Raw genomic sequence first — 230,686 nt, 5'->3', positions numbered from 1 at the left:
AGTAATTCCTATCGGTTTAATGGTAATTAAACCGTTTGGGAAACACGGGAAAAAAGACGGGTTGTGGATACAATTGCGCCAAACAACCACTAAAGGATGAATATGCAACTTCAAACCGATGCCATCCACGCCGGATACGACAAAGATACGCAGAGCACGATGGCCGTCCCCATTTACCAGACGACGGCGTACGAATTTCGTGACGTCGAGCACGCAGCCAATCTTTTTGCCCTCAAAGAACTGGGGAACATTTATACTCGGTTGAACAATCCGACGACCGACGTTTTTGAAAAACGTTTTGCCGCCCTCGAGGGAGGAGCGGCAGGTCTGGCCGCATCGAGCGGAATGGCCGCCATTTTTTACGCGATCGCCAACGCCGCCGAGGCAGGGGATAACATCGTCTGCGCCAAGCAGCTCTACGGCGGAACTCTGACCCAGGCGGCCCATACCCTTAAACGTTTCGGCATCCAGGCACGATTTTTCAATGTCCATAACCCCGAAGAGATCGAGGCGCTCGTCGATGGCAAAACCAAGGCGATCTTCTTTGAGACCCTCACCAACCCCAGTATCGACGTCGCCGATATCGGCGCGATCACGGCCATTGCGAAAAAACACGGGATCCTCACGATCGTCGACAATACCGTTGCTACCCCGGTACTGTGCCGTCCGCTGGAACACGGGGTCGACGTCGTCGTCCACAGTGCCAGCAAATATACGACGGGGCAGGGGCTTGCCATCGGCGGTATTATGGTTGAACGCCACGGTCTGCTGGATCTGATCAAAGGGAACGCTCGCTATCCGCAGTTTAACGAGCCGGATGAGAGTTACCACGGCCTCGTCTACGTCGACGTTCCGCTGCCCCTTTTTACATTGCGTGCGCGTCTCTCCCTGCTGCGCGATCTCGGCGCGGTAGTCTCTCCGTTCAACTCGTGGCTTTTTATCCAGGGGATCGAAACGCTCAGCCTTCGGATGCGCGAACATTCGCGCAACGCGCTGGCCGTTGCGGAATTCCTCGAAGCTCATCCGAAAGTGAAAAAGGTGAACTATCCGGGGCTCAAAAGCAACGCCAACTATGCCAACGCGCAGCGTTATTTCGATGGCGGAATGGCAAGCGGGCTGCTGAGCTTCGAGGTGGAGAGTTTCGAGGAAGCCAAAAAAATCGTGGATGCGACGGCGCTGTTCTCGCTTGTCGTCAATATCGGCGATTCCAAGTCGATCATCACCCATCCGGCATCGACGACCCATCAGCAGCTCTCGAACGAAGAATTGATCGCCTGCGGCGTCCCCTCGGGGTTGATTCGCCTGAGCATCGGCCTTGAAGACAGCCGGGATTTGATCAACGACCTCAAACAGGCATTGGACGCGTAAAGGAAGTTATGTTAAACCTGCAGATTCACAGCGAGCATTTTACCAACCCTCTTTATCTGGAGAGCGGAAGGATTCTCGAACCTTACGACATCGTTTACGAAACGTACGGAGAACTGAACGACGCGAAAGACAATGTCGTTGTGATAACGCATGCCCTTACCGGATCGCACCATGCGGCCGGTACTTACGAAGGGGATAACAAACCCGGGTGGTGGGACGGACTCATAGGCCCCGGCAAAGCGGTCGATACCGACCGTTTTTTCGTGATCTGTACCAACGTCATCGGCAGCTGCTTCGGCTCGACGGGCCCAATGTCACTGCGCTACCCTTATAATGAACCTTACCGTTACAAATTTCCCGTCATTACAATCTTGGATATGGTCAAAGCGCAGCGGATACTCTTCGACCGTCTGGGTATCCATCGGGTCCATGCGATCATCGGCGGATCGATGGGGGGGATGCAGGCGCTTGCGTTCGGTGTCTTTTTCCCCAACTTCGCTAAAAAGATCATCGCGATGGCGACCACCGCGGCGACCCAGCCCTGGGCGATCGCGTTTAACAAGGTGGCTCAGGAAGCGATTCTCAAGGATCCCGATTTCAAGAACGGTTATTACGATCCCGAAACGGTACGCGAAAACGGTCTTTCCGGAATGGCGATCGGTCGTATGGCGGGGCATATCAGTTTTCTGTCGCATCAGTCGATGACCAAAAAATTCGGGCGCGAATACCGCCGTAACGACGGATTGTTCGAGCTTTTCGGGAAATTTCAGATCGAGTCGTACCTCGAGTACAACGGCTACAATTTTACGAAATGGTTCGATCCGCTTTCGTATCTCTACATCACCAAAGCGATCAACATTTACGACCTTTCGCGCGGGTTTGATTCGATGGAACAGGCGTTGTCGAAGATCAATGCGGAACTTTATCTGGTGAGCTTCGCCAAAGACCTGTTGTTCCTCCCTGATGAAATGGAAGCGATCTATACGGCAATGAAGAAACAGGGTAAAACGAACGTCGATTATTATGCGGTCGATAGCGATTACGGCCATGACGCGTTTTTGGTCGAGATCGATAAAATCGACACTTACGTCAGGGAGGCACTATGAACGAAGAAGCCGGTTTCGAAACCAAGATCACCAAGGCCAAAGAGATCCTTGAGAAGCTGATGGACCCCGCATTGCCTATGAACGAGAGCATCAAGGCATACGAAGAGGGGATGAAAGAGCTCCAGTCGGCCCAGAAGATGCTCGAAGAAGCCGAATTGCAGATCCAAATCATCAAGAACCAGGAGCAATGATGCGCTGTGCCCTTTTGCAACTCCCCTCGATCGGAATGGGGAGCAACAAACTCGAAAACTACGCGCGGGTAGCGCATCAAAAAGGGGTCAAACTCGTTTTGATGGGGGAATACCTGCTCAACCCGTTTTTCAAAGAACTGATTCAGACACCTGTCTCGATGATCGCAGAACAAAGTGCCCATCAGATCGAGACCCTCAAATCGCTGGCCGAAAAATACGATCTCGTTTTTGTCGCCCCGATCGTCACCGTGAAGAAGAAAGAGTGCACGAAAACGATCGTTAAAGTAGGTCCCCGAAGCGTCACCTATTACCCGCAGCAGTTTTTGATCAACTATCCTCACTGGAACGAGGAAAAATTCTATAACAATCCTCTCGAAGCGGTCAAACCGCCGATGATTTTTGCGGTGGCCGGATTCAAATTTGCCGTGATGGGAGGATTCGAGACCCATTTCGACCCGATGTGGGAAGCCGTCGAGACCAAAAATATCGATGTCGTCCTCGTACCCAGCGCGTCGACGTTCGAATCGCACAACCGCTGGCGCGAACTGCTCAAAATGCGGGCGTTCACCCATAACTGCTACATTCTCCGCGCCAATCGCGTCGGGGAGTATTTCGACGAAAAACACGCCTGGAAATTTTACGGGGATTCGATGGTCGTCTCTCCCGAAGGGGAGATCGAAGCGGATCTGGGGAATACCGAAGAGCTCCTCATCGTCGATCTGGACCGCAAAGCGCTGAGCGAAGCGCGTAAAGGGTGGGGTTTCAAAGAAGCGCTCCGAAAACGAAACGCCCGCATCTGATTCCCGAGCCGACCGATACGAATTGGGAGGCTTTTAACGTAAACGATGGTACAGTAATCCAACCAGCGTAGCAGAGGAGTTTCATATGATGCACTATTTCCACCGCCAGGTACAGCTCTGGGGCGAAGAGACGCAGCGCAGCCTTCAGAGCAAACGGATTGCCGTGATCGGAAGCGGAGGGCTCGGGTCATCGCTGGCGTTTGCACTGGGGGCCTCGGGGATCGGGGAAATCCACATGATCGATTTCGATACGGTCAGCCTTCACAACATCCATCGTCAGATCGCTTTTAAAACGGGTGATGAAGGGAAGAACAAGGCCGAGGTGGCGTGTGCCCTCATCGAATCGCGTTGCCCCTACGTCAAAGCGGTTCCCCATTCCTGCCGTTTCGAAGAGTTTGCGGAAAAAGGGATCGAGGTGGATCTCATCGTCGATGCGACCGACAATCTGCCGACACGGGGAATGATCAATACCTACGCGAAGGCCAAAGGGCTGCCGTGGGTTTACGGTTCGGTAGAAGCGTTTAACGGGCAGGTCTGTTTTTTCGACCAGGCCTCTTTCAATGAACTGTTTAAAATCACCCAGAAGACCCCTGCGGGGATCGCCGCCCCGATTGTGATGCACATCGCATCGCTGCAGGCGAATCTGGCGCTGCGTTATCTTGCCGGGCTGAGTGTCAAAAAAGATTTTCTTTATTACCTCTTTTTTAATGAGGAAGGAGAACTGGTAACGCAGAAATTTGCGTTGCCGAAGAGTCTATAAGAATTTGCGCTTTTGTTCGTATATCCCGAGGTTATACCCTCGGAATAGGTCGTCATCAAAGGCTTGAGATGTGTTTGCCGAGCGCATCGATCTGTGCGTCGTCAAGCCCTTTGACCTGTCCTTGCATCAATGCTTTCATCTCTTTACCGTACGTCCCCGCCTGATACCCTTTGAGTGCCTCTTTGACCTGCTGTGCACTCCATCCCGCGATTACCTGCGATTTTCCCAGTGCCGGTTTTTCGGCTTTTGTGCCGTGGCACGTAGCGCATTTCTGGCCGAACAGCGCACCGCCGTCCACGGCTACGGAAGTTGGAGCTTTTGCTGGCGCGGGCGCGGCCGTTTTTGCAGGAGCAGGCGCTTTGGCAACGGGTTCCGCGGCTTTCGGCTCAGGTTGCGGTTTGCTTGCCGGTGCCGGAACGGCAACCGGGCTCGCAACCTCGGCAGCCGTTTGGCCGACAGAGCTCTGATTGGTTTCGGAGACGTTTGCTTCCGTCGTTACGTTGGTTTCGCCGGGTACGGCAGAAGCATTTTCGGTCTGGGCTGAATCACCGCATCCGATCAACAACAGGGAACAGGCAATGGCGGCAAGGTATTTCATAACGGATCTCCTAACGGTAAAGTATTAGGATATTGTACGGTGTTTAGTTTGAATGAAGTTTAAACAAAGAAAGAAGAGGAGAGAATTTCGCACCGAAGTGCGAAATAAGCGAGTAAGTAAAAACTTACTGAGCAGCAGTAGCGTTAGCTTCTGTAGCGTTAGCTTCAGTAGCGTTAGCTTCTTCCATTACTGGTGCTTCTTCAGTAACGTTAGCTTCAACAGTAGCGTTTGCCTCTTCAACAGGGGCAGATTCGCTACATCCGATGAACATAGCAGCAAGCAACAAAGCAGAAAAGAATTTCAACATGGTAAGGCTCCTTAAAAATTTATGGCGGAAGTATATCACTACCTCCCCCATGCTTGTCAAGAGGTTTTGACAATTTTTTGAAATTTCTTTTTTGAACTCCCTGAAATAGGGCTTTTCAAGGCATCACATTTTTTTCAAAAAAAGGGTTGACCGGTTCAAAACGTGAACTTCCAGAGAGGGAAAAAAACCGTTTTTTTGCCCTTTTTCGGCTTTTGTTTACTTTTTATTATCTTTTCGATGGCATTTCGGGAAGAGAAAAATAGCGCAGATCCGCACCCCGAAGGGTGCAAAAGGGATGAAATATTATCGTCCCGAAGGGTAGTAGTCGAGGGTGAGCGGAGAGATTTTTTCATCCCATCCGCCTCCCAGGGTTTTATAGAGATTGGCGGCGGCGGTCAGGCCGTTTTGTTTGGCGACCAGATAACTTTGGCGTGCGCTCAGCCACTGCTGCTGGACGATCAACATTTCCGAGTAGGAAATGCTTCCTACCTGATAACGGAGTTTGGCCTGTTTGAGCGCGCGTGCGATCGCCTCGGAGCGTTTGTGCTGGTAGGCGATCTGTTCGGCCGCCTTGGCGTTTTGCCCCAGGGCGCTGTCGGTGTCGTTGAACGCGCTGATCACCGTCTTGCGATACGTTGAGAGCGTGGCATTGTATTCGGCTTCGGCGGTTTTGATCTCTCCGGCGATACGGCCGGCGCTAAAGAGCGGTACCGATACCGACGGGGCGATTTCCCACAGTTTGGTGGGATTGGCGACGAAATCGCTCAGTTCCAGGCTCTGTACTCCCAGCATTCCCGTCAGTTTGAAACTGGGGAAATAGGCTGCTTTGGCAATGCCGATCTGGGCATTGGCGGCGACGAGGTCCTGTTCGGCCGAGGCGACGTCGGGGCGCCGTGCAAGGAGAGTGCTCGGGATCGCGGCGGGAACGGAGGGGAGGGCGATCGATTCCAATGCCGCGGTTTGGACCCCCTGGGGATTGCGCCCCAGCAAAACGTTGAATACCGCTTCTTCGGCGATTTTAGAGGCTTCAAGCTGCGAAAGAGTCGCCTTGGCGCTTTCGTATTCCGATTCGGCCTGCAGATAGCTGCTTTCATCGATCACGCCGTGGCGGTATTTGAGCCCCGTCATGTCGTAAAGCTCGCGGCTGATCGAGAGGTTTTCCTTCGCCAGCTCGATCTGGCTGCGCAGCGACGCAAGTTTGAAATACGACGCCGCGACGGCGGTGGCGACCGAGAGGCTCAGCGTTTCCTTGGCGTAAACGCTGGAGAGCAAAAGGGCCCGTGCCGCTTCGTTGGCGCGCCGGACTTTGCCGAAAAGGTCGATTTCGTAGCTCGCCAGCGAGAGCGACGCGGCATAGGTAGAGCTTACCCCTTCGCGCAGGTTTGGCCCCGTAGCGTCGTAGACCCCTTTGCGGGTTAGCGAACCGTTGCCGTTGATTTGCGGGTAGAGGTACGACTTGGCCTGATCGAATTTTCCCAGCAGCGCATCGACGCGTGCCTGGGATGCGTGCAGGTCGTAGTTGGCCCGCAGGGAGGTTTCGACCGCTTCGCTGAGTTTGGGGTCGTTGAAACCCTTCCACCATTGCGTCTGCACGGATGCGGTGCCGTTGGTATCGCGGAATGCTTCGGGAGCGGACATGGGAGGTTTGACGTAATCGGGACCGATGGTGCACCCTCCCAGCAGCAAGGAGAGGGCCAGCGAGCCGTAGGCGATCTGTTTATTCATGGGATACCCCTTTGCGCGCATTGAATTTTTCGTGTGCCGTCGCCACCCAGTAATAGAGGAACGGGATGAAGTAACGTTCAATGAACGTCGCGGCCATCATACCGCCGAACATCGCCACCCCGATCGAGAACCGTCCCGCGGCACCCGCACCGGAGCTGAAGATGAGCGGAAGCATCCCGGCGAGGAACGCAAAGGAGGTCATCATCATCGGACGGTAACGCAGGCGTGCCGCTTCCATCGTGGCGTCGTAAATGCTTTTGCCCATCTGGCGCTGCTCTTCGGCGAATTCGACGACGAGGATCGCGTTTTTCGCCGAGAGGGCAATCAGGGTGAGCAGTCCGATCTGGAAATAGACGTTGTTGTTCAGCCACGGAATGACCCAGACGACCGCGTACGCCCCCATGATTCCGTAGGGAACGGCGAGCATGATCGAGATCGGCAGAACCCAGCGCTCGTAGAGTGCCGCGAGGATCAGGTAGACCATCACCAGTGCGAACGCGACAATGATGAAGGCCTTGGAACCGACCAGTTTTTCCTGTAGATACAGCCCTTCCCAGTCGTAGCTGGCGGTTACGGGCAACACGGTGTCGGCTTTGTGCTCGATCGTTTTGATGATGTCCCCGGAACTGTAGCCCGGTGAGGGTGAGCCCATGATGGTGGTACTGAGTACACCGTTAAAGTGTTCGATCGACGAAGGCGCGCTCGACATTTTGACCGTCACGACGCTCGAGAGCGGGACGAGCATCCCGCTGCTCGAGCGGACCCATGCGCGACCGATGTCTTCGGGGGTGGCCCGATAGGAACTGTCTGATTGCATCTGTACCCAGTAGGTTTTGCCGTTACGGTCGAACTGGTTGACGTACATCGTTCCGATCGTCGCCTGAAGCGTTCCGAAGACGTCATTGATCGAGAGCCCCAGCGATTTGGCTTTTTCGCGGTCCACTTCGACCGAGAGGGTGGGGGTGTTGACGTTCATCGTCGTAAAGGGCATCTTGATCCCCGGTTCGGCCCTCAGGGTATTGACGAATTCGTTGGTTGCGGCGGCATGGCGGCTGACGTTGTTGTCGCCCGGCTGCAGCAGCCGGAGGCTGAACATATCCGACGCTCCCATCCCCCGAATCGGCGGAGGGGGCATCGCGAACACTTTGGCCTCCTGAATGGCACCCAGCTTGGGTCCCAGCGCGTTGAGAATGCCGAAAACCGAGAGCTCTTTACCCGGACGCTCATCCCACGATTTGAGCCGGGTAAAGACGACGGCCGAATTGGGCTCCTGCGAAAAGGTGAGGATGTTGAGCCCCGTGATGGCCGTGTATTTGTAGACCCCCTCTTGCTGCGCCAAAATCCCTTCGACCTGTTTGACCACTTCGAGGGTACGGTTGGCCGTCGCCCCTTCGGGAAGATTGACGCTGGTAATGAAGTACCCCTGGTCTTCCATCGGCAAAAAGGCGGTCGGAAGGGTTTTATGGAAATAGGCGATGAACCCGTACGTGGTGAGGTAAATCACCCCGAAAATCGCCGCTTTGCGGATCATGAACGCCGAACGGCGGACGTACCCTTCGGTCATGCGTCCGAACGCGCGGTTAAACCAGCGGAAGAAAGCGGCCGGTTCCTTGTCATGGTATTTCAGGATCTGCGCCCCGATCGCCGGAGCAAAGGTCAGCGCCATGAAGCCCGAGAAAACGACCGAGATCGCGATGGTCGCGGCAAACTGTTTGTAGAGCTGTCCGGTCATCCCTCCCAGGAAGGTCGCAGGGATAAACACCGCACACATAACCAGAACGATCGCGATGACGGGTCCGGAAATCTGCATCATCGCCTTGATCGCCGCTTCGCGCGGGGATATTTTTTCGGTCTGGAGTATCCGTTCCATATTCTCGACAACGACGATGGCATCGTCGACGACGATCCCGATCGCCAGTACCAGCCCGAACAGGGTGAGGGTATTGATCGAATAGCCCAGCAGGTACATCCCGATGAAAGCTCCCGTCAGCGAGATCGGGATCGAAAGGATCGGGATCATCGCCGCACGGGTGCTTTGCAAGAACAGGTAGATGACGAGGCTGACGAGGATGATCCCCTCGATCAGCGTTTTGACTACCTCGTCGATCGAAATCTGAACGAAATCGGTCGTATTGTAGGGGATGTCGTAGGTGATGCCGGCGGGGAATTTTTTGGCCAGTTTTTCCATTTTCGCTTCGACCGCCGCGGAGGTGTCGAGGGCATTGGCGTTGACGTCGGCGAAAATCCCGATCATGGCGGCCGGTTTGCCGTTCACCCGTCCGAAAAATTCGTAATTCTGCGCTCCGAGTTCGACCCGTGCGACGTCACGCAGCCGGATCATCGACCCGTCGTTTTTGGCCCGTATGATGATATTGGCAAACTCTTCGGGGGTAGAGAACCGCCCTTTTGAGGTGAGCTGCATCGTCCACATCTGCTCGTCCGCCGTGGGCGACTGCCCCAGCCGCCCCGGAGAGACCTGGAGGTTCTGGTCACGGATCGCGGCGGCGATTTCGGCGGCGCTGACCCCCAAAGAAGCCATTTTGTCGGGATTGAGCCAGATGCGCATGGCGTAATCGCGCTGTCCGAAGATCTGGCTGCGTCCCGCACCGGGGATCTTTTTGATCTCGTCGAGGAGATTGGAGGAGATGTAGTTGCTGATCTGGGTCGAATCGTAGCTGCCATCGGGCGAAGTGATCGCCACGATCAGCAGAATATCGGACGTCCGTTTTTCGACGGTTACACCCAGGTCGCGGGTGGTTTGCGGCAGCTGGGCGAGGACGGAGTTAATCCGGTTTTGGACGTCGACGGCCGCCATGTCCTGGTTGACGCCGATGTTGAACGTACACGTAATGGTCCCCGTTCCGGGCAATGCCGCGGCTTTGGAGGACATGTACATAAGCCCGTCAGCCCCGGCGATCTGTGATTCGAGGGGGGTGAGGATGTTGTTTGCGATCGTTTCGGCGTCGGCCCCGGGGTATTTGGCCGTAACGACGACGGTCGGAGGGGTTAGATTGGGCAGCTGCGAGATCGGCAGGCTCTTGATCGCCGCAAATCCCAGCAGCATGATGATGATACCGATGACGACGGAGAGGACCGGCCGGTTGATAAAGTATTTGGAAAACATATTTATTTACCGTTCGGAATCACTTCCGCCCCCGGTTTGAGTTTGGGGAGGGCGTCGGCGGCAATTTTCTCATTGCCCCGGAGGCCTCCCTGGATGACGATGTTTTCGCCGATCCACGCACCGACGGTGACGGGGCGCGGAGAAACCGTGTTGTTGGCTTCGACGACGTAGACGAATTTCCCTTTTTCCCCGGTCAGGACCGTTTTTTGGGGGAGGTAATGGGCATCTTTCCACTCCATCCCTTTGACTTTGACCTTGACGAACTGTCCGGGGAGCAATTTATGATCGCCGTTGTCGACGACGGCCCGGTAGAGAATGCTTCCCGTCGTCGAATCGACAAACGGCGCGACGAAATCGATGGTCCCCGTTCGCGAGAGGGTCGAGCCGTCGGCGAGAACGAGTTCGATTTGGTATTTGCCGTCTTGGGGAGGGATCAGTTTCCCCGAAGCGATGGCATTTTGGTGGGCGATTTTCTGGTTTTCGCTGAAGGTGAAATTGACGTAGATGGGATCGTTTTGGTACATCGTCGTCAGCAGCCCGTTCGCCCCCGCCGCGACGTAGGTACCGACGTCAACTTTGCGTTTGTCGACAAAACCGCTGATAGGGGCTTTGACGGTAGTGTAGCTCAGGTTCAGGCGGGCCTGTTCCAAAGAGGCTTTCGCAGCCGCTACGGCCGCGGCGGTGTTGCGCTCGTTCGCGGTCGCGGTGTCGAGTTCCTGGCGGCTGGCGGCATTGGCTTCGGCAAGAGGCTTGATCCGGTTCAGCACCGCTTTGGCGTTCGTATGGTTCGCGACAGCGAGATCGTAGGAGGCTTTCGCGCTGTCCAGAGCGTTTTTGAGGTCGCTGGGGTCGATCGTGAAGAGGGTCGTCCCTTTGGCGACGTAAGCGCCTTCGTCATAGTGGCGTTTGGCGAGGTAGCCGTTGACGCGGGCGTAGATCTGGACGGTGTTGTACGCTTCGGTTTTTCCGGTCGCTTCGAGAACGGCGGGGAAATTGCCCGTTTTGACCTGGGTGGTGGTCACGGGAACGGGTCCTTGCGGAGGGGGCTGCATCCCAGCGGCTTTGGGGCGTTCGCACCCGCTGATGGCCAAAACGGCGGCCAGGGATAGAGTCATGAGTGTCAGGCGTTTCATTCGGATTCCTTTGACGGATAATGGAGTAGGTGGCACATTTTTTTGAGGACTCGCAGTGTCGCGGCGAGTTCTTCGGGGTCGAATTCGCGGTGGATCGCTTCGTTGGCGGCGTTGAGAATCTCCATCGTCGGTTTTTCGAGGGCGATTCCCTGCGGCGTCAGGGTCACGAGGTTGCACCGTTTATCATTTTCGTCGGTCGCACGGGTGATGAGGGAGCGTTTTTCGAGTCCCGCGATCAGGCGCGTGATGCTGGTTTTGTCTTTTCCGACGAAATCGGCGATCGCCTGCTGGGTCGAAACTTTCTCTTTCCACAATACGACCATCACCTTGAACTGTTCGATAGTTATATCGATCCCGTGTTCTTCGAGCCGTCGTGTCAGGTAGTTGCGGGCCGCATGCGCCGCGTGGTTGGTGAGGCAGCCGAGCGATTCGTCGATAGGGCATTCGCAGCGGTTCAAAGCGTCCTCCTTCGGAAATCTATTTAGTTGCATATTCAACTAATCGGACGAATTCTAGGACAAACAGGCAACAATGTCAAGAAAAATTGTGTTAACCGTATGAATGAATGCGCTATAATCCCCCCATTTTTATCGATAAAGGTTGAAACAACAATGCTCCGGTTCGTACTGCCGATTCTTTTAAGCCTCGCTTCATTGTGGGGAGCGGCGCTTCCCGTTAAAATCCCCGTACTGTGCTATCACCGTTTCGGTCCCGAAGTGGCCGATTCGATGACGATCAAAACGTCCGCTTTCGGCGAACAGCTCGCGTGGCTCAAACAAAACGGTTATACCGTGATCCCCCTCGATACGGCGATGCGCCATGTCAAGGGAGAACGCGTCGCCCTGCCGGCCAAACCGGTCGTTATCACCGTCGACGACGGGCACAAAAGCGTTTATTCGGAGATGGCTCCGCTGGTAAAGCGCTACAAGGTCCCCGTAACCCTCTTTATCTACCCCAGCGCGATCTCCAACGCGAAGTACGCGATGAACTGGGAACAGCTCCGTGAGCTTGAACAAAGCAAGCTCTTCCGGGTCGAATCGCACACCTACTGGCACCCCAACTTTAAACACGAAAAGAAAAAACTCCCGGCCGCCGAATACGACAAATTCGTCGACAAACAGCTCGCGGGGGCGAAGAAAAAACTCGAAGAAAAGATGGGACACGAGGTGAAATATCTTGCGTGGGTGTTCGGGATCTACGACGACGAACTCGAGAAAAAAGCGGCTCAATCAGGTTACGTGGCTGCCCTCACCATCGACCGCGCCCATGCCTCCGCAGGCAAAAAAATGACTTCCCAGCCGCGCTACATGATCGTGAGCAAACACGATCTCAAAGCGTTCGCGCGGATGGTTGACGGAACCGAAGACCGTATGCCCCCCTCGAAAAAAGAGGTCGTAGCGTACTAAATTACAGCCGGGGGAAGGTATAATAACCCCCACTATTTCATTATAAAGACCGTCCTTTGCATTTTGAACCCTATCCGTTTGAAAAACTCAATGCCCTCCTAAGCGGAATTACGCCGAACCCGGCCTATTCCCCGATCGTCCTTACCATCGGCGAACCGCAGTTCGAGACGCCGGCATTCATCCAAAAGTCGCTCTCCAAACACTCCGAAAAACTCCGCTATTACCCTAAAACCGCCGGAGAGACGGAACTCAACGGTGCCATGCGCGGCTTCGTCGAGCGCCGTTTCGGGGTCAAACTCCAGCCCGATCAGCTCGTCAGCGCGTTCGGAACCCGCGAAGTGCTGTTCAACTTTCCGCAGTTTTTCCTGTTCGACAAACCGCATCCCGTTATGGCCTACACCAACCCGTTTTACCAGATTTACGAAGGTGCCGCGATCGCGTCGCGCGCACGGGTCATCCATCTCAACCTTACCGAAGCCAACGGCTTTAAACCCCGTATCGACGAAACGGAGCTGGCCGGATGCGACCTCGTCATCCTCAATTTCCCCAACAACCCCACCGCATCGGTGCTCAGCCTGGACGAGCTGGGTGAGTGGGTGAAACTCGCCCTCAAACACGATTTTTGCCTCATCAACGACGAATGCTACAGCGAGATCTACACGAAAGAAAAAGTTCCGTCGCTTCTCGAAGCTTCCGTGCACGTCGGGAACACGGCGTTTAAAAACGTCCTTGTCATCAATTCGATTTCCAAGCGCTCATCGGCACCGGGGCTGCGCAGCGGGTTCATCGCCGGGGACGCGCAGATTCTCAAAGCCTATGCCCAGTACCGCACCTACGTCGGGTGCGCCTCTCCGCTCCCCCTTCAGATGGCCGCCGCGATGGCGTGGAACGATGAAAAACACGTCGAAGAGGCCCGTGCGGTGTATGCCGACAATTTCAAGGCGGCACGGGAGATACTGGGGGTCGAAACGTCTGATGCGACGTTTTACCTCTGGCTGAAGGTGAACGACGCCCTCGAGCTCACGCAGCGCCTTTACCGCGATTACAACGTCAAGGTCCTCCCCGGGGAATTCCTCGCCCGTACCGACGCCGCGGGGGAAAACCCCGGTACCGGCTATATCCGCATCGCCCTCGTCGAAGAGCGGGGCCGCACCATCGAAGCACTACACCGCCTGAAGGAGGCACTCGCATGAGCGACAAACTGAAAGAGAAAATTTTCAATGCCCAAAGCGAAGGGGATATCGCTTCGCTGTACGTTTTGGAGAGCGAAGCGCACGAGAAGTTCGACGAAGACACCCTGATGGCCTATTATGCCAATATCCTCGACCTGGCGCTCGAGCGGCTCACCAACGCCCTCGAAAATCTCGAGCAGCTCGACATGACGCAGGTTCAGGACTTCGCCACGCTGCGCGCCCTCTACGAGTACGCCATCGAACATTACAGCGCGGGGAGCGTCCACGATGCGAGCGCCCTTTTCGAAGTGCTCGGCGGGATCAGCAACGACGAGGCGTTCTCCGAGGCGATGAAAGTGCACCGTGCGGCGTGCGACGCGCAAATCCCGTTTGACGATTTCATCGAGAGCTACGTCGACATGAACGCGACCCAGAACGGCGGGAAATTTTATATCAGTTATTTTACAAAGGGAATCGGAGAATGAAAATCCATTTTATCGGAATCGGCGGAATCGGTATTTCAGGACTGGCCAAATACATGCGTTTCAGCGGTCATGAAGTGAGCGGATCGGACATGAAAGCGACCCACATCACGCAGCGTCTGATCGACCGCGGCATCACGGTCCACATCGGCCACAATGCCGCCAACATCCCCGAGGGGTGCGATCTGGTGATCCACTCGGCCATCATCAAACCGACAAACTCCGAGATCGTCGAGGCGCGTGCCCGGGGTATCGAGGTGCTTCACCGCCGTGACGCGCTGCTGCGCATCCTCAAAGAGAAAAAAGTTTACGCCGTCTGCGGCGCCCACGGGAAAAGCACGACGACGGCGATCCTCGCCTCGATCATGAGCGGCAGCGCGATCATCGGGGCCGAATCCAAAGGGTTCGGTTCCAACGTCCGATATGATGGCAGTACCGACGTGATGCTCTTTGAAGCCGACGAATCCGACGGCAGCTTTTTGAACTCCAACCCCTACTGTTCGATCGTGACCAACGCCGAACCCGAACACATGGAGTACTACAACTACAACATCGACGAGTTCCACAATGCCTACCGCCGTTTCGTCGAGATGGCCCCCCTGCGGGTCATCAACGCCGAAGATCCGTTTATGGCGACGCTCGAGTGCGACGCGATCCGCCTCTACCCCAGCACGGATATCACCAACATCACTTACATTCTCCTCGACGACGAGCCCTACACCCGTTTCACCCTCAAAAACATGGGAGAATTCGAGGTGTGGGGATTCGGCGAACACATCGCGATGGATGCGTCGCTGGCCATCCTCGCGGCGGCCCAGACGATGAGTATCGCCGCCATCCGCGCCAACCTGCTCCATTTCAAGGGGATCAAAAAACGGTTCGACGTTATTTTCAAAGGGACTGAGCGCGTCATTATCGACGACTACGCCCACCATCCCACCGAGATCAAAGCGACGATGGAATCGCTCAAGACGTACGCTGCGCTCAAAGGATTCGACCGCATCGTCGCGATCTGGCAGCCCCATAAATATTCCCGCACCATCGACAATCTCGACGCATTCGTCGAGTGTTTCGAAGGGTGCGACGACCTCGTTATCCTCCCCGTTTGGGCGGCGAGCGAAGAACCCCGCGAAATCGATTTCGAAGGGCGTTTCAAACGTTACAACCCGATGATGTGCGACAAACTCATCCGATCCGGGGACACGATCGACGCGATCGTGGGCGACGCCGTGGCGGCGACGTTTGATAAAGGGTTGATCGTCGGATTCGGCGCGGGGGATCTCACCTATCAGCTGCGGGGAGTCAAATAACCCATGGGCTACCTGCTGTGGTTCGGGATCGTCGTTCTGGCATTCGCGTGGATGCACTATTTCACGGAACTGAGTGCCCGACAAAAAGGGACCATCTCGGCCGTCGTGACCCTGCTCATCGCCGGAGCGATCGCCTACAACGTCCGCAGTGACCGAGAACGTGAGCACATCACCGCGATCGAGCTCAAATACCGCAGCGGCCAGACGCTCGTCTGCGGCGGGGTAGAGGTGAACGCGACGACGTTCGATTACAGCGTCGGGACGCAGAGCTTCATCGGCCTCAAAGGGACGCCCCACTATCAGCGGATTTTTAACGCCCGCGAGTGCGAATGAGCCGTCTCTCCCACTCCCTCTCCGAACTCTTCGGAAAACTCGATCTCCTTCCCCACGTCGGGGCACTGGAGCACTTCTTCTCGCGCGAGCAGAACATCGCGATGCAGGGGGACCAGGAACGGCATTACCGCTACATCGAGGCCCTTGACGCGCTGGAGTTCAAGGCTCCGCCCAAAAGCGTTCCGTTCGAGGCGATCCTCAACCACCTCAAAAAACAGGGGGTCTTGCGGTTCGAGGAGATATTCGAAGTGCTCAAAGTCGTCCGATATTTCCGCTTTCTGCGCAATCAGGGCTACGGCGGCCTGATCGGCGAATGGATGGGGACGATCGTGATCCCGGAGGGGTTCGAGGAGATCGACGAGTATTTCGACGTCGAGGGGAAATTCATCGAAAGCCGCGACGAGGAGCTTTATCGGATCTCCCAGCGGATCAAGGCGATCAAAACCGAGATCAACGACGCGATCAAACGGCTCCTGCACACCCAGAAACTCTCCTCCTACCTCGTCGACACGCAGATCCACTACGTGGGCGACGAGGAGTGTCTGCTCGTGCGCGGCGGGTTCAACCACGTCCTCAAAGGTTCCGTCGTCGGACGGACGGGGGCGGGCTATTTCTACGTCGCCCCCGACGCGGTCCTCAAAAGCAAGGAACAGCTGCGCTACGTCCTGCAGGAGCGCGACGCCGCACTCTACGAGTACGCTAAGCGCTTTTCGGCGAAGCTTTCGGGGTTCGTTCCCTTTATCGGCTTCATCGACCGGGAATTCGACCGCTACGACCACTACCAGGCCCGCGTTCTCTTCGCCCGCGCCCACGATTACGCGATCGTGAAACCCTCCGGCGACGACGCGATCGTCCTCGAGGAGTTCGCCCATCCCGCCCTCCACAACCCCAAGCCCGTCTCCCTCGCGTTCAAAGGGAACCTCCTCCTCATCACCGGGGTTAACGCCGGGGGGAAAACGATGCTGCTTAAATCGATCCTCAGCGCGTGCGCGATGGCCAAATACCTGATCCCGATGCGGCTCAACGCCCACAAATCGCGCATCGGCAGTTTCAAGCGCATCGAGGCCGTCATCGACGACCCCCAGAACGTCGGCAACGACATTTCGACCTTTGCGGGGCGGATGGTGCAGTTCGCCCACCTCTTCGAGCACAAAAGCGCCCTGATCGGGGTGGACGAGATCGAGCTTGGGACCGACAGCGACGAGGCGGCGGCACTCTTTGCCATTGTCCTGGACGAGCTTATCAAACGGGGGCAGAAGATCGTCGTCACCACCCACCACAAGCGCCTCGCCGCCCTGATGGCCGACCGCGACGACGTCGAGCTCCTCGCCGCCCTCTACGACGAGGAGCGGCGCGTTCCCACCTACGAGTTCCTCCACGGTGTCATCGGCAAAAGCTACGCCTTCGAGACCGCCGCCCGATACGGGATCAACCCCGCCATCCTCACCCGCGCCCGCGCGCTGTATGGTGAAAACCACGAGAAACTGAGTGTCCTCATCGAACGCGGCAGCGAGCTCGAACGCGACCTCAAACGCAAGAACAAAGAAGCAGACGAACGGCTCGAAGCGATCCGCGCCGAGCAGAACGCCCTCAAAGAGGCGCGGGAAAATCTCCGATCCGATCTGGAGCGGGAGAGAAACCGTCTCCGCGCCGAATACGACGCCGCGATCCGCGAGGCGAAAGCCGCCGCCAAAGAGCACGATCAGGCCGCTATCCACCGCCAGCTGAACCGTGCGCAGGCGAAACTCCCCAAAGTCGAAGTCCCCAAGATCGCCGAACCCGAAAAAATCGTCTACGAAGTAGGGCAGACGGTCAAATACCGCAGTCAGCGCGGCACGGTGGTGAGCGTCGGGGCCAAAGATGCGATGATCGAGGTCGAGGGGATGCGCCTGCGGGTAAAACTCGCCGATCTCAAACCCAGCGGCAACCTCCCCAAAAAGCCCAAGGTCACCGTCACCTCGCAGGTTGAACAAAAGAGCGGCCTTAAACTCGACCTCCACGGACTGCGGGGCGAAGAGGCGTGCGAGAAAATGGACAAATTCCTCTCCGATGCGCTCTTGCAGGGGTTCGATGAAGTATTGATCTATCACGGTATTGGGACGGGGAAACTGGCCTATGCCGTCAAGGAGTTTCTGAAAGCTCATCCAAGTGTCAAAAGTTTCGCGGATGCTCCGGCGCATATGGGGGGATTTGGGGCGAAAGTGGTGAGGCTGTAAGTATATTGCGGCTTTTTGACTGCTAATTTCAAACGTTAGACATAAAAGGGATTTTAAATGATTAAAAAGTTCTGGACTGAACATATTGTATTTGTTTTAGGTTCAATGTTATCAATAATACTTTTAGTTATTTTTTTTATATTTCAATACAATGAATCAGTACTATTAAACCTTGAAACACGTTGGTTACTTGTTGCTGGAATTCCATTACTTGCTACTCTTTTTATTGGTGGCTATATTAAAAGTTTTAAAGGATTCGGAGTAGAACTTGAGGCAAAATTGAAAAATTCTGTTTCCACTGTTATTCTTACTGCAACAGCAATTGCAAAAGAATTAAAAAGTGGTGATAAAGGAAGTGCACAATACCTTCAATCATTATTAGAACAAAGCAGACCTAATCTTGACAAGTTGGTTTTTACTGAAGGAAAACAAAATTACTATGATGTTCATATGGTATCAGAATACATCGAAAAGCTATCTTCCCTCAAATACATTGAAATACAAGATTCTTCTGGAAAGTTTTTAGCATTGATACCAATTAGTACGTTTAAAAATAGACAGCAGAATAATTCAAACAATATTGCTCGTCTCATTAGAGCATTAGAAGAAATGAATATTTTCTCAACTTTTGACAATGTAATTATAAAAACTGCAATTGAACAAGATACTCTGATAATTGATGCATTAAGATTAATGAAAAAACAACATGTTAGAAAAGCTGTTGTAGTGGATGAAAACAAAAAATTTGTTGGATTACTCGAAGCAAGAGTACTAGAGCAAAGAATAGCAGAAGAAGTGTTGTCTACGATTGACACACGTGTCTAGCAATCCATAGGAAAGCAATCAAAAGTATTATATGCTTCTCTCGTTCCAAACGTCCACGTTGGGAATGCAGACCGATGTCGAGACATTTTTAGCTAACCTTCTCACAAGCAGTATTCCCCCGTTTTTTTCTTTCTGTCGATTTTATTGCATAGTAAAATACCAATTACATTTATTTACATTGTTTTAATGAAAATGGTATAAGAATATTAAATATGTGCTGTTTTGTTTGATTCTGATAGATGGGTTGATATTTAGACATTAAGGTGTCTGATGGTCTGTTTGGAAGTGGGCAAAATGGACATTGTGGGAATGAATAAATAGTTAGGCCGCCAGTTCAGAGTAATCCCGTCAAATCAATCTAAGGAGAAAGTGTCATGAGCAACCAACCAATAGCAATGATCGAACACGAATCAGGACTGTCCCCAACAATGGATGGGGCTGTTTCCGCAGAGGCATCACCGGCTTCCTGTCTGGATGGTCATTTGCGAAGTAATAACTACAACGGCTATTGCTATTGCCAAGTTTGCTGTGGTGGAACGTGGCAATATGTTTGGTACATTGTGGATGGAAAAAAGTATTGGCTGATGTGCAATGGAGGCTCGGTTCGAGTTAACTGCAATGGTCGTCAATTGATTGTTTCCTGTGCGTAACTTCTAGCCTAACAAGTCGTGTTCCTTCGTTCCCACTTTCCAAGTGGGAATGCATACCCTCGTCTCCAAGATGATGTAGCACTTGCACAAAGTTAAAAATCACTTTGTATGATAGAATTTTGAGCCTAAAACCTAAAAATGAAAATGAATGCTATCTGAAAATATCCGTGATCTAATTGATATTATTGAAGTGATTTTGATTGTGTATCTTGTATTTGCAGTAAATAAAAAACGAACTTAACAACTGCAAAAGCTGCGAAAATAACTTTTGCAGGAGTTTTGAGGCATCAAGAGTTTTTGCAATAGGCTTGATGATACGATATTTTTCTCTTTCCAAGAGGGAATACTGATTGATGTCATACGCTTCCACTCAGGAGAGTTGGAGCAAGAAAAATTATTCCTGAAGTGACTGGGAAACTAACTGTTGTATTTTTTAGATTTGTATTTTTTCTCTTTTTACAGTAAGATTTTTCAAAAATAATTTTATTTTGTTAATTATTGAGCGCGAACTTCCAATATTTGGATATTTGCTTGTCATCTGTTGAATGTTTGCAATAAGGATATTACAAGAATGAATCATACAGTTAGCCATCATAACAATCGAGTACGGTCATGAAAGCACCCAAATTCTTTACTTTTGCCTTTGTCGCAATTGTTGCACTTGGAACACCTGCAGTATCTGCCCAACAATCGTTTCAACTGTCGTCTAAATTTCTAGAGGCAAGATTTTCCGGTAAACAGCAGGTTTGGGATGGGCAACATCACTTCGGAAATGTTCTCTGCTTGAAGTTCCCTCGTGCAAATGATGCTGAGGCACTTGCTGAAGCAATGTATAACAACAACACACTTTACTTCAGCCGCACTGCTTACAACGATATGACAGCGCTCTATGTGGTTGCTTCAACCATCCCGGCAGGGCGTTCTGCTGAAGTAGAGATTGGAAATTTGGCTGCTCAGAATCAAAAGAACGTAGACGCCTATCCCGAGTATTTCAAGCTAACTCAAGTCCCAAGTTTACTTGGTTCTTCTCTCGTCTTGACGGTGCGAAACTCGCTAGAAGGGCCGAAAGAATTACCTTTCCCATTTGCCCGTTCTGTTGCCAATCGTCCAGATGGGCAGCTTGCCTCTCTTTCTGTCCATCGTCTCTTCGTTCATGGTCAGAACCGAATTGAGGTTGCAGGACTTCGTTATTTCAAGGTACCTGTGAACTCAGAGCAAGAAGCAGAAGCAGTGTCAGCTTTATCTGCATTGGTCGAGGAAGCAGCTGAATCCTTGCAGTCGTGCACGGCAAAGTTGCCACTCGAAATAACGAAATAAAAAAATAGGGTTAGGTAATAACAATAACTATCTTTCGTTCCCACTTTCCAAGCGGGAATACCCGCTTCCGTCCGATTAAAGCTCTTATCACTTTTTTTGTGCTGGCAAAAAAAGTAACCAAAAAAACCTCGTCTTTCGAGCAAATCGCTCGCATGTTCCCGGCACTGCTGCCTCCACATGTAGCTTTCAAGGATGCTCGAAAGACAGATTGCCCATTATTTTCGCGGAACGCGAAAATATTTACATAAAAAATCCCCGCGATCCAATACCTAGAGCCGTTCCGGAGGCAGCAGTGCCGGGAGGAACGAGCGTTCTTGGATCGCGGTATGCTCTTTTGCTTACTTTTCTGGCTAAACAGAAAAGTATGAACGGCTCTAAGTTCTTTAACTAAAAAGAAAAGGACACTTGGCTTTAAATTTTCGTGTATAATATTCCGTAAGATTATACGGGAGAATACGATGGTCGCCTACAAACCCAACGAACTGATGAGTTCGACCGACGTCGCCAAAAACTTCGGAGCGGTCCTCTCCAAACTTGCCAACCACGAAGTGGATAAAATCGGCGTTCTCAAAAACAATAAGCTTGATTTTGTACTTATGCGTAACGATGAACTCGAAGCATTGATCGATGAAGAGATCCGACGCCGAAAATTTGAAGCAGACAGACAGACAGTAGAACGTCAAATGAAAGCGCTCAACAGCGGTAAAGTGAAACCCTATACGATCGAAGAGGCGGAAAAAATTCTCGATGATGTGTTAGCACGCTATGAAGATTAAATTTGATCCGGAATTTTTGTATCTACTGACAGAACAGATCGAAGTTATTGCGTTGGACAAACCCAAGGCGGCAAAAGCGTTTAAACAAGAGTTTTTCGAAAAATGCCGTTCACTGGGTGAAATGCCGTATCGATGCCGTAAGTCTATTTATTACGACGATAATAATGTCCGTGACATGATCTATAAAGGTTATACCGTTGTTTATGTAATACGTGAAGATGAAATCGTCATTCTTTCGCTGATCAACCACCAAAACTTTAACTCCGGAAGTATCGAACTATGACCCACACCGAATACCAAAACGCCGTTGAGCTGCTGAAAAAATATTCCTACCACTACTATGTCCTCGACGACCCGATCACGACGGACGAGGAGTACGACATCCTCTACCACAAGGTCGTGGCGTACGAGCACGAAAACCCTTCTCATATCCTTGCCGATTCGCCGACGCAGCGGGTAGGGGACCAGCCGCAGGAGAAGTTCGACAAGGCGCGCCATCTGTCGCGGATGTGGAGCCTCGAAGACCTCTTCAACCGCGATGAACTCGACACGTGGGTCAACCGGATCACGAAGGTATACGGCAACGTGACGTTCGGGTGCGAGCCCAAATTCGACGGGGCGAGCCTGAACCTGATCTACGAGGGGGGCAGACTTTCGCAGGCGATTACGCGAGGGGACGGCGTGGAAGGGGAGGACGTCACCCAAAACGCCAAGACGATCCAGTCGATCCCGCTTTCTATCGACTACGCCGGACGGATCGAGATCCGGGGCGAGGTGGTGATTTTCAAGGACGATTTCGAGCAGATTAACGAAGAACGGCTCAAAAACGGCGAGTCGCTCTTCGCCAACCCGCGTAACGCGGCGGCGGGAAGCCTGCGCCAGCTCGATACCCGCATCACGGCGTCGCGGCGTCTGGTGTTCATGCCTTACGGGATCGGGGAAAACAGTCTGGATATCCCCAACCTCTCCGAGCGGATGGAGTGGGTTTATGCGCTGGGGTTCCGCCGTCCCGCGATGCGCCACGTCTGCCGCAGTGCTGAGGAGATCGAGGGGTTCTATCAGGAGATGCTGGGGGTACGCGACACGTTCGAGATGCTGCTGGACGGGATGGTGATCAAAGTCGATTCCATCAGCGTGCAGGACGAACTGGGGTATACGGTCAAAAACCCCCGCTGGGCGGCGGCGTACAAGTTCCCCGCCATCGAGAAACTGACCGTCTTGCGCGACGTGATCTTGCAGGTGGGGCGCAGCGGCGTCGTTACCCCCGTCGCCATCGTCGAGCCGGTCGATATCGAGGGGGTCACCGTCGAGCGCTCGACCCTGCACAACTTTGATGAGATACAGCGCAAGGATATCCGGATCGGGGACAAGGTGATCATATTGCGCAGCGGCGACGTGATCCCTAAAATCGTTAAGGTGATAGCGAGCGAGCGTACCGGAAGCGAGGCCGTCGTGCCGCGTCCGACGCACTGTCCCGTCTGTGGAAGCGAACTGCTCGATGAGGGGGCGCTGATCAAATGCCAGAACCTCTCATGTGAAGCACGTGTCGTGAACTCGATCATCTATTTCGCCTCCAAGCAGTGCCTCAATATCGACGGGCTGGGGGACAAGATCGTCGAAGCGCTCCACAAGGCGGGACTGGTGCACGACGTGAGTGATCTCTTTAGTCTCACGATGGAACAGCTCCTCTCGCTGGAGGGGTTCAAGGAGAAAAAAAGCCGCAACCTGATCGACGCGATCGCGGCGGCCAGAGGGTGCGAGTGCTGGCGGTTCATCAACGCGCTGGGGATCGAACACATCGGGGAGGTGGCCTCCAAAACATTGTGCGGCGCTTTCGGGACGGCGTTCGATACGGCAAGCCGCGAAGAGATTCTGGCGCTGGAAGGGTTCGGCGGCGAGATGGTCGAGTCGATCCTTGAATTCGTCCGCGTCAACGGCGAGAAAATCGAAACGCTGCGAAGTATCCTGAGCCCCGTGGCCCCGGTTAAGATCGAGGCGGCCGAGAACCCGTTTAAGGGAAAAAGCGTCGTCATCACCGGGACGATGAGCGTGCCGCGCGACGTCATCAAAAACCTCCTCGAATCGCTGGGGGCGAAAGTCGCCTCGTCGGTATCGAAAAAGACCGATTACGTCGTGTACGGCGAAGATGCGGGGAGCAAATACGACAAGGCGGTGGAACTGGGAGTCGCTTTGCTCACCGAGAGCGCATTCAGGGAAATGTGCGAAGCGGACGCTTCAGCGCCGCTTGCCGATGAGGCTACGGCGCCGCAGGGGAGCGGTGTAAAGCCAAAATATAGCCTTTTTGATTAGGTAGGCGAGGTACCCTTTGACGCGGATGCCGCCGGGGAGGAGCCCCGCGCCGTATTCGCCCCCCAGAGCGATCATCACGCCGCCGTTTTGGTAGGAAAACGGTGCCGTGGGTTTGCCGCGCAGACGCGCTAGGATGTTGCGGACCGCGTGTTCGGCGCTCCGCTCGGCGAGCTGGGCGGTAGGGGGATAGAGTTTCCCCTCCGCGTCGGCGAGGTGGGCGACGTCCCCGATGGCGAAGATTTCGGGATGTTCGGCGAGGCTGAGGTCGGGCTTGACGATGAGGTGCCCCTTGGCATTGACCTCAAACGCCAGCCGCTCGGTCAGGGTCGAGGCGCACACCCCCCCCGTGAAGATCATAAACTCGAAATCGAGGATTTTTCCGTTATCGAGGACGATCTGTTTTTCGCGCACTTCACTGATCCGGTTGTTGTGCCAGACGTGCACCCCCAGCTTTTCGAGCCGCTCGTGCGCGCTGCGGATCAAAAACGGATCCATCCCGAACAGGATGCTTTCATACGCGTCGATGAGATAGACGTCCACCCCCCGGCAGCCGAAATTGCCGTTTTGGTAAAAGTGGTTGGCGTAGGCCGCCATCTCCGCGGCGATCTCGACGCCTGAGAGCCCTGCGCCGCCGATGACGATATTGAACGCCTTGACGTCGCATCCCTGCCGCTGCGCTTCGATACGATCAAGGAGCGCACGTTCGAACTGCTGTTTGAAATCCAGAGCGCTGGGGATGCTTTTGACCCCGTGGGTGTGTTCGCGCAGGCCGGGAATGAAGGCCGGAAAATAGGTGCGGCTTCCGGTCGCGATGATGAGGTAGTCATAATCGATCGTACGGGTCGCGGTGCGTATCGAGCGCTGCGGCGCGTCGACGCTTTGGACCTCTTCGCAGACGAAGTCGACGTTGGCGAAGCTCTTCATCAGGGAGGGGAGGTCGATCATGACGTGGGACATGTCGACTTTGTTGGCGATGAAATCGTAGACCTCGGCCTGCATATAGTGGTAGGCGTTCTGGTCGATCAGGGTGATGGTGATTTCGGGATGTTTGCAGAGGCGTTCGACGGCGCGGATACCGCCGTATCCTCCGCCGATCACCGCGACATGAACTTTTTGCACTCAGCCCCCCTGAAATATTTGTGGAATGGTAGCGGATTTCGGAGCCATTCTCAACCGTTGCGGTATAATTTGCTTACAAATAAGGACGCAATGAATGAGATTAGACAGTTGTTTGGTAGAACGCGGACTCGTAGAGAGCCGTAACAAGGCGCAGCAGCTCATCAAGGAACACGCCGTCAGCGTGGAGGGTAAAATCGTCGACAAGGTATCGTTCGAAGTGGAAGAGGGGATGGAGGTAACGCTAAGCGATACGCACCTCTACGTCAGCCGCGCGGCGATCAAACTCAAAGGGTTTCTCCCGTATACGGGATGGGATTTGCGGGGACTCAACGCGCTCGACATCGGCTCCTCCACGGGCGGGTTCACACAGGTGCTTCTCGAAGAGGGGGTATCGGCGGTGACGTGCGTCGACGTCGGGAACGGCCAGCTTCATCCCTCCCTGCGAGGCGATCCGCGCGTGCGGGTGCATGAGGATACCGACATCCGCGCATTCGAATCGGAAACGCCCTTTGACATCGTGACGTGCGACGTCGCGTTTATCTCGCTCGAGCACATTATCGACGCGATAGACCGCCTAGGGGGACGCTACATCGTCGTACTCTTCAAGCCGCAGTTCGAAGTGGGACGGGAAGTCAAACGGGACAAAAACGGCGTGGTGAAAGACGACAGGGCGATCGCCAAAGCGCAGATCCGCTTCGAGGATATGTGTACCCTCAAAGGGTGGAAACGGATCGCCAAAGAAGCGGCCCACATCAGCGGCAAAGATGGCAATCAGGAGACGTGTTATGGCTTTGTCAAAAGTTGACGCGATCGCCGTCGGCGGATTCGACGGAATGCACGTCGGACATCAGCACCTTTTCGAAGAGCTGGGGGAAAACGGCGCGATCGTCGTCATCGAAACGGGATACGCCAACCTAACCCCAGGCTGCGAGCGCGAACGCTACTCCCATTACCCGATCGTCTATTATTCGCTGGAGGAGATCCGCCATCTCGAAGGGGCGGAATTCGTCGACATGCTTGGAAAGAAGTTTCCCCGTTTGCGCAAAATCGTCGTCGGGTACGATTTTCATTTCGGCAAGAACCGACGTTATTCGCACGCCGATCTGGGGCAACTCTTCGGCGGCGAAGTGGTGGTGGTCGAGCAGGTGTGCATCGGGGGGGACTCGGTCCACTCCCATAAAATCCGCGCCAAGATCCAGATCGGGGACATCGAAGGGGCGAACCGTTTTCTGGGGCACAACTACCGGATTAACGGGACGGTCGTGCGGGGGCAGGGGATCGGCAAAACCGACCTTGTCCCTACGATCAATCTCGAATGTCCCGGATACCTGCTCCCCTACGAGGGAGTCTATGCCGCGCTGACGCGGATCGATGACGAGGAACATTTTCACCCAAGCGTCGTCTTCGTGGGCCATCGGGTGAGTACGGACGGCAGTTACGCGCTGGAGAGTCATATCCTCGGGGAAAATATCCCCGAATGCCGCCGCGCGTCGGTCAGTTTTGTCAAATTTTTACGCAAAAACCGAAAATTCGAGAGTCTGGATGCGCTCAAAAAGGCGATTCATGATGATATTTTGGCCGCACGGAGCGAGCTGCTTCACCTCAGTTTATAGGAATTTAATTTCAAAAGCGGTAAAATCCCGCTAATTTTCTACGCAAAGGAACACTACGTATGGGTGAGTTGTTTACCTTCTTCGGCCTTATCAGCCACGATCATAGCTTCATTTTCCTCACGCACATGCTGCTCACCGCGGCGATTGTCCTCGTGATCGCGAAAATGGCTACTTCGAATCTCCGTCTGGTACCCAGCGGCGCTCAAAACGTTATGGAAGCTTATCTGAGCGGCGTTCTGGCCATGGGTGCGGACGTTATGGGTAAAGCGGAAGCCCGCCGTTACCTTCCTCTGGTTGCGACCATCGGTCTTTTCGTCGGTATCGCGAACATCATCGGGGTTATCCCCGGTTTCGAAGCGCCGAGTGCGTTTTTGGATTTCACCCTTGCCCTGGCATTGGTCGTTTTCGTTTATTATAACTTCGAAGGGATCCGCCGCAACGGGCTGATCAGCTATTTCAAACATTTCATGGGGCCCGTATGGTGGCTGGCATGGTTGATGTTCCCGATCGAAATCGTATCGCACATCTCCCGTATCATTTCACTCAGCTTCCGGTTGTTCGGTAACGTCAAAGGGGACGACATGTTCCTTATGGTTATCCTGATGCTCGCTCCGTGGTTGCTGCCGATGATCCCGTTTGCGTTGTTGACGTTCATGGCGTTCCTGCAAGCGTTCATTTTCATGATGCTCACCTACGTTTACCTCGGCGGTGCGGTTCTCCTTCACGACGAACACTAAGACGCGTCCATGAAGCGGAGTACGTTCGACGCACTGTTGAGCTTCCTGGGAGGCGTCTCCTGGGCATTCGTTATCGTGGGTGTCTGGGTCACTTTCCAGTCTTTCGTTTTTCTCGGGGTGGTTCCCGCCTTGATGTTCTCTTTCATTTTCCTCTTTCTGGCTCTGTTTTTGATCCTGATCCTCGAAGTGATGGGGATGCAGCGTGACCGCCACGACGCGGTGCTCAAACAGACGGCATTGCTCGAAGAGATCCGTGAGCGCCTCCGATCGAAGGAACCCGAATCCTCAGAGGACGAGTGAAACAGTACCTGATCACCGATCCTTCGGCGTACGGGAGTCTCCCCGAGGCTCTTGAACGCTCTCTTGAAACCGCTTTTTCCAAGTCCTTTCCCGATTTCGCCCTTTTTCGAGACAAACAAACCTCCGATTATCGCTCGCTCGCCCTCACGTTCATTGCCGTATGCCGTGATCACGCCGTCCCGACGGTTTTGCTGCACGGCGATTATGCTATGGCTCATGAGCTGAAAGCCGACGGGGTCCATCTGACCTCTGCACAGTTTGACGCCATCACAGAAGCCAAAAAACTCGGCCTCTACGTCATCATCAGCACCCACACCCATGACGAAGCATTGATGGCTCAAAAACTGGGCGCGGACGCGATCACTTACAGCCCGATTTTCCCATCTCCGGGGAAAGGGGACCCCAAGGGTTTAGAGGATTTAAAAGAAATAGTGGCTAAAATAGATATACCTGTTTTCGCCCTCGGCGGAATCGTCACCGAAGCGCAGATTGACGCCGTCGAAAAAAGCGGTGCGTACGGATTCGCATCGATACGATATTTTGTCCCATAAGGATTTTTTGTATGTTTGAAACCATTATCGGTTTGGAAGTCCACGTCCAGCTCAATACCCAGTCCAAACTTTTTTGCTCCTGCCCCACCAGCTTCAACCACGAACAAAACACGAATACCTGCCCGACGTGTCTCGCACTTCCCGGTGCGCTGCCGGTACTCAACCGCGAAGCGCTCCGCAAAGCCGGGATGTTCGGCACGGCGGTCGATGCGACGATCAACCGCACGAGCTTCTTCGACCGCAAGAGCTATTTCTACCCCGACAGCCCCAGCGCCTACCAGATCACCCAGCTCTACACTCCGATCGTCGAGCACGGTAAACTCGTCATCGATTTCGAAGACGGCAGCCATAAAACGATCCGGATCAACCGCGCCCACATCGAAGCCGACGCGGGGAAAAACATCCATGAAGGCCCTATCAGCAAAGTCGACCTCAACCGCGCGGGCACCCCGCTGATCGAGATCGTCTCCGAGCCTGATATGCGCAATGCCGAGGAAGCGGTGCTTTACCTGAAAAAACTTCACTCGATCGTCCGCTACCTCGACATCAGCGATGCGAACATGCAGGAGGGATCCTTCCGCGTCGACGTCAACGTCTCGATCCGCCCCAAAGGGGACGAGAAACTCTATACCCGCGTCGAGATCAAAAACATCAACAGCTTCCGCTTCATCCAGCGCGCGATCGAGCTTGAGGTAGCCCGCCAGATCGAAGCGTGGGAAGACGGCACCTACGAAGAGGAGATTGTCCAGGAGACCCGTCTGTTCGATCAGGTCAAACAGGAGACAAGATCGATGCGCGGCAAGGAAGAGGCGGCTGACTACCGCTATTTCCCCGAGCCGGACCTCCTCAAAGTCGTGGTCGATGATGAAATGTACGCCACGATGAAAGCGATTCCCGAACTCCCCGACGCGAAAAAAGAGCGTTTCGTCCAGGCGTTCGGGATCAGCGAGTATCATGCCTCGGTCATTACGGCCGATCTGGAGACGGCGCACTATTTCGAAGCGATGCTGGAGCAGGGGATCACTCCAAAAAATGCGGTCACATGGCTCACGGTCGAGCTGCAGGGGCGTCTCAGCGGCGGTGTGACCCCTGCGACTTCGTCGATTAGCGCCGTGATGCTCGGAACCCTCGTCAAACGGATCGAAGAGGGCGTCATCAGCGGTAAGGCGGCCAAAGAGGTTCTCGATTACCTCCTTGAAAACGGCGGCGATATCGATGACGTGATCGAAAAGCTGGGACTCAAACAGGTGAGCGATACGGGGGCTCTGGAAGCGCTGATCGATGAGATTTTGAACGCCAATGCCGATAAGGTGGCGGAGTACAAATCGGGGAAAGACAAGCTGTTCGGCTTTTTCGTCGGGCAGGCGATGAAAGCTTCCAAAGGCTCCGCCAACCCGCAAACCCTCAACGAAATTCTCCAAGCCAAACTGGCGCAGTAGCGGGCTGCAGCCGATGATAGGCCGGGCGCTGGTCGGGATCGCGTTTTACCTCCACGGTTCGATCCGTTACCGCCGCGCCAAAAAGTTTTTTTACAATCTCCTCGAAAATCCCGCTTACCCCTACAAAAAGTTTTTCGATTACCTGATGATCGGGCTGATCGCGATCAGCGTCTATATCCTGATCCGGCACGTCAAACACGACGTCAGCCCGCAGATGCTCTTTTTCAACAACTACGTCATCTCGATCATTTTCCTGTGCGAATACCTTCTTCGGATGTGGGTTTACAGCGACGGATCGAAAGTAATCATCGACCGCTACGAACACGACCTTTTTTTGCAACGCCCGTTTCGCTGGATCGAGGCGGTACGGGCGATTGCGGCGAAAAAAGGCGAATACGTCGTTTCTCCCTCCGCGCTGATCGATCTGTTCGCGATCATGCCGTTTTTCCACGAGTTGCGGATGCTGAGGATTTTTATCCTGTTTCGGGTATTCAAACTGTTTCGCTATACGAAAAGCCTGACGCAGTTCGTATCGATCCTCTCGTCCAAAAAATTCGAAATTTTCACCCTCAGCCTGTTTGCAACGGTCATCATCGTCGTGTCGTCGGTGCTGATATACGTGATGGAGGCGAACAATCCCGAATCGCCGATCAATACCCTTTTTGACGCGGTCTATTGGTCGGTTGTGACGATTTTCACCGTCGGTTATGGGGATATGGTCCCCGTCACCGACGAGGGACGCACCGTGGCGATGGCGATCATCGTCGCGGGTATCGCGGTGATTTCATTCGCGACGTCGATCGTCGTTTCGGCGTTCACCGAAAAGCTCGACGTCATCAAAGAGGAAAAACTGATCGAGGACGTCTCGAAAATCGGCCGTTTTTACCTGATCTGCGGCTATACGCCGCTGGCGGTTCAGATTGCCCGCAATTTTCTTAAAAAAGGCTCAAAGGTCCTCATCCTCGACAACGATCCGGAGAAAACCGCGGCGGCGCTCAGAGAAGGATTTCTCGCACTTGCCTGCGACCCGGCGAGTCTGCACTCCTACCGGATGCTGCGGGTCGATTTCGACCGTCAGGTGATCGCGGCCATTTTGCTGCAGCCCAGCGACGTCCTCAACGTCTATACGGCGCTGACGATACGCGAACTCTCCGCCTCCGTACCGCTTCTGTCGATTCTCGTACACCGCGAAAACCGGCGTAAGCTTGCTCTTGCTGGGATCAACGAGATCGTCTATACCCAGGAGCTGATCGGGCTGGTGAGCAAGGAGATGAGCGGCAGTCCCGTCGCGTTTGAGGTGATTCATGCGTTGCGGAGCGAAAACAACGGCGTCGTGATCGAAGAGATCGCGCTCGATCCGGTCGGGGCGGCGCGTTTTTTCGAAACGTCGCGGCAGAAACTTTTTCATACGCGGCTGATTGTCCTGGGGATCTACGCGACTGCGGAAAAAGCGTTCGTGTTCAACCCTTCGCTCAACACCCCGATCGCTCAGGGGGACGTTGCCATCGTCATCGGCAGCCGGATGCTGATCGATGAATTCAAAACGGCACTCTATCACAAGGGGAACCGATGAGAAAAAAAGGCGCGATCGTTTTCGGATTCAACGAATACGCCAAAGAGATCGCGATGCAGATCGCACCCGAATACTCCTCTTTCGTCGTGTACGTCATGAACGACACCGAAAAAGCCTCCGCCGAAACGAGGGGATTCGAAACCGAAATTTTCGATTTGAGCGAAGAGTGGCGGAGTATCGAAGAGCGTTTTGACCCCGACAGCCTGATCGTGTTCTGCGCATTGGATAACGACGCGGAAAACGTCTTTTTGACCATTTCGCTCCGCTCGGTCTTCGAGGATCTGACCATCATCGCACTGGCCCAGGACAACGAAAGCGCCGCCAAACTTAAAAGCGCGGGGGCGAACAAAGTACTCGCAACCCAGCAGATCACCGCCGGGATCATCGACGAGATGCTCGAAAAACCGACGGTGCGCGAAGTGCTGCACGATATCCTTTACGAAAACAGCGCCCTCAAAATCGTTCAGCTGGCGGTTCCCGAGGGATCGTTCCTGGTCGGGAAGCATCTCTATGACATCGATTGGGCGGGCGAATACGACGTTCTGGTACTGGCGATCGTCGATCAGGAACTTTCCGCCACGTTTAGTTTCACCTCCAAAGGGCATAATCACCACATTGATCCCCACGACCTCTTGATTGTCGCGGGATATGAAGATAAAATTGCGGCATTGAGCGACGCGATGGGAGAGAAGAGATGACAAAAGTGGGGGTAATCGGAGCGGGGAAATGGGGGGAAGCCCTCAGCTTCGCGATGGGCGAAAAAAACGACGTCATCATCACGTCGCGCACTCCCCGCCAGATGAGCAATTTCCGCCCCCTTTGTGAAGTGCTCGAACGCCCTTACCTGATCGTCACCGTTCCGGCTCAGCAGGTGGCGCAGTGGTTAAAGGAACATTTCGTCTATTCGGGACAAAAGGTACTGGTCGCGGCCAAAGGGATCGAAGCCTCCAGCGGCCGTTTCCTGAACGAAATCTATTCCGAATACGTCCCCGAGGAGAATCTGGCGTTTCTCTCAGGCCCTTCGTTCGCTTCGGAAGTATTGCGCAAGCTCCCCACCGCGCTCGTCGTTAATTCGCGCTCGCCGCAGACGGCGGATGCGTTCGCTTCCCTTTTCCCGGGGTTCATTCGTACCTATACGAGTGATGACGTGATCGGGGCCGAAGTCGCCGGGGCGTACAAGAACGTGATCGCCATCGCGGCGGGAATCTGCGAAGGGTTGGGACTGGGGCACAACGCCGCCGCGAGCCTGATCGCGCGCGGACTCGTCGAGATGGAACGGTTCGGCCGTGCTTACGGCGCCCGCGAAGAGAGTTTTCTCGGGCTCAGCGGGGCGGGGGATCTGTTTCTTACCGCCAGTTCGCCGATGTCGCGTAATTACCGGGTCGGTCTGGGATTGGCCGAAGGGAAAAGCAAAGAGGCCGTCTGTGCCGCCATCGGAGAGGTGAGCGAGGGGATCGGAACCGCTTACGCACTGCACGAAATCGCCCTTTCCCGCGGCATTTATCTCCCGATTGCCGGAGAAGTGTATGCGATTTTGGAAGGCAAATCCCCCCGCCAGAGTTTAAAAGATTTGATAGAGAGGTAGTAAAATTATGTTGGTACACATCGTCATGTTCCAGTTCAAAGAGGAAAACAAAGAGGCCAATATGGCCCGGGTGAAAACGATGCTCGAAGCACTGCCCGCGAAAATCGCGACGCTCAAGAGCATGGAAGTCGGGATCGACGTCAGCCGCAGCGAGCGTTCGTTTGACATGGTGCTGGTTTCCACGTTCGACGATCAGGCGGGATTGGATGCGTACGCTCCCCATCCGGCCCATCAGGAAGTGGTCGGCGTGATCAAAGAGGTGACCCTTCTCTCCAAAGTGGTCGATTACGAAAAATAGGGGTTTAGGGGATGGGATGGACCTGCCAGCATGACGCCAAAGGTTTTTGCAAACTGCTAAACGTCCCCTGCTTACCCGGCATCAAAGGGTGCACGCTCAATAAAGGGGCCGAAGTCGTTTTTACGACGGGAAGTTACGAACAGGACAAACAAAAGGCCGAAAATCGTTCCGAAGAGATCGATTTTTCCCAACTCGCCAAAAGCCATTAACCGTCTAAGGATATTTGTGAACGAACCATTGCCCGCCGAAGAAACCGCCGTTGAAAGCCAACCTACAGCTCTGATCCCGGAGGAGCCATTTTACAAAAAATACAAAATCCATCTTTCGGTGGCCGCTGCGATCCTTGTCGCCGGAATAGGGGCTTTGTCCCATTACAAAAACGAACGGGTCAAAGCTGAACTTGAAAAAGCGATCGGCGAATACCAGCAAAACCTTTTGCTCGTCGGCGGGGAGATGCGCTACGATTCCCTCGAATGCAGCGGGGTCATCTGGACCGATTGCGAAATCGAAGGGATCCGCCTCTCAATGCTCGGACAGGAGCAGCTCTCGATCAAGAAACTCCGTCTGGGGGATGTCGAGGAGTTCGAAGCGCTGAAAGCGTTTTCGGAAGGGGGAAGCGTCGATGCGTCGGTCGATATCGAAATCGAAGAGATCGCTCTTCCCAAACCGATGCTCGCGCAGATGGTTGCCGAAAACGTCAGCAACGCTTTCCAGCAAAGCACTCTTGAGAAACTCAGTACGATGAACATCTCCATCGAAGGGGAAATCGAAGGGAACTCCGCACTGATCAAAGAGATCGAAATCGAACGTTTTGCGATCGACAACGCGATCATGCCGATCGAATTTTCGATGGAAGCGCGCGACATCGTCTCGGGGAAACCCGATTCCATGATCCTGGAGAACTTCTCGCTGAGCGTAGAAAATCGGGCGGTATCGGATGTCACCTACGAATCGGTCAAAAGCTTTATGACTCTTCTCAGTCCTGCCGAACAGGCCGCATTTTTGAAAGAATTCGGCCTCAAAGCGTCGGATATGGGGGATAAAACCAAAGCGTCCGAAGCGATCAACCACACCATCGCCAAACGTTTTGAAGCCGATCTGGCGGTTGCTTCGGGAATGGTTGAAAAAGAGCTGATCCGGGCAATGGTCGCGATGCTTCGCGGAGAAGCCGACGAGATCGTTTTGCGCGGAGAAAACAAAAACGCCCATACGATGGGGCAGGTTCAGAATTTTCTGCTCCAGTCGGCGACGATGGGCGAAAAAGAGGCCAAAGCGTTCATGGAGGACAAATTTGTCATCGACGTCGAAGCAGATTAATTTTCTTAACCATAATTTAACAAAACTCTATTACAATGAGGTGATATACTCAAAAGGAGTTTAGCATGAAAACATTGGTATCGATCGTCACGGCGTCTCTTTTGCTGTGCAGCGCGGGGTGGGCCGAAGAGCCGGTGAAGGCACAGATCCAGAACGAGAACCAGAACCGTTTCAAAAACATGAGTACCGACGAACTGCTTGGACAGCGGGGCCATTTGCACAACCAGCAAGAACGCGAGCAGCTTCATAACGAACTGATGAACCGTCAGCAGACGATGACTGCCGAGCAGAAAGAAAAATTCGCAAATGTTCCGGGGAAAACTTCCCAGCAAATGGGTAGCCAGGGTAAAGGTATGGGTTACGGCCAGGGGCAGGGAATGATGCAGGGACAAGGTCAGAATATGCAGGGAATGCAAAAAGGCAAAGGGATGATGCAAGGCTCCGGCGGAGGCATGGGAGGCGGCATGATGAAAGGAAAAGGGGGGCGTTGACCCCTTTTCGGACCGTCGAAGCGCTAGAGGTTTTTCAGCGCTTCGATCTCCTCGATTTTTTCTTCGATACTCAGCAGTTCATCTACTTTTTCTTCGTATTCCGCTTTGATTTTTTCAAGCTCGGCCGCCAAAACCGTGATCCCGATTTTTTCGTATTGTTTCGGGTCGGCCAGTGCGGCGTTTAGCTCGTCAATCTTCGCCTCCAGCGCCTCGATCAGGGCGGGGAGCCGTTCAAGCGCTTTTTGTTCGTTGTAGCTTAGTTTGAGCGCTTTGGGTTTATCGGAAGCGGGTTTGGACGCCGCCGCGCCGGGTTTGGAAAATTCCGCTTCCATCGCATCGATTTCTTGTAGCTCTTTTTCGTCTTCGAGGTATTCGCTGTAGGGCTTGTAGCTCTCCTCGATGGTCCCGTCCCCTTTGAAGATGAAGAGTTTCTTCGCGATTTTGTCGACGAAATAGCGGTCGTGGCTGACCAGGATGACCGCTCCGGGGAAGTTCTGGAGCTTCTCTTCGAGGATATTGATCGTCGGGATATCGAGGTCGTTGGTCGGTTCGTCCAAAATCAGACAGTCCACTTTTTTGGTAAAGAGCAGTGCCAGGGCGACGCGGTTCTTCTCCCCGCCGCTGAGGATGCCGATTTTTTTATCGAGAAACTCGCGGGGAAAGAGAAAGTTTTTGAGATAGCCGTAGACGTGGAAATCCTGTCCCTGGGCCTGTACACGGTCTCCGCCGTTGGGGCAGAAGGTTTCGATCAGGTTTTTGGAATCATCAAGCATCTCGCGGTGCTGGTCGAAATAGCCGATCGAAAACTCCCCCTGCTTGATGGCACCGGATGTGGGTTTGAGCCGTCCCAACAACGCTTTGAGAAGCGTCGATTTTCCGCTGCCGTTGGGGCCGACGACGGCGATAACGTCTTTTTGAAGGATCCGGGTCGAAAAATCGCGGATCAGCGTTTTATCGCCCAGTTTCAGCCCCAGGTGATCGATCTCGAAAAGCATCTTCTGGCGGTTTACCCCGTCGGCGCGGTTGAAGTGTTTGGCCTCGCGTTCGAGTTCGAGTTTCATTTTACGGATTTTGGAAGGGTTGTGCTTGGCCTGTTCGCGCAGTTCCAGCACCCGCTGCTTTCTCCCTTCGTTCCGTTTCAATCGCGCCTTGACCCCTCGGCGGAGCCATTCGTTTTCGGCTTTGAGCAGTTTGAGTAGGTTTTCATGCTGCTGCGCCATCGTCCGCAGGAGCTCTTGTTTTTGCTCGAGATAATGGCTGTATCCTCCGTTGAATTCGCGCAGGACGCACTCTTCGACCTCGATCGTCTTTGTCGCGACCTGATCGATGAAATAACGGTCGTGCGAGATGAAGAGGAGGGTGAAACGCTCTTTGAGGATCAGCTCTTCGAGAAACTCGACCATGTAGACGTCGAGATGGTTGGTCGGCTCGTCAAGAAGGAGAATATCGGGTTTTTGGAGCAGCAGTGAGGCCAGTGCGACCCGTCGCTGTTCTCCCCCGCTGAGGAGGTTCACCTTTTTCGTTTCGTACTCTTTGAGCATGAAATGCTGCATCACCCGTTCGATTTTGTCGTCGAGGTTCCATGCGTTGTGGTGATCGAGAAAATTGGTCAGGCGCGACTGCTCTTCGAGCAGTGCGGTATCGTCGAAGCGTTCGGCCAGTAATAGGGAGATCTCGTCAAAACGGATTTTGGCCGTTCTGAGTTCCCCAAGCCCCGCTTCGATCGCTTCGCGTACCGTATGCTCCGGATCGAAAACGGGTATCTGCGAGAGCATTTTGATCTGGATCCCCTGACGGGTGATCCGCTCCCCCTCATCGGCGTCGAGAACTCCCGCGACGATTTTCATCAGGGTCGATTTGCCGCTGCCGTTTTTGCCGACGATGACGACCCGTTCCCCTTCGTCGATGTGGAAGTTGACGTTCTCTAAGATTTTCTGGGCTTCGTAGTGTTTGGAGACACCGAGCAGATCGACTAATGCCATGAAGATTATTCCTTAGGGAGACTAAAACAGGTATGGCGCGAGAGATACCACGACGCGATGGCGTAGTCGGTGTAGGACATTTCACGCTGTGCGATCGGGATGGAATCGGCACGCAGTTTACTGCGAACGATCCCGAACACGATGAACCCCAGCAGCAGGGAACCGATGGCGATAAACCAGTCGCTTTGCGTCCACACGAGTCCGGCAACGAGATAGTTCCCGTAACTGAGGCCGTATCCCAATGCACGGGCCAAAAGACGGCATCGGCGGGTCGGAAGGGCAGGTGTGGGATCGATCGTGAAAAGTGCTTGCTCGCTGTTCATGGGGCGAATTATAGCGGAAGGGAGTTTAACGGGGGTTATGATTCTTTTGCTATACTGTTCGAAAAATCACAAGGATGACGAATGAACGTATTATTGCAGATCGATTTTCCCTATTCGGGACCCTACGGCGAAGAGATGGCACAGGCGTTTGCGGGGCTGGCCGAGTCGATTGCGCAAGAAAAGGGGCTGATCTGGAAAATGTGGACCGAAAACCGCGAGACCGGCCAAGCGGGGGGGATTTACCTGTTTGAAGACACCGCATCGGCCCAAGCGTATCTGGCGATGCACACTGCGCGTCTTGAGAGCTTCGGGGTTCAGGGGATCCGCTCCAGGGTGTTCGCCGTAAACGAACCGCTTTCGCGGATCACCAAGGCTCCTTTGAACTAACCTTCCATAGAGGGGGCGGGTTTTGCGAAATAATACCCCTGCATCGCATTGATCGGCAGCGTCTGAAGGTAGTGGCAGATTGCTTCTGAACTGACGAATTCAGCCACGGTTTCGACGCCGAGTTTGGAGGCGAAATCGAGGATCGTATCGAGGATTATCTGCGAGGTTCGGTTCGTATCGACGTCACGGATGATGGAACCGTCGATTTTGACGTAGTCGATGTCGAGCCGGCTGATGTAGGCGAAATTCGAATATCCCGCCCCGAAATCGTCCAGGGCGATTTTAACCCCGTATTTTTTGACTTCCGTAATGAAAGCATTGACGACGTCGTAGTTCTCGATCCCCTCGGATTCGAGAATCTCGAAGATGAGCTGCGGGGAATAGGCGCAGTTGCGGACTTTATCGATGATGTAGGCGTACATCGACTGGTTGTGGATGTCTTCGATCGAGAGGTTGATCGAACAGATTTTTCCCGGATTCTGCCGAAGCGCTTCGAACACCTTGTCGATCATGATCCGTGTGACATGATAATAGAGTTTCACTTTTTTCGAAATTTCGAGAAAATGAAACGGCGTGACGACCGAACCGTCATCTTCGATGATCCGCACCAGCGCTTCGTATTTTTCGATTTCGAGCGTTCGGGCGTTTACGATGGGGTGATAGTAGGGGACGATGCGGTCTTCTTCGATCGCTTCGCGCAGCCGTTTGATCCAGCGTATATTTTTTTCGTAGTCTTTTTTGATGTGCAGGGACGGGTCGTAGACGATGTAGTTGCGCCGTCTTTTTTTGGCCAGTTTGAGGGCCATTCCGGCACGCAAAAGTACGCTTTGGCGCGTGTCGGTCAGATCGTTCGAACACGCGATCCCTGCCGTTGCGTTGAGGTTCATGTCGTGATCTTGGATGCGGAAGTTGCTTTGGGCGATCTGTTCGACCACATAAGCGGTGAACGCTTCGAGCTCTTCGCGCGAGGGGGGCGCGGTGATCAGCAGCGCGTATTCGTCCACCGGGAGTTTATAGAGGGTGCTGCCGCTCATCTGCTTGGAAAGCTCGTCCAGCAGTTCGGCAACGCTTTCGAGAAGCTCGTCACCGATCTCATGGCCGTAAAAGCTGTTGATTTCCCCGAAACGGTCAATGTTTAAAACGACGATCGCATAAGGCTGTTCAAGATTCTCGGTGTCGTGGATGAGTTTGGTGCGGTTGGGAAGACGGGTGAGGGAATCGTAAAAAAGGCGGTAGGTGAGTTCGCGGGTCCGGTTGTCCACGATCCCTTTCAGATCATCAGTGTAGCGCTGTAATTCTGCTTTTGAAAGGGAGAGCTCTTTGTTGAGTTCATGCAGGTGCGTCAGATCCCGTATGCTGACGACGATGGTACGGATGGTCCCCTGATCATCATACAACGCCTGGACGTTTTTGGAAATATGGACGTTTGTTCCGTCTTTGCGTTTAAAGACCGTTTCCTGGTCGTTGCAATGACCGTGAGCATTGATACTGTCGATACAGCTGCTGAGAATGTCGAGATTTTCCAGATGTTCGGTTACGGATGAACCGATTAGTTCCCCTGCCTCAAATCCGAGCAGTTTGCAAAATGCGGGATTGGCATACCGGATGATGAGGTTCGTATCGAGGGTAAACATCCCATCGGGCATATGCTTGAGTATGTCGTGAACATGAACCCGATCGGCAGGAAAAGGGTTTTGCATTAATTATCCTTATGGATTGCTAAGCGGTCATTATAATTCAGAATAGCTTGAAAGTTTTATTAACCAAATGGCATGAGTGTTATTTTAATAATAAAAAATAACTTTTGCATCGTGGGGATATTGTCTCTTTTTAGTGTAAAATTTTTGTAAAATTATGGAATACAAGGATTACAGAATGAAAAAAAGCCGTACAAAAGCCATTCTCGGAGTATCGGCTCTGCTGCTGAGCATGCAGGCTCATGCCGCTCAGATTGACGGTTCGGCCGTGTTGGGCAGCGCGATCGGAGCAGCGGCGGGATCGGCTGTGGGATCGGCGGTCGGAGGCAAAGAGGGTGCGGTGATCGGCGGAGGGCTCGGCGGTGCCGTCGGCGCTGCGGCCGGAAGCAGCAAATCCTCAGTTCAGCCTTCTGCCCAGGTGCGGGTAGGAACATCGGCCGTTGCGGTGGATGATGATCGGGGACATCGCGATAACGGCCTGCATAAGGGACACCACAAACACAAGCATAAACACAAACATTGATCCCTAGGGCGTGTAAGCAGGAAAAAAACGGTGAAAGCAGGTAGGAAAGTGCGTAGATATCCCCGCTGGTTATGGTGTATCCCGATGGTGGCAGCCTCGCTGTATGGGGAGTCTTACGAACTCGGACGCGGATTTAGCCTTGGCGATTCGCTCAATGTGGGCGGTTATTTTTCGACCGAATTCGAATCGAGCCGGACGCGCGACCGGTTTACCGCGGACGATGTCGCGGTGATGGCGTACGGGGATCTTACTCCGGCGCTGTCGTATCTTGCCGAACTCGAAGCCGTTGGGTTTTATCAAAAAGATTTCACCGACGGCAATGAGAACAGCGATCGTAAGTTCCATATCGAACGCCTTTACGGCGATTTGTGGGTTAACGATGCTTTTAACGTCCGATTCGGGAAACAGATCACTCCCATCGGATACTGGAACCGTGAACCGATCAATGTGTTGCGCGACACGACTTCAAACCCTCTCTACAGCAAACTGTTGTTTCCGAAGTTTTTGACCGGGATCGACGTCAACGGATACGTTCCGGGTGCAGACAACCTCAATTACCATTTTTTCGCTCAAAGCACCCATGACATGGACGAAGAGTACATCAATATCCCCAATACCCATTTTTACGGCTTGGCTCTGGAGAAAGAGTTTTCCTGGGAATGGAACGGAGGGGGAAGCGTCGGGGAATATATCGCGTCGGCCGGCGGCGAACGTACGCGGTTCGTTCAGGCGAATCTGAAATACGAAAATGAAGCGTGCGTCGTTACGGCCGAAGCGATTGCCGCGCGAACAGCGTATCGCGTAGGCGGAGACGACGACACCTATGCGGGCTATCTACAGGGGCTTTATCGGTTTACGCCGCAACACGCCGCAGTTGCCCGATACGAGTATTATGACCGTCGTCACGACGATTATCGTGATCATATCGGGATCATCGGGTACAGTTACCGTCCGATCTATCCGGTTTCGCTCAAGGGGGAGTACCAGTGGCACTCCCAAAACGACGAAAACCGGTTTTTATTTTCGTTTGCGGTGTTGTTCTGATGAAAGCGATCGTGCTGGCGGCTTGTCTGGTCTGTATGTCGAACGGGGCGGAATACGTGGTGGTCGTTTCAAAAAAATCATCCTTCGGCGCGTTGAGCGTTTCACAGATCCGCGATGTTTTTTTGCAGAAACGTCGAAGCCTCGGCGAACAAAAAACGATCCCCGTCAACGTACTGGGGCACGATGAGGTGCGCGCCGCTTTCGAATCCAGAGTGCTCGGGATGGATCGTAACCGCTTGAACGCTTACTGGGTCAAGCAGCATTTCCAGGGGGTTACTCCTCCCCTGACACAGCCGTCTTTCGAATCGGTGAAAGCGTTTGTCGAAAATGTGGAGGGGGCGATCGGCTATCTGCCCGGATCGATGGTGGACGCCAAAGTAAAGGCCGTGTATGAGTTTTAAAATCAAAACGATCCTCTTTTTTCTCGGCGTCAGCCTTGTCCCCTACATCGCTACGATGTTTTTGCTGGGGAATTCTTTTCGTGAGGAGCAGTACAACGCGGTAACGGAAGAGATGAACACCCAGCTGCGTCTGACGGTCGAGCGGATCGACCAGCATCTGGCAACCATGCAAAAAGATATGGCGTTCATCGCCAAATCCGATTTGATGAACGACATGTATACGCTGGATCTCGACCGCCGGATCGGGAATACTCTTTTAGCGAAGAAGAACGACATCAAGCTAAAGGGAGATTTTTACGCGGTCGATCTGAACAACCGCGTGATCGCTTCGAGCGATTTTGGGATGATCGGGAAAAGCATTGAATCATCCCCGTTTTATTCCGTACCCATCACGTCGGCGTTTACGGGAGAACGAATCGGGTGGCTGAAGGTGGATTACCGGATGGAAAATTTCAGCCGCTTTTTTTCGAATACGCCGCAGCGCCATTATTATCTCCGCCATCAAGACGGCACAATCGATCTGCGTCCCTCCGAATTCGGCGAGTCGCTGCAGGTGGCCCGAAAGCTGAGCGGAAAACCTGAACTTACGGTAGTTCTCGAAGAGGAAAAAGCGTTTGCCTATCGTCTGTTGTACAAGTACGAACGGTGGTTCCTTGTACTGTTGGTTCTTGGAGCCCTTTTTATCGCGACTGCGGCGTATTTTATCGCCAAGGGGCTTATCCGCCCCGTTATCGCCCTCTCCGCAACCGCAAAGCAGATCACCCGTACCCGTGATTATACGCAGCAGGTCAGGGTTGATCGCGAAGATGAGATCGGACAGCTCTCCGATGCCTTCAATACGATGATCCGGGGGATGGACAGCGCACTGGGCGAGATTACCGCGCTGAACAAAGAGATCGAAGATACCCAGCGCGAAGTCGTTTTTACAATGGGATCGATCGGGGAAAGCCGCTCCAAGGAGACGGGAAACCACGTCCGGCGTGTCGCGGAGTACTCCAAACTGCTGGCCCTATATTACGGACTGGCGGAAGAGGAAGCCGAGATGCTCAAGCAGGCGTCGCCGATGCACGATATCGGAAAAGTGGCGATCCCCGACGCGATCTTGAACAAGCCGGGGCGTTTCGACGACGAAGAGCGGCGTATTATGGATACGCATGCGGAATTGGGGTACGATATGCTCAAGCACTCGCAGCGTCCTCTTTTGCAGACTGCCGCGATCGTCGCTTATGAACATCACGAAAAATGGGACGGCAGCGGCTATCCCAGAGGTTTGAAAGAAGAACAGATCCATATCTACGGTCGTATCACCGCACTGGCGGATGTGTTTGATGCCCTTGGAAGCGACCGGGTATACAAAAAAGCGTGGACGGACGAAAAGATTTTCGCCCTGTTCAAAGAAGAGAGGGGTAAACATTTCGACCCCGGACTGATCGATATCTTTTTCGCCCATCTGGATGAATTTCTGGCGATCCGCGAACGCCTCAGGGACGTTAGCGCGGATTGATCCCATATTTCAAGGAGTTGCCGATGCTTCAGGAGTTCAAAAAGTTTCTCATTACGGGGAATGTCGTCGACATGGCGGTCGGATTTATCTTCGGTGCGGCGTTTGGGACGGTGGTCAAATCGCTGGTTGCCAACGTGATTATGCCGCCGATCGGGCTGCTGATGGGCGGGGTCGATTTTTCGTCCCTTTTTATCGCGCTTGACGGGAAGGAATATACTTCCCTCACAGCGCTGGATGCGGCAGGGGCACCCGCCATCAAAGTGGGGGTGTTTCTCAACGACGTGATTTCGTTTACGATTCTGGGGTTTGTGATGTTTATGATGGTCAAAGCATACAACCGGCTCAAAGCGGCCGAACCAGCCCCTGAACCGGCTGCACCGACGGGCAAAACGTGCGGGGAGTGCGGGATGGAAATTCCTGTCGCCGCGAAAAGCTGTCCGTATTGCCGGACTCCGCAGTAAGGGGGGTCAGATGCTCGTATCGAGGAGGTTGCCGCCGAGTGCGGCGATCCTTTCGTCGATAAGGGCAAGGGTCCGCTCCTGCGTTTGATAGGAGATGTCGGGCAGTTTTCCTCCCCACATCGCCTCGGCTTCCTCGAAGCCGCGGACAACGCCTTCTCGTCCGGCTTTGAGGCGCTCCAGATCTTCTCCCGCTCCCGAAATGACGAAACCGGCTACCCGCTCGGAAGTCTGCTTGATCCCGAAAAACCCGTCTTCGGAAACCAGTGCGGCCGCTTCTTCGGGGGTCATGTCGGCAATCGGCTTGCCATCGTATCCGATCGCTTCGAAATCGATCGTCTCGAGCAGATCACGCACTTTTTTCAAATCGAACACGCCGCCTTGCGCGGCAAAATTGTCCGCACTGTTTTGTTGCGCTTTTTGGGTGTATTCGACAAGATACGCTTCGGTCAGTTTTTTACCGCTGATCTCACCGCTTTTGACCTTTTCTTTGAACTCTTCGCGTTTGGTTTCATCCGCTGAAATCCCTTTTTGGACGTAGGGATTCGCCGAGGGGTGTTCGGAACCGATTTTCATGATGCGCTCCTTTGTCTGAATATTATAATATCGTCCGATTTATTCGTGACGTAAAGCGTCGATCGGATTGAGCCGTGCCGCTTTGCGCGCGGGGAAATATCCGAACACGATCCCCACGAGGGCCGAAAACAAAAAAGCGACGAGGATGATGAAAGTGTTGAAAATGAGCGGCAGGTCGAAAAACAGGCTGATCGCGATCCCCGCCCCGACGCCCAGCACGACCCCGATGATACCGCCCAGCGATGAGAGGACGATCGCTTCGACGAGAAACTGAAGCAGCACTTCGCGCTCCAATGCCCCGATCGCGAGGCGTATGCCGATTTCGCGGGTCCGCTCGGTGACGGAGACGAGCATGATGTTCATGATCCCGATCCCCCCCACAAGGAGGCTGATGGCCGCTACGGCTCCCAACAAGATGGTGAGCATCTGCGTCGTCGAGGAGAGGGTCTGAACCATTTCACGCATGTCGCGTACGTTGAAGTCGTCTTCTTCCCCCTGCTGGATGCGGCGTCGCTCCTGCATTAAAAGGGTAACGGAACTTTTGACCGCTTCGATCGCCGATGCCGATTCGGCGGAGATCATGATGCGGGAAATATCCTGGTTCCCGCTGATACGGCGCTGAAACATACGGATCGGCACCACGACGATATCGTCTTGGTCCATCCCGAACATCGCTGCCCCTTTAGGTTCGAGGACGCCGATCACCTCGCAGGAAAAATTCTCCAGCCGGATCGATTCACCCAGGGGAGGCTGGTTGCCGAAGAGTTCGCGCCGAACCGTTTCGCCGATGACGCAGACCGCTTTTCCCCCCTGAAGCTCCGCGTCCGAAAAGGGCCGTCCGGAAGCAAACACCCAGTCTTTGATCGTAAAGTAGTCGTTGTCGCTCCCCTCGACGGTCGTGGAATAATTCTGGTTGCCGTACACCGCATGCATCGAAATCGACCCCACCGGGGCGGCGCCGCGGATGCGGTCGATTTCGTGCTTGAGGGCTTCGACGTCGTTGTGGGTGAAACGTTTGGCGGTCAGGTCGCTGCTGGGGGGGCCGCGACGTTCCTGCCCCGGGATGACGACGAGCATGTTCGTCCCCAGTTTGGAAATACTGTTCGTGACGTAGGCGGTCGTGGCGTCGCCGAGCATTACCATCGCGATGACGGACGCAACCCCGATCACGATCCCAAGGGTGGTGAGGATCGAGCGCATGGCGCTGCGGCGTATTTCACGCAAAGCCAGCAAAAAAGCGTTCCAGATCATGCGCCGGCTCCGTCGATCAACCCGTCGCGGAAGCGGACGGTGCGCGAGGCGTATGCGGCCATATCGCTTTCGTGGGTTACCATGATGATCGTGATCCCCCGCTCACGGTTAAAAGAGGCCAGAAGCTCCATAACCTCGATGCTTTTGGCCGAGTCGAGGTTCCCGGTGGGTTCGTCGGCCAGCAGGATGAGCGGGTCGGTGACGATGGCCCGGGCTATGGCGACCCGTTGCTGTTGGCCTCCGGAGAGTTCGGCAGGGGTATGGTGGGCAACGTGTTCAAGCCCGACGCTGCGGAGTGCTTCGAGCGCTTTTTCCCGCCGCGCTTCCGCCGCGAATCCGCGGTAGAGGAGGGGAAGCTCGACGTTTTCGACCGCAGAAGTTTTTCCCAGCAGGTTGAACCCCTGAAAAATGAACCCGATGTAGTTGCGCCGCAGCAGAGCCCTCTGATCGCGTGTCAGTGCCCCGACGTCGACCCCTTCGAAGAGGTAGTGTCCGTCGCTAGGTGTGTCGAGGCATCCGATGATGTTCATGGCGGTCGATTTTCCCGAACCGCTGGGCCCCATGATGGCGACGAATTCTCCCGCCCCGATCCGGAGGTCGACCCCGCGCAGGGCATAGGCCGCGGCCTCCCCCTCGCCGTAGGACTTGACCGCGCTTCGCAGTTCGATGAGCGTTTGGGAGGAGGGTGCCATCAGTGTTTTTCCCGGGTGCCGACGATAACGGCGTCCCCTTTTTTGAGTGACGTCGAGGTGACCGCAGTCGACGAACCGTCGGTACGGATAATCTTTACGGCTGTTTTGAGCGGATTCCCATCGCGCAGCGTCCAGACGTATCGGAGATTCCCCGAGGAGAGGGGTTTTGCTTTTTTGACCCCGTCCCCTTTTTCCGAATCGGGGGTAAACCGCAGCGCCGCGTTGGGGATGGTAAGCTGAGCGGGATAGGTTCCGGTGACGATGCGGGCCGAAACGGTCATTCCCGGCCGCAAAAGCAGTTTTTTGTTATCGATTTTTACCACGGCGTCGTAGGTAACGACGCCGTTGACGATCTGGGAGTTCAGGCGTAGCTGCGTGATGATCCCTTCAAAGATCCGGTTGGGATACGCATCGACGGTGAATTCTACTTTTTGATTCTCTTTGACCTCCCCGATATCGGCTTCGTCGACGCTGACGATCGCTTTCATGACGCTGAGGTCTTCGGCCATCGTAAAGAGGACCGGGGTCTGCATTGATGCGACGACCGTTTGCCCCGGCTCGACTTTGCGTTCGAGGACGATCCCTTCTACGGGAGAGACGACGGTCGCTTTGCGGATGTTCTCTTCATCGGTCTGGAGCTGGGCGCGGGCCTGCTCCGCCTGCGCTTTTGCGGCTGCGACCTGGGCATGGGCTTTTTCGACGGCAGTGCGGGCATCATCGATTTCCTGCGCAGAGGGGTAGTTCCCGCGGGTTGCCGCCGCCATCTTCATCACCCTATCCAATTCGGTGCGGGCATTTCGGTACGCGGCTTCGGCTTCGGCGATGTTGGCCCGGAAACGTTCGAGGGAGGCTTTGGAACCGACGGCCTGGGCGAGGAGTTTCGTCGTATCCAGCCGTGCCATCACTTCCCCTTTTTTGACGCGGTCGTTATAGTCGACGTTCACCGCTTCGATCGTCCCGGAAACTTCGATGCCCACTTCGACGGTGTTGGTGGGTTCGAGGTTCCCCGTTGCCGAGACGCTGGTGGTGAGGGTCTTGATGGTAACCGGTTCGGTCATATATTCTAGGGGTGTCACTTTGGTATTTTGATACCATATGCCCGATCCGACGGTCAATACGGCCGCCGCGGCAATCCAGGCAATCCGTTTTTTACGTGTGCGCTCCGGGGGGGTGTCAAGTCCCAAAGTTTGTCGGATCGGATCGGAATTCATGGCAGTTCCTTGGAGGGATTGAGTGCAAAATGGAGTTTGGCCAATTCGATTTGGATATCGATTTCGTAGATACGAATATCAAATTCCTCGATTGAGCGGGAATTTTGAAGCGTCTGAAGATCGTAGCCGGTTTTCGTTCCGGCCTCTACCCCAGAGCGTATCGCGCCGATCAGGTCATCGTAAAGGGATAGATTGCGCCGGATGAGGGCGATCGTCTCCTCGAAACTTTTGATTTTTTCGACCGCCTGTGCGTATGATCCCTCCAGAGACCGCCGTTTGTCGGCGACAGAGGCCGCTTCCTTGAGATAGAGGGCTCTGGCTTCCTGCACCGTCGACGAAGCGTTATAGCTCAACGGCAGCGTGAGCGAGATGCCGGTATTGTAATAGTGTCCGTCGTAGTCGCCCGTACGCTCTTTGGGATCGTAACGGCGGTATCCCAGCGCGGCGTTGAGGGCAATTGAGGGAAGGTAGTCGGATGCGGTCACTTCATAAGCGTAACGTTGCGTCTGGGTGTTGGCGCGGGTGTAGCGGAGGTCGAGTTCCTCGTCGAGGTAGGCTTTGCGATCGATGAGCTCGAACCGCGGAAGCTCAAAGGAATCGGCGGCTACATCGCTGATTTTGGCAATTTCGTAGCGCTGTTCGGCGATCGAATACTCTATAGCGGCGAGCGATTTGAGTTCGGCACTTTTTTCCATCAAAGCGTTGTTGAGCTCGGTGATGTCGGCTTTGCCAGCGTCGAAAAGATGGCGTTTGATCGCAACTTCGATCTCTTTATTTTTGAGTTTGAGAGCGGTTTGCTCTTTTTCGAAGAGGGCTTTGCGGTATTCGAGGATCGAAATAAAGAGCTGTCGGTTGAGTAGCGCAATCTCTTTCTGTCGCGAAAGGGATTCACGCTCTTTTTTTGCGTCGGCATAGGCGATCTGATAGGTAATTCCCCCGGAGCGGAAAACATCCTGTGCGATCGATCCCGAAACGGTTTCGGTCGTGCTGAAAAACTCTCCTTGTGCGCTACGGTCGTAATCGTACGTGCCGCTCAGGTTGAGCGGGGCGATCCAGTTGGTTCGCAGCTTTTCATGTTCGGCTTCGTACGCTTCGCGTTCCAGGCGCAGCATTTCCTGTTTCTCGGGGGAAAGGAGTGTGTAGGGCTCGTCGGCACGGCAAACGTCCGACAACAAAAAAAGGATTAACAATACCGGGTATTTCATACCGCCATCATACACCGTTTTTTGCTAACAAAGAAGCAAAACGTATAAACGGAAAGTTAATAAAGGAAAAAAAATTATCCTTTAAGTGAAAACCCTCTACCATAGGCGAAATTGTTTTAAAGGAAACGCATGAAAATTGTAACGGCTTTAGCGGCAGCGGTTGTCTCGTTGATGGCAATCGAGCCCGTCGTCACCCCGCAATGGCTCAATGAACACAAAAACGATGCCCATCTCCGGATCGTCGAAGTTTCCGAAGGGGATTCGTACGCGCTCGGGCACATACCCGGTGCGGCCCATACATCAATCGCCAAATGGCGTTTTGATAACGGTACGTTCCTCTCGGTACGTCCGGTTGCCCAGATCGAAGCGGAAATCTCCCGGCTGGGGATCGACGCTAAAAGCGATGTCGTACTCTATGCCCCCATCAACGATCCGAAAGACCTGCTTAAAACGAGCTATATTTACTGGGCTCTCAACTACCACGGGATCAAAAACGTAGCACTGCTCGACGGCGGGATGAAAGGGTGGACGAACGCCTCTTTGCCTCTCACCCAGGAGGAACCGGTCCTTAAACCGACTGCCTATAAGGCCAAAATCGATCCGGCCAAAATCGCCGATATCGGCTATGTCAAAAACCATCTCGGAAAATTGCCGATGATCGATGCCAGACCCGGGGACATGTATCTGGGGGTAACCCCCACCCCGACAGTGAAGCGTAACGGTCATATCCGGGGAGCCATGAGCTATTCGTGGAATTATTCGGTAGATAAAGATTATATCCTCAAGCCCAAAGCGATGCTTGAAAACGTATTCAAAGAGGGGTACAAACTTGACAAGAACAAAGAAGTCCTGGTGTATTGTACGGGAGGGCTTGAAACGTCATTCAACTATTTTATCCTCAGCGGCGTATTGGGATACAAGAACGTCCGTCTGTACGATGCCTCGATGAAAGAGTGGGGGAACCGTGAGGATACTCCGATAGCGCAATACCGCTACGAAACGTTTTCCGAGTAACCGTTATGATTAGCGATAAAACTTATCCGCAAGATAAGTTTTATCCTGTATAATTCCGCTTGTGTCCACTCCTTCTTTTTTTTCACACCTAAAAGTTCGTGTGGGCGCATCTTTCCCTACTGCATTTTCTCCGGTTCACACAGGTATTTTTTCTCTATTGCAACGCGCGCGCATTTGATACAGATATATTTCGGATTTTTGACGATTTTAACGATTTTTTTGAAATCCGATTTCAGATCGGATTTTCCCAGTTTGCAGAGTTCTTTCACGGGGTACTCCTTGTCCCCCCGGAGGAGGGGGTTTAGTGCAGGTGCTCACGTTTGAAATATTCACGCCCTACTTTGCACAGCGGACAGGCGACAGGAGGCTTTTTCCCTCTGTGAACGTGTCCGCACACTTCACAAACCCAGATTTCTTCATCAGGGCTTGAGAAAAAGCCGTCAGCGATCAGGGCTTCTTTGAGAGCCGCGTATTCACGTTCGTGTTCCACTTCGACCTTTCCGATCGCCGTGAAAAGACGCGCAAGTTCTTTGTGGCCTTCTGCCGTCGCGATTTCGGCGAAGGAAGGATACATCACCGTGTGCTCGTAATTTTCCCCCTGCATCGCCGTATCGAGATTTTCTGGTGTTGCATCGATCTCGTGGCCGTAAATCAGTTTGTGGTACGCTTTATATTGTGCGCGAGCGTGATACATTTCGTTGAACGCCGCTTCGCGGAAATGGCGTTCGACCGCATGCCACCCTTCATCGCGTGCGATGTCGGCGAACAGCTCATATTTGTTCCGGGCCATGCTCTCGCCCCCGAACGCTTTCATCAGGTTCACCGCCGTGAGGTTTTCGGTGGTCATTTCCATCTCTTCACCGCAGCACACCAACGTTCCCCCGCCTACTTTCTGGATTTCGACTTCGTTGCCGCAGACATTACACCGATAGGTTTCGTATTGACGCATCATAACTCCTATTACGAAGGCTATGTCTGTATCATAACGCAAATAGCCGAAAAAGAATAATATGATATCTATTATCAATATTATTTTATTTTAAGGGATAAACCCGTATTATTTGATATCTATTATCAAATAAAGGAGTGCAACATGTCCGTTCTCATCATCGGCGGAGATAAAGTCACGCGCCTTCAGTCGCTGTTGCAATCGCTGGGTGCGACCGAAACGCGTCACTGGGACAGCCGCCGGAATTCGACGTCCCATAAAACCATTCCGCATAATACCGACATGATCATCATGCTGACCGATTTTTTAAAACACAACTCGATGAACCATTTCAAGCGGGAAGCGAAAAAAAGCGATATCCCTTTTTTGTGCGTCAAGGGACTGAGCGGATGCAGCGAATGCCAAATCCGCCAAATGGTCGACGGGATCCGTTATGCGGATCAAACCGACCGTTTTTGCCGCGGCACCTGCAGCCGTTAATGCGATGAAAGGAATTACACATTATGAACCTTCCGTGTGAACCCAAACCCGATACCACGCTCCCTCCGTTACACCGACTGCTGCGGCGCGGATGCGCTTGCTAGGAGAACGTATGGAAACCGAAAGCTCATCATTGAAAGAGTATAATGGCATCGTTATTGAATCCAAGGAACTGTTCAAAAACGACAGTTCGATCAGGATTGTCCACGGTAACGATGTTTACATCCTCCGTATTACCAAAGGCAATAAACTGATTCTCACCAAATAAGCGGCGCCTAAAGCGCCGTAAGCCGAAGGAATTTTTTTGCTGCGTCCGTTGTTTCTAGCCGCTTTTTCACTCTCTGTCGTTTGCGCGCAGGAGATTATCCAACTTGATAAAATCGAAGTCGAAGAAGAATATACCGTCCTCGAGGAACGTAAAGACCAGTCGATCGCCAAACGGATCATCAAAGGCGAAGAATTGAGCCAGTACGGCGATCTGAACGCGCTTGAAGTGCTCAAACGTACCCCCGGTGTCACGGTTCCCGAAGGAAAAGGGAAAAAAGGCGCTCCCGGCAAGGGATACACGAAAGTGCTGATCGACGGCGAAGAAGTTTCGTCTACGAAACGGGGAAACCCGCTCGAGCAGATTTCGCCCGAAATGATCGAACGGATCGAAGTGATGACCAACGGATCGGCCGAATATAGCGCCGAAGCGATGGGGGGAATCGTCAACATCGTCCTGAAAAAACCGTCATCGGAAGGAAAAACGATCGCCAAACTGACAGGAGGCGTATACAACGCCCAGGCGATGGGATCGGTTTTTGCGCAGCGAGAGGGGAAAGCGGGAGAGTATTCGTACCTCTTCAACGCGACATATGCCGATAATACGCACAAAGACGACGCGTCAAACCGGATTGACGACACGGTGAACATGACCGAAAAACTGCGCGATTCGCAGGGACGTTACCGTGCATTGAGCCTCAACGGAAAACTGATCTATGCGCCCGATACAAAAAACAAATACGCTTTCGACGCCTCGATGGGGCTTAACGCAAACAGCGCTACCGCGGACGAGCGGACCTATACGAACGGTGCGTTAAGTACAACCCTTTACAACCGTGACGAAAGCGACGCGATGATGCTCTGGACAAAACTCTCGGGAGAACATCATCTCTCGGGGACGGAACTCGTTGACTGGAAACTGAAATTCCATCAAAACGATTCGGAAGGAGAAAACCGTTCGGGGACGAAGCTGCAGTATGACGATTCGCTGTTCCGTGTGTTCGGAGCGGATGGAAGCTACTCGCGTGTAGTCGGAGAACACTTTGTGAAAACGGGGGCCGAGGTCAAGCGTCTCATGCAGGATGAAAGCATCCGGGTACTCAGCGGCGGCGTCGAGACTTCAAATGTACATCAGAGCCTGCGTCAGGATAAAGGCTCGCTCTACCTCCAGGACGAAGTGGGGATCGGAGAAGATTTCCTTGTGACTCCCGGGATACGGTACGAAACCGTTTCACGCGATTTCGCCGGATCGTCGAATATCGATTATTTCGCCCCTTCGCTGCATCTACTCTATCGCCTCAGCCCCGACGATAATCTCCGCGCAAGTGTCTCGAAAACAGTCCGGTTGCCCCGTCTCGACGAGCTGACTGACACCGTTGACAGCTCGCTCGAGCTCAACGACCTCACCCGTCCCGACGTGAGAGGTAATCCGGCCCTGAAAGAAGAAAAAGCGCTGAGTTACGAATTGCGCCTGGAACATTATTTCGCCGACAAAGGGATCATTAGTGTGGGCGGATTCTACCGCGAAATCGACGACAAGATTGAAAAACTGACCACCTATGAGGGGGGACGTTACGTCGAACGACCCTATAATGCAGGTGAGGGGAGATTGTGGAGCGTTGAGTTTGAGCTGAAAAAATCACTTGATGCGTATGTGGGCGGTTTGGGAATCTTCGCGAACGCGACGGTTCAGAACTCCTCGCTGAGCGTCAACGGTTTTAAACGCCCCATCAAAGCGACCAACGATTATCTTTACAATATCGGTCTTGACCATACGCTCAGCGCCTACCGCCTGACGTACGGCGCGGCCTATCGCTACGTCGGAGCTTACGACGACCCGACCGACGAAAACGGGATCGCCGAATCGCAAAAAGGGTACGGAACGCTCGACCTGTACGCCAAAAAGCGGATTGATTCGACGTTTAAAGCCGGGATCAACCTCAAAAATCTCACCGGCGAAACGATTACGACCACGACCCGCCGCTATGCTTCTGGAAATCTCGTCGAAACGCAGGCTTATCGGGAAAATACCCGCCCCTATATCCTCATGACGCTCGAAGGGCGTTGGTAATCTTCACGCTGATTAAGCCGGGGTAAATCCCGGCAGTTTATTTAATAATGCTTATCACTATTGACATAATAATCCGAATGCGCTATAGTTCCATAAATTGAAATCAATTATCAATTGCTTTTATAGAAACTAGCCAGCAAACGCTCTTCGAGCCGGTAGCCAGCCACTTCATCTTTTAAGGAGTGCTTATGGCCTACCACAACCGTTTTCTCAACTCTCAGATGCTTCCAATTGGTGCGATGCTTTTGAGCATCGGGGCAAGTTCGGTATTGGCGGATTCCGCCGATTCGAACGCAACGATCAAGGCGATCGACATTCAAGACACCGTCGAGATCGAACTTCCGCGTTATCAGCCTGGTATTTCAAAAACCGCCAAAACCGGGCAGCTTGCGCATGATGTTCCGCAGGCGATTACCGTCGTTACCAAAGAACTGCTGCACGATAAATCGGAATTTACCCTCAAAGAGGCGCTCAGCAACGTATCGGGGCTCACTTTTAACGCTGCCGAGGGGGGGCGTATCGGGGACAACATGAATTTGCGCGGTTTTTATACCTTCGGGGATCTATACCTCGACGGCATCCGTGACGTTGCGCAATACAACCGCGATACGTTCAACCTGGAACAAGTCGACGTTCTGCGCGGCGGCGCGGCCATGTTGTTCGGCCGCGGGCAGGCGGGTGGTGTCATCAACCAGGTGAGCAAAGACGCCGAAGCGGAAAATTTCGGGAAACTGTCGATGACACTCGGCACAGATGAGTATAAACGCGCTTCGACCGATATCAACGTGATGCTCAACGATACGACGGCGTTTCGTCTGAATGCTATGGGGATGGACGCGGGGAGCACCCGAAACGACGTTTACAACGAATCGTACGGCATTGCCCCTACAATTACTTTCGGATTGGGGACGGACAATGAGTTCAGCCTGTCGCACTTGTATCTCAACACCCATATTACCCCGGATTACGGTGTTCCTTTCGACAGTGCCACCAAACGTCCCATCGATGTCGATAAAAGTACGTTTTACGGATTTACGGACGATTTTGAGGATAACCGCGTCAACATCACGACCGCCAGTTATACCCATAAGTTTTCCAAAGAGACACAGCTGCGTTCGGTGATCCGTCATGCCGATTACCTGCGCGACAACTGGGCGATCGCCCCGGGGGGATACGATCCGGTGACGGGGTCGGTGAACCGGAGTTCCAAAGGAAACGGGGCGAAAGAGAAAACCGATACATGGCAAAACGATTTTACGACGAAATTCGAAGCACTCGGAATGAAACACGAAGCGCTCGTGGGGACCGAGTTTCTGCGGGAAGAACAGGTCCGTTGGGGGCATGACGGCCTTTCGTCATATTTTCCGAACATCAGCGATGCGAACGGTCCGGCCAACGGATTACCCGATACCGCAACGGGACGCCATGTGGCCAGTAACGGCATTATTTACTCCCGTACCAGCGCCACCGGGTCCTGGGTAGCGCAACTGCCCAATTCCCTGGAATCAGGGTCGTCGATCCCAGAAGCCTATAAAGCGGTTTACGGTAACAAGGAACGCAACATCAACGGCGGATACAAAGGGCATACGTGGGCCCTCTACGCCCAGGACGTCGTGGAATTCGTCCCCAACTGGAAAGTGATGGCTGGATTTCGCAAAGACTGGTTGAAAATGGATTACTACACCGGTGCGTCGCTGACGCAAAACGGAGACCTCCGTTATAACGAGATGAGCTACCGTGCGGGATTGTCCTATCAGCCCAGCAGTCGTCAGCACTACTATCTGGCATGGAACAATTCGTTCAACACGACCGGAGATCTGTATTCGTTTTCAAACCGATACGATCCCGAGCGGAGCGTAACGTACGAGCTGGGGGCGAAATGGGAACTTTTTGAAGGGGATTTGTCGCTGCGTACCGCGGTTTATCGTACCATCAAAGAGTGGGAACGCAATACCGACGTAATGAGCGCCTCGTCCAACCCGATTCTTTCCAAAGAGCGCCATACCGACGGTATTGAGCTCGAAGCGGCCGGCCGGATCACCGACAACTGGGACGTCTTCGCCGGCCTCGCGCTGATGGACCCCGAAGTCGATGCGGTCGCACCGGGAAAATCGGACATCGTGGTGGGGCAAAAACCGCCCAACTCAACCGATTACACGTTTAACGTATGGACAACCTACAAACTCGGCGGCGGATGGAAAGTCGGCGGCGGTATCGAGGGGAAAGGGGACCGTGCGGTCTATAGCTATCCCAATTCCGGAGCAACGTCATTCAACCCGAACGTAGCGCCCCATTACGTCCGTTACGACGCGATGATCGGCTATACGCAGAAAAACTATGCGGTACAGCTGAACGTCAAAAACCTTTTTGACACCACCTATTACGAATCGGCTTACATCAACGGCGGATTCGCCGTACCCGGAACGGGACGGACGGCCCAGGTGACGCTCGATTACAAATTCTTTTAATCCGTGACTCCCTCCGGGGAGTTTTGATACGGCTCCATGCGGTGCGTGGGACCGTATCAAAACTCAGGCAAAGGAAAACACCGTGTTACTCCATATACCCAACGTACTTACTCCCGAACAGGTGGCGGAATGTCGCCGGATATTGACGTCATCGACGTGGGTGGACGGCAACGTCACCAGCGGTACCCAGGCGGCAAAAGCTAAAAACAATCTTCAGCTTCCCGAAGATTCCGAAGCGGCGGTCGCATTGCAGAAAATCGTACTGGATGCGCTTAGCAACAACGCGCTGTTTTTTACCGCGGCACTCCCCAAAAAGATTTTTCCGCCGTTATTCAACTGTTATACGGGTGAATTCAACACTTTCGGAAATCATGTGGACAACGCGATCCGTACGATGCGCGGTGGGGGAAAAAGGGTACGCAGCGATCTGTCGTTCACCCTCTTTTTTTCCGATCCGGAAGAATACGACGGGGGGGAACTGGTGATTGAAGACACGTTCGGATCGCAAATCGTGAAACTTCCCGCCGGAGATATGGTTCTGTATCCTTCATCAAGCGTCCATCGCGTCGAACCGGTAACGCGCGGCGCGCGTATCTCGTGTTTTACCTGGCTGGAGAGCATGATCCGCGAGACGGACAGACGCCGATTGCTCTTCGACCTGGACATGAGCATCATGGCGTTTCGAGAGCGGCTGGGCGACGATGAGGATACGGTCAAGCTGACGAGCATTTACCACAATCTGCTCCGTACCTGGGCGGACACTTAATACATCATAACAAACAGGAGACAAAAATGGAAGAATTGAAACTGGCGGTCGATTATGCGACCTTGGGAATTTTGGGAATTATGAGCGTGATCGCTTTCGCCTATGGAATAGAGCGTTATTTCTATTATCGTTCGGTGGATGTCAGCAGTTACGAAACGAAAAACAAGGCGGAGGCGGAGCTGTCGAAAAACCTCACGGCCATCTCGGTAATCGGGTCGAATGCCCCCTATGTAGGCCTGCTCGGTACGGTTGCGGGGATCATGGTGGTGTTTTACGAGATCGGCCAGAGCGGTGGGATGGAACCCTCGGCGGTGGTTATCGGTCTGTCGTTGGCACTCAAAGCAACCGCGCTGGGACTGCTCGTCGCGATCCCGTCGATGATGATCTACAGTGCGTGCCTTCGGAAGATGGATCTGCTGATGGGGGCATGGGAAGATGCGCGCGCTTAAACGGGTAGAGGGGATCAACGTCGTTCCCCTTATCGACGTCGTCCTTGTTTTGCTGGCAATCGTATTGACCATTTCGACGTTCGTCGCGTCGGGAGCGATCAAGCTTGATCTTCCCAAAGCCGCCAGTGCGAAAGAGACTTCTGCACAAAAAATCGAAATCGCGGTCAATGAAAGCGGCGAGATGTTCTGGAACGGCAAAGCGATGCAGCGTGTTGAACTGATTCAGGCGATTTCGACATTGAAAAGCGACGCAAGCGTGAGTGTATTGGGGGATAAAAAAGCGTTTTTCAACGATTTCATCTTTATTCTCGACCGCTTGAAACTTCAAGGAATAGAAAAAATCTCGATCGTGACGAAGAGAGACGCATGAAAACGCGCGGCTCGTTCATATTTTCGGTATTACTGCATGCGCTGATCATTGCCGTTGCGGTTGCTTCCCTTCCCGTGGAGGAGACCGAAGAAGAGATTGTTCTGGAACTGGCGCTGACTCCTGCCGTGTCCCCCGGGCCAACTGCGCCGGTCGTGCAAACGGCCGTGCCGAAATCCCCTGAAGCCAAACCGCTGACCGAAAAGAGGCCCGATCCGCTACCCGAAACCCCGACGATCGATAAAGAGGATCCCGAACCGGTCGTAGCGAAAACGGTTGCCGTCCCTTCCGAACCTGTCCGCGCGGTGCAGACGGCACAACCCGAATCCATAGCCGCTCCGAAACCCGTTCCGGCCGTCCCTGTAATCGATGTGGAAAAGGAATATTTGGACGACCATCTTTCGACGATTCGGGAATTGTTGGTGAAATACCGTAAATATCCCTCGCAGGCCGTACGCCTGAGACAGGAAGGGAGCGTCAGAATTTCGTTTCGTTTAAAACATGACGGCGAGGTCGATGACATCAGGATTGTGGACGGGTCGGGATTTCCGATACTCGATGAGGACGCGATCGCGCTGATACGCAAAACAGCCGAATATTTTCCAAAACCTCCCAAACCCGTGCGGATTACGGTTCCGCTCAACTATACGCTGAAAATGCGTTCATCGTGACGATAAAAAGAACCAATAAACAAACTTAAACCGTCAGAGTAGGGGAGATTCGTTAACTCGATGTAGGGTAAGATGGCTAATATTATCGCATCATCTGCATAAAAAGGAACCACCCATGAAAGACAATGAACCTACTCTCAGCTCGATTGAGGACTACGATACGCTCAAAGGGGAGAAAAAACGGATCGTCTGGACCGTTATCGTGATCGGATTACTCATCGGAGCGGTGTTTGTCGGTGCTAAATACTATTACGGCGATGCAAACGATTCGATTCCCGTCGAAGATACGATCGGTAAAGTTCCGGTCAAATAATGGTAAAATCCCTTTCAAAAAAACGGGACAGTGAATGATAGCCACGATCATAGGCGTGTACACATTTTATATTTTCATCCGGACATACGTCAGCGTGATGCAGATCGGTTACATCAACCGCCTCAAATGCAAGGGTGCGGTGTTGATGGGCGAAGCCGATTATCGCGATGCCGCAGCGTATGCGATCGCCAAAGAGAGGCTTTCGATCATCGAAGGGATGGTGGAATATTTTCTATTCCTCGCATGGATGGGAGGAATGATCGCATGGCTTGATGGCGCATTGATGGAAGAGGGCGGAATGACCCAAACGATCGGCGCCGTAATGGGCCTGGTGCTTATTAACGCTTTTGTGACGCTTCCGCTGGGATGGTATGCCAAGTTTAAAATCGATGCGCGTTTCGGCTTCAACCGTTCGAGCACGGCTCAATACGTCAAAGATACGTTGATCACAACCTTCTTGAGTGTTCTGTTCGGAAGCCTCGTCGTGTGGGGCGTCGCTTCGATCATCGCTTCGAGCGAGCAATGGTGGTTATGGAGCTTCGCGTTCATCATGACCGTCGTCGTGGCGATCAATATGTTTTTCCCCACCGTCCGTGCCCTGTTTTTCGATAAAGTGACGCCGCTCGAAGACCCCGAACTCAAATCGAAGATCGAAGAGCTGATGCAAAAAACCGGTTTTGTCTCAAGCGGCGTATTCGTCAGCGACGCGAGCAAGCGCGATGCGCGGCTCAACGCTTATTTCGGAGGGCTCGGGAAAGCCAAGCGGGTGATTTTGTTCGATACCCTCATCCAGAAGCTTACTCCTGCCGAACTGATCGCGGTGCTGGGGCATGAACTGGGACATTTCGCCCACGGCGATCTGTACAAAAATATCGCGATGGTGGGTGCGATGCTGTTTGGGATGTTCGCCTTTTTCGGCAATCTCCCCCAAACGCTGTATCTTGAACTCGGCGTAGCCCAAAGCCCGCACGTTGTCATGATGCTGTTTCTTCTGATGCTCCCGATGGTGAGCTTTTTCATCATGCCGCTCTTTGGTCTCATGAGTCGTCATAACGAGTATGAAGCCGACCGAAGCGGTGCCGAGCTCGGAGGGGCAGGGCATCTGGCGGACGCGCTCAAAAAACTGGTGAGCGAAAACAAAAGCTTCCCGCTCTCCCATCCGCTCTACCGCTTTTTCCACACGACCCACCCGCCGGTCGTCGAACGGCTGCGGGCGCTGGGTTACGAGATCCGTATCGATGCGGAGGAAGGGTACGGTGATCCGTGTCCCAACGACTAAGCAGTCTCCACGAAGCACTGACACAAAAACTGTCGGGAGTCGTCGAATCTCCCCGCCGTGAAGCCGAATTGCTTCTGATGGCGTATCTGGGAAAAGATCAGCTTTATTTCATAACCCATCAAGACGACCTGATAGACGACAGTGACCCGAAACTGTGTGAATGGATCGAAAAACGTTCCCGTAACGTTCCCCTTGAATACCTTACCCGGCGTGTCAGCTTTTACAGTCGGGAGTTCTACGTCGACGAAGGGGCGTTGATTCCCCGCCCCGAAACGGAGCACCTGATCGATGAGGTCCTCAAACGTGTAGACCCGCGCGAATCGATCAGTGTTGCGGAAGTGGGAGTGGGTAGCGGGATCATTTCGATCATGCTGGCCCTGCACCTGCCCAACGCCCGTTTCATTGCCGTGGATATCTCTCCGGCGGCACTGGCGGTAGCGCGACGTAACATCGAAGCGTTCGGCCTCAGCGAGCGGATCGAGCTGCGGGAGGGGGATCTTCTCTCCTGCGTGGACGAGACGATTGATCTGCTGGTATCCAATCCCCCCTATATCGCACTGGATGCCCGGCTGGAGAGCAACCTCTCGTTTGAACCCCAAAACGCCCTTTTCGGAGGGGAGATCGGGGATGAGATCATCCGGCGCCTCATCGGTGAAGTATATGCGCGTCGAATCGGTTGTTTTGTTTGTGAAATGGGATACGACCAACGTACGAAAGTGCAGGAATATCTTACGCCATTTGCGGTACAATCATTGGAATTTTATACCGATCTCGCGGGATTCAACCGGGGGTTCGTTTTAAAGGCGGTACATGAATAAAAAAGCAGCGGTCGACGCACTCTATCTGCTACTGGTCGGGATGACGGCCGGCGCCGTTCTGGTTCTGGGCGTTTTCGTCGCGGCGGTTGTTTTCCACTCCGAACTTTTCTTGAGCGTACCGCTTCTGTCCCGTTTCGAAGAGGGGAAAATCATGGGAGAGGTGTTTCGCCGCTTCAGCTACTGGGGATACGTGATGGCAGCCGTTATCGTTCTGTATGAAGTTTCCCGTTACAAGGTGATGCAAATCGACAAAATCGCGATTCTGAGCGCATTGGGTTCGGTCGCTACGCTGCTTCTTTTCAGCGCGGTGTACACTCCGAAAATCCTGGCCTACCAGGCGCTCGGGGAAAGCGGGATCGACGAAGGGTTCGAAGCGCTTCACAAAGCAAGCGAGATTGATTTCAAAATTCTCTTGATCACCCTGAGCGTACTGTTTGTCCGCCGTGCGTATCTGATGGCGGTAAAACGATGATCCGGTTTGAAAACGTGACCAAAAGTTTCGGCTCACGCCAGATTCTGCGCGGTGTCGATCTCGAGATCGAAAAAGGGAAAACGACGGTCATTTTCGGCGTATCCGGAGGCGGAAAATCGACGATCATCAAACACATCGTCGGATTGCTTAAGCCTGATGGCGGTTCGATTACCGTGGGGGGAATACGGGTCGACAACGCGGACGAAACAACGTTGCGCGACATTCGGACAAAGGTGGGATTCCTGTTTCAAAACGGCGCGTTGTTCGACAGTATGAACATCCGCGATAACGTTGCGTTCCCGATGATCGAGCATCAAAAACTGACCCCCAAAGAGCTGGAATACAAAATCGATGAAAAATTATCGATGGTCGGGCTCAAACCCGACATCGTCAAACCGCTTTATCCCGAAGAACTCAGCGGCGGGATGCGCAAACGGGTCGGACTTGCGCGTACACTGGCACTTGAACCGGAGGTCATTTTGTACGATGAACCTACTTCCGGACTTGACCCGGTTACCAGCGATTTCATTACCCAGATGATCTGTCGTCTGCGCGATGAGATCGGCATGACGTCGATCCTGATCAGCCATGATGTTAACGAGAGTTTCAAAGCGGGCGATCGTTACGCGATGCTGTTTGAGGGGGTTATAGTGGAAGCGGGCGACAAAACGTCGTTTCAAAATTCCTCCAACCCCGTCGTTCAGCAATTCATCCATGCCCGTTCCGAAGGGCCGATCGCTTTTCACTAAACGACCGCATGCCGCTTCAGAGCGGTATGCCGTACCACACTCTCGAGCCCGTGCGCGAGCCCAAAACCGTCGAAATCCTCTCCAGTATCAGATTAACCCTCACCGCGTATTCGGCGAATACCGCCTGATGGTTTTCCCTCTCCCCCACACCGGCTTCCAACATCTTTAACGTTTCCATGACCGAGCGGATGAAATTGCGGTGATCAATGCAATTGTAGTCGATCGCCGCGTTTGCGCATAACCCCGCATCCATCAGGGCATATGCCTCTTCGGTGGCGGTGCTCAACTGTTTGATATAGTCATGCGCGAAGATTTCCGGATAGCTCAGGATGGCATGAACGGTTTGAAAACGTTTTTTAGCTTCATTAAAAAGATCCATAATGGTTTTCTCCCGTTGAGATTTATGCCATTATAATGAAACAACAATAAACAAAAATAAAATAAATATATTATGAAGCGGCAAAGGTGGGGAAGGCTTCCGGATCAGCGTCCGCCGAATTTTTTGGTCCACCATTCCTGGGGGGTGAGGGTCTGTTCTTTTAAAAAGGCTTCGTCGAAGTTGTACTCATAGGCCGAACAGTATTCGAGGAGGGTAGCGTAGGCCTCGTTGATCTGTGCGCTCATGGCGTGCGCACCCTCCGGATCTTCGGGGTGTTTGTCGGGATGCCACTGGTGCATCATGTTTTTGTAGCGGGTTTTGATTTCGGAAAGGGTGGCTTTGTCGTGAAGGCCAAGGAGCGTTTTGGCCTTCATGAGTTTGTCAAAAGAGAGCATGGAAAAAGGGCGGATTAGTCTCTTTGCTGACGCATAAACGTCGGAACGTCAAGGAAATCTTCACTGTAATCGCCGTTGGCTACCATCGCGGGGCGGGCAACGACGCGCGGTTTGGCAACGGCTGCGGTAGCGGCTGCGGCGACCGCTTCTTTGTTCTCGAATTCGCAGTTGTTGATCCCCATCGTCGCTTTTTTCTCGAAGCCTGTGGCAACAAGAGTGATGCGGATGTAATCTTGCGGTAGATTGGCATCGGTGGTTGTTCCGAAAATAACGTCGGCACCGTCGTCAACGCTGTTGTGGACGACATCCATCGCCGCCGAGAGTTCCATGAACGGGAACTCGGGATGCATGCTGAAGTGGACGAGCACTCCAAGCGCACCGGTGATCGACATGTTATCCAGAAGAGGAGATTCGATCGCGTTTTTGATCGCTTCGTACGCCGCGTTCTCCCCTTTGTATTCGCCCACACCCATCAGCGCGAGGCCGCGATGGCTCATGACCGTCTGAAGGTCGGCGAAGTCGAGGTTGATGTCGTTGTCGCCGCTGGCGAGGATGACGCCCGAAGTTCCGCTTACCGCGCGGGCCAGGACACTGTCAACGATTTTAAAACTCTCTTTGATCCCCAGTTTGGGATCGATGATCGAGAGGAGTTTGTCGTTAGGGATGACGACGATCGAATCGGACTCTTTTTTGAGTTCTTCCAGCCCTTCTTCGGCAAGTTTAAGACGTTTTTTCCCTTCGAACGAGAACGGCTTGGTAACGACCGAAATCGTCAGGGCACCTACCTCTTTGGCAATTTTGGCGATGATCGGAGCCGCACCGGTTCCGGTGCCTCCCCCCAGGCCTGCCGCAACAAAAACGATATCGGCCCCTTCGAGTGCACGGGCGATATCTTCGTAGCTTTCGAGTGCCGACTCTTTGCCCACTTCGGGTTTCATCCCCGCGCCGAGTCCTTTGGTCAGTTTGGCCCCGAGCTGGATTTTGCTCGCCGCGCTTCCCTGCTCAAGTACCTGTGCATCGGTGTTGGCCATAATCAGCTCGATGCCGGGGATCTGCTCTTTGAGCATATAGCCGATCATGTTGCCGCCGCCGCCGCCGACGCCGACCGCTACGATACGGGCCCCCGTTAGAGAGGTTGATTCTTCAATTGAAAATGGTTCCATGCTTGCTCCTTGACGTAATTAAAAAAGTTGAGTTGCCCAATTCCAGAATTTGGTGATCGGGTTAGGCTGGTCGTCCTGTACCGGCTTATTCGACCCGATGTTGACCATCTTCGACACATCCGCCTTCTTCTCTTCCTTGACCGGTTCGGGCTGGGGAGGAGTTGGGGCGGCGTTTGGAATGTCGAATTCCGGTACCTCTTCGTGGAATTGAACCTGCGGCTGGGTTGCCGGTTCTTCGCTCGCGTGACGCATGTGTTTGTTTACGTCGATTTCATAGGGGGTATAGCCGCCGGCCATGTATTTGACCAATCCGACCGCCCCTGAATAGGAAGGATCTCTGAGCGTATCGAAAAGACCTCCCATGTCGCTTGGTTTTGCGAGGCGCACGGGCATGTTGTCGAAAATTGCGACCGCCAGTTCGCGCAGCCCTTCGATTTTGGTAAATCCGCCGGTCAGGACGACTCCCGCTCCCATGTGTTCTCTAAGGCCGCTTTTTTCAAGAGACTGGGCGATAATCATCAGCGTCTCTTCCACCCGGGCGTAGATGACGTTATGCACTACTTCGAGTGAGACTTCGTGGGTTGCGTTTTCGTCTCCGATGACGGGGAGCTCGATCAGGTCGTTGCTCGGTGCGTAGAGGGAACCGTAGTTGATTTTGACGTTGTCGGCGGTCTGAAGCGGCGTATGCAGCGCCATGGAGAGATCGTTCGTTATATGGTTAGAACCGACTCCGAGAAAATCGTTGTAGCGGATGGCGTGCCCGGAGTGGATCACGATGTTGCTGGTGTTTCCACCCATATCGACGACGGCCGCTCCCAGTTCTTTTTCGTCTTGGTTGAGGACGGCGATTGCCGAGGCGTATCCGCTCAATACGACGCTTTCAACTTCGACACCGGCGGCTTTGACCGCTTTGCGGAGGTTGTTGAGATTGCTTTTCTGGGTAGTGATGATGTGGGTCTCGACCTCGAGGCGCGCGGCGTTCATCCCCAGCGGGTCTTCGATGAAATCCTGATCGTCCACTTTGAAATTGTAGGGGAGGGCGTGGAGCACTTCGAATTCATTAGGGATATTCGCGTTGTAAAGCGAGGTATGCATGACGCGGTTGATCTCTTTGAGGGTGATCTCTTTATTCGGGATATTGACGATACCGCTGGAATTGAGGCTTTTGGTATACGCTCCCGAAATCGATACCACGGCGCTGCGCAGTTCCGTACCCGCAACGCGTTTCGCGTCGTTCAGGGCGCTTTTGATCGATTTGCTGGCGAGCTCGATGTTGGTAATGCTCCCTTTGCGAAGCCCCTGCGCTTTTGAGATTCCGGCTCCGATGATCTGCGCACTGTTGTCATCGTCGATTTCGGCGATGATGGCGCAAACTTTTGTCGAGCCGATATCGATGGCTAAAACGGTTCGTTTCAAATCAGATCCCTTCCACATAGATTTCAACAGGGTATTTGTTTTCAAGGACTTTGATCAGTCCCTGATCCAATACATTGCCCTTCAGCTTCGCAACGGCTGCTTCGTTCGCAATTGCTTTTGTTTGAAGCAACTTTTGTTCCAAAACGTTATAGATTATAACATTTCCGCTTTCCAAAGCGATAAAACCCTGTTTTTGTTTGGAGGTGAAGAGTTTGGAAAGGAATTCGGACGTTTCCGTAGGAGTTAAACCGGCCAGTTCGGGAGTTTCGGTGCGGCTGATGAAGTCGGTGGTCGTACCCGTGAACGAGCGATAGCTGTTTTTAGCCAGCTCTTCGAGTTTTTGCGTTTTGAGCTGAGCGGTATACAGAACGTTAGCTTCGTTTTTCGCCTCTTCGTACGTTTTGGTCCGTGAGGGGATCGATTTATCGAGTTTGATGACAACGAAATCGCTTCCCGCTTTGCGGGGTTTGAGATAGGGCTTGTTCGGATTCAGCGCGGCGATCTCTTTGGTCAGCGCGGGATCGAACGGTGACGCGGAAGCGCTGAAAGCGGCTTTTTCGACCGGGATGTTTTGGAGCTGCCCTTTTTTGTAATCGACGTAGAGGCGAAGCGCTTCTTTTTCAGTTGCTTTTTCCTGCAAAGCGGCAACGACGGCCTCACGGGCGTCGGCCGGAGGGAGGATTTTTCCCGACGCGTCTTTGAGCGTCAGGCGGTTGGCTTCGTAATATTCGGCAATTTCGCGTTCTGAAGGAAGTTCGGCAACCGGTGCCTGGCGAACGAAGGAGATTTCATAGCCGGGTTCGGTTTTAAATTCTTTTTTGTGTTTTTCCCAGAACGCCTTGAGTCCCGCTTCGTCGGCGGAGACGTCGATCATCGCGGGTGTCAGGAGCTTGTAGGTGATTTTGTCGGAAACACCCAGCGCGCTGCCCAGTGCACGGGTTTCGAAAGGACGGGCGTTGGAAGCGAGCATGTAGAGGGTTTTTTGGATCAGCAGCTCTTTGCGCAACGACTCTTCGTACTCTTTTTTCGTGAGGCGGTTATCGGCAAGCGCTTTTTCGTAAACGGTTTTGTCGAAAGCTCCCCCCTTGAAAAACATCGGCTGAGACTGGATCACCTCGGCGAGTTCCTTGTCGCTGACGACCATTCCGTAACTTTGGGCGAGGTTCAGTACGAGAGCCTGATTGACCAGCTGGCGGAGGGCCTGGCGCTGCAAGCCCAGTTGCTGGGCCATTTTTTCATCCATTTTTCCCTGAAACATCTGATTGTACTGGTTGAAAAGAGAAGTGTAGCTTTTCTGGAGCTCTTCGGCGGTGATCGAAATATCGCCCACTTTGGCGACGGCACCCGCTTTGTCCCCGTAGCTGTATTGTCCCCATCCGACGAATCCCGCACCGATAAAAGCGATCGTGGAGATCCAGATCGTTACGACCAGGTATTTGCGATGGCGCTGCATCCATGTGATCATTAAAGCGTCCTGTTGTAGAATTCAGATATTTTATTGCGTTTAGCATTAAACTTGGATGAAAAGAACCCTTGGCTAACGCGTGTTATCACATTATAACCCAAAAAAGGGAGGTTTTCATGAACAATTCGGAGATGGCGCGGCGCGATTTGAACGTTGTGTGGCATCCGTGCACACAGATGAAGGATCACGAGACTCTTCCGATGACGCCGATTTCACGCGGTGAAGGGGTCTGGCTCGAAGATTTTGAAGGGCATCGCTTCATCGATGCGATCAGCAGCTGGTGGGTCAATCTTTTCGGTCATTCGAACCCCTACATCAACGGCAAAATCAAAGAACAGCTCGAAACCCTCGAACACGTCATTCTTGCAGGATTTACCCACGAGGGGGTCGTGCGCCTCTCCGAACGGCTCGTCGCCCTTTCACCCGAGGGGCTAACGCGCTGTTTTTATGCCGACAACGGTTCGAGCGCCATCGAAGTGGCGCTCAAGATGAGCTACCATTTTCATCGTAACCGTGGGGAGGAACGCCCTCTCTTCGTCTCTTTGTCGGAGAGTTATCACGGCGAAACGCTCGGAGCCCTCGCGGTTGGGGACGTTTCGCTTTACAAAGAGACCTATGAACCGCTTTTGATCCGTTCACTGGTTACCCCTTCGCCCCGGGATCAGAGCCTTGAAGCGGCGCTCGAAGCCTCGGAAGCATTCGGAAGACTTTTGAGGGAACGGGGCAAAGAGATATCGGCGCTGATCGTGGAACCGCTGGTGCAGTGCGCGGGAGGAATGAGAATGTACCATCCCCGTTTTCTCAGCGAAGCCAAGCGGTTGTGCGAAGAATACGGCATCCATTTTATCGCCGATGAAATCGCCGTCGGATTCGGTCGTACGGGGACGTTGTTTGCCTGCGAACAAGCCGGGATTTCACCTGATTTTATGGCTTTATCCAAGGGGCTTACCGGGGGGTATCTTCCTCTTTCTGCGGTTCTAACGACCGAAGAAGTGTACGGTGCGTTTTACTGTGATTACAACCCTGCAAAATCGTTTCTCCACTCACACAGTTATACCGGAAACGCTCTTGCCTGCGCCGCTGCCAACGCGACTTTGGACCTGTTCGAATCGGAACGTGTTATTGAATCGAACCGCCGCCTCATCGGGGTGATCGAACGGGAACTTAAACGGTTTGAACGTTATGAAAAGGTCAAGGAGACACGCCAGTGCGGGATGATCGCCGCCATCGAGCTTGACGGGTTCGATCCCAAAGCGCGGATCGGACTCGAAATCCACCGGCGGTGCATGGAAAAAGGGGTGCTTATCCGTCCGCTGGGGAGCGTCGTGTACGTGATGACGCCCTACGTGATAACCCCTGATGAACTGGTGCGGGTATTCGATGCGATCGAGAGTGCGGTCGCGGCGATTTCAGTCGATGTCTAAACGTGCCTGGGAGTGATCGAGCATCAGGATCCGGCAGCTGCGTTCGAGGATCGAGAGCTGGCGCACCATCGAGTGGATGTCGCGGCTGAAAGCGTAGACGCCGTATCCGCGGATGACCATGATCGAGGTGTTGTTCTGCTGGAAATACTGAGGGATTTCACTCACCGCCCGTTCGTACCAGTCGTCGAATTTTTTCGGGTCGTAGATGGCGATTTTGCCAAATTCCTTGAAGCCGAAATAGTCGTTGGGGATGATGATGCTGTGGTTCAACGAAAAGGCGGTCGTAAAGGGGGGCATCGTAAAGGTGATGAATTTGGCGTCCGATATCTGACGGTAAATCCCGTGGTGGATCGAGGCGTCGATGCTTGCCTCCTTCCAACGGTAATCTTTATTGTAAAAAAGATCGATGAGGCTGTTTTCGCCGATCGAATCGAAAATGGCGTTTTTCGTATTGATCGTGAAAAGATTGGTATCGAGTTTGGCCGAGAGCGAACCGTGATAGATTCCGAAAAAATCTTTCCGGAACATCGACAGGGCGAATGCGGCGAGCTGACGTTTTACGTTTTGTTTGTCCATGAAAAGGATTTTAGCATATAATAGTGCACAAATGAGGGGTGAAAAGATGTTTACGCTGCGTCAACTTGAAATTTTTACGGCCCTGGCCGCCTCGTCCCGCGTTATCGACGTCGCCGAAACCCTCTCCATGAGTCCTTCGGCCGTTTCGATGGCGGTACGGGAGCTGGAGAAAGATTGCGGCGAAGAGCTGTTCGAGAGGATCGGCAAACGGCTGGTTCTTAATGAACGGGGACGTTATTTTTACGAACATGCGGCCCGAATCGTCGACAAATCGCACCGATTGTTCGAAACCTTTCAGGCCGATTCGATGGGCGGACATCTCTACCTCGCCGCCAGCGTAACGATCAGCAACTATCTTTTGCCCGAATGGATCGGGGATTACCGTTCCGGGAATGAGACGGTCAAGGTATCGCTCAAAACCGCCAACAGTACCGAGGTGATCGAAATGGTCCGCAACGGGGGATGCGATCTGGGATTCGTCGAAGGCAAATTCGATGAAAACGACATGGAATCCCTGCGGCTCATGAGCGACGAACTCGTCGTCATCGGAAGCGATCCGTCGTTGGCAGAGCGGGAGTATTTCATCGACGAACTGGTTGCCAGACGCTGGATCCTGCGCGAGCGGGGTTCGGGGACGCGCGAAATCTTCCTTTCGCAGATTGCCCCGGTCGACAAGGAACTGCAAATCGATATGGAATTCCAGCACAACGAAGCGATCAAGCGCTACCTGATGCACGACAAAGAAGCCCTCTCGTGCCTTCCCAGACTCAGCGTTGCCGAAGAGCTGGATTCGAAAAAGATGTTCGAGGCCCGGATCATCGGCCATCGGTTCGAGAGGGAATTTCGTCTGATATGGAGAAAAGAGAAGACGCTGACACGGGTGATGCGCGATTTTAAACGTTATGTTAGTGAGCTTAGGATAGTATAGGGCGATAAAAACATGCAAGGAACCCCAGTGCAGGAAGCCCCCCATATTCCCGTTTTGTACCGCGAAGTGATCGAAGCGTTTTCGCCGTGTACCGACGGGATCGTCATCGACTGCACGATGGGGTATGCCGGGCATTCGTCGATGCTGCTCGAACACTATCCTGACGTTTCGCTGATCGGGATCGACCAGGACCCGGAGGCGATTGCGTTTTCTTCGCGCAGACTTGAACCGTTCGGCAAACGGGCCGAAATCCGACAGGGGCGTTTTTCCGACGTTGCACGTGAGGCCATCGCCGAAAAAGGGGATGCGATCTGCGGCATACTGGCCGACATCGGGGTGTCGTCTCTTCAGCTTGACCGGCGCGAGCGGGGCTTCTCGTACGAAAGCGACACGCTCGACATGCGGATGAATCCCGATGCGGCGCTGAGTGCGGCGGACGTGGTCAATACCTATGGGCAAAGCGAATTGGAGACGATCCTGCGCGAATACGGCGAAGTGACCAATGCCCGCCGCGTTGCCGAAACGATCGTACAGCGTCGACCTTTCTATTCGGCCAAAGAACTTTCCGGTGCCATTTTCCATCTGATGCCCAAGGGGAAAAAAATACACCCCTCCACGCTGGTGATGCAGGCGATCCGGATCGAGGTAAACGACGAACTCGGGGAACTCGAGAGGCTGCTGGATGCGGTTGAACAATCGGACGTCAAGCAAATGAGGGTGGCGATCATAACGTTTCATTCCCTCGAAGACAGAATCGTCAAAAACCGCTTCGCGAAATGGTCGAAAAACTGTATCTGCCCAGCCGAAGCGATGCGCTGTACCTGCGGCAACAACCATGCGATCGGCAAGACCCTCACCAAAAAGCCGCTGAGTGCGCAGGAGGACGAATTGCGTTCCAACCCGCGCAGCCGGAGTGCGAAACTTCGCGTATTCGAGATTCGACGATGAACGACAAACACGATATCCTAGAAGAAACGAGAGAGATTATCGCCCCTGATGAGTCGATGGGGCCGGTCTTTTTACGCAACGTTTTTGTCGGGGTTTTTCTGGTTTTGATCGTCGTTTTTCCGAAAATTTTCATCAATACGCAGATCTATTTCAAAAGCCGTGAAATTTCGACCCTGACGCATGAACACGATGCCCTGATGGAAGAGAACCGCCTGATCAAGGCCAAAGTGGAAGCCCTCAAATACAAAAACGAAATCCTCGATACCCAGTTTTGATTTTTGAGCGAACGATTCTCTATCGCATCAACTAAGAATTGTGGTGGTATAATCGCGATCCTAATGTTTGGATCAAGTTGGGTCCGAAACGGTCAGGATGTCGGATGAAAAAGCTTTTTTTCGTTTTAGCGATGACGGCGGCGATGCTTCAGGCGGCTCCGTGGAGGGAATCGAAAAGCTTTGTTTTGCCGAAGGACCGTACCGTGAAGGTGCTGGTAAAAAGCGAAGGGCTCGAACGTCTTCTCTCTTTTCGATGGACGCTGTATGCCGATAAAGGGCTCGTCGTGCACGAAAATTTTGATCGGTTTGTGGGACAGCATGTTTTGTACGCGTCACATACTAACCAAAGTTTTCGAAAGCGGCTGCTTCCGGCGAAAAAGAGCGAAAAAGACGTTCCCTACATTGTCGTCGTATTCAAAAAATTCGACGAAGGGGCGAAAACCGCGCAGCTTGACCTGCTGTTGTTCGACAAAGAGCAGCGGATCATGCTCGAGTATTTAACGGAGAAGTGATAAAGAGGATGCAAGAAAAGGTAGAAACACTCATTGCCAAACTCGTCGAAGAGGTCGATTATCCCAAAGCGGCGGAGCTTTTTGCAAAGCTTTCGGGGGGAAAACGGCTCCGCGCGCGGCTGATCCTCACGATCGCTCCCGAAGCCCCTGAAGCGCCTCTTCTAGGGGCCATCGTCGAACTGATCCATGCGGCCAGCCTCCTGCACGACGACGTAATCGACGAAGCGATGCTCCGGCGCGGCGTCCCTTCGGTGAATGCGACCCACGGCAGCAAAGTCGCCATTATGCTCGGCGATATCCTCTACTCCAAAGCGTTCAGCTCTCTTACGGCTTTTGACCCCGCCATTTCCCGTGCCGTTGCCGAATCGGTCACCCGTCTCTCGATCGGGGAGATGATGGATGTCGAGATGGCCGAAACGTTCAATACCGATCGGGAACAGTATCTTAAAATGCTCTATCTCAAAACGGCGACGTTGATCGAAGCCGCCGCCTTTTCGGCCGCTCTTCTGGCAGGCAAGGATGCACAGTCGTACGCAACGTACGGAAAAAATCTCGGTCTGGCGTTTCAGATCGTCGATGACATCCTCGATATCACTGCCGACGAAGCGACGCTCGGTAAGCCCTCATTGAACGATTTTGTAGAGGGGAAAACGACGCTTCCCTACATCGATCTGTACGATGCGCTAGACGTTCCGGGTCGTGAAAGGCTCCGGAATTCCCATGCCCGTCCGATCGACGAGGCGGAGAAAAAGTGGATCCGTTCGCGAATGGATGAACACGGGGTGATCGAGCGTTCATACGCCTTCGCGCGCTCCCTTTGCGACGAAGCGACTGCGGCGGTAGGGAATGATCTTCCTCTCCACGCCATCATCGAATCCGTTTTGAAAAGAAGTAACTGATGCACTATCTCATCGTCAGCTTTTCACACCGCAACTCGACGCTTGCCATCCGCGAAAAGTTGGCATTTGTAAACGAATCCGAACAGCTCGAAGCCCTGGCGGCGCTGAGACGCTGTAGCGCCATCGGCGAGTCGATGCTCCTCTCCACCTGCAACCGGGTCGAAATTTTTTGCAGCTGCAACGATACCGAAGCGGCGACCGAAGCGATTTTCGCTCTTCTTTCGAAGCGTTCGGGGATCGGACACGAAGAGTTGCACGAGCGGGGCGATATTTTCGATGACGAAGGGTGCATCCACCACCTTTTCAGCGTTGCCAGTTCGCTCGATTCGATGGTTGTGGGTGAGACTCAGATCGCGGGGCAGCTCAAAGACGCGTTCCGCCTTTCGCAGGAAAACGGCTATTCGGCTCAGAAAATTTCGCGGGCAATGGGATTTGCGTTCAAATGCGCCGCAGAGGTCCGAAACGCAACCAATATCTCCTCCAAACCGGTTTCGGTGGCGAGCGTGGCGGTATCCAAAGCTAAAGAAAGTGTCGGTAGCCTTGAGGGGAAAAAAGCCCTTGTCATCGGCTCAGGGGAGATGTCGGTCATCACATGCAAGCACCTGAGCGCTCAGGGTGCGGAGGTGACGATGATGAACCGCACCTTCGAGAAAGCCGAAGAGATCGCGCGCGAATGCGACGCCCGGGTCCGGTCGTTCGAAGAGATTGCTTACGCCATCAACGATTACGAGCTGCTCTTTACGTCGACAGGGTCGATCCATCCCATCATCACCGAGGAGATGATTTCCCAGACGCCGTTTAAGCGGTACTGGTTCGACATGGCCGTCCCGCGCGATATCGATTGCGATGGGGCGAAATGGGGAATATCGCTTTATTACGTCGATGATTTGCAGGAGATCGTGAGTGAAAACATTGCCCTGCGCGAAGACGAGGCGAAAGTCTCCTATGTGATCGTCCGCCGGCATGTCGTGCAGTTTTTCGAATGGCTTAAAACCCTCTCGATCGAACCGCTGATCAAGACCCTTTATCTTCGTGCCGAAGAAGCGGCCGATGAGGAGGCGTTCCGCGTTATCCGTAACGGCTATATCCCCGAAGAATACGAATATGCCGTCCGCAAAGCGGCCATCCAGACGCTGAAGCGGTTTTTGCACCCCTTCGCCGAACGGATGCGCGACGGATCGGATCCTCTCAAAGTGGATGCGCTGATTGAAGCGATGAATTTTTTACTCGACAGCGAGGACGGATCCGACCTCTCCCAAAAAGCCTGTACCTATCATACGAAAGGAAAATGATGCGTTTTAGCAAAGCCTATATCCCCACTACCAAAGAGTCTCCCAAAGACGCCCAGCTCCCGAGCCACATCTATCTCTCCCGCGCCGGTTTTATAGCGCAGGTCGCGAGCGGTCTGTACAACTTTCTGCCGCTGGGCAAGCGGGTGTTGCGTAAGATCGAAAACATCATCAACGAAGAGATGGCCGCATGCGGCGCGTTGGAAGTCGACCTGAGTTTCGTGACCCCCGCCGAGCTGTGGGAAGAGAGCGGCCGTATCGAAAAATTCGGCAAAGAGCTTCTCCGTTTCCGCGACCGGAAAGAGAACCTTTTCGTCCTGGGGCCGACGCACGAGGAGATGATGGTCAATATCGTCCGTAACCGCGTCACGAGTTACAAACAGCTTCCACTGAACGTCTACCAGATCAAAACGAAATTCCGCGACGAAGCGCGTCCCCGTTTCGGCCTGATGCGCGCGCGCGAATTCGTGATGAAAGACGGTTACAGCTTTCATGCGACGACCGAGGACCTCGACCGTGAATTCGATGCGATGGAAGCGGCGTACAAACGGGTGCTGGAGCGGCTTGGGTTGACGTTTCGCATCGTCGAGGCCGACAGCGGGGCGATCGGCGGGACCGGCTCGAAAGAACTGATGGTTCTCGCCCAAAGCGGCGAAGACACCCTCGCCGTGTGCGATACCTGCGAATACGGTGCGAACGTCGAAGCGGCCCGCCGTGCACCGCGTTCGGTCATCCCTGAAGCGCCTCAAGCCGATTTCATGCGGTTTAAAACACCGGGTGTCAAATCGATCGGGGATCTTTCAAACTTTTTCAAAGTCGATCCTTACTATACGCTCAAAGCGGTCGTGCAGCGTGCTGTTTACACCGAAGGGAGCGAGCTGGTCTGTTTCTTCCTTCGCGGATGTGACGAACTTCAGGAAGTCAAAGCACGCAACAGCGTGGGGGCCATCGATCTTGTCGATGCCGGCGAAGACGAACTCCGCTCCATCGGTCTTGTTCCCGGATTCATCGGACCGCTGGATCAGGATAAAATCCGTATCGTGATGGACAACGACACCCGTAATGCAACAGCCATGATCTGCGGAGCGAACGAAGCGGACTATCATTTCGTGGGCGTCGATCTGAGCGTGATGGGCGAAGCCCATTTTGCTGATCTGGCCAGCGTTCAGGAGGGAGACGGATGCCCTCACTGCGGAGGGAAGATTCTCCATACCAAAGGGATCGAAGTGGGGCATATCTTCAAGCTCGGAACCGTGTATTCCGCGCCGTTGAAGGCTGAGTTCCTGGACGAAAACGGTCGGTCGCAGCCCTTTATCATGGGAACCTACGGGATGGGCGTCAGCCGTCTCGTCGCAGCCGTCATCGAACAACACCACGACGAGCGCGGATGTATCTGGACTCCGGCAACCGCTCCTTACCTCGTCAACGTCATGGTTTCAAACGTCAAAGAGGAGGCGCATCTCTCCTACGCCGAAAAACTCTACGGCGAGCTCCAGGCCAAAGGGATAGAAACGATTCTCGACGACCGGAAAGAGCGCTTCGGGTTCAAGATGTCCGATGCCGAACTGATCGGTTTTCCGTTCACCGTCATCGTGGGGAAAGAACTCGATAACGGTTCGGTGCAGATCATGGTTCGCGCCACCCGCGAAATGCTCACCGTCGACGCCGACAAAGTGCTTCAAACGCTTGAGGAACTGCGGGGATGATCTATTTTCTGATCTACCTCTTCGCCGAGGTGATCGTCACCGTCGAGATCGCGTCGCGGATCGGCGGAATCGCCACGTTTCTCGAAATCGTCGGGAGCGCTTTTCTGGGGATTTTCATTCTCCTCAACTTCCGTCATACCCTGGCGGAAAACCTGCATGCGCTCCAAACCCGCCGGATCGACGTTCAGGGATTCGCGAACCGCAACCTCATGGGTCTTGCGGGGGCATTTCTGCTGATCGTCCCGGGTTTTCTGAGCGATTTGGCAGGGATTGCGCTGCAGCTTTCCGTGATCGGTTCGTTTCTTGTTAACCGTTTTGGGCGAAAATACGAATCGCCAACCCCAACACAAAAGGATGAATATGTCATTGATGCCGAAATTATCGACGATACTCCTTCTCTCCGCTAGCCTGTTTGCGGCAAGTGATGCCGAAGTGGTTTCGTTTTTGAAAAAAGGGATCGGAAACAATCCCGCCATCAGCAATCTGAACATCGAGATCAACGGCAAAAAGCCGGTTCCGTCCATGAGCGGATGGCAGGCGTATTTCGTCAGTATCGGTGCGGACGTCAAGCAGGGGAACGAAAAACGCCGGATCAACCAAAACGGTATCTACTTCGTCAGCGGAGACGTGATCGCCCCCGAACTGGTCAATTTGAAAACAGGGGTTCGCTACAATGATACGATCACCCCCGATTTCAACGCTTCGTATTACACGAAAGCCAACCGTATCAGCGGGGATGCCAACGCGACGCATAAAGTGGCGATTTTTTCCGATCCGCTGTGTCCGTTCTGCCGCCGTTACGTTCCCGAAGCCATCTCGTACATGGCCAAGTATCCCAAAACGTTCGCCGTTTATTACTACCATCTCCCGCTTGCGGGGCTTCACCCCGCGGCGGTGACCCTCACCAAAGCCGCGATCGCGGCCGAAGAAGAGGGGATGGGTAATGCGGTGATGAAACTCTACACCGTCGATATCGATGCCAACGAGAAAAACGAACAGAAGATACTCGATGCGTTCAACAAAGCGACCGGGGCAAAAGTGACGCCGGCCGATATCCGTCGCCCTTCCGTCCTCAAACAGTTCGAATTCGACCGCAAAGTAGCCGATGAGATGATCGTCTCGGGAACCCCGACGGTCTTTTTTAACGGCGAAAAAGATCCCAAAAAAATGAAATACAAAGACGTAAAGGTTAAATAATCGATGAAAAAACTGACCATCGCAACCCGCGGAAGCAAACTGGCCCTGTGGCAGTCCAACCACATCAAATCGCTCATCGAGACCAATTTTCCCGAAGTTTCGGTCGAACTGAAAATCATCATCACTTCCGGTGATAAGATTCTTGATGTTCCGCTCGCCAAAATCGGCGGGAAAGGGCTGTTCCTCAAAGAGATCGAAGAGTCGATGCTTCGCGGAGAGGCGCAGATGGCCGTTCATTCGCTCAAAGACGTTCCGACGGTGATGCCCGAGGGGTTGCTCCTTTCGGCGATCACGACGCGTGAAGACGTTCGTGACGCGATGCTCAGCGAAAAATATCCCGATATTTCGTCGTTGCCCCAAGGCGCCGTTGTCGGGACCTCTTCACTCCGGCGTCGGATGCAGCTAGCGCTTCAGCGGCCCGATCTCGTGATCAAAGACCTTCGCGGAAACGTCGATACCCGCATCCGCAAACTCAAAGAGGGAGAGTTCGACGCGATTATCCTCGCGGCCGCCGGGATCAACCGTCTCGGGCTCCGTGACGCGGTGACGTATTTCTACCCGATCCCGCTGGATGAAATGCTTCCGGCAATGGGGCAGGGGGCATTGGGCATCGAAACGGTCAACGAGCCGTGGGTACTCGAAATCGCCCGTTTTCTCGATGATGAAAACAGCCGTATCGAAACCTCCATCGAACGCGGATTCGTCGATACCCTTCAGGGGGGATGCCAGGTTCCCATCGGGGTGAGCGCGCGCGTAGGCGAAGACGGAAAGGTAGTGGTCCGTTCGACGTTGGGAATGCCCGATGCGAGCGAAACGATGGGGGATGAGATCGTCGTCTCCCGCGATCAGACGGACGGCGTGGGCGAAGCGATGGCGAAGCGTCTTATTTCGCAGGGTGCGATGGAGCTGCTGCAACGTGCCGAAGCGATGGCAAACGGGGCCGCGCAATGACCCTTCAAAAGACGATCGATCTGTTCCAGTCGCAGGGTGAACTGCGCATCATCAGTGAGCCTTTGGACATCTATCTCGAAATTCCACACCTGGCGTATGCCGAAGTAAAAAAAGAAGACGGGGGCAAAGCGCTGCTGTTCACCCACCCGATCGACCGCAAAAGCGGAAAACGGTTCGATGTCCCTGTAGTGATGAACCTGTTCGGGTCGTTCCGTCGAACCGAACTGCTGTTCGGGCGGGAGATCGAAGGGGTAGCCGAAGAGATCGAGAAACTGCTTCACATGAAGCCGCCGCAGAGTTTCAAGGAAAAAATCGGAATGCTCGGCGACCTGTTCTCGATGAAAGACATTTTCCCGAAAAAACTTCCCAAACGGGGAAGCTGCCAGGAGATCGTCAAAGAGGGGGAAGATGCTTCTTTACACGATATCCCGGTTCTGACCACGTGGTCAGAAGACGGCGGCCCGTTCATTACGATGGGGCAGGTCTATACCCAAAGTCTCGACGGCGACGTCGTGAACCTGGGGATGTATCGTCTTCAGGTCTATGACAAGCACCGGCTGGGGATGCATTGGCAGATTCACAAAGACTCGTCCCATTTTTTCGACCAGTATCAGCGTGCGGGCAAAAAGATGCCCGTCTCGGTAGCGATCGGCGGGGATCCGCTCTATACCTGGTGTGCGACCGCGCCGCTGCCGTATGGGGTCAATGAACTGCTCCTTTACGGTCTGATCAAAAAAGAGGCGCCCAAACTGGTCAAATCGATCACCACCCCTCTCTATATCCCCGAGGATGTCGATTTTGTCATCGAAGGATGGGTGGACCCCGAAAAAATGGAACTCGAAGGACCTTTCGGTGACCATACCGGCTATTATACGCTGCAGGAGTATTATCCCGTTTTGGAAGTGAGTGCGATCACGCACCGTAAAGATCCCTATTATCTTGCGACCGTCGTCGGAAAACCGCCGCTCGAGGATAAATACATGGGATGGGCGACCGAGCGGATCTTCCTGCCGCTGCTTAAAACGAATGCGGCCGATCTGATCGATTACCACATGCCCGAAAACGGGGTCTTCCATAACCTGATCCTCGCCAAAATGAAAACCCTCTACAAAGGGCACGCGAAACAGTTCATGCACATTTTCTGGGGATCGGGCCAGATGAGTTTCGTCAAGCATGCCCTCTTTTTCGGAGAAGACGCACCCAAACTCTCCAATTACGAAGCGCTGGCAACGTATGCGCTCAACCGCTTCCAGCCCAAATGCCTTTTCCTCTCCGAAGGGATCACCGATGCGCTGGATCATTCCAGTCCCGAAGCCCTGATCGGCGGAAAACTGGGAATCGACCTTACCGCGTCGCTTGCGCCGCAGCAGCCCGAATCGATCGAAACGGCCGCATTGCTTGAAAAAATCGCCGCGTTGATTCCCGAAACACTCAACGTCGCGCAGTATATGCGCCATACGGCAAATCCCGTAACGGTGGTCAGCGTCCGAAAAGGGGAGCGTTCCATCCGTGAGCGTTTCGCGTCGCTTGAGACGCTGGAGCGCTATCTGCGGATCGTCGTTTTCGTCGATGAAGCCAAAAACGACCTTTACAATCCGTACATGCTGATCTGGCGGGTAAGCAACAACCTTGACGCGATGCGCGATCTCTATCGCGGCAATGTCGTCGTGGCACTGGACGGAACGGCCAAAACCGCCGCGGACGGCTTTGAACGCGAATGGCCAGGCGACGTCGAGTGTACCCCGGAGGTCGTCGAACGGCTTAAGGGGATGGGTGTCTGGGATCTGGAAGAAGCTCTCGAGAAGAAGTACCAGCTCTGAGGTAAAAAGGGCGACTTTAAGCGCCTTTTCGGCCTGAAAAATGATTAAGCATTCTATTAGATTTAGTAATGTAAGATTAATTTAAATTTTTTTTAACAGGAAGAGCGATTCCGATGCGCACATTATACGCTACCGTAGCCCTTACGCTTTTAGCCGGTTCTACCCTCCTCAGCGCAGCGACCTACAAGGGTCAGAAGATTTATATCGAATCGTGCAAAGAATGCCACGGCGGCGGCCAGGAACTCGCGGCTTCCAAAAAACAGCGCGCGTGGGAAAAGCTGATGAACGCGAAAGGGCAAAAACTCGCCGACATCCATCTGGGCTCCAAAAAAGCCCAGGCTTCGTGGGAGTATTTCGGAAGCCGCGCCTTCACGAAAAACGCGAAGCATCTTGAGGATTTCCTCGTCGAATACGCCGCCGACAGCGGAAACGTCCCCGCCTGTAACTGATACCCTTTCGGGGCGGAGCCGTTTTCAAACTTTCTTCTAAACCAAACTGCGCTAAAATATCCCCATTTATTACGATTCGGAGATACTATGAAAAAAATGTGGTCCGGACGCTTCGCACAGGATGCGTCAAAGCTTCTCGAACAGTTCAACGCCTCGATCATGTTCGACCGCAAGCTGTACCGCGAAGACATCGAAGGTTCCGTCGCGCACGCGCAGATGCTGGCCCATCAGGGTATTTTGAGCCAGGCGGAGCTTACGTCCATCGAAAAAGGGATGGCTCAGGTGCTCGAAGAGATCGAATCGGGCGTTTTCGAATGGAAAATCGCCGACGAAGATCTTCATATGGCGATAGAGAAGCGGTTGACCGAGATTATCGGAGAAGCGGGTAAAAAGCTTCACACCGCCCGCAGCCGTAACGACCAGGTTGCGCTTGATTTCCGCCGTTACGTCCTGAGAAAAAACGGCGAGATCGTCGAACAGATCAAAGAGGTGATGGGAGTCCTCGTCGACATCGCACGGAATCACACATCGACCCTTCTGCCGGGGATGACCCATCTTCAGCACGCCCAGCCGATCAATTTCGCGTTCCATCTTCTGGCTTACGTTTCGATGTTCAAACGCGACTGTGAACGTTTCGAAAGTTCGGTGGAACGCAATAATATCTCTCCGATCGGATGTGCCGCACTTGCCGGAACGCCGCACAACATCAACCGCGAAATGACCGCGCAGAGCCTAGGATTTCATTCGGTCAGCATCAACTGCCTCGACACCGTCAGTGACCGCGATTTCGCCCTTGAAATCCTTTTCAACATTTCGACGCTGATGATGCACGTTTCACGTCTGGCCGAAGAGATCATTCTCTGGTCGAGTTACGAATTCCGTTTCGTTGAACTTTCCGATGAGTATTCGACCGGAAGCTCGATCATGCCGCAGAAGAAAAATCCCGACGTCCCCGAGTTGCTGCGTGGCAAAACGGGCCGGGTCTACGGTAACCTGATGGGGCTTCTGACGGTGATGAAAGGGCTTCCGCTGGCCTACAACAAAGATACCCAGGAAGACAAAGAGGGGGTTTTCGACAGCGTCGAAACAATCGAAATTTCGCTCGAAATCCTTCGCGAGGCGCTTCGAACGATGACGGTTAAGCCTGACAATATGGCCCGCGCATGCAAACTCGGGCACCTTTCGGCGACAGATCTGGCCGACTACCTCGTCGAACACTGCGGTGTGCCGTTTCGCGAAGCGCATCATATCACCGGGCGGGCCGTTGCACGCGCGGAACAGCTTGGGTGCGATTTGAGCGATATCCCCTACGCGGAACTTTATGCGATCGATGCGCGGATCAAAGAAGATGTCTGCGGCTATCTCTCAATCGAGCATTCGATGAATGCCCGCACCTCTGCGGGAGGGACTGCCGAAGTGCGTACCCTCGAGCAGATCATGTTTTTCGATGAGTATCTCAGGGCGAAGGGATACAATTCCCTTCCCGACGTATAAAAGGAGATTTTTTTATGAAAGTTACCGTTTCCCATCAAGACGCGATGCGTTTTGAAGCGCAGACTGAAAAAGGGAGTTTTATCATCGACTGCCCGCAGATTTCCCCGATCGAATATTTTCTGAGTGGAATCATTGCCTGCAGTGCCACCGATATCGTGATGCTCCCCCAAAAGCAGGGTCATGAGGTGAAAAACCTGGCCGTTTCGGGTGAAGTTGTCCGCAACGAGAGCGCACCCAGAAAGTTCAATACGCTGCACCTCGAATACCGTTTCGATTCGGATGCGGACGATACCACGGCGGCTCGCTGGGTGATGGCGAGTCTTGAGACCTATTGTTCGACGATCAACACGATCCGCGACAGCGTGGCGATTACCTATACGATCGTCCATAACGGCAAAACCGTCCGTGAACACGAGAAAATGATCAGCGGCGGCGGAAGCAGCGTCGATTTCGGTACCCTTCAAGGGTGCAACGCCTGATAAGGCCCGGTCGTGGAACGGACGAAAACCGCGCTGGTCACCGGTGCCGCTCAGGGGATCGGGCGCGTCATCGCACGTTTGTTTGTCCAGCGCGGATGGGAAGTATTCGGTCTTGACTGCGATGCCGAAAATCTCGCATCTGCCGCCTCGGCGGAGGGGTTTGAACCGATCGTCTGCGATCTGGCCGATCCCGAAGCGGTCGAAAAAGCTGCCGAAGGAATCGTATCGCTTGATTTACTCGTAAACAACGCCGCCTACAGTGCGCAGGGCGATCCAAGGATACTTCCGTTGGCCGAATGGAACCGTGTCCTCGCGGTCAATCTGAGCGCCCCGTTTTTGCTCTCCCGTCTATTGGCCGATAAACTGACCCTGAAAAAAGGATCGATCGTCAACATCGCTTCCACGCGGGCATTGATGAGCGAACCGTTTACCGAAGCCTACAGCGCGAGCAAGGGGGGATTGCTCAGTCTCACCCATGCGCTCGCCATGAGTCTCTCCCCGGTTCGGGTGAATGCGATCAGCCCGGGCTGGATCGAACATGCCCACCCGGGTTCTCTTCGCCAGATCGATCACGATTTTCATCCCTCCGGGCGGGTCGGACGTGCGGAAGACATTGCCGAAATGGCCTGGTTTTTGGGAAATCAGCAATCGGGGTTTATTACGGGACAGAATTTCGTCGTTGATGGAGGGGTGACCAAAAAAATGGTCTACCCCGAGTGAGGGTCAGATAAAATCTTTGGGATCGGCGTCGGCGAAATGGCCCCATTTGAGCTTGGCGCCGCCGAGGAGATGGAAATGGAGGTGTTTGACTTCCTGTCCGCCGTCCTCGCCGATGTTGCTGATGATGCGGTAACCGCTTTCGTCGATGCCGAGTGTTTTGGCGGTTTCTTGCATAAACGTGCTCATCCGTCCCATTACATCGCCGGGGATCTCTTTGAAACTGTCAAAGTGGGCCTTGGGGATCACCAGTACATGGACCGGCGCTTTGGGATTGATATCGTGAAACGCATAGAACTCTTCGTTTTCGGCGACGGCATTCGAAGGGATCTCTTTTGCCACGATTTTGCAAAAAATGCACATAGGTTAACCTCTTTTTTTCTCCCCATTGTAGCACAAGTTGACGAGATGGATCGAGCCTTGAAGCTGTTTATAAAAGAGTTTAGAATAGAATATCCCAAAATATTGCCCGTTTTTTCGAAAACGGATACGATCAACAATTTTTAGAATTTCATGTAGGATGGAGACACTGCTTTGCAAGAGTGGTACGACGCGATAAAATCGGCCGATACGATTGACAAAATCGAAGAGATTCGGATTGCCGTTTTCGGTAAAAAAGGGGTAATGAACGCCGAGTTCGCCCGGATGAAAGACCTGAGCGATGCGGAAAAAGGCGCTTTCGCCAAAGAACTGAACGTTCATAAAGAAGCGCTGAACGCGCTGTTGCTGGATCGCAAACTCTTTTTGGCGATGGAACACCTCGAAGCGACGATGAAAGCCGAAGCCATCGACGTAAGCCTCTACTCGCCTTCGAGCGAGCGCGGTTCGCTTCACCCCGTTATGGAGACGATGGACCGGATTGTCGAGTATTTTTTGTCGATGAACTTTGCGGTTCAGACCGGGCCGATGGTGGAAGACGACTTCCACAATTTCGAAGCCCTGAATCTTCCCAAATACCACCCCGCGCGCGACATGCAGGATACGTTTTACTTCAAGGATTCGATGCTGCTGCGTACCCATACCTCTCCGGTACAGATTCGGACGATGCTCTCGCAAAAACCGCCCATCCGGATGATTGCCCCGGGCGCCGTTTTCCGCCGTGACTACGATTTGACCCACACACCGATGTTCCACCAGGTCGAAGGGCTGGTCGTCGAGGAGGCGGGAAAAGTGTCGTTTGCGAACCTCAAATTCATCCTCGAAGACTTTCTCAAAACGATGTTCGGAGACGTCGAGGTTCGTTTCCGTCCGAGCTTTTTTCCGTTCACCGAGCCTTCCGCCGAAGTGGATATCAGCTGTATTTTCTGCGGCGGGGAAGGGTGCCGCGTCTGTTCGAAAACAGGATGGCTTGAAGTCCTCGGATGCGGTATCGTTGATCCGAACGTCTTTAAGGCGGTCGGTTACGAAAACGTCAGCGGATACGCCTTCGGCCTCGGGGTCGAGCGGTTCGCGATGCTGATCCACCGGATCGGCGATTTGCGGTCCCTTTTTGAAGGAGATACGAGACTATTGGAGCAGTTTAGATGATCGTTACGAAGAATTGGTTAAACGAATGGATTGATCTTGGGGGTATCAGTACCGAACACCTCCTCAAAACGTTCAATGCCATCGGGCTGGAAGTCGACCGCCACGAAACGATCCGCGTCCCTGACGGCGTCGTCATCGGATACGTCGAACAGTGCGAACGCCATCCCGATGCCGACAAACTGAGTGTTTGCCAGGTCAACATCGGCTCGGGCGTCCGGCAGATCGTCTGCGGCGCTTCGAACGTCCGCGCGGGAATCCATATCGCGCTCGCAACCGTCGGGTCCGAACTTCCCGGCGGGCTGAAAATCAAAGCGGCCAAACTTCGCGGCGTCCCTTCGGACGGAATGATCTGTTCGAGTAAAGAGATCGGTCTCCCTTCGACCGGCGAGGGGATTATGATCCTTGATGGCAGTATCGGGGAACTGGTTCTGGGGAAAAATCTCAACGAGTACCCGCTTTTCAACGACGATCTGATCGAAATCGAGCTGACCGCCAATCGCGGTGACTGTCTGAGTATCCGGGGTATCGCGCGCGACCTGCGCGCCGCGTTGAACCGTCCGTTGCGCGAATGCGCCAAAAACGAGAGTCAGGAACGCCTTGGGATCGGCCGCATTTTGCAGCTCCATCACAACGAAACGTTTGATGCCGACTTGCTCTTTGGGGCCGTCGAGGTCAAAGAGTTCGACGTCCCTTTTATGATCGTGTTGCGTCTGGCACTGATCGAGGGAGAATATTCGACTCCGGTTGAAGCGGTGCTGCTCTATTCGACCCACAGCACGGGGGTAATCCTCAGAGCGTACCCATTTGAAAAATTCGGCGACCACGATACCAAGGGAATCATCACCCTTGATACGGACGAAAACGGCTACACGGCACTTTATGGCAAGGATAAAGTCTCGGTGATCGGTGTTTCGCAGGAGAAAGAGGCCCGCTTCAGTGCCAAAGAGGGACTGGCGATCATCGAAGCCAGTTATATCGCTCCCGATATCATCTCCAAAAAGATGGGGGAGAAGAAAGTACCAAGCTGCGCACACTATTACCGTACGTCCCGGGGCAGCGAACCCAAAATCGATATGGGGATCGCGTATGCGATGCGTCTGTTCGAAAAATTTTCGTCGTCCCAGGTGTACGGCGGGAATATCGAGCTGCTCTCTTCGTACGAGCCGCGCATCGTCAGCATGAGCGAAGAAGAGATCGCCTCGTTTATCGGGATGCGCGTCGATAAAACGACGATTACCCAGATTTTCAAAAACCTGGGGATGGAGATCGGCAAGCCCAAAGGATCGACGTTTGCGATTTCGATTCCGCAGTTTCGTCACGACATCGTGAACAAGCAAGACATCGTCGAAGAGATCGTCCGCATCGTCGGCATCGACAACATCCCCTCCAAGCCGCTTTATTTCGCCGAAGCGAACCGTGCGGGCGATGACCTGAACGAATACCGCAAAACGCGGATGTATCGCCATCGCGCCGCGCAGAGCGGGTTTTACGAATCGGTCCATTTCGTTTTTAACGAACGCACACAGCTTGAAAAATACGGGTTCGTCTGCACCGACGAATCCAAAGAACTGCTCAACCCGATTACCGCCAATTTCGATACGCTTCGGCCGACCCTTCTTATGGGGCTTTTGAACTCCGCATCGGCGAACGTCAAAGTGAATCAGAAAAAAATTGCCCTGTTCGAAGCGGGGATGGTGTTCGATGCGGATCGTAAAGAATCCAAGCGTCTAGGGTTTATCGTTTCGGGTGCGGTGCAGGGTGAAAAAGTTGCCAATGCCGGCAAGCCCGCCTCCATCGATTTCGCGTCGTTCGTCCAGATGATATCGGACGTGGCGGGTTCGTTTGAACTCGTTTCGCACGTTCCCTCCCATTCCCTCGCACACCCTTACGTTTGTGCGAAAGTGATGATCGCCGGGGTCGAGGCGGGGGAACTTTTCCGCGTTCACCCCAGTGTGGAGGAAGCGTTCGACCTTCCGCAGACGTTTATGTGCGAGCTCAAAACCGATCTTCTCCCATACGGCTTGATCCAGGCGCAGCCGTACTCGAAGTACCAGGCGTCGTATCGCGATTTGAGCATCGTCGTTTCGAAAGAGACGGCGTACGAAACGATCAAAAACGTCATTGAAAAACACGTCTCCCCTCAGGTCCGTCGGTTCTATCCCGTCGACCGCTACGTCTCCGAAGCGCTGGGTGACCAGATGAGCCTGACGCTGCGGTTTGTTCTGCAGTCGGAGGAAAAGACGCTGGAAGAGGAAGATATCACCGCCGCGATGGAATGGGTGCTGGACGGTTTGAAAAACGAACTCGGGGTAAGCTTGCGATGACGAAAGCGAAAGTCCATCCGGTCCACTCCTTCGCGTTCAAGAGCAACGCGATCGCGCCCGACAAATCGATTTCGCACCGATGCGCCATGTTCGCCGTTCTGGCCGAAGGGGAGAGTAAGGTCCGCAATTTTCTCCGTGCCGAGGACACCCTCAATACCCTCAAAATCGTCGGTCATCTGGGGGCGGATATCCTGGATGAGGGAGAGACCATCACGATCCGCTCCAACGGGATAAAAGAGACGAGCGAAATCCTCGACTGCGGGAACTCCGGGACGGGGATGCGGCTGTTTTGCGGCCTCCTCTCTTCGGCGGAGGGGCATTTTGTCCTCACCGGTGACGAGTATCTCAAACGCCGCCCGATGAAACGGGTGACCCAGCCGCTGCGCTCCATCGGCGCGAAGCTCGACGGACGCAACAACGGTGACCTGGCTCCCCTTTCGATCCGGGGCGCGTCGCTCAAATCGTTCGATTATACATCTCCGGTCGCATCGGCGCAGGTCAAAAGCGCCATGATGCTCGCAGCGCTCCGTTCAGACGGCGTCTGCACATTCCGTGAGCCGGAACTGAGCCGTGACCACACCGAACGGATGTTGCGGGGGATGGGGGCACGCATCGAGGTAAACGGCCTTGAGACCAAAATATGGCCTTTGGAAAAACCGCTTTCGCCGCTGGATATCCGTGTGCCTGCCGATCCTTCCAGCGCTTTTTTCTTCGCCGTAGCGGCGGCGATCGTCCCCGGGGCATCGGCCCTGATCGAAGGGGTCACCCTCAACCCGACCCGTATCGAAGCGTTTAAAGTATTGGAAAAAATGGGGGCCAAGATCACCTATACCCTCACCGACGAGCGGTACGAGCCGATCGGCAACATTCGCGTCGAGTACGCCCCTCTTAAAGCCGTTACCGTCGAGGAAAACATTGCGTGGCTCATCGACGAGCTCCCGGCTCTTTCTGTGGCCATGGCGTGCGCGGAAGGGAAAAGCGTCGTCAAAAATGCCGAAGAACTTCGGGTCAAAGAGTCCGACCGGATTAAAACGGTGGTTGATAACCTGAACCTCTGCGGCATCGAAACCGAAGAGTATCCCGACGGCTATGCGGTGATCGGCGGAGAGCTCAAATCCGCCACCGTGAACAGTTACGGCGACCATCGGATCGCCATGAGTTTCCTGATTGCGGGGCTGAGATGCGGGATGGAGGTCGAAGACGTCGAATGCATCAATACTTCCTTCCCTAACTTCTTTGAGCTCCTCGGCACTTTTGCGAAGGTAGAACGATGAAAATCGAGCTGGCCGAAAGTTACGGATTCTGTTTCGGTGTGAAACGGGCGATCAAAATTGCCGAAGAAAACCGCAACTCTTCCACCTATGGCCCGCTTATTCATAATGCCAACGAGATCGCGCGACTCAAAAACGATTTTAACGTCGCGTTGAGCGAAAATCTCGATACCTTCAAAGCCGGAGATACTGCCGTCATTCGAACCCACGGTATTCCCAAAGAAGAACTTGCCCTCCTGAACCGCCGCAACGTGAACGTCGTCGATGCGACGTGTCCTTACGTTACCAAGCCCCAGCAAATCGTCGAGGAGATGAGTACTCAGGGGTACGATATCGTCATTTTCGGAGACGAAGCCCACCCCGAGATCAAAGGGGTCAAAAGCTATGGTGTGGGCAACGTATTCGTCATCAACGCTCCCGAGGAGATCGATGCGCTTAAACTGCGCGAAAAAGTGGCCACCGTCGCACAGACGACCCGCAAGATCGAAGATTACCGTCAAATCGTCGGAAAGCTGATGGAAACGCACAAGGAGGTGCGGGTATTCAACACGATCTGCAACGCGACGTTCGACAACCAGGATGCCGTACGCGCATTGGCCCAAAAAGCCGACGTGATGGTGATCATCGGCGGCAAAAACTCTTCGAACACCAAACAGCTCTACGCCATTTCCAAAGAATTCTGCCCTGACAGTTATCATATCGAGAGCAAAGACGATCTCGAGCCCGGCTGGTTCAGCGGAAAAGAGTTCTGCGGGATCAGTGCAGGGGCATCTACACCTGACTGGATCATCGACGAAGTGGTCGAAGCGATCGAGCATCTTCGCCGATAGATTTCTGTTCCCCTCTTTTTCCTTCACGAGAAACGTATCCGTACTTTGTTGTCTGAGTGTCGATACACGTACCGATGCAACATCCGTACAACAAATCTGCAACACAATTGCAACTCTATCGTCGGATAATTCCACCACAGGGTAATACACCCGAATAATCATACAAGAGGATTCAATGATGAAGGGCAATTCGGATTACAGTTCGCGTTTTCGTATTCTCAAAGGTGGAAAAATATCGCTTGTCGTGTCGGCATTGCTTGCAGGATCGAGCATCGCGTACGCCGCACCAAGCGGAGGTACCGTAACGACAGGCAGCGCAACCATCAGCCAAAACGGCAGCGTTACCACCATCAGCCAGTCTACCAACAAGGCCTCGATCAACTGGCAGGATTTCAGCATCGGCAAGAGTGAAACGGTCAACTTCGTACAGCCTTCCGCCGCCTCGGTTACGCTCAACCGTGTCATCGGGACCAACCGTTCTCTTATCGAAGGGGCAATGAACGCGAACGGACAGGTATTCCTCATCAACCCTAACGGGATTTTATTCGCCAACGGCGCACAAATCAATGTGGGGGGGATCGTAGCCTCTACGCTCAATATTACCGATGCGAACTTCCAATCAGGCAACTATGTCTTCGAAGGTAACAGCCAGAATTCCGTCCTCAACATGGGAACGATTACAGCTGGCAACGGCGGTTACGTGGCAATGATGGGTAAAACCGTAGCCAATGAAGGGACCATCGTTGCGACGATGGGGAACGTACAGATGGCGTCAGGCGAAAAGATCAGTCTCAATCTCAACGGCAACTCTCTCGTAAAGCTGACCATCGATCAGGGAACGATGGATGCTCTGGTAGAGAACAAAGGGCTTATCAAAGCCGACGGAGGTCAAGTCTACCTGACCACCCAGGCGCTCAACACCATCCTGGACGGTATGGTGAACAATACCGGGATCATCGAAGCGCAGACACTCGAAGACGTGACGGGCAAGGTCGTTCTTTTCGCTCACGGAGGGAAAACAACCGTATCCGGAACCATCGATGCCGCAGGAGGGTTTGTTGAGACGTCGGGACAAGAACTCGGCATTGGAAGCGATACAACAATCAAAGCGAAAACGTGGTTGCTCGATCCGACCAATATAACAATCGCTTCGGGCGGAAGTGAACCGCTTTCCGGAACTCCCGCTACGACAGGTACAAGCGGAGATGTGACCGTGGCTGCTTCGTCAATTGTAACTGCACTTGATTTAGGCACGAGTGTTCTTTTGGAAGCGGACAATAACATCAATGTGAATGAAGACATCATCACCGGAAGTATGGCTGGGGATGCGACGTTGACATTGTCTGCCGACAACTCCATCATTCTGCAAAACGGAGTGGATATCGATGCCACGCAAAATAGCAATGCCCATACTCTGGGAGTAGTGTTTGACGGTAATGTGGTTCTAAACGGTTCGTCTAATTCGGTTAAAACGAACGGAGGCAATATTACCTTCAACGAAACCATTGACGGTGCCGGTGCCTTAACGCTTGACGCACTTGCGGGGACGGTTAGATTCAGCGGAAATGTGGGAGCGACTACCGCTCTGGACTCATTGAATGTCAAAGGAAATGCCATCAATATCTACGGTACGTCCGTTACAACTGCCAACGATCAAATCTATGACGGTGCAGTTTCTTTGCTGACGGCGTTGTCAGGTTTTAACAATCCAAGCTTTGAAACGGATGGGCAAGGATCGACAACGATTACAGGATGGACGGTTACGAATGCCGGGGTTCAACTCAACGGTGGCAGCGCCATTGCCGGATATGCAACGCCTAATGACACGGCGGCTCCTCCTATCGTTCCTTCCGGAGGCAGCGCCCCGTATGATAATTACCCGTATCCGGGTAGCTATACCACTCAAGTCAGTTCAAACGTTGATACGGGCAGTGGAAACAATTCGTTACAGATGACATCGAACGGCGGAAGTATCTCGGCGGGTTATGGAGTCATTCGTGGTCCTTATGTGGTCAGTGATTCCGAAGTCAGCCTCAAAGCAGGTGAGGGAATTTCATTTAAATGGTCCGCTACGGGCGGAAGCGACGCCTATGACGTGTTTGGGTACATGGTCAATACGGCGACGGGTGCTACCCAGGTCATTCTTGATAAAACCGGGAAAAACTCGGCTACGGCACAGCCTTGGACGACTTCTTCGGCTACGGCGTTGGCCGATGGAAACTATAAGTTCGTATTTATTTCAGGTTCATGGGATGCAAGCGGAGGGCGAGCACTCGGTGCGAATCTGTATCTGGATGATATCAACGTATTCGATTCCAAAGCATTTACGGGATCAAAAGTCGATTTTAAAAATACCCTCAGTGCAGGTAGTTCGAACGTAACGGTTACCGCCAACAAAATCGATCTGGGCGGTGCGGTGTCTGGAAACAACCGTCTCGCATTGCAGGCACGGGACGCGACCAAGGCGATTGAAATCGGTGGCGGCAGCGCTAACGCGGCAGCGGGAATCGTGGATATTACAGCGGCCGAAATTTCGAATATTCAAAGCGGATTTGAAAAAATTACCGTCGGCTCGGCTTCTCAAACCGGTAATGTTCAATTCGTTGGAGACATATCGTTGGCCAACCCGTATGAATTCAGAACGCAAGGAACCATGACCATTGACAGCGGTGTTACCGTGGCAAGCTCGACAGGCTTGGGAAATGGCATGATTTTCACGGCTGAAAACAATTTCGTGAACAATGGCACGATTTCCGCTCCTACGGCGACCAACCGCATCGTCGTTTATACGGGATACAAAGATTCTGCGGTTTTAGGATTTACCCCGGGAACGGAAGTGATCTCCAAAACGCGTTCAAATTATGATCCGAGCCTTTATTTCACTGATAACTCGACGAAATGGAATGTCGTTTATTCAAATCTAACACCCGCACCCGCGCCGGCGGCCACCACGCCTGTAACGAGCACTGCGCAGCAGGAAAAAGAGGTTTCTGACGTCGTCACGACCATTGTCAACTCGACAATCGTAACGCCGCCTGCACCGCTAACGGTTCCACCGCATGCGCCAAAACCGCAGCAGATACAGACCCAAGCCAAAAACAACACTCTGTTGCAAAGCATTCTTCCCCAGGGGACGACCGGCGGCGGAACGTTGAACCTTGTAGGGGTTGCCGATGGCAATGTTCCCGTACAAACCGTATCGATGGAACAGCTTCAGACGGCCGCTACGGTACAGGGAGCCGGCGATATCCGCGTACCGCTGGCCAACGACAGCCTGGTCGAATTGGTAAACGGGGGACTGAACCTTCCCAAAGGGGTCAGCCAGGAGTTTTACGTCGTTGCGGACAACGCTGTGAGCGGAAGCGGGAACAACGGAATGAACGTTGAACCGAACAATGAAAATGAGAAAAGATAAGGATCTGCGATGATGAAACGAACCATTACCCTTTCCCTGCTGGCATCGGTCTCTTTGATGGCCGCCGCACCCACGACCGGAGACATCCTCCGCCAGGTGGAACAGCCGAAGCTTCCTGAGACACCCAAAGCGCTGCCAAGTGTCGGAGCGGGGGAATACAAAGCGCCGCTTGAAGCCAAAGACACGGTAAAAGTCTTTGTAAAATCGTTCAAATTCAGCGGAAACACCGTTTTCGGATCGGACGTTCTGGCTGAACTGGTCAAACCCTACGAGGGAAAAGAACTGGGAATCAACGCTCTCAAAGAGGTCGCATCGGTAATCACCAAATACTACCGTGATAACGGCTACTTCGTAGCCCGTGCGTATATCCCCGCGCAAAGCATGGAGAACGGCATCGTCGAGATTGCGATCATCGAAGGGACGTACGGATCGTTCGACATGAAAAACAGCTCTCTGGTCGATACCGCCGAAGTACAGGGATTCATGGACCATCTCAAGCAAGGTCAGATCGTCTCCACGATGAGCCTTGAGCGCCAGATGCTCCTCATCAACGATCTCTCGGGTGCGCAGGTGACCAACGCCGAAGTTTACCCGGGAGAGGCAGTCGGAACCAGCGACTTTCGCATCACCGTCTCCCCGACGCCCAAATACAACGGCTATGCCATAGTCGATAATTACGGAAGCCGCTACACCGGAGAGAACCGTCTGAGTGCGGGTGGTTACATCAACAGCCTCACCGGAATCGGCGATACCCTGAGTATAACCGGGCTCGTCTCCAACACCGCCGATCTCAAAAACATCCGCCTGGGGTATGATCGCCCGCTGGGATATTCGGGACTCAAAGGCGGGGTGAGCTTCAGTATGACCGACTATACCCTTGATGAGATCGAGAACTACGACGCGTACGGACGGACCGACAGTTACAGCGCCTATGTCAGTTACCCGACAATCAAGACCCGCGTCCATACGCAGACCCTCGAGGCATCGTATGACCACAAGGAGATGAAGGACAGCAGCGGAACCCCCGGCAGCGTCGATGAAGCGAAAAAACAGCTCGACGCCCTGACGCTCAAGGCAAGCGATAAACGTAATACCTCGCTCGCCGGCCTTCCCGGAAGCCTGTATGCTTCGGCGGGATACACGATCGGCCATCTGGGACTTAAAAACGGTACGGCCATCACCAACGATGCGGGGCTCAATTCGGGAGGCAACTACACCAAACTGGCCCTGAACGCATTGCACAGCCAGTACCTCAGGGACGGAATGACCCTCCAGAGCACTTGCAAAGCCCAAAAAAGCTTCGGTAACAACCTCGATTCTTCCGAAGATCTCTCGGTAGGCGGAACCAACGGCGTTCGGGCTTACGAAGACAGCGAACTCAGCGGCGACCAGGGGTATGCGATCAGCCTCGATTTGATCTACGCTCTCCCGTCGCTGCGGCAGATCAGCCATAGCACCAGCATCTTTTTGGACCATGCCAAAGTATGGAAAAACGATATGACGTTTAACAGTGACGACAATATCCGCACGCTCAATGCCGTCGGGGTAGGGTATGCCATGAATTACGGCAATTTTGACCTTAAAGCAACCCTTGCGCACGGGTTCGGCGATGAACGCCGCCCCCAGAGCGAAGCGGAATTCCACACCAACTCCAACAAATTCCTCCTGCAGGGAATGATGCGGTTCTAATCCGGAGGGAAGAAGAAATTTTCTTCCCGTCCGCCTCTCCTTGCCTCCTCCTTTTCACCCCCTTTGATTTTTCCGTTTACGCGATATTTCATGCAAATAAAACCGAATCCAAGCATTTTTGCGCTATAATCAGCCAATTTTTAGTTACAAGGGATTAGGTATGGCTTTCGATAACGAAGCGTTCGAAGAAGAAAATTTTGCCGAGATGTTAGAGGCGTCTTTCAAAGAGCAAGAATCTACTCGCATCACCGAAGGTGAAATCGTAGAAATCCAGGAGGGTGACAACCGCGCGTTGGTAGGCGTCGGCGAGAAACTCGAAGGGATCATTTCACTCGACGAGATCCGCGATACGAGCGGCAAACTTCTTTTCAACGTCGGCGACAAAATTACGGTAATGATTACGGGACACTACAACGAGCGTCCGAAAATCTCGTATAAAAAAGTGCTGGAGCAGGAGAAAACGCTTGCGTTTATCAATGCCCACAAAGACGATTTCGAATCGGTCATCGTCGATGCGGTCGTGACCAAGAAAAACAAAGGGGGATACCTCCTCGAAGCGGACGACGTCCACTTCTTCCTCCCCCGCTCGCTCGCGGCGTTCAAAGAGAGCGACAACGTCATCGGCAAAACGGTCAAGGCCCAGGTCGTCAAAATCGACCCGGCGGAAGCTTCGATCGTCGTATCGCGCCGCAAGCTTTTCAATGATGAGCGCAAACGGAAAAAAGAGGTGATCGACGCCCTGATGGAAGAGGGTAAAATCATCCAGGGAACCGTCAAAAAGATCACCAGCTACGGTATGTTCGTAGACGTGGGCGGAATCGACGGTCTCGTTCACTACAACGAAATCAGCTACAAAGGGCCGGTCAACCCTTCCAAACTTTACAAAGAGGGTGACGAAGTAACGGTCAAAGCGATCGCGTACGACAAAGACAAACGCCACCTCTCCCTCTCGATCAAAGCGGTTCAGCCCGATCCGTGGAAAGAGGTCGAAGAGGCTCTGGACGAGGGTGATACCATCACCGTTACCGTCAGCAACATCGAGCCTTACGGCGTATTCGTCGATCTTGGGAACGATATCGAAGGGTTCTTGCACATCTCCGAAATCACGTGGGACAAAAACATCAAGCACCCAAAAGACTACCTCACCGTCGGTCAGGAAATCGACGTCGAAGTGATCGAAATCAATTCGAAAACGCACAAACTGCGCGTTTCGTACAAACGCCTTCAGCCTAAACCGTTCGAAGAATTCATGAAAAAATGCAAAGAAGGCGACGTGGTCAAAGGGACCGTCACCTCTCTGACCGATTTCGGCGCATTCGTCAAAGTAGGCGGCGTCGAAGGGCTCCTGCACAACCAGGACCTGTCATGGGATAAAAACGTCAAATGCAAAGATACGCTCAAAGTAGGCGACGAGATCGAAGTGAAAATCGCTAAGATCAACGCCGAAGACGAAAAAATCTCGTTGAACCGCAAATCGCTCGAAGAGTCTCCGATCGATCAGTTCGCGACAAGCCACAAAATGAACGACGTCGTCAAAGCAACCGTCCGTGACGTCAAAGATTTCGGCGTGTTCGTTTCGCTCGAAGGGGGAGTCGACGCCCTGATCCGTAACGAAGACCTTTACCCCCTCGTTGCCGAGGAGCTTCAGATCGGACAGACGATCGAAGCGGCGATTCTCGTGATCGATGCCAAACGCGACCGTATCCGCCTCTCGGTGAAAAAACTCGAGCGGATCAAAGATCAGGAAATGCTCAACGAAATCAACGACGACGAGTCGAACAGCCTGGGCGACCTTATTAAAGACCAATTGAAATAAGACCGATGGGACGGGTTGCCTACTGGCTGTTTCCTCTTATAGCAGCTGCTGTAGCCGCGTTCATCGTCATTTTCATGATTCAGATCAATCCGTCGGTTCCCCTCTCGGAACGTTTTACGGCGGAGGGAGATGAAAAATCCTCTTTCAGCGCTTCTTCCGAGGAAGAGGGTTGGCTGGAACGTTTCTCCCGAAGCGAAGAAAAAGACTACCATTATCCCGTCAACGAGGTCCATATGGTACTCGACGCGGGAGAACATCCCGAAGTGCCGGCGTACCGGATGACGGTACCGCTGAAAGATTCGTACGAACTTTTTTGCGTGAAACAGGAGCTTTACAATAAAGCGCTCCCGTATTTTCTGCAAAAAGAGGGTGACGCGATGACCCTCCTGGTCGACTCGAACGACCGAAACGTGCTCGCATCTCTTGTAACTAAACTAAAAACCTACCAAATCACGGCGACGGTGTCGCCTTATACAGAGGAAAAGTAATGGAAAAATATAAAATTGTCGTATGTGACCATATCCATGAAGAGGGGCTGAACATTCTGCGCCGCGACGATAAAATCGATATGATTTTTGCCGCGGACATGGACAAAACGGCTCTGCTTGACGTCATCAAGGACGCGGATGTCGCAATTACCCGCAGTTCGACCGATGTCGACGACAAATTTATCAATGCCGCAAAAGGCAGAATGAAAGCGATCGTTCGTGCGGGCGTGGGTGTCGATAACGTAGATATCCCCGGATGTTCTAAAGAGGGGATTATCGTCATGAACGTCCCGACGGCGAACACGATTGCGGCAGTCGAACTTACCATGACCCACATGCTTTCGTGCATGCGTATGTTTCCCTATTCTCACGACCATCTCAAAAACCAGCGTATCTGGAAACGGGAAAAATGGTACGGTTACGAACTCAAAGGGAAAAAACTGGGGATCATCGGTTTCGGTAACATCGGAAGCCGCGTAGGTATCCGCTCCAAAGCGTTCGAAATGGATGTTATCGCATACGACCCTTATATCCATCCTTCCAAAGCGACCGATGTGGGCGTCAAATACACGACGAATTTCGAGGATATCCTTGCCTGCGACATTATCACGATCCATACTCCCAAAAACAAAGAGACGGTCGGGATGATCGGTGCGGATGAAATCGCCAAAATGAAAGACGGCGTCGTCCTCATCAACTGCGCACGCGGCGGATTGTACGACGAAGAAGCCCTCTACGACGGCCTCAAATCGGGCAAAATCCGTTTCGCCGGAATCGACGTGTTCAACAAAGAACCCGCAACCGATCACAAGCTTCTCGACCTCGACAACGTCACCGTCTCTCCGCACCTGGGGGCGAACACGTTCGAATCGCAGTACAACATCGCCGTCGAAGCGGCACAGCAGGCGATCGAAGCGGCCAAAGGGATCGCGTATCCGCACGCCCTGAACCTCCCGATCGACGAGACGAAGATCCCTCCGTTCGTCAAACCGTTCCTTGAAATGGTGCAGAAAATCGGGTTCCTCAGCGCCCAGATCAACAAAGCTCCCATCGTATCGATCAAGGTGAGCGGCCGCGGCGAGATCGCCGAGTATCTCGCATCACTCGCAACGTTTGCAACCGTCGGTGCGCTGGCGGAGATGTCGGGTGAGACGATCAACTACGTCAACGCCGATTTCGTCGCCAAAGAGCGCGGCATCAAAATCGAAACGGAAGAGCTCCCTGAAAGCCCTGTGTATAAAAATCTCGTTACCGTGAAGCTCACCACCGACAAAGAGGCGTTCGAGATCAGCGCGACGATGTTCAACGAAGACGTACAGCGTATCGTTGACATCAACGGCTTCGGCGTCGACGTCGAGCCTACGGGTAATCTGATCCTCTTCAAAAACACCGATGTTCCCGGAGTGATCGGACAGGTCGGCACACTGCTGGGCGCCCACAACGTCAACATCGCCGACTTCCGCCTCGGACGCAACAAGAGCGGCGAAGCGCTTGCGGTCATCATCGTCGATTCCGCCGTCAGCGACAAAACCCTCAAAGAACTCTCTGCCCTTAACGCCTGCATCAGCGTTTCGTACGCAAGAATCTGATTTGAACGGCTAAAGGGGCAACGCTCCTTTGGTTACGCGTGCCGTTGGCACTAAAGCCTGCCTCTTCGAGGTAGGCATCCTCCTGTAAATATTTTCCGTATAGTCTTTCTTTTAGCCCCCCTGAGTTATAATAAAATACTTTCATTTTCACGCGGAGAAGCTATGAGTATCGAAGAGATCGGGGCAATACTGAATGACAAAAAAAAGCTCCTCTCCGAAATCTATTTCGAGCTCCAGGCGGCGTGCGAAGCAAAATACGGCCCCGACACCCTCGTCATCATCGAGGTCGGCTCGTTTTTCGAAGTGTACGAAGTCAACAACGAAGAGATGCAGATCGGCAAGGCGAAAGAGGTCGCTGAATTCCTGAACATTCAGCTCACCCGCAAGAACAAGACAATCCTCGAAAACTCGATTCAAAACCCTCTTTTGGCAGGGGTGCCGACCGTCTCGATCGAACGCTATCTCGCGCGGCTGGTACAGTCGAAAAAATACACGATTGTACTGGTGCGCCAGCAGGGGGAACCTCCCCATATCCGCCGCTATATCTCCAACATCATCTCTCCGGGGACCAATTTCGATTACATCGCCGAGTCGAGCGAAAACTATATCGCGTCATTGCTGATTGACCAGAACAACGGCGTCTATTCGGTCGGGTATGCCGCCATCGACGTCGGTACGGGCAAAACGCTCATCAACGAGATCCACGGCACGCGCGAGGACAAAACGTTTGCGCTCGATGAAGTGTTCACACTGTTGCAGAGCTATCAGACCTCCGAGGTAGTGGTAACGTTTTGCGACGCTTCCATCGATACCGAAGAGGTGTCGCGTTACCTCGAGCTGCGATCCCACCACCGCAGCAGTACAAACGAGAAGCGGCTTCGGATCGATTACCAGAACGAGCTTTTCGCGCGGGTGTACCAGATCCGATCCCTTCTCAGCCCCGTCGAGTATCTCGATCTGGAGCGTTATCCCTATGCCTCCGAATCGCTGGGGGTGCTCATCAACGTCATCATCGACCACGACAGCGCGATCATCGAGAAGATGAACCGCCCGACGTTCCTGGGGACGGCGCGCTACATGTACCTGGGGAACAATGCCGCCGAACAGCTGGGGATCATCTCGCGCGACAGCGATGAGATGACGCTGCTCAAACTCATCGACAAGACCTCCACGGCAATGGGAAAACGGCTGTTGCGGGAGCGGCTTCTCAACCCGATCTGCGATCCGAAGCTCCTCGAAGAGCGTTATGACCTGATCGAAAAGATGCAGCGCCATATCGCCCCTTTTGAAACGCGCCTCAAAGAGGTGTACGATCTCGAACGGATCCTTCGGCGGTTGAAGCTGGGGAAACTCCACCCCTTCGAACTGGCCTATTTCCATACGTCGCTGCGGGCCGCGGAGAACCTTTTTGACGAGGCGAAGAAACTGGGGATCTCGTATGATCGTTCCAGCGCCGTTGAATGCGCCCAGTGTGCGCAGGAACTCAACCGGATTTTCGTCATCGAGCGGTGCGCGAAGTTTCGCCGCGATCAGGTTGATGAAAATATTTTTCATGAAGGGATTGATCCGCAGATCGATGCGCTCGAAGCGCTTCAGCGCTCCAACGAAGCCAAGATCGGTGGGATCGTCGAACACATCGGCACCTTTTTCGAAGGGGAGGGGGGACCGTACGCCTCTATCGGGTGGCTGGAGAGCGAAGGGTACCATCTGCTGATGACCCGCAACCGCTATGTGAGCGTCGAGGAGAAACTCCATAACAGCTTTTTTACGGTCGGGGAAGAACACCATTTTTTCCGCGATTTTCAGGTCCGGAAGCTTAAGACGACCGTCAAACTCACCTCGACCCTTCTCGACGAACTCTCCATCGAGAACGCGGGGGCCAAATCGCGGATGCTTTCGCAGGTGCGGGAGCGTTATCGCGAACAGCTCGAACAGATCGAACGCCGTTTTTCGCACGCGATCGAGCATCTGATCGGTTTTCTGGCGGTGCTTGACGTCGCGCTCAGCGGTGCCAAATGCGCGCAGCAGTACCGCTACGTCCGCCCCGAGATCGTAACGGACGCGAAAGAGGCGTTCATCGAGGCGGTAGGTTTGCGCCATCCGCTGATCGAGTCGCGCGAGGAGAACGGGATATTCGTCCCCAACGATCTGTATCTGGGAAAGACGGGGCTGCAGAGTTTCGAAGAGCACACGACACTCGAGGCCAGCGGAGGCGAGGACGTCAAAGGGGTACTGCTGTACGGGATCAATTCCAGCGGGAAATCCTCGCTGATGAAGAGTATCGGCCTCTCGGTCGTGATGGCGCAGGCGGGATTTTTCGTCCCGTGTGCCGCGTTGCGTTTTGCCCCGATCGACAAGCTCCTCACCCGTATCGTCTCCAAGGACAATCTCTACAAAGGGCTCTCTACATTTGCGGTCGAGATGCTGGAGCTGCGCAACATCTTTAACCGTGCGACCCCCAATACCCTCATACTCGGAGACGAGATCAGCCACGGCACCGAAACCGAATCGGCGCTGGCCATCGTCGCCAGCGCGATCCTCAAACTCCGCGAGATCGGGAGCCTCTTCATCTTCGCAACGCATCTGCACCAGCTCTCAAGCTTGAACGAGATCCAGAAGGCCAAGGGGATCGTACTGCTGCACCTGGGGGTCTATTACGACGAAGCGGCCGACCGTCTCGTCTATGACCGCAAGCTCAAAAGCGGGAGCGGTTCGACGCTGTATGGTCTGGAGTTCGCCAAATCGCTTCATATGGACGAGACTTTCCTGAAAAAAGCGTACGAAATCCGCGGCCGGATCACCGACAAGACCCACGAGGCCTCGATGCTGAAGAGGGAGAAAAAGAGCCGCTACAATACGAAGCTCTACCTTACCAAATGCGCATTGTGCGACGAGGCGGTTGACGAGGTACACCATATCATTCCGCAGGCGAACGCCGACGACGGCGGCGGGGTGGGGCATTTTGGCGTTAACCATCGCTACAATTTGATCCCGCTGTGTGCCAAGCATCACCGCCTCGTGCATGAGGGGAAAATCGCCGTTCACGGGTTTGTCATGAGCGAGGAGGGGCTGCGCCTGAGCTACAGCGAAAACACGTTAAAGGATGATCTATGAGCGTATTACTCGAATTCGCGATGTTTCCCACGAGCGACGAATGCCGCAAAGGTGCTTCGGTGTCCCATCAGGTGGCCAGGATTATCGATATGATCGACCGCTCCGGGTTGGCGTATCAGCTCACGCCGATGGGGACGATCGTCGAGTGCGCAAGCGTCAAAGAGGCGCTGGGAATCGTCGAAAAGGCGTACGAACGGCTCGAGGAGTGCGAGAGGGTTTATTCGACGATCAAGCTCGATATCCGCAAGGGGGAGCTCGGACGGCTGAAGGGGAAAATCGCATCGGTCGAAGAGAAGATCGGCCGCGAGGTGCGGCACTGATCAGGCCATTACGCGGCTGAGCGGACGGGAGTAGGGCTGTACGAGCTGGCCGTAGATTTTCGGGACGTCGATGATTGAGATCATTTCGTTGCCGAAATCCTCGGCGCGGTCGGGGATGATGACCGCTTTGGTCAGCGAGTTCTCGTTTTTGAGGACGTTGCTGTAGTGGCTGATCGACCGCAGCGGGATCTCGGGGCTGCTGAAGATCGCATCCACCGCGAGCCCCAGATGAAGCAACTGCCCGTCGATGTCGGCTTTGACGACGATGATCGTATCGCGCTCTTTGTCGTACTTTTTCTCCATTCCCATCAATTTTGCGAGGGAAATGACGCTCACCATCCGTTTATCGAAACCGATGACGCCGAGATTGTATTCGCTGGCGTGGAGGATCGGGGTCAGTTCCTGGTGCATCAGCGAACAGACCACCTCTTTGGATTCGACCGCAAAGAGGGTGTTCCCGATAAAGAACGTTGAAATTTCGCACGTCTCCTCAAGCCCGCTGGGTTTGGGGTAGACATATTCCCGGCGCATCTGCGTTTCTTCTTGGGCCATTGTACATTCGCCGATCGGGCGGAACAAGACGGCGATGATGTCGTTGCGGTATCCGTCGCTGTGTTTGTACTCGCGGTAACCGCTCGAACACGTCGCCCCCAGTGCATAATATAAGCCGTTATAGGCGATCATCTGGGCATGGCTGCGGCCGCAGGGGAGGTTGAGGACCGATTCCCCCAACGCGATCGTGCTTCCCACCTCGATCGACTCGTCGGTCGAAGAGAGGACGCGTCCGCGCCGGTCGACGAAGAGGGCGAACATCCCCTCTTTGATTTCCCCTTCTTCGTTTTTTGGGAGGATATCGTCGAGCATTGCCTGAAATTGCGGTCTCGAATCGAAAACGATCCCGATCCCGCCGACGCTCTCTCCGGCAAAATCGCGGATGCAGGCGTTGTAAACGTAGGTGTGGTCATTGTCGTAAAAGGGGCTCGGTTCGAATTCCGAGACGATATATTCCTGCGTCGTCTGCAGGCGAAGGGCGTCGGCGGCCCACGAATGTCCCACTTTTCTTCCGACGTAATGCTCGTGCGCACCGTTGGAAACAGCCTGGATCGTTCCGTCTCGGTCGTATACGAACATCGTCGCATAGACCGTGTAGAGCGAATTGATGTACTCGAGGATCGATCCCATCTTCGAGCGTTCTTCGGGAGCGAGTTCGCGTTGCGCCAAATATTCGCGGAACGTCGTCGTCAACGCCCACCAGCGGCAGTCGTTGGCCCGTTCGTAGAGGTTGCGGTCCATGATATCGATCGCCAGGGACGACTGGAACCGGAGGTCTTCGAGATAGCGTTCGAGCATCGCGGTGTTGAGGTTGGTGACGGTTTGTTCGAACACCTTTTTGGTCTCTTCGCCCGTTTTGGAAATTTCGCTCAGCAGCGCTTTGGTAAAAGGGTTTTCCTTGTTCGACGCATTGGCGATCTGGACGTTACCGTTCCAGACGGTGATATCGAGCTCGGTCTGGATCTTTTTGGCTTTGTCGAGGATATCTTTGAGTTCCTGCGGGAAATATTCGGTTGTATTGGCGACTTTGTCGAACATCGGGTCGTTCGAGAGGGACGAGTGCGATGATGAACGGAACGCAAGGTGCATCGGAACCATCGCGTGGCCGATCCAGCCGGGGCCTGTATATCCCTGGTATCCGGTCGTTTTAACCGCTTTGTAGAGGTATTCGAAACCGGCGTAGTAGGTTTGATGTGTCGGGGAATTGCGCGCTTCGAGGATTGAACCCACCGGAACGTGATAGGGGGAGGAGGATGCGATGACCTGTCCGTCCTGATCGAGCAGTTCGAGTGCGATGTAGGGGTTTTCCTGAGTCAGTTTGCGGAAAATGCTCCGAAGCTCGTCCTCGAATCGGAAAACGAGGCATAAGACGCCCAGCGCTTCGTCGGTCGAGGGGTCGCTGACGCGGTAGGAATAGATCAGCGAAGGTCGGTTGTGGGTCAGGTCGCTGGGACGGAAGGTCTCGACGTAGCCCTGGTGGGTCTGGAGCGATTCACCCAGCAGCGGATCTTTGGTCGCACTTATAGGGTTGTCGTGATCGAGCTGCACCAGTACGCGTCCTTTGGTATCGAGCAGGATGATGTTCTCATAGACGCTGTATTTGGCAACGTATTCGGCGAAGCGCTGCGTCAGCGCCTCTTTTTTCTCCATTTTCAGCTGACGCAGTTCGTCGGAGATCGAAAGCTCCGCCATTTTCAGGAACTGGAGGTAATGGCGGATGTCGTCGTCGGTTGAGAGAAAACCGATATCGGCGGTTCTCTCGAAGAGGTTGCGGATCAGGATGTCGATCGCCGATTGGGCTTTCGACGAGAGCTCGTCAAGGCTCTTGTTAAACGTCTCCTGGATCAATCGTACCAGCGGCTCGTCAAGCAGGTCTTCAAACGCTTTGCGCGTTTCGCTGGTGTCCATCCCGATGTTGGACATACTGCCAAGCAGGGTCAGCAGGTCCCATTTGTCGGAAAGGGAACTCATGTTTTTTTCAAAATTCTGTACATCGGACATATAGCCGATGAGGTGGTCGCGGTGCATCAAAACTCCTCGTTATTTTGCTGCGACAGTATAAAAGCCAATCAGGACGAATAAGCGACTTGGTTGATTAATTATTAAACAGTTTCATGATTATTACACCGCGGTTACGGACAAAACCGTTATAACTAGAGATGCCGAATCGGGTCGATTCGACGATGCGGGGCAAAGTGGAAGCAATATGATGAGAAAATAATCAGTTTTGGCGTGAACGATTACGACGAACAACTCAGTTTGAGATTCGTCAGGCTATGGGGCGTCGGGCGCGCGAAACGTTCGAATCCCGGATGTTCCCCGTACGGGTCGCGGGCGAGCTGAAGCAAGCTCTCTACGAGCGTAAAATCCTCTTCCTCGGCTTTTTCTATCGCTTCTTGGAGGATATGGTTTTTCAGAACGTATTTGGGGTTGGTGCGGAGCATCTCCCGGTGCCGCTGCGCCGTCGTGCCGCTGTTATCGGCGAGTCTTGCTTCGTAGGCATCGAGCCAGACGTTGAGTTCGTCGGGGGTGAGAGTGAGGGCAAGGAGTGTTTCGCGCTCACCGTCAAAACGGCTGAGGATGCGAAAAAATGGAGTCATATCCACCCGACCGCTTTCGAGGATGCGAAACAGCGATCGGAAGAGTTCGGGATCGTCTTCACGGGGCTCTTCAAGCCCCAGCTTGGCGCGTAAGAGTTTCATAAGCTTCGCAGTGAACCATGTCCCGTAATGTTGCAGAGATTCTTCGAGTTTCGCCTGCGGTATGAGGGGAGAGAGGGCGTGGGCGAGGCGCTGGAGATTCCACAAGCCGATCCCGGGCTGGCTGTCATAGCTGTAGCGGCCGTAGGTATCGGTGTGGTTGCAGACATAGCCGCTCTCGAACGTATCCATAAACGCGAAGGGGCCATAATCGATCGTGATCCCCGCGGAGGACATATTGTCGGTGTTCATGACGCCGTGGTTGAACCCCACCGATTGCCACTGTGCGATGAGTTCGGCGGTACGCCGGACGATTTCGCCGAACATCGCGACGTAAGGCTCTTCGCCGTGTGCGAGTTCGGGGAACGATTCGTTCAGCAAAAAATCGGCGAGCTTTTCGAGCTCGGCGTGACGGTTCGAATGAAAAAAATACTCGAAGCTTCCGAAGCGTATCCACGAGGGGGCCATCCTCAGAACGATTGCCCCTTTTTCCCACCGCTCCCTCGCCACCGGCTCATCGGAGGTGATGATGGCCAGAGCCCGCGAGGTGGGAATCCCAAGACCCGCCATCGCCTCGCTTATGAGATATTCCCGGATCGAAGAGCGCAACACGGCCCTTCCGTCCCCCTGTCTGGAATAGAGGGTTTGCCCTGAACCTTTGAGCTGAAGGTTCCACCCTTTTGTTTTGCCCAGGTTGATCGCGCGCCCGTCGCCCAGGCGCGGGACGTAGTGGCCGAACTGGTGCCCCGCGTAACACATCGCGTAATAACGGGCTCCATCCGGGAGGAACCGACCGTTAAGGAGCGACACGAGTTCTGCCGCTTCCAGGGTATCGGGCGAGAGTCCTAAAAGACGTGCCGCGTCGGGATTGCAGCTGACGAGTCTCGGATTTTTGAGCGGAGAGGGGGGTGTCTCATGGTAAAAAATCGGATCGAGATCCAGATAGGGGGTGGTAAAAGTGAGGTCGGATAATTTCATGCAAGAGTTTTACCCCAAAAAGATAAAACTACGAGACGCTGTTTAAACGAGATGAATCGTTTTAGGATTCTACGAGGAGCTGTTTTTCGTCCCCTTCGAGCCGCAAACGGATGTGGGTCGCTTTACCCTGCGGGGTAAGCGCGTATTCCTCGGAGGTTTTGGAATCGATAAAACTGACCCGTGTATGGCCGTCGTAGACTCCGTGGTGGGTGATGGTCGCGTGCAGGTCCGCTTCGTAGAGTTTTTCGAGCTCTTCACGCAGGGCATGGAGATGCTCGTTGTCTTTGTTCAGCCTCTCTTCCTCGTGCTTGAGGTTTTCGGCTTCGACACGGTACTGTTGAAGCCGCACGATATCGGCACGCATCGGTGCCTTACCGCTTTGGACGGCATTTTTGATCCGTTGCTGGAATACTGTGATCCGGTTGCTTTTCTCTTTAAAGGCGACCTCTTTGGCGATCAGCTCTTTACTTTGCTGTTGGAGTCGGGAAGTTTTGGTGCGGATATCGAGTTCGAGAGATTCAATCTTGTTGTGGTAGGTTTCGATCGCGTGCGGATTGATGATCAGGTTATTCCCGTCCCCTTCGATCGTTTCGACCGTAATCGATTCGAGCGCGGTGATTTTCGCATTCGAATAGAGGGTTTCGACTTCGACGATGCGGCCGATTATTTCTCCCCCCACCATTTTTTTGACCCGGACGATGTCGGCTTCGACTTTTCCGATTTCAAGAATTTCGATGATCGCCTCTTTGGCCTTGAGATTGCCCCGATGGAGATGGATATTGGCCGTTTCGGTTGCCTGGATCTCCGATTTTTTGTGGGTTTGCGCACCGATATGGAGCTCGCATGCCTGGATTTTGGCGTTGGCACCGACGGTACCGCTCACTTTGAGCTTCTGGACGTCGATGTTGACCCCCGTACCGACCGAATCTTCGGTCGCCTCTTTCTTTTTGATGCTCAGCGAGATCTCTTTGTCCGTTCCCGCTTCGATGGAACCCGTTTTGCGCATCGAGGCCGCTTCGATCTGCAACTCCTGGGAGATGCTGAAAACCCCCTGCTTGCGCTGGAGGTATCCCGAAACGCTGGCGTAGAAACGGACGCTTCTTTCATCTTGTTCGGTCACGATGGTGTTATCATCGATCATGATGAGGCCCGCGTGGCGTATGAGGGGCTCGGGCATAGCGATATGCTGCCCGTCGCATCCCCTGCCGTCGAGGCCGTTTTTCGGGAGGATGTATTCGAGCAGCAAATCGCCGGGATGAATCCCCTCGATCATGCTGTTGTTCTTTTTGAGGTTTTTGTAATGGAGGATCACTTTGTCGTCCACCGGAGGTACGGGAGGATAAAACTCGCCGACGGGGAGACGGTAGGGGGCATTGAGCCCCCCCTCTTTCTGAAGTTTGAGGAGGAGCCGGTTGATCTCTTTGTCAAGATTTTGCTCGTACAGTCCGATCAGGAAGCCGTGCCGGAGCTGACGGTTTCGGAACGCTTCCTTGATCCAGTCCTGGACCCCTTTTTTGAGAGGAATGACCGATTTGGGATCGATGATGGCGACGACTTTGCTTTTGTATTTGTCGCTGGCAAGGCTGAAGCGAAGGTTGAGCAAGGGGTGGGGTTTGGCTTCGCGGATACGGATCTGATATTCCTGACGGAGTAAAAAGGTGCTCGAACGGATCTCTATTTCGGTCGTTTCGGTCAGGAGGTCTTTGCCTTTGAGAAGCTGCCACTCCTCGTCGACCGTCCCCTGATAATAGGTCGTATACGACAGGAGGTCGAAGTCGAAAGCATCGGCCGAAATCCCCTGTTCGTTCGCTACTTCCAGCAGCGTATTCATGACGTTATCGGTAAGTTTGACGACCGGCGAAAAGGTGGACAATCATGGCTCCATAATCGAAACTGCTTTGCGCTCCTTGAAATCGAAATGGCGTTCAAGATCGGAATTGTCGATCAGGACGGGTACGACGACCAAGGATGCGATGACTGCCGCTATTGTACCAAAAATAAGTGAAACGCCAAGCCCTCCGAATACTGCGTCGCTGGCCAGAAGCGTCGATGCGAGAATGATCGCCGCTGCGGTCAGGAAAATCGGTTTGGCACGCGTTGCCGTCGCATAGGCGATCGCCTCTTTTTTATGCATCCCTTTATCGACCATAAGCGATTTGGTAAAATCGATAAGCAGGAGCGAATTACGCGAGCTGATTCCGATGAGGGCGATGAAACCGATCAGCGACGTCGCGGTGAGGAAGAAGGTATCGGCGGTGAAGAGATCGACGATGCCGTGTCCCACGATGACCCCGATGATCGAGAGAAAACTGCCCAGGAGCACGATGCCGCTGAGTACGAAGCTTTTGTAATAAACCACCATCAGCAAGAAGATCAGCACCAGCGCGGCGATAAAGGCACCTCCGAGATCGACGAAGGTGTCGAGAGTGACTTCCATTTCGCCGTCCCAGAGCAGTTCGTAGATTTTCCCCGTTTTTTTGTCGGTCAGTTCGAGATTGAAAAGGCCGATTTTACGGATTTCGTACTCGTCCCCAAACGTATCGAGGATAACGTTGCGGGCATCCATGAGCGGGTAGACCTGCGAAACCATGTCGGTTTCGGCGAGGACATTGGTCATCTGGTGCAGGTTCTTGGACATGATCATCGGGTTGGATTTGACCGGTACGATCTCCACCACTTCGGTGATCGGGACCATCATTCCCATCTGGTTCATCAGCTTGAGTCCGGCGAGTTTGTATTCGATCGCCGTTTTGTCGCGTGACGCGAATTTTTTCCCCTCGGGGGTCAATGTGAGGAAAATAGGGATCTGGTCGGTCGCTTTCTGCGAATTCTTGACGGCGACCCCCATCCCCTCGAACGCGAGGTACAAGACGTCGTTGACGTGTTTGACGTCGAGGCCGGAGAGGCTGATTTTGTCGGTGTTGACCCGCACTTCGAACTTGTCGTAGATCTCGTCTTGCATGATGTCGATGTCGACGAGCCCTTCGGTCTGTTTGAAAACCCCTTTGACCCGTTCGGCGAGGTGGCGAATCCCCTGGGTGTCGTTTCCGTAGATTTCGGCCACGACGGCGGCCATGGTCGGAGGGCCTGCGGGAGGCTCGATGAATTTGATGCTGGTTCCGGGATAGAGGTTCTCGCACTCTTTGACGATCACCGGGCGCAGGCGCTGCACCATCATGTAGGAGGGCTCGTCGCGATCGTGTTTTTTGGTGAGGTTGACGACGATTTCGGAGACGTTTTCGCTGCTTTTGAAATGTGAACCTTTGATGAGTCCCGCGAAATCAAGCGGCGAACCCGTTCCGAGGAATACTTCGGCGTCCAATGCCTCGGGTTCGTTTTGCAATACGCCCACGACGCATTCGCTCACTTCGCGGGTCTGCTCGATCGAACTTCCGCCGGGCAGGTCGATGTAGACACTGTATGTGTCGTTGTTTTTCCCCGGAAGCATTTTTGCCAGAACGAGTTCCGTGGGGATCAGCGCGACCGAAAAGACAAACGCCCCGAGGGTTCCCCACAGCACCTTTTTCTTTTTGGCGGGGTCGTTGAGGATAGAAAGCAGATAATTTTCAAATTTTTTATACATCAGTGAACCTCTGCGTGATGGTCGGGTTTTTTAAGAAGCCGCACGGCAAGGTACGGGGTGAAAATATAGGCTACGAAGAGCGAAGCGATCAGCGCGACGGGGACGTTGGCGGGGATCGGCTTCATGAACTGCCCCATCATCTGCCCGACAAACGCCATCGGAACCATGGTGAGAATAATCGCCAGCGTGGCGATGTTCGTCGGCGCACCGATCTCGTCGGTCGCCTCGATCATCAGTTCGTCGGCATCCTGGTCGGCCGCGTGGGCGGAGTGGAAATGGCGATGGATGTTTTCGATGACGATGATCGCCGCATCCACCAGCAGCCCCAGACTCAGCAAAAAGGCGAACAGGGTAATCCGGTTGACCGTCTGTCCGGTGATGTAGGCGATGAACAGCGTGATCGCCAGGATCGCCGGAACGGTGAAGGTGACGATGAGCGATTCGCGCCACCCCAGCACGAAAATCAGCAAAACGGCGATGATGACGATCGAGAGGATCAGGTGAAAGACGAGTTCATTGACCGCTTCGTTCGCCCGTTCGCCGTCGTTGCGGGTGATGACGTAGCTGATCCCCTCTTTTTTCATCTGTTCTTTGTACTTTTCGAGTTCTTCTTTGACCGAATCGGCGATGACGACCGCATTGGTCCCCTGGAGCTTCGAAACGGTGAGGGTGACCTGGTCTTTGAGCGGTGAGAATTTCCCGTCTTCGCCGCGTACGGTCACGAGGGCCGATTTGAAGTTCTGGATATCGCTTCCGGCGGTGACGGTGGCGACGTCACGCAGGTAGATGGCCGATCCGCCGTATTGGGCGACGATGATGTTTCCGACGTCTTCGACGTTTTCGATCGCGTTACGCACGCCGATCATGACGATTTCGTTTTTCTCGGTTTTACCCTTGATTTCGGGAACGTTGTAGGCCAGAGACTGGGTCGCCATGACGATCTGTCCGAGCGAGAGGTTGTAGCCCGCGAGGCGGTTCATGTCGACGAGGACGTTGAACTGGTGTTTTTTGGCCCCTTTGATATCGGTGACGGCGACGTTTGGAAGGCCGTTGATATGGTGCTGGATCGCCTTGACGTGGTCGTAGAGGACGGTCGGGTCCATTTTCGGATCGTTGGCGTAAAACGCGACCGAGAGGACGGGGATGTCGACGTCGATGTCGAGCGGTTTGATGATCGGCTGCATTGCCCCCTTGGGGAGGATACTCATGTTCTGCATGATCTTGTCGTAGATTTTGAGGTTTGAGTCCTCTTTTTCCTCACCGATGTAGAAGGCCGCGTTGATCACCGCGACGTTGTCCATCGCCATCCCGTGGATGTGCTCGATCCCTTTGACCTCTTTGAGTTTGCGCTCGAGCGGTTTGACGATGACGTTCTCGACTTCGCTGGCGGTCGCGCCGGGAAGGGCGATGATGACCGTAGAACCGCTCACGACCATCTGCGGGTTCTCTTCGCGCGGCATCATGATGAGGGCGATGTAGCCGATCACGAGGAGAAATACCCCTAGGATCGGGGTGAGAGGATTGCGGATAAACCCTTTGGCGAGTTTTCCGGCAATATCTTTGGGCTGGTAGGCGTTCGGTTGCATCGGCTACCCCTTACTGGATCTCGACGGTAGCGTACATACCCGGATAGACGGTTTGTTTGGCCGAAAACGATACCTTGATGCGGAACGTATGGGTCATCGGGTTGGAACTGGGGATGATGGCGCTTACTTTTCCGATACCGCTGTATCCGACCGAGGGGATCGATACTTTGACCCGCTTCCCTACGGGAACGAGCTTGAGGTTGTTTTCGGCCACTTCAACTTCGATTTTGAGCGAGTTCAGATCGGCCAGAACGATCGCGGGCATCCCCGGCATTGCCATTTCGCCGACTTTGATGTTCTTGGAGATCACCACGCCGCTGTTGGGGGCGGTGATGCGGAGGTAATTGTACTGGTTATTGACTTCTTTGAGGCGAGCCTTGGCCTGATTGACCTGGCGTTCGGCGATTGCGATCATGTTCTGGAGGTTTTTCTTGGAGAGTTCGAGGTTTTCCACTTCGTATTTACTCACCATGTCCTGCTGCAACAGTCGGCGGTTACGCTCCAGGTTCAACTCCAGGTTGGCGTATTGGTTTTGGTACATCTGCAAAGAGAGTTCGGCCTGGGCGATCCCCAGCTCGACCTGCGTTTTGGCCGAATCGATTTCGCGCGAGTCGATCGTGTACAGCAGCTGTCCTTTGGAGACGCGGGAACCTTCGGAGACGTTGACGCTGGTGACGAAGCCCATGTTACGGCTTGTGATCATTTTCTGGTTGTCGCTGATGACGCTTCCAGAGAGGTTCAGTCCCGCTGCGGCGAGGGAAGAGGCGAGGGCGATCGTAGTGATGAGAAATTTCATTATTTGACTCCGTTGCTAAGTTTTTCGAGGGCGAAAATACGCTCGTTGCGCTGGTTTTTGACCATTTGAAGGTTCAATACCTTTTCAATCTGCTGGGACTGTTTGACGATGACGTCGCTCATCGAGGCAAGGTGTTCGTGGTAGCGACCTTCGTAATTTCGGTAAATCTGGCTGGCGAGTTCGAGCTCTTTTTCAAGGCTTCTCACCTGCGCGTTGAGGCTTTCGATTTCGGTGCGGATCTTGTCGTATTGCAAAGCGATCCCCTTGCGGGCGAGTTCGACCTGCGTTTTTGTTTTGAGGCGCTCGATACGCGCTTTTTCCAGCGATGCGCCGTCGACGCCCCCGTTAAAGAGGTTCCAGGTCAGGCGGGCCCCGAACGTGTACCCCTTATGGTCTCCGAAATCGCCGCCGAAGGTGTCGTCCGCGGTGCTGGTTTCGGCGAATGCGCCGATCTGGGGGAGGAAAGGGGCATAGGCCAGATCGACCATGCTTTCACGTACTTCAAGCCCTTTGGAAGCTTTTTGAAGGTCGATGTTATGGGCGAGAACATCGTCTTCGCCGACGGCCGAAGCGGGGTAGTCGCTGCGGGGAAGCTCGATTTCGGCCACGTCGCGGTTGAGAAGAAAACTGATGTAATGGTACAGCAGCTTTTTGTTCGCTTCCATTTCGCTCAGGCTCCGCTCGACGTTCGCTTTTTTCGCCTGCACTTCGAGAAGGTCCACTTTTTTGGCATACCCTTCGGTGATCATCATCTGTGTCGTCCGCTCAAGGGTGGCGATGTTGTCACGGATGATGCTCATGTGGTCGATGCTATTTTGGAGCAGGGCCATATCGTAATAGCTTTTGCGCAGTTCGTAACTTTTTTCGGTTTTCACCTGCTCGGCGTCGAGTTTTTTGATTTTTTCCATTTTTTCGGCGATGTCGCCGTACGCGCTCAGTTTGCCTCCGGTATAAACGGGGAGCATGTAGGTGAGTTTTGTCTGGAAATAGTTATGGTAGCCCGGATAGTTGAGGTGTTTGGGGGGCTTGGTGTAAAGGTCGGGCGCACCCGCCATCTGGTTGGCGACGAACTCGTCGGCGCTGAAATCGCCGAATGTCGCTTCCCGGGAGCTGAGTTTGAAACCGAAAACGTTGCTCGGGTCGTTGGAACGGCTGAACGTCTGGGTCAGGTCCAGCGAACCGAAGTGGTAACCCCGGGCGATGTCGACGTCGGTTCCGGCCGTCTTGGCATCGAGGTCGGCCGTTTTGATTTCGAGGTTTTGTTTGTGCAGAATATCGAGTGCTTCGCCCAAGCTCAGCCCCGCCGCCTGCAGGTGGCAGGAGGTAAGCAGCAGCGATGCGGACAGGATACGGGATAGTGCTGACATGAAGGTTATCCTTGTAACTATTTGTGTTAATAATCAAATGTATAAGTATTATTATACACGTTTGCGTATTGGACGAAACTAAAATGAAGGCGGAACAAACCGCTCAAACGGATGAATAGTGTACCATAAGTTACACCCGGTTTGAAATTCGTCGCCGTTTCGGGTAAAATTCGCCCATAAAAGAATCGCAAGGAATCAGAAAATGGCAACAATCGGTATGGGTGATATCAAAAAGGGCGTACGTCTGGAAATCGACGGCAACCCGTTTAAAGTTGTGGAGTTCCAACACGTTAAACCGGGAAAAGGGGCGGCGTTCGTCCGGATGAAAATCAAAAACTTCAAAAACGGCAAAGTAATCGAAAAAACGGTTCATGCCGGGGATAAATTCGAAGTGCCGAACATGGCGCACAAAACGATGCAGTTCCTCTACGACGACGGCGAAATGCTTCAGTTCATGGACAACGAAAGCTACGAGCAGCTCGGTCTGACCTACGATCAGTGCGAAGAGGCGATGAAGTGGATCAAAGACGGTACGAACGTCCAGATGGTTTTCCACAATAACGAAGCGATCAGCGTCGATGCTCCCGAGATCATGGAACTCAAAATCGTCGAAACTCCGCCGAACTTCAAAGGGGATACGTCAAGTGCCTCCAAAAAACCGGCTACCCTTGAAACCGGTGCGGTCGTTCAGGTCCCTTACCACGTTCTGGAAGGCGATATCATCAAAGTCAACACCGTCGAGGGCGAATACCTCGAAAAAGTGAAATAATTTCTTCTTTTCCTTCTTTAGGGCGGGGCTTGACCCCGTAACTTTCTTTTTGTATCATTCACCCTATATCTGAGAGATAAGTCATTTCAGCCGACAAAGGACCTCCCATGCCCAAAGTTTTAGTTCCCCTTGCCGAAGGATTCGAAGAGATTGAAGCGGTCAGCGTTATCGACGTGATGCGACGTGCGGGCATCGAGGTCGTTTTGGCTTCCCTGGATGAACGGATGAACGTGAGAGGAGCCCACGGTATTGAGATTCAGGCCGATCGGAGTATCCAGGGGATCGATGCGGACGATCTCGACATGATCGTACTTCCCGGAGGATGGGGCGGTACGAAAGCTCTTGCGGCCGATGAACGGGTTCAGGCGCTGCTCAAAGCGATGGATGCGAAAGGAAAAAGGATAGGGGCGATCTGTGCCGCTCCGTTTGCCCTTGAAGCGGCGGGCGTGCTCAAAGAGGGCTACACCTGTTATCCCGGGATCGAATCCGAAATCAAGACGGGCGGATTTACTCCGCAAAACGACGTCGTGACGAGCGGTAACGTTATGACCTCCCGCGGCCCGGGAACGGCGATCTGCTTCGGTCTGGCCATCGTCAAACAACTGGTCGGACGCGAGGCGTGCGAAAAATTGCGTAACGGCCTGCTGGCGGGTTATTGTGCGGATTGTTAATCTTGGCTGGGTGCTCGGCATCGCCCTGTGTGCCCAGGCCGAAAACCGTTTTTCCGCTACCGAAACCCTGACGCAGGAAGAGGCGATCAAATATTGCCGGGAACTCGGGCCCGGCTGGAGGGCGATGGAGATCGGCGAACTCTTCGCCATGCCGCGCGGGGGTGCGTTTAGAGAAAATTTCAGCTATTGGTCGGCAAACCAGGGTCCTTCGGACAATACCGTCATCGGCAGCGGCAGCGAAGGGGACGGCGGGATCATCGCGACGGTGGGATATGCCTTCTATCCCAAAGAGCGCAACATCACCCTCTCCCCTCCTGGAAAACGGATTGCCGCGGCATGCACCGACGTTCCGAAGAAGCTGCGCCAACGTGATTACGTCCTGACTGCCGAAGGGACCCTTGATCGGGAAAACGCTTTGCTGTGGCATGCGTTCGATGCGACCGACAAACGACTCAAATATACGTTCGAAAAAGCCGAAGAGATGTGTTCGAACCTCTCGTTGCACAATCGCAGCTGGCGTCTTCCGACCCTGGACGAACTTTACGGAATCGTCGATTACTCCCGCTTCCGCCCTACCGTCGACATGAAATTTTTCGGGCCGATGATGCATCGGTATTACTGGACATCCGATACGCTTAGTTCCCAGGAAGCGTATGTGGTCGGTTTCAAGCTCGGTTCGGTCGCCACCGTCCCCAAAAGCGAAGAAGCCCACGTCCGCTGTGTGAGCGAATAGCCAAGATTTTGGCTATAATACGCCTAATAAACGGAAAATCCGTAAAGCTCTCTGATCTCTGCACTTGTTCTCCGCTTTCCAACACCTAAAGGAACTCAAAACCCAATGTCATTTACCAAACTTAACCTTTCCGCACCGATACTTAAAGCGGTTGCCGAAGAGGGCTACACAACACCGACCCCCGTACAGGCCCAGGCGATTCCCTATATTCTTGAAGGACGGGATATGCTCGCCGGCGCCCAGACGGGGACCGGGAAAACGGCGGGGTTTACCCTTCCGATGCTTGAACTTCTGGCCCGCAACAAACCTGCCAAAGGGCCACGCCACGTACGGGTTCTGATCCTCACCCCGACGCGTGAACTCGCCGCGCAGGTGGGGGAGAGCGTCAAAACATACGGGAAATACCTTCCCTTCAAAAGTGCCGTCATTTTCGGCGGCGTCGGGATGCAGCCGCAGATCACGACGCTGCGCAACGGCGTCGACATCCTTGTCGCCACTCCCGGACGGCTGCTCGATCATGTCTCGCAGGGAACGGTCGATCTGCGCCACGTCGAGATGTTCGTCCTCGACGAAGCCGACCGGATGCTCGATATGGGATTTATCCGCGACATCCGCCGCGTCATCGCCATTTTGCCGCCCAAAAAGCAAAACCTCCTTTTTTCAGCGACCTACTCAGATGAGATCAAAAAACTGTGCGAATCGATCCTCCGTAACCCCGCCGTTGTTGAGGTGGCCCGCCGCAACACCTCCAGCGAACTGGTCCGCCAAAGTGTGATCCTTGTCGATTGCAAGCGCAAAAGCGCGCTGCTGGGGAAACTGATCGCCGACAACAAATGGGAACAGGTACTCGTATTTACCCGCACCAAGCACCAGGCGAACAAGCTCTCCGACTATCTGGGTAAAATCGGGATCAGTGCCGCGGCGATCCACGGGAATAAAAGCCAGAATGCCCGTACCAAGGCGCTGGCCGATTTCAAGAGCGGTGCGGTGAAAATCCTCGTTGCGACCGATATCGCTGCGCGGGGCCTGGACATCGACCAGCTCCCGCATGTTGTCAATCTCGAACTTCCCAACATCGCCGAGGACTACGTCCACCGCATCGGACGTACCGGACGGGCGGGAAATGCCGGAGAAGCGGTATCGCTGGTGTGCGTGGACGAATACGACTACCTCAAGGGGATCGAGAAACTGATCAACCGCAAGCTCGAACGCAGCATCATCGAAGGGTTTGAACCTGATCCCTCCATCAAAGCCGAACCGATACAGCAAGGACGCGGCGGACGCGGCGGCGGGGGAGGGCGCGGCAACGCCCCTCGTTCCAAGCCGCAGGGGGAGAAGCCGCAAGGCGGGCGCAGGGAACCGCAGAAACGGGAAAACCGCACCCACCACGGCGAAAGCCGTCGGGGACGCTAAACGGTGAAAATCCTCGTCGACGCCGACGCGTTCCCCAACGCCCTCAAAGAGATTTTATTGCGGGCGGTACTTAAGCGTCAGATTACGACCGTTTTTATCGCCAATAAGAAAATCAGCGTTCCCGATGTGCACCACGTCTCAATGGAGATCGTCGCGCAGGGGCCGGACGAGGCGGATCACCGCATTGCCGAACTGTGCGAAAAAAGCGATCTCGTCATCACCGCCGACATCCCTCTGGCCGACCGTGTCGTGACCAAGGGCGCCGTGGCCCTCGATCCGCGCGGGACGATCTACGATGAGAACAACGTCAAACACCTGTTAGCGATGCGGAACCTGATGGAGGAACTCCGCAATGCGGGGGAGATCACCGGCGGACCGAGTGCCATCGGGGAAAAAACGGTGAGGGCGTTCGCGGACGGGTTGAATAGAGTGCTTTCAAAACGCTAAGTTAAAACTTCATTCCGACGTAACCTATTGCTTGGATCAAGTTTTCTTTTTTCTCGTATCCACCATAATCGACCGTGAGAGTTCCGGTCGTGAGTCCAACGCCGAGAGTGAAAACGGGAGTCAAGTCGTAATGGATCATGCTTCCCCATGTCATACCGTCAAATGCATGGTCGTTTCGCCCTGCCGTACCGAAGGCATATCCCGCTTTAGCGTAGAGATAGAGATCTTTACTGATTCTGTAACCTATCATAGGGGAGAGATCCATCAATATATCAAATGATGTGTCAGAATTGGTTGAGCACCCTGTACTGTTGAATGCGGTTCCACCGATTTGCATCCCTATATAAACGTTATCAATAATAGCTGATGAAAAAGCAGCGTTTATTCCGACACCGCCGAAATGGTTGCTTCCGATTGCAGTTTGACCGGCGCCGAAAGAAATGACGGTACGTTGCATACTTTCGGCATATAAAGAGAGTGCAAAAAAGCAAAAAAGAGCAGCAAAGCGCATCGGTTATTTTCCGTTGACAATATCCCATGCGGCTTGAGCATCATTAAAAACTTTTCTATCTCCACTTTGTTTCGCGAGTCGCAACCCTTCCGAGGCTTTTACCTTGGCTTCGTTAAGATGCCCCTCCTCATAGTCGATTACGGCAAGAATACTTAGTGCGTGTGATTCATCGTCTATCGCACGTACTTGACGTGCTAGGATTAGTGCTTTTTCGAGAGTTTTACGCGCGTCGCCATATCGGTTTTGTGTGAAATAAAAAGCTCCTAAATTTTTTTGAAAGGTTGCCAAGCCGTTTAAGTTTCCAGTTTTTTCAGCTATCTCGATGGATTTTTGGTACATCTCTTCTGTTTTATAAGTATCGTTTAACTCCTGATAGGCGAGTGCTATATTTGCATATATGTTCGAGTGTTCATTCTCGTCTCGATAATCGAGTGCTTTTTCATAATATTCTATGGCTTTTTTTGGTTGGCCATGATCGAAAAAATATACTCCAAGATTACTATATGCTCTGCCAATTTCATCACGGTTTCCTGATTTAAGCATCAAATCCAGACTCTTCATCCGATAGACAAAGGTTTGCTCGGAATCGCCCATAGCACCGTAGCATGTACCTAACCAACTGTAAATAATGCTATAATCAAAGGAAGTACGTGCTTTTTTCTCCGCTTCTTTGAGAAAGGGGAGTGCTTCTTTGTAGCGGCCTTGTTGTACAAAAGAGAATCCCACGCCTTTTAAATTATAAAAAGAGCGGTCTTTTTTCAGTTGTTGACCGAAGCATTGGGTAGCCTGATCGTAATTTTTCGCTAGATAAGCGCCATCGCAGGGACTGTTTGCAAACGAGGCCGTACTGATTATACCTGCATAAAGAAGAAAGAAAATGGGATGTTTCATTGTCCAGCTTTTCCCTTATGATAGGATCGAATTGCATAGATGGTTTGTGTGATTTGTGTTTGAATAGATACGCGATCGGTTCGCTTTTTATATTCTGCATAAATACCATATCCCAAACATCCTGCCAGTATAGTCGCAGCGATGGCTATTGAATATACATCATTGGTTTTCAAGTTGGAAAGCGATGAAATACGATTACCAACCAATGCAACCATCATGGCCCCCAATGCTACCAATAAAGTGATGATGGTTAAAATATCACTTACTCCATATTCTAAATCAATTTGTTTGGAAATCAGTTCTTGAACTTTGTGTTCTTGAAAAGCCAACTGCGTATCGTTTTTAATCTCGGTAGAATCGATGAATAGGGAATCTATAGCCACTATTATCCTTTTAATATTGGTTTAAGATTATTTTAGCAGAGAGAGAGAGAGAGAGAAGTCAAGGCGTTTCCAGGGATATCCGGAAAAGTCAAATGACGATGATATTCAGGAACGGTTGCTCCAATAAAACGGTTTTTGATGCTGGTGCATAATGGCGATGATAATGATTTCGTTATTGCGCTTTTGATAGACGATGCCAAAAGGGAAACGGTTCGTCAAACACCGTCGTGTTTGTTCCGTTATCGGTTGCCATGCGTCGGGGAAGTCGATAATGCGGTGGATCGTAGCGTAAACTTCTTGTGCAAATTCAAGCCCCAAGTTTTTTTGACACTCTTCGTAATAGTCGATGGCATGGTTGAACTCGATTTCTGCATCGGGATGGAACCGGAAATTCATTGCTCAAAACGGGCTTTGATTTTTCGAAAAACGTCGTTTCCGTCGATAAGGTTTATCTCTCCTTTTTCGATGGACGCGACGCGGGAATCGATCTCGCGTTTCCAGAGAGTTTCGACATCATGATGCGGAGGATTGAGGCTGCTCAAAAGCTTGTCGATCAGCTTGGTTTTGAGATCAATCGGCATCGAATCGATTTCGGCCAAGAGCTGCTGGGTGTTCAACGCGAGCATGATCTACTCCTTTTTCCAAATGGCATCATTATAACATGTATTTTACACCTGCTTTTCTTCCAACACCGCATACGTTCCCGTAGCAAAAGCGACGAGATTTTCCCCGTCGTGGAGTTCGATGGTGACGAACGACGTCTTTTTCCCCTGACGGAGTACCTTCCCGAGCGCGCGCAGATGCTCGCCCGAGGCGGGCTTGAGGTAGTTGATCTTGATCTCCATCGTGACCGACGTAAAACCCTCAGGGAGGTTGGAGACGGCGGCGTACCACCCCGTGTTGTCCATCAGGGTCGAGATGACCCCTCCGTGGATAAACCCCAGATGCTGCAGATGATAGGGCATCGTTTGAAGTTCCACCTCGGCGCTCCCTTGTTCGTAGCGGATCAGTTTGCCGCCGATGTGTTCCAGAAACGGGAATTTAATCTCATGCATATAGTCGTTCCTTTTTGTCTTTGTACGCTTCGTAGGTCCGGGAAATGATTCCGATCCCACGCCGCATCTGCTCGGGGGTTGTCCCTGAGAAATTGAACCGTGCTTCCGGACTGATGGGAGCACCGGGATAGAATTCTCCTCCGGGGACAAATACCGCCCCCTCTTTGAGACACTCCATCGCCAGCTCCTTCGCATCGATCCCCTCGGGAAATGAGCCGTAGATGAACATCCCCCCTTTGGGCTTCGTGAAACGAAAATCGCGCAGCTGCGTTTCGAGTTCATGCGCGAGGGCATCGCATTTTCCCTTGTAGGTCGCGCGGACGGTGCGGAGGTGCCTGCCGAACAGCCCGCTCTCCCAGAAGCGCTCCGCCAGCAGCTGCGAGAGCGTCGAGGTGTGCAGGTCGGAGCGCTCTTTGAGGGCCAGGATCGGTGCGAGGAGCGCCGCGTCGCCGCGGATCCACCCCAGACGCAATCCCGGAGCGAGCGTTTTCGAGAACGATCCGACATGAAGGGTGCGATGGGGGGCGTACAGCGCCATCGGCGCGAGGCGCTCCTCGAAAAAGAGCTCCATGTAGGCGCCGTCCTCGACGATGATTCCCTCGTGTCGGATCGCGATCCGGGCCAGCTCCTCGCGCTGCGAGGTGGAATAGCTGAAACCCGTGGGATTTTGGAAATCGCACATTACATAGGCCCGCTTGGTGATGGCGAAACGGCGTTCGAAGGCCTCTAGATCGATGCCCTTTTCTCCGAGTCGTACCGGGGTAAGAGAACACCCGTTGGCACTGAAGGCGTTGAGAGCCCCAAGATAGGCGGGAGACTCGACGAGCGTGCCGAAGCGGAAATAAACACGGCTGATCAGATCGAGCGCCTGCTGAGCCCCCGTCGTGATCAGGATCTCTTCGGGCTTGGTCTCCAACCCCATTGCGGTGTAATACGAAGCCAGTTTTTCGCGCAGCGCCGGGATCCCCGCGCTCACCGAATACTGTAGCGCGCCGGGGGTGGCGAATACATCGGCCGCAGCTTTTTGCATTGCTTCGAGGGGAAAGAGGCTCTCATCGGGGAGCCCCCCGGCAAACGATACCGTATCGCTTCCGATTACTTCGAGAATTTCCCGGATGAACGAGCGTTTCATAGGTGATCCTTTTTTTTTTCGCCATTGTAGGGGAATCGGTTGTTTTATTCTTTATCCAAAGGTACATAAAAATTATCCAAAATAGTCATTATTTTTATTTAAATATGCTAATATTGTTTATCTCTCCTGCATCCGAAAGATGCAGGTAGCTTTAGGGGGTTGCAAGGGACAAACCTGTCCCTGCCATCCCAACCGGCTTTGCCGGTAGGGATGAATGAAATAATATGAAGCGGGAAACAAAACATCTTCATTCCGACATTGTCAACAGTGTGTTGTCGTACATCTATCTGCACATCGACACGGAACTGAACGCCGCCGAGCTGGCGCGCCGCGAGAGTCTGAGCGTCTATCACCTGCAGCGGATATTCAAAGAAGAGACGGGAAAAAACCTCTACGAGACGGTCAAATCGATACGGCTCCAAAAGGCGGCCAGCCTCTTGCTGACCAACAAGTACGCGACCGTCTCCGAGATCGCCCGGATGTGCGGCTACAGTTCCCAGACCTCGTTCATCAAGGCGTTTCGGGAGCGGTTCCATACGACGCCGAAGGTGTGGAAAAGCGGCGCGTACCTGGAATATTCCAAAAAAATTCTCGCTGGTTCCCCCTACGGCGCGCAGGAGCGCGATTTTTCCGGGACGATCCCCCGCATCGTGAAAGCTCCCCCCATCTACGCCGCCTATATCCGCCATCGTGGCTACAACATTTCGATCAAGAACAGCTGGAACCGCCTGAGGGGCTGGAGCATCGAAAACGGCCTGGGCGAGAGTGCCCGCCAGATCGGGTTCCACCACGACAACCCGACGATCACCCCGCTGGACGAGTGCGCCTATATCGCCGCCATCGAGGTCCCCAAGGGGAGCCATCCCCACGGATCGGTCGCCTATTTCGAGATCCCCGCGTCGCTGTGCGCCGTGTTTCACATACAGGGCAAATACGGCGACGTTCTGCATTTCATGCGCTACGTCTATCAGATATGGCTCCCCGAGAGCGGGTTTGAGACGAAAACGCTCCCCCCCTACGCGATCTACCGCAAAAACCATTTTCTGGACGAATCGGAGGAGTTCGATCTGGAGTTCTATCTGCCGATCCGCGTCCTCTGAGCCGTCCCCGATTTAAACCTTTTGTTCTTCCTATTCACTACATGTTCATTTTTTAAAAATGAACTCCGATGGATAACCGATTTTTTTTTATAAAAATAGGAATGTGGTGGTCGATAAGCACCCCAAAAAGCAAAAAATTATGGTGGGATATTAAAAAAACCCTGACGGGGTCGAATGGTATTCAAACGAGGGGGCTCTAGTTGTGTGGGAAATCCTGATGCAGAACAAAACGGCGGTGGACGCTAAATTGTGGGAATACCATTGTGAGGATTTGTCATTTTGATTCTTGCTTATGATATGATTAACAATATTCATAAAAGGAAATAATTTTGAAAAGACATTCTTGGATAGAAAAAGATGATATTATGACTTTATACATTTATAAATTTGGCTTACAAAACATACCATTTAACAAACAAGATATTGCTAATAAAATTGGAGTTTCCGTTGGGAGCTTAAATTTTAGAATAGGAAATTTTAAAGCTATCGAAGGAATAGGGAAAGCAACTCATTTTTCGAAACTATCATTACAAATATATAACTTATACGGTCATACAAAAGAAAATGAATTGCGTTCCTTGGCATTTGATTTATAAGTTATTTACAATCTACTTGTTCAGTTGAAATTTTATATTGAAAGTCCAAGGGTTTCTCAAGATTCATCCTATTAATAGTTTGCTCAATCATAAATTTATACAATTTATCTTTATCACACTGCTTTTCATAAGTTGAACCCATTACAAAAAATCTTCTTTTAGATTTTGACTCATCAAACCAATGAGTCAAAAAATAATATCCATGCACAATATCGTTTTTAGTGGAATACCCAACAACACCATAGGATGTATTATTTGTTGTAGTACAATTTATATTGCTTCCAATTGAATTACAATCAATCCTTCCTATGCCATTATTTATTGTTCCGTAATCAGCTGAGGCATATTGGTATGAATCCATTTTCTCTTTTAAAACTATCACAACTGTATTTTTAGGTTCGTAAATTTTAAAAGTATCTTTTCCATAAACATTGCTAAAACCAGCATTTTTAAGTTTTTCAATAACATATTTGACATAATATTTTGATGTCAAATCATCATCCATTGCAGTTACCAATAATGCTTCATCTTTATTAATTTTATAATCAGGATCGACTTCAGAATAATAGTTTCCACTCACATATTTAGCGCATCCACTTATTAAAAACATCGAAACTAACATAAGAATAATCAAACTAAATTTTTTCATTTTGTATCAATTTTCCTTCTCATCTTAACGTTTCATGCCAACAATAATATCATAGAGTTTAGATATTAAGATAACACTTTTTAACATAAGTATTGGATCCTCATACCCTTTCGGTACTTTTGAAGTAATTTCACTATCTGACATTTAAAACTATGGGACTCCATCTATTTTTTCAACTTGTCCATTTCAATTCTGGCTCCACATGCCGCTTCGCACAATCGGTTAAATAGGAATTGATGAGCGTTTGATAAGGTAATCCCATTTTGGCTGCCAGCTCTTTGAAATACTCAATCGTATCAACATCCACATTGAGTGAAATTTGCTTTTTAACCTTTTTAGCATAAGGGTTTTGGATGGATTGTGAAAAGTCGTATTCTTCTCTCATGGTAAAAACTCCTTGTATTGTCGTTCCTCGTTTTTGGTTGAAGCTCTGGCGGAGATAATCCGTATCACTCCATAATCGTCCCTGTAACAATGAACGACCGTTAAAATTTTGAGGGTATAGCTCATCCCCAAAAGGATAAACCTCTCCTCACCCTCTGAATGATCCGGATCCGGTATCAACCTTGCAAAATCATCATCAAAAACCGTTTTGGCTTCATCAAATGAAATGCCGTGCTTTTTTATATTCGATGACGCTTTTGCCGGATCCCATTCAAATTTTAATGACTTCATAATGTTATTGTAATGATTGTATCATGATATGTCAAGTGTCTGTCATAACTTTAAAAGTTTTAAAACCCCAAGTTTCATGGGATTTTTATTCATTTTTAGAGCCGCATAGCCTTTTTTCACGCATATGCCGTTTTGAAACCTTTTGAGCGTTGTTTGAACAGGGTGAAAATAATATTATAAACATAATAGTTATTATAATAAGTATTTAAGGCGTATCGCTCTACACTTCCGCCAATTTTTACGAAGGAGGGATGCGATGAGTTTCGAATCGGACAATTCGGTCGCGTTTTTGATCGCCAAAACACGCAACATTCTCAAAAACGAACTCGAAAAAGGGCTCAAGCCCTACGGCCTCACTTATGCCCAGCGGGTCATTCTGATCCGGTTGTGCGAAAAAGACGGCCTGACCCAGAAAGAGCTGGCGCAGGACACCTATTTCGAGCAGTCGAACATGACGCTGATGCTCGATAAACTCGAACTCAAAGGGCTGATCGTCCGCGAGCCGAAGGAGAACGACCGCCGTGCCTATCTCGTGCGTATCACCCCCAAAGGGCGCGAACTCTATGAGCCCCTCGTCGCTCTCGGCGACGCCATGATCGAAAAAGCCTTCTGCGGGATCAGCCATAGCCAGAAAGAGGAACTCTCCCGCGTCCTCCAGACCATTTACGAGAATCTTCAAAGCCCAAAATCATGAACCCCTTACCTCTTGCAGGGCTTTTTGCCGCCCTCGTGTTCCTCGGCGGGTGCGTCCCCAAAACCGATACGGCCACGCCGCTTTCACTCGCGGAAGTCAATGCCGATCTCGAACGCGAACTCGCTGACTTCGACAAACAAACTCTGGATGAGGAGTGGTGGAGGGGATTCGGCGATCCGCAGCTGAACGCCATTATGGCCGAAGCGCAAGAGCACGCCCCGAGCCTCAAGAGCATTCAGGCGCGTTACGCTCAGGCCGAGAGTATCATCCGCTCCGCGCAGTCGCGCAATCTGCCGAGTGTTTCGGCCGACGCCTCGGTTTTGCGGGAGCGGTTCAGCGAAAACCATATTTTCCCCGCCCCTTTGGGGGGGAGTGTGAACACTCTCTATCACCCCTCGCTGGGGATGCGGTACGATTTTGATTTCTGGAATGCTCGCGAGTCGCGGATCAATGCGGCCAAAAACGGCGCGTATGCCCAGAGGGCGTATCTTTCGGCCGCACGGCTCACACTCTCAAGCGCGATCTGCGAGACCTACCTCGCATGGCACTACGACGAAGAGAAGCGTCGGGTGCTCGGTACGCTGGAACAGAGCGCTCTCGAAGAATATTCCATCGTACGCCGCCGATATGCTTTGGGGCTGTGCAGCAAAACGGAGGTTCGTGAAAGCGAGCAAAAACACGCCCGCATTCAGCAGCGCATTGCCGCACAGAGGGTGCTCATCGAAGGGCGGAAAAAAAGCCTCTGCGTCCTCGCCGGGTTCCTCCCCTCGCGTGCTTCGCAGCTTCGGGAGCCTCGCGTTTCGGAGACCTTTCGCGCTCCGATCCCCAAAGAGATCGTGCTGAATCTCCTCTCCCGCCGTCCCGATATTGCCGTCGCCAAATACACACTCCTCTCCAAAGGATACGGAATTGAGCACGCCAAGGCGCAGTTTTATCCCAACATCGTCCTCTCGGGCAATCTGGGATTCACGTCGTTCGGGCGCTCGTCATTGCTGGAATACGCCTCAGCTACCCCGGGAATCGGGATTGCCGTATCGTTGCCGCTGTTTGATGGGGGGGAGCGGGAAGCGAACCTCCAACACGCCGCGAGCGACTACAACGCATCGGTCTACGAGTACAACGAAGCGGTGACCCGTGCCGCAAACGAAGTGGTGGGGCTCCTCAAGCAGTCGGTGTGGCTGGAAGAGCAGCTCCGGTTCCATCGCGAGGAGCTTGCCTCACGCGGGATGAACGAAGAGAATGCACGGAAAAAACACCGTCTGGGACTCAGCGACAAACTTCCCGCTCTGGCCCGCAGAAGCGAGGTACTGGAAGGGGAACTGGGGGCACTGGAACTCGAGAACGTCAAAGTGTCGCTGCAGATCGCGCTCGTACGCTCCCTCGGTGGCGGCTACAGAGAGGGCAAAGAGTAGACTATGGCAACGTTAGCACGAACCACGGCCTCCTATCGCCTTTTTTGGCGTACGTTCGCCGAATGGCGCACACAGGATGCTCCCGTCCTGATCTACATGGTCAAGGCGGCCCTTGCCGGATTGCTGGCGCTGTCGGTCTCGATGATCCTGAATCTCCCCGATCCCCGAACGGCGATATTTACGTCGTTTATCGTCATGCAGCCCCAGAGCGGGCTTGTGTTTTCGAAAAGCTATTACCGGATTCTGGGGACGGTGGCGGGGGTGGCCGTCTCGCTCGCGCTGATGGGGATGTTCGCGCAGGAGCGGGAGTGGTTCATCGCGCTGTTTGCCCTGTGGATCGCGATCACGACCGCCGCGGGGCTTAAATACCGCAATTTTCAGTCGTACGGATTCGTCCTCGCCGGATACACGGTGTGCATCGTCGCGTTGCCGGTCATCGAGATGCCGCTGCAGGTGTTCGAGATCGCGACGTCGCGGTTTTCGGAGGTGTTGGTGGGGATCATGTGCGCGACGCTCATCAGCGACCTGATCTTTCCCCGCCACCTCTCCGATTCGCTCCTCGCCGCGGAGCGGGAGCGGTTCGGCGGGGTGCTCAAAAGCCTTTCGAACCCCAATGCGCTGTACTGCGGCGAAGCCGCCACGGGACGTTTTGCCAGCGGGGTCGTGGGGCTGAACGCGACGCAGGTGAACACCGCGTTCGAGGGGAAAAACGACCGCAGGATGCGCCAGCTCTACCAGCATCTCAATATGTCCTACATGAACCTCTCCACGACGTACCATTCGCTCCGGACGCTCCTTTCACGGCATAGCGGCTCTGATGCGTTTGCGGAGGGGATAGGTAGAGTCTACGTACCCGTTGCCGCGGCACTGGCGGAGCTTCCCCAAATGGCTCTGGAGAGCGAAGAACTCGCCGCAGCGGTAGAGACCCTCGAAGCGCTCAAACGCTCCCAGGAGGGGCTGATCGAAACACAGCGCGAGACGATGGATGCCGGGGAACTGGAGCGTTTCGATGCGGCCTCGCACCTGCTGCGACGGCTATTGAGCGAACTGCACCACTATTGCGTCACTTACCTCTCGCTGCTGCGTCACCGCCGATTCGGGGACAGTTCTGAGGAACTGAGCCGGAGTGTCCGTTTCAAGAGCCACACCGATCCGCTCCTCGTCGCTCTTGCCGCACTCCGCGGGGCGTCGGTGCTGCTGGCCGGAATGGCACTGTGGATTTTGAGCGGATGGGCGCTGGCTCCGCAGAGCATCATGCTCTCGGTCGTCATCACGCTGCTGATCGCGACGCTTCCCAACCCCCTCGACACGGTTATCAACTTTTTCAAGGGGGGGATCGCAGCGATCGCGTTTGCGGCATTGTACGATTTTTACCTGATACCGCGGTTTGCATCGGACCTTTTCAGTTTGTGCCTGATCCTGTTTCCGCTTCTCGCTATGCTGGCGTGGTGGACGACGCGTCCGAAGTGGGGCGGTTTTTCGCTCGGATTTATTTTCATGTTCATGTACCAGACCGCCCTGGACCCCCATTATAAGATGACGGCGACTTTTTTTCTCGAGAATGCGTTGGCCAACCTGATCGGGATCATTCTGGCCGGGTCGGCGTACTATCTGATCAATTTCTGGTCGCTTGCCTGGACGCAGCGGCGGGTCGCCTCGGCACTGCGCCGCCAGATCGTCTTGCTGTGCGACGGCCCGCTGAACGTTCAGCGCTCAACGCTTGAGAGCACGGCCAGGGACATGGTGCAGCAGTTTTCAACCCACGGGCGCCTCAATGAACGCTCCGCTACGCGGATGTTCGAATGGCTCCTCTCGACGCTTGAGATCGGCCGCGCCGTGATCGCCATCCGAAGACAACTCGAGCGTGGGAAGGTGCCCCACGAATCGGAGCGCAGGGCGCTCGGAGCGCTCCGTGAGTATTTTTCGGCCGCGTCGGAGGCGGAATATACGGTCCTCACGCGGCGTCTGGACGTGGCGCTGCATGAGCTGCACGAAGTGCTGCAAGGGGAGATGGCCTCCGAAAGGCTCCGGAGACTACGCGATGAACTCTCCCTGATCCGCATTCTGGTGTCGGAGAAAGAAGCTCTACCGATCCTCAAGGAGTCATGATGCCGCTGGATATCACGCTGTTCGGGATTCAGATGCCGACGCTGCTTCCCGTATTTTTCGTCACGGCGCTGTTTCAGATCCTCATCGACCGCGCTTTCGCCGATGCGGGGGTCTACCGCCACGTCTGGCATCCCGGGCTGTTTCGGACGGCGGTGTTCGTCTGTTTGTTCGCGATCCCCTGTATCGCCATTTACCGTTAAGGAACCCGTTATGAATAAAAATACCCGATTGAGCAAATTTTTCCGTTTCGCGATCACGTTTGCCGTGGTCTCGCTGGCCCTGTTTCTGGGGCTGATGCTGTGGGAGTCGTACATGAACTCCCCCTGGACGCGCGACGGACGGGTGCGGGCCGACGTGACGATGGTCGCTTCTGACGTCAGCGGGCTGGTGAGCCGCGTTGCGGTGCGGGACAACCAGCACGTGAAGGCAGGGGAGGTGCTCTTTGAAATCGACTCCGAGCGGTTCCGCCATGCCCTCAGCGAAGCCGAAGCGACACTGGAGGCGAAAAAAGCGGTACTGGCGATGAGAGCGCATCAGGCCTCCCGCCGGGCTGCGGCGGGTGACGAGGTCATCTCGCGCGAAAGCGCCGAGGATGCGGCGTATGAGGCCGTGATTGCCCGTGCCGACGTCGAAGAGGCGCACGCCCGCGTCGAAACGGCGCGGCTGGAGCTGGAGCGCTCTTATGTCCGCGCCCCGTGCGAGGGGTGGGTGTCGAACCTCCTGCTGCGCCGGGGAGATTACGTCAGGGCCGGGGAGAACCGCCTCAGCCTCATCGAGAGCGGGACGTTCTGGGTGTACGGTTATTTCGAGGAGCACAAGCTCTCGAAAATCGGTGTCGGCGACGCGGCGGTGATGAACCCGCTGGGGACAAAAGTGTGGCTCCGGGGGCACGTCGAGAGCATCGCGCGGGGGATTACCGACCGCGACAATGCTACCGGAGAGCGGCTGCTGGCCAACGTTAACCCGACGTTTACATGGGTGCGCCTTGCGCAGCGGATCCCCGTGCGGATCAAAATCGATCATATCCCCGAGGGGTTCACCCTCGCCGCCGGGATGACCTGCTCGGTCCGGATCAATCCTGACCAAGGAGCGCGATGAATCACAAACGACAAACGCTCTTTCTCAAACCTATAATCATACCAAGGAGATATCCATGAAAAAGCTACTGAACCTGATCGCCATCGCGGTGGTCGCAATCCCGTGTTTCGCCGACGGATTGGGAGAAGGAAAAACGGCGTTGGAATTCAACGATTACGTCAAGGCCGCAGAAGCATTCGAACGCTCGTGCACCGGGGGAAACGCCCAAGGGTGTTTAGAGCTGGGAGCGCTGTATGAACAGGGGGTGGGGGTAGCCCAGAACCCCTATAAGGCTTCGAGCCTCTACGCACAGGCATGCCGGGAAGGAGAAGCCAAGGGGTGCAGCCGCATGGGCTTAACCGTCACCCCATGACCCTTTTAAATGAGTTCTTAACCCTGGGGTGACTATAATCCTTTTAGATTTGACTGGAAGGTTTTTTTGATGAGCATCCCCCCCTTTACCCACCTGCACCTCCACACCGAGTACTCGCTTCTTGACGGTGCGAACAAAATCTCCGCGCTGGCGAGCCGGGTAAAAGAGCTTGGGATGAGCGCCGTGGCGATGACCGATCATGGCAACATGTTCGGCGCGATCGATTTTTACCACCAGATGCGGGGGGCCGGCCTCAAGCCCATCATCGGAATGGAAGCCTACATCCACAACAGCGACGACCTCTCGGATAAGAGTGTCAAGCAGCGTTTCCACCTCTGCTTGTTTGCCAAAAACGAGATAGGCTACAAAAACCTCATGTACCTCTCCTCGAAAGCCTACATTGACGGCTTCTACTACTTTCCCCGGATCAACAAGCAGCTCTTGCGGGAGCACTCCGAGGGGCTCATCTGCACCTCGGCGTGTCTTCAGGGAGAGGTGAACTGGCATCTGAACACCAACAACGAACGGAATGTCCGTAACGGGGCAGGGGGATACGAGGAGGCAAAACGGGTCGCCCTCGAGTACCGCGAGATTTTCGGGGACGATTTTTACATGGAGATCATGCGCCACGGGATCGGCGACCAGCTCTTCATCGACGAACCGGTGATCCGCCTCTCGCGCGAAACGGGGATCAAGCTCGTTGCGACGAACGACACCCACTACACCTACGCCGACGACGCCCAGTACCACGAGGCGTTCATGTGTATCGGGATGAATAAACTCTACGACGATCCCAACCGCCTGCGCCACTCGGTCCATGAGTTCTACATCAAATCCCCCGAACAGATGGCGAAACTTTTCGCCGACATCCCCGAAGCGCTGCACCATACCCAGGAGATCGTTGACAAATGCCAGCTTGAACTCAAACTCGGCAACCCGACACCGCCGAATTTTAAATTTACCCGGGAATATGCCGCCGCCGAGGGATTGAGTATCGATAACCAAGGCGACGACGAGAGCGTCGAACCCAAAAAACGGCTTACCGCCGCCGATAAAAACGACGCGGAGTACTTCATCCACTGCTGCCGAAAGGGTCTGGAAAAACGGCTCGAACACGTCCCCGAAGCCCGTCATACCGAATACCGCGAGCGCCTCGAATTCGAGATGGACGTCATCAACCAGATGAAGTTCCCCGGTTATATGCTCATCGTCTGGGATTTCGTCCGCGAAGCGAAAAATATGGGTATTGCCGTGGGCCCCGGGCGGGGATCGGCGGCGGGAAGCCTCGTTGCGTTCGCCCTCGAGATCACCGACATCGACCCGATGAAATACGACCTTCTTTTCGAGCGTTTCTTGAACCCGGAGCGGGTATCGATGCCCGATATCGATATGGACTTCATGCAGGCGCGACGCGGGGAGATCATCGATTACGTCGTCCGCAAATACGGACGCGAACAGGTGGCGCAGATCATCACGTTCGGTTCGCTGTTGGCCAAGGGGGTTATCCGCGACGTCGCCCGTGTCCTGGATATGCCCCTCTCGCAGGCGGACATGATGGCCAAGCTGATTCCCGATGAGCTTGGGATTACCCTCAACGGCAAAACCAAAGGGGGAGAATTCAAACCCGGGGCATTTCAGAAAGAACCCAAGATCAAGGAACTGATCGAAAACGATACGCAGGCGGCGCGCGTATGGGAATTCTCCAAAAAACTCGAAGGACTCAAACGAAACGCCGGGATGCATGCGGCGGGGGTCGTCATCTCCAATGAACCGCTCTGGAAGAAAACCCCTATCTACAAACCCTCGGGGGAGGAGACGTTCGTCACCCAGTATTCGCTCAACTACCTTGAAGACGTCGACCTGATCAAGTTCGACTTCCTCGGCCTCAAAACGCTCGACGTCATCGACAACGCGATCAAGCTGATCCAGAAACGCTACGGCAAAGTTATCAACTGGCACGAGATCGACGAAAACGACCCCAAAGTGTACGAAACGATCCAGAGCGGGGAAACGATCGGGATGTTCCAGATCGAGAGTTCGGGGATGCAGGACCTGAACAAACGGCTCAAGCCCAGCTCCTTCGAGGACCTGATCGCGGTACTGGCGTTGTACCGTCCGGGACCTATGGAGTCGGGGATGCTCGATGATTTCATCGAACGTAAACACGGCCGTCAGGCGATCACCTATACCTTCCCCTCGATGGAGCCGATCCTCAAACCCACCTACGGGGTTATCGTCTACCAGGAGCAGGTCATGCAGATCGTCCAGACGGTCGGGGGCTTTTCACTCGGCGGCGCGGACATTGTACGGCGTGCGATGGGGAAAAAGAAGATCGAGGAGATGCAAAAGTACAACAAAGAGTTCTCCGAGGGGGCGGCCAAGCAGGGACTCGATTACCAAAAAGCGTCTGAGCTGTTCGACCTGATCGAAAAATTCGCCGGCTACGGGTTCAACAAATCGCACTCGGCGGCGTATGCGATGGTCACCTTCCAGACAGCGTGGCTCAAGACCTATTACCCGCAGGAGTTTATGGCGGCATTGCTCACGTCGGAAAAAGACAACACCGATAAAGTGGTCAAATACATCGACGAAGCCAAGCGGATGAAAATCTCCCTCGGTGCCCCGGACATCAACGATTCGCAGCTGGAGTTCTCGGCGATCACCAAAGACGGGGCCGATCAGATCCTTTTCGGTCTGGGGGCAATCAAAGGGGTTGGCGAAGCGGCGGTCGAATCGATCCTCGAAGCCAGAGCCGAGGGGGAGTTCACCGACCTCAAAGACTTCATCAACCGCATCGAGCCGCAGAAGGTGAACAAAAAGGTTATCGAGTGCATCATCAAGGCCGGAGGCTTCGACCGCTTCGGCTACTCGCGCCGCGCGCTGCTCGAGCAGGTCGAAATCCTCGTCGAGGCGGCCAAGCAGGGATCGACACTGAAAAAAGAGTCGCAGTTCAGCCTTTTCGGAGACGATGCCGAGGTGACGACGGTCGATTTCAGCATCAAAAACTACGACGAATACGACCTCAAAGCGATCCTGGATTTCGAAAAGGAGACGCTCGGATTCTACGTCTCGGGCCACCCGCTGGACGGCTTCAGAGAGCAGATCGACGCAATCAACTACACCCTCTCCAGCGAGATCGAGAACATTGCCGACGGCTCCAGCGCCATTTTCATCGGAAAAGTCGAAGAAATTACCAAAAAGATGTCGAAAAAAGGGTCCATGTTCGGCCTTGTCAACCTCATGGACTTCCACGGCAACATCGAAATGATGCTCTTCTCCGACAAGCTTGAACAGCTTGAGGGTATGGACCTCGACGAGCCGATCGCGTTCAAAGTCAAGGTGACCCACACCGAGATGTTCACCCGCATCAGCGTCACGAAAATTATGACGTTGAACGAAGCGAAAAAAGAGGCGAAAAAGGTGGAGACGAAAATCGTCGAAAACCTCCCTCCCCCCGAACCGCTGAACCTGCGCATCCGCCTCAGCGACGACCTGGAGAGTCTCCAGAAGCTCTACACGCTCGTCCGCCGCCACCCCGGCCGCCGTCCGATTAAGCTCACGATCGTCTCCAAACTCGTCGACGTCGTTATCGATTCGGCGATACGGGTCGATGAGAAGGTGATGGAAGAGTTAAGTGTTTTGGAAGATGTGGATGTGATTTGACAAAGCGTACGCTTTTCGGTACGATTTGTTACTAAGGAGCTAACTATGACCAAAGTTATAACCGCCTCTCAAGCTCGATCAGACATCTACAATCTCATCGATGAGACGGCACAGAGCCACGAACCGATCATTATCACGGGCAAACGCCACAATGCCGTCATGGTCTCGCAGGAAGACTGGAGAGCGATCGAAGAGACCCTCTATCTCACCTCTATCCCCAATATGGCCCAATCGATTACACAGGCCATGAACGCACCCGATAGTGAATTCAGCGAATCGGTCGAATGGTAGAGTACAAAATCCTCTACAGCAAAGAGGCGCAAAAAGATGCGAAAAACCTCTCTGCCGCGGGATTGGCTGATAAGGCGAAGGAACTCATTTCCATTATTGCAAAAAATCCGTTCCAAACCCCTCCGAGTTATGAAAAACTGGTTGGAAATCTCAGCGGAGCTTACTCCAGACGCATCAATATCAAACACCGTCTCGTCTATCAGGTGAACGATGAGAGCAAAACGGTGAGAATCTTGCGGATGTGGAGCCACTATGGAGAATAAGCTGCTATCACTCGCAAGGGTTAAAGAGTGATCAAAGTTTAGGCGAACCTATCACAAAAATATTACAAATAATAATCAGCCCCTCTTGAATTTTATGTTTTTATAATGATCAGATATTCTTTGCTCAGGAGGGGTCGTCATGAATTCGCCTATCCGTTCCGCAATCGTCTGGTCTTGTACCGGATCGGCCGTTTACTCTGTTCTGCTTGCACTTTCGTTTGAGGCCGTACGCATCATCTGGTTGGCAACGCCCGTTTATCAGTGAACTTTCGGCGGGGAAGCCGCTGAAAGGAATGTATTTTGCTTGTCACGGTTATTCTCAACGGGAGGTGAACCGTGAAAGTCGAATGCAGTTCCATCGCGATGGAGTCCAAACACGAATCGAAGCGTGAAGTCCAAAGCAGTTTCGAAGCACTGCTTGAAACCGATGCCCCTTCGCCGCAAGAGGTCCAACGTGTTAAAAGCGAGCAGGAGCTGATCGAACAGTTCCATTTCACGCTCCTGTTACGGTTGCTCGATATGCTGCAGGGGCGAACGTGCAAACGCGAGCGGTTTCGCATCGATGAAGCAGACGATGCGCTGGATATCGCCCCTTTCCGCAACATCCGCGAACGGATCACCTATACCGAAACCGTCGCCTCCTTCGAAAAACTAGAAATCTCGATGAAGGGGTGCGTCAAAACCGATCGCGGAGAGATTGCGCTGGATCTGAACCTCTCCCTCTCTCAATCGTTCGTTCAGACCCGCCGGATTTCCAAAGAGGATTTTATCGATCCCCTGGTGATCCACATGGGAGGGGAATTTCCGTCGCTCTCATCGACGACGTTTCACTTCGACATCGACAGCGACGGAGTCTTGGATGAAATTGCGAGGCTGGGTGCGGGGAGTGCCTTTTTGGCACTCGATCGCGACGGAAGCGGCCGGATCGAAGAGGGCAGCGAACTGTTCGGCACGAAAAGCGGCAACGGTTTTGGCGATCTGGCACAGTTCGACCTCGATAACAACTGCTGGATCGACGATGCCGATCCGATCATGAAACAATTGAAAGTCTGGATGGTCGACGAAGAGGGGGAGCGGTTGTTGGGGATCGCCGAAGCCGGTGTCGGCGCCATTTACCTCGGGCAGGTATACTCTCCATTCATCCTGCGCGATGAAGAGGGAATACCCCTGGGACGCTCAAAATCGAGCAGCCTGACTCTCAACGAAAACGGCACCGTCGGGACCGTCGCGCAGCTCGATCTGTGCAAACGCGCCTCGAGCGTCCAAATCGAGAAACCCGCCGAGCCCCTCGCACAGGCACTGATGGCGGTTTGAGCCCAAAATACTTTTCAGGATAACGGATGAGAGAATTCAACGAAGAACTATTAAGCTTTATCGACGCTTCCCCGACCCCTTTTCATGCGGTGGAATGGATGGCCAGAACCCTCGAATGCCGGGGGTTTCACCGTCTTGAAGAGGATGAGGAGTGGACGCTTCTTGAGGGTCAGGATTACTACGTCACCCGTAACGACTCCTCGATCGTCGCTTTTACCTACCCTCCCTGTGCCGAAAAAGGGTACATGATCGTAGGGGCCCATACCGATTCTCCCCATCTGCGTCTCAAGCCCCATCCCCTGACCGAGTCGGCGGGGGTCAAACGGCTGGGGGTCGAACCCTACGGCGGGGTATTGCTCAACCCGTGGTTTGACCGCGATCTTGGGATCGCCGGACGCATCGTCTATCTGGAGGGGGAAGTGCGCAAAGAGGCACTGGTCAACATCTCCCGCCCCGTTGCCATGATCCCCTCGCTGGCGATCCATCTGGACAAAGAAGCCAACACTTCCCGCTCGATCAACGCCCAGACCGACATCGTCCCGATCATTGCGACCGGAGAGGTCGATTTCGAAAGATTCATCCTCTCCCAGGTTGCCGAGGATACCTCTCATCTGAGTCTTCTGGCCCATGAACTGAGCCTCTACGACCTGCAAAAAGGTTCGTTTGTCGGCGTTAACGACGATTTCATCGCATCGGCGAGACTTGACAACCTGATGAGCTGTTTCGTCGGGCTTCACGCGCTGCTTGATTCGACCTATCCGATGATGCTGGTGTGCATGGATCATGAGGAGGTGGGGAGCGAAACCCATGCCGGTGCTGCCGGGACGTTCGCACAAGAGGTATTACAGCGTATCGGTGGGGATCAATATTCCGTTTTGATGCGCCGCAGCCTGATGATCTCGTGCGACAACGCCCACGCCCAACACCCCAATTTTCCGGCCAAACATGAGAGCGAACACGCGCCGCGACTCAACGGCGGGGTCGTGGTCAAAATCAACTCGAACCAGCGATATGCCACCAATTCGCGGACGCAGGGGCGCTTCGTGCAGTGCGCACGGGCGTTGCACGTTCCTTTACAGACGTTCGTGACCCGCAGCGACCTGGGGTGCGGATCGACGATCGGGCCGATCAGCTCGGCGCGTTTGGGGGTCGAGACGATCGACGTGGGGATCCCGCAGCTGGGGATGCACTCGATCCGTGAACTGGCGGGGACGCGCGATGCCTACGGGCTTTACCGTGTCCTGATGCAACTGGGGGATTTTTAGGAGATGGCGGAGATCATTTCGGCCGACGAACTCAGGGCGCTGATCGACCAAACCTACCGTGTCGAAGAGGAATACGTCGCGCTGCGCCGTTCGTACGAGCACCTGCAGAGCACCATCGAACAGGTGATCGAGTTTCTCCCCAACGCGATCTGGATCGTTGACCCCGACGGGCGGATTTTTCTTCAGAATTCGCAGGCCAACGCACTGGAAGACCTTTTCGGAATTCTGCGGCTGGATGAAGAGGATTACGAGATTACCTTCCATGATCGCTCCTACCTGATAAAATCGGCGCTCCACAACGACAAGCGGCTCCTCAGCGCGACCGACATCACCGAACAAAAACGCAAAGAGAACCTGGCCACGATGGGGCAGATGGCGGCGCACCTCTCGCACGAGATACGAAACCCCATCGGTTCGATCGCACTGCTCACCTCGACGCTGCTCAAACGGGTCAAGGAAGAGAACCGCCCTATCGTCGAAGAGATCCAGAAATCGCTCTACCGGATCGAGCGGATCATCAAAGCGACGTTGATGTTTTCCAAAGGGGTCAGCGCACAAAAAACTCCTTTACGGTGGCTTCAAATCCGCGAATCGCTCGAAAACGCCATCGGCTATTACAGCTACGGGAAAAAGATCACGTTTTCTTTTCCGCATGAGGACTTTGAGTTGCAGGGGGATCTGGACCTGCTGGTGATGTTGTTTAGCAATTTTGTTTTCAATGCGATCGACGCGATCGAGCTGGATGAGGAAGAAGAGGGGCACGTCGAGATCGTCCACTCCGAAGAGGGAGCGTTTCATCTCTTCGAGATTTACGACAGCGGGATTCCGATCGAAAACAAAAAATGGCTTTTTGAAGCGTTTCGCAGTACCAAGCTCAAAGGGAACGGACTGGGACTCGTCCTCTCCAAAAACATCGCCGAATCGCACGGCGGCGAGATCGCATTGTGCGAAGGGGAACGCAAAGGGTTTCGGATCAGTCTCTTACGCTAGGGGATGGGGAGGGGCGATGTAGTAGCCCTGGAGATAATCGACCCCCAGTTCGCGGCATTTGTCGTAGACTGCTTCGTTGTGGACGAATTCGGCGACGGTTTTAAACCCGAGGTGCTTGGAGAACTCCGCAACCGCGTTAAGGATCGTCTGGGCGTTGGGGTCGGTGTCGACGTTGCGGATCAGGCTGCCGTCGATTTTGAGAATGTCGACGTCGAGTTTGATAATGTGGGCGAAATTCGAATACCCCGTTCCGAAATCGTCGATGGCGATTTTGCATCCGAACCGCTTGGCTTCGGTGATGAACGCCGAAACCTCCTGGTAATTCTCGATCCCCTCGCTCTCGAGGAGCTCGAAAATCAACCGATCCGAATGGATTGAATAGCTCAGTTTTTTCATCAGGTACTCGCGGGTGTGTGAATCGATAATGTCGTCGACGGAGAGGTTGATCGCGTAATTGTACGAGGTTGTTTCGAGCATTTTGAACACTTCATCGATCACGAAACGCGAAATCAGGGGATAAAGGCGCGATTTTTTGGCGGCCGAGAGGAAATAGGCCGGCGAGATGACCGATCCGTCATGGTCGATCATCCGGATCAGCGCTTCGTACTCGACGACGGTACCGCCCTTATAATCGACAACGGGCTGGTAGTGGAGGGTGAAGCGGCGGTCTTCAATCGCCTCTTTGACTTTTTTGTTCCACAGGATATTTTGCTCGTACTCTTTTTTGATCTGCATCGTCTCGTCGTAGAGAAGATAGCTGAGGTGGCGTTTTTTGGCCGATTTGAGGGCCATGTCGGCATTGATCAGCAGCGCGATGCGGTTGGTGCTGCGGCTGCTTTCGGCAATGTCCATTCCGACGGTCAGTGAAATATAGATGGTTGCGCCGTCAAGGTCGTAGTTTCTTTCTTCGAGGTGGTTGACGATGGTGCTGCGCGCCTGTTCGAGCTTCGTGCGGCTCAGCGGCTCGGTTACGACAAGCGCAAATTCGTCCGAGGGCATTTTGTAGAGTTTTATCGGAAAATGACGGATGACGTCCGCAATCGAATCGGCAAGCCGTAAAAGGGTTTTGTCGCCCATTGCATGGCCGTAGAAATCGTTGATCTCTTTGAAATTGTCAATATTGAGGAGCATCAGGGCGTAGAAACGGTCTTCGTGGATGTCGCGCAAGAGAGCCTGACGGTTCGGCAGCGAGGTGAGATGGTCGACGTAGAGCTGCTGTTCGAGACGATGATTCAGGGCTTTGGTGATTTCGGCATCGCGGTTGATGCGGCGGATCAGCGCCGAAAATCCGTAATGCAGGGCGATCCCCATGCCGATGAGCAGCAGGGCGCTGGCGATGAGCAGATTGCGGAATTCCTCGCGGTAATACTGGACGTCTTGGGTGATATCAAAGGCGCACGTCATCATCGCAATGGTTTCATTTTCGTAATTTTTCAGCGGGCGCGAAGCGATGACGTAATCGGCATCGTTGATGTGGTACTGGTCGCTTTTGGTGAATGTAAAATGATCGGGCAGGTGTTCGAAGAGAGGATCGTTCGAAGAGACGAGTGAGTAACCGCGGTAGTCGATTGCGTCCGAATCGGGGAGAACCTGCTTGAGGCGCGCCGTATCGAATACGATGGCGCTTTTGACACCCGAATTGACGTCAAGCCGTTTCTGGACCCGGTTGATTTTGGCGACGGTCTGGACGATACCGATGAACTTTTCGTCTTTGAATACGGGGATGATCGCCACGACGGCTACGTCGTAGATCGTGACGTCGAGTGACATGATCGGTTTTTTCGATTCGATGGCGCGGGCGAGGATGGGACGTTTATGAACGATGTTGTCACCGTATTTGGCGGGGTCTTGAACCCGTAAAAAGTGTATTCCGTCCGCACTGATAAATCCGGTGAGGTCTGCGTCACCGTGTTTTTTCGCTTCCTGGAAATAAGGGAGGCTGTAGCGGTAGAGAGCTTCCCGGTCGCGTGCTGCGAAGGCATCGACGACGTTGCGGTCGCCGGCGAGTTTGTAGGCAAGCGTGTTAAGCCCCGCATACGTGTCGGCCATGGCGAGATCAAACGAGTTTTTGAGAAGCTGACGGTGAGCAAGGGTTTTTTCTTCGAGGACGTCTTGTTTGTCTTGGACGATGGCAAAGGTAAACATGGCGATGATGACGAGGACCAGGCCCATGGCGATCAACATTGCCCTCGTTCTGATTCTGTCCATCCGTGACCCTTACATCGTTGTTGGCATTTGCCTAAGCAGATGATTATAGCACAACCCTTCCCGATTGCGGGAGAGCGGATAAAAAAATGTTATCTTGGAAAGAGAATTGATCCCAATCGAACCATGTTCGAGCCGCATTCGATCGCCAGTTCAAAATCGCCGCTCATTCCCATCGAGCAGACGGATGCGCCCTCCAGGCGGTCGAAAAGGGAGCGGGTCGTTTCAAAACTTTTACGGATCAGGGCGGGATCATCGACGTGCGCCCCGATGCTCATGATCCCCTGCAGTTTCAAACGGGGGCACTCATGGGCGATCTGGTCGTAACGTTCCAGGAACTCTTCGGGCGCAAAGCCCGCCTTGCTCTCTTCGCGAGCTGAATTGACCTGCACCAGCGCCCGTAGGGTTTTCCCTTCGCGTTCAAGCCGCTCGTCGAGGGCGCGGGCCAGTTCGAGCGAATCGATCGAATGCATCAGATAGGGGTTCAGGGAAAGGAGATGGTTGATCTTGTTTTTCTGCAACGTGCCGATGAAATGCCACTCGATCGGGAGGTCTTCAAGCGCTTCGGCTTTGGAGAGCAGATCCTGCACGCGGTTTTCGCCGAATGCGCGCTGTCCGATTGCGTATAGGTCGCGAACGGCGTTTGCGTCGACGTATTTGCTCGCGGCGACGATCTTGACGATATGGTGGTCGTTAACTCGGAGCCGGGCTTTTTCGATCCGCTCGATGATCCGGTCGAAATGGAGTTTGTATTCCAAAGAGGTCATTGCATCATCCTTGTAATGTCGTTGTAGAGACCAAGGCCCATCAGCCCGAGTAAAAAGATCCACCCACCAAGGGTGAGGCGGTAAACAGCCTCGTCGCTCGGGGCTTTTCGGACGATCATTTCGTAAAGGTTGAACATGATATGACCGCCGTCGAGCGCGGGGATCGGAAGGAGATTGAGCACTCCCAGGTTGACCGATATAAGCGCCGCGAAAAAACACAGGCTCATCCAGCCATACGCCGTCGCGTCGGCTGTGATGGAAACGATGCTTACCACCCCTCCGATCTCTTCTGCGGGGACAACTCCGGTGATCAGTTTCTGCACGCTTTGGAAAATCAGCAGTGATGCGGCATAGGTCTCCTCGCCGGCATAGGCGAGTGCTTCGACGGTCGAAAGCCGCATCGTATGAACTTCCCCGGATGGGGCGATTCCCACCATCGGCTGGCGGATCGTCTCTTTGAAGATGTTTTTGCTTTCGCTGATGCGCGGGGTGACGCTCAGGAAGTAGATCGCGTTGCCCCGTTCGACCTGAAGGCTCAGGGGGGCTTCGGAACTTTTGATGATGTCGGAGAGCTCGTTCCATGTCGCGATCGGTTCGCCGTTGACACTCAGTACGCGGTCACCCTGCCGCAACCCCGCCGTTTGGGCGGGAGAATCGGCGACCACTTTGCCGATTACGGGAGAGAGGGCTTGCGGCCCTCCCAGGGCGATCGCGAAGTAAAATACCCAGGCGAGGGCGAAATTGGCCAACGGTCCTGCGAGTAGGATCACAATGCGCTGCCAGGGTTTTTTGGTGTTGTAGCTGTCGTCGTCGCCGCTGCGTGCCGTGGGATCGGCATCGTCCTGGCCTTTCATCTTGACGTATCCTCCCAGCGGGATCGCGGAGAGCTGCCAGCGGGTATTCAGCCAGGTAAACGAAGCGATCTTTTTACCGAATCCGATGCTGAAAACCTCGACATAGACGCCGAAATAGCGTGCGGCGACGTAATGGCCCAGTTCATGGAAAAAAATCAGGGCCGAGAGGACGAGGAGCGCGACAATCCACGACATGAATTACATTTTCCCTTTGTAGGCTCTGGCGAATCCGACGAGGTACTCCGCACCCGAATAGACGGTGAGGGCCACCGCGATCCACAGCAGTGCGTCGGCAAAAGGCCAGTGCATCAGTAAAAAGCCGATGGCGATCATCTGCGCTACCGTTTTGACCTTTCCGGCCAGTGAAGCGCTGACGTCGATCCCCTCGGAGATTGAAAGGGTTCGGAGCCCGGTGATGAAAAGTTCGCGGACAATGATGATATAGATGGCCCATGCCGAAGCCGCACCGCTCATCATCAGCCCCAAAAATGCGGCAAGTGTGAGCATTTTATCGGCAAGGGGATCGAGGATCTGTCCCACAATCGTGATCTGGTCGAGTTCACGGGCGATGTAGCCGTCGAAAAAATCGGTGACGCTGGCGATGACGAACAGCAGCGCCGCGGCGTAATAGTTCCAGCTCACGTGCCAGCCCGCATCGGTAAAAATCTGCGGGTTCAGGATGATCCAAAACATCACAGGGGCAATGAGGAGGCGGATAAACGCCAGGATGTTGGGAAGGTTGATCACTGGAAAGTGGTCCCGCCGTCGACGACGATGGTCTGTCCGGTCACCCACGAAGCGCCGGGACCGCAAAGGAAGAGACACGCCCCTGTCAAATCTTCGGCTTCACCCATGCGAGAGAGGGGCGAGCGGGCGACGACTTCGGCTTTTACTTCTTCGTAGTTGGGGAAGGCGCGGAGCGCGTCGGTATCGATCGGTCCGCCGCTGACGGCGTTGACGCGGATCCCTTTTTCACCAAGCTCGGCCGCCGCGTAGCGCACCATCGCTTCGACGGCCGCTTTGTTCGTACCGTGTCCGGCGTAGTTAGGGGTGTAGACGAGGTTTCCGGTCGAACTCATCGAAATGATAGAGCCACCGCCCGTTTTTTCCATCCGTTTTGCCGCTTCCTGAGCCCCTACGACGAAGGCGTTGACGGTTGCGGTGTAGATGTTGTTAAGCCCTTTGGGCTTGAGGCGCATGAAGGGACCGAATCCGCCGACGACGGCGCGCCCGGAGATGATCGCATTCGAGATGAAAAAGTCGAGGCGCTCATAATCTGCGTCAAACTGTTCGAAAACCTGTTTGTACTCGTCGGGTTCGAGGATGTTGAGAGCGTATCCGCGACATTTGACGCCGTAGGTTTTTTCGACGTCGTCGGCGATCTCTTTCGCGATTTCAGCATTGGAGTTATAGGTAAAGGCGACGTTGCACCCTTCTTTGGCGAAAGCATAGACGATTGCTTTACCGATACCGCGGGTTCCGCCGCTGATGAGTAGAGTTTTTCCTTGAAATGACAAATTAGGCTCCTTTGATGGTGTAGTTTTTCATTACCTCTTCGAGGCGTTTGAGGTTTTCTTTGGCCGGCGGCACGAGAGGGAGGCGATATTCGAGGGTGTCGATGAGTCCCGCGACGTACATCGCCGCCTTTATCATGATCGGGTTTGATTCCAGAAAGAGGGCTTTGTTGATCGGGTAAAGAGCATCGTTGAGGGCTTTGGCACCTGCAAAATCGCCGGAGAGAGCTTTGGAAACGAGTTGCGCTTTCATGTCGGGCAGCAGGTTGGAGGTGACCGAAGTGATTCCCGCCCCACCGCAGGCAAGAATGGCGTAGTCGATCGCGTCGTCACCGCTGAACACTTTGAGATCGGGGCGGCGGGAGAGCAGCTCGATACTTCGTTCGATGCTCCCCGTCGCCTCTTTGATACCGTAGATGTTGGGGACGTCGTCGAAAAGACGGATCACGGTATCGGCACTGATGTCGACGACGGTGCGTCCTGGAACGTTGTAGAGCATCATCGGAAGCTCCGGGACCGCTTCGGCGATGGTTTTGTAGTGCTGGTACAGCCCTTCCTGCGAAGGTTTTACGTAGTAGGGGGCAACGGAAAAAAATGCGTCCACACCGCAGTCGCGGGCCATTTTAGCCGCCTCGACCGCTTCGGCGGTCGAGTTGCTGCCCGCCCCGGCGAGAACTTTCGCACCGGTTCCGCGGCATACTTCGACGGCAATCTCCATACAGCGGCGGTCTTCATCGTAGGAGAGCATCGCACTCTCTCCCGTCGTTCCGACCGGGCAGACGGCGTCGATGCCGTTTTGTATCTGCCTTCGGATCAGTTCCGCATATTTTTGCTCGTCAAGTCTTCCGTTTTTAAACGGTGTGATCAGTGCGGTAGTGCTTCCGGTTACGATGTTCATTTCTGCCCTTTTCTCAAAATAAGTGTGGTTGATTTTTCAGGTATAAGATAGGTTTTGGCAACCGACTGGATGTCGGACGGTTCGAGTGATTCGATCGTCGCTTCGTAGCGTTCCAGCGGCGCGAGGTCGCCTCGGGCGAGATAGCTTCCGAAAAGGTCCGCGACCGACGTCGAACTCTCGAGGGAATAGATGAAGTCGGCTTTGGTGTTGATTTTGATCTTGTCGAGTTCGGCTTTGGCGACAGGAGTTTTTTGGAGCTCTTTGATGATCGTCCATATCTCTTTTTCGACGCTTTCGGCTTTGACGCCGTTGTTGCAGACGGCGAGGAAGAGAAAAACGCCCGGATCGATCGTCTCCATGTTATAGGCGTAGATCTGGTTGACGAGCCGTTTTTCGTCGACGAGGATACGGTTGAGACGCGAACTTTTCCCCGAACTGAGGAGCTCACTCAACGCCGAAAGTTTGGGCTGGTCGGCATGGCGGAAGTCGGGGATCGGAAAGGAGAGGGCGAGCATCTCCACTTCGCTCTCCTTGTGCACCTCGACGCGGCGAGCCCCGTCCTGGACGGGTTCGACCGTCTTGACCGAAGGGACGGTGCGGGCGTTGGTGATGGAACCGAAATGTTTTTCGGCCTCCGCGAAGACTTTGGCAGGCTCGATATCGCCCGTGACGAGAAGAATCGCATTCGAGGGCTGGTAATAGGTCTCGTGAAAATTTTTGATGTCTTCGAGGCTCCACGTCTGGATGTCGTTCATGAAGCCGATCGGCGTCCAATGGTAGGGGTGGTACACGTAAGCGGTATTGAACAGCCGGAAATACAGATACCCCATCGGGTTGTTGTCGGTGCGCCAGCGCCGTTCTTCGGCGACGACGTTGCGTTCAGGCTGGAACTCGTCGTCTTTGAGGTTGAGGTTCTGCATCAGTTCGGCGAAAAGGGACAACGACTTGGGAAGGTTATCTGAACTGGACTTGATGTAATAGTGGGTGAAATCAAACCCCGTCGAGGCGTTGTTGAGCCCCCCGATGCTTTTGACCTCTTCGTCGAATTCCCCGGCTTTGAGGTTTTTCGTCGATTTGAAGTTCATGTGTTCGAGCATGTGGGCTATCCCGCTCTTCCCCATCACTTCGTTACGGCTTCCGACTTTGTAAAAAATATCGGTCGAGATGACGTTGGTGCCGTTGTCCATCGGGATGGCGACGACCTGTAGTCCGTTGGGAAGCGTCCGCGTTTCGTAGCGGGGAAGGGATGATGCCATTAGGGTTCCTATCGTGAAAAGTGTCGCGACGAGAAGTCTCATCGCCGATCCGCACCGATTGCTTCGGTGATCGAGGCGTAGCCGTCGCTTGCGATCAGATCGATCAGGCCGCTGTTGATCTCTTCGACCACTTCGGGTCCTTTGAAAACGAGGGCGCTGTAGAGTTGGACCAAAGACGCCCCGGCGCGGATGCGGCGGTACGCCTCTTCGGGAGTGCTGATGCCGCCGACGCTGATGAGGGTCGTTTTGCCGAAGAGTTCGCGCGCGATCGCGTCGAAAATGTAAAAGCTCCGTTCGCGGAGCACTTCACCGCTCAGACCGCCGATCTCTTCGGGTTCGGCGACGAGGGAATAGTCGATCGTCGTGTTCGTGGCGATGATCCCGTCAGCCCCGCTCTCGACCGCGTGTGCGCACAGCGAAACGGCCTGGTCTTCGGACATGTCGGGGGCGATTTTGAGAAGGATCGGCTTGGACGTGAGCGATTTGGCTTCGGCGAAGAGGCGGGTAATGAACTCCTCGTTTTGGAGGTCGCGGAGCCCCGGGGTGTTCGGCGAGGAGATGTTGATGACCATGTAATCGGCGTAGGGGTGCAACGCTTTGATCAGGGTCGTATAGTCGCGCAGGGCATTCTCTTCGGGGGTGATTTTGTTTTTCCCGATGTTGACCCCGATGGGGGTGCTGAAGGGATAAATGTTTTTGAGGCGGTGGCTGATGCGGAAGAGACCGTCGTTGTTGAATCCCATCGCGTTTTGGAGCGACTCTTCTTCGATGTGGCGCCACAGCCGCGGGCGCGGGTTCCCTTCCTGCGGTTTGGGGGTGAGGGTGCCGATTTCGGTGAAACCGAATCCCATCGCCTGGACGCCGTGGAACATCGTCGCGTTTTTGTCGAATCCCGCTGCGAGGCCTACGGGATTGAGAAACGTACGGCCGAAGAGTTCCTGTTTCAAGGAAGGGTGGGTGATAAAATGTTTGGCGGTCCACCCGTTGAAAAGAGGAGGGCAGAAACTTGCTCCGCGGAGTACGACGGCCGCAAGAGTATGGGCGCTTTCGGGTTGAAGTTTAAAAAGCCAGGGTTTCAAAGATTCGTAATCAAACATGCCGTCTCCGCCGATTTAAAGTTATCGGGATTATACACAAACTCGTGTTAACCCGTGTTTATTCTTCCATTTTTCCCGCAAGCCGGCGGTAGTTTTCGGAGCTTTCCAGAAGCTCTGCATGGGTACCGCGTGCTATGATCCGTCCCTCTTCGAAATAGAGGATCGCGTCGGCGTCTTCGACGGTACTGAGCCGGTGGGCGATCGTAATCGTGATCTTGTCTTTCGTATAGTTCGCAAGCGCTTTTTGGATCCGTTTTTCGCTTTCGTTATCCAGCGCACTCGTCGCCTCGTCGAGGATCAGCAGCGAGGCATGCTTGTAAACGGCCCGTGCGATCGCGATCCGCTGACGCTGTCCGCCCGAGAGGTTGGAACCGAACTCCATCATCATCGTATGGATCCCCTCGGGAAGTGATTCGGCAAATTCGAGGGCGTCCGCCGTTCGCAGCGCCTCCCGGACACGTATTTCGTCTATTTCACTGCCGTAGGCGACGTTTGCGGCGAGGGTGTCCTGGAAAATATAGACCCGCTGCGATACCGACGCTATCTGCGAACGCAGGGAATGCTGGGTGTAGTCGCGCAGGTTACGGCCGTTGAGGTAAACGTTCCCCTCGTCCGGATCGTAAAAACGCAGCAGGAGGTTGACAAGCGAACTTTTTCCCCCTCCGCTCTGACCCACAAGTGCGATGTTTTCTCCGGAGCGGACGTCGAGGTTCAAGCCGCTGAGGGCCGTTTTCTCACCGAAGCGGAGCGTCACGTCCTGGAAGCGGATGTCGCGGATCGGTTCGCGAAGTTCCGTATCCCCGTCCTTGATTGCATTGTCAAGATCGAAAACCGCAAAAACCCGCTCGCTCGCGGCCTGGGCATCCTGGATACGGCTATAGATTGCGCTGACCCGGCGAAGCGGCTGAAATACCAGCCCCACCGCCGTGAGGAACGCGGTAAACTCTCCGACGCTCATCGCCCCCGAATAGACCTGCTGCCCCCCGACGAAGATGACGCACGCCAGACCGGTCGCGGCGATCATCTCCATCAAGGGAGAGACGAGTTCTCCGGTGTAGACGGCTTTCATGTTCAGTTTGAAAAAGCGGTCGTTCTCATCGCGGAAACGCCCCATTTCGTACTCTTCGGTCGCGTTGGCCTTGATGATTTCGCTGTTGTTGAACACTTCGGTCAGCCGGGTGATGACGTCGGCGTTTTTCTCCTGGGAACGGTGGGAGAGGCGTTTGAGCCGTTTGGTGATTTTCAGTAGCGGGACGATGATGAGGGGCATGACGAACAGCGCCCAAAACGCCAGCGTCGCGTTGAGATAGACGACGTAGACCACCAGCGCGACGACGGTGAGGCTTTCGCGGATCAGTTCGGGCATCATCGTCGAGACGAAATACTGGATGCGGGAGATGTCGTTGGTGATGCGCGAGATCAGCTCCCCGCTGCGGTTCGTGTAGAGAAACTGCATGTCCATCCGCACCATTTTGTCCAGCAGGTCTTCGCGCAGCCGCGAGACGATGTGAAGGCCGATATGGGTATTGTAGACCGACTGCAGATAGCGGCCGATCGATTTGATGACGTAGATTCCGACCAGCAGGGCAGGAATGACGTAGAGCATGTGGGGTTCTTTTTTGATGAACATGTTGTCCATCAACGGCTGCATGATGTGGGCCGTCCCCGCGGTCGCGGTGACCGTGAGCAAAATACCGATGAGGACCATCGCGTACTGGAATTTGTACCCTTTGATGTAGGGCCAGTACCGTTTATAGATTTCGTTGAATTTCACCCCTGCATCTCCCAGAAGGTCCCCGAGGGGGTATCCATGATCATCACCCCCATCGCGACCAGCTCGTCGCGGATCGCGTCGGAAGCGGTAAAATCCTTGATTTTTTTGGCTTCGCCGCGCCGCTCGATCAGTGCGTCTATTTTCGCTTTCGTCGCTTCGTCAAGGCCGAACTGGAAATACTCGTACGGATTCTGAGCCCCGAACCCCATCACCTCTTCGATCACCGCAAGCGATCCCAAGAGGTTCTGCCGGTAGGCTTTGTCTTTTGGATCGGTGTCGAGCTTTTCGTTTGCCGCGGCGATCAGCTCGTCGATGAGGGCGTAGGCCTTAGAAACGTTGAGATCGTCTCCCAGCGCTTCGAGCAGGGCGGATTTGAACGCGGCGTTCGATGCCGCGCCGCTCATCCCGAAGAGCCGCTTTTTGAGACGGTAGAGACGGTCGAGCCGTTTTTTCGCCGCGATAAGGTCCTCTTCGTTGAAGTTGAAATCGCCGCGGTAGTGGGTGCTGAGGAGATAAAAACGGATCACTTCCCCGTTATAGGCGCGTAGCGCATCTTTGAGGAAAAAGCTGTTTCCGAGGCTTTTGGACATTTTTTCCCCGCCGATCGTCACAAAGCCGTTGTGCATCCAGTAGCGGGCGAGCTCGCGGTTGGTGGCGCAGCGGGTTTGCGCCGCTTCGTTCTCATGGTGGGGAAAGAGGAGATCCGCGCCGCCGCCGTGGATGTCGATCGCGTAAGGGGTCCCTTCGCGGGCAAGGTAGGATTCGATCATCGCCGAACACTCCAGGTGCCATCCGGGGCGTCCGGGGCCGAAAGGGGAATCGAACGCGACGCCGTCGTCGTTTACCGCTTTCCAGAGGGCAAAATCGGCTTCGTGGCGCTTTTCGCTTACTTTTTCGACGCGACTGACGTTCTCGCTGCTTTGGCGGTTGGAGAGGGAAAGATAGCCCCCGTCGCTTTGAGTGTCGAAGTAGATGTCGCCGTTGGCGATCCGGTAGGCGTGGCCGGTGTCGAGCAGTTTTTGGATCATCGCGCTCATTGCGCCGATCGATTCGGTCGCTTTGGGTTCGAGGGTAGGGGGACGCACGCCGATAGAAGCCATATCACGATGGTACGCTTGGGTGTAGCGCTCGGCGATTTCGGCGGTGGAGAGCCCCGATTCGATCGCTTTGTTGATGATTTTATCGTCGATGTCGGTGATGTTGCGGGCGAATGTCACCTCGTACCCTTCGGCCTCCAGGACGCGGCGCAGCAGGTCAAAGACGAGGGCGCTTTTCGCATGCCCAAGGTGGGCGTCGTCATAAACGGTGGGGCCGCAGACGTAGAGGGAAACTTTTCCCTCTACTTGGGGTTCAAATCGAAGTTTTGTTTTCTGAACGCTGTCGTAGATAGTCATGAAAATCCTGTCGTTTTATCGGATCAAGTGTATCAAAAAGTCGTTTAAGGCGTAGAATGCCGCTCCGAATGCCGCCGTTCCCGCAACAAAATAGAGGCTGTAACGGCTTTTGAGGAGGTCGAAAAAGAGTTTCCATCCGACTTCGCGGACGGTGAGGATCATCTGCACCGCACCGCCGATGCTTCCGGCCAGAGCGAGTCCCGCCGCTCCCATCGACTGCATCAGTATAACCGAGAAAATGACGTTGACCACGAGCGAGATAACGGCAATCTTGGCGGCCATCAGATGTTTGTGCATCGCGTAGAGGTACATCGAAAAAAGTTTGGCCAGCCCAAAGGGGATAAGCCCCACCATGTACATCATCAAGACATCCGCGGTGTTGCGTGTGTCCTCGATGTCGAAGGCCCCCCGTTCGAACAGCAGCCAGATGATCGGTTCGGCCAGCAGCATTCCACCCAGTACCGAGAGCCCGAGCAGTGCGCTGAGGAGCCAGAACGATTTGTGGAGATTCTCATAGGCGAGGGTATGGTTGTCGTTTTTGATCGCTTTGGCGATTTTTGGGAAAAGGGCGGTCGTGATCGCCAGCGCGATGATCGCAAACGGCAGCTGGAAGATACGGTTGGCGTAAAAAAGATACGATACCGACCCGGCGGCGAGGAACGACGCGAGGCTTGTATCGATGAACGATGCGATCTGGGCGGTGGAGTTTCCCAGTACCGAGGGGAAAAAGAGGGAGCTGAACTTTTTTTCTTCGGCTTTGACGTCTTTGGTACGGCGGTATTTCCACCCCCCGATCAGAATTTTCATCAGCCCCTGTTTACGGATGGCGTAGAGATGGGTCGCCACCTGCAGCAGCCCTCCGATGAGGATCGAGAAGCTCAGGGCGTAGACGATGGTGGCGGGATCGGAGTTGGTGAAGAGGATCAGGGCGACGATCATCGCGATGTTGAGCCATACCGTCGAGAACGCGGTCGTAAAAAAGTGCTCTTTGTGCTGCAGCAGCGTCCCCAGGAAGGTCACGATGAAGATGAGGTCGAGGTACCAGAAATTGATCGCGGTGAGCGGTGCCGTCTGGGCGATCAGCTCTTTTCCCCAGTCCCATGCGAGGAGTTTGGTGAAAAATCCGGGAAAAATGGTGACGAGGAATGACAGTGCGACGATAAACGCCATGAACCGGATGAAGATCGCCACCGCAAAGACGCTTTTTTGATTTGATGCGATGTAAGAGGGCATGAAACTCTGGGTAAAAGAGCCTTCGGCGAAAATACGGCGGAAGAGATTGGGGAATTTGAACGCCATCAAAAAGACGTCGCTCCAGACGCTGGCACCCAGCGCCGAAGTCATCATGATGTCGCGTCCGAGCCCGGTCACACGGGAAATGAGGATGCCGAACGAATTGGAAAAAATCGATTTGAACATCGGATCGGGAAGCGCCTTTTTTAACTTTTACACAATTTTAACCGATATGTGATTAAAATAGGGCCACATTAGAAAAGGCGGTGCAATGGCATTGTTCAGCAAAGAGGGGGGCGAACAGCCTTCCGATACACAGCTCAAGCCGATTATCGTGCGGACGTCGAACGTCGCCAAGGAACTCCTCCAGACGGCCGCAAACGCCCAGTGTCCCGTACAGACGCTCGATTTCAACCTGCTCGAAACCCAGACGTTCAGTCGCAAGGACGCCAAGGAACACGAGGGATGGAACGAGATGAGCGACGACGAGGTGCGCGACATCGCCGAAGAACTTTTTCTCGATCCGGGCTTCGAACTCAAGCAGGTCCATGAGATCGAGATATTCCAGTCCGTTGAAAAAGGGCCGCTGGATTCCATCGATATGACGATCGGCGGGAATCCGACGCTGTGCAAAGTCTATCTTACGATCAAACCCGGCAGCGTAGCCCGATATTACGACGGGTTCCGTCAGGATTTCCTGCAGGCGGTACGGAAAAAAATGCTGCGCGCCCATCTTATGATTAACGTTTTCGATTCGATGATGGCCGAAAACCTCAAAGAGCTGATCGCCAGAATCCGGGTGCAGGGGACCTATACGTTCGAGAAGCCCGAGCGGTATCTGATCGCGCAGGCGTACGAACCGGTTCCGACGGTCAACGATGCCCTTGTCCTTCACTACGAAGCCAAACGGAAAAATCAGGATGAGCACGGGCGGATCGATTACGCCAAGCGCGGATACGTCATCAGTGCCGTGGCCGATGAACTTTTGATCGAATACGTTAAGCCCAAAATCGGCGAGAACGGGCGGAATTGCCGGGGCGAGTTCCTGACCCCTCCCGAGCCGACGGTCAAAAACGAGCCGACGTTTACGGTCGGTGAACACATCGCGGTCGTCGACACCCCAAACAGCATCGAATATCGCGCGAAAACGGGGGGATACGTCACGTTCGAGGGGGGAATGTACGACATCAAGACCGAAGTGGAAGTGACCGAAATCAGTTTTAAAACGACCGGTTCGATCAACACCGAACTCGATGCGGATGTCTCGATCAGCGTCAAAGAAAAAGATTCGCTCAAAGACGCCATCGGTCAGGGGATGGAGGTAACGGTCAACGTCATCCACATCGACGGAAGCGTCGGTGCCAACGCCAAAGTCACCGCGAACAAGGCCGACGTCGAAGGGCAGGTGCATCAAAGCGCGCTGATCCGTGCCGAAGAGCTCAACATCAACATCCACAAAGGGACCGCCTACGGCAAAACGGTACACATCACCCGTCTCGAACACGGCACGGTCGAAGCCGACGAAGTCTTCATAACGCAGGCGATCGGGGGGAAAATCAAAGCCAAAGAGATTACGATCGAAATGCTCGGTTCGCATGTGAAAATGACCGCTTCACGCAAAATCGAGGTCAAAAAACTCGTCGGCGGGGAGAATCAGTTCGTCATCGATCCCCTGATCAACGAATCGGTCGAAAACCTTTCGGAACGTTACGAGAAAATGGAACAGGCCAAACGTACCATCCAGGAGGTCAAAAAAGAGCTGGCGGGGTACGAGCAGATCTGGCAGGAAAACGCCGCATCGATGGAGGACCTCAAACGCAAACTCGCCCATTACCGCAGCAACGGGGTGAAACTTCCGACCGCATTCGTGCAGAAATACCAGCAATTCGTCCATTTGAAAGAGAAAATCGACGCGCTGCGCGAAGAGCTCAAAACCAAAGAAGACCAGTACGACTGGCTGGCGCAAAAACATATCGCGCTGCAAAGCGAGATTTTTGACGCCCGTATCATCAACCACGACGGGTGGCACAACCACAACGAGATTATTTTCAAACTCATCAATCCGCAGATGAACGTCAATTACGTTCCCCATGACGAAGATGACGAAAATATCCTGGGACTCTACCAGGACGCGGACGGAGAATTCAGTATTAAGGTGATGCCCGAATGATTGTCGGATTGGAAGGAATTATTGAACACAAAGAACCCTCGCTGGTGCATCTGAACGTCAACAGCGTGATTTACGAGGTTTTCATCTCGCTCCATACGTTCAGCTCGATCAGCCACGACCGGGCGCGATTGCACATCAGCCACATTATCCGCGAAGACGCTCAGCAGCTTTACGGTTTCACCCAAAAAAGCGAAAAAATCCTGTTCGAAGGGATGCTAAAAATCAACGGAATCGGTCCGAAAGCGTCTCTTGCCATCTGTTCGACCTTTACGCCGGAGCAGTTTGCGGGTATTATTTCATCCAAAGATATCAACGCGCTCAAAAAAGTTCCCGGCATCGGTCCCAAAAGTGCGGGACGGATTATGGTGGAGCTGGCCGGTTTCGACGCCGTATTGCTGGGAAACACAACGACGGCCAATACGGCGGTGAGCGAGGCGACGATGGCATTGGAGTCTTTGGGCTTCAAAAAAGAACAAATCGCCAAAGCATTGAGCGGATCGTTAGCGAACGATACCGCAACGCTGGTCAAAGAGGCGTTGAAACAGCTTCAAAAACTTTAACACAAAAAGGAATATCCATTGAAATTAGCCATTCTTTTCGGCGGAGCCAGTTTTGAACATGAAATCAGTATCGTCAGTGCCATAACGGTCAAAGAGAAACTCGGGGCGTTCGATTTGCGGTTCATTTTTTGCGATCAGGATCATACGTTCTACCTGATCGAACCGTCCAAAATGAAAGCGGTTACGTTTTCGCGCGGCGAGCACCGCAAAATGCCCAAACTGAGTATGACCAACGGCGGATTTGAACAACGCTCGCTGTTCGGATCGACCAAGCATGACATGCCGGTGCTCAACCTGATCCACGGCGGGGACGGCGAAGACGGCACTCTCGCGGCGATGCTCGATTTCTACGGAATCCCTTTCATCGGTCCGCGTAAAGAGGCTTCGATGCTCAGTTTCGACAAGGTCTACACAAAATGGCTGGCCGCGTCGCTGGGCGTCAAAACGCTCCCCTACGAAATCCTCCGGAAGGACGGCGCGCGCAGCGTTTCGACGGCGTATCCTTTCATCGTCAAACCGGCCCGTTTGGGCAGTTCGATCGGGGTGAGCGTCGTACGCGAAGCGGGCGAGCTCGATTATGCCCTCGACGTCGCGTTCGAATTCGACGATACCGTTTTGATCGAGCCGTTCATCGCAGGGGTCAAAGAGTACAACCTCGCCGGTTTTGCTGCCCGGGGCGAGATTACCTATTCGATCGTCGAAGAACCCCAAAAGGCCGATTTCCTCGATTTTGAGAAAAAATACCTCGATTTCTCGCGCAGCGGTACGGTAGCCGAAGCGGACGTCCACGAAAAACTGGTCGCACATCTGCGTGAAGCGTTTGCGGCCATCTATCTCCCTTTGTTCGAAGGGGCGTTGATCCGCTGCGATTTCTTCGAGATCGAAGGGGAAGTTTATCTCAACGAGATCAATCCGATCCCCGGATCGATGGCCAACTACCTGTTCGACGATTTCCAGGGTGCGGTGCAGAAACTCCTCGGATCGCTTCCCGATAAACGCGCCATCCGCGTAAAATACGATTACATCCACTCGATTTCTCAGGCCAAAGGGAAATAAGTGGCACTCAAGTCGGTCCAGTATAAGAATCACACGTTTTCGATCAGTTACGAGATACTCAATCCCTCCGCCCACTACGACATTATCTTTCTTCACGGGTGGGGATCGCATAAAAATCTGATGAAGCACGCTTTCGGGAACCATTTGCGGCAGTTCCGGCATGTCTACATCGACATGCCCGGATTCGGGAACAGCACCTGCAACATGCCCCTTGATACCGAAGACTACGCCAACATCCTCGAGTCGTTCATTTCACAGATCAACGTCTCCAAAACGATCATCGTCGGCCATTCGTTCGGCGGGAAAGTGGCGACGCTTCTTAACCCCGACATGCTCGTTCTCGTCGCGTCGGCGGGGATTCCCGTCCCCAAACCGTTTAAAGTACGGGCCAAAATCGCCCTGTTCAAACTGCTCAAATTCAGCGGGCTTGCGGGTCTGCGCCGTTTCTTCGTCGCACCCGACGCGCAGGGGCTCTCTGAACCGATGTACGAGACCTTCAAGCGGGTTGTCAACGAAGACTTCACCGACGCGTTCCGCTCCTTTAGCGGCAAAGCGCTCCTGTGCTTCGGCCGTCAGGACACCGCGACCCCGTTGTGGACGGCCCATAAAATTGCCGAATTGATCCCCGGATCGAAAGTCGTCGAGTTCGACGGCGATCACTATTTCTTCCTGGAACAGAGCGCGACGGTCTCCAAAGAGATCGAAATCACATTCCTTAAAACACTGGAGCACTGACGTACAATGGATATCCTGCATCTTCTGGACTTCGTCACCAATTTTTTCTTCGTCATGGCACTGGGATGGTATCTCATTACCAATCTCCAGTGGTACGACTACAAAATCGAACGGGTGGTTTTCCGCCATCACAAGAGCTGGTGGCACGCTCTTTATTTCTTTGTGCCGTTTGTTCTGTATTACGTCGCGTCGGAGTATTTCAGTGCGATTTTCTTCCTGATCGTCCTCCCTTCGCTGATCCTCTGGCACCGCAAGCTGGATAAAAAGCTCGTCCTTACCTGGCGCGTCAAACGGTTTTTGATCCTGCTGGGGTCGTTGACCCTGCTGGTGAACCTGATGATCGCGCTCAAGGGATGGGGAGAGACCTACAGCGTTCTGATGCCGCTGGTTGCGGCATACCTCCTTTCCGGCGGGGCTGAAAAGTTCCTTTTCCTGGCGTACAAAAAACAGGCCAAGCAGAAAATCGCCTCGATGAAGGATCTCACCATCGTCTGCGTAACGGGGAGTTACGGGAAAACGTCGATGAAAAACTTCATTGCGCAGGTTTTGGGGACGAAGTTCAACGTTTACGCGACGCCGCGCAGCGTCAATACCCTCGGCGGGATCATCCGCGACGTCAACGAGTCGCTCCCTTCCGACACACAGGTGTACGTGTGCGAAGCGGGAGCACGGGAAGTGGGCGATATCTACGCGATCGCGCAGCTGCTGCATCCCCAGATCGTCGTGGTCGGAAAGGTGGGGCCGCAGCACCTGGAGTATTTCAAAACCCTCGAACGGATCAAACGGACCAAACTCGAGATTATCCATTCCGATCGGCTCAAACGGGCTTTTGTCCACACTTCGGTGACCGACGAGCCGCATGAAAAAGTGACGTTTTTCGGCAATGAAATCCAAAACCTTGACGCCACGCTCGAGGGGACCGCATTCGATATGGAACTGGGTGGCGAAACGGTCCATTTTCATACATCGGTGCTGGGGGGATTCCAGACGATCAATATCAATGCGGCGATTCTGATTGCGCAAGAACTCGGGATGAGCGCGCAGGAGATCGCTTCGGCGGTCAATGCCCTCAAAAGCGTCGAGCACCGCCTCGAACGGATCGATGCGGGCGGCAAAATCATCCTTGACGACGGGTATAACGGCAATATTGACGGGATGCTTGAGGGGATCCGGCTGTGTTCGCTCCATACCGGGCGCAAGGTGATCGTGACGCCGGGGCTGGTGGAGAGCACCGAGGAGTTGAATTCGCAGCTCATCGGCGCGATCAACGGCGTGTTCGATATTGCGATTATCACCGGCCAGCTTAATGCCGCCCAGTTTGACAAAGAGCTGAGAGTGCCGCAGAAAATCATGCTTGCCGACAAATCGCAGATGGTCAAAACGCTGGGTGAAGTGACCCGCGCGGGCGATATCATCCTCTTCGCCAACGACGCGCCGAATTTTATCTGACCCACTCTCGGGGCGAAAGGGAAACCATGCAAGAGATTTTGTACGCCCCGTGGCGGACCGAATACGTTTCGGGCGAAAAGATCGAGGGGTGCGTTTTCTGTCACATCAGCGCCCACCCGGACGATGACGCGCAGCTGCATGTCCTGCACCGTGACGAACACTGTTTTGTGGTGATGAACCGCTACCCCTATACTCCGGGCCATTTCATGATCATCCCCCACCTCCACACCGACGCCCTCGAAGCACTTGACCCGCAGGCATGGCTTCACATCACGGCGCTGGCCCAAAAAGGGGTTCGGATGCTCAAGGAAGGGTTCGGGGCACACGGGGTTAATCTGGGAATGAACCTGGGGAAGGCGGGAGGTGCCGGGATCGCCGAACACATCCATCTGCACCTCGTTCCGCGTTGGGAGAGGGATACAAATTTTATCACTTCGACCGCGCATACGCGGGTCTATTCAACCGATTTCGACCGGATATACGCCCGGCTCAAAGAGCTCGGCGAAACCTATTTTTAAACGTTCGCGCTATTTTTTTTTGCGCGTGAGGACGAATCCCATGATCGCGATCATCGCGACCATCAGCACGAGGTCCATTCCCGTCGTATTTAATTGTTCCATAATCTCTCCTCTAACAGTTTTTTCATGATCTCAATGTGGTAGCTCTCCTGGTAATTGATGAACTCGAAGAACGCCGAGAGTTTTTCATCCGTTACCGCTTCGGAGAGGCGGCGGCACTCTTCTTTGGCGTTTTCTTCTTCGACGATCCCGTTGCGGAGGAACTTCTCCATGTCCTCGATCACATATGTGCGTGGATGCAGTTCCCTCGGTAACGCCAGAATCCCCATTTTCGCCATCATTTCGCCGAACGATCGGAGGTGGAAATGGGATTCGTCGATGAGATCGGTGAACGAAGAGCTCTGTATCGCGCTCCCCGCCCGTACGAGACGATAGAGATAGATCAGGATCAGCTCGTATTCCTTGTACAGCTCTTCGAACAAAAAAAGGCTCAGGGCGTCGGTTTGTGCCCGATCCAGCGGTGCATCGCTCCAGACACGGCGGCGGTCGAATGCCCCGGCGATATCGAGGGAAAGAGGGCGGTATCCCTCGATAACGCCCTGAAAATAGCGTTCATCCCGGCGCATCCGCTCGCAGAGCAGGGAACCGTCGTAGAGGGTGTCGAGCGTTTGGAGCTCGGCCAGTGCGGCATCCACTCCATCGCGGAGGGTACTAAATTCGATCCCGAATGTTTTGTCACGGCCGTAATCGTAAGGGGTTGAGGCATCGTAGAGGTGTTGAGAGAGCCATTTGAGGTGGCGGAACTCGATTTGGGAAAATTCATAAAGGCGGCTTTTGATCTGCGGATCGGGTGCGGCGAACGAGAGAAATGCCAGGCGCAGCCACAGCTGGTGTTTAGCGCGGAAGAGTTCGGCGTCCATCACGGTTCCACCTCGCATTCCATAGCGATCTCGATCGCGTGGAGTTCTTCGCTCGACCCTTCGCGTCTGTGCCGTTGATGGATTTGCGCGGCGTCGAACGCCGTGAGGACCATATGGGCGCACGATTGTTGTTTGAGAGGCCCCTGTGTGACCTTTTCGCGCAGTTTTTCGGCGGCCTTGGCGGCGTATTCAAGACTTTCGCCTTTGACCATTTCGGTAAACATCGATCCCAGTACGACCGTGTCGTGGCAGCCGTTGGTCGCATAGCCGATATTTCGGATGATTTCCCCCTCGCAGTCAAGGTAGAGAATAACGAATTCGCCGCTTTGCTCGGAGTGTCCGACGCCCACTCCGGTGGGATTTTCGAGCGGGCCGTAATTGCGGGGGTGCATGAGATGCTCGATGATCTCTTGGTTCAGATTATTTTCCATTCGAAGATTATAACGTAGCTTGAACCTCTTTGTAAGAGTATGCGCCGTACAATCGCGTTATGAAAGTAACCCCCGAAACCCTCCGTTATCTCCCCACCACCCGTGCCGAAATGGATGCGCGCGGCTGGGAGCAGTGCGACGTCATCCTCATCAGTGGCGACGCCTACATTGATTCGCCGTTTATCGGCGTCGCGGTGGTCGGACGGATACTGGAGAGGGAAGGGTATCGCGTCGGGATCATCGGACAGCCCGACATCGCGACCGACGACATTATGCGGCTGGGGGAGCCGCGCCTTTTTTGGGGGGTGAGCGGCGGGAGCGTCGATTCGATGGTGGCCAACTACACCGCCACCAAAAAATTCCGCAAAAGCGACGATTACACCCCCGGCGGGGTCAATAACGCCCGTCCCGACCGCGCGACACTGGTCTACACCAACCTGATCCGCAAACATTTCAAAAACACCGTTCCCATCGTACTGGGGGGGATCGAGGCGAGCCTGCGCCGCGTCACCCATTACGATTACTGGTCCAACAAACTCCGTAAGCCGATCCTGTTTGATTCCAAAGCCGATTACCTGATTTACGGGATGGGGGAGGGGGCCATCATCGAGCTGCCCAAACGGCTCGAGCGCGGCGAGTCGCCACACGATATACGTGGATTGTGCTATATCGCAAAAACCCCCGTCGAAGGGTATCTGACGCTTCCCTCACACCAAGAATGCCTCGATAACAAAGAGCGCTATATCGATCTGTTTGATCTGTTTTACGACAACAACGACCCCATTTCGGCCAAGGGGCTGTGTCAGGAGGTGGACGGCCGCTACGCGATCCAGAACCCTCCCGCCGATTATCTTGATGAGAGCGAGATGGATGCCGTCTCCGCACTCCCTTTTACCCGCGAGCTCCATCCCTATCACCGCCCACAGGGGGGCGTGAAGTGTCTTGAAACGATCAAGTTCTCCATCATGACCCATCAGGGGTGTTGGGGGGAGTGCAACTTCTGCGCGATCGGGGTCCATCAGGGGCGTACCATCCGTACCCGCAGCGAAGAATCGATCCTCTCCGAGGCGAAGCAGTTCACCGAGTATAAGGATTTCAAAGGGATCATCAGCGACGTCGGGGGACCGACTGCGAATATGTACGGCTACGAGTGCTCCAAAAAGCTCAAACACGGCACCTGCGATCATCAGCGCTGCGTCGACGACACCCACCTGTGCAAGAAAATGAAGGTCGACCACACCCGGGTCATCAACCTCCTGCGCCGTCTGAGGGAAGTTCGGGGGATCAAAAAAGCGTTCGTCGCCTCCGGCGTTCGGTACGATCTGATCAACGAGGACAAACGCCAGGGGTACGAGTACCTCAAAGAGATGGTGCGCCACCATATTTCGGGGCAGATGAAAGTGGCTCCCGAGCACACGTCGCCCCACGTGCTGCACCTGATGAACAAACCGGGTAAACAGACCCTCGTCGATTTCAAAAAACTCTACGACCGCCTCAACCGCGAAGAGAGGAAAAACCAGTTTTTGACCTATTACCTGATCGCGGCACACCCCGGATGTACCGAAAAAGACATGCACGACCTCAAGCGTTTCACGACGCAGGAATTGAAGATGAACCCCGAACAGGCGCAGGTGTTCACTCCGACTCCCGGAACCTATTCGGCGGTGATGTATTACACCGAGATGGACCCTCAAACGCGTCAAAAAATCTTCGTCGAAAAAGATACGGCGCGCAAAGAGAAACAAAAACAGATCGTCGTCGCGAAAGATACCTTCAAAAGCGGTTTTGCGAGTTAGAAGCGAAAATCTGCTATCCTACCTCCTTATGAGAACGGCAAGGGGCGAAAGGGAGCGATGGTAGATCCGGACGTATTGAAAAAACTCCGCAAAGCGCTGCACAACTACCCTCTGCTCTACGTCGAGGAGAATTCCGCGCTGAACGCGCAGGCTTCCGCCTTGTTCAAAAACATCTTCGATACCGTCTACGCGACGTGCGATGCGACCGAGGCTCTGGACCTCTACGAACGCTACCGCCCGGCCATCGTTGTCGCCGACATCAAAACGCCGCTTCTTGAGGGACTCAAACTCGCCAAAAATATTACGGCGATCGATCCTTCGGTCAAGATCATCTTTACCTCTTCGCATGACGACAAAGCCCTTCTTCACGAAGCGATCCGGCTGGGGGCGTTCGATTACATCGTCAAACCGATCACGGTGCAGAGCCTCGTCGATGTACTGGTGCGGTGTGCTCGGGAACTGCGGCTTCAGATGCACCAGCGTCTTTTCAACACCTACCTGCAAAACATCTTCAACTACCAGCACAACCTGATTTTGCTGCTGCACCGCGAAACGGTCGTGATGGCCAACCAGCCCTGCCTGGATTTTTTCGGAGCCTCGAGCATCGAGGAGTTCGGCCGGCGTTTTCTCAATTTCGGGGATCTGTTGCTCGAACACAGCGGTTTTTTGTACAACCACGACAAGATCGAATGGCTCAAAGAGGCCAAAAACCGCCCGGGCAAACTCTTTAACGTCAAAATCGCCGACGCCGAGGGGAACAGCCACCACTTCGTCCTAAACATGCAGGCGATCCCCGACAAAGAGGACTACTATATTCTTTCGCTCAACGACGTGACCGAACTCAATTTGCTCAAACTCTTCGATCCGAGTGTCGCAGAAAAAGAGTCGATCCAAAAAGACAAACGGATTTTGCACGGTTTGCTGGAAATGGCCAAACGCAATAACGCCAAAATCAAGATCCACAACCTTTACAAAGGGCTCAGCATTACCAACGACGGCGTGATCGACGGACTTGATGACAATTACGTCTGGATCAAAACCACCTTCATGCAGCTCAAGGCGATGCAGTTTGAGCGCCGCGTGGTCCTCGTTTCGGACATTTTCCCGATGTTCATCGTGTCGACCGATCTGCTGCGGTTTAATTTCGACCGGATGACGGTCAAGCTGGGCGAATGCCGGATGACGACCACCAGCCCGACCCGGCGGCAGTATATCCGCGTCCCCCCCGATGCAGAGGCGAAAGCGACGCTGCTGTTCCAGGGGCGAAAATTTGAAACGGAGATCCAGATCGCCGATATTTCGATCAAAGCGATGCGTTTGATCCTGGCCTCTCTCCCGGCGGGGTTTCAGGCCGGATCGAAAGTGATCCTCGATTTCGTCCTTGGGGCACCGCCGCTCAAACCGATCATCATCAACACCGAAGCGGAAGTCTACCGGATCGGGGAACTCTACCATCAGTACGAAGCGGTTTTTACCTATGAGCTTCGGGGCCGCCACCATAAAGAACTCATCGACTATATCGCCAAACGGCAGATGCAGTTAATTCGGGAATTCAAGGAGAGACAAAATGAATAAAGAAACCGTATTATTCGAAGAGGGGGCGCACAAATGCGTTATGTTCAGCCTCGAAGACGAAGAGCAGGAAGAAAACTCACTGTCGGTCAACCAGTTTCTGATCGTCCAGGGGGATAGCGCGGTATTGATCGATCCGGGGAGCGGGGCGATTTTCACCGAACTCTACGACGCCGTTGCCCGCCACATCGATCCCAGGAAGATCAAATACATTTTCTTTTCGCACCAGGACCCCGACGTTGCGGGGGCAATTGCGGAATGGAGCGTCGCTACGAGCGCACAACTCGTTATTTCTGGGCTTTGGAGCCGTTTCATGAGCCATTACGGGCTGACCGATTCCTCACGGATCATCGCACTGCCAGACCACGGAGGACGGGTCCCGTTCAAGGACGGTTTCATTCAGTTCATCCCGGCTCATTTCCTTCACAGCCCGGGTAACTTTTCGCTTTACGACAGCCGTTCGAAAATCCTCTTTTCGGGGGACATCGGTGCGGCGATCCTTTCGCCTCAGAACCTGAACAAGCGGGTGGACGATTTCGAAAGCCACCGTCCGTTCCTGGAGAGCTTCCATCGCCGTTACATGGCGTCGAACGTTTTTTGCCGGGCGTGGGTCCGCGAAGTGAGACGTTATGAGGTCGATACGATCGCTCCCCAGCACGGTTCGCTTTTTCGGGGCGGGAACGCCGCGGCTTTTCTGGAGTGGTTCGAAAACGTCGAAGGGGGCGCCGAGCATATCGACGGGCTCTATCTTCCCAACGTGGAATAATGGCGCGACCCCTCGGGGGAGGAAGTGGAACATTTTTTGCGCTCTTACCTCCCTTTTAGTTTGAATCTCCTACAATAAACGCTTCAAATACAAGCATACGGATCACTCTTTTGCGAATTGACAAATTTTTAAATGCGGTCAATCTGACCAAACGCCGCGCCGTAGCACAGGACATGATCGCCGAAGGGGTAGTCTACATCAACTCCAAAGCGGTCAAAGCGTCCAAAAACGTGATCGTCGGCGATATTATCACGCTGGTCTACCTCGACAAACAGATGCGTTATGAAGTCCTCGCGATACCGACGGTCAAATCGACGCCGAAATCGGCTCAAAACCTCTATGTCAAGGAACTCTCATGAACCCCATGAAAAGCGATTTCGAAGCGCTCTTCGAACACCGCCTCAGCGACGAGGAGATGCGCGATTTCCTCCTTTCGCTGACGCTGAACGACGCGACATCGCCCGCTATGATCGCGACGGCTGCGGAAGTGATGAAGCGCCACGCCCTCGCGCTGGACGTTTCGGCCGAGCTCAAAGAGAAACTGATCGACGTCGTCGGAACGGGAGGTGATAAAAGCGGAAGTTTTAACGTCAGCTCCACCGTTTCGATCCTTCTCGCCGCATGCGGGGCGTTTGTCGCCAAACACGGGAACCGTTCGATCACTTCCAAATCGGGAAGCGCCGACGTCCTCGAAACACTGGGTGTCAAACTCGACCTTAGCCTGGAGAAAAGTGCCGAGCTTCTTGAAGAGACCGGGTTTACGTTCCTGTTCGCCCAGTATCACCATCCCGCCATGAAATTTATCATGCCGATCCGCCGTTCGATCCCGGAGAAGACGGTTTTTAACATTCTCGGTCCCCTCACCAATCCCGTCGGCCTCTCGAAAATCCTGCTGGGTGTTTTCGATGAGGTATTCGTCCCCAAAATGGCCGAAGCGGCACGCGAACTGGGGATGAAATCGGCGATCGTGGTGAGCTCGCGCGAGCGGATGGACGAGGTGAGCATCAGCGATATCACCTACGCCGCGCACCTTCGCGGCGGAAAAATCGATTATTTCGAAATCGATCCCGAAGCGCTGGGGATCAAAAAAGCCCCTTTTGAAGCTATTTTAGGCGGCGACGCGGCACTCAATGCGAAGATTCTGACCGATATTCTCCATAACCGTGCTACCGATGCGCAGCGCGATATGGTGCTGATCAACGCCGCCTACGCCCTTATCGCCGAGGGGATGGCACGTGACGCGCAAGAGGGGCTTGAAATCGCCCGTGACGCGCTATTCAGCGGAAAAGCGGCGGCCAAACTGGCCCAGATCGCGGACGTATCCTCAAAGCTATGAACGAATACCCTCTGGACCGGCTGGAAGAATTGTGCGCTCAGATCGCGGGTGAACTCCCGGGCGGCGGGATCGTGATCCTGCGCGGCGACCTCTCGAGCGGAAAAACGACCCTGACGCAGGCGTTTGCCCGCTATTTGGGGATGGAAGATGCGGTTACGTCGCCGACGTTTTCGCTGCAGCAGATGTACGGGGACAAATTGTACCATTACGATCTGTACAACTACGGGTTTGAAAAATTTTTGAGCCTTGGAATGATGGAAGAGCTCGAAAAACCGGGGTATCATCTCGTCGAATGGGGTGATGATACGTTGGTCGGATGGCTTAAACGGAGCGGTTTGGATACCGTGATCGTCAAAATTACGAAATGCGGCGAAACGTCGCGATGTTATGAGGTGTACCGTGCATGAATTAAAAGTCGACCGTCTGGTCAAAACGATCAAAAAACACGAAATCGTCCGGGGGATCAGCATGGAGCTGCGCACAGGCGAGGTCGTCGGACTGCTGGGGCCCAACGGCGCCGGAAAAACGACGACGTTTTACATGATCTGCGGCCTCGTCGAAGCGACGGAAGGGAAAGTATTCATCGACGGTGCCGACGTCTCGGACCTTCCACTCCACCAGCGTTCCAAAATGGGAATCGGCTATCTGCCGCAGGAAGCCTCTATATTCAAGGACCTTACCGTTGAGGAAAATCTGATTATTGCGGCCCAGGCGGGGAAACTCGATCCTCAGACGCAGGAAAAGCGGATCGAAGAGCTGCTGGAGATGTTCAACATCGAGCCGATCCGAAACCGCCGGGGGATCAACCTCTCAGGCGGCGAGCGCCGACGGGCAGAGATCGCCCGCGCGCTGGTCAATAAACCCCGATTTCTGCTTCTGGACGAACCGTTTGCGGGGGTCGACCCGATCGCGGTGATGGATATTCAGAGCGTTATTTCCCAGCTTGTCGAATTCGGGATCGGGGTGTTGATCACCGACCATAACGTCCGTGAGACCCTCGCGGTCTGCGACCGCGCCTACGTCATCAAAAACGGGACCCTTCTGGCGTCGGGTACCAGCGACGAAATCGCCCATAACAGCGACGTGCGTCAACACTATCTCGGTGAATCGTTCAAGTTCTAACCGCGCATGTTACGGGTAAAAACAAACGTCGAGCTTAAAAACAAGCTTTCCAATACGCTTCGCAACTGGCTCCCGATTCTTCATTCGAGCCTCAGCGACCTGGGCGAAGCGATGGCGCCGTTTGTCGAAAACAATCCCCTCATCGAGGTCAAGTCGGGATTTGAAGAGAACTTCGAATCCCGCATCCCCAAAAAAATCCAGTACGGCTACGTTCAGAATTCCCAATCCGAGGCGATCGAAGCGCTGACCGTCCGGCACAAAAGCCTCTACGAAGTGCTCGAAGAACAGATCGATGCGCCGCTTTTTCCGACCCCGTTGTCGCAGCTGATCGGACGGCACGTGATCGAAAACCTCGACGAGGGGGGATATTACGAAGGGGATACGGAGGCCTTTTGTGCCGAACACGCCGTTTCGATCGAACAGTTTGAGAAAATCCGGGGGCGCTTCGTCCACGTCGAACCTGTCGGAATCGGGGCGCGCAGCGTCTCCGAATCGTTTTTGTTCCAGCTCGAATCCTCCCAGATCAGCGACGAAGCCTATCCTCTGGCACGGGAGATGATTACCCACCTCGACGAATTGAGCCGATACCGCAAGGAAAAAGCGTTCGGCGAAGTGATGAAAGTGATCGCAAGCTTCAAAAACCCTCCCGCCATCGAATATCTCGAAGACTCGGCGCAGATCGTTCCGGACCTGATGATCTATACCGATCCCGAAGAGGGGATCGAGGTAAAGCTCAACGACCGCTATTATCCCTCCATCGCGATCGACAACGCCTACGGGGTCGATCATGCGTTCGTCAAGGAGAAAATCAAAGAGGCCAAAAGCCTCGTCGATGCGCTTGAGATGCGTAAAGCGACGCTCTATAAAGTGGGACTGATGATCGTCGAATACCAGTACGACTTTTTTACCGGCGGGGCGATCCGGCCGCTGACCCTCAAAACCCTCGCCGACGAGTTCGGTCACAACCCTTCGACGATTTCGCGCGCCATCGCCAACAAATACATCGCCTGTGACCGCGGGATTTATGCCATGAAAGACTTCTTCACGACCGCCATCGACGAGGATGTTTCCAATGCCGCGATAAAGGAATACGTCAGTGAACTGGTCAAAAACGAATCTCCCAAAAAACCCCTCAGCGATATGAAACTGCTCGAACTGGTGCAGAAAAAGTTCAATATCACGATGGTGCGCCGTACGATTGCCAAATATCGCAAACAGCTCGATATCCCCGGATCGAGCGAACGCAAGCAGCTCTATCTGCTCGGCGGATCGTGACCCGATGGAGCATGGAAGGCTGAAGGAACTTTTGGAGTACGAGGCGGCGGCGCGGAACTGTGAAGGGGAACTGTGCGAATCGCGCCCCGATCCGCTGATGGTCGCCCGCCGTTATCCCGACGAACTCCATGCCCTTACCTGCGCCCTGTTCGCCTACGGCAACGCCAAAGCGATCGTCACTTTCACCGCGTCGCTCGAACCGTCGTACATTGGGATGGAAGAGGGGCTTTTGCGTGAAAAACTGCGGGGAAAATATTACCGTTTCCAAAACGCCGAGGACCTTGTGCAATGGTTCGTGACGCTGGGGAGGCTCCGGGATGCGGGGGGTGCGGAAACGGCATTCATGCACGGCTACCGCAAAGACGGGGTGATCGGAGGTCTCTCTGCCCTGATCGAAGCGCTCTATCGTCTGAACCCCTATCGCTCCCGGGGGTATGAGTTTCTGATCGGCAAACCGATTCTATCCCCGGCAAAAGCCTCGGCGATGAAACGGTGGATGATGTACCTGCGCTGGATGGTACGCCGGGACGTACTCGACATGGGGCTGTGGAGCGGGGTGAAGCGTTCGGAACTTATCATGCCCCTCGATACCCATACGTTCAACGTTTCGCGTTCCCTCGGACTTTTGAAGAGGGGGCAATGCGATTTGCGCGCGGCGGTCGAGCTGACTGAAAATCTTCGCCTTTTTGACCCCGAAGATCCCCTGAAATACGACTTTGCCCTCTACCGTATCGGGCAGGAGAAGATGCTCGTAAAAGAGGACGGGAAAGCAAATATGGTACAATCACGTCACCAAGTAAGAGGGTAGTTATCGGATGAAGCGAATTCTGATCGTCAGCGACGGGGCAATAGGGCGCCATTTTATCGAACGGGTGATGGGCGCCTACACCAGCGAAAACGTCTACTACGTCGTTCAGACCTATGAAAACACGTTTCAGGGGTACAACCCCGAACGGTTCAAGTTTTTCCGTTTCGACCCCACCAGTGCCTATAAGATCAACGCCCTTCTTGATAACGATTTCTGGCAGGTAGTTTTGGTGATGGAAGACCAAAACGACCTGGAACAGACCATCAAAAACATCCGCATATACAAACCCTCCCTGAGGATCATCGCGCTCGATCTGTGGCACGCCAAGAGCCCCGATGACGACATCGAGTGGGTCAACACCCAGGAGCTGATCGCCGCCAATCTCATCGATTACCTTCCCAATATTCCGGTTCTGGCCAAAAACATCGGTCTGGGATCGGGAGAGATCATGGAAGTGCTTGTCCCGTTCGGAAGTTCGTTCGTCTACCGCCACATCGGCTCGATCGAGCAGAAAAACTGGAAAATCGCCGCCATCTACCGCAACCGCCAGCTGATTCTCCCCGCCGACAACCGTATGATCCAGCCCAACGACACCCTCGTCCTCGTCGGGGACCCCGGGGTGTTGCGCTCGATTTACCGGGCGATCAAACGCGAACTCGGGCAGTTTCCCGCACCGTTCGGGAGCCGTCTGTACCTCTACATCGACATGAAGAACGAACCCAAAAGCTCGATTATGGCGCTGGTGCGGCGGAGCGTTTTCATCCAGAAAAAACTGCGTCAGCCTCTCATCATCAAGGTGATCAATCCCGGGGACATCGACACTCTACGGATGATCAAGGCGTCGGCGGAAGGGAACGTCACGGTTGAAATCCGTTACGAAACCGACTGCGACGAGGGGATGATCCTCGATGATATCAAAACATATCATATCGGGCTGTTTCTTGTTTCGCACCGCGCGTTCGAACGCAAATCGATGCGTAAAAAGCTTTACGCGGGGAATGTTCCGGTACTCAAACTGGCCGAACGGTCGTTTTCGTCGGTGCGCGAAAGCGTCGTCGTCCTCAGCGAGGAAGGATATATCGAGAACATTTCGACGACGATTTTCGACGTTTCGTCGCAGTTCGGATTCAATCTCGAACTGATGGATTACACCCATGAAGAAGAGGGACGTAAAGGGGAAGTGATCGAACATTTCAACAACCTATCGGCCATTTTTTCCAAATCGATTCAGGTCGTTTCGCAGGAAGAAAACCCGATCCAGACGCTGCGCGAGAGGGAGAATTTCCTTCACATTCTCCCCTTCACCGAGAAAATGTTCATCAATCCCCTGCGCGCCTGTTTTTCAACCGATCCCGAGGTTCTGTACCGCAAACTGGGACGTTATCACCAGCTCTTTATCCCGACGCAGATCTAGAAACTCACCCGTTTTTAAGGCTGTTTCGAGTAAACTAGAGGTTATTTACCCCTATTTTTGTGACAGGCCAGTGCATGACGATCAATATCAACCTTAAACGCGTTGTCGACGACTCGTATCCCATCCATATCGGGGAATTGCCCCAGATCGTATACGACGGAAAAGTCGCAGTCCTCACGAATCCGAAAGTGGCGGGGCTGCATCTACAGCGTCTCCTTTCTTGTCTCAAAGCCAAAGAGGTCTACGTCATAACAATTCCCGACGGCGAGCATTACAAAACTCTTCAGACGGTCGAGTCGATTCTGGACCGTATGTTCGACCACCGCCTCAACCGCAAATCGCTTCTCGTAGCGTTCGGCGGAGGGGTTATCGGCGATATGGGCGGATTCGCGGCGAGCCTGTACAACCGGGGTATCGATTTCGTCCAGGTTCCCACCACGCTGCTCAGCCAGGTGGATGCGAGCGTGGGAGGCAAAACGGGAGTCAACAACCGTTTCGGTAAAAATCTCATCGGTGCATTCCATCAGCCCAAAGCGGTTTACATCGATCCCTCTTTCCTCTCGACCCTTCCCGCACGCGAGTTCGGCGCGGGTGTCGCCGAGATCGTGAAAATGGCGGTCACCTTCAATGCACCGTTTTTTGAATGGCTGGAGCGTAACGATCTCAGAGAAGGGGACAACCTCGTCTACGCACTGCAAAAAGCGGTCGAAACGAAAGCGGGCGTCGTCGAAGAGGATGAAAAAGAGCAGGGGCTGCGCGCCGCGCTCAACTACGGTCACACGTTCGGGCACGTTATCGAAAACGAGACGAAATACGAAACCTATCTGCACGGCGAAACGGTAGCGATCGGGATGGTGATGGCCAACGACCTCGCGTGCGAGGTCGGATTGATGCAGCCCGCCGAAGCGGCGCGCGTGAAAGCGGTGCTGGAACGCTACGGCCTTCCGCTGTCGTATCCGATCGCCGACATCGAAAAGTTTTACGCGGCATTTTTCCTCGATAAAAAAAGTGCCGACAGCGCGATCACCTTTATCCTCCCAAAAGGGATCGGAGGGGTGGAAATCACCGATAAGGTCGATGCACGGACCGTCAAGAAAATCCTCGCCCGATTCGCGGGAGACGCGTCGTGAAACGTATCGTCCGTTTGGCCCTTGCGGCCGTGATCGCCAGTACATGGGCTTTTGCCGCTTCGGATAAGAACGATACTCCGCCTGTGGAAATCTCGAAAGACGTACAGGTGCAGCAGGCCCGCGACGAAGTGGCAAAGATCCAAAAAGAGCTCTCAAAGGCGAGCAGCGTGTGGATCAAAAGCTACAACTCCTACATGGCCTACCAGGAGGCGCGCAAAAACCTTCGCCAAATCAAATGGCGGATCGAAGAGCTTCAGAATCGCCGCCAGACGGTCGAACGTAAACTCGAGATCGAAGCGTTGCAGGCCAAAGAGAAAATTCTCACCGATCAGGTCGAACTTCTCAAGGCACAGGGGACCAGTCCGTTCGTGTCGCTCCTCAAACCCGACGAAGCGGGGGAACAGCCCACCATCACCAACCCGTTCGAGATTGTGACGGGCCTCTCCTACATCAAGCGCCTCAACAGCCAGTACAAAGACTACCTCCTGCGTGAAGAGGAGCTTCAGGAGCTGATCGCGCTGCTCGAACGGCAGGTGGGACTTTACAAAGACCTTATGCGTCTCGATCCCAAAGGGGACTACGAGGTGGAACTCGAAGCGACGATGCTTCAGGTCGAGAAATTCAAACTTGCCCTCGAAACGCTTGTCTCTACCGCCGAGGTATACGAAAAGCGGATCGAATCGACCGAAGCCAAGATCAACGAAGAGATCAAAGAACAGATCAGCAAACTGCTTAACATCGTCATGATCGTCGTTGTTTTGTTCCTCGTGTCGTTTCTGGTCAAACGGATCCTCAAACGTTACATTGTCGACAACGAGCGCCTTTACATGGCAAACAAAATCCTCACCTTCGTCAACGTCACCCTCGTTGTCTTGATCCTGATGTTCAGCTATATCGACAACGTCGGCTACCTGGCGACGGTGCTCGGGTTCGCCTCTGCGGGTCTTGCGATCGCCATGCGCGACTGGTTTATGAGCCTGCTGGGATGGCTGGTGATCGTCGTCGGCGGGGCGATCCACGTCGGCGACCGCATCCGTGTGGTCAAAGACGGGGTCGAGTACGTCGGGGACGTTTTGGATGTATCGCTGCAGCGGATCACGATCATGGAGGACGTCACCCTCACTACCGTAGAGGTCAACCGGCGGGCGGGCCGTATCGTTTTTATCCCGAACAACTACATTTTCACGACGCTGATTTCGAACTATTCGCACGGATCGCTCAAAACGGTCTGGGACGGGATCGATATCGTCATCACGTTCGACTCGAACCACAAAAAAGCGGCCCACATCGTCAAAGAGATCACCCGCAAGTATTCGAAAGGCTACACCGACATCACCCGTAAGCAGATCAACAAGCTGCGCGACCGTTACAGCCTCAAAAACAGCAACGTCGAGCCCCGTATCTTTACCCTGACTGCCCCTTACGGAATCCGTATCAGCGGCTGGTATCTCACCAACGCCTACGCGACACTGACGCTGCGTTCGACGATTACGGCCGATGTGATCGACGCGTTCAACGCCGAGCCCGACATCACGATCGCTTATCCGACCCAGACGTTCTACACCGGGCCGATCCCTCCCAAAGCCCCCATGCCGGAGAACGGGGCGTGAAGCCGAAAGTCTTTTTCAAAACCTTCGGGTGCCGTACCAACCTGTTTGATTCGCAGGTAATGATGGGTGCCCTCCGCGACTACGACATCACCGAAAACGAAGCCGAAGCCGACATCGTCATCGTCAACTCCTGCACCGTGACCAACGGTGCGGATGTCAGTGTGCGCGGCTACATCAACCAGATGGACAAACAGGGGAAAAAGCTTTTTCTGACCGGATGCGGCGCCCATACCAAAGGGGAGAGCCTTTTTAACGCGGGAAAAGTCCAGGGGGTATTCGGACAGTCGGAGAAGACCAGGATCAATACCCTTTTGTCCAGCGAAAGCCGTTTTTATCAAATCGGCGATCTCAACTACGTCGACGATGCGATCGTCGAAGAGTTCGTCGGTAAATCGCGGGCATTCATCAAAATCCAGGAAGGGTGCAATTTCCGCTGCAGCTACTGTATCATCCCCTACGTACGCGGTGATGCGCGCAGTCTGGACGAAGCGAAAATCCTCGAGCAGGTTTCGCGTCTGGCGGCTAACGGTTTCGGGGAGTTTATTCTCACCGGGACCAACGTCGGCAGCTACGGGCAGGGGGAAGGGCGCAACATCGCCGAACTGATGAAAAAGATGGCGTTGATCCGCGGCGTTCGCCGCATCCGCGTGGGATCGCTCGAACCGATCCAGATCAACGAATCGTTTCGCGAGATCCTGGACGAACCGTGGCTCGAGCGTCATCTGCACATCGCGATTCAGCATGCGTCGGATGAGATGCTTCGTCTCATGAACCGTCGCAACCGCACCCGCAGTGACATCGAGCTCTTTGCGATGCTGCGCGAAAAAGGATTCGCCCTGGGGACCGATTTTATCGTCGGGCATCCGGGGGAAAGTGACGCGCTTTGGGAGGAGGCGATGGGGAACCTGCGGTTACTCGGGCTCACCCACATCCACCCTTTTACCTATTCCAAGCGCGACGGCACCCCCAGCGCGTCGATGAAGCCCGAAGTAAACGGAGCCATAGCCGCCGCGCGGATGGCCGAATTGAACGCCTTGGTCGCCCAAAACAACCGCGCGTTTCGTGAACGGGTGACGACCCCGCTCGAAGTGCTGGTCGAGAGCGGCGAGAACGGCATCTACAGCGGGTATGACCAGTATTTCAACAAAACGGTGATCGAATCGGCCGAAGACATTTCCGGCGACTGGATCACGTTAGAACATTACGAGGTGCACGATGAACATAACCTGGCCCGCGTTTAACCGAAATCAGATGATTCTCCTGGTATCGGGGGGGATCATACTGCTGCTGTTGCTTTACGCGCTGCTTCGCGACGGTGCCGATACGATCACACTCGATGAAGCGAGCCGCCTGATCGAGAGTGAACAGGTCGAAAAAGCCTACACGGACGAGGGATACACCTACCTCTCGACCAAAGAAGAAGGTGTCGTGCGGATCCCTACGTCGCAGCTGCCTTCCGAATTGACCGCCCATCTCGTCATCGAACCCAAAGGGGGAAGCGGATGGGGATGGTTTTTCCTCTTTTTCGCGCTGATCGGGGGAGCCGGATACTGGGCGTGGAAAAACCGGCTCGGTTTCGAAGACGACGAGGTCCCGACCCAGACGACGACACATGCCGCCGTGGCGGCCGAGACGCCCGAGAGCGCACCCTCGACAATCCAGCCGGTCAAATCGACGGTCCGCTTCAGTGATATAGGCGGGATTGGCGACGTCAAAGAAGAACTCGAGGAGATCATCGATTTTCTCCGCAACCCTAAACGCTATTACAGTTTCGGGGCGCGGATGCCGCGCGGCGTATTGCTCGTAGGCCCTCCTGGGGTAGGGAAGACGATGATCGCCAAAGCGGTCGCCGCCGAAGCGGACGTGCCGTTTTTCTATCAAAGCGGGGCTTCGTTCGTCCAGATATACGTCGGGATGGGGGCCAAGCGGGTGAGCGAGCTTTTCTCTGCTGCCAAGAAAAACGCCCCGGCGATCATTTTCATCGACGAAATCGACGCCGTCGGGAAAAAACGGGGCGGGGAACGCAACGACGAACGCGAAGGGACCCTCAATCAGCTTCTGACCGAAATGGACGGGTTTGAAGATACCAGCGGCATCGTCGTCATCGCCGCGACGAACAACATCGACGTGATGGACGCGGCGCTGCTCCGTGCGGGGCGTTTCGACCGTCGAATTTTCGTGGAGCTGCCTACCGCAAGCGAGCGTGAGGCGATTCTGAATAAATACCTTCGCAACATTCCGCATGACCTTTCGGTGGCGGAAGTGGCGCGCATGACGGTCGGGTTTAACGGTGCGTCACTCGCGGCACTGGTGAATGAAGCGGCTTTGTTGTGCCTGCGCCAAAAAGAGATCCAGGTGCGGATGGAACATTTTCTGGCGGTCAAAGACAAGGTGATGTTCGGGAAAAAGAAAGTAGCGATGCTCAGCGAGGAACAGCGGCGTTACCACGCCCGTTACCAGGCGGGAAAAGTGTTCGCCGCGACGTGGTTCGACCTGCCGTACGAAAAAATCAGCCTCAGCAACGACACGATCACCCCTCCAACCGCCGAACCGCTCCTCAAACACGAGATCGAAGCACACGTTCGGGTCCATCTGGCAGGTATCGCGGCTTCGAATCTCCGGTTCGGGGAACACGCCAGCAACGCATCGCACGACGTAAAGGCGGCCGAAGAACTTGTACACGCGATGGTCTACGAATACGGCATGGGCGGCTCGATCCTCCCCGGAGCCGAAGACGAATCGAAACTGATGGAGCGGCTTTATCAGGAGATTTCGTCCCTTTTGGAACGTAATGAAAAGATCGTTGCCAAATTCGAATCGATCCTCGAAGAGTACGAGCAGATATCCAAAGCTCTCGCCAAGGCGACGATGAATGAGATTCTTTAGCGGATTCTCCCTCTGCGACGATCGCCGTTTTTTCGAATCCTACGACAGGGGCGGCGATTACACCCTCGGAGGGTTCAGCTACGGTGCGATAAAAGCGGCCCGTTACGCCGCACAGGCGGACGAACGGATCGACACCCTCCAGCTCTTTTCCCCCGCTTTCTTTCAGACCCGCAAGGAGTCGTTCAAACGTCTTCAGCTGGCGGGGTATCTCAAAGATCCCCAAGGCTACCTCGAAAAATTCCGCGCAAGCTGTTTTGAACCCTGTCCCATCCAAAGCGTCGGGGAGGGGGATCACAGCGGCGAGGCGCTCGAAGAGCTGCTCTATTTCGTATGGGATGCCGAACTGATGGAGAAGATCCGCGCCAAAGGGACCCGCATCGAGGTCTATCTTGGGCTTGAGGATCGGATCATCGACGTGGCCGGAGCACGGGACTTTTTCCTCCCCTACGCGACGGTGACATCGATCCGGGGAGCCAACCATTTTTTGCAGGAGTGTTTATGAATACGATTAAAATCGGCGTTATTACCGCATCCGACCGTGCGAGCGCGGGGATTTACGAGGATATTTCAGGGATTGCGATCCAGGAGACGATGAGGGATTATCTCAAAAGTCCCCACGAGATCGTCTACCGTTGCATTCCCGACGATCAGAATACGATCGAGGAGACGATGATCGAATTGTGCGATCAGGAAAAGTGCTGCCTCGTGGTGACTACGGGCGGGACGGGTCCCGCGAGGCGCGACGTCACCCCCGAAGCGACCGAAAACGTCTGTGAAAAGATGATGCCAGGCTTTGGAGAGCTGATGCGCCAGGTGAGCCTCAAATACGTCCCGACGGCGATTTTGTCCCGTCAGACCGCGGGAATCCGCGGGAAAAGCCTCATCATCAATCTTCCCGGAAAGCCAAAATCGATCCGCGAATGCCTCGACGCCGTTTTCCCCGCCGTTCCGTACTGCATCGACCTGATCGAGGGGCCGTACATGGAGTGCAACGAGGACGTGATCAAGGCGTTCCGCCCTAAATCCTAGGGAATGACGGTTATGAAGGCGCTGATCGCATTCGCTTCGCTCCTTTTTCTCTTTCATCTCTCCCTTTACGGCGCATCGAGCGTATGGAAAGCGACGAAAGGGGATCGAATCCTCTATCTCGGAGGGACCATCCACATTCTCCGCTCCGGCGATTTTCCCCTTCCGAGGGAATTCGACCGTGCTTTCGCATACAGTGATGCGGTCGTTTTCGAAACCGACCTGCAATCGACCATCAGTGCACCGTTTGCCGCCGAGATGGCGCGCCATATGTTCCTGCCGCCCACAAGCAGCCTTTCGGAAGTGCTTAAGCCTGCCACCTACAGGGCCATGAAGGAATACCTCTCATCGCAGGGGGAATCGATTTTACCTTATGAGCGCCTTCGCCCGTGGGCTGCGGCAACGATGATGGCCCAAAAACGGCTGGCACGCGAGGGGATCGACGAAAGCGGTGTAGATGCCTACTACGCGCGTCGCGCTCTGGACGAACGAAAAGAGCCCCGTTTTCTCGAAACCCCCGCCGAGCAGCTTGCCGTGATCGTCCGGATGGGAGAGGGGGAAGAGGATGAACTGATTCTTCAGACGATACGCGAGATGCAGACCCTTTCGCAGAGTGTGGAGTGGCTGATTCGCGAATGGCGCGAAGGAAAAACCGTTCGGATCGAGAGGGAACTGGTCGATACGATGAAATCGCAATCGCCCAATATGTATCGCGAGATACTCCAAAAACGGAATCGCACATGGCTTCCGAAGCTTATGGAATGGTCTGACGAAGGAAAAACGCTGTTTGTACTTGTCGGGACGATGCACCTTCTGGGCGATGAGGGATTGCTGTCGGCATTGGAAAAAGAGGGGTATTCGCTCACTCCGTTATCGGAGTAGGAGGGCCGGAAGAGTCCGGCCGGAAGATTTAGACGAAATCGACTTTCGTAACGTGGTGGTTAAGGCCCAGTTCCGCCGGCGTACATCCGAGCGCGAGTCCCACCATTTGCTGCATGTGCAAGACCGGGAGGGAAACGTCGCGACCGATTGCAACGGAGGCGTGGTGCGTCTGGGTATCGAGTTTGAGATGACAAAGAGGACACGGCGTTACCATCCAGTCCGCATTCGCATCCATCGCACCGGCTACGGCATTACCGGTTAAAACAGCAGCCGTACGGGGTGATTGAAGCTCGGCATGGAAGCCGCAGCATTTGTTTTTCTCTTCGTAGTCGACGTTTACACCGCCGCACGCGACGATCAGATCATCGAGTGAAGTAGGTTTGTAAGCGTTTTCAGGGCTTTTGTGCGTCTCGTTCTGAAGCTCGGACGGACGGATATTGTGACAGCCGTAAAACGGTGCGATGTTGAATTGGCTGAGAGGTGTGACCACCATCTCTTTGATTTTGTCGAGGCCGAAATCATCGATAATGGCGTACAAAAAGTGGGTTATCTGGGAAGTCCCTTTGTACTCCAGTCCCACTTCGGCGAGTTTTGCGTTCACTTTCGCTTTGAGTTCCGCATTGTGATCGAGACGGTGTTTGGTCATCGCCGTATTGAGCTGGCACGTGTTGCAGATCGTCACCATCGTCAGGCCGTGTTTTTCGGCATAAGCGATATTGCGTGCGTTCAGGACGAGGGAGAGGAAATCATCGTAGTCCTGGAGATGCGAAGCACCGCAGCAGGAAGCTTCGGTGAGTTCTACCAACTCAATCCCCAGCTTGTTCGCCACAGCCAGCGTCGACATCATTTGTTCGGGCGTACTCTCTTTGGCAGTACAACCGGTAAAAAGTGCGTATTTTAATTTTTCCATTGTGTACTCCCTAGAATTTTACGGTTGATGAAGATTTGACCAGTTTTTTGATCTCATCGAGTTTGTCGGATTTGGGCATATTCCACGGCAATACGATTTTGCCTTTGGCAAACATTTTGAGGGCTACCGGAACGTGTTTGAGTACGCCGATGTTCCCTTCGGAATAACGGACGAGCTCGCCTTCGTCGAGCAGACCGTGTTTTTCGATCGAGTGGGCGAATCCGACGGCGTGACGGGTAGCGACGTTGTTTTTCGCGATTCCCGCCTCAAACACCATGTTATGCAGTTTAGTGATTTTTTCGATCGGATTGACCTCTTTGGGACAAACTTCGGCACACTCCATACATTTGACACAGTCCCAGACTCCCTGGGCTTCTTCGTTGACGATGTGCAGACGCTCTACCGAAGCATCGTCGCGGACATCGGCACTGAAACGGTATGCGGCGGCAAATGCCGCAGGCCCGATGTATTGTTCGTTGATCTCGAGCGATGGGCACGAATAGTGGCACGCGCCGCACTGGATGCAGTAATCGGCTTCGAGAAGCTTTTCGGCATCGTGGGGGCTGACAAGGTTTTCGGTGACCGGATGCTCGTCGATTTCAGCTTCGAGATAAGGTTTGATCTGGGCGTGTTTGTCCCAGAAATCTTTTTTGTCGACGACGAGGTCTTTGAATGCCCGTTTCGTACTGAGCGGCTCGATGACGAGTTCGTTTCCGAAAACGTCGATCATGTCGAACAGACGGGTTTTACAGGCCAGGACCGCTTTGCCGCTCACTTTGATCGCGCACACGCCGCAGATACCGTGGCGGCAGCTTCGGCGGTAGGAGAGACTACCGTCGTGTTCCCATTTGATACGGTTGAGGATGTCGAGCACGACCTCTTCGTGGGTTACGTCGAGGGTGTAGGTGTTGTAATAGGGGAGGTAATCGGTCTCTTCGTTGAAACGGAAAACCTTGAACGTCACCTGTTGCGTTTTAAGTGTATCCATAATGTCGCTCTCCTTAGTACGATCGTGCTTTGACTTCATGGCGGCCGAGAGTGACATCCATATAATCAAGGGTGATATTGCCTTCCGCATCCATGATCGCCATGGTGTGTTTCAGGAATTTTTCGTCGTCACGGGCCGGGAAATCTTCACGGTAGTGAGCACCGCGGCTCTCCTGGCGGGCCAGGGCGCTTTCGACGATGAATGCAGAATAATCGAGCATGTGCCCAAGCTCGATAGCTTCTTGCAGGTCGGTGTTGAAGATTTTCGATTTGTCGGCGATCCGGATGTTTTTATAGCGTTTGCGCAGGTCTTTGAGAATTTCGACCTGGCGGCTGAGAGTTTCCGCGGTACGGAAGACTCCGGCGTTGTCGGTCATCGACTGCTGCAATTCCTCGCGCAGCGCGGCCACCGACTCCTGACCGTTGTTGGTCAGGGCCCAGTTCATTTCATCGATCATCCGCTGCGCGTCGGCTTCGGTTGCGGGGAGAAGTTCGAGAGAATCAACTTCCTGTACCATCGTTTTACCGACGAAGCGACCGAACAGAAGCGCTTCGAGAACCGAGTTGGCTCCCAGGCGGTTCGCGCCGTGGACGCTTGAACACGAACATTCTCCCGCCGCGTAGAACCCTTCGACGAATTCGGCATTGTTTTTGCGGACGTGCCCGTCTTTATCGACGGGGATACCACCCATCGAGTAGTGGGCGGTGGCGGAGATCAGAATCGGTTCTTTGATCATGTCAAGACCCAGGAAGGTGATCGCAAGATCGCGCAACTCTGGGAGGCGCTCCATGATTTTTTCTTTTCCAAGATGGGTCAGGTCGATGTACACTGCGTCTTTACGCGGTCCCACACCGCGCCCTTCGCGAATTTCCTGGATGATGGCGCGCGCGACGACGTCGCGAGAAGCGAGTTCCATCGCGTTGGGGGCGTATTTCTCCATAAAACGTTCACCCAGCGAGTTGAGGAGTTTTCCCCCTTCGCCGCGGGCCGCTTCGGAAATCAGGACGCCGTTACCCGAAAGCCCTGAGGGGTGGAACTGTACGAACTCCATGTCTTCAAGGGGAAGACCGTGGCGGGCGACGAGCGAGAGGCCATCACCGGTATTGGCGTGGGCGTTTGAGTTGATTTTGAAAGCGCGCGCGTAACCGCCGGTCGCGAACATGACCGCTTTGGCGTTGAAAATCGCTTTTTCGCTGTTGCGGATGTTGTAAGCGGCGACGCCGTACGCTTTGCCGTCACGGTAGAGAAGATCAGCGACGTACCACTCGTCCCAGAACTCGACACCTTCGCGGTAGGCCTGCTCGTAAATCGTCTGTAGCAGGGTAAGGCCGGTGCGGTCTTTGGCGAAGCAGGCGCGGGGCGAGGATTGTCCTCCGAACGGGCGTTGTGCGATCGTACCGTCTTCGTTACGGCTGAACGCCGCACCCATGCGCTCCGCCCAACGGATCGTTTCGGGGGCTTTTTCACACATAAACTGGACGACGTCCTGGTCGGCGAGGTAGTCAGAACCTTTGACGGTGTCGAATTCGTGGAGTTCGACGCTGTCCTGGTCGCTGAATGCTGCATTGATCCCCCCCTGAGCGGCACCCGAGTGGCTCCGCAGAGGATGGAGTTTGGTGATGACGGCTACTTTTTTGCCGTTCTTTTGCAACTCGCGTGCCGCGGCACATCCGGCCAGACCGGCTCCGACGACTACCGCATCATAAGTATAAATGGGAATACTCATACGCCTTCCTTCGTTCATAAAATCTGTGGAGATTATAGCGCGCCGCTCCTTGGGCAAGATTAAAAAAGGGGGGGAAGCCCTCCGGAGGCGGAAAGAGGCGAAAAATGTTTAATTTGGTAACATAGTTACAAATGAAGAAGGTATGTATGGGTGAAAAGGTTACATTTTTTAAAACGATCCGGACGATTCACGCAGTTGAGCGACGCGGTTCCCCCCGTTTTCTTTGGCTTTCGCGATTAATTTTACGGCATCGTTGATCGACTCGTCGAGCGGTTTAATCGGCGTTTTGAGCATAAAACCGGCACTCACCGTGATGCGGATGGAGCCTTTGGAAGTAAGGAAACTCGAATCCTGCACCGCTTTGACAATGTGTTCGCATTCGTCCAGAGCCGCTTTTTTCGTCGGACGGGACATGACGAAGACGAGGCGGTCGTCTTCGGTATGGGCGATGACGTCGAGAGGCTGTTCGTAGAGTGAAATCATTTCGCCGAGTTTGCGATAGATCGATTTAAGATCTTCTTTCGTGTACTCAGATACCAGTACTCCGTATTGGTCGATTTCGAAAACGCTCAGGAAAATCGAGTTCCCCGCTTTGCCCGCCCGTTTCGCGTTGAAGGCGTTGAAAAGGCCGCGGTCGTTGTGCAGGCCGCTGCTTGGGTGGGTCAGGCAGGGGGCCGGCGCGGCGGAGGGTTGCTGAACATTTCGGCGCGCAAGCTGTTTGACGATAAAATCAAGTTCATGGGTTTTGGGCTCGTGACGGCTTCCGTCGACGTCGACCGCGCAGGCGTGGTGGATGTCATCGTAGACGAGGTTGAGGCGTTTGCGATAGACCAAAAACGCTGCCAGCCCAAGCAATACCACAAGGGCGGCACTGATGTTGGCCGCCGCGATCGCTTTATGGGTCACCCCGATCTGGTAATCAAGCATCCGGCTGATATCGGCCAGATACGCGGTGCGGGCTTCCATCATGGCGGCACGGTGCGCTTCACGGACGCTTTCCTTGGCGTTTGACCATGCCAGGACGTTTTCTTGAAATTCTTTCGACGTGGCTTGGAGCGAACCGAGGATGGCGTCGTGTTCCTCCTGTGAAGCGAAAAGGGCGTCGAGCAGGGTCGCTTCGCCAGAGAGTTTAACCGAAAGGGCGAGCTCGGCGACTGCGGTATTGAGGAGAATCGCCGCCATGCTCGGATCGCTCAGATCGGCAGAGACCGACTTTTCGATCAGTAAATGCTGGTTTCGCAGGGCATCGAGGCGTCCGCCGTATTGCGAAATATGAAAAAGCTGTACGGCGAGGATGCTGACCCCGATCCCAAGAACCAGCAGCGTGTTCTGGAGCCCGGAAAAAACCTTGCGTATCGATATCAACATAATCGGTTCCTTTTTGTTTTATAATAATAATAAATAATTAGAACAAAAACTTAAGGGTTATTCTAGCATAATCCGCGGCGCTTTTACCGCTTAACGGTTCCGTAAACTCTTTTCGACTATAATCGCTTTCAAAAATCGTAACAGCGTGACAAAGGCGGCGACGAGCGGTGAACGCGGAATATTATTTTATCGACACCTTCCGGTCCCCGAGAAGCCCGATCGGCGACGACGGCGCGCTGATCGGGAAACAAGTCTACAGTAAAGACCTGTTTTTCGAAAACGTCCATTTTCGCCGTCGCTGGCTCACACCGTATCAAATCGGCTATAAAGCGATGATCGTGAACATTTCGGACGCGATTGCAATGAATGCCGTTCCCCGGTATGCGCTGTTGGGGGTAGCGATGCCCAAGTCGATGAGCCTGCACGCGATGGACGAACTCTCCGCCGGCCTGCGGGATGCGGCACGCACGTACGATGTCGATATAATCGGCGGCGATACGATCGGCAACGTCAAACTTGACCTTTCCGTGACGATCGTTTCCGAAGCCGCAGGAAAACCGCTGATGCGCACCGGCCTCAAAACGGGGGATCTGATCGCCCATACGGGACGGCTGGGAGACTCGGCCAAACATCTGCGCTACCTGATGGCGGGGGGTAAGGTGCACCGTGCGTCCCGTTTCGTCGCACCGAAACTTCGCTGGAACTTCGTGCGCGAAGCAAGCCGCCACCTGCGGTGCGGGATGGATATTTCCGACGGACTTTTCAGCGATTTGGGCAAACTTTCCAAAGCCAACGCAAAGGGGATCGCCTTTAGCCGAAAAATAGGCAAACGGACAGGATGCAGCGGCGAAGAATACGAAATGCTCGTCGCTTTTTCGCCCCGCAAAGCCGAAACGATCCGCCGCATCGCGGCCCGGACGCGTACCCCGATCACCATCATCGGGCGTGCAAAGAGGGGCGTGTTCGTCAACCGCTGCAAAGCGCACCATTTCTAGGAGTTTCATGGAACGTCAGTATTACCTCCCCCACAGCGCGATCGAATTTCATTTTCGCCAGTCGCCGCGCGATTTTGTCGTCGACGAAATCCCTTTGTACCCCTTTAGCGGCGAAGGGGAACATCTTGTGCTCCACGTCCGCAAAAAAAATCTCTCGACCTGGCAGATGGTCGATGTTTTCAGCAACCGTCTGGGGATCAAGGGACGTGACATCGGTTACGCCGGGCTCAAGGACAAAAATGCCCAGACCAAACAGTACATTTCGGTTCCGCGAAAATACGAACCGTTGCTTGAGAATTTTGAGCACGAGGGGATCAAAATCCTCTCCAAAACCTATCACAACAATAAAATCCGTGTCGGCCATCTCAAGGGAAACCGCTTCTTTATCCGGCTCAAGAAAGTAACCCCCGTCGCCGCGGCAAAAATCGGCGAAGCGCTGAAAATGATCAAACTCTACGGGATGCCAAACTATTTCGGCTTTCAGCGTTTCGGGCTCGACGGTGAAAACTACAAAAAAGGGAAGGCGATTCTGGAAGGGAGCCTCAAGGAACGGAACAAAAAGCTCGCCCAGTTTTACGTCAACGCCTACCAGAGCTATCTCTTCAACGGCTGGTTGAGCCGTCGGATCGAAATTTCAAAGCTCGTCGAGGGATTCGGGGCCGATGAACTCCCCTCCATCCTCTCACTGCCCAAAGAGGAGTGTGCGGCGATGAAAGCGCAAAAACACCCTTTTAAACTGATCCGCGGCGATGTGATGATGCACTACCCCTACGGACGGATTTTCCATTACGTCGACGATGCCGAGCCCGAGCGGTTCAATGCCCGCGATATATCGGTAAGCGGGCTGCTTAGCGGTAAGCGGGCGACCCGTGCCGAAAGCTTTGCCGGCGATATCGAAAAAGAGTACGACCGGATTGAAAGCGGCATCGACGGCGCCCGGCGTTACGGATGGATTTTCCCCGAAGAGATCGAAGGGGAATACAAAGAACAAGAAGCGTGGTATGAGCTCCATTTCACCCTGCCTAAAGGGTGTTACGCCACCGTACTGATCGAAGAGATCGCCAAGAGAACAATCCAAACCGACGAATACCAGGAGTAAACGTGAAACGACACTACACATCGGCATTGTCTCAGGCTTTCGGAAAGCTTGCGTCCAAAGCCCATTCCCCCAAAGTCCAGAATATCATCAACGCCGCCTATGTCCGGATGATGGGGCTGGATATGAGCGAATTCGACGCCCCCCAGAGTTATCCGACCCTCAATGCCCTCTTTACCCGCCGGTTCAAGCGGATGCGTCCTTTTTCGGCCGATTCGGCGGACATGATCAGCCCGTGTGACTCGTTGATTACCGAATGCGGGACGATTCACAACGACCTCGCGCTTCAGATCAAGGGGATGAGCTATTCGGTCGACGACGTACTGGGCGGCTTTATTTCCGACGAAGCGAAAGAAGCGGTGCATGATGGGTTATTTCTCAATTTTTACCTCTCTCCGCGCGATTATCACCGTTATCACGCCCCTCTGGACATGCAGGTGCTCAGTGCCGTCCATATCCCCGGGAAACTCTATCCCGTGAACATCCCTTCGCTCAAAAAACAGGTCGATCTCTTCGTCGAAAACGAACGGGTCGTGCTGGAATGTCTGAGTTCGGCAGGGAAACGGTTTTTCCTGATTCTTGTCGGGGCACTCAACGTCGGCAAGATGGAAGTGTCGTTTGAACCGCGTATCCAGACCAATACCGTCTTAGAGCCGAGCCGCTACGGGTATGAGAACCTTTACCTGAAAAAAGGGGAGGATTTCGGATGTTTCCAGATGGGTTCCACTATCGTCATGTTGTGTGAAAAAGAGATGCTCGAGCTGAAAGTCAGTGCGTCCGAAAACGTCCGTTTCGCGCAGACGATCGCCCGCGTCATTTCCTGAAGAGGATATTGAGGCGGATCTGCAGGTGGCCGTCTTCCTGGAAAATATCGATGGAACTGTCGATAGGGGGGTGAAGCTTGCCGAGCACCCCCTGTAATGAATGAAAAACGTGCATGAACTTGGGGTACATCGGCGAAGAGATATGGTCGATGTGGCCGTTTTTGACAATCTGTGCGATCGACGTGATGCCGCTGTAGTAGACCGTTTTGTTGAGCGATCGCGAGATGCGGTAGCTTCGGAGCATCTCGATGTTTTTGAGCAGCACGTCGCGTTCTTCCTCGCACAACAGCTTGTTTGAACGGGCCCGCTCGAGCTCTTCGTCGATTTCGTCGTTGACGATCTGCCGGCGCCGGAGTACCTCTTCTTCGAGCAAAGGGTTTTTGGCCTGTATGATGGAGAGGATCAGATCGTTATCCAAAGGGCGCCCCGAGGTCATGTAGACGTAGCGCTTGTCTTCTTCGTATTCGTGGTCAAGGGCGCGTATGAGCTCGGCGACGATGCTGAGATAGACGAATTTGTCTTCTTTATTGAGATCGAAATTGATCCCGTGGGAGGAGATTAGGGGCTTTGGCCCCGTATACTGAAGGCGCATGAAGCGGTTCCTGTCTATGATTTTTTGTACAATAATGCGATTATTGTACCTTATCCATGCTTGAAACGGAAGAATCCGCTAGCGATAGGTTGACGGAACGGTTTCCTTCCGCAACCATTGCTTCGAGGAGCCGGAACAATTCAGTACTGTTTTTTTCCATTTCGCTCATTTGCTGCAAAATGTGTGCTTTGTTCGTTGTTTCCACGCATGTTTTTGACGGTATGCATTCGGCTACTTTCAAAATCAGCTCGTGCAGCGCGATATGGTATTTTTCGATCGATTTGAAAGCTTCGGTATTGCTGAGATTGGTGTGATCGGAGAGGCCGTAATACCATTTTCCGAGGCGGCAGTCGCGGTGGGAAACCAGATCGTGTGTTATCTCTTCGCGCTCGTGAATGATCGCACTGTAAGCGGTGTGTTTGAAAATGATATGATCCACTTTGATCAATGACGTGTAGAGCGAATCACTGATGAAGTTGGCCATCTCGGCCGATTGGTTGGTTTTGGCGATAAAATCGCCCAGCAGCATCTCGAACTGATGGACGTCGGATTGGGATTCGTTGGCGATATCGGCTATCGTTTCGGAGTCGGTTTCGATAATTTCGGTCTCCTGCTGGAGTGCGGAAAGCATCACCGAAATTTCCTGGGTCGCTTTTTGCGTCCGCTCGGCAAGTTTGCGCACTTCGTCGGCGACGACGGCGAATCCCCGTCCGTGTTCGCCGGCACGTGCCGCTTCGATGGCTGCGTTCAGCGCCAGGAGGTTGGTCTGGTCGGCAATGTCTTTGATGAGGTTGGCGATGGAATTGATCTCTTTCATCCGGGTACCCAGCGACACGATGGCATCGTTGGAATGGGTAATCAGCTCGATCAGCCGTTGTAGACTATCGACGATATTATGGATTGTGGATTGACTCTCTACGACTTCCGTAGCGGTTGCGGAGATGCTCTCTTTAATGTTGATGGCATAGCGGCTGTTTTTTTGAATATCGTTTTGGATGGTTGAGAGAACCTGCGCGATTCCGCCGCTGATGCGGTCGAATTCATCCGCCAGTTCGGAACGTTTCCCGCCGATGTAGGTGGCGGCGTTGGTCTTGATCGCGTCATTGAGCGCGCCGCTGAGGGATTCGAAATCCCCTTTATATCCCGAACTGAACACGATACGGTCGGAAATCCCCACAGAAGCGCTGTCTAATGAGGAACGGATGTCCCGCATCAGCTGTTCGATCTGATCGAGCAGATCGTTGGTCCCCCACGCTATTTTTGCCAAAGGGCTGTTTTGCGGAATGTTCGTGATCCGTTCGGAAAGGATCCCTCGGCCCGCTTTTTCGAGCACATCGTTCAGGCGATTCAAAATCCCTTCCTGATCAACGGAGGATGAACGGCGGTTACCCGCAAGTGCCCCCGCAATCAGGGCCAGAATGCTTAGCGAAGCGGTTACATAGTCCGACACCGCCAGCAGATACATCGACAGCAGGAACAATGCGGTGCTAAAGAGGGCCGATTGCTTAGTGTTGAAGAGAGAGGATAAAGCGGTCATAGTCCATTCCTTGGTCGTTCAATAGGGTAATAAGAAGTTTCTTGGATGCTTCCAACCCGCCGTTTCGTTCGGCGTGCAGGAGTTTATGGTAGAGATCGGGGATGACGTCCATCGCTTTTTGGCTCGGTTTGCGGCGAACCGAATGGTAATCTCTCACCTCTCCGCGCGCATCGGTCGTGGCGGTGACGTTGGCAAACACCCAGTAATAAGAGCCGTCTTTACAGAGGTTTTTGACGTAGGCGAAAATTTCCTGACGGTTTTTGATCCGTTCCCACAGAAGCTGAAAAACGACGGCGGGCATATCGGGATGGCGGAGAATCGAATGGGGGGCGCCGATCAGTTCGTGTTCGGCGTGGCCGGACATCTCGATGAAAATTTGGTTGCCGTAGATGATATTGCCCCGCTTATCGGTTTTCGAGACGATGAAATCGGTCGGTTTGAGGTGCTTTTGCACGGATGAAGGCATGATGGTTGACAAAAAACTCTCCCTGTTTTTGCGTATGATTGCAAAAATATTATTGATTGTGTATTACGATTATATTACGATGAAGAATAGCGTCATTTTCCTTAGAAATGAGATAAAAATATGATAATTGAACGCGAATATAACGAAAAATGTTGTTGTATGCTACAAATTTGTTGGGATTATACACGGATCGGCAACGATATTCAAGGCGCTTGAACGGAATGTGAGAGGAAAGAGGGGGGGAAGAGCCGGGGAGGAATCCGGCAGAGGCGTTTAGACGTTGAAACGGAAGTGCATGATATCGCCGTCCTGGACGATGTACTCTTTTCCTTCCAGGCGCATTTTTCCCGCTTCTTTGGCTTTTGCCTCGCCGCCGCAGGCGACGAAATCGTCATAACCGATCACTTCGGCGCGGATAAACCCTTTTTCGAAGTCGTTGTGGATGACGGCGGCCGCTTTGGGGGCGGTGGTGTTTTTGCGGATCGTCCAGGCACGCACCTCTTTAACCCCGGCGGTGAAGTAACTCATCAGACCCAGTTTGTCGAAGCCTTTGCGGATGATCTGCTCGAGACCCGATTCCTCGACACCCATGTCGCGGAGGAATTCGTTGCGTTCGTCGTCTTCCATTCCGACGAGTTCTTCTTCGATCTTGGCGCAGAGTTTAATCACTTCGCATCCGTTTTTAGCAGCGTGTTCGCGGAGCCGTACGACGTAGTCGTTGTCTTCTGTGAGGCCGTCTTCATCGACGTTGGCGCCGTACATGATCTCTTTGGCGCTGAGCATGCGCACTTCGGAATTCAGCTTTTCAAACAGTTCGCTGTCGGCTTTGGGGAAATTGCGGGCGAGATTCCCTTCGGCGAGGAATTCGGCGAGTTCTTCGGCAAACTCCACCATGGCGGCGGCGTCTTTATCGTTTTTCGCCTGTTTTTTGAGCCGCTCGATCCGGTTGGTGAGCACTTCGATATCGGCGAAGATCAGTTCGTTCTCGATGATCTCGACGTCAGAGAGGGGATCGATCCGCCCTTCGGTATGGACGATGTTTTCATCGTCGAAACAACGAACGATCTGCAAGATCACTTCGGTTTCGCGGATGTTGGAGAGGAACTTGTTTCCCAGTCCCTCGCCTTTGCTCGCCCCTTTGACGAGCCCGGCGATATCGACGAAATCGAGGGTAGAGTGCTGAATCCGCTCGGGGTTGACGATGGCGGCCAGTGCGTCGAGGCGCGCATCGGGAACGGGGACGGTCGCTTTGTTCGGTTCGATCGTACAGAACGGATAGTTCGCCGCTTCGGCGTTCTGCGCTTTGGTCAGCGCGTTGAAGGTGGTCGATTTTCCGACGTTGGGGAGTCCTACGAGTCCGATGCTAAGTCCCATGGATAGTTTCCTTGATTGGTATTAAAGTGAGTCTGTTTTCGTTGCGCGATTATAAACTATTGTTGTTGAGTGGGGACTGAGAAGAAAGAAGTTTCCCGCCGCAGCGGGAGCGAAAAGGTAATTAAGCGAGGTTGTTAAGTACCCACTGCAGCGTCATGCGTACCCCGGCACCCGTTCCGCCGTAGGTATGGACGTCCCATGCGCTTTCGGTGTAGGCCGAGCCGGCGATGTCGAAGTGGACCCATTTGTCTTTCATGTTTTCATCGATGAAATGATCGAGAAACAGCGCCGCGGTGATCGCTCCGCCGTAGGGTTTTGAGGAGACGTTGCACACGTCGGCGATGTCGCTCTTGATCAGTTTTTTGAGATGGCGGTTGAAGGGGAGAATGCCGCAGTATTCGCCCGCGGCGCTTCCCGCGTCGATGAAAGAGCGTTTGAGCTCTTCGTTGTGCCCCATAACCCCTGTCGTGTAGGGTCCCAGCGCCACCATACACGCCCCCGTGAGGGTCGCGTAGTCGAAGAGATAGTCGGCGTTGACGTTGGCCTGTGCGTATCCCAGCACGTCGGCGAGGACGAGACGCCCTTCGGCGTCGGTGTTACGCACTTCGATCGTCTTGCCGTTTTTGGCGCGCAGTACGTCATCGGGCTTGTAAGCGTTTCCGCCGATCATGTTTTCGACCGCGCCGATGAAACCGTGCACCTCGATCTCAAGACCCAGTTCGCTGATCGCTTTGATCATTCCCATCACGGCGCAGGCACCCGCTTTATCCATTTTCATCGTCACCATCGACGTCGCCGCTTTGAGGCTGAGGCCCCCGCTGTCGTAGGTGAGCCCTTTGCCCACGAGGGTGATCGTTTTTTTCGGGTTTTTGGGTTTGTAGGCGAGATGGATCAGGCGGGGAGGGTTGACCGAGGCGCGTCCGACACTGAGCATCGCGAACATTTTTTCGTCTTCGAGGCCGTTCGGATCGAGAATCGTGCACTCAAGACCGTTGTTTTTTGCCAGTGTTTCGGCCGCGATGGCCATCCCCTGCGGGGTCATGTCGTAGGGGGTCTGGTTGACGAGGTCGCGGACGAAGTTCGTCGCCTCGGTGATGATGAGGGTGTCGCGCAGCGTTTTTTCGAGTGCGTCGGCATCGAGGGCCGAACCGTCGCTGTTGACGTTCGAGAAGACCACTTCGGCCAGCGCTGAGGGTTTTGGATCGGACTTGTATGCATCAAAGCGGTAGCTTCCAAGTACGGTCCCCTCGATCAGGGCTGAAAACGCCTCTTCGCCGTATTGGGCGAGTTTGAGCGAAGCGTAGTTGTATCCCATGGCTGTTTTGACCGCCGAGGCCATCGCCGAGCGGAGCGTTTCGGAGGAGGTGTCGGCAATGCCGCACACCATCACACGGCGTTCGTGCAGGGTGCAGAGCTGTTCGGCTTCGGCCTTGAATCCCGCCTGCTCAAGTAAGGCGCGGTGCGGATGGTTTTCGAGTTGCGGCTGCGTCAGGAATTCCAGACGCAGATCCGCCTCGATCAGGTCGAGGGGTTGATTAGCGAGTCTGACGGTCATGGCGTTTCTCCAGAAGTTTTTTTTCGAGCCGGTTGAGGTAATAGAGAATACCTCCGGCGATACTCAGCAGCATCGGCAGGGCAATATACCAGTGCGCCTTCATCCAGTGGATCAGGTTGAGCAGTTCTTCGCCGTAATAGTAGGCGGGGATAATCGTCAGTGCCGCCCACATCCATGCGCTGATAAGGTTGATAAAGGCGAATTTGCGCGAGGAATATTTCGTCAGCCCGATCGACATCGGGATGACGGTGCGCAACCCGTACAGATAGCGCTGGACGAAAATGATCGGCCAGCCGTATTTTTTGAGCAGAAGGTGGGCAATCGCGAATTTGCGGCGCTGCGAGCGAAGCTTTTCGTGAATGTAGCTTTTGTTGAAGCGGCCGATGTAGAAATAAATCTGGTCTCCGACGAAGCCGCCGATCCCGGCGACGAAAATGGCCATGGGGAGCCACATATCCCCCGTGTGGGACATGATACCGCCCATGATGAGTCCCATTTCCCCTTCCAGGATACTCCATAAAAAGAGGATGACGTATCCGTATTCTTTGAGAAGATCGAGTAACAGTGCTTCCATCAATCCTCTTTACGCATCGAAATTCAGCAGGGATTTGGCCTGAATCATGTCTTTATCGCCGCGGCCGGAGAGGTTGACGATGACCAGTTTGTTTTTGATGTCGGGCATCTTTTTGAGATAGGCGACGGCGTGGGCCGTTTCAAACGCGGGGATGATTCCTTCGGCGCGGCTGAGCCATACGAACGCTTCGAGCGCTTCGGCATCGGTGACGTGGTCGTAGACGACGGTGCCGTTATCTTTGTGAAACGCGTGTTCGGGACCGATACCGGGGTAATCGAGTCCCGCCGAGATCGAGTGGGCTTCGAGAATCTGGCCGTCTTCGTCTTGGAGCAGGTAGCTCATCTGGCCGTGCAGGACGCCGGGGCGCCCTTTTTCGAGCGAACAACCGTGTTTGTCGGTCTCGATGCCCAGGCCTCCGGCTTCGATGCCGATGCACTGTACCTCTTTGTCTTCGAGGAAATGCTGGAATGTGCCGATCGCGTTTGACCCGCCGCCGATACAGGCGATGACGTGATCGGGAAGGCGACCCTCTTTTTCAAGAATCTGTGCGCGCGCTTCCCAGCCGATGATCGCCTGGAAGTCGCGTACCATCATCGGGTAGGGGTGCGGACCCGCGACCGTCCCGATGATATAGAAGGTGTCGCGCGCGTGGGTAACCCAGTGGCGGATCGCGTCGTTCATGGCGTCCTTGAGGGTTTTGCTGCCGCTTTCGACCGCGTGGACTTTGGCCCCGAGCAGTTTCATCCGGAAGACGTTAAGCTCCTGGCGCGCGACGTCTTTGGCTCCCATGAAGATTTCGCATTCAAGTCCCAGGAGTGCGGCGATGGTCGCCGTGGCGACCCCGTGCTGTCCCGCTCCCGTTTCGGCGATAACTTTCTTTTTGCCCAGGCGTTTGGCCATCAGCCCCTGCGCGATGACATTGTTGACCTTATGGGCACCCGTGTGGTTGAGGTCTTCGCGCTTGAGATAGATTTTGGCTCCAAGCTCTTCGGAGAGGTTGGCGGCGTAGTACAGCGGGCTTGGACGCCCGACGTAGTCTTTGAGATAACCGTCCACTTCGCTCCAGAACGTTTGATCGAAGCGGATCTGCCGGTACGCCTCTTCGAGCTCCAGCAAAACCGGCATAAGGGTTTCGGGGACATAGCGCCCGCCGAAGATACCGAAATGGCCTTCTACGGGATCGAATTTGGAAGGTGAGGGAATATACATCAATCGACTCCGATAACGGTATAAACTTCGACGAGCTCACCCAGGCGGTTCTGACCGCCGAGGAAATCAAGACCCATGATGAAACACGCTTCGACGCATTCGGCACCCACTTTGTTGATCAGGCTGGCGGCCGCGTAGGCCGTCCCGCCGGTTGCGATCAGGTCGTCGATGAGAAGAACTTTCGGGGCTTCGACGCCCGAAAACGCGTCGATGTGGATCTCCACTTCGTCCACGCCGTATTCGAGGGAGTATTTTTCCGAAACGGTCGTGTAGGGAAGCTTCCCTTTTTTACGGATGGGGACGAAACCGACCCCCAGCATTTGCGCCAGCGCGGCACCGAAAATGAATCCGCGCGCATCGATCCCCGCGACGTGGCTGAGATTGTAGGCGCTGTAGCGCTCGCTCAGGTGGCGCATCAGCAGGGCAAAAGCATCTTTGTTCGCCAGCAGGGTGGTGATGTCTTTGAAAACGATCCCGGGCTTCGGAAAATCGGGGATATCGCGGATCGATGCCATCAAAAAAGCTCTTTCCTGTGTCGTCAGTGTCATAGCGGTTCCTTCTTGGTGAAATGGTTCGGTCGTTTGCGCGTGCTTAGATCAGCGCGTCGATACGCCCTTCGAGTTCTTTGATCTTGTTCTGGAGACGGTCGGTCTCGGCCCGGTGCTTGGAGTTGCGCGATTTGAGCGTTTTGAGCTCGTTGCGCAGGTTGCTGAGCTCTTCGCTGAGGATATCGACGTTCCCCAGCGCGCGCTGAAGCTGGATCTGGTACTTGCGGATGAGCAGTTCGGCTTCTTTGAGGGTAAGTTTCATCATTTCGCTGCTGCGCTGCTCTTTGACGGTGATACTGCGGAAATAAAACATTTTTACGAGGAAAAACAGCGCTCCCAGCGTAACGATCGTCAGTAGTGACCATTCCCAAAACATCGGTTATCCTTTGATGGCCTCGATTTTTTCAACCCGGCCGCAATGGCGGCCCCCTTCGAATTTTCCGGCACACCATGCATCGAGGATAGATTCGGCGACCCCCTGGCCCACGATCCGCTCGCCGAAGCACAGGACGTTGGCGTCGTTGTGACCGCGGGCAACGGTAGCGGTATAGGCGTCATGGCACAAAGCGGCGCGGATGCCGTGGAAGCGGTTGGCGGCCATGCTCATCCCGATTCCCGAACCGCAGATCAAAATCCCCTGAGACGCGGCGTCGGCAAGGACGCTTTCGCATACTTTGACGGCGTAGTCGGGATAGTCGACCCGTTCTTTGTCGAATGGCCCCAGATCGACCACCTCGTGTCCTTTGGAACGGAGATTCTCGACGGTAAAATTTTTCAGATCGATTCCGGCATGGTCGGTAGCGACGTAGAATTTCATGATACTCCCTATTTTAGCAACAGATTTAAAACGATTTCGATCGGCCAGATGACCAACGGAATTTTCAGCGGCGTAACCAATATGATGATGATAGCAATGATTCCATAAGGTTCGGCTTTGGCGAAAAATTCGGCAACGGCTCGGATCTTGTGTTTGAGGGTCAGGTAGCTGACGAAGTGGGCACCGTCGAATCCCGGTATGGGAAGGAGGTTGAAAACCGCCAGCACGACGTTGATGAGCAGCAGCTTGATTACAAAGAGATAGCCGAACGCGTAGAGGATCGTGTCGCCCTCGGAAGGCTGGGGCAACGAGACCAGAAGAACCGAAGCCATCGTCGCCATGAAAAAGTTGTAGACGATCCCCGCCAGGCTTACCTGCATTGCGGCATTGTAGCCGCCGTTGCGGATGACGGTATGGGTATTGACCGGAACCGGCTTGGCCCATCCGAATAAAAATCCGCTCGAAGCCCCCAGCAGCATCGGGAGAAAATAGGTCATGAGCGGTACGAGGATCGAACCGAAGGGATCGATGTGGATAAGGGGGTTGATGCTGAGGCGGCCGCTATCTTTGGCCGTACGGTCGCCGTATTTGTAGGCGACCCATCCGTGCATGATTTCATGCCCGATGATCGCGATCAGGAGAGCGAGTACGGCGGCGGGGATTTCCAGCAGATCAATAGAGTTCATAATCGTCGGCGTCCTGGCGGATCCGTTCGTCTACGGCACGTTTGAGCGTATCGGGCTGTTCCAGGTCGCTTGGGGTTTTACCGATGCGGTCCCAGCGCACTTCGTAATTGTCGTCCATGCTGAAATAGACGAACCACGGCGTCCCCTCGATCAGTCCGTAGGGGACGGCGCCCCAGAAACGGCTGTCGTTGGAATGGTCGCGGTTGTCCCCCATCATGAAAAATTCCCCTTCGGGGACCTGTACGGGGCCGAAGTTGAAAATTTCGGCGGGGTAGAGGCCGTTATCGACGATTTTGGCATCGTGGTGGATGCCTGGGTGGTGTTTTTCGTAGGGGTTTTTGACCCAGAGTTTTCCCTGGATTTCGACAAGTTCGTATCCTTTGAACGTTTGGCGGGCGTATTCGTCCCCTTCGCGGGGGTGGAGGTAGAGGTTTTTGTCCATCACGAACAGTTCGTCGCCGGGAAGCGCGACGCAGCGTTTGACGTAGTGCAGCTGGGTGTTGTTCGGGTAGCGGAAGATGACGATATCGCCGCGGCGGGGCTCGTCGCCGTCAACGATGTGCCCGTCGGTTCCGGGGATGAGGGGGATTTCGAGAAACGGGATATGGGGGGTTGAGATCCCGTAGGCGAATTTTTTCGCGAAGAGGTGGTCGCCGACGAGAAGGGAGTCTTTCATAGAGCCGCTGGGGATACGAAACGCCTGGGCAACGAAAAAGATGATAAACAGGACGATGATGACCGTCCCGGTCCACGTATTGGAAAACCGGTAGGCGCCGTGCGCCGCGTCGAGGATTTTTTTCTTCAAGGGTTATTTCTCTTCTTCCGCGTGGATTTGGGCCGCTTTGAGGGTATTGGCCAGAAGCATCGCGATGGTCATCGGCCCGACTCCGCCGGGAACGGGGGTGATGTAGGAGGTTTTTGGCGCGACGGCTTCGTAGTCCGCGTCCCCGACGAGGCGGCCGTCAGAGGCACGGTTGATCCCGATATCGATCACGACGGCGCCTTCCTTGACCATGTCCGCCTTGATCAGGTTAATGACTCCCGCACCGACGAGGACGATGTCCGCGGCAAGGGTGTGTTTTTTGAGATCGTCGGTGAAGATGTGGCAGATCTCGACCGTGGCGCTTGCGTTGAGCAGCAGTGCGGCCATCGGTTTGCCGACGATATTGGAAGCTCCCACGACGCAGCAGTTTTTCCCTTTGACGTCGATGTTGTATTCGGCGAGAAGCTCCATGACTCCCAGCGGGGTGCAGGGGACGAAACCCTCAAGCCCGGTAGCGAGACGGCCGACGTTGTAGGGATGGAAACCGTCAACGTCTTTGGTGGGAGAGACCACCTCGAGGATTTTCGTCGTATCGATGTGTTTGGGGAGCGGTAGCTGGATCAGAATCCCGTCGATATTGGGATTGGCGTTCATCATTTCGATCGTTTTGATGATCGCCTCCTGCGAAATGTCTTCGGGCATTTCGTGGGTGACCGAATAGAACCCGGCACGGTCGCACGCTTTTTTCTTCATCCCGACGTAGGCCTGGCTGGCGGGATCGTGGCCCACCAAAATAACCGCCAGACCCGGAACTCTGCCCGTCCGGGCTTTCAGTTCTTTGGCCCCTTCGGAGACCTTTTGTTCGATTTTGAGTGCAAGCGCTTTACCGTCGAGAATCTGCATTTAACCACCGTCAGCATTGTTTTTGGGTATGATACCGCTAAAAGTCTAAACATTGGTTAAAGGTTGAGCGTGCGCTGGATTTTTGTTCTCCTTTTGGCATCGGCAGGTGCGAACGCCGAGTCGTTCATCACGAAAGAGGAGTATGCCGCCGGGCTTTATCACAACCCGCGCGGGGTGGGGTGCCACCTCTGTCACGGCGAAAACGGCGAAGGGAAGCTTATTGCCCGCTACAAAGACGAAGGGGTCTCGAAGGTGTTTGCCGGAAAGCCCATCAATAAACTCCCTTTCAGGGAATTTTACCTCAAACTCAACAGCCGGATCATCGGAATGCCGCGGTATTATCTGACCGATACCGAGATCCAGACCCTCTATTATTACCTGCATCGAGAGGAGTTCAAACGTGCCGCTAACCGACCTGCAAAAACTCGATAGCCTGATCGCCCGAGACGATCTTTCCTCCCTTCAAAACCTCGCTTCCGCCACTCCCCGCATCCAGAACCGTTCCCTTTCGTTCCGGTCGGCGATGATGCTCTCGGCCCACAACACCAGGCACCTTTCGAAAATCCCCTCGGTTCCCGCCGAATGCCTGATGCTCAACCTCGAAGACGGCGTCGCTCCCGAACAAAAGCCCTACGCCCTCGCGCTGTGTGCGATCGCCCTCGCGGCCAATCCCAAAAGCGACAAGAAACTGGTCGTCCGGGTCAACCCGCTGGACGAAGGGGGAGAAGAGGAGATCGCGTATCTCAACCCCTTTATGCCCGATGGGATCCGCGTCCCGAAAATCCGCACCGCGGAGGAGGTGCGCCGTGCGTCGTCGCTGATTGCGCAGGGGATCGAACTGCATCTCTCCATCGAGACCAAAGAGGCGTGGCTCGCACTCGAGGAGATCGCATCGGTTCCGGGGATCGCCGCGTATTATCTGGGGGTGCTTGATCTGTTCGCCGATCTGGGGCTCTCCCAGAGCCTGCTGCACCCGGACAACCCGACCGTCCACTACATGCTGGCCCGTTTTCTGACGACCGCGCGCGCCTGCGGCATCAAGCCGGTATCGTTCGTGTACCAGAATCACAAGAACCTCGATTGCCTTCGCAACTGGCTGGAACTCGAAAAAATGATGGGATTCGACGCCAAAGGGTGCATATCTCCCGCCCAGGCCGAGCTGATACACGAAATATTCGGCCACAGCGAGGCGGAACTCAAACGGGCCAAAGAGATCGTCGAACTCTTTCGCGAACACGCTGCCCGCGGCGTAACGGGGTTTGCGCACGACGTGTACGGTTTTATCGACGAACCGATTTACAAAGGGGCATTGGCGGTGCTGGACAAGCGCTGATTATTTCACGATGATGTAGACCCGGATCCGAATTTTCGTCGGCTGGTCGGGTTTGGGATACCTGGGATGGGCGAGATTGATCGTCTGAAGCGTCAATTCGTCCAGTGGCGTTCCGATACGGTTTTTTTCCAGGTGCAGGTCGCTGATCGTCCCGTCTGGATGAAGGGTAAATTCGACGACGTTGTTGTCGAGCGGATCGACGTCGTCGGGCCGTTCGCGCAGTAGACGGGTGCCGACAATTTCGTTAATTTTGCGAATTCGCTGCAGATTGTCGATGATGTAGTGCTGTTCCCCCGCGGAGAGGGTAAAAAATTCTTCGCCGTAATGGTGCAGCACCGAAAAGGGGAGGCTTTCGCGGTCGGCTTCGCTAAAGGCTTTGTGTTCGGATTCGGCAACGGCGGAGAGGGGACGCTCGGGCAATGCCGACGGAGGACTTGGGTTCGTTTGCCCGTTTTGACGCTCCGCGATCGCCGAAGGGGCGGGGGAAGCGGAAGAGGGGTCTGGCGATTCCTCTTCGTTATCACTCTCTCCGAAACGGATGCTGAACGTCGGCTTCGGAGGAGACGGTTCGTCCGGCTGCGGAGCGAGTGCAAGCCAGACAAGAGCCGCAATCGCCAGGTGGATGGAGAGTGCCGCGACAAAAGCGCCGATCGATCGGGACCGTTTCATGGGAATCGATTATACCCGTTTCGGATCAATACCCGGTGAGGTTGTACCAGACGCGGTAGCGGATCAGCGTTTTTTGTTGCGGACGGGGATATTTGGCGTAGGCGAGTTCGATCACTTCGCGGGTGGTGTCATCGAGAATCGAGAGACGGCTGTTTTTGAGAAAGCGAAGATCGGAGATGCTGCCGTCGGGGTGGAGGTAGAACTCGATCATGTTGGTGTCGTTGACGCGGATGCTGTCGGGGATCCGGCTGCGACCGTAGCGGTCCAGAACCCCCTGCGTGATCCGGCGCATGATCTCCTGGTTGTCGAGGATGTAGCGCTGTTCCCCTTCGGAGAGCTCGTTGAATTTGTCCCCGTAGAGCCGTTCGATGCTGTCTGAGAGTTTTGTCGAGCTTTTGACCGGCTGGTTTGCCGAAGCGTCGGGGCGGGAAAGGATGTCGTAGAGCCCCGGTTCTTTTTTCGGCTGGCGTTCGATCGTTGCGACCGTTTTGGCGGTGTGGGGGACGAACGCTTTTCGCGGTTCGGGCTTCTCGGTTTCGGGAGGTGTCCGGGGCGAGGAAGGCGGAGGCGTGACCGGGCTTGGGGCTGCTTTGGATGCCGGTGCCGGCGATGAGGGTCTGATCATCTGCTCGCCGCGCGGGATGGGCCGGGCGGGGGTGATTTTAGGGATCTCGTTGGGGACGATCGCTTCGGGGCGCGAGGTGGGGTACTCTTTGAGCGAAAGGCGGAACCGTTCTTCGGCGGGTTTGGTTTCGGGAGGGACGGGCGGTTCGAGCTGATTGAGAAGAATCAGCAGCAACGCGATGATGAGGTGAACCAGTACCGCGATAATAAAGGCGTAGAGAGAAAAAGATTCGGTTCGCTTCATAAGGGCGCATTCTACCCTGATTTTCCTAACGAAACCACAAGCGCCCCTTTGGCGCCCGGCGCAGGGGTCACCCCCGGAGTGCCGCGTCGATCTGGGCGAGGGCGAGGGATTTGGCGTTTTCGATCTCCTTGTTGTCCCACCAGTAGTCGATGATCGCGTGTTCGATCCGCTCGATCTGCTCCATCCGAAGGTTGGCAAAGACTTCGTACGAACTGATGTTCTCCGGGGCAGTTCCCTTGCGCGATGCGATGAGGGAGAGCGTTTCGATGATGCTTTGGTCCAGGGCTTTGGGATCGCTCTGGGTACGGACCTGATTGATCCATGCGACGATCTCCCCTTCGAGATAGTCGTGCCCCCACACTTCGTAGCACAAAATACGGCCGTTTCCGTACACCAGGCTTTCGGTTTCGTCCAGAACATCCGAAGTGATCGCTTTGCCTTCGTGCAGGTAGACTTCGAGCCGTTCGTTTTCGCGCAGGGTAGAGGCCCGTTCGAACGCCGCGCGCGCTTGGCGCAGGATTTCGCTTCGTAGGGTTTCGTTCATGGTCTGGTTCTCCTATAGTGTATTGATATTTTTGGATATAAAAGCCGATCAGCGCGTCGCCCGCGATCCGTTATGGTAGTCCCACAGCCGTTTGTAATGGCTGTCAAGTTCACTGAGTGTCGAATCGACGGTGATGAGGTCGCTGCTGAATTCGAACCGGCTCCCCTTGTTGCGATCGTACCACGCTTCCATTTCCCGTTTGAGGATATCGCGTTTGGCGACCGTCTGGGCTATGAGGCGGCGCAGCTCCTCCATTTCGGCGGTTATGATCTCAGTCATGGCTGCATCCGCAGGTACATGCGCCCGCGTCGGTCCCGGGATCGAGATAGAGGCTTGCGTTGTCGGGGGTTACCTCTACCAGCTGCCCTTTGAGCGCGCATCGGATCGCCTCTTGCAGCCGCATCGTCTTGCGCCCCAGCCAGAACACCTTCATCCCCCCGCGTATCATCGTATGAAAAGGTCCGTCTCCCAAAAAACCGTACAGGGCCGACGTGGCCCCACGTTCGAGCAAAAAAGCGGCGGTTTTGATGCCGTTGCCGCACCCTTCGTTCGAGACGAGGGTGTGACGGTCGGTTGCAGGGTCGTACAGCGCGAAATATTTGGCGTTTCCGAAAAGTTTGCTGCTCATCGGTGCGCCCTCGGGCGATTCGATCGGAATGGCGATCATCAGCTCCTCCTAGGATTGGTATCGGGGATGAAATGCATATTTCGTTCGTCACCGTAGAACGGCAAATGCAACCGTGTCGTTAAGAGTAATACGGATAAAGGAGAATGCTATGGAAAGCCTATCGCTAATGGAAGAAGCCCTTGGGGCATACGAACGCGCTGATTATGCCGCTGCCCGTTCGATCTGGGAAAGCCTTATTCATACCGATACCGACGCGATGGTCAATCTGGGGACGATGTACGTCAAGGGCTACGGTGTCGGGAAAGACCTCGCCGCGGCGCGTGAACTCTTCGAACGGGCAGCCAAAGCGGGCCATGAAGTCGCTTCGTTCTATCTTGGGGGGATGTACGAAAACGGAATCGGGGTGGATGCCGATAAAGAGCGGTCGGTGTTTCATTACACTCACGCCGCCGAGGGGGGAATCGGCGCCGCACAGCTCAAACTGGGGATACTGCTGCGTAACGACGATCCTGAAAACGCGATGCGTTGGATGATTCGCGCCGCCCATGCCGGGGAAAAACAGGCCCATTCTCTGCTCACCTACGTCAGCAACCAGACTCAGGCGACCGACATAAATGTCGCGTTTCGAAGGCTCGACGAGCAGACACAGCGCGATAAAGTCGAAGCGGTCATAGCGGCTCATCTGACTCCGGTTCTGGCCGGTGACGGGGGCGGGGTGGAACTGATCCGCTATGTGCCCGGCGATACCCCCGAAATATGGCTGCGCTATCTCGGGGCCTGTTCGGGATGCCATCTGGGACCCACCTCGACGGCGGGGATGATCCTCGAGGCGTTCGAACGCGAAATCGACAAACGAATCGTCATCTATCTGTGGTGAGGAGGTGTGGCGTGAATACCTTCACCGCGACCGTCGAAGCGATCAGCAGCGACGAATTTTTCAGCTGTATTACGGTGCGGGCGGCCGATATGCCCCTCAAACTCCTGAAAACGCAGACCCCGAACTGGCTCAGCGTGGGGGATGAGGTGGAATGCCGCGTGCAGGAAGCGGCCATCGCGATCTGCCGCGGGGCCAAGGAGGGGAACGTATCGATCGAAAACCGCCTCCGCGGTGAGCTGCAGCATTACCGTAAGGGGACGGTCCTGAGCGAAGTGAGCGTTCAGACCCCCTGCGGAGCGCTCAATTCGCTCATTACGACCGATGCGTTCGAGCGGATGGAACTGTGCGAAGGGTGTGAGGTGACGCTGCTGCTCAAAGCGGTGGACATCAAGCTCACCCCCATGGCCGATACCTCCTCGTACGAAAAATGCAAAGAGAAGCTGTATCCGATTCACAACGGATAAATCGCGACAGAAGCGTATTGACATTTACTATTGGACAAGGAGTTTACCATGGCGGTAATGATTAACGATTTGTGCATCAACTGCGATGCCTGTATCGAGGTGTGCCCGGTGGGCGCGATCGTAAGCGAAGGGGATTCGCCGCGCGCAGACTGGGAATACACCTACGTCAAACCCGAAAAATGCATCGAATGCGTCGGCCATGCCGAAACGCCCGCCTGTGCGGCCGAGTGCCCGACGGAGGGATGTATCGTCTGGGATATGCCTTATACGGCCGAGTATAACGATTATTTCGTCAACAGTACAGACTACGTCATCGGCGAGTCGAAAAAACGGGGGGTACTGACTCCCGAGGTTTCGCCCCAGCCGTTCAAGGAAGAGATCTCCGTCGCCGCGCGCGAGTCGCACGAAGCGGTCGCGGTCTAGAGGGGGGAATCGTGCTCGTCGCGTTTGCTTCGTCTGACGGCGTTTTCGTCAATCAGCATTTCGGATGGTCGAAAAGTTTTGAACTCTATCGGATCACTCCCCAGAGTGCCGAATACGTCAGGACGATCGACAGTTCCCAAGACGCTATCGCCGACGAACACGAGAAACTCGCCTACAAAATCGGCACGGTCAAGGAAGCGGATATCCTCTATTGCTCGCAAATCGGGCCCACGGCGTCAAAAATGGTGCTGGCCGAGAAAATCCATCCCCTCCGCTGCGGCGAAAACGACCGTATCGACGAGTCGATCGCCAAGCTTCAGGAACTGCTGCTGGGGAACCCGCCCCCATGGCTGTTGCGTATTCTACACACTTCAAAAGACAAGGAGTAACCCTATGTCCGTCATCATCAACGATACCTGCATCACCTGCGATGCCTGTTTGCAGCAATGTCCCGTGGGTGCGATTCTCGACGATGCGCACAACCCGGTCGGTGAAAAACGTTATTACGTCCAGCCCGAGAAGTGTGTCGAATGCGTCGGGATATACGACGATCCGCAATGCGCGGCGATCTGTCCGAGCATCGGGTGCATCACGTGGGACATGCCCTTTAGTGCGGCGTTCGACGAGCATTTTCGCAACGAAACGATCTATCGGCTCGGGGTGAACAAAGAGGGAACGCTCAAATCCCCGCTTTTCAAAGAAAAACCCTACCGGGAGGATATTCCCCTCGAAGACCGCGGAGTGGGGTGTCTGGTTCAGGAAGAACCGGACAACCTCGAAGAAGCGGGGTGAGGATAGGGCTCAGGCTCAGAACGTGGTCGTTTTCGTCAGTTTCGAAAAATTGATCCCTTTGAGGCCGCTGATTTTGCCGGCCAGCTCTTCCACCTGTCGCGCGGTTCCTTTTATCATCACGGTCTCAAGGCAGTTGTGATGGTCGATGTGCACATGCGTGTTGCACAGTACCTGTGCATCGGTATCGTGCTGAATATCGGTCATTTTTTGAAGAAGATCGCGCTGATGATGGTCGTAAATCAGCGTCAAAACACCGATGATCACACCCTCTTCGCTGTTCCAGCGGTCTTCGACGATCTGTTCGCGGATCAGGTCGCGTATAAATTCCGAGCGCGAAACGTATCCCTGATTGATTATCTGGTTGTCCAGCGAGATCAGCAGCTCTTCGGGGAGCGAAACGCTGAACCGTATGATCGCGTCGTTGGCCATCTCCGCTCCTGTGTATTTATTCCCGTAATTATAGCAAACGTCGTGACGCGGTAAGTAGATGAATAATAATTCAGTTTGTTTTAATGAGGGGAGGACAATAATACTAAAATAAAAAAAATATTACTGATTCGAGGTGGGTCATGGATTATCGGGTTGTCAGCCGCATCGTTGCCGTTTTGGGGGCCGTTTCTCCGCTGTACGGAGGGGGAGAACAAACCATCTCCGAGGTCATCGTTCCGGGTATTTCCGTAGAAGCGGATGCGGACGCCGTGCCGAACCGCACTTCCGCGGGCGAAGGGACGGTGAGCGCCCGGCAGTTGGAGGAACGTCCGCTGCTTCGTCCTGCGGAGGTGCTCGAAACGGTTCCGGGGCTGATTGTGACCCAGCACAGCGGCGACGGTAAGGCGAACCAGTATTTTCTGAGGGGATTCAGTCTCGATCACGGCACCGATTTTTACACTACGATCGAAGGGATGCCGACGAATCTCCCCACCCATGCCCACGGACAGGGATACAATGATCTCAATTTCCTGATCCCGGAGCTGATTTCGCAGATCACGTATAAAAAAGGGCCCTATTATGCGGGCGAAGGCGATTTCGCCTCCACCGGAAGCGCCCGCATCCGCTACGCCGACCGTGTTGACGAAGGGTTGCTGAGCCTCACGGGCGGGAGTTTCGGCCACAGAAGGGCGCTAAATATCGATTCATTCGAACTGGAGGGAGGGACGCTGCTGTACGCACTGGAATATTTCTTCAACGACGGCCCGTGGGACCATCCCGAAGGGTACGAACGGTTCAACGGCGTCGTCAGCTATACGAAGGAATCAGCAAATCGCCGGTACAAAATTTCGGCGATGGGATACCGTGGAGACTGGGATGCGACGAACCATGTTCCCGTCCGCGCGATCGACAGCGGCCTGATAGGGCGTTACGGTTCACTCGATCCTTCGGACGGTGGAACCACCCACCGTTACAGTCTTTCGGGAGAATACGAAAGCCGAGACAGCCGCGGCGTGACGAGCCTCAACGCCTACGTCATCGATTACGGGCTCGATTTGTATTCGAACTTCACGTATTATCTGAATGACCCGGTCCATGGAGACCAGTTCCGGCAGAAAGACTCGCGGACGATTCTCGGCGGTGAAGCGAAACGGACGGAGACGGCGGCCTTTTTCGGCGCCGACTCGATCCGTTCGTACGGTGTGCAGTTCCGCCATGACGCGATCCGAAACGTTGCCCTCTCCAACACCCAAAACCGCACGTTTGTCAGCCACGTGACATCGGATCGTGTCAATGAGAGCGCCGTGGGAGCATACTGGCAGGAGGAGATCGAAGCCGCAGATAAAGTGCGGGTTACCCTTGGGCTGAGGGGAGACACCTACCGTTTCGACGTCGAAAGCGATGTTAATACCGCCGATTCGGGGACGGTCAGCGATTCGATACTCAGCCCGAAACTTGGATTCGTCTTCGGTCCGTGGGGCCAAACGGAAATTTTCCTCAACGGCGGGTACGGATTTCACAGCAACGACGCCAGGGGGGTGACCAAAGCATCCGATCCGGCCACTCCGCTGGTGCGGACTAAAGGGGCGGAGATCGGAGTGCAGAACCGCTCGGTACCGGGTTTGCAGACGGCATTGTCATTGTGGATGATGCAAAGCGATTCGGAGCTGGTTTTTGCCGGAGATACCGGAGGGACCGAAGCGACCGGTCCATCGCGGCGGATGGGAATCGAATGGGCCAACTACTGGACACCCGCACCGTGGTTTATCCTTGATGCCGATGCCGCCCTCTCCCGCGCCCGTTACCGGGATCCAGCTTCGGCGGGGGGAAAATACGTTCCCGAAGCGATCGAACAGGTGGTGTCGGTCGGAGCCGCCGTAACCGATTATAACGGCTGGTTCGGCGGGTTACGGCTCCGGTATTTCGGAAGCCGTGCGCTGAACGAGGAGAATACGGAGCGTTCGAAACCTTCAACGCTCGTGAATCTAAAAGCCGGACGACGTCTTGCGAAAAACGTCGATCTCGCGTTGGACGTTTACAACCTGTTCAACCGTAAAACTTACGACATCGAATATTTTTACGAATCACGGCTTGCGTCCGAAGCCGCAGGTGTTACCGATCATATGGTCCATCCGGGCGAACCCCGTTCGGTCCGGATTAGTCTGAATGTGCGTTATTGAGAGAGGGGCGTTTACCAAATCCTGCGATCCGTTGACAATTGTCTGCTAACATAACGCCATAATATGTCGGATTTATAAAGGAGACGCGATGCGTTTAGTGCTGTATGCCCTCGCCGCCATTATCGCTTTTTTGGTATTCAAGGCGTTTTATCTCGATGCCTATCTCGCCGAGCGCAAAGCCGCAGAAGCGAACGTGAGTTCGGAGACGAACGTTTCGGTCCTTCCTGAGGCGCAGACGCCTCCGAGCGTTCCGGCGCCTGAGCCCGCCGAAACCAATGCGACCCCTCCGAAAGCCCCTTACAGCGATATGCCGCTCGAACGCGCGGGTGAGAAAATCGCCGAAACGATCGGTTCGAAATTCTGATTCATCGGCTGCGAATCAGCAGCATACCGCTCAAAACGACCAGCGCTCCCCCGGCGATCACGGCAGGGGTGGGCAGCGCATCCCCCAAAACGATCCCGAACGCCGTCGCAAACAAAACGACCGAATAGCTTGTCGCGCTGACGATTCCCGCTTTCGCGTAAAAGTAGGCGCGGGTCATGAAAATCTGCCCGTACGCGGCCGCACTCCCCATCAGAACGATCCACAGCCAGTCGCTCCCCTGCGGCATGACGAACGGGCTGAGGGCAAACGCAAACACCTCCGAAGTGTAGTGTCGTGCCGCAGCCATCAGTGCGGCGGGGATCAGAACCCCGAAAATCATGAAGGAGAGGACCACCGTCCGCTCGTCGTAATGGGATTTGAGGCTGCGGACGCTGGTATAGGCGAGTGCCGAGAGAAATCCGGTCAGCAGCCCCATCGCGTGGAGGTAGCTAAATTCCGCCCCGCTGAGCAGCAAAACCCCCGCAAAACCCACGATAATCGCCAGAACCGCCCGTTTGGAGAGATGCTCTCCCATCAGGAAGAAGGCGAGGATTGCCGTGAAAATGGGTTCCGTTTTGGAGTAGACGATGGCGTTGGAGAGGGTGGTTTCGCCCACGGTGTAGAAAAAGGTGAGCAACGCCACGGTTCCCACGACACCGCGAAAAACGAGGGTAAAGGGGCGTCCTCCGACATTGCGGATCGGTTTGCGAAACGCGAGGGCGAGGATCAGCACCAGCCCGACGGCATTGCGCCAGAAGGTCACCTCCACCGAACCCATCGACGAGGTGAGGAGCTTGGCGAACGCGACGGTGAGGGCGAACAAAAACGAAGCGGCGAGCATGTACAGGATGCCCAGCCGGGTATCGGGGTGGAAAATCATGGGCGCGATTGTAGCACGAATAGCGCGTTTGGAGGCAAACTAATCGCGTTTTGGATACAATGGAAAGAAAAAGCGAAGAAGTTTTTCGAATGACGAACAAGACAGGATGGATGGGCGATTTCTGGGGAGGGACGGCGGCGATGCTCGTCGCGCTCCCCTCGGCGATTGCGTTCGGCGTAATCGTGTATGCCTCGATCGGGGGCGATTACGGCGCGTACGGTGCGGTAGCCGGGATTTTGGGAGTCGTCGCGGTCGGCGGCGTCGCCGCGCTGATGGGAGGGACGAACCGTCTCATCTCGGCTCCAAGCGCTCCGGCGGCGGCGGTGCTTTCGGCGTTTTGTCTGGAGTTTATCGCCCGAGGTTACGGCGCTCCGAGCGTGTTTACGATGGTGATGCTCGTCGCGCTGATGGCGGGTGTGATCCAGATCGCTTTCGGTGCGGCGGGGTTGGGTCGGCTCATCAAGTACATGCCTTTTCCCGTCGTCAGCGGTTATCTCAGCGGGGTAGGGCTCTACATCATTGCTTCGCAGGCCCCTAAATTTCTGGGGCTTCCCGAAGGGGTGGGCTTTTGGAAAGGGGCGCTTAACCTTTTTATGTGGGAGTGGCAGAGTATCGCCGTGGGGACGGCGACGGTTCTGGCAATGCTCTATGCCGAGCGGATCGTCCGCCGTGTCCCCTCGGTGATCGCGGCGATGGTACTGGGGACGGCGGTCTATTTTCTCCTCGCCCTGGCCGATCCGTCGCTATATCGCCCCAATAACCCCTTTGTCATCGGCGCCCTTGGGGGAAGCGGCGGGATCGATCTCTTCGGCGCCCTGGAGGGGCGTTTTATCCTGCTGGGCGACCTCTCGTGGAGTGATGTGGCGCTTTTGCTCCTTCCCGCACTGACCCTTGCGGCGCTGCTGTCGATCGATACCCTCAAAACGTGCGTGATCGTCGATTCGATGACCCACTCCTACCACGATTCGAACCGAGAATTGTTCGCCCAGGGGTCGGCCAATACCCTCTCCGCGCTGATCGGCGGGATGCCCGGATCGGGTACGATGGGGCCGACGATGGTTAATATCGCATCAGGAGCCGAGAGCTCGCGCTCTGGGTTGATTGCGGGGTTTATGGCCGTCATCGCGTTTTGGATGCTGGGCGACTATATCGCCTGGATCCCCGTCGCCGTCCTCTCGGGGATCCTGATCGTCATCGGGTGGCGGATGATCGACCGACGCAGCATCCGGCTGCTGCGCAGCCCCAAAACGGCACTCGATTTCATCATCATCGCGACCGTTGCGGTCATCGCCGTTTCGGTCAGCCTGATCGTCGCGGCGGGGGTGGGGCTCGCTTTGGCGGTGGTGCTCTACATTATACGACAGATCGGGATGTCGGTCGTTTACCGGCGCATCGAGGGGAGCGATGCCCGCAGCAAAATCGTCCGTAAACGGGACGAAGAAGCGATCTTGCGCCAAAGCGGCGATACGTTCGCGCTCTACGAACTGCACGGTACGTTGTTTTTCGGGACGGCCAACCAGCTGTATTCGGTATTGCGCAGCGACCTTTCGGACAAAAAATACATCATCATCGACATGAAGCGGGTCCAGACGGTGGACATCACCGCGGCCCACATCCTGTTGCAGATCAAGGATATCCTGCACGAGAAAGAGGGGTACCTGATCCTCTGCCGTCTGCCGCACAAGCTCCCTACCGGAGACGACCTGGAACTTCTGTTTAACCACGTCGGGCTGCTCAAGCACATGAGTCCCGTCAAGGTTTTCGGCGACCTCGACGATGCCCTCGAATGGGTCGAGGAGAGGATTATCAGCGAAAATCGGGAAGTGGAGTCGAGCGAAACACCGCTTTCCCTGGCCCATTTCGATTTTTTTCGGGGGCGTCGTTCCGATACCCTCGAAGAGATCGAAAACCTCGTCGAAACCCGTTCGTTTCGACAGGGGGAGGTTATTTTTCAAGCCGGCGACCTGGGATGCGAACTGTTTTTTATCCGGCGCGGGCTGGTGCGGGTGATGCTGCCGATGGGGGAGAACAAAAATATCCATCTCCATACGCTGGGGCAGGGGAATTTTTTCGGCGAATTCTCGTTTCTCGAAGGGAGCCCCCAGTACACATGGGCCGTCGCGGCGGCTGATGCCGATGTGTACGTGATCTCCCGCGATGCCTTCGAACGTTTTTCGCAGCGCCACAAAAAAGCGTCGTTCGAGTTTATGCGCAGCGTGGCGGCCGTTCTGGCCGAGCGGCTCAGATCCACGAGCACCGAGCTGGGGGAAGAATATGAGGTTTAAGAACGGTTTTTGCTTGTAAGGTCGCATAATCCTTACAAGGAGTTTACGATGAACGTCGCGTCATTAACCGGAGGGTCCACAACACCTTATCCGATGGCGAACCTATCCGAAACGCAGGGGGATGTTTCGGCGTACGCGCAGATGATCGCGCAGCTTTACCCGGCCCAGGAGTATCGCAGCCGCGATGAAATCAATGCGCAGGACGCCGCGCTGGCGAAGTTCAAAGAGGACCTCAAAATCAAGGGGGCCGCTTTGTTCCTGCAGGAGCTTAACGAAGAGAAGATCGAAGCCCTGGTCGAAGAGTACCGCCAGAAACTGATGAAACTCAAAGAAGAGAACCCCGAGCAGCCCATCGACGTAAACCAGATGGTGAGCGATTTTCGCAAACAGCTTCTCAAGGAACTGACCGAAGCTCAGAAAGCCGAACAGTCCCAAAAAAGCTCCGCTGCCGCCGATCCGATGATGAGCGCCGATCTGCTCGAAAACATCAAAACTACGAAAGCCAAAGAGAAAACCGCCTTGCAAGGGGAAGAAGGGTTTTTGGAGAAGATGCTGAGCCCGCATTCCCGCGAAAAAGAGAAGCAGGCCGTTATCTAAGCCGAAGGCCTAGATAAGGGTGATGAGTTCTGATAGCTCTGATCGGTGGCGCGGTTGCTGTTCTTTGATGCGATACCCGAACGGAAGAAGGAGAGGCACACCGTAGAGCGACGTGTCGATCCCCATGATTTTTTCGACCGCATCGCGTTCAAATCCTTCGATCGGGCATGAATCGATCCCGATGGAAGCAGCAGCCGTCATCATGTTTCCCGCCGCGATGTAGGTTTGGCGGGATGACCAGCACTCAAGCGTTTCGTCAGTATGCGGGTCGATCCAGCGGGCATAAAGCTCGCGAAGCCAGTCGGGATAGTGAAATTTGTCGAATTCTTGCTGGATGTAGGCGTCGTGGGAGCGGACGGTTTTGCGGTAGGCGATCGCGACCAGTTCGGACGCGGTCGTAATCTGCGGCTGATTCCATGCCACTTCCCGAATTGCAGAGCGTTTTTCGGGGTCTTTGATGAGAAAAAAATGCCATTGCTCCATTCCGAACGAGCTTGGGCTCAGGCGGCCGGCTTCGAGGATAAAATCGAGGTCTTCGGGAGAAATGGATCGTGTTTCGTCGAAGATCTTGCAGGCATGGCGAAAATGGATCGCTTTTTCAAAATCGTTGCGCATGGTATCCCTTTAGGAAAATGTCAGCCGCGATTCTATAGGATGGGGGTAAAGATGTCAAGCCGTTTCGCAAAGGAGACGCCGTGAATCCCGCCAAAGTAGTCCGCGAAAAAGTCGAACGTCTTACCGACCTCCCCAACATCGGCAAAACGATGGCGCACGATCTGATGCGCATCGGCATCAGTCGTCCGGAGCAGCTGATCGGCGAAGACCCCTACGATCTTTACGTCCGTTTCTGCCGCGCGTTCGGGGAACGGCAGGACCCATGTGCCCTGGATGTACTGATGTCGATCACCGATTTTATGGAGGGCGGCGAGCCCAAAGCGTGGTGGGAATATACGGCGGAGCGCAAACGCCGTTACGGCGGCCGAATCGCGATCGGTTAGTCTTCGGGATCGTCTTTGAAGCGTTCCTGGATGTCGAGGAAGCGATCGAGGTTTTCGAACATCAGATCGACGAGTGTGGGGTCGAAGTGTTTTCCCCGCTCCTGGCGGAAATAATCGAGGATGCTCTCCATCGTCCATTCGCTCTTGTAGATCCGTTTGCATCCCAAGGCATCAAAAACGTCGGCAATCGCGGTAATTCTTCCGAAAATATGGATTTCCTCCCCGCGGCTTCCTTTTGGATAACCCGTCCCGTCCCACCGTTCATGGTGCTCGTTCGCCACGATCGCCGCCGCCTGCAGCAACGGGTGGGGGGAGTTGCGGAAAAACGAGGAGCCGATTTCGGCGTGGCGTTTCATGATTTCGAACTCTTCTTCGGTCAGTTTTCCCGGTTTGTTCAAGATGGCGTCGGGGATCCCGATTTTCCCGATGTCGTGCATCGGGGCGATCAGCCAGAGCCGTTCGGCTTCCTCCGCGCACAGGCCGTGGGCTTCGGCCAGGATCTTCGAATACTCGGCGACGCGACGGACATGCAGGGCCGTCTCTTTCGATCGGCTCTCCCCGACGTACCCCAGCGTGATAAAGAGTTCTTTCTGGGTCGCCTCGACTTCTTCTTTGAGTTCGAATATTTCGGTGATGTCGTTGCGGACGCTGATGTATTCGACGATCTCCCCTTTACTGTCGAGGATGGGGCTGACATAGGAGTCGACGATGTAGTGCCCGCCGTCTTTTTTGCGGTTTTTGACGATCCCGTGCCATGAACGCTTTGATCGGATGACGTCCCACATCTCCTTGTAGACTTCACGGGGGACATCGGGATGGCGGACGATGCGGTGGTGCTGTCCGATGAGTTCTTCGCGGGTAAACCCGCTGATGTCGCAGAAGATGTCGTTGACGTAGGTGATGACTCCTGCGAGGTTGGTTTTGCTGACGATGGAGCTTTGGTCGACGATTTGTTTGTACTGTTTGAGGAGTTCTTTGTTCTCGGAGAGCTCGTCGGCGAGTTTCTTTTGGGCGATGCGGAGTTTTAGCTGGGTGTTGACCCGTGCGATCAGTTCACGGCGGAGGAACGGTTTGGTGACGTAATCGACCGCTCCGGCTTCGAATGCCGCGATGAGGCTCTCTTCGTCGTTTTTGGCGGTCAGAAAAATAACCGGAATGTCCGAGTGCAAAGGCGAGGCCTGAAGCCGTCTGCAGGTTTCGAGCCCGTCCATCACCGGCATCATCATGTCCAGCAAGATCAGGTCGATATCGTTTTTGTCGATCCGCTCCAGCGCCTGTTCGCCGTTCGTGGCATAGAGGATCCGGCATCCCTGAACCTCTTTGAGGATGTTTGATACTACCTGGATGTTACGCGGTTCATCGTCGACCACCAAAACGGTACACGATTCCATCACTCGGCTCTCCATTGTTTAAGATAGTTCGCATAGGCGTGCAACAGCTGCTCGACCGCATTGACGTCAAAGCTTTCGGCCCCTTCGCGCAGGCGGCTGCCGTATTCCCTGAGCTCCTCGATCCCTTCCGCTTCCCCGAGCCGGTCGAAATCGTCTCCCAAGGAACGTGCCGTCTCCATGTCTCCCGAGGCCAGAGCGTTCGAGACGCTCCCGCGCAGTTCGAGCAGTTTGCGGCGAAGCCCCTCTTGCCCGGCGTCCGAGAGATCCAGACCTTTGATCGCCGCGAGCGGAGCATGGGTATGGACGGAATGGGGGACGAACTGGCGGATCGTGGATAGCAGCGCGTTTTTACTGACCGGTTTTTCGAGGAAGCCGTCGAACGACTGGATGATACGGTCGTAGTCGTGTTTCATGACCGATGCGGTGACGGCGACGACTGGAATCGGATTTTCGGGGTTCTCCTCTTCCCGCCACGTACGGATCGCTTCCCAGCCGTCCATGTTCGGCATCCGGATATCCATCATCACGAGGGTGTAATGGCGGTTTCGCATCCGTTCGAGGGCGATAAGCCCGTCTTCGGCCTCATCGATCTCGAAACCGTATTCGTTCAAAAACTCTTTGAGGAGGAGGCGGTTTTCTGCGATGTCGTCGACGATCAGGATCGGGCAGCGTTCGAAGACGTATTCTTGCGTATGGTCGATCGGTTCATCAAGGAAAAGGGGTTCGGAGATTTCGAGCCCGTAGAGTTTGAGGGTAAAGGTACTTCCCGCACCCACTTCGCTCTCCAGGCTCATCTCCCCGTCCATCAATCGCGCGAGCTTGTCGCAGATCGAGAGGCCCAGTCCCGTTCCGCCGTACTGGCGGCTGTCCTGACCGTCGTTTTGGACGAATGCTTCGAAAATCTTTTTGCGGTTATGCGGGGGGATGCCGATCCCGCTGTCCTGCACCGAAAAGGACAGATCCACGCTCCCCTCGTCGGGCTGGGAGAGATTCGCGACGCGGATCGTGACGCTCCCTTCGTGGGTGAATTTGAGCGCATTGGAGAGGAGGTTGAGGAGAATCTGGCGCAGGTGGATCTCGTCGGCGATGATCCAGTCAGGGACTTTGGGCTCGATCCGGTAATCGAGAAGGAGCCCCTTTTTCTCCGCGTTTTCCTGGAACAGCATCACGATGTCTTTGATGAAAGAGCGGAGGTTGACGGGGTGGTACTCGATCTTCATGTGCCCCGCCTCGATCTTGGAGAGGTCGAGAATGTCGTTGATGAGCGAGAGGAGCGTACGGCCGCCGTTTTTGATGGCGGTGAGGTATCCCTTCTCTTTGACCCCTTCGATTTTTTGTTCGAGCAGTTCGGCGAACCCGATGACGGCGTTAAGGGGGGTGCGGATCTCGTGGCTCATGTTGGCCAGAAACTCCGATTTGAGGCGGTTGGCCGAATCGGCTTCTTCTTTGGCGTGTTTGAGGTCTTCGGAGAGTTCGATCTGTTTTTGGAGCGCCAGCTGGAGGTCATGGGTCCGTTCTTTGATCTCTTCTTCGAGGTGGAGGTTGAAACGGTTGAGCTTTTCGTTGGAGAGGTCCAGCGCCGCTTTGGCTTCGCGGATACTCAGGAATTGCTGGATGGAAGAGCGGATGATGTACCCCAGCACGATCGCTTCGGCGACGACCATGACGCCGTGAAGGTAGACGTACTCGATCCCGCACCCGTAGCTGAAAATCATGATCGGATTGCCGTCAACGGTGAACTGGCGCGACTGGAACCAGTTGAAGAGGAAATGGTGGGCGATAATTGTGATGCTGCCCACCAGCATGGGGAGGGTGTCTTTATAGATCGTCAGGATCGCAAGCCCGATAAAGACGTGGAAATGCATCTCGATGCGCCCAAGATGCTGCTGGATGTAGAGCGCCGAGAACATCATGACCGCCACAGCGGCGATGAGGCGGAACCATACCGTACCGCGCACGGTGGCGTATGCCGCGCCGCTGAGCCCCAGGATGAACGCGCTGCCGAGGATGCCGATCCAGTAGGTCGAATAGTAGCTCGACGTGACGAATACGGCGATGAACGCGTGGGCGAGGAGGATCAGCATCATGTTCCGGTCGGCTTCGCGGTAATGGGCCGAGAGCTCTTCGCGGTCGTGTCTGCGAAGGACGGTAAACGGTGAAATCATCGGGTGTACCTTTGGATATCATCAAGTACCGAAGCCTCGTGATAAGGGTGGGTGGTATAGATGCGTTTGAGCTCGTACACCGAACCGTTGCGAACCATCAGGTAGAGGTTCGAAGAATGAGACATCTCCTCCTCCCCGGTGATGGCGAGGTTAAAATCCTTTTCGAGGCGGCTCACCTGGGCGAGATCGGCATAAACCCCTTTGAAATCGGGGTGGAAACTGCGGGCGAAGGGCTCGACCCACTCCCGATCCTGCGTGGGGTTGAGGTTGACGAAATAAAACGGGACGCCGTGCGCCTGACGCTGTATTTTTCGATAGAGGGGGGCGATTTCGTTGAGGGCGGGGATGCAGATCGAGGTACACCCGACGTAGCCGAAATAGACGAGGACGGCAGGCGCGGTTTCTCCCTTTAAAAACCACGGATCGAGGCGGTTGGCGGGAGCATCGAGGGCATGGGCTTTTTCTCCCAGCAACCCCGCCGAGAGCGGGAAAACGGCCAGAAGTGCAAGCATGCTCAGCAAAATTGTGCTTCCGATGATGGTCTGTTTCATCGCCGCCTCGAGTATTGAGTATCTTCACCGATTATACCACCGAATAACGCCTTAATAAACAGTTAGTTCATCAGTACTTTGATAAATCGGTGATGCGTTACGATCCGAATCACTCCGGAAAATGTTATCAGTTGGTGGGGGATTGCTTGAGAAGATAGAGTTGCCCGAAACAGTCGCAGAACCGTTTGCAGCCGCAGGGTACGAACATGTTTTTGCCCGTCGCGAGGGCGTAGCTGCCGAAATCGGTCCTGATCACTTCACAGCGGACTTCAAAAACGGTGAGGGTTCGGATGAGGCGCGCATCGAGAGGATCGAGCGTCGCGTGTTTTTCGCGCAACGTATGAACCCACAGCACGGGGGCGGGAAGATCGAGCGCCGAAAACGCCGAGGGGTCCCACTCCCGCAGGGCTCCCAGCGCCCCCAGCTCGGCGTCGGAAATATTGCGATAAGGGCGCATCAGCCCACTTCGTTCGTGTAGGCGTAGGTCGAGGAGATCGCGCGGAGCCGCTCCACCGCGCGGGTGAAGACGTCGATGGTGTAGTCGATCTCATCGCTCGTGGTGAAACGCGACAAACTCAGGCGGATCGCCGTGTGGGCGAGTTCGGGGTCTTCGCCGATGGCGCTCATGACGGGGTTGGCCTCGAGCGATTCGGAAGCGCACGCACTCCCCGTCGATGCGGCGATCCCGGCGCGGTTGAGATCCCACAGCATCGCCTCCCCCTCGATGCCGCGCACCGAGATGAGGATCGTGTTGGGGGTACGGCGTGCGCGGTCTCCGACGATGATCGTCTCGGGGATCAGGGCTAGAGCGTCTTCGAGACGGTCACGCAGGGCGCGCACGTCGCTGTTCATCTTCTCGATATGTCCTACCGATTGCTTCATCGCCAGACCCATTCCGATGATGTAAGCGACGTTGAGGGTTCCCGCACGCTTGCCCCCCATCTGCTCACCGCCGTGGAGGAGGTTGGGGAGTTCGCATCCTTTGCGCACGTACAGCCCGCCGATCCCTTTGGGACCATGGAATTTGTGCGCCGAAAACGTCAGATAATCGACGGGCGTTCTGGTGAGATCGACCGGGACTTTTCCGATCGCCTGCACCGCGTCGGTGTGGAACAAAATCCCTTTTTCTCTTGCGATAGCGGCGACCTCTTCGACCGGGAAGATCATCCCCGTTTCGTTGTTCGCCCACATCATACTTATGAGTACCGTTTTGTCGGTGATCGCCGCTGCCATCCGCTCGGCGCTGACGTAGCCGTTTTCATCCACATCGACGAACGTGATCTCCGCACCGTTATCTTCGAGGAAATGGAGCGTCTCTAAAACGGAAGGGTGCTCGACGGCGGTGGTGATGATATGGTTTTTGGACGGATCACGGAGGATATGTTTGAAATAGACCCCTTTGAGGACGGTGTTGTTGCTCTCGGTCGCACACGAGGTGATGAGGATGTCATCGGGATCGGGGGCGTTCAGCGCATCGTACATGTACCCCATCGCTTCGTTCAGGTAGGGGCGTACTTCCATCCCGTATTGGTGCAGGGAGTTCGGGTTGCCGTATAGCTCTTCGAAAAAGGGCTGCATTTTCATCTTGACGAGCGGGTCGAGTTTGGTGGTGGCGTTGTTGTCGAGGTAAACGCGTTTCATGGGTAGTCCTCATTTGTCGGAGATTATGAGGAGCGGATGCAAGATTTGTTCGAGAATTTAGATTTAAATTTTTTAAGTTGGAATAAAATAGAATACTAATTATTATGATCAAAGGTTTTGATATGTCAAAATTTGTTTCACCTGCATTTGAATTAAAAAGTTTTAATTGTCCACATTGCCATGCATACGCACATCAAAATTGGACAAGTGTCATTAATGGTTTTCATAATGTAGTCAGTAATTTACGAATTGTATATTGTGCACATTGTGGAAATTATTCCCTTTGGTTGAATAAAAAAATGATTTTTCCAGAATCTACTGGAATACAATCCCCAAATGCTGATTTAAATTCAGAAATTATTGAGGACTATTTAGAGGCTGCGAATATAGTTAATAAATCTCCAAGAGGTTCTGTTGCGTTATTGAGATTAGCTATTCAAAAACTTTGTAAACAGCTTGGAGAAGATGGAAAAAATATTAATGACAATATCGCGAGTTTAGTGAAAAAGGGTTTGCCTGTTACGATACAAAAAGCTTTAGATATAGTTCGAGTAGTAGGTAATGACGCAGTTCATCCTGGTCAAATTGACTTAAAGGACGACTCAGTAATAGCCAGCAAACTTTTTGAGCTTATTAATATAATCGCATATACTATGATTACACAGCCTAAAGAAATAGCTGCCTTATATGAAACTTTACCTGAAGATAAACGAGCTGGTATTGAAAGAAGAGACAATGTAACTTGAGAAAAAGGCGACAGTCTACTTATTGTCGTTAAGTATCTGCTCAATAGTCTCTTTTAACGTTTGAATATCGTTTTTGCATACATCAAAAACCGCTTCAGCGTTGAGATCGAAATAGTGATGGCTGATAATGTCGCGCATCCCTTTGACCGATTTCCAATCGACCGCAGGATAATTGGGCAGCAGTTTTTTATCGGTGATTTTATCGATATTTTTGAGACTCTCGCCGATAGCGATCAACTGCATACAGATCGCATCAAGTTTTTCATGACCCGCTTCATCTTCTAAAAAATCATCAGGAGATCGGATAGGCTCGAAGCGTTTGAGGATGCGTTCGGTTGCGCCCTGAATCTGGGAGAGAGTTTCGATCAGCAGAGCCTTTTCAGGCATAGATCGCTTCTTTTTGGATACGTTCTTTTAAGAACGTGTTCATGCTCTCACGGTAGCTGATGAGGTCGACATGGGTGTGCATCAGCTCTTCGAGATCGAGACGGATGCGGGAAAGTTTAAAAAGATTGGGCTGTTTCGTTTCGATCACGACATCGACGTCACTTTGTTCCGTCGCTTCATCGCGTGCAACCGAGCCGAATACGCCGATACGGACGATTCCAAACTCGTCGGCATGTTCTTGTTTGTACGATTCCAATACTTTGAGTACGTCTTGTCGTTTCATGTACTGATTATAACCTATCTGTAGGACATATTTCAATTTGATGAGTTTTTGACCATTACAGTATGGGATTCTGTCTCTGAATATCGTTATAATTGGACTTATTCGATAAAATACGACTTTTAAAGTACAGCATTACCATTGAGAAGGTTTTAGAGCAATGAATGAGAGCAAAGATTTTTTACGTGTCATCGTCGAAGAAGATTTAAAAGCACACAAATATAACGAAGTCGTGACACGCTTCCCCCCTGAGCCTAACGGCTTCCCCCACATCGGACACGCCAAATCGATCGCGATCAACTTCGGGATCGCGCGGGACTACAACGGTCATTGTAACCTGCGAATGGACGATACCAACCCCACGACCGAAGATACCCGCTACGTCGAAGCGCTCAAAGACGCCGTCGAATGGCTGGGATTCAAATGGGAGGGGAACGTCCGCTACACCTCCGATTATTTCCCGCAGATTTATGCGTACGCCGTCGAACTCGTCAAAATGGGCAAAGCCTACGTCGACAGCCTGAGCGAAGAGGAGATCCGAGAGTATCGCGGAACGGTCACCGAACCGGGTCGCCGCAGCGTCTATGCCGAGCGGAGCGTCGAAGAGAACCTCGACCTGCTGGAGCGGATGAAAAACGGCGAGTTCAAAGACGGTGAACACGTTTTGCGTGCCAAAATCGACATGAGCGCGGCGAACATGAAGATGCGCGATCCGCTCCTCTACCGCATCCGTCACGCCCACCACTACCGCACGGGCGATGCATGGCATATCTACCCGATGTACGATTTCGGTCACTGTCTCTCCGACTATATCGAGGGGGTTTCCCACTCGATCTGTACGCTGGAGTTTGAAAACAACCGTGACATCTATGACTGGGTGCTCGATACGCTGGGGCTGACATCACCGCGCCCGTATCAGCACGAGTTCGCGCGTCTGGGGATTAACTACACCGTCATGAGCAAACGAAAGCTCCTCGAACTCGTCAACGAAGGCTACGTGAACGGCTGGGACGATCCTAGGATGCCGACGATCGCAGGGTTGCGCCGACGTGGATATACCCCTGAGTCGATCCTCAATTTCTGTCATCAGATCGGTATCGCCAAAGCCAACTCGATGGTCGATGTCGCACAGCTTGAATTCTGCATCCGTGACGATCTCAATACCAAAGTACCGCGCGTCATGTGTGTCCTCGACCCGCTTAAAATCACCATCGAGAACTATGAGGGCACCGAAGAGCTCGACGCCTCGTATTACCCCGAGGACGTCCCCAAAGAGGGGTCACGCAAACTGCCGTTTTCCCGTGAGATCTACATCGAGCGCGACGATTTTAGCGAGAACCCTCCCGCGGGATTTTACCGCCTGACACCCGAACAGCCGGTGCGCCTCAAACACGCCTATATTATTTCGTGCAAAGAGGTGATCAAAGACGCTGATGGCAACATCACCGAGATTATCGCAACGTACCATCCCGACTCCAAAAGCGGTTCGGACACGAGCGGTATCAAGGTAAAAAGTGCGATCCAATGGGTCGATGCACATAGTGCGAAAACGGTCGAGGTACGACTCTATGACCGTCTCTACGCCTGCGAAGCGCCCGAGGGGGTCGAAGACCTCAATCCTGACTCGCTGAAAATCATCAAAAACGCCCTCATCGAACCGGCCGTCATCACCGAAAAACCCGACGTGCGCTTCCAGTTCGAGCGTCAGGGGTATTTTTACGCCGATCCGGTCGACTACACCGACGAAGCGCCGGTATTCAACAAAATCGTAGGCTTAAAAGACTCGTGGAACAAAAAGGCCAAAGCGGATGAAACCCCGGCCAAACCTGAGCGCAAAGCGCCGGAGAAAAAGGTGCAGGTCGAGGGGGAAGTGGCCCCGATGAGCGAAGCGGAGCAGGCCCGATATAAAACCTATACGGAGACCATGAAACTGGGGAACGAAGTGGCCAACACCCTCGCACGGGATGAGAAACTCTCTGCATTCTTCGAAGCCTCACTCTCCGCGTACAACAGCCCTGTCACATTGGCTAATATTGTCTCCAACGAAGTGGCCCGTGAGCTCAAAGAAAAAGAGGCGAGTGAGCTGAAATTTACCCCCGCGCAGATCGCCGAACTGGTCAAAATGATCGATGAGGAGATCATCTCCAACAAAATCGCCAAACAGGTATTCGAAGAGATGGTTACAAGCGGCGAGAATCCCGCCCAGATCGTCGAAGCGCAGGGACTGGTGCAGATCAGCGACCCCGCGCTCATTTCGCCGATCATCGATGACGTGATGGCGAAAAACCCCGACAATGTCGAAAAGTACAGAGCGGGTAATACCAAACTGTTCGGATTCTTTGTCGGGCAGGTGCTCAAAGCGACCGGAGGAAAAGCCAACCCTCAGGTCGTCAACGACCTCGTAGCGCAGAAGCTGCAATAAACACTAGGAAGATCACGCTTCGGCGTGATCTTCTTGCTTATAAACGAAAATAGGCTCTTTGGTCGGATCGTCGATGACCGCGTCGGTGATCGTGACGCTTTGCAGATTCTTCTTGGACGGGCAGCTGTATTGCAACGGCAGCATTGCCTCCTCGATAATTCCCCGTAATCCGCGGGCTCCCACCCCTCTATCGATCGCTTTTTGTGCCACCGCTTCGAGCGCTTTTTTATCAAAATTCAGCTCGATGCCGTCCATGTCGAAAAACGCCTGGAACTGTTTGATGAGGGCGTTGTCGGGCTCGGTGAGGATCTGGATCATCTGATCTTTGGTGAGTTCAGTGAGCTGTGCTACGACGGGGATACGCCCGATGAACTCGGGGATCATCCCGTAGTGGACGAGCGCTTTGGCATCGATTTTTTTGGGCTTGGCAGCTTTGTCGCCAGAGCTTTTGGCGAATCCGACTTTGTTGGACTTTTTGGTATGGGTGTCGGGGACGAGGCCGACGAAGGCACCGCCGCAGACGAAGAGGACGTGCGAGGTGTTGAAGAGCACCGTCTCGGTGGTGGAGTTTTTGCGGCTCCCCTTGATGGGGACGTAGACTTCGGCACCCTCGAGGATTTTGAGCAATCCCTGCTGAACCCCTTCACCCGATACGTCGCGCCCCATCGTGGAACTCTCCCCTTTACGGGCGATTTTGTCGATCTCGTCGATGTAGACGATACCGCGCTGTGCGAGGTCGATGTCGTAGTTCGCCGCGGCGAGGAGGCGGCTGAGGATGCTCTCGACGTCTTCGCCGACGTATCCCGCTTCGGTCAGTGCGGTCGCGTCGGCGACGGCGAAGGGGACCTGCATGATCTTGGAGAGCGATTTGGCCAGCAGCGTTTTACCGCTTCCCGTCGGGCCGACGAGCATGATGTTGCTTTTTTCGAGCTCCACGTTGTTGTAGATGGGGTTTTCGATCCGTTTGTAGTGGTTGTAGAGGGCGACGGCGAGGACTTTTTTCGCCTCTTCCTGCCCGATGATGTATTTGTCGAGGAATTCGACGATTTTCTCGGGGACGGGGAGCTGCTGCTGCATCGCCGAGCGCTGCTCGTAGCGCACCTCTTTTTGGAGCACCCCCGCGCAGGTGGAGACGCACTCGTTGCAGATGTGGGTCGTCTCCGAGGAGAACATTTTTTTCACTTCGCTCTGTTTACGACCGCAAAACGAGCAGGTTTTTTCCGTGGCACTCATCAGACATCCTTTGCGCTGAATTTGGTGATGATCTCGTCCGCAAGACCGAATTTAATCGCCTGTGAGGCTTCCATGTAATTGTCACGGTCGGACTCTTTTTCAATCACTTTGGTACTTTGCCCCGTCGCTTCGGAGAGGATGACATACAATCGGCGCTTGAGGTTCAGGATATGTTTCGTATGGATCTCGATGTCGCTCGCCTGACCCGAATAGCCCCCCAGCGGCTGATGGATCATCACTTCGGCATTGGGAAGCATGTAACGGTGACCTTTTTCTCCGCAGGTAAAGAGTACCGCCGCCATCGAGGCTACCAGCCCCATCGCGTAGGTGTGGACGGGGGCGTTGATAAGGTTCATCGTGTCCAAAATCGCCAGCCCCGCCATCACCGATCCGCCGGGGGAACTGATATACATGTGGATCGGCTCCTCCGAATCCATAGCCTCCAGATAAAGAAGCTGGGAGACGATGACCCCCATCATGTGGTCGTCGATCGCTTCGGTGATAACGATGACACGATCGCCGAGGAGTTTGGAGAAGAGGTCGAAATAGCGCTCACCGCGCGGGGAAACATCTTTGACGGTCGGAATGTACGGCATAATATTCTCCTTTTGCTATCTTGATTTTGAACGGATTGGGAGCAAAGCCCACCATCCTACGCTGGCCGCTATGGCACTGAAGCTACGTCCTGACGGACGAGAATTAGATAAACGCATGGATAAACTCCGGCAATGACATCGGGATCACTTCGAGGTTATGCTTGTCGATGAACTTCTGCTCTTTTTTCCCCAGTTCGCGGTCGGTGACGACGTAACCGCCTTCCAGATCGATCGTAAGCTCATTGGCGACCATCCGGTCGGTGTCACGGTCGAAATAGGTCCCCAAAAAAAGGTATTTTTTCGCTTTGCGGTAGGTTCTGAGCACTTTGGGGACGGCGTAGCCTCCCATCGCCTCTGTGAGCCAGTCGACGTAATCGGCATCGCTGATGACGAAGCTGGGGACGGGGAGGGGGGAACCCATCGGTTTGAAGAGGATCTTTTCGGCGCTCTCGAGCACCTCGTCGTCGACCTGAAAATATTTCTGGTTTTCGACGTCGTATTCGTAGATCTCATAGCGGTAATCGTTTCCCATAATGCGTGATTTGCCGATAATGAGACAGTGCGGCGTGTAGGCCAAAAGCTCCTGGAATTTCGTGTCGCGGTTGGTGTCGATGATGTAGCGCGGCGACATATCGGCAATCGCTTTGTGCAGCGGTGTCGGGTCGAAGGGCTTCGTGTAGATGTGGTTGATCAGCTGAACCATGTAGTCCACGCCGCGGCGTTGTTCGAGGTGCATCGCGGCGCGGGAATATTCGTACATGAGCCGGGGTGCCATCGCACGGCCCCCGTTCATCGCCAGAATCAGCGAATCGCTGTCATAGGGGAGGGCTTCGCCCTCTTTGGTTGTCGCCCCTTCAAAGACCCCAAGGCCGAAGTAGGGGATCGTGGTCTGGTTTCGGATCTCTTTTTTGATCGTCTCGATTTGGGTGTTCATCCGTGGCATCCTTTTCCGGTATAACAGTTTTGCGCGGCGGCGATTTTAATCAGCGCGTTTTCGACCGTGAAGGGGGCATTCAGGTCGCGGAGGATCTCGTCGTAAAAGAGCGCCCCGTCTTTTGAAATCACGAACAGCGCTTTGGCAAACTCTCCGCCCAGTTCCCCCGGCGAGAGACGGATCCCGTAGTAGTCCCCGAACGCTTCGTCCCTGTCGATCCCGAAACGCCATTCGGCGAGCTTCGGATCCACGTGACGGCTTGTGGCGACGACCAGCGTTTTGGTGATTCCCCCGAGTGCGTTGAGGGAGAGGAGGAGGTCGAGTTCGTGCAGCTGGGCGAGTAGCTCGTCGTCGATGAAAGGGGTCGTCACGATGAGCTGCGTAACCCCCTCCTGCCCGCCGATGCGAAACGTTTCGTCCGAACCGCCCGTGAGTTCGACCCTCTCTGAGGCGTAGCCGATGTCGAGCGGCATCTCTTCGAGCCGTACGCTGGACGTGTTATAGCGGATCTGCATGGGTGCCTCCGTGAATAGTGTTGTCAGAATCGATGCATTTTGCATTCTCGCGGCGTCAGACCTGATGGACGCAGCGCAGATAGCGGGTGATTTCGGTACCGATGATGAAATGTTCGATCGCTTCGGAAGCAGTTTTGAGAAACGGGGGGATTTTGTGGATCTTGATCCCGACGTGTTTCATCGCATAGAGGGTGTTGAAACAGTAGTGTCCCGCAATGAGGACGTTGCATTTCCCGAGGGCCTGCAGGAGGATGTAGTGTTCGCTGATGTGCGAAGGGTTTTGCATCATCGCGCATTCGCATTCGCACGCTTTCATCCTGGGGTCGCTGATCATGTTGCCACCGTACCGTGCCCACGGATTCGGGCGGATTTCGAGGAGGCTGTAGCGCACTTCGTCGTGTTCGGCGAGGACTTCGTAGAGGGCGAACTGCGGGCTCGTGCAGGGGTTGTCGTGGCAGAGAGATCGGTAAATGTCCATCGGTACGGCGACGATCATCGGCATGCTCCTCCTTTTTTCATTCGGAAAGAGCGATGCAATTCTTATTCTGCGTTCGGAGATGTCGCGAGGAATGTCGAGGTGGGGACAAAAATGTCGGGATTGTCGTCATTGGGAGGGGGAAGGATCAAGAACGCCGTTTGCATCACACCTCTCAAGAATGATTGCGCGCCGGATGAGGCAAAGGATCATTGGATTTACATCAAGGAGAAACCTATGAGCTGTTCGTCAAGCCACAACGAAGCTTTTATGCCCGATGATATCAAGGAAAAGATCCACAGCCATCCGTGCTATTCGGAAGGGGCGCACCACCATTATGCTCGTATCCACGTCGCGGTCGCGCCGGCGTGCAACATCCAGTGCAACTACTGCAACCGTAAATACGACTGTTCCAACGAATCGCGCCCGGGGGTGACCTCGGAACGCCTGAGCCCCGAGGAAGCGGCTAAAAAAGTGATGTTTGTCGGGGGGGAAGTGCAGCGCATGAGCGTTCTGGGGATCGCGGGTCCGGGAGACGCGCTGGCCAATCCGGGAAAAACGTTCGAGACGTTCGCTCTTGTACGCAAATTTGCCCCCGACCTGAAACTCTGCCTTTCGACCAACGGGCTGGAACTGGCCGGCTACATCGACGAACTGGTGGAGTACAACATAGACCACGTCACCGTCACGATCAACAGCGTCGATGAGAGCGGGGAGATCGGAAGCCTGATCTATCCGTGGATTTTCCATAACAACAAACGCTATTACGGAAAAGAGGCGGCGAAGATCCTCCTCGAACGGCAGCTGGAAGGGATGCGGCTGTGTGCCGAAAAAGGGATTCTGATCAAGGCCAATTCGGTGCTGATCCCGGGAATCAACGACAAACATCTCCCTGAAGTTTCCAAGAAACTCAAAGAGATCGGCGTGTTCCTTCACAACATCATGCCGATCCTCTCGGAGCCGGAATTTGGAACCAAATTTGCCCTTGACGGTATACCCAGTGCGACCGACCAGCAGCAGATGGAGGTGCAGGAGGCGTGCGGCATGGACATGAAGCTGATGCAGCACTGCCGCCAGTGCCGTGCCGACGCGGTCGGACTCATCGGTGAAGACCGGGGAGCCGAGTTTACCAAAGACACGTTTGCGGGGCTCAGTTTCGACGAACTCCAGATCAAATACGATCTTGAAGCGCGCCAGGCGGCTCAGGCGAAGATCGAAGAGTTCCGATTCTTCCTCGATCAGGCGAACGAACGGGTCCGCAAAGAAAAGGCGGAGCTCAGTTCGGACGGTCATACGATTCTTGTCGCGGTAACGACGGCCGGCGAGGGGATGATCAACCAGCACTTCGGAAGCGTACGGGAATTTTTGATCTACGAAGCGGGGGACCGGGGGATCCGGTTTATCCATCACCGCAAGGTCGAGGCCGAATACTGCGCCGGGCCCGACGGCACCAATCCGCTGCAGCCGATCCTTGACCGTCTCAAGGACGTCAAGCTCATCCTCACCGCCAAAATCGGCGGCTGTCCGCAAAATGACCTCGCAGCTGCGGGGATCGTCGCGGATCAGAGCTACGCGTACCAGCCGATCGAAGCCTCCGTGCTCAAAGCGGCGCGTAAATATTTCAACCTCCCCGAGGAAATGGAAGTAAATTAACCATGAAACAGAGGTTAATGGTGAGTTTTCAAGCGCGGTTTATCTGCGCGTGGGCTTTCTGCCGAAGAAAACACAGCGTTAGCGTAGTCCGATGGGCTTTGCCCATTGGACGTGTAAGGGAGCCAGAATGGCGATAATAAATGACACCACATTGCGCGACGGGGAGCAGGCTCCCTATGTCGCGTTCAATACGGAAGAAAAACTCCGTATCGCGACGCTGCTCGATGCGTGCGGTGCGGATGAACTCGAAATCGGTATTGCGGCGATGGGTGAGCGCGAGCGCGACGACATCAAAGAGCTTTTGGCCCTCGGTCTCGGGGCGCGGATGATGACGTGGAACCGGATGAAGATGGAAGATCTGGACGCTTCGCTCTCCTGCGGCGTCCGTGCCGTCGATCTCTCCGTTCCCATCTCCGATCTGCTGATCGGGGTGAAATTCGGCGGTGACAAAAACGCGATGTTTCGAGAGATGGAAAACGTGCTTACCGCCGCAAAGCGGGAGGGGCTTTTCGTCTGTATCGGCGGCGAAGACAGTTCGCGCGGTGATATCGGATTTATCCGCGAGGTGATGGAGTTGGGACGCGCGTGCGGGGCGGACCGTTTCCGTTACTGCGATACGGTCGGGATCATGACCCCCACGCAGACCTACGGCACGATCAAAACCCTCTGCGGCTACGATCTGCTGGCGATCGAAATGCATACCCACAACGACTTCGGCCTGGCCAACGCCAACGCCCTCAGCGGGATCGATGCGGGGGCGGTATCGATGAATACGACGGTGATCGGGCTGGGCGAGAGGGCGGGGAACGCGTCGTTCGAACAGGTGCTGATGGCGTTGCGGCATCTGTACGGCGAAGCACGCTCCATCGACCCCGTGAAGATCAAAGAGCTGGTCTCGACGGTTGCCTCGGCGGCGAATATGCCGCTTCTTCCGAACGCCCCGGTGGTGGGGGAACGGCTTTTTTCACACGAGAGCGGCATCCATGCGGACGGGATGATGAAAGATTCGCACGCGTACGAACCCTACGAAGCCGAAGAGGTGGGGTGCGTCCGCGAGTTCCCGATCGGCAAGCACTCGGGAAGCGCGACGATCCGCTATCATCTGGAGCGGATGGGAATCATTCCCGACACGACGATCCTCTCGGCGCTCCTGCCGAAAATCAGAGAGATCGTCACCGCGCGCAAGCGGGTGCTCGAATCGTACGAACTCAGATCCCTTTATCAGGAAGCGGTATGTTTATAGGATGGCTCAAATACGCCGACGTCGCGGAGCTGGCAAAAATCGCCGGAGAATCGGGGGTGCTGCTGGACGGATACCACATCAAGCTCATGATGATGCATGCGCCCCACCTGTGCTACGGTGCCTACGAAGAAGGATCACTCGTCGGTGCGGCGGTCGGCGTCGTGTACGAGAAGAGCGCCTCGGTGAAATATTTCATGGTCCGCCCTTCGCATCAGAATCTGGGGATCGGGCGGCGGCTTTTCGAGACGCTGCTGGGTGCGCTCCAAAACGAAGCGCCCTGCCTCTCGCTGCGTTCGACAGCGCAAATGCGCCCCTTTTTCGAAGGATACGGATTCGCTACGACTGCCGAAGTGGGGCGTTATCTCAACGTCGGTAAAGTTCCGCCGTTTAGTTTTACGAACGCGCAGGCCAAAGAACTTGACGGCGGCAATTTCGATGCCGTATTGCGGCGGCTCGATTACGAGACGTACGGCGAGGACCGCAGTGCGCTGCTCTTTGACGAGATGGAGCGGAACAGTTCGCTTAAATTCGCGCTTCCCAATTCGTTTCAGCACTCCAGCGTCATCAATGCGCGCGGCGTCTATCTTGGGCCGTGGGAATGCCGCGAAGGGTTTGAAGAGGAAGCGGAGAAAATGATGCGCGGGGTTTTGTATTTCCGCGGGCTGAAAAAAGTGATCGCCGACGTCCCACTGCAAAACCGTGCCGCGACCGACCTGTACGAACGCTACCACTTCCAGCGTAAAGAGACGTTCTATCACATGACCCGCGGTGCGGGTGAAACGGTCAAATTCGGCAATATCTACGCGTTTTCGCTCTGATTTGAACGGAAAATGCATTCAATCTCTCAAACAAGGAGTCATCATGTCTGAAGAAATCGATCCCAAAAAAGAGCTCGCCAAGCTCAAACGCCTCGCAACCGACGTCGCATCCCAGATACACGACATAGTCGAAGACACCCTCTGGAGCGATTACGTCAAAATGCCCGATCTTGCGGCACAGCTCTATGACGCGGTGAAAGCGGCCAACGACTATAAAAAGGCCCACTCCCTCTAAGGGGGTTTTTATGGCGACGAAAGAAGAAGTCCTCGCCCTGGAGATCTGCGAATGCGGCGGTAAAACCGTCGCCGAAGCGATCGTGATATTCCAGGAGACCGATCTGCCGTACAAAAAAGCGAAAAAACTCGTCACGGAGTGTGACAAGAGCTGCTGCCGAGCAGCCCTTCTCAGACTGTTTGATATGAGCTATTTCGGGACGTTCGATTACGACGAGATCGAGCGGTTGATTCAGCTGCGCCATGATAAACTCGCGGAAATTCTCGAGAGGATGAAAACGGGCCGATGATAATACGCCGCGCGAGCATGGACGATGTCGAAACGATGACGTCGCTTCTGTGCGAGCTCTTCGCTCTCGAAGACGATTTTACGATCGACGTCGCGGCGCACCGCGGTGGGCTTGAACTGCTCCTCGACACAGCCGAAACAACGGTGCTGGTCGCCGAGGTCGATGACGCGATCGTCGCAATGGCAACGATGCAGCCGCTCATTTCGACCGCCGTCGGCGGGAAGGTGGGGCTGATCGAAGACGTCATTGTCACCGGTTCCTGCCGTGGTCGCGGGATCGGCAGAGCGCTGATCGAAGAACTTATCGCCGAGTCAGAATGCAGAGGCTACCGCCGCATCGCGCTTGCGGCCGACCGCCGCAATAGCCGCGCAATCTCTTTTTACCGTCACTACGGTTTCGTCCCCGGCAACATGGGGATGCTGTACCGTCTCCCCTGAACCGTTTCCCTTCTTCTTTGATCGTTCAAGGCCCTTTATCCGTCGTCTTTCCGGCGAAAAACGGACTCCTGCAAAACCCGTTCCTACAAATTTGTCTTTAAAGCGGCATTTTGTCGCGTCATTTTAAAAAATGTCGCAAAAAACCGTAGAACACCCCTTGCAATAACTACAGCGAAGTTCAACACAAGGGGTTTAAGATGGCTGGAAGCGAAAGCTTGCGTCAAATCGCATTCTACGGAAAAGGCGGGATCGGTAAATCTACCACTTCCCAAAACACATTGGCCGCTATGGCACATTACTTCGGTAAAAACATTATGATCGTCGGTTGTGACCCGAAAGCGGACTCAACCCGTTTGATTCTCCATGAGAAAGCGCAGAACACCATTCTTCAGCTTGCTGCGGACAACGGAACCATCGAGGACGTCGAGATGGAAGAAGCGCGCCTTTGGGGTAAAGGTCTTTTCGCTCCGGAAACTCCGGGCGGTTGGATCAACTGCACCGAGTCGGGCGGACCTGAGCCGGGAGTAGGTTGTGCGGGTCGCGGGGTTATCACGGCGATCAACTTCCTCGAAGAAGAGGGTGCCTATGATGAAGACGGTCTTGATTTCGTCTCTTACGACGTTCTCGGGGACGTTGTTTGCGGCGGATTTGCAATGCCGATCCGTGAAGGTAAAGCTCAGGAAATCTACATCGTAATGTCGGGTGAAATGATGGCGATGTACGCGGCGAACAACATCTCTAAAGGGATCTTGAAATACGCGAACACCGGTGGAGTACGCCTTGCGGGTCTTATCTGTAACGCCCGTATGACGGACCGTGAGTACGATCTGGCTCTCGAGCTTGCAACCCGTATCGGAACGCAGCTGATCCACTTCGTACCGCGTAACAACATCGTTCAACACGCGGAACTGCGCCGTATGACGGTTGTCGAGTACAGCCCAAGTTCAGACCAGGCGAAAGAGTACAAAGAACTCGCCCGTAAAATCGTCTACAACGACATGAAAATCATCCCGACTCCGGTCAGCATGGATGAGCTCGAAGACCTTCTCCTCGAATTCGGTCTTGAAGAAGAAGTTGACGAATCGATCGTCGGTAAAGCGGCAGAGGCGTAATTAACGCTTCTCCCACAATCCAAGCGCAACACCTGATGGCTTGCCGAAGGTGTAACGCACGGCGTGCCGTGCTGAGCCTGCTGCTGAAGCAAACTCAGCGTTAGCGTAGTGGCGGGGGCTTCGCTCCCGCTACGTATAACATCTTAAATGAAAAGAAAACAACAGACAAAGGAGACAAGATGTTTATTTTAGGTTTTCACTTCCCAGCGGATATGGGAAACAAAATTCCGGACGAAAAAGTGGTTGAAAAACTGAAAGACGTCGACACCAGCAGTGTCAACGAGATCAAATTGCTGATGGGGACCAAAGAGAAAGACAAACAGTGGCTCAGCTACACGAACAAAAACACGTTCCTGTTCAAAGCCCTGGTTCACTACTTCAAAGAAGAGAACCCCAACAACGAGCAGAAGTACATGATCTACATGAACCGCTACCAGATGTCGGAAATCTCCAAACGCCTCGATGCGGGCGACGATGAGACGATGGCACTGTGCAAAAACCTCGATTCGATGGAACAATTCCGTATCGAAGTGGCCTGAGGAGGTGTACCATGGGTCCAGAAACATTAGAAGCCAGACAAAAAGCCGCCGTTGAGGAGATCCTCAAAGCGTATCCCGAAAAAGCGGCCAAAAACCGTGAAAAACACCTCGGTGTCGGCTCTCCCAACGACGAGAGCCAAAAAACGTGCGGCGACGTCCGCTCGAACAAAAAAACCGTTCCGGGCGTCATGAGCCAGCGCGGTTGTGCCTATGCGGGGTCCAAAGGGGTCGTATGGGGTCCGGTCAAAGACATGATCCACATCAGCCACGGTCCCATCGGATGCGGTCAGTACAGCCGTGCGGGTCGTCGTAACTACTACATCGGTGTAACCGGTGTCGACACGTTCGTTACGATGAACTTCAGCTCCGATTTCCAGGAAAACAGCATCGTTTTCGGCGGAGATAAAAAACTGGCCAAATGTATCGACGAGATCGAAGAGTTGTTTCCTCTCAACAACGGTATTACCGTCCAGTCGGAGTGTCCGATCGGTCTGATCGGGGACGATATCAACGCGGTGGCGAAAGTCAAAGCGGCCGAGCTTGGAAAAACGATCGTTCCGGTCAACTGTGAAGGTTTCCGCGGGGTGTCTCAATCACTCGGTCACCACATCGCCAACGACACGGTTCGTGACTACGTTTTCGATGCCGACGTCAACCTCGATACCACCGATGTGGAAGCGACTCCCTACGACGTCGCGATCATCGGAGACTACAACATCGGCGGTGACGCATGGTCGAGCCGTATCCTCCTCGAGGAGATGGGTCTTCGCGTCGTTGCGCAATGGTCGGGTGACGCCACGCTCAAAGAGATGGCCCTGACGCCGAAAGTGAAATTGAACCTGCTGCACTGCTACCGTTCAATGAACTACATCAGCCGTCACATGGAAAAAGAGTACGGGATCCCCTGGGTCGAGTACAACTTCTTCGGACCGACACAGACGATCAAATCGCTTCGCAAAATCGCTTCGTTCTTCGACGAGTCGATCCAGAAAAAATGCGAAGAAGTGATCGCAAAATACCAGCCGATGATCGATGCGGTCATCGCGAAGTATAAACCGCGTCTGGAAGGGAAACAGGTCATGCTGTTCGTCGGCGGTCTCCGTCCGCGCCACGTTATCGGTGCGTATGAGGATCTGGGTATGGAAGTCATCGGTACGGGGTACGAGTTTGCCCACGACGACGATTACAAACGTACCAAAGAAGAGATTTTCCGCTCGACGGTCATCTACGACGACGTCAACGAGTACGAGCTCGAGGCATTCGTCAAGAAACTTCAGCCTGACCTCGTCGCTTCGGGGATCAAAGAGAAGTACGTATTCCAGAAAATGGGTCTGCCGTATCGTCAGATGCACTCATGGGATTACAGCGGACCCTACCACGGTTACGACGGGTTCGCCATTTTCGCCCAGGATATGGATCTTGCGATCAACTCTCCGGTATGGGCACATTCCAAAGCACCATGGGAGCAAGAGGGTTGATCCCTCTTCGCCTGATATAAGGAGTTTATCATGCAAAACGTAGACAAAATCGTCAACGGGAAAGACCTGTTCCTAAAACCTGAATACCAGGAAGTCCTGGCGAACAAAAAACAGTTCGAGTCGTCTATGCTCGCGATCAATCCGGCCAAAGTGGACGAGATCGCCGAATGGACCAAAACGTGGGATTACCGCGAAAAAAACCTCGCCCGCGAAGCGATTACGATCAATCCCGCAAAGGCGTGTCAGCCTCTGGGTGCGGTTATGGTTGCGCTCGGGTTCGAGGGGACGATGCCTTACGTTCACGGAAGCCACGGATGTGTCGCCTATTTCCGTTCGTACTTTACCCGTCACTTCAAAGAGCCGACACCGTGCGTATCGGATTCGATGACGGAAGACGCGGCGGTATTCGGCGGTCTGGTCAACATGAAAGAGGGGCTCAAAAACTGTGCCGCCATCTATAAACCCAAAATGATCGCCGTTTCGACCACATGTATGGCCGAAGTCATCGGGGATGACCTGGGCGCGTTCATCACGGGTGCAAAAGAAGAGGACGGCGGCGAGTTTCTCCCTGCCGATTATCCGGTTCCTTTCGCCCACACGCCTTCATTCGTCGGAAGCCACATCACGGGTTACGACAACATGATGCACGGGATCATGAGCCAGCTGACCGAAGGTCAAAAAGGGGAGACAAAAGAGCGTATCAACATCATCCCCGGTTTTGAAACCTATATCGGAAGCCTCCGCTCGGTGAAAAGCATCGTCGAAGCGTTCGGCACCGATTACATCATGCTTGGCGACCACTCGGATCAGTGGGACATGCCTGCGGGCAAATATGAAATGTTCCAGGGCGGAACGAAGCTCGAGGACGCCAAAGACTGCATAAACTCGAAAGCGACGATCAGTCTCCAGAAATACGCTACCGCCAAAACCATGAAAATGGTTCAGAAACGGTGGAAACACGAGGGGGGATTCAGCAACCCGATCGGTCTTAAAGGTACTGACGAGTTCGTCATGAAACTCGCCGAACTGACCGGCACCGACGTTCCTGAAAAGCTCAAAATCGAGCGCGGACGCCTCGTCGATGCGATGCAGGATTCCTATCCGTACATGCACGGCAAAAAATTTGCGATCTGGGGCGATCCCGACTTCCTTCTGGGTGTCGTGTCGTTCCTCCTCGAGATGGGTGCGGAACCGACGCACGTGTTGTGTCACAACGCCCCCAACGGCTGGGAAGAAGAGATGAGAGCGCTGCTCGATACTTCTCCGGCCAAAGATTCGCTCCACGTATGGGCCGGAAAAGACCTCTGGCACATGCGCAGCTTCCTCTTCACCGAGCCGGTCGATTTCATGATCGGAAACAGCTACGGGAAAGAGCTGATGCGCGATACGGGTACACCGCTGATTTACGTCGGGTTCCCGATTTTCGACCGCCACCATCTCCACCGCTACAGCATCAGCGGTTACGACGGGGCGCTCAACCTTCTCACCTGGATCACGAACAAAGTTCTCGATCAGCTGGACGAAGAGACCAAAAACATCGCTTCGACCGACTACTTCTTCGATATCGTCCGCTAAGGACGTCCTGCCCTCCTGCGGGCAGACCCTTCATTGG

At 54.1% G+C, this 230,686-nt stretch carries 237 protein-coding genes and 2 pseudogenes (1 of these 239 cut by a window edge); 148 read left to right on the top strand and 91 right to left on the bottom strand.

Annotated features, from left to right (window positions below; all coding sequences use genetic code 11):
- The 6 genes from guaB to E0765_RS01710 form a co-directional block, all read left to right on the top strand.
- Position 1, top strand: partial view of an IMP dehydrogenase gene (guaB, locus tag E0765_RS01735; RefSeq protein WP_132811495.1) — a 1-nt sliver only. The gene continues 1,445 nt to the left of window position 1, outside the view; just 1 of its 1,446 coding nucleotides falls inside the window; its start codon lies off the left edge, out of view; its stop codon straddles the left edge of the window (only 1 of its three bases is visible, at position 1).
- 101 nt (positions 2–102) lie between these two features.
- The gene (locus tag E0765_RS01730; RefSeq protein WP_132811494.1) at positions 103–1,368 is read left to right on the top strand and encodes an O-acetylhomoserine aminocarboxypropyltransferase/cysteine synthase family protein; all 1,266 of its coding nucleotides are present in this window, start codon (positions 103–105) and stop codon (positions 1,366–1,368) included.
- Positions 1,369–1,376: 8 nt separating this feature from the next.
- On the top strand, positions 1,377–2,474 hold the full coding sequence (locus E0765_RS01725) for a homoserine O-acetyltransferase (protein WP_132811493.1): 1,098 nt from the start codon (positions 1,377–1,379) through the stop codon (positions 2,472–2,474).
- Entirely contained in the window at positions 2,471–2,665 is a 195-nt protein-coding gene (gene xseB / locus E0765_RS01720) for an exodeoxyribonuclease VII small subunit (protein WP_132811492.1), read from the top strand. Before E0765_RS01725 ends, xseB begins: the two co-directional genes overlap by 4 nt.
- Positions 2,665–3,465, top strand: a complete 801-nt coding sequence (locus E0765_RS01715; RefSeq protein WP_132811491.1) for a carbon-nitrogen hydrolase family protein — start codon at positions 2,665–2,667, stop codon at positions 3,463–3,465. The genes xseB and E0765_RS01715 overlap by 1 nt, the downstream gene beginning before the upstream one ends.
- A gap of 85 nt (positions 3,466–3,550) precedes the next feature.
- On the top strand, positions 3,551–4,225 hold the full coding sequence (locus E0765_RS01710; RefSeq protein ID WP_132811490.1) for a HesA/MoeB/ThiF family protein: 675 nt from the start codon (positions 3,551–3,553) through the stop codon (positions 4,223–4,225).
- A 55-nt stretch (positions 4,226–4,280) separates the two neighbouring features.
- Here E0765_RS01710 and E0765_RS01705 read toward each other — a convergent pair whose 3' ends face one another.
- The 6 genes from E0765_RS01705 to E0765_RS01680 form a co-directional block, all read right to left on the bottom strand.
- Positions 4,281–4,823, bottom strand: coding sequence for a c-type cytochrome (locus E0765_RS01705; protein WP_132811489.1), 543 nt, complete (start codon positions 4,821–4,823; stop codon positions 4,281–4,283).
- A 124-nt stretch (positions 4,824–4,947) separates the two neighbouring features.
- Entirely contained in the window at positions 4,948–5,130 is a 183-nt protein-coding gene (locus E0765_RS01700; RefSeq protein ID WP_132811488.1) for a hypothetical protein, read from the bottom strand.
- A gap of 303 nt (positions 5,131–5,433) precedes the next feature.
- A complete protein-coding gene (locus tag E0765_RS01695; RefSeq protein ID WP_165921621.1) occupies positions 5,434–6,855 on the bottom strand; it encodes an efflux transporter outer membrane subunit in 1,422 nt (473 codons plus the stop codon).
- Positions 6,848–9,979, bottom strand: a complete 3,132-nt coding sequence (locus E0765_RS01690; protein WP_132811486.1) for an efflux RND transporter permease subunit — start codon at positions 9,977–9,979, stop codon at positions 6,848–6,850. Before E0765_RS01690 ends, E0765_RS01695 begins: the two co-directional genes overlap by 8 nt.
- 2 nt (positions 9,980–9,981) lie before the next feature.
- Positions 9,982–11,112: an efflux RND transporter periplasmic adaptor subunit gene (locus E0765_RS01685; RefSeq protein ID WP_132811485.1), complete on the bottom strand. Its 1,131-nt coding sequence runs from the start codon at positions 11,110–11,112 to the stop codon at positions 9,982–9,984.
- Positions 11,109–11,570 (bottom strand): MarR family winged helix-turn-helix transcriptional regulator, encoded by a 462-nt coding sequence (locus tag E0765_RS01680; protein WP_165921620.1) that lies wholly within the window; start codon positions 11,568–11,570, stop codon positions 11,109–11,111. Before E0765_RS01680 ends, E0765_RS01685 begins: the two co-directional genes overlap by 4 nt.
- 153 nt (positions 11,571–11,723) lie before the next feature.
- Between E0765_RS01680 and E0765_RS01675 the strand changes: the two genes are divergently transcribed.
- From E0765_RS01675 to ligA, 12 genes are all read left to right on the top strand, one after another.
- Entirely contained in the window at positions 11,724–12,518 is a 795-nt protein-coding gene (locus tag E0765_RS01675; RefSeq protein WP_132811483.1) for a polysaccharide deacetylase family protein, read from the top strand.
- A gap of 56 nt (positions 12,519–12,574) precedes the next feature.
- A complete protein-coding gene (locus tag E0765_RS01670) occupies positions 12,575–13,711 on the top strand; it encodes a succinyldiaminopimelate transaminase (RefSeq protein WP_132811482.1) in 1,137 nt (378 codons plus the stop codon).
- Positions 13,708–14,175: a hypothetical protein gene (locus tag E0765_RS01665; protein ID WP_132811481.1), complete on the top strand. Its 468-nt coding sequence runs from the start codon at positions 13,708–13,710 to the stop codon at positions 14,173–14,175. Before E0765_RS01670 ends, E0765_RS01665 begins: the two co-directional genes overlap by 4 nt.
- Positions 14,172–15,482 carry a UDP-N-acetylmuramate--L-alanine ligase gene (gene murC, locus E0765_RS01660; RefSeq protein ID WP_132811480.1) on the top strand — a complete coding sequence of 437 codons (1,311 nt, stop codon included), beginning with the start codon at positions 14,172–14,174 and terminating at the stop codon, positions 15,480–15,482. Before E0765_RS01665 ends, murC begins: the two co-directional genes overlap by 4 nt.
- A gap of 3 nt (positions 15,483–15,485) precedes the next feature.
- Complete coding sequence (locus tag E0765_RS01655; RefSeq protein ID WP_132811479.1) at positions 15,486–15,815, top strand: hypothetical protein; 330 nt, start codon at positions 15,486–15,488, stop codon at positions 15,813–15,815.
- Positions 15,812–18,031 (top strand): endonuclease MutS2, encoded by a 2,220-nt coding sequence (locus tag E0765_RS01650; RefSeq protein ID WP_132811478.1) that lies wholly within the window; start codon positions 15,812–15,814, stop codon positions 18,029–18,031. The genes E0765_RS01655 and E0765_RS01650 overlap by 4 nt, the downstream gene beginning before the upstream one ends.
- Positions 18,032–18,088: 57 nt before the next feature.
- Positions 18,089–18,856 (top strand): CBS domain-containing protein, encoded by a 768-nt coding sequence (locus E0765_RS01645; RefSeq protein ID WP_132811477.1) that lies wholly within the window; start codon positions 18,089–18,091, stop codon positions 18,854–18,856.
- 374 nt (positions 18,857–19,230) lie between these two features.
- A complete protein-coding gene (locus E0765_RS01640; protein ID WP_132811476.1) occupies positions 19,231–19,506 on the top strand; it encodes a hypothetical protein in 276 nt (91 codons plus the stop codon).
- Positions 19,507–20,118: 612 nt separating this feature from the next.
- The gene (locus E0765_RS01635) at positions 20,119–20,823 is read left to right on the top strand and encodes a hypothetical protein (RefSeq protein ID WP_132811475.1); all 705 of its coding nucleotides are present in this window, start codon (positions 20,119–20,121) and stop codon (positions 20,821–20,823) included.
- A 458-nt stretch (positions 20,824–21,281) separates the two neighbouring features.
- Positions 21,282–21,599: a hypothetical protein gene (locus E0765_RS01630; RefSeq protein ID WP_132811474.1), complete on the top strand. Its 318-nt coding sequence runs from the start codon at positions 21,282–21,284 to the stop codon at positions 21,597–21,599.
- Positions 21,589–21,882 carry a type II toxin-antitoxin system RelE/ParE family toxin gene (locus E0765_RS01625; RefSeq protein WP_132811473.1) on the top strand — a complete coding sequence of 98 codons (294 nt, stop codon included), beginning with the start codon at positions 21,589–21,591 and terminating at the stop codon, positions 21,880–21,882. The genes E0765_RS01630 and E0765_RS01625 overlap by 11 nt, the downstream gene beginning before the upstream one ends.
- Complete coding sequence (gene ligA, locus E0765_RS01620; protein ID WP_132811472.1) at positions 21,879–23,909, top strand: NAD-dependent DNA ligase LigA; 2,031 nt, start codon at positions 21,879–21,881, stop codon at positions 23,907–23,909. The genes E0765_RS01625 and ligA overlap by 4 nt, the downstream gene beginning before the upstream one ends.
- Here ligA and E0765_RS01615 read toward each other — a convergent pair.
- Entirely contained in the window at positions 23,835–25,028 is a 1,194-nt protein-coding gene (locus E0765_RS01615) for an NAD(P)/FAD-dependent oxidoreductase (RefSeq protein WP_132811471.1), read from the bottom strand. The two genes, ligA and E0765_RS01615, sit on opposite strands and share 75 nt — an antisense overlap.
- 94 nt (positions 25,029–25,122) lie before the next feature.
- Here E0765_RS01615 and E0765_RS01610 point away from each other — a divergent pair, with 94 nt between their 5' ends.
- The 13 genes from E0765_RS01610 to E0765_RS01550 all read left to right on the top strand — a co-directional run bounded on the left by E0765_RS01610 (position 25,123) and on the right by E0765_RS01550 (position 34,932).
- Complete coding sequence (locus tag E0765_RS01610) at positions 25,123–25,833, top strand: TlyA family RNA methyltransferase (RefSeq protein WP_132811470.1); 711 nt, start codon at positions 25,123–25,125, stop codon at positions 25,831–25,833.
- Positions 25,814–26,641: a bifunctional riboflavin kinase/FAD synthetase gene (locus E0765_RS01605; protein WP_132811469.1), complete on the top strand. Its 828-nt coding sequence runs from the start codon at positions 25,814–25,816 to the stop codon at positions 26,639–26,641. Before E0765_RS01610 ends, E0765_RS01605 begins: the two co-directional genes overlap by 20 nt.
- A 59-nt stretch (positions 26,642–26,700) precedes the next feature.
- Positions 26,701–27,378, top strand: a complete 678-nt coding sequence (locus E0765_RS01600) for a F0F1 ATP synthase subunit A (RefSeq protein WP_132811468.1) — start codon at positions 26,701–26,703, stop codon at positions 27,376–27,378.
- A gap of 9 nt (positions 27,379–27,387) precedes the next feature.
- Positions 27,388–27,678: a hypothetical protein gene (locus E0765_RS01595; RefSeq protein ID WP_132811467.1), complete on the top strand. Its 291-nt coding sequence runs from the start codon at positions 27,388–27,390 to the stop codon at positions 27,676–27,678.
- A complete protein-coding gene (locus E0765_RS01590; RefSeq protein ID WP_132811466.1) occupies positions 27,675–28,229 on the top strand; it encodes a thiamine phosphate synthase in 555 nt (184 codons plus the stop codon). The genes E0765_RS01595 and E0765_RS01590 overlap by 4 nt, the downstream gene beginning before the upstream one ends.
- Before the next feature lie 11 nt (positions 28,230–28,240).
- Positions 28,241–29,668: an Asp-tRNA(Asn)/Glu-tRNA(Gln) amidotransferase subunit GatB gene (gene gatB / locus E0765_RS01585; RefSeq protein ID WP_132811465.1), complete on the top strand. Its 1,428-nt coding sequence runs from the start codon at positions 28,241–28,243 to the stop codon at positions 29,666–29,668.
- 13 nt (positions 29,669–29,681) lie between these two features.
- Entirely contained in the window at positions 29,682–31,241 is a 1,560-nt protein-coding gene (locus E0765_RS12785) for an ion transporter (protein ID WP_132811464.1), read from the top strand.
- Positions 31,238–31,939 carry an NAD-binding protein gene (locus tag E0765_RS01575; protein WP_132811463.1) on the top strand — a complete coding sequence of 234 codons (702 nt, stop codon included), beginning with the start codon at positions 31,238–31,240 and terminating at the stop codon, positions 31,937–31,939. Before E0765_RS12785 ends, E0765_RS01575 begins: the two co-directional genes overlap by 4 nt.
- Entirely contained in the window at positions 31,936–32,826 is an 891-nt protein-coding gene (locus E0765_RS01570) for an NAD(P)H-dependent glycerol-3-phosphate dehydrogenase (protein ID WP_132811462.1), read from the top strand. Before E0765_RS01575 ends, E0765_RS01570 begins: the two co-directional genes overlap by 4 nt.
- A 7-nt stretch (positions 32,827–32,833) precedes the next feature.
- Complete coding sequence (locus E0765_RS01565; RefSeq protein ID WP_132811461.1) at positions 32,834–33,124, top strand: Dabb family protein; 291 nt, start codon at positions 32,834–32,836, stop codon at positions 33,122–33,124.
- An 11-nt stretch (positions 33,125–33,135) separates the two neighbouring features.
- The gene (locus tag E0765_RS01560; protein WP_132811460.1) at positions 33,136–33,333 is read left to right on the top strand and encodes a hypothetical protein; all 198 of its coding nucleotides are present in this window, start codon (positions 33,136–33,138) and stop codon (positions 33,331–33,333) included.
- A 16-nt stretch (positions 33,334–33,349) separates the two neighbouring features.
- Positions 33,350–34,441 (top strand): hypothetical protein, encoded by a 1,092-nt coding sequence (locus E0765_RS01555; protein ID WP_132811459.1) that lies wholly within the window; start codon positions 33,350–33,352, stop codon positions 34,439–34,441.
- Between the two features lie 65 nt (positions 34,442–34,506).
- Positions 34,507–34,932, top strand: a complete 426-nt coding sequence (locus E0765_RS01550) for a hypothetical protein (RefSeq protein ID WP_132811458.1) — start codon at positions 34,507–34,509, stop codon at positions 34,930–34,932.
- Between the two features lie 23 nt (positions 34,933–34,955).
- Here E0765_RS01550 and abc-f read toward each other — a convergent pair whose 3' ends face one another.
- Both abc-f and E0765_RS01540 read right to left on the bottom strand, forming a co-directional pair.
- On the bottom strand, positions 34,956–36,914 hold the full coding sequence (abc-f, locus tag E0765_RS01545; RefSeq protein ID WP_132811457.1) for a ribosomal protection-like ABC-F family protein: 1,959 nt from the start codon (positions 36,912–36,914) through the stop codon (positions 34,956–34,958).
- A gap of 5 nt (positions 36,915–36,919) precedes the next feature.
- Complete coding sequence (locus E0765_RS01540; RefSeq protein WP_132811456.1) at positions 36,920–37,237, bottom strand: hypothetical protein; 318 nt, start codon at positions 37,235–37,237, stop codon at positions 36,920–36,922.
- Positions 37,238–37,318: 81 nt separating this feature from the next.
- Between E0765_RS01540 and E0765_RS01535 the strand changes: the two genes are divergently transcribed.
- Positions 37,319–37,624: a monooxygenase gene (locus tag E0765_RS01535; protein WP_132811455.1), complete on the top strand. Its 306-nt coding sequence runs from the start codon at positions 37,319–37,321 to the stop codon at positions 37,622–37,624.
- Here E0765_RS01535 and E0765_RS01530 read toward each other — a convergent pair.
- Entirely contained in the window at positions 37,621–39,324 is a 1,704-nt protein-coding gene (locus E0765_RS01530) for an EAL domain-containing protein (RefSeq protein ID WP_132811454.1), read from the bottom strand. The two genes, E0765_RS01535 and E0765_RS01530, sit on opposite strands and share 4 nt — an antisense overlap.
- 175 nt (positions 39,325–39,499) lie before the next feature.
- On the opposite strand from E0765_RS01530, the gene E0765_RS01525 reads away from it, so the two are divergent.
- The 6 genes and pseudogenes from E0765_RS01525 to mscL all read left to right on the top strand — a co-directional run bounded on the left by E0765_RS01525 (position 39,500) and on the right by mscL (position 43,254).
- Positions 39,500–39,844: a glycine zipper domain-containing protein gene (locus E0765_RS01525; RefSeq protein WP_255417810.1), complete on the top strand. Its 345-nt coding sequence runs from the start codon at positions 39,500–39,502 to the stop codon at positions 39,842–39,844.
- A 48-nt stretch (positions 39,845–39,892) separates the two neighbouring features.
- On the top strand, positions 39,893–40,888 hold the full coding sequence (locus E0765_RS01520; protein ID WP_132811453.1) for a hypothetical protein: 996 nt from the start codon (positions 39,893–39,895) through the stop codon (positions 40,886–40,888).
- Positions 40,888–41,289, top strand: coding sequence for a hypothetical protein (locus E0765_RS01515; protein ID WP_132811452.1), 402 nt, complete (start codon positions 40,888–40,890; stop codon positions 41,287–41,289). Before E0765_RS01520 ends, E0765_RS01515 begins: the two co-directional genes overlap by 1 nt.
- Positions 41,279–42,124 (top strand): annotated as a pseudogene (locus E0765_RS12835) (HAMP domain-containing protein); the annotation flags it as partial. The gene E0765_RS01515 and the pseudogene E0765_RS12835, both read left to right, overlap by 11 nt.
- 30 nt (positions 42,125–42,154) lie before the next feature.
- Positions 42,155–42,793: pseudogene (locus tag E0765_RS12625) on the top strand (HD-GYP domain-containing protein); the annotation flags it as partial.
- 23 nt (positions 42,794–42,816) lie between these two features.
- Positions 42,817–43,254, top strand: a complete 438-nt coding sequence (gene mscL / locus E0765_RS01505; RefSeq protein ID WP_132811451.1) for a large conductance mechanosensitive channel protein MscL — start codon at positions 42,817–42,819, stop codon at positions 43,252–43,254.
- Between the two features lie 6 nt (positions 43,255–43,260).
- Here the strand turns inward: mscL and E0765_RS01500 are convergent, their stop codons facing one another.
- The 5 genes from E0765_RS01500 to E0765_RS01480 are packed head-to-tail and all read right to left on the bottom strand — an operon-like array spanning position 43,261 to position 48,186.
- Complete coding sequence (locus E0765_RS01500) at positions 43,261–43,827, bottom strand: hydrogenase-4 component G (RefSeq protein WP_132811450.1); 567 nt, start codon at positions 43,825–43,827, stop codon at positions 43,261–43,263.
- A gap of 39 nt (positions 43,828–43,866) precedes the next feature.
- On the bottom strand, positions 43,867–45,078 hold the full coding sequence (locus tag E0765_RS01495; protein ID WP_132811449.1) for an ABC transporter permease: 1,212 nt from the start codon (positions 45,076–45,078) through the stop codon (positions 43,867–43,869).
- Complete coding sequence (locus E0765_RS01490; RefSeq protein WP_132811448.1) at positions 45,075–45,770, bottom strand: ABC transporter ATP-binding protein; 696 nt, start codon at positions 45,768–45,770, stop codon at positions 45,075–45,077. Before E0765_RS01490 ends, E0765_RS01495 begins: the two co-directional genes overlap by 4 nt.
- Positions 45,770–46,981 (bottom strand): efflux RND transporter periplasmic adaptor subunit, encoded by a 1,212-nt coding sequence (locus E0765_RS01485; RefSeq protein WP_132811447.1) that lies wholly within the window; start codon positions 46,979–46,981, stop codon positions 45,770–45,772. Before E0765_RS01485 ends, E0765_RS01490 begins: the two co-directional genes overlap by 1 nt.
- Positions 46,978–48,186, bottom strand: a complete 1,209-nt coding sequence (locus tag E0765_RS01480) for a TolC family protein (protein WP_132811446.1) — start codon at positions 48,184–48,186, stop codon at positions 46,978–46,980. Before E0765_RS01480 ends, E0765_RS01485 begins: the two co-directional genes overlap by 4 nt.
- A gap of 129 nt (positions 48,187–48,315) precedes the next feature.
- Here E0765_RS01480 and E0765_RS01475 point away from each other — a divergent pair, with 129 nt between their 5' ends.
- Positions 48,316–49,200, top strand: a complete 885-nt coding sequence (locus E0765_RS01475; RefSeq protein ID WP_132811445.1) for a sulfurtransferase — start codon at positions 48,316–48,318, stop codon at positions 49,198–49,200.
- A gap of 116 nt (positions 49,201–49,316) precedes the next feature.
- Here the strand turns inward: E0765_RS01475 and E0765_RS12400 are convergent, their stop codons facing one another.
- Positions 49,317–49,469: a hypothetical protein gene (locus tag E0765_RS12400; RefSeq protein WP_165921619.1), complete on the bottom strand. Its 153-nt coding sequence runs from the start codon at positions 49,467–49,469 to the stop codon at positions 49,317–49,319.
- Between the two features lie 32 nt (positions 49,470–49,501).
- Complete coding sequence (locus E0765_RS01470) at positions 49,502–50,149, bottom strand: ferritin family protein (protein ID WP_132811444.1); 648 nt, start codon at positions 50,147–50,149, stop codon at positions 49,502–49,504.
- A 144-nt stretch (positions 50,150–50,293) separates the two neighbouring features.
- Between E0765_RS01470 and E0765_RS01465 the strand changes: the two genes are divergently transcribed.
- The 13 genes from E0765_RS01465 (at position 50,294) to E0765_RS01405 (ending at position 61,316) form a co-directional block, all read left to right on the top strand.
- Positions 50,294–50,629 (top strand): DUF2325 domain-containing protein, encoded by a 336-nt coding sequence (locus tag E0765_RS01465; protein WP_132811443.1) that lies wholly within the window; start codon positions 50,294–50,296, stop codon positions 50,627–50,629.
- 112 nt (positions 50,630–50,741) lie between these two features.
- Positions 50,742–50,897, top strand: a complete 156-nt coding sequence (locus E0765_RS01460) for a hemin uptake protein HemP (RefSeq protein WP_188109910.1) — start codon at positions 50,742–50,744, stop codon at positions 50,895–50,897.
- Positions 50,898–50,933: 36 nt separating this feature from the next.
- Positions 50,934–52,964, top strand: coding sequence for a TonB-dependent siderophore receptor (locus tag E0765_RS01455; protein WP_132811441.1), 2,031 nt, complete (start codon positions 50,934–50,936; stop codon positions 52,962–52,964).
- A gap of 188 nt (positions 52,965–53,152) precedes the next feature.
- Positions 53,153–55,432, top strand: a complete 2,280-nt coding sequence (locus tag E0765_RS01450; protein WP_132811440.1) for a TonB-dependent siderophore receptor — start codon at positions 53,153–53,155, stop codon at positions 55,430–55,432.
- An 82-nt stretch (positions 55,433–55,514) separates the two neighbouring features.
- The gene (locus E0765_RS01445) at positions 55,515–56,198 is read left to right on the top strand and encodes a Fe2+-dependent dioxygenase (RefSeq protein WP_132811439.1); all 684 of its coding nucleotides are present in this window, start codon (positions 55,515–55,517) and stop codon (positions 56,196–56,198) included.
- 26 nt (positions 56,199–56,224) lie between these two features.
- Positions 56,225–56,647 carry a TonB-system energizer ExbB gene (gene exbB / locus E0765_RS01440; protein ID WP_132811438.1) on the top strand — a complete coding sequence of 141 codons (423 nt, stop codon included), beginning with the start codon at positions 56,225–56,227 and terminating at the stop codon, positions 56,645–56,647.
- Positions 56,634–57,017 carry a biopolymer transporter ExbD gene (locus E0765_RS01435; protein WP_132811437.1) on the top strand — a complete coding sequence of 128 codons (384 nt, stop codon included), beginning with the start codon at positions 56,634–56,636 and terminating at the stop codon, positions 57,015–57,017. The genes exbB and E0765_RS01435 overlap by 14 nt, the downstream gene beginning before the upstream one ends.
- Positions 57,014–57,685 (top strand): energy transducer TonB, encoded by a 672-nt coding sequence (locus E0765_RS01430; protein WP_132811436.1) that lies wholly within the window; start codon positions 57,014–57,016, stop codon positions 57,683–57,685. Before E0765_RS01435 ends, E0765_RS01430 begins: the two co-directional genes overlap by 4 nt.
- A gap of 115 nt (positions 57,686–57,800) precedes the next feature.
- Positions 57,801–57,998: a hypothetical protein gene (locus tag E0765_RS01425; protein WP_132811435.1), complete on the top strand. Its 198-nt coding sequence runs from the start codon at positions 57,801–57,803 to the stop codon at positions 57,996–57,998.
- Between the two features lie 55 nt (positions 57,999–58,053).
- Positions 58,054–59,277, top strand: coding sequence for a M48 family metallopeptidase (locus E0765_RS01420; protein ID WP_255417809.1), 1,224 nt, complete (start codon positions 58,054–58,056; stop codon positions 59,275–59,277).
- Positions 59,262–60,095 carry a peptide chain release factor N(5)-glutamine methyltransferase gene (gene prmC / locus E0765_RS01415; RefSeq protein WP_132811433.1) on the top strand — a complete coding sequence of 278 codons (834 nt, stop codon included), beginning with the start codon at positions 59,262–59,264 and terminating at the stop codon, positions 60,093–60,095. The genes E0765_RS01420 and prmC overlap by 16 nt, the downstream gene beginning before the upstream one ends.
- Entirely contained in the window at positions 60,088–60,567 is a 480-nt protein-coding gene (locus tag E0765_RS01410) for a DUF4149 domain-containing protein (RefSeq protein WP_132811432.1), read from the top strand. The genes prmC and E0765_RS01410 overlap by 8 nt, the downstream gene beginning before the upstream one ends.
- Entirely contained in the window at positions 60,564–61,316 is a 753-nt protein-coding gene (locus E0765_RS01405; protein WP_132811431.1) for an ABC transporter ATP-binding protein, read from the top strand. The genes E0765_RS01410 and E0765_RS01405 overlap by 4 nt, the downstream gene beginning before the upstream one ends.
- A 16-nt stretch (positions 61,317–61,332) precedes the next feature.
- Here the strand turns inward: E0765_RS01405 and E0765_RS01400 are convergent, their stop codons facing one another.
- From E0765_RS01400 to E0765_RS01380, 5 genes are all read right to left on the bottom strand, one after another.
- Positions 61,333–61,695, bottom strand: a complete 363-nt coding sequence (locus tag E0765_RS01400) for a hypothetical protein (RefSeq protein ID WP_132811430.1) — start codon at positions 61,693–61,695, stop codon at positions 61,333–61,335.
- Between the two features lie 104 nt (positions 61,696–61,799).
- Positions 61,800–62,090: a J domain-containing protein gene (locus E0765_RS01395; protein ID WP_132811429.1), complete on the bottom strand. Its 291-nt coding sequence runs from the start codon at positions 62,088–62,090 to the stop codon at positions 61,800–61,802.
- Positions 62,091–62,104: 14 nt separating this feature from the next.
- Positions 62,105–63,253 carry a cell division protein FtsZ gene (gene ftsZ / locus E0765_RS01390; protein WP_132811428.1) on the bottom strand — a complete coding sequence of 383 codons (1,149 nt, stop codon included), beginning with the start codon at positions 63,251–63,253 and terminating at the stop codon, positions 62,105–62,107.
- An 18-nt stretch (positions 63,254–63,271) separates the two neighbouring features.
- Positions 63,272–64,669, bottom strand: coding sequence for a cell division protein FtsA (gene ftsA / locus E0765_RS01385; protein WP_132811427.1), 1,398 nt, complete (start codon positions 64,667–64,669; stop codon positions 63,272–63,274).
- A gap of 1 nt (position 64,670) precedes the next feature.
- Positions 64,671–66,134, bottom strand: coding sequence for a peptidylprolyl isomerase (locus E0765_RS01380; protein ID WP_132811426.1), 1,464 nt, complete (start codon positions 66,132–66,134; stop codon positions 64,671–64,673).
- A gap of 116 nt (positions 66,135–66,250) precedes the next feature.
- Here E0765_RS01380 and E0765_RS01375 point away from each other — a divergent pair, with 116 nt between their 5' ends.
- The gene (locus E0765_RS01375; protein WP_132811425.1) at positions 66,251–67,558 is read left to right on the top strand and encodes an adenosylmethionine--8-amino-7-oxononanoate transaminase; all 1,308 of its coding nucleotides are present in this window, start codon (positions 66,251–66,253) and stop codon (positions 67,556–67,558) included.
- Here the strand turns inward: E0765_RS01375 and E0765_RS01370 are convergent.
- On the bottom strand, positions 67,544–68,134 hold the full coding sequence (locus E0765_RS01370) for a class II aldolase and adducin N-terminal domain-containing protein (protein ID WP_132811424.1): 591 nt from the start codon (positions 68,132–68,134) through the stop codon (positions 67,544–67,546). The genes E0765_RS01375 and E0765_RS01370 overlap by 15 nt on opposite strands.
- A 46-nt stretch (positions 68,135–68,180) precedes the next feature.
- On the opposite strand from E0765_RS01370, the gene E0765_RS01365 reads away from it, so the two are divergent.
- The 15 genes from E0765_RS01365 (at position 68,181) to E0765_RS01295 (ending at position 81,801) form a co-directional block, all read left to right on the top strand.
- Positions 68,181–69,062 (top strand): LysR substrate-binding domain-containing protein, encoded by an 882-nt coding sequence (locus E0765_RS01365; protein ID WP_165921618.1) that lies wholly within the window; start codon positions 68,181–68,183, stop codon positions 69,060–69,062.
- Positions 69,063–69,089: 27 nt separating this feature from the next.
- A complete protein-coding gene (gene rsmH / locus E0765_RS01360) occupies positions 69,090–70,010 on the top strand; it encodes a 16S rRNA (cytosine(1402)-N(4))-methyltransferase RsmH (RefSeq protein WP_132811422.1) in 921 nt (306 codons plus the stop codon).
- The gene (locus E0765_RS01355) at positions 70,007–70,285 is read left to right on the top strand and encodes a hypothetical protein (protein ID WP_132811421.1); all 279 of its coding nucleotides are present in this window, start codon (positions 70,007–70,009) and stop codon (positions 70,283–70,285) included. The genes rsmH and E0765_RS01355 overlap by 4 nt, the downstream gene beginning before the upstream one ends.
- Before the next feature lie 104 nt (positions 70,286–70,389).
- Positions 70,390–70,797, top strand: a complete 408-nt coding sequence (locus tag E0765_RS01350) for a hypothetical protein (protein WP_132811420.1) — start codon at positions 70,390–70,392, stop codon at positions 70,795–70,797.
- Between the two features lie 8 nt (positions 70,798–70,805).
- On the top strand, positions 70,806–71,696 hold the full coding sequence (locus E0765_RS01345; RefSeq protein ID WP_132811419.1) for a polyprenyl synthetase family protein: 891 nt from the start codon (positions 70,806–70,808) through the stop codon (positions 71,694–71,696).
- Positions 71,696–72,988 (top strand): glutamyl-tRNA reductase, encoded by a 1,293-nt coding sequence (gene hemA, locus E0765_RS01340; RefSeq protein WP_132811418.1) that lies wholly within the window; start codon positions 71,696–71,698, stop codon positions 72,986–72,988. Before E0765_RS01345 ends, hemA begins: the two co-directional genes overlap by 1 nt.
- On the top strand, positions 72,988–74,691 hold the full coding sequence (locus tag E0765_RS01335) for a proline--tRNA ligase (protein ID WP_132811655.1): 1,704 nt from the start codon (positions 72,988–72,990) through the stop codon (positions 74,689–74,691). The genes hemA and E0765_RS01335 overlap by 1 nt, the downstream gene beginning before the upstream one ends.
- Positions 74,688–75,098 carry an FxsA family protein gene (locus E0765_RS01330; RefSeq protein ID WP_132811417.1) on the top strand — a complete coding sequence of 137 codons (411 nt, stop codon included), beginning with the start codon at positions 74,688–74,690 and terminating at the stop codon, positions 75,096–75,098. The genes E0765_RS01335 and E0765_RS01330 overlap by 4 nt, the downstream gene beginning before the upstream one ends.
- Entirely contained in the window at positions 75,052–75,888 is an 837-nt protein-coding gene (locus E0765_RS01325) for a DsbA family protein (RefSeq protein WP_165921617.1), read from the top strand. Before E0765_RS01330 ends, E0765_RS01325 begins: the two co-directional genes overlap by 47 nt.
- Before the next feature lie 3 nt (positions 75,889–75,891).
- Positions 75,892–76,839, top strand: a complete 948-nt coding sequence (gene hemC / locus E0765_RS01320) for a hydroxymethylbilane synthase (protein WP_132811415.1) — start codon at positions 75,892–75,894, stop codon at positions 76,837–76,839.
- The gene (locus tag E0765_RS01315) at positions 76,836–78,659 is read left to right on the top strand and encodes a menaquinone biosynthesis decarboxylase (RefSeq protein ID WP_132811414.1); all 1,824 of its coding nucleotides are present in this window, start codon (positions 76,836–76,838) and stop codon (positions 78,657–78,659) included. Before hemC ends, E0765_RS01315 begins: the two co-directional genes overlap by 4 nt.
- A 113-nt stretch (positions 78,660–78,772) precedes the next feature.
- Complete coding sequence (locus tag E0765_RS01310; RefSeq protein ID WP_132811413.1) at positions 78,773–79,108, top strand: cytochrome c; 336 nt, start codon at positions 78,773–78,775, stop codon at positions 79,106–79,108.
- 87 nt (positions 79,109–79,195) lie between these two features.
- A complete protein-coding gene (argH, locus tag E0765_RS01305) occupies positions 79,196–80,602 on the top strand; it encodes an argininosuccinate lyase (RefSeq protein ID WP_132811412.1) in 1,407 nt (468 codons plus the stop codon).
- Positions 80,603–80,616: 14 nt separating this feature from the next.
- On the top strand, positions 80,617–81,081 hold the full coding sequence (locus tag E0765_RS01300; protein ID WP_132811411.1) for an OsmC family protein: 465 nt from the start codon (positions 80,617–80,619) through the stop codon (positions 81,079–81,081).
- Between the two features lie 12 nt (positions 81,082–81,093).
- Positions 81,094–81,801 (top strand): SDR family oxidoreductase, encoded by a 708-nt coding sequence (locus tag E0765_RS01295; protein WP_132811410.1) that lies wholly within the window; start codon positions 81,094–81,096, stop codon positions 81,799–81,801.
- Between the two features lie 3 nt (positions 81,802–81,804).
- Here the strand turns inward: E0765_RS01295 and E0765_RS01290 are convergent, their stop codons facing one another.
- Positions 81,805–82,161 (bottom strand): histidine triad nucleotide-binding protein, encoded by a 357-nt coding sequence (locus E0765_RS01290; RefSeq protein ID WP_132811409.1) that lies wholly within the window; start codon positions 82,159–82,161, stop codon positions 81,805–81,807.
- Positions 82,162–82,332: 171 nt separating this feature from the next.
- Between E0765_RS01290 and pheS the strand changes: the two genes are divergently transcribed.
- From pheS to E0765_RS01235, 11 genes are all read left to right on the top strand, one after another.
- On the top strand, positions 82,333–83,325 hold the full coding sequence (pheS, locus tag E0765_RS01285; RefSeq protein ID WP_132811408.1) for a phenylalanine--tRNA ligase subunit alpha: 993 nt from the start codon (positions 82,333–82,335) through the stop codon (positions 83,323–83,325).
- Entirely contained in the window at positions 83,322–85,649 is a 2,328-nt protein-coding gene (pheT, locus tag E0765_RS01280) for a phenylalanine--tRNA ligase subunit beta (RefSeq protein WP_132811407.1), read from the top strand. Before pheS ends, pheT begins: the two co-directional genes overlap by 4 nt.
- The gene (gene aroA, locus E0765_RS01275) at positions 85,646–86,923 is read left to right on the top strand and encodes a 3-phosphoshikimate 1-carboxyvinyltransferase (protein ID WP_132811406.1); all 1,278 of its coding nucleotides are present in this window, start codon (positions 85,646–85,648) and stop codon (positions 86,921–86,923) included. The genes pheT and aroA overlap by 4 nt, the downstream gene beginning before the upstream one ends.
- On the top strand, positions 86,920–87,750 hold the full coding sequence (locus E0765_RS01270; RefSeq protein ID WP_132811405.1) for a 4-hydroxy-3-methylbut-2-enyl diphosphate reductase: 831 nt from the start codon (positions 86,920–86,922) through the stop codon (positions 87,748–87,750). Before aroA ends, E0765_RS01270 begins: the two co-directional genes overlap by 4 nt.
- A 178-nt stretch (positions 87,751–87,928) precedes the next feature.
- On the top strand, positions 87,929–91,165 hold the full coding sequence (locus E0765_RS01265) for a filamentous hemagglutinin N-terminal domain-containing protein (RefSeq protein WP_165921616.1): 3,237 nt from the start codon (positions 87,929–87,931) through the stop codon (positions 91,163–91,165).
- A 9-nt stretch (positions 91,166–91,174) separates the two neighbouring features.
- Positions 91,175–92,854, top strand: coding sequence for a ShlB/FhaC/HecB family hemolysin secretion/activation protein (locus tag E0765_RS01260; RefSeq protein ID WP_132811403.1), 1,680 nt, complete (start codon positions 91,175–91,177; stop codon positions 92,852–92,854).
- 160 nt (positions 92,855–93,014) lie between these two features.
- Complete coding sequence (locus tag E0765_RS01255) at positions 93,015–94,670, top strand: 30S ribosomal protein S1 (protein ID WP_132811402.1); 1,656 nt, start codon at positions 93,015–93,017, stop codon at positions 94,668–94,670.
- Positions 94,671–94,675: 5 nt separating this feature from the next.
- Positions 94,676–95,158, top strand: coding sequence for a hypothetical protein (locus tag E0765_RS01250; RefSeq protein ID WP_132811401.1), 483 nt, complete (start codon positions 94,676–94,678; stop codon positions 95,156–95,158).
- Complete coding sequence (gene serA / locus E0765_RS01245; protein ID WP_132811400.1) at positions 95,158–96,747, top strand: phosphoglycerate dehydrogenase; 1,590 nt, start codon at positions 95,158–95,160, stop codon at positions 96,745–96,747. Before E0765_RS01250 ends, serA begins: the two co-directional genes overlap by 1 nt.
- Positions 96,748–96,909: 162 nt before the next feature.
- Positions 96,910–99,861 (top strand): HNH endonuclease, encoded by a 2,952-nt coding sequence (locus E0765_RS01240; RefSeq protein WP_132811399.1) that lies wholly within the window; start codon positions 96,910–96,912, stop codon positions 99,859–99,861.
- Complete coding sequence (locus E0765_RS01235; RefSeq protein WP_132811398.1) at positions 99,858–100,181, top strand: thiamine-binding protein; 324 nt, start codon at positions 99,858–99,860, stop codon at positions 100,179–100,181. Before E0765_RS01240 ends, E0765_RS01235 begins: the two co-directional genes overlap by 4 nt.
- Here E0765_RS01235 and E0765_RS01230 read toward each other — a convergent pair whose 3' ends face one another.
- The 7 genes from E0765_RS01230 to E0765_RS01200 form a co-directional block, all read right to left on the bottom strand.
- A complete protein-coding gene (locus E0765_RS01230; RefSeq protein WP_132811397.1) occupies positions 100,182–102,761 on the bottom strand; it encodes a chemotaxis protein CheW in 2,580 nt (859 codons plus the stop codon).
- Between the two features lie 212 nt (positions 102,762–102,973).
- On the bottom strand, positions 102,974–104,410 hold the full coding sequence (locus E0765_RS01225; protein WP_132811396.1) for a YdiU family protein: 1,437 nt from the start codon (positions 104,408–104,410) through the stop codon (positions 102,974–102,976).
- Positions 104,411–104,471: 61 nt separating this feature from the next.
- On the bottom strand, positions 104,472–106,283 hold the full coding sequence (locus tag E0765_RS01220; protein WP_132811395.1) for a flagellar assembly protein A: 1,812 nt from the start codon (positions 106,281–106,283) through the stop codon (positions 104,472–104,474).
- Positions 106,284–107,993, bottom strand: a complete 1,710-nt coding sequence (locus E0765_RS01215) for an efflux RND transporter permease subunit (RefSeq protein ID WP_132811394.1) — start codon at positions 107,991–107,993, stop codon at positions 106,284–106,286.
- Positions 107,993–109,579 carry an efflux RND transporter permease subunit gene (locus E0765_RS01210; protein ID WP_132811393.1) on the bottom strand — a complete coding sequence of 529 codons (1,587 nt, stop codon included), beginning with the start codon at positions 109,577–109,579 and terminating at the stop codon, positions 107,993–107,995. Before E0765_RS01210 ends, E0765_RS01215 begins: the two co-directional genes overlap by 1 nt.
- Positions 109,580–109,589: 10 nt before the next feature.
- Entirely contained in the window at positions 109,590–110,375 is a 786-nt protein-coding gene (locus E0765_RS01205; RefSeq protein ID WP_132811392.1) for an efflux RND transporter periplasmic adaptor subunit, read from the bottom strand.
- A complete protein-coding gene (locus E0765_RS01200) occupies positions 110,375–111,742 on the bottom strand; it encodes a TolC family protein (protein WP_132811391.1) in 1,368 nt (455 codons plus the stop codon). Before E0765_RS01200 ends, E0765_RS01205 begins: the two co-directional genes overlap by 1 nt.
- 202 nt (positions 111,743–111,944) lie before the next feature.
- Here E0765_RS01200 and efp point away from each other — a divergent pair, with 202 nt between their 5' ends.
- The 5 genes from efp (at position 111,945) to E0765_RS01175 (ending at position 115,775) form a co-directional block, all read left to right on the top strand.
- A complete protein-coding gene (gene efp, locus E0765_RS01195) occupies positions 111,945–112,511 on the top strand; it encodes an elongation factor P (RefSeq protein WP_132811390.1) in 567 nt (188 codons plus the stop codon).
- A 107-nt stretch (positions 112,512–112,618) separates the two neighbouring features.
- Positions 112,619–113,182, top strand: coding sequence for a DJ-1 family glyoxalase III (locus E0765_RS01190; RefSeq protein WP_132811389.1), 564 nt, complete (start codon positions 112,619–112,621; stop codon positions 113,180–113,182).
- Positions 113,169–113,915, top strand: a complete 747-nt coding sequence (locus E0765_RS01185; RefSeq protein ID WP_132811388.1) for a DUF1566 domain-containing protein — start codon at positions 113,169–113,171, stop codon at positions 113,913–113,915. Before E0765_RS01190 ends, E0765_RS01185 begins: the two co-directional genes overlap by 14 nt.
- A 105-nt stretch (positions 113,916–114,020) precedes the next feature.
- Positions 114,021–115,328: a DEAD/DEAH box helicase gene (locus E0765_RS01180; RefSeq protein WP_132811387.1), complete on the top strand. Its 1,308-nt coding sequence runs from the start codon at positions 114,021–114,023 to the stop codon at positions 115,326–115,328.
- A gap of 3 nt (positions 115,329–115,331) precedes the next feature.
- Complete coding sequence (locus E0765_RS01175; protein WP_132811386.1) at positions 115,332–115,775, top strand: YaiI/YqxD family protein; 444 nt, start codon at positions 115,332–115,334, stop codon at positions 115,773–115,775.
- 1 nt (position 115,776) lies between these two features.
- Here E0765_RS01175 and E0765_RS01170 read toward each other — a convergent pair whose 3' ends face one another.
- The 7 genes from E0765_RS01170 to E0765_RS01140 form a co-directional block, all read right to left on the bottom strand.
- Entirely contained in the window at positions 115,777–116,286 is a 510-nt protein-coding gene (locus E0765_RS01170; protein WP_132811385.1) for a hypothetical protein, read from the bottom strand.
- 3 nt (positions 116,287–116,289) lie between these two features.
- A complete protein-coding gene (locus tag E0765_RS01165; protein WP_132811384.1) occupies positions 116,290–117,177 on the bottom strand; it encodes a tetratricopeptide repeat protein in 888 nt (295 codons plus the stop codon).
- On the bottom strand, positions 117,174–117,560 hold the full coding sequence (locus tag E0765_RS01160; RefSeq protein ID WP_132811383.1) for a hypothetical protein: 387 nt from the start codon (positions 117,558–117,560) through the stop codon (positions 117,174–117,176). The genes E0765_RS01165 and E0765_RS01160 overlap by 4 nt, the downstream gene beginning before the upstream one ends.
- A gap of 105 nt (positions 117,561–117,665) precedes the next feature.
- Positions 117,666–117,956 carry a type II toxin-antitoxin system RelE/ParE family toxin gene (locus E0765_RS01155; protein WP_132811382.1) on the bottom strand — a complete coding sequence of 97 codons (291 nt, stop codon included), beginning with the start codon at positions 117,954–117,956 and terminating at the stop codon, positions 117,666–117,668.
- Positions 117,953–118,186 carry an addiction module protein gene (locus E0765_RS01150; protein WP_132811381.1) on the bottom strand — a complete coding sequence of 78 codons (234 nt, stop codon included), beginning with the start codon at positions 118,184–118,186 and terminating at the stop codon, positions 117,953–117,955. The genes E0765_RS01155 and E0765_RS01150 overlap by 4 nt, the downstream gene beginning before the upstream one ends.
- Before the next feature lie 42 nt (positions 118,187–118,228).
- On the bottom strand, positions 118,229–118,615 hold the full coding sequence (locus E0765_RS01145; RefSeq protein WP_132811380.1) for a PaaI family thioesterase: 387 nt from the start codon (positions 118,613–118,615) through the stop codon (positions 118,229–118,231).
- Positions 118,608–119,747, bottom strand: coding sequence for a PLP-dependent aminotransferase family protein (locus tag E0765_RS01140; protein ID WP_132811379.1), 1,140 nt, complete (start codon positions 119,745–119,747; stop codon positions 118,608–118,610). The genes E0765_RS01145 and E0765_RS01140 overlap by 8 nt, the downstream gene beginning before the upstream one ends.
- Positions 119,748–119,971: 224 nt before the next feature.
- Between E0765_RS01140 and E0765_RS01135 the strand changes: the two genes are divergently transcribed.
- Both E0765_RS01135 and E0765_RS01130 read left to right on the top strand, forming a co-directional pair.
- Positions 119,972–120,847, top strand: coding sequence for a GyrI-like domain-containing protein (locus tag E0765_RS01135; protein ID WP_132811378.1), 876 nt, complete (start codon positions 119,972–119,974; stop codon positions 120,845–120,847).
- A 329-nt stretch (positions 120,848–121,176) separates the two neighbouring features.
- Positions 121,177–121,443, top strand: coding sequence for a hypothetical protein (locus E0765_RS01130; protein WP_132811377.1), 267 nt, complete (start codon positions 121,177–121,179; stop codon positions 121,441–121,443).
- Position 121,444: 1 nt separating this feature from the next.
- On the opposite strand, the gene E0765_RS01125 is transcribed toward E0765_RS01130, so the two are convergent.
- The 3 genes from E0765_RS01125 to E0765_RS01115 all read right to left on the bottom strand — a co-directional run bounded on the left by E0765_RS01125 (position 121,445) and on the right by E0765_RS01115 (position 122,767).
- On the bottom strand, positions 121,445–122,092 hold the full coding sequence (locus E0765_RS01125) for a hypothetical protein (protein WP_132811376.1): 648 nt from the start codon (positions 122,090–122,092) through the stop codon (positions 121,445–121,447).
- Between the two features lie 172 nt (positions 122,093–122,264).
- Positions 122,265–122,477 carry a BrnA antitoxin family protein gene (locus E0765_RS01120; RefSeq protein WP_165921615.1) on the bottom strand — a complete coding sequence of 71 codons (213 nt, stop codon included), beginning with the start codon at positions 122,475–122,477 and terminating at the stop codon, positions 122,265–122,267.
- Positions 122,474–122,767 (bottom strand): BrnT family toxin, encoded by a 294-nt coding sequence (locus E0765_RS01115; RefSeq protein WP_132811375.1) that lies wholly within the window; start codon positions 122,765–122,767, stop codon positions 122,474–122,476. Before E0765_RS01115 ends, E0765_RS01120 begins: the two co-directional genes overlap by 4 nt.
- Positions 122,768–123,023: 256 nt before the next feature.
- Here E0765_RS01115 and E0765_RS01110 point away from each other — a divergent pair, with 256 nt between their 5' ends.
- The 12 genes from E0765_RS01110 (at position 123,024) to E0765_RS01055 (ending at position 136,218) form a co-directional block, all read left to right on the top strand.
- Entirely contained in the window at positions 123,024–123,461 is a 438-nt protein-coding gene (locus tag E0765_RS01110; protein ID WP_132811374.1) for a MarR family winged helix-turn-helix transcriptional regulator, read from the top strand.
- Positions 123,458–124,873, top strand: coding sequence for an efflux transporter outer membrane subunit (locus E0765_RS01105; protein WP_132811373.1), 1,416 nt, complete (start codon positions 123,458–123,460; stop codon positions 124,871–124,873). The genes E0765_RS01110 and E0765_RS01105 overlap by 4 nt, the downstream gene beginning before the upstream one ends.
- 3 nt (positions 124,874–124,876) lie before the next feature.
- Positions 124,877–126,982 (top strand): FUSC family protein, encoded by a 2,106-nt coding sequence (locus tag E0765_RS01100; RefSeq protein WP_132811372.1) that lies wholly within the window; start codon positions 124,877–124,879, stop codon positions 126,980–126,982.
- Positions 126,982–127,182 carry a DUF1656 domain-containing protein gene (locus tag E0765_RS01095; RefSeq protein ID WP_132811371.1) on the top strand — a complete coding sequence of 67 codons (201 nt, stop codon included), beginning with the start codon at positions 126,982–126,984 and terminating at the stop codon, positions 127,180–127,182. The genes E0765_RS01100 and E0765_RS01095 overlap by 1 nt, the downstream gene beginning before the upstream one ends.
- Before the next feature lie 10 nt (positions 127,183–127,192).
- A complete protein-coding gene (locus E0765_RS01090) occupies positions 127,193–128,080 on the top strand; it encodes an HlyD family secretion protein (RefSeq protein ID WP_132811370.1) in 888 nt (295 codons plus the stop codon).
- Between the two features lie 55 nt (positions 128,081–128,135).
- Positions 128,136–128,432, top strand: coding sequence for a tetratricopeptide repeat protein (locus tag E0765_RS01085; RefSeq protein WP_132811369.1), 297 nt, complete (start codon positions 128,136–128,138; stop codon positions 128,430–128,432).
- 69 nt (positions 128,433–128,501) lie between these two features.
- Positions 128,502–132,095: a DNA polymerase III subunit alpha gene (gene dnaE / locus E0765_RS01080; RefSeq protein WP_132811368.1), complete on the top strand. Its 3,594-nt coding sequence runs from the start codon at positions 128,502–128,504 to the stop codon at positions 132,093–132,095.
- Between the two features lie 45 nt (positions 132,096–132,140).
- Positions 132,141–132,386, top strand: coding sequence for a type II toxin-antitoxin system Phd/YefM family antitoxin (locus E0765_RS01075; RefSeq protein WP_132811367.1), 246 nt, complete (start codon positions 132,141–132,143; stop codon positions 132,384–132,386).
- Positions 132,380–132,649 carry a Txe/YoeB family addiction module toxin gene (locus tag E0765_RS01070; protein WP_132811366.1) on the top strand — a complete coding sequence of 90 codons (270 nt, stop codon included), beginning with the start codon at positions 132,380–132,382 and terminating at the stop codon, positions 132,647–132,649. The genes E0765_RS01075 and E0765_RS01070 overlap by 7 nt, the downstream gene beginning before the upstream one ends.
- A gap of 336 nt (positions 132,650–132,985) precedes the next feature.
- A complete protein-coding gene (locus E0765_RS01065) occupies positions 132,986–133,963 on the top strand; it encodes a hypothetical protein (protein WP_132811365.1) in 978 nt (325 codons plus the stop codon).
- Between the two features lie 26 nt (positions 133,964–133,989).
- On the top strand, positions 133,990–135,228 hold the full coding sequence (locus E0765_RS01060) for a M18 family aminopeptidase (RefSeq protein WP_132811364.1): 1,239 nt from the start codon (positions 133,990–133,992) through the stop codon (positions 135,226–135,228).
- Positions 135,229–135,231: 3 nt separating this feature from the next.
- On the top strand, positions 135,232–136,218 hold the full coding sequence (locus tag E0765_RS01055) for a PAS domain-containing sensor histidine kinase (RefSeq protein ID WP_188109909.1): 987 nt from the start codon (positions 135,232–135,234) through the stop codon (positions 136,216–136,218).
- Here E0765_RS01055 and E0765_RS01050 read toward each other — a convergent pair.
- The 11 genes from E0765_RS01050 to murJ all read right to left on the bottom strand — a co-directional run bounded on the left by E0765_RS01050 (position 136,210) and on the right by murJ (position 149,396).
- Entirely contained in the window at positions 136,210–138,426 is a 2,217-nt protein-coding gene (locus E0765_RS01050) for an EAL domain-containing protein (RefSeq protein WP_132811363.1), read from the bottom strand. The two genes, E0765_RS01055 and E0765_RS01050, sit on opposite strands and share 9 nt — an antisense overlap.
- A gap of 89 nt (positions 138,427–138,515) precedes the next feature.
- Complete coding sequence (locus E0765_RS01045) at positions 138,516–139,190, bottom strand: YggS family pyridoxal phosphate-dependent enzyme (RefSeq protein WP_132811362.1); 675 nt, start codon at positions 139,188–139,190, stop codon at positions 138,516–138,518.
- On the bottom strand, positions 139,187–140,239 hold the full coding sequence (gene rseP / locus E0765_RS01040) for an RIP metalloprotease RseP (protein ID WP_132811361.1): 1,053 nt from the start codon (positions 140,237–140,239) through the stop codon (positions 139,187–139,189). The genes E0765_RS01045 and rseP overlap by 4 nt, the downstream gene beginning before the upstream one ends.
- Positions 140,240–140,242: 3 nt before the next feature.
- Positions 140,243–140,791: a CDP-diacylglycerol--glycerol-3-phosphate 3-phosphatidyltransferase gene (gene pgsA, locus E0765_RS01035; protein ID WP_132811360.1), complete on the bottom strand. Its 549-nt coding sequence runs from the start codon at positions 140,789–140,791 to the stop codon at positions 140,243–140,245.
- A complete protein-coding gene (locus E0765_RS01030; protein WP_132811359.1) occupies positions 140,788–141,561 on the bottom strand; it encodes an enoyl-ACP reductase in 774 nt (257 codons plus the stop codon). Before E0765_RS01030 ends, pgsA begins: the two co-directional genes overlap by 4 nt.
- A 1-nt stretch (position 141,562) precedes the next feature.
- A complete protein-coding gene (dapA, locus tag E0765_RS01025) occupies positions 141,563–142,456 on the bottom strand; it encodes a 4-hydroxy-tetrahydrodipicolinate synthase (protein ID WP_132811358.1) in 894 nt (297 codons plus the stop codon).
- The gene (locus E0765_RS01020) at positions 142,453–143,754 is read right to left on the bottom strand and encodes a pitrilysin family protein (protein WP_188109908.1); all 1,302 of its coding nucleotides are present in this window, start codon (positions 143,752–143,754) and stop codon (positions 142,453–142,455) included. The genes dapA and E0765_RS01020 overlap by 4 nt, the downstream gene beginning before the upstream one ends.
- Entirely contained in the window at positions 143,751–144,809 is a 1,059-nt protein-coding gene (locus E0765_RS01015) for a quinone-dependent dihydroorotate dehydrogenase (RefSeq protein WP_132811357.1), read from the bottom strand. Before E0765_RS01015 ends, E0765_RS01020 begins: the two co-directional genes overlap by 4 nt.
- A gap of 58 nt (positions 144,810–144,867) precedes the next feature.
- The gene (locus E0765_RS01010; RefSeq protein WP_255417807.1) at positions 144,868–146,583 is read right to left on the bottom strand and encodes an ABC transporter ATP-binding protein; all 1,716 of its coding nucleotides are present in this window, start codon (positions 146,581–146,583) and stop codon (positions 144,868–144,870) included.
- Complete coding sequence (gene cysS / locus E0765_RS01005; RefSeq protein ID WP_132811356.1) at positions 146,580–147,977, bottom strand: cysteine--tRNA ligase; 1,398 nt, start codon at positions 147,975–147,977, stop codon at positions 146,580–146,582. Before cysS ends, E0765_RS01010 begins: the two co-directional genes overlap by 4 nt.
- Positions 147,978–147,992: 15 nt before the next feature.
- Positions 147,993–149,396, bottom strand: a complete 1,404-nt coding sequence (gene murJ, locus E0765_RS01000) for a murein biosynthesis integral membrane protein MurJ (protein WP_132811355.1) — start codon at positions 149,394–149,396, stop codon at positions 147,993–147,995.
- Between the two features lie 85 nt (positions 149,397–149,481).
- Between murJ and E0765_RS00995 the strand changes: the two genes are divergently transcribed.
- From E0765_RS00995 to E0765_RS00970, 6 genes are read left to right on the top strand one after another with little or no spacing between them, the layout of a single operon-like run.
- Positions 149,482–151,380 carry a flagellar assembly protein A gene (locus tag E0765_RS00995; RefSeq protein WP_132811354.1) on the top strand — a complete coding sequence of 633 codons (1,899 nt, stop codon included), beginning with the start codon at positions 149,482–149,484 and terminating at the stop codon, positions 151,378–151,380.
- Entirely contained in the window at positions 151,377–151,940 is a 564-nt protein-coding gene (gene ruvA / locus E0765_RS00990) for a Holliday junction branch migration protein RuvA (protein WP_132811353.1), read from the top strand. The genes E0765_RS00995 and ruvA overlap by 4 nt, the downstream gene beginning before the upstream one ends.
- An 18-nt stretch (positions 151,941–151,958) precedes the next feature.
- Positions 151,959–152,996, top strand: coding sequence for a D-alanine--D-alanine ligase (locus E0765_RS00985; RefSeq protein ID WP_132811352.1), 1,038 nt, complete (start codon positions 151,959–151,961; stop codon positions 152,994–152,996).
- The gene (locus tag E0765_RS00980; protein ID WP_132811351.1) at positions 152,997–153,731 is read left to right on the top strand and encodes an alpha/beta fold hydrolase; all 735 of its coding nucleotides are present in this window, start codon (positions 152,997–152,999) and stop codon (positions 153,729–153,731) included.
- A 6-nt stretch (positions 153,732–153,737) separates the two neighbouring features.
- Positions 153,738–155,180, top strand: a complete 1,443-nt coding sequence (locus E0765_RS00975; protein ID WP_132811350.1) for a UDP-N-acetylmuramoyl-tripeptide--D-alanyl-D-alanine ligase — start codon at positions 153,738–153,740, stop codon at positions 155,178–155,180.
- A 26-nt stretch (positions 155,181–155,206) separates the two neighbouring features.
- A complete protein-coding gene (locus E0765_RS00970) occupies positions 155,207–155,698 on the top strand; it encodes an HIT domain-containing protein (RefSeq protein ID WP_132811349.1) in 492 nt (163 codons plus the stop codon).
- Positions 155,699–155,787: 89 nt separating this feature from the next.
- Here E0765_RS00970 and E0765_RS00965 read toward each other — a convergent pair whose 3' ends face one another.
- Both E0765_RS00965 and E0765_RS00960 read right to left on the bottom strand, forming a co-directional pair.
- Positions 155,788–156,618, bottom strand: a complete 831-nt coding sequence (locus tag E0765_RS00965) for an iron-binding protein (RefSeq protein ID WP_132811348.1) — start codon at positions 156,616–156,618, stop codon at positions 155,788–155,790.
- Positions 156,618–157,049: an iron-sulfur cluster assembly scaffold protein gene (locus tag E0765_RS00960; protein ID WP_132811347.1), complete on the bottom strand. Its 432-nt coding sequence runs from the start codon at positions 157,047–157,049 to the stop codon at positions 156,618–156,620. Before E0765_RS00960 ends, E0765_RS00965 begins: the two co-directional genes overlap by 1 nt.
- Before the next feature lie 59 nt (positions 157,050–157,108).
- Between E0765_RS00960 and E0765_RS00955 the strand changes: the two genes are divergently transcribed.
- From E0765_RS00955 to E0765_RS00875, 17 genes are all read left to right on the top strand, one after another.
- Complete coding sequence (locus E0765_RS00955) at positions 157,109–158,845, top strand: YgiQ family radical SAM protein (protein WP_132811346.1); 1,737 nt, start codon at positions 157,109–157,111, stop codon at positions 158,843–158,845.
- Positions 158,846–158,902: 57 nt separating this feature from the next.
- A complete protein-coding gene (locus E0765_RS00950; RefSeq protein WP_132811345.1) occupies positions 158,903–160,420 on the top strand; it encodes a response regulator in 1,518 nt (505 codons plus the stop codon).
- A complete protein-coding gene (locus E0765_RS00945; RefSeq protein ID WP_132811344.1) occupies positions 160,413–161,183 on the top strand; it encodes an MBL fold metallo-hydrolase in 771 nt (256 codons plus the stop codon). The genes E0765_RS00950 and E0765_RS00945 overlap by 8 nt, the downstream gene beginning before the upstream one ends.
- A 110-nt stretch (positions 161,184–161,293) precedes the next feature.
- Positions 161,294–161,542 (top strand): RNA-binding S4 domain-containing protein, encoded by a 249-nt coding sequence (locus tag E0765_RS00940; RefSeq protein ID WP_132811343.1) that lies wholly within the window; start codon positions 161,294–161,296, stop codon positions 161,540–161,542.
- Positions 161,539–162,519, top strand: coding sequence for an anthranilate phosphoribosyltransferase (gene trpD, locus E0765_RS00935; protein ID WP_132811342.1), 981 nt, complete (start codon positions 161,539–161,541; stop codon positions 162,517–162,519). The genes E0765_RS00940 and trpD overlap by 4 nt, the downstream gene beginning before the upstream one ends.
- Entirely contained in the window at positions 162,516–162,926 is a 411-nt protein-coding gene (gene tsaE, locus E0765_RS00930) for a tRNA (adenosine(37)-N6)-threonylcarbamoyltransferase complex ATPase subunit type 1 TsaE (RefSeq protein WP_132811341.1), read from the top strand. The genes trpD and tsaE overlap by 4 nt, the downstream gene beginning before the upstream one ends.
- Positions 162,919–163,641, top strand: a complete 723-nt coding sequence (gene lptB / locus E0765_RS00925; protein WP_165921614.1) for an LPS export ABC transporter ATP-binding protein — start codon at positions 162,919–162,921, stop codon at positions 163,639–163,641. The genes tsaE and lptB overlap by 8 nt, the downstream gene beginning before the upstream one ends.
- Before the next feature lie 6 nt (positions 163,642–163,647).
- The gene (locus E0765_RS00920; RefSeq protein ID WP_132811339.1) at positions 163,648–164,916 is read left to right on the top strand and encodes an RNA polymerase factor sigma-54; all 1,269 of its coding nucleotides are present in this window, start codon (positions 163,648–163,650) and stop codon (positions 164,914–164,916) included.
- 4 nt (positions 164,917–164,920) lie between these two features.
- A complete protein-coding gene (locus tag E0765_RS00915; protein ID WP_132811338.1) occupies positions 164,921–165,724 on the top strand; it encodes a TIGR02757 family protein in 804 nt (267 codons plus the stop codon).
- Positions 165,725–165,731: 7 nt separating this feature from the next.
- The gene (locus tag E0765_RS00910) at positions 165,732–167,138 is read left to right on the top strand and encodes a COG3400 family protein (protein WP_132811337.1); all 1,407 of its coding nucleotides are present in this window, start codon (positions 165,732–165,734) and stop codon (positions 167,136–167,138) included.
- 74 nt (positions 167,139–167,212) lie between these two features.
- Entirely contained in the window at positions 167,213–168,268 is a 1,056-nt protein-coding gene (gene aroB / locus E0765_RS00905; protein ID WP_132811336.1) for a 3-dehydroquinate synthase, read from the top strand.
- Positions 168,265–169,878 carry a mechanosensitive ion channel domain-containing protein gene (locus E0765_RS00900; RefSeq protein ID WP_132811335.1) on the top strand — a complete coding sequence of 538 codons (1,614 nt, stop codon included), beginning with the start codon at positions 168,265–168,267 and terminating at the stop codon, positions 169,876–169,878. Before aroB ends, E0765_RS00900 begins: the two co-directional genes overlap by 4 nt.
- Positions 169,875–171,119, top strand: coding sequence for a tRNA (N(6)-L-threonylcarbamoyladenosine(37)-C(2))-methylthiotransferase MtaB (gene mtaB / locus E0765_RS00895; protein ID WP_132811334.1), 1,245 nt, complete (start codon positions 169,875–169,877; stop codon positions 171,117–171,119). The genes E0765_RS00900 and mtaB overlap by 4 nt, the downstream gene beginning before the upstream one ends.
- Positions 171,094–172,764 (top strand): AAA family ATPase, encoded by a 1,671-nt coding sequence (locus E0765_RS00890; RefSeq protein WP_132811333.1) that lies wholly within the window; start codon positions 171,094–171,096, stop codon positions 172,762–172,764. Before mtaB ends, E0765_RS00890 begins: the two co-directional genes overlap by 26 nt.
- Positions 172,751–173,266, top strand: a complete 516-nt coding sequence (gene bioV / locus E0765_RS00885; RefSeq protein ID WP_132811332.1) for a pimelyl-ACP methyl ester esterase BioV — start codon at positions 172,751–172,753, stop codon at positions 173,264–173,266. Before E0765_RS00890 ends, bioV begins: the two co-directional genes overlap by 14 nt.
- The gene (gene mog / locus E0765_RS00880; RefSeq protein ID WP_132811331.1) at positions 173,263–173,793 is read left to right on the top strand and encodes a molybdopterin adenylyltransferase; all 531 of its coding nucleotides are present in this window, start codon (positions 173,263–173,265) and stop codon (positions 173,791–173,793) included. Before bioV ends, mog begins: the two co-directional genes overlap by 4 nt.
- Positions 173,794–173,805: 12 nt before the next feature.
- Positions 173,806–174,672 carry a TraB/GumN family protein gene (locus tag E0765_RS00875; RefSeq protein WP_165921613.1) on the top strand — a complete coding sequence of 289 codons (867 nt, stop codon included), beginning with the start codon at positions 173,806–173,808 and terminating at the stop codon, positions 174,670–174,672.
- A gap of 28 nt (positions 174,673–174,700) precedes the next feature.
- Here the strand turns inward: E0765_RS00875 and E0765_RS00870 are convergent, their stop codons facing one another.
- From E0765_RS00870 to E0765_RS00855, 4 genes are all read right to left on the bottom strand, one after another.
- On the bottom strand, positions 174,701–175,582 hold the full coding sequence (locus E0765_RS00870; protein ID WP_132811329.1) for a CoB--CoM heterodisulfide reductase iron-sulfur subunit B family protein: 882 nt from the start codon (positions 175,580–175,582) through the stop codon (positions 174,701–174,703).
- Between the two features lie 10 nt (positions 175,583–175,592).
- Positions 175,593–176,570 carry a succinate dehydrogenase/fumarate reductase iron-sulfur subunit gene (locus E0765_RS00865; protein WP_132811328.1) on the bottom strand — a complete coding sequence of 326 codons (978 nt, stop codon included), beginning with the start codon at positions 176,568–176,570 and terminating at the stop codon, positions 175,593–175,595.
- A 13-nt stretch (positions 176,571–176,583) separates the two neighbouring features.
- Entirely contained in the window at positions 176,584–178,296 is a 1,713-nt protein-coding gene (locus tag E0765_RS00860) for an FAD-dependent oxidoreductase (protein ID WP_132811327.1), read from the bottom strand.
- 168 nt (positions 178,297–178,464) lie between these two features.
- Positions 178,465–179,664 (bottom strand): hypothetical protein, encoded by a 1,200-nt coding sequence (locus E0765_RS00855; RefSeq protein ID WP_132811326.1) that lies wholly within the window; start codon positions 179,662–179,664, stop codon positions 178,465–178,467.
- A gap of 167 nt (positions 179,665–179,831) precedes the next feature.
- Here E0765_RS00855 and E0765_RS00850 point away from each other — a divergent pair, with 167 nt between their 5' ends.
- From E0765_RS00850 to E0765_RS00840, 3 genes are read left to right on the top strand one after another with little or no spacing between them, the layout of a single operon-like run.
- Positions 179,832–180,659, top strand: coding sequence for a thiamine-phosphate kinase (locus E0765_RS00850; RefSeq protein ID WP_132811325.1), 828 nt, complete (start codon positions 179,832–179,834; stop codon positions 180,657–180,659).
- Positions 180,660–180,666: 7 nt separating this feature from the next.
- The gene (gene truD / locus E0765_RS00845) at positions 180,667–181,758 is read left to right on the top strand and encodes a tRNA pseudouridine(13) synthase TruD (RefSeq protein WP_132811324.1); all 1,092 of its coding nucleotides are present in this window, start codon (positions 180,667–180,669) and stop codon (positions 181,756–181,758) included.
- Positions 181,759–181,760: 2 nt separating this feature from the next.
- Positions 181,761–182,579, top strand: coding sequence for a phosphatidylserine decarboxylase (locus E0765_RS00840; protein WP_132811323.1), 819 nt, complete (start codon positions 181,761–181,763; stop codon positions 182,577–182,579).
- Here E0765_RS00840 and E0765_RS00835 read toward each other — a convergent pair.
- The 13 genes from E0765_RS00835 to folD form a co-directional block, all read right to left on the bottom strand.
- Positions 182,569–183,171, bottom strand: coding sequence for a hypothetical protein (locus E0765_RS00835; protein WP_132811322.1), 603 nt, complete (start codon positions 183,169–183,171; stop codon positions 182,569–182,571). The two genes, E0765_RS00840 and E0765_RS00835, sit on opposite strands and share 11 nt — an antisense overlap.
- 40 nt (positions 183,172–183,211) lie before the next feature.
- Positions 183,212–184,708: a methyl-accepting chemotaxis protein gene (locus tag E0765_RS00830; protein WP_132811321.1), complete on the bottom strand. Its 1,497-nt coding sequence runs from the start codon at positions 184,706–184,708 to the stop codon at positions 183,212–183,214.
- Positions 184,677–185,186, bottom strand: a complete 510-nt coding sequence (locus tag E0765_RS00825) for a PAS domain-containing protein (RefSeq protein WP_368666164.1) — start codon at positions 185,184–185,186, stop codon at positions 184,677–184,679. Before E0765_RS00825 ends, E0765_RS00830 begins: the two co-directional genes overlap by 32 nt.
- A 261-nt stretch (positions 185,187–185,447) precedes the next feature.
- Positions 185,448–186,548 (bottom strand): redox-regulated ATPase YchF, encoded by a 1,101-nt coding sequence (gene ychF / locus E0765_RS00820; protein ID WP_132811320.1) that lies wholly within the window; start codon positions 186,546–186,548, stop codon positions 185,448–185,450.
- Positions 186,549–186,669: 121 nt separating this feature from the next.
- Positions 186,670–188,103, bottom strand: a complete 1,434-nt coding sequence (locus E0765_RS00815) for a leucyl aminopeptidase (protein WP_132811319.1) — start codon at positions 188,101–188,103, stop codon at positions 186,670–186,672.
- Complete coding sequence (locus E0765_RS00810) at positions 188,084–188,677, bottom strand: DedA family protein (protein WP_132811318.1); 594 nt, start codon at positions 188,675–188,677, stop codon at positions 188,084–188,086. Before E0765_RS00810 ends, E0765_RS00815 begins: the two co-directional genes overlap by 20 nt.
- Positions 188,678–188,686: 9 nt before the next feature.
- The gene (gene trpB / locus E0765_RS00805; protein WP_132811317.1) at positions 188,687–189,886 is read right to left on the bottom strand and encodes a tryptophan synthase subunit beta; all 1,200 of its coding nucleotides are present in this window, start codon (positions 189,884–189,886) and stop codon (positions 188,687–188,689) included.
- Complete coding sequence (locus tag E0765_RS00800; protein ID WP_132811316.1) at positions 189,886–190,434, bottom strand: adenine phosphoribosyltransferase; 549 nt, start codon at positions 190,432–190,434, stop codon at positions 189,886–189,888. Before E0765_RS00800 ends, trpB begins: the two co-directional genes overlap by 1 nt.
- Positions 190,435–190,477: 43 nt before the next feature.
- Positions 190,478–190,810, bottom strand: coding sequence for a hypothetical protein (locus tag E0765_RS00795; RefSeq protein WP_132811315.1), 333 nt, complete (start codon positions 190,808–190,810; stop codon positions 190,478–190,480).
- Between the two features lie 3 nt (positions 190,811–190,813).
- Positions 190,814–191,251 carry a ribose 5-phosphate isomerase B gene (gene rpiB, locus E0765_RS00790; RefSeq protein ID WP_132811314.1) on the bottom strand — a complete coding sequence of 146 codons (438 nt, stop codon included), beginning with the start codon at positions 191,249–191,251 and terminating at the stop codon, positions 190,814–190,816.
- 8 nt (positions 191,252–191,259) lie between these two features.
- Positions 191,260–191,937, bottom strand: a complete 678-nt coding sequence (locus E0765_RS00785; RefSeq protein ID WP_132811313.1) for a site-2 protease family protein — start codon at positions 191,935–191,937, stop codon at positions 191,260–191,262.
- The gene (lepB, locus tag E0765_RS00780; protein ID WP_255417805.1) at positions 191,924–192,742 is read right to left on the bottom strand and encodes a signal peptidase I; all 819 of its coding nucleotides are present in this window, start codon (positions 192,740–192,742) and stop codon (positions 191,924–191,926) included. Before lepB ends, E0765_RS00785 begins: the two co-directional genes overlap by 14 nt.
- A 3-nt stretch (positions 192,743–192,745) precedes the next feature.
- Positions 192,746–193,603 carry a bifunctional methylenetetrahydrofolate dehydrogenase/methenyltetrahydrofolate cyclohydrolase FolD gene (gene folD, locus E0765_RS00775; protein ID WP_132811312.1) on the bottom strand — a complete coding sequence of 286 codons (858 nt, stop codon included), beginning with the start codon at positions 193,601–193,603 and terminating at the stop codon, positions 192,746–192,748.
- Positions 193,604–193,672: 69 nt separating this feature from the next.
- Between folD and E0765_RS00770 the strand changes: the two genes are divergently transcribed.
- Positions 193,673–194,035 (top strand): cytochrome c, encoded by a 363-nt coding sequence (locus E0765_RS00770; protein WP_132811311.1) that lies wholly within the window; start codon positions 193,673–193,675, stop codon positions 194,033–194,035.
- Positions 194,004–194,936 carry a CoA ester lyase gene (locus E0765_RS00765; protein ID WP_188109906.1) on the top strand — a complete coding sequence of 311 codons (933 nt, stop codon included), beginning with the start codon at positions 194,004–194,006 and terminating at the stop codon, positions 194,934–194,936. Before E0765_RS00770 ends, E0765_RS00765 begins: the two co-directional genes overlap by 32 nt.
- On the opposite strand, the gene E0765_RS00760 is transcribed toward E0765_RS00765, so the two are convergent.
- The 5 genes from E0765_RS00760 to E0765_RS00740 all read right to left on the bottom strand — a co-directional run bounded on the left by E0765_RS00760 (position 194,937) and on the right by E0765_RS00740 (position 197,684).
- The gene (locus tag E0765_RS00760) at positions 194,937–195,605 is read right to left on the bottom strand and encodes a hypothetical protein (protein WP_132811310.1); all 669 of its coding nucleotides are present in this window, start codon (positions 195,603–195,605) and stop codon (positions 194,937–194,939) included. It abuts the gene before it with no gap.
- A 25-nt stretch (positions 195,606–195,630) separates the two neighbouring features.
- A complete protein-coding gene (locus E0765_RS00755) occupies positions 195,631–196,473 on the bottom strand; it encodes an energy transducer TonB (RefSeq protein ID WP_132811309.1) in 843 nt (280 codons plus the stop codon).
- Positions 196,474–196,540: 67 nt separating this feature from the next.
- Complete coding sequence (locus tag E0765_RS00750) at positions 196,541–197,017, bottom strand: hypothetical protein (protein ID WP_132811308.1); 477 nt, start codon at positions 197,015–197,017, stop codon at positions 196,541–196,543.
- Between the two features lie 48 nt (positions 197,018–197,065).
- Positions 197,066–197,296: a hypothetical protein gene (locus E0765_RS00745; protein WP_132811307.1), complete on the bottom strand. Its 231-nt coding sequence runs from the start codon at positions 197,294–197,296 to the stop codon at positions 197,066–197,068.
- A complete protein-coding gene (locus E0765_RS00740) occupies positions 197,289–197,684 on the bottom strand; it encodes a NifB/NifX family molybdenum-iron cluster-binding protein (protein WP_132811306.1) in 396 nt (131 codons plus the stop codon). Before E0765_RS00740 ends, E0765_RS00745 begins: the two co-directional genes overlap by 8 nt.
- 109 nt (positions 197,685–197,793) lie before the next feature.
- On the opposite strand from E0765_RS00740, the gene E0765_RS00735 reads away from it, so the two are divergent.
- From E0765_RS00735 to E0765_RS00715, 5 genes are read left to right on the top strand one after another with little or no spacing between them, the layout of a single operon-like run.
- Positions 197,794–198,522, top strand: coding sequence for a NifU family protein (locus E0765_RS00735; RefSeq protein ID WP_132811305.1), 729 nt, complete (start codon positions 197,794–197,796; stop codon positions 198,520–198,522).
- A gap of 11 nt (positions 198,523–198,533) precedes the next feature.
- Entirely contained in the window at positions 198,534–198,986 is a 453-nt protein-coding gene (locus E0765_RS00730) for a molybdopterin-binding protein (protein WP_165921612.1), read from the top strand.
- 48 nt (positions 198,987–199,034) lie between these two features.
- A complete protein-coding gene (locus E0765_RS00725) occupies positions 199,035–199,409 on the top strand; it encodes a DUF362 domain-containing protein (RefSeq protein ID WP_132811303.1) in 375 nt (124 codons plus the stop codon).
- 11 nt (positions 199,410–199,420) lie between these two features.
- On the top strand, positions 199,421–199,798 hold the full coding sequence (locus E0765_RS00720) for a NifB/NifX family molybdenum-iron cluster-binding protein (protein ID WP_165921611.1): 378 nt from the start codon (positions 199,421–199,423) through the stop codon (positions 199,796–199,798).
- A gap of 4 nt (positions 199,799–199,802) precedes the next feature.
- Entirely contained in the window at positions 199,803–200,201 is a 399-nt protein-coding gene (locus E0765_RS00715) for a 4Fe-4S dicluster domain-containing protein (RefSeq protein ID WP_132811301.1), read from the top strand.
- Between the two features lie 15 nt (positions 200,202–200,216).
- Here the strand turns inward: E0765_RS00715 and nikR are convergent, their stop codons facing one another.
- Positions 200,217–200,630, bottom strand: a complete 414-nt coding sequence (gene nikR, locus E0765_RS00710) for a nickel-responsive transcriptional regulator NikR (RefSeq protein WP_132811300.1) — start codon at positions 200,628–200,630, stop codon at positions 200,217–200,219.
- Between the two features lie 140 nt (positions 200,631–200,770).
- On the opposite strand from nikR, the gene E0765_RS00705 reads away from it, so the two are divergent.
- Both E0765_RS00705 and E0765_RS00700 read left to right on the top strand, forming a co-directional pair.
- Entirely contained in the window at positions 200,771–202,810 is a 2,040-nt protein-coding gene (locus E0765_RS00705) for a TonB-dependent receptor (protein WP_223175660.1), read from the top strand.
- An 88-nt stretch (positions 202,811–202,898) separates the two neighbouring features.
- A complete protein-coding gene (locus E0765_RS00700; protein WP_132811299.1) occupies positions 202,899–203,174 on the top strand; it encodes a hypothetical protein in 276 nt (91 codons plus the stop codon).
- A 1-nt stretch (position 203,175) separates the two neighbouring features.
- Here E0765_RS00700 and E0765_RS00695 read toward each other — a convergent pair whose 3' ends face one another.
- The gene (locus E0765_RS00695) at positions 203,176–204,054 is read right to left on the bottom strand and encodes a DMT family transporter (RefSeq protein ID WP_132811298.1); all 879 of its coding nucleotides are present in this window, start codon (positions 204,052–204,054) and stop codon (positions 203,176–203,178) included.
- An 89-nt stretch (positions 204,055–204,143) separates the two neighbouring features.
- Here E0765_RS00695 and E0765_RS00690 point away from each other — a divergent pair, with 89 nt between their 5' ends.
- Together E0765_RS00690 and E0765_RS00685 are read left to right on the top strand one after the other, a co-directional pair.
- Positions 204,144–206,339: an SLC26A/SulP transporter family protein gene (locus E0765_RS00690; protein ID WP_165921610.1), complete on the top strand. Its 2,196-nt coding sequence runs from the start codon at positions 204,144–204,146 to the stop codon at positions 206,337–206,339.
- Positions 206,340–206,387: 48 nt separating this feature from the next.
- The gene (locus tag E0765_RS00685) at positions 206,388–206,936 is read left to right on the top strand and encodes a hypothetical protein (RefSeq protein ID WP_132811296.1); all 549 of its coding nucleotides are present in this window, start codon (positions 206,388–206,390) and stop codon (positions 206,934–206,936) included.
- A 9-nt stretch (positions 206,937–206,945) separates the two neighbouring features.
- Here the strand turns inward: E0765_RS00685 and E0765_RS00680 are convergent, their stop codons facing one another.
- Positions 206,946–207,551: an NAD(P)H-dependent oxidoreductase gene (locus E0765_RS00680; RefSeq protein ID WP_132811295.1), complete on the bottom strand. Its 606-nt coding sequence runs from the start codon at positions 207,549–207,551 to the stop codon at positions 206,946–206,948.
- An 80-nt stretch (positions 207,552–207,631) separates the two neighbouring features.
- Between E0765_RS00680 and E0765_RS00675 the strand changes: the two genes are divergently transcribed.
- Complete coding sequence (locus tag E0765_RS00675) at positions 207,632–207,934, top strand: helix-hairpin-helix domain-containing protein (protein ID WP_132811294.1); 303 nt, start codon at positions 207,632–207,634, stop codon at positions 207,932–207,934.
- On the opposite strand, the gene E0765_RS00670 is transcribed toward E0765_RS00675, so the two are convergent.
- The 5 genes from E0765_RS00670 to E0765_RS00650 all read right to left on the bottom strand — a co-directional run bounded on the left by E0765_RS00670 (position 207,931) and on the right by E0765_RS00650 (position 213,682).
- Positions 207,931–209,325, bottom strand: coding sequence for a response regulator (locus tag E0765_RS00670; RefSeq protein ID WP_132811293.1), 1,395 nt, complete (start codon positions 209,323–209,325; stop codon positions 207,931–207,933). The two genes, E0765_RS00675 and E0765_RS00670, sit on opposite strands and share 4 nt — an antisense overlap.
- A complete protein-coding gene (locus E0765_RS00665) occupies positions 209,325–211,490 on the bottom strand; it encodes an ATP-binding protein (protein WP_132811292.1) in 2,166 nt (721 codons plus the stop codon). Before E0765_RS00665 ends, E0765_RS00670 begins: the two co-directional genes overlap by 1 nt.
- On the bottom strand, positions 211,487–212,041 hold the full coding sequence (locus E0765_RS00660; protein ID WP_132811291.1) for an SCO family protein: 555 nt from the start codon (positions 212,039–212,041) through the stop codon (positions 211,487–211,489). Before E0765_RS00660 ends, E0765_RS00665 begins: the two co-directional genes overlap by 4 nt.
- A gap of 127 nt (positions 212,042–212,168) precedes the next feature.
- Positions 212,169–212,498, bottom strand: coding sequence for a hypothetical protein (locus E0765_RS00655; protein ID WP_132811290.1), 330 nt, complete (start codon positions 212,496–212,498; stop codon positions 212,169–212,171).
- Positions 212,498–213,682, bottom strand: a complete 1,185-nt coding sequence (locus tag E0765_RS00650; protein ID WP_132811289.1) for a NifS family cysteine desulfurase — start codon at positions 213,680–213,682, stop codon at positions 212,498–212,500. The genes E0765_RS00655 and E0765_RS00650 overlap by 1 nt, the downstream gene beginning before the upstream one ends.
- A 104-nt stretch (positions 213,683–213,786) precedes the next feature.
- On the opposite strand from E0765_RS00650, the gene E0765_RS00645 reads away from it, so the two are divergent.
- Entirely contained in the window at positions 213,787–214,428 is a 642-nt protein-coding gene (locus tag E0765_RS00645; protein WP_255417803.1) for a DUF4145 domain-containing protein, read from the top strand.
- Positions 214,429–214,443: 15 nt separating this feature from the next.
- Here E0765_RS00645 and E0765_RS00640 read toward each other — a convergent pair whose 3' ends face one another.
- Entirely contained in the window at positions 214,444–214,815 is a 372-nt protein-coding gene (locus E0765_RS00640; RefSeq protein WP_132811288.1) for a DUF86 domain-containing protein, read from the bottom strand.
- Positions 214,808–215,098: a nucleotidyltransferase family protein gene (locus tag E0765_RS00635; RefSeq protein WP_132811287.1), complete on the bottom strand. Its 291-nt coding sequence runs from the start codon at positions 215,096–215,098 to the stop codon at positions 214,808–214,810. Before E0765_RS00635 ends, E0765_RS00640 begins: the two co-directional genes overlap by 8 nt.
- A 157-nt stretch (positions 215,099–215,255) precedes the next feature.
- Between E0765_RS00635 and E0765_RS00630 the strand changes: the two genes are divergently transcribed.
- Positions 215,256–217,517, top strand: coding sequence for a glutamine--tRNA ligase/YqeY domain fusion protein (locus E0765_RS00630; protein WP_132811286.1), 2,262 nt, complete (start codon positions 215,256–215,258; stop codon positions 217,515–217,517).
- A gap of 12 nt (positions 217,518–217,529) precedes the next feature.
- Here the strand turns inward: E0765_RS00630 and clpX are convergent, their stop codons facing one another.
- The 5 genes from clpX to E0765_RS00605 form a co-directional block, all read right to left on the bottom strand.
- Positions 217,530–218,750 (bottom strand): ATP-dependent Clp protease ATP-binding subunit ClpX, encoded by a 1,221-nt coding sequence (clpX, locus tag E0765_RS00625; RefSeq protein WP_132811285.1) that lies wholly within the window; start codon positions 218,748–218,750, stop codon positions 217,530–217,532.
- The gene (locus E0765_RS00620; RefSeq protein WP_132811284.1) at positions 218,750–219,346 is read right to left on the bottom strand and encodes an ATP-dependent Clp protease proteolytic subunit; all 597 of its coding nucleotides are present in this window, start codon (positions 219,344–219,346) and stop codon (positions 218,750–218,752) included. Before E0765_RS00620 ends, clpX begins: the two co-directional genes overlap by 1 nt.
- Positions 219,347–219,449: 103 nt before the next feature.
- Complete coding sequence (locus tag E0765_RS00615) at positions 219,450–220,280, bottom strand: SIR2 family protein (protein WP_132811283.1); 831 nt, start codon at positions 220,278–220,280, stop codon at positions 219,450–219,452.
- Positions 220,277–220,795, bottom strand: a complete 519-nt coding sequence (locus E0765_RS00610; RefSeq protein WP_132811282.1) for a hypothetical protein — start codon at positions 220,793–220,795, stop codon at positions 220,277–220,279. The genes E0765_RS00615 and E0765_RS00610 overlap by 4 nt, the downstream gene beginning before the upstream one ends.
- A gap of 55 nt (positions 220,796–220,850) precedes the next feature.
- Complete coding sequence (locus tag E0765_RS00605) at positions 220,851–221,297, bottom strand: hypothetical protein (RefSeq protein ID WP_132811281.1); 447 nt, start codon at positions 221,295–221,297, stop codon at positions 220,851–220,853.
- A 210-nt stretch (positions 221,298–221,507) separates the two neighbouring features.
- Between E0765_RS00605 and nifB the strand changes: the two genes are divergently transcribed.
- From nifB to nifK, 10 genes are all read left to right on the top strand, one after another.
- Entirely contained in the window at positions 221,508–222,923 is a 1,416-nt protein-coding gene (gene nifB, locus E0765_RS00600) for a nitrogenase cofactor biosynthesis protein NifB (protein ID WP_132811280.1), read from the top strand.
- A gap of 127 nt (positions 222,924–223,050) precedes the next feature.
- Positions 223,051–224,166: a homocitrate synthase gene (locus tag E0765_RS00595; RefSeq protein ID WP_132811279.1), complete on the top strand. Its 1,116-nt coding sequence runs from the start codon at positions 223,051–223,053 to the stop codon at positions 224,164–224,166.
- A complete protein-coding gene (locus tag E0765_RS00590; protein ID WP_132811278.1) occupies positions 224,157–224,984 on the top strand; it encodes a GNAT family N-acetyltransferase in 828 nt (275 codons plus the stop codon). The genes E0765_RS00595 and E0765_RS00590 overlap by 10 nt, the downstream gene beginning before the upstream one ends.
- A gap of 43 nt (positions 224,985–225,027) precedes the next feature.
- Positions 225,028–225,219: a CCE_0567 family metalloprotein gene (locus E0765_RS00585; RefSeq protein WP_132811277.1), complete on the top strand. Its 192-nt coding sequence runs from the start codon at positions 225,028–225,030 to the stop codon at positions 225,217–225,219.
- A 10-nt stretch (positions 225,220–225,229) separates the two neighbouring features.
- Complete coding sequence (locus E0765_RS00580; protein ID WP_132811276.1) at positions 225,230–225,508, top strand: hypothetical protein; 279 nt, start codon at positions 225,230–225,232, stop codon at positions 225,506–225,508.
- On the top strand, positions 225,505–225,945 hold the full coding sequence (locus tag E0765_RS00575; protein WP_132811275.1) for a GNAT family N-acetyltransferase: 441 nt from the start codon (positions 225,505–225,507) through the stop codon (positions 225,943–225,945). The genes E0765_RS00580 and E0765_RS00575 overlap by 4 nt, the downstream gene beginning before the upstream one ends.
- Before the next feature lie 197 nt (positions 225,946–226,142).
- A complete protein-coding gene (gene nifH / locus E0765_RS00570; RefSeq protein WP_223175659.1) occupies positions 226,143–227,057 on the top strand; it encodes a nitrogenase iron protein in 915 nt (304 codons plus the stop codon).
- 179 nt (positions 227,058–227,236) lie between these two features.
- The gene (locus E0765_RS00565; protein WP_132811274.1) at positions 227,237–227,596 is read left to right on the top strand and encodes a hypothetical protein; all 360 of its coding nucleotides are present in this window, start codon (positions 227,237–227,239) and stop codon (positions 227,594–227,596) included.
- An 11-nt stretch (positions 227,597–227,607) separates the two neighbouring features.
- Positions 227,608–229,074: a nitrogenase molybdenum-iron protein alpha chain gene (nifD, locus tag E0765_RS00560; protein WP_132811273.1), complete on the top strand. Its 1,467-nt coding sequence runs from the start codon at positions 227,608–227,610 to the stop codon at positions 229,072–229,074.
- A gap of 30 nt (positions 229,075–229,104) precedes the next feature.
- Entirely contained in the window at positions 229,105–230,649 is a 1,545-nt protein-coding gene (nifK, locus tag E0765_RS00555; protein ID WP_188109905.1) for a nitrogenase molybdenum-iron protein subunit beta, read from the top strand.
- The last annotated feature ends 37 nt before the right edge of the window (positions 230,650–230,686 follow it).

The sequence above is a fragment of the Sulfuricurvum sp. IAE1 genome, from assembly GCF_004347735.1.
Classification (GTDB): Bacteria; Campylobacterota; Campylobacteria; order Campylobacterales; family Sulfurimonadaceae; genus Sulfuricurvum.
The sequence above is the reverse complement of the archived record's forward strand: the minus strand, read 5'-3'. Positions and strand labels throughout refer to the sequence as shown.

Coding starts and splice junctions, on each gene's coding strand:
- E0765_RS00910 (WP_132811337.1), top strand. CDS start 165,732: ATGAAGCGAATTCTGATCGTCAGCGACGGGGCAATAGGGCGCCATTTT.
- E0765_RS01635 (WP_132811475.1), top strand. CDS start 20,119: ATGAAAGCACCCAAATTCTTTACTTTTGCCTTTGTCGCAATTGTTGCA.
- E0765_RS01410 (WP_132811432.1), top strand. CDS start 60,088: ATGAATAAAAAAGCAGCGGTCGACGCACTCTATCTGCTACTGGTCGGG.
- E0765_RS00855 (WP_132811326.1), bottom strand. CDS start 179,664: ATGTTGATATCGATACGCAAGGTTTTTTCCGGGCTCCAGAACACGCTG.
- E0765_RS01650 (WP_132811478.1), top strand. CDS start 15,812: ATGAGCCGTCTCTCCCACTCCCTCTCCGAACTCTTCGGAAAACTCGAT.
- E0765_RS01105 (WP_132811373.1), top strand. CDS start 123,458: ATGAACCCCTTACCTCTTGCAGGGCTTTTTGCCGCCCTCGTGTTCCTC.
- E0765_RS00615 (WP_132811283.1), bottom strand. CDS start 220,280: ATGAACACCCAAATCGAGACGATCAAAAAAGAGATCCGAAACCAGACC.
- E0765_RS00670 (WP_132811293.1), bottom strand. CDS start 209,325: ATGGAATCGTGTACCGTTTTGGTGGTCGACGATGAACCGCGTAACATC.
- hemA (WP_132811418.1), top strand. CDS start 71,696: ATGCACTATCTCATCGTCAGCTTTTCACACCGCAACTCGACGCTTGCC.
- E0765_RS01695 (WP_165921621.1), bottom strand. CDS start 6,855: ATGAATAAACAGATCGCCTACGGCTCGCTGGCCCTCTCCTTGCTGCTG.
- E0765_RS01270 (WP_132811405.1), top strand. CDS start 86,920: ATGAAAATCGAGCTGGCCGAAAGTTACGGATTCTGTTTCGGTGTGAAA.
- E0765_RS01645 (WP_132811477.1), top strand. CDS start 18,089: ATGATTAAAAAGTTCTGGACTGAACATATTGTATTTGTTTTAGGTTCA.
- E0765_RS01480 (WP_132811446.1), bottom strand. CDS start 48,186: ATGAAATACCCGGTATTGTTAATCCTTTTTTTGTTGTCGGACGTTTGC.
- E0765_RS00830 (WP_132811321.1), bottom strand. CDS start 184,708: ATGACCGCTTTATCCTCTCTCTTCAACACTAAGCAATCGGCCCTCTTT.
- E0765_RS01345 (WP_132811419.1), top strand. CDS start 70,806: ATGCAAGAAAAGGTAGAAACACTCATTGCCAAACTCGTCGAAGAGGTC.
- E0765_RS01560 (WP_132811460.1), top strand. CDS start 33,136: ATGGGATGGACCTGCCAGCATGACGCCAAAGGTTTTTGCAAACTGCTA.
- E0765_RS01260 (WP_132811403.1), top strand. CDS start 91,175: ATGATGAAACGAACCATTACCCTTTCCCTGCTGGCATCGGTCTCTTTG.
- E0765_RS01150 (WP_132811381.1), bottom strand. CDS start 118,186: ATGCTCGCGTTGAACACCCAGCAGCTCTTGGCCGAAATCGATTCGATG.
- E0765_RS01380 (WP_132811426.1), bottom strand. CDS start 66,134: ATGATCACATGGATGCAGCGCCATCGCAAATACCTGGTCGTAACGATC.
- E0765_RS00580 (WP_132811276.1), top strand. CDS start 225,230: ATGGCGACGAAAGAAGAAGTCCTCGCCCTGGAGATCTGCGAATGCGGC.
- E0765_RS01370 (WP_132811424.1), bottom strand. CDS start 68,134: ATGGACAAACAAAACGTAAAACGTCAGCTCGCCGCATTCGCCCTGTCG.
- E0765_RS01395 (WP_132811429.1), bottom strand. CDS start 62,090: ATGCTCTCTTTTGACAAACTCATGAAGGCCAAAACGCTCCTTGGCCTT.
- E0765_RS01500 (WP_132811450.1), bottom strand. CDS start 43,827: ATGAAAATCGGTTCCGAACACCCCTCGGCGAATCCCTACGTCCAAAAA.
- trpD (WP_132811342.1), top strand. CDS start 161,539: ATGAACCCCATGAAAAGCGATTTCGAAGCGCTCTTCGAACACCGCCTC.
- E0765_RS01235 (WP_132811398.1), top strand. CDS start 99,858: ATGAGCGTATTACTCGAATTCGCGATGTTTCCCACGAGCGACGAATGC.
- E0765_RS01335 (WP_132811655.1), top strand. CDS start 72,988: ATGCGTTTTAGCAAAGCCTATATCCCCACTACCAAAGAGTCTCCCAAA.
- E0765_RS01200 (WP_132811391.1), bottom strand. CDS start 111,742: ATGTCAGCACTATCCCGTATCCTGTCCGCATCGCTGCTGCTTACCTCC.
- E0765_RS01240 (WP_132811399.1), top strand. CDS start 96,910: ATGAGTATCGAAGAGATCGGGGCAATACTGAATGACAAAAAAAAGCTC.
- E0765_RS00750 (WP_132811308.1), bottom strand. CDS start 197,017: ATGAACGAAACCCTACGAAGCGAAATCCTGCGCCAAGCGCGCGCGGCG.
- E0765_RS01540 (WP_132811456.1), bottom strand. CDS start 37,237: ATGAACAGCGAGCAAGCACTTTTCACGATCGATCCCACACCTGCCCTT.
- E0765_RS01405 (WP_132811431.1), top strand. CDS start 60,564: ATGATCCGGTTTGAAAACGTGACCAAAAGTTTCGGCTCACGCCAGATT.
- E0765_RS01575 (WP_132811463.1), top strand. CDS start 31,238: ATGAGAAAAAAAGGCGCGATCGTTTTCGGATTCAACGAATACGCCAAA.
- E0765_RS01600 (WP_132811468.1), top strand. CDS start 26,701: ATGGGTGAGTTGTTTACCTTCTTCGGCCTTATCAGCCACGATCATAGC.
- E0765_RS00870 (WP_132811329.1), bottom strand. CDS start 175,582: ATGGAAAAATTAAAATACGCACTTTTTACCGGTTGTACTGCCAAAGAG.
- E0765_RS00915 (WP_132811338.1), top strand. CDS start 164,921: ATGGAGCATGGAAGGCTGAAGGAACTTTTGGAGTACGAGGCGGCGGCG.
- E0765_RS00785 (WP_132811313.1), bottom strand. CDS start 191,937: ATGAACTCTATTGATCTGCTGGAAATCCCCGCCGCCGTACTCGCTCTC.
- E0765_RS00595 (WP_132811279.1), top strand. CDS start 223,051: ATGGCGATAATAAATGACACCACATTGCGCGACGGGGAGCAGGCTCCC.
- E0765_RS01625 (WP_132811473.1), top strand. CDS start 21,589: ATGAAGATTAAATTTGATCCGGAATTTTTGTATCTACTGACAGAACAG.
- E0765_RS01375 (WP_132811425.1), top strand. CDS start 66,251: ATGAACAATTCGGAGATGGCGCGGCGCGATTTGAACGTTGTGTGGCAT.
- hemC (WP_132811415.1), top strand. CDS start 75,892: ATGAAAAAACTGACCATCGCAACCCGCGGAAGCAAACTGGCCCTGTGG.
- E0765_RS00610 (WP_132811282.1), bottom strand. CDS start 220,795: ATGCAGATCCGCTATAACACGTCCAGCGTACGGCTCGAAGAGATGCCG.
- murC (WP_132811480.1), top strand. CDS start 14,172: ATGAAAATCCATTTTATCGGAATCGGCGGAATCGGTATTTCAGGACTG.
- E0765_RS00680 (WP_132811295.1), bottom strand. CDS start 207,551: ATGCGCAACGATTTTGAAAAAGCGATCCATTTTCGCCATGCCTGCAAG.
- nifD (WP_132811273.1), top strand. CDS start 227,608: ATGGGTCCAGAAACATTAGAAGCCAGACAAAAAGCCGCCGTTGAGGAG.
- E0765_RS01045 (WP_132811362.1), bottom strand. CDS start 139,190: ATGACCTCTTTGGAATACAAACTCCATTTCGACCGGATCATCGAGCGG.
- E0765_RS00960 (WP_132811347.1), bottom strand. CDS start 157,049: ATGGAAAATAATCTGAACCAAGAGATCATCGAGCATCTCATGCACCCC.
- mog (WP_132811331.1), top strand. CDS start 173,263: ATGAATACGATTAAAATCGGCGTTATTACCGCATCCGACCGTGCGAGC.
- E0765_RS01165 (WP_132811384.1), bottom strand. CDS start 117,177: ATGAAACATCCCATTTTCTTTCTTCTTTATGCAGGTATAATCAGTACG.
- E0765_RS00735 (WP_132811305.1), top strand. CDS start 197,794: ATGGAAAGCCTATCGCTAATGGAAGAAGCCCTTGGGGCATACGAACGC.
- E0765_RS01450 (WP_132811440.1), top strand. CDS start 53,153: ATGGCCTACCACAACCGTTTTCTCAACTCTCAGATGCTTCCAATTGGT.
- E0765_RS01300 (WP_132811411.1), top strand. CDS start 80,617: ATGAAAGTTACCGTTTCCCATCAAGACGCGATGCGTTTTGAAGCGCAG.
- E0765_RS00630 (WP_132811286.1), top strand. CDS start 215,256: ATGAATGAGAGCAAAGATTTTTTACGTGTCATCGTCGAAGAAGATTTA.
- E0765_RS00605 (WP_132811281.1), bottom strand. CDS start 221,297: ATGCCGATGATCGTCGCCGTACCGATGGACATTTACCGATCTCTCTGC.
- E0765_RS00715 (WP_132811301.1), top strand. CDS start 199,803: ATGTCCGTCATCATCAACGATACCTGCATCACCTGCGATGCCTGTTTG.
- E0765_RS01640 (WP_132811476.1), top strand. CDS start 19,231: ATGAGCAACCAACCAATAGCAATGATCGAACACGAATCAGGACTGTCC.
- ruvA (WP_132811353.1), top strand. CDS start 151,377: ATGATTGTCGGATTGGAAGGAATTATTGAACACAAAGAACCCTCGCTG.
- E0765_RS00945 (WP_132811344.1), top strand. CDS start 160,413: ATGAATAAAGAAACCGTATTATTCGAAGAGGGGGCGCACAAATGCGTT.
- E0765_RS01315 (WP_132811414.1), top strand. CDS start 76,836: ATGACCCTTCAAAAGACGATCGATCTGTTCCAGTCGCAGGGTGAACTG.
- E0765_RS00810 (WP_132811318.1), bottom strand. CDS start 188,677: ATGGAAGCACTGTTACTCGATCTTCTCAAAGAATACGGATACGTCATC.
- E0765_RS01100 (WP_132811372.1), top strand. CDS start 124,877: ATGGCAACGTTAGCACGAACCACGGCCTCCTATCGCCTTTTTTGGCGT.
- E0765_RS01140 (WP_132811379.1), bottom strand. CDS start 119,747: ATGAAACGCTCGTTCATCCGGGAAATTCTCGAAGTAATCGGAAGCGAT.
- ftsZ (WP_132811428.1), bottom strand. CDS start 63,253: ATGGAACCATTTTCAATTGAAGAATCAACCTCTCTAACGGGGGCCCGT.
- E0765_RS00795 (WP_132811315.1), bottom strand. CDS start 190,810: ATGTTTTGGGAATGGTCACTACTGACGATCGTTACGCTGGGAGCGCTG.
- E0765_RS01230 (WP_132811397.1), bottom strand. CDS start 102,761: ATGCACCGCGACCACCTCATCGGCTATATGTCCGATGTACAGAATTTT.
- E0765_RS01060 (WP_132811364.1), top strand. CDS start 133,990: ATGAGAGAATTCAACGAAGAACTATTAAGCTTTATCGACGCTTCCCCG.
- E0765_RS01170 (WP_132811385.1), bottom strand. CDS start 116,286: ATGCGCTTTGCTGCTCTTTTTTGCTTTTTTGCACTCTCTTTATATGCC.
- cysS (WP_132811356.1), bottom strand. CDS start 147,977: ATGACTATCTACGACAGCGTTCAGAAAACAAAACTTCGATTTGAACCC.
- E0765_RS00725 (WP_132811303.1), top strand. CDS start 199,035: ATGGCGGTAATGATTAACGATTTGTGCATCAACTGCGATGCCTGTATC.
- E0765_RS01435 (WP_132811437.1), top strand. CDS start 56,634: ATGCGCGCGCTTAAACGGGTAGAGGGGATCAACGTCGTTCCCCTTATC.
- E0765_RS00890 (WP_132811333.1), top strand. CDS start 171,094: ATGAACATAACCTGGCCCGCGTTTAACCGAAATCAGATGATTCTCCTG.
- xseB (WP_132811492.1), top strand. CDS start 2,471: ATGAACGAAGAAGCCGGTTTCGAAACCAAGATCACCAAGGCCAAAGAG.
- E0765_RS00995 (WP_132811354.1), top strand. CDS start 149,482: ATGGCATTGTTCAGCAAAGAGGGGGGCGAACAGCCTTCCGATACACAG.
- E0765_RS01210 (WP_132811393.1), bottom strand. CDS start 109,579: ATGCAACCGAACGCCTACCAGCCCAAAGATATTGCCGGAAAACTCGCC.
- E0765_RS01610 (WP_132811470.1), top strand. CDS start 25,123: ATGAGATTAGACAGTTGTTTGGTAGAACGCGGACTCGTAGAGAGCCGT.
- E0765_RS01470 (WP_132811444.1), bottom strand. CDS start 50,149: ATGCGTCAATACGAAACCTATCGGTGTAATGTCTGCGGCAACGAAGTC.
- E0765_RS00965 (WP_132811348.1), bottom strand. CDS start 156,618: ATGGACGCCGAACTCTTCCGCGCTAAACACCAGCTGTGGCTGCGCCTG.
- pheT (WP_132811407.1), top strand. CDS start 83,322: ATGATCGTTACGAAGAATTGGTTAAACGAATGGATTGATCTTGGGGGT.
- E0765_RS01665 (WP_132811481.1), top strand. CDS start 13,708: ATGAGCGACAAACTGAAAGAGAAAATTTTCAATGCCCAAAGCGAAGGG.
- E0765_RS01605 (WP_132811469.1), top strand. CDS start 25,814: ATGGCTTTGTCAAAAGTTGACGCGATCGCCGTCGGCGGATTCGACGGA.
- E0765_RS01675 (WP_132811483.1), top strand. CDS start 11,724: ATGCTCCGGTTCGTACTGCCGATTCTTTTAAGCCTCGCTTCATTGTGG.
- E0765_RS00635 (WP_132811287.1), bottom strand. CDS start 215,098: ATGAAACGACAAGACGTACTCAAAGTATTGGAATCGTACAAACAAGAA.
- E0765_RS01215 (WP_132811394.1), bottom strand. CDS start 107,993: ATGTATAAAAAATTTGAAAATTATCTGCTTTCTATCCTCAACGACCCC.
- E0765_RS00620 (WP_132811284.1), bottom strand. CDS start 219,346: ATGCCGTACATTCCGACCGTCAAAGATGTTTCCCCGCGCGGTGAGCGC.
- E0765_RS01530 (WP_132811454.1), bottom strand. CDS start 39,324: ATGCAAAACCCTTTTCCTGCCGATCGGGTTCATGTTCACGACATACTC.
- E0765_RS01205 (WP_132811392.1), bottom strand. CDS start 110,375: ATGAAATTTCTCATCACTACGATCGCCCTCGCCTCTTCCCTCGCCGCA.
- E0765_RS00685 (WP_132811296.1), top strand. CDS start 206,388: ATGAACGTCGCGTCATTAACCGGAGGGTCCACAACACCTTATCCGATG.
- E0765_RS01290 (WP_132811409.1), bottom strand. CDS start 82,161: ATGTGCATTTTTTGCAAAATCGTGGCAAAAGAGATCCCTTCGAATGCC.
- E0765_RS01265 (WP_165921616.1), top strand. CDS start 87,929: ATGAAGGGCAATTCGGATTACAGTTCGCGTTTTCGTATTCTCAAAGGT.
- E0765_RS00665 (WP_132811292.1), bottom strand. CDS start 211,490: ATGATTTCACCGTTTACCGTCCTTCGCAGACACGACCGCGAAGAGCTC.
- E0765_RS01365 (WP_165921618.1), top strand. CDS start 68,181: ATGTTTACGCTGCGTCAACTTGAAATTTTTACGGCCCTGGCCGCCTCG.
- E0765_RS00800 (WP_132811316.1), bottom strand. CDS start 190,434: ATGACACTGACGACACAGGAAAGAGCTTTTTTGATGGCATCGATCCGC.
- E0765_RS00660 (WP_132811291.1), bottom strand. CDS start 212,041: ATGAAACAGACCATCATCGGAAGCACAATTTTGCTGAGCATGCTTGCA.
- E0765_RS01525 (WP_255417810.1), top strand. CDS start 39,500: ATGAAAAAAAGCCGTACAAAAGCCATTCTCGGAGTATCGGCTCTGCTG.
- E0765_RS01145 (WP_132811380.1), bottom strand. CDS start 118,615: ATGCATGAGATTAAATTCCCGTTTCTGGAACACATCGGCGGCAAACTG.
- E0765_RS01475 (WP_132811445.1), top strand. CDS start 48,316: ATGAAAATTGTAACGGCTTTAGCGGCAGCGGTTGTCTCGTTGATGGCA.
- E0765_RS00705 (WP_223175660.1), top strand. CDS start 200,771: ATGGATTATCGGGTTGTCAGCCGCATCGTTGCCGTTTTGGGGGCCGTT.
- E0765_RS01495 (WP_132811449.1), bottom strand. CDS start 45,078: ATGATCTGGAACGCTTTTTTGCTGGCTTTGCGTGAAATACGCCGCAGC.
- E0765_RS01055 (WP_188109909.1), top strand. CDS start 135,232: ATGGCGGAGATCATTTCGGCCGACGAACTCAGGGCGCTGATCGACCAA.
- E0765_RS01570 (WP_132811462.1), top strand. CDS start 31,936: ATGACAAAAGTGGGGGTAATCGGAGCGGGGAAATGGGGGGAAGCCCTC.
- E0765_RS01460 (WP_188109910.1), top strand. CDS start 50,742: ATGGAAACCGAAAGCTCATCATTGAAAGAGTATAATGGCATCGTTATT.
- E0765_RS01070 (WP_132811366.1), top strand. CDS start 132,380: ATGGTAGAGTACAAAATCCTCTACAGCAAAGAGGCGCAAAAAGATGCG.
- E0765_RS01690 (WP_132811486.1), bottom strand. CDS start 9,979: ATGTTTTCCAAATACTTTATCAACCGGCCGGTCCTCTCCGTCGTCATC.
- rpiB (WP_132811314.1), bottom strand. CDS start 191,251: ATGAAATTCTACGTCGCTACCGACCATGCCGGAATCGATCTGAAAAAT.
- E0765_RS01700 (WP_132811488.1), bottom strand. CDS start 5,130: ATGTTGAAATTCTTTTCTGCTTTGTTGCTTGCTGCTATGTTCATCGGA.
- E0765_RS01255 (WP_132811402.1), top strand. CDS start 93,015: ATGGCTTTCGATAACGAAGCGTTCGAAGAAGAAAATTTTGCCGAGATG.
- E0765_RS00740 (WP_132811306.1), bottom strand. CDS start 197,684: ATGATCGCCATTCCGATCGAATCGCCCGAGGGCGCACCGATGAGCAGC.
- E0765_RS01730 (WP_132811494.1), top strand. CDS start 103: ATGCAACTTCAAACCGATGCCATCCACGCCGGATACGACAAAGATACG.
- aroB (WP_132811336.1), top strand. CDS start 167,213: ATGACGATCAATATCAACCTTAAACGCGTTGTCGACGACTCGTATCCC.
- E0765_RS01250 (WP_132811401.1), top strand. CDS start 94,676: ATGGGACGGGTTGCCTACTGGCTGTTTCCTCTTATAGCAGCTGCTGTA.
- bioV (WP_132811332.1), top strand. CDS start 172,751: ATGAGATTCTTTAGCGGATTCTCCCTCTGCGACGATCGCCGTTTTTTC.
- E0765_RS00760 (WP_132811310.1), bottom strand. CDS start 195,605: ATGAAACGGTCCCGATCGATCGGCGCTTTTGTCGCGGCACTCTCCATC.
- E0765_RS01715 (WP_132811491.1), top strand. CDS start 2,665: ATGCGCTGTGCCCTTTTGCAACTCCCCTCGATCGGAATGGGGAGCAAC.
- E0765_RS00700 (WP_132811299.1), top strand. CDS start 202,899: ATGCGTTTAGTGCTGTATGCCCTCGCCGCCATTATCGCTTTTTTGGTA.
- E0765_RS00590 (WP_132811278.1), top strand. CDS start 224,157: ATGTTTATAGGATGGCTCAAATACGCCGACGTCGCGGAGCTGGCAAAA.
- ychF (WP_132811320.1), bottom strand. CDS start 186,548: ATGGGACTTAGCATCGGACTCGTAGGACTCCCCAACGTCGGAAAATCG.
- E0765_RS00950 (WP_132811345.1), top strand. CDS start 158,903: ATGGTAGATCCGGACGTATTGAAAAAACTCCGCAAAGCGCTGCACAAC.
- E0765_RS00860 (WP_132811327.1), bottom strand. CDS start 178,296: ATGAGTATTCCCATTTATACTTATGATGCGGTAGTCGTCGGAGCCGGT.
- E0765_RS01225 (WP_132811396.1), bottom strand. CDS start 104,410: ATGAAATTATCCGACCTCACTTTTACCACCCCCTATCTGGATCTCGAT.
- E0765_RS01535 (WP_132811455.1), top strand. CDS start 37,319: ATGAACGTATTATTGCAGATCGATTTTCCCTATTCGGGACCCTACGGC.
- E0765_RS00690 (WP_165921610.1), top strand. CDS start 204,144: ATGACGAACAAGACAGGATGGATGGGCGATTTCTGGGGAGGGACGGCG.
- E0765_RS01085 (WP_132811369.1), top strand. CDS start 128,136: ATGAAAAAGCTACTGAACCTGATCGCCATCGCGGTGGTCGCAATCCCG.
- exbB (WP_132811438.1), top strand. CDS start 56,225: ATGGAAGAATTGAAACTGGCGGTCGATTATGCGACCTTGGGAATTTTG.
- E0765_RS01155 (WP_132811382.1), bottom strand. CDS start 117,956: ATGAATTTCCGGTTCCATCCCGATGCAGAAATCGAGTTCAACCATGCC.
- E0765_RS01015 (WP_132811357.1), bottom strand. CDS start 144,809: ATGTTTGATTACGAATCTTTGAAACCCTGGCTTTTTAAACTTCAACCC.
- mscL (WP_132811451.1), top strand. CDS start 42,817: ATGCTTCAGGAGTTCAAAAAGTTTCTCATTACGGGGAATGTCGTCGAC.
- nifH (WP_223175659.1), top strand. CDS start 226,143: ATGGCTGGAAGCGAAAGCTTGCGTCAAATCGCATTCTACGGAAAAGGC.
- E0765_RS01725 (WP_132811493.1), top strand. CDS start 1,377: ATGTTAAACCTGCAGATTCACAGCGAGCATTTTACCAACCCTCTTTAT.
- E0765_RS01190 (WP_132811389.1), top strand. CDS start 112,619: ATGCCCAAAGTTTTAGTTCCCCTTGCCGAAGGATTCGAAGAGATTGAA.
- E0765_RS00865 (WP_132811328.1), bottom strand. CDS start 176,570: ATGGATACACTTAAAACGCAACAGGTGACGTTCAAGGTTTTCCGTTTC.
- E0765_RS00755 (WP_132811309.1), bottom strand. CDS start 196,473: ATGAAGCGAACCGAATCTTTTTCTCTCTACGCCTTTATTATCGCGGTA.
- truD (WP_132811324.1), top strand. CDS start 180,667: ATGGAACGTCAGTATTACCTCCCCCACAGCGCGATCGAATTTCATTTT.
- E0765_RS01550 (WP_132811458.1), top strand. CDS start 34,507: ATGAAAACATTGGTATCGATCGTCACGGCGTCTCTTTTGCTGTGCAGC.
- E0765_RS01465 (WP_132811443.1), top strand. CDS start 50,294: ATGTCCGTTCTCATCATCGGCGGAGATAAAGTCACGCGCCTTCAGTCG.
- abc-f (WP_132811457.1), bottom strand. CDS start 36,914: ATGGCATTAGTCGATCTGCTCGGTGTCTCCAAACACTACGAAGCCCAG.
- E0765_RS01135 (WP_132811378.1), top strand. CDS start 119,972: ATGAAGCGGGAAACAAAACATCTTCATTCCGACATTGTCAACAGTGTG.
- dnaE (WP_132811368.1), top strand. CDS start 128,502: ATGAGCATCCCCCCCTTTACCCACCTGCACCTCCACACCGAGTACTCG.
- E0765_RS01330 (WP_132811417.1), top strand. CDS start 74,688: ATGATCTATTTTCTGATCTACCTCTTCGCCGAGGTGATCGTCACCGTC.
- E0765_RS01350 (WP_132811420.1), top strand. CDS start 70,390: ATGAAAAAGCTTTTTTTCGTTTTAGCGATGACGGCGGCGATGCTTCAG.
- ligA (WP_132811472.1), top strand. CDS start 21,879: ATGACCCACACCGAATACCAAAACGCCGTTGAGCTGCTGAAAAAATAT.
- E0765_RS01705 (WP_132811489.1), bottom strand. CDS start 4,823: ATGAAATACCTTGCCGCCATTGCCTGTTCCCTGTTGTTGATCGGATGC.
- E0765_RS00655 (WP_132811290.1), bottom strand. CDS start 212,498: ATGCGCCCTTATCGCAATATTTCCGACGCCGAGCTGGGGGCGCTGGGA.
- E0765_RS01355 (WP_132811421.1), top strand. CDS start 70,007: ATGAACGACAAACACGATATCCTAGAAGAAACGAGAGAGATTATCGCC.
- murJ (WP_132811355.1), bottom strand. CDS start 149,396: ATGTTCAAATCGATTTTTTCCAATTCGTTCGGCATCCTCATTTCCCGT.
- rseP (WP_132811361.1), bottom strand. CDS start 140,239: ATGTCGTGGATTGTCGCGCTCCTCGTCCTCTCGGCCCTGATTTTTTTC.
- E0765_RS01075 (WP_132811367.1), top strand. CDS start 132,141: ATGACCAAAGTTATAACCGCCTCTCAAGCTCGATCAGACATCTACAAT.
- tsaE (WP_132811341.1), top strand. CDS start 162,516: ATGAACGAATACCCTCTGGACCGGCTGGAAGAATTGTGCGCTCAGATC.
- efp (WP_132811390.1), top strand. CDS start 111,945: ATGGCAACAATCGGTATGGGTGATATCAAAAAGGGCGTACGTCTGGAA.
- E0765_RS01125 (WP_132811376.1), bottom strand. CDS start 122,092: ATGAAAAAATTTAGTTTGATTATTCTTATGTTAGTTTCGATGTTTTTA.
- gatB (WP_132811465.1), top strand. CDS start 28,241: ATGTTTGAAACCATTATCGGTTTGGAAGTCCACGTCCAGCTCAATACC.
- E0765_RS01110 (WP_132811374.1), top strand. CDS start 123,024: ATGAGTTTCGAATCGGACAATTCGGTCGCGTTTTTGATCGCCAAAACA.
- E0765_RS01565 (WP_132811461.1), top strand. CDS start 32,834: ATGTTGGTACACATCGTCATGTTCCAGTTCAAAGAGGAAAACAAAGAG.
- E0765_RS01485 (WP_132811447.1), bottom strand. CDS start 46,981: ATGAATTCCGATCCGATCCGACAAACTTTGGGACTTGACACCCCCCCG.
- E0765_RS00585 (WP_132811277.1), top strand. CDS start 225,028: ATGTCTGAAGAAATCGATCCCAAAAAAGAGCTCGCCAAGCTCAAACGC.
- E0765_RS01425 (WP_132811435.1), top strand. CDS start 57,801: ATGAAAGACAATGAACCTACTCTCAGCTCGATTGAGGACTACGATACG.
- folD (WP_132811312.1), bottom strand. CDS start 193,603: ATGCAGATTCTCGACGGTAAAGCGCTTGCACTCAAAATCGAACAAAAG.
- E0765_RS01120 (WP_165921615.1), bottom strand. CDS start 122,477: ATGAGAGAAGAATACGACTTTTCACAATCCATCCAAAACCCTTATGCT.
- E0765_RS00875 (WP_165921613.1), top strand. CDS start 173,806: ATGAAGGCGCTGATCGCATTCGCTTCGCTCCTTTTTCTCTTTCATCTC.
- clpX (WP_132811285.1), bottom strand. CDS start 218,750: ATGAGTGCCACGGAAAAAACCTGCTCGTTTTGCGGTCGTAAACAGAGC.
- E0765_RS01630 (WP_132811474.1), top strand. CDS start 21,282: ATGGTCGCCTACAAACCCAACGAACTGATGAGTTCGACCGACGTCGCC.
- E0765_RS01655 (WP_132811479.1), top strand. CDS start 15,486: ATGGGCTACCTGCTGTGGTTCGGGATCGTCGTTCTGGCATTCGCGTGG.
- E0765_RS01020 (WP_188109908.1), bottom strand. CDS start 143,754: ATGAGACTTCTCGTCGCGACACTTTTCACGATAGGAACCCTAATGGCA.
- E0765_RS00645 (WP_255417803.1), top strand. CDS start 213,787: ATGATCAAAGGTTTTGATATGTCAAAATTTGTTTCACCTGCATTTGAA.
- E0765_RS01490 (WP_132811448.1), bottom strand. CDS start 45,770: ATGGCACCCTCCTCCCAAACGCTCATCGAACTGCGAAGCGCGGTCAAG.
- dapA (WP_132811358.1), bottom strand. CDS start 142,456: ATGAACATCGTAACCGGAAGCACTACCGCACTGATCACACCGTTTAAA.
- E0765_RS00695 (WP_132811298.1), bottom strand. CDS start 204,054: ATGATTTTCCACCCCGATACCCGGCTGGGCATCCTGTACATGCTCGCC.
- E0765_RS00640 (WP_132811288.1), bottom strand. CDS start 214,815: ATGCCTGAAAAGGCTCTGCTGATCGAAACTCTCTCCCAGATTCAGGGC.
- E0765_RS01430 (WP_132811436.1), top strand. CDS start 57,014: ATGAAAACGCGCGGCTCGTTCATATTTTCGGTATTACTGCATGCGCTG.
- E0765_RS01310 (WP_132811413.1), top strand. CDS start 78,773: ATGCGCACATTATACGCTACCGTAGCCCTTACGCTTTTAGCCGGTTCT.
- E0765_RS00650 (WP_132811289.1), bottom strand. CDS start 213,682: ATGAAACGCGTTTACCTCGACAACAACGCCACCACCAAACTCGACCCG.
- E0765_RS01710 (WP_132811490.1), top strand. CDS start 3,551: ATGATGCACTATTTCCACCGCCAGGTACAGCTCTGGGGCGAAGAGACG.
- E0765_RS00975 (WP_132811350.1), top strand. CDS start 153,738: ATGGATATCCTGCATCTTCTGGACTTCGTCACCAATTTTTTCTTCGTC.
- E0765_RS00815 (WP_132811319.1), bottom strand. CDS start 188,103: ATGACCGTCAGACTCGCTAATCAACCCCTCGACCTGATCGAGGCGGAT.
- trpB (WP_132811317.1), bottom strand. CDS start 189,886: ATGTATATTCCCTCACCTTCCAAATTCGATCCCGTAGAAGGCCATTTC.
- E0765_RS01595 (WP_132811467.1), top strand. CDS start 27,388: ATGAAGCGGAGTACGTTCGACGCACTGTTGAGCTTCCTGGGAGGCGTC.
- E0765_RS01095 (WP_132811371.1), top strand. CDS start 126,982: ATGCCGCTGGATATCACGCTGTTCGGGATTCAGATGCCGACGCTGCTT.
- E0765_RS01090 (WP_132811370.1), top strand. CDS start 127,193: ATGAATAAAAATACCCGATTGAGCAAATTTTTCCGTTTCGCGATCACG.
- nikR (WP_132811300.1), bottom strand. CDS start 200,630: ATGGCCAACGACGCGATCATACGGTTCAGCGTTTCGCTCCCCGAAGAG.
- E0765_RS01400 (WP_132811430.1), bottom strand. CDS start 61,695: ATGGATCTTTTTAATGAAGCTAAAAAACGTTTTCAAACCGTTCATGCC.
- argH (WP_132811412.1), top strand. CDS start 79,196: ATGAAAAAAATGTGGTCCGGACGCTTCGCACAGGATGCGTCAAAGCTT.
- E0765_RS00970 (WP_132811349.1), top strand. CDS start 155,207: ATGCAAGAGATTTTGTACGCCCCGTGGCGGACCGAATACGTTTCGGGC.
- E0765_RS12785 (WP_132811464.1), top strand. CDS start 29,682: ATGATAGGCCGGGCGCTGGTCGGGATCGCGTTTTACCTCCACGGTTCG.
- E0765_RS00920 (WP_132811339.1), top strand. CDS start 163,648: ATGTTACGGGTAAAAACAAACGTCGAGCTTAAAAACAAGCTTTCCAAT.
- E0765_RS00835 (WP_132811322.1), bottom strand. CDS start 183,171: ATGCGCCTTCAGTATACGGGGCCAAAGCCCCTAATCTCCTCCCACGGG.
- E0765_RS01325 (WP_165921617.1), top strand. CDS start 75,052: ATGTCATTGATGCCGAAATTATCGACGATACTCCTTCTCTCCGCTAGC.
- aroA (WP_132811406.1), top strand. CDS start 85,646: ATGACGAAAGCGAAAGTCCATCCGGTCCACTCCTTCGCGTTCAAGAGC.
- E0765_RS01115 (WP_132811375.1), bottom strand. CDS start 122,767: ATGAAGTCATTAAAATTTGAATGGGATCCGGCAAAAGCGTCATCGAAT.
- E0765_RS01515 (WP_132811452.1), top strand. CDS start 40,888: ATGAAAGCGATCGTGCTGGCGGCTTGTCTGGTCTGTATGTCGAACGGG.
- nifB (WP_132811280.1), top strand. CDS start 221,508: ATGAGCTGTTCGTCAAGCCACAACGAAGCTTTTATGCCCGATGATATC.
- E0765_RS00955 (WP_132811346.1), top strand. CDS start 157,109: ATGAAAGTAACCCCCGAAACCCTCCGTTATCTCCCCACCACCCGTGCC.
- E0765_RS00745 (WP_132811307.1), bottom strand. CDS start 197,296: ATGACTGAGATCATAACCGCCGAAATGGAGGAGCTGCGCCGCCTCATA.
- E0765_RS00565 (WP_132811274.1), top strand. CDS start 227,237: ATGTTTATTTTAGGTTTTCACTTCCCAGCGGATATGGGAAACAAAATT.
- E0765_RS01685 (WP_132811485.1), bottom strand. CDS start 11,112: ATGAAACGCCTGACACTCATGACTCTATCCCTGGCCGCCGTTTTGGCC.
- E0765_RS01050 (WP_132811363.1), bottom strand. CDS start 138,426: ATGGACAGAATCAGAACGAGGGCAATGTTGATCGCCATGGGCCTGGTC.
- E0765_RS01180 (WP_132811387.1), top strand. CDS start 114,021: ATGTCATTTACCAAACTTAACCTTTCCGCACCGATACTTAAAGCGGTT.
- serA (WP_132811400.1), top strand. CDS start 95,158: ATGGAAAAATATAAAATTGTCGTATGTGACCATATCCATGAAGAGGGG.
- nifK (WP_188109905.1), top strand. CDS start 229,105: ATGCAAAACGTAGACAAAATCGTCAACGGGAAAGACCTGTTCCTAAAA.
- E0765_RS00575 (WP_132811275.1), top strand. CDS start 225,505: ATGATAATACGCCGCGCGAGCATGGACGATGTCGAAACGATGACGTCG.